This is a genomic window from Pontibacter sp. YIM B11418 (assembly GCF_059278805.1).
Window position 1 is genome coordinate 230,685 of the sequence record NZ_JCAEMH010000005.1, and the last position, 230,686, is coordinate 461,370.

189 protein-coding genes and 5 tRNA genes (1 of these 194 running past the window's edge) are annotated in these 230,686 nt (G+C 51.1%); 108 read left to right on the forward strand and 86 right to left on the reverse strand.

Going from position 1 to position 230,686, the window contains the following annotated elements; all coding sequences use genetic code 11:
- From AC4QZR_RS13850 to AC4QZR_RS13870, 5 genes are all read left to right on the forward strand, one after another.
- A protein-coding gene (locus tag AC4QZR_RS13850; protein WP_494481446.1) for a PAS domain-containing hybrid sensor histidine kinase/response regulator crosses the window boundary here: on the forward strand, nucleotides 1–557 show its 3' portion. The gene continues 1,318 nt to the left of window position 1, outside the view; the window shows 557 of its 1,875 coding nt (coding positions 1,319–1,875); its start codon lies off the left edge, out of view; the stop codon is at nucleotides 555–557.
- Nucleotides 558–569: 12 nt separating this feature from the next.
- Nucleotides 570–953 carry a response regulator gene (locus AC4QZR_RS13855; protein WP_007653774.1) on the forward strand — a complete coding sequence of 128 codons (384 nt, stop codon included), beginning with the start codon at nucleotides 570–572 and terminating at the stop codon, nucleotides 951–953.
- Entirely contained in the window at nucleotides 954–1,229 is a 276-nt protein-coding gene (locus AC4QZR_RS13860; RefSeq protein ID WP_188499640.1) for a hypothetical protein, read from the forward strand.
- Nucleotides 1,226–1,987: an MBL fold metallo-hydrolase gene (locus AC4QZR_RS13865; protein WP_494481447.1), complete on the forward strand. Its 762-nt coding sequence runs from the start codon at nucleotides 1,226–1,228 to the stop codon at nucleotides 1,985–1,987. The genes AC4QZR_RS13860 and AC4QZR_RS13865 overlap by 4 nt, the downstream gene beginning before the upstream one ends.
- Before the next feature lie 151 nt (nucleotides 1,988–2,138).
- Entirely contained in the window at nucleotides 2,139–3,710 is a 1,572-nt protein-coding gene (locus tag AC4QZR_RS13870; protein WP_494481448.1) for an NFACT RNA binding domain-containing protein, read from the forward strand.
- Nucleotides 3,711–4,328: 618 nt separating this feature from the next.
- Here AC4QZR_RS13870 and AC4QZR_RS13875 read toward each other — a convergent pair.
- Both AC4QZR_RS13875 and AC4QZR_RS13880 read right to left on the reverse strand, forming a co-directional pair.
- Nucleotides 4,329–4,410: transfer RNA gene (locus tag AC4QZR_RS13875), tRNA-Leu, on the reverse strand.
- Between the two features lie 137 nt (nucleotides 4,411–4,547).
- The gene (locus AC4QZR_RS13880) at nucleotides 4,548–6,800 is read right to left on the reverse strand and encodes a TonB-dependent receptor (RefSeq protein WP_494481449.1); all 2,253 of its coding nucleotides are present in this window, start codon (nucleotides 6,798–6,800) and stop codon (nucleotides 4,548–4,550) included.
- 371 nt (nucleotides 6,801–7,171) lie between these two features.
- Here AC4QZR_RS13880 and AC4QZR_RS13885 point away from each other — a divergent pair, with 371 nt between their 5' ends.
- The 3 genes from AC4QZR_RS13885 (at nucleotide 7,172) to AC4QZR_RS13895 (ending at nucleotide 9,815) form a co-directional block, all read left to right on the forward strand.
- Nucleotides 7,172–7,933 (forward strand): ABC transporter ATP-binding protein, encoded by a 762-nt coding sequence (locus AC4QZR_RS13885; protein ID WP_494481450.1) that lies wholly within the window; start codon nucleotides 7,172–7,174, stop codon nucleotides 7,931–7,933.
- 57 nt (nucleotides 7,934–7,990) lie between these two features.
- Entirely contained in the window at nucleotides 7,991–9,349 is a 1,359-nt protein-coding gene (locus AC4QZR_RS13890; RefSeq protein WP_494481451.1) for a hypothetical protein, read from the forward strand.
- Nucleotides 9,350–9,425: 76 nt separating this feature from the next.
- Nucleotides 9,426–9,815, forward strand: coding sequence for a hypothetical protein (locus tag AC4QZR_RS13895; protein ID WP_494481452.1), 390 nt, complete (start codon nucleotides 9,426–9,428; stop codon nucleotides 9,813–9,815).
- Nucleotides 9,816–9,881: 66 nt separating this feature from the next.
- Here the strand turns inward: AC4QZR_RS13895 and AC4QZR_RS13900 are convergent.
- From AC4QZR_RS13900 to AC4QZR_RS13910, 3 genes are all read right to left on the reverse strand, one after another.
- Nucleotides 9,882–9,954: transfer RNA gene (locus tag AC4QZR_RS13900), tRNA-Lys, on the reverse strand.
- A 231-nt stretch (nucleotides 9,955–10,185) separates the two neighbouring features.
- Nucleotides 10,186–10,800 (reverse strand): DUF4403 family protein, encoded by a 615-nt coding sequence (locus AC4QZR_RS13905; RefSeq protein WP_494481453.1) that lies wholly within the window; start codon nucleotides 10,798–10,800, stop codon nucleotides 10,186–10,188.
- Between the two features lie 656 nt (nucleotides 10,801–11,456).
- Nucleotides 11,457–12,005 carry a DUF4142 domain-containing protein gene (locus AC4QZR_RS13910; protein ID WP_494481454.1) on the reverse strand — a complete coding sequence of 183 codons (549 nt, stop codon included), beginning with the start codon at nucleotides 12,003–12,005 and terminating at the stop codon, nucleotides 11,457–11,459.
- Nucleotides 12,006–12,155: 150 nt separating this feature from the next.
- Here AC4QZR_RS13910 and AC4QZR_RS13915 point away from each other — a divergent pair, with 150 nt between their 5' ends.
- The 4 genes from AC4QZR_RS13915 (at nucleotide 12,156) to AC4QZR_RS13930 (ending at nucleotide 15,923) form a co-directional block, all read left to right on the forward strand.
- Nucleotides 12,156–13,007, forward strand: a complete 852-nt coding sequence (locus tag AC4QZR_RS13915) for a cyanophycinase (RefSeq protein WP_494481455.1) — start codon at nucleotides 12,156–12,158, stop codon at nucleotides 13,005–13,007.
- Between the two features lie 194 nt (nucleotides 13,008–13,201).
- Nucleotides 13,202–13,861 (forward strand): sigma-70 family RNA polymerase sigma factor, encoded by a 660-nt coding sequence (locus AC4QZR_RS13920; protein WP_494481456.1) that lies wholly within the window; start codon nucleotides 13,202–13,204, stop codon nucleotides 13,859–13,861.
- 109 nt (nucleotides 13,862–13,970) lie between these two features.
- Nucleotides 13,971–15,566 (forward strand): FAD-dependent oxidoreductase, encoded by a 1,596-nt coding sequence (locus AC4QZR_RS13925; protein ID WP_494481457.1) that lies wholly within the window; start codon nucleotides 13,971–13,973, stop codon nucleotides 15,564–15,566.
- A 12-nt stretch (nucleotides 15,567–15,578) separates the two neighbouring features.
- On the forward strand, nucleotides 15,579–15,923 hold the full coding sequence (locus AC4QZR_RS13930; RefSeq protein WP_494481458.1) for a hypothetical protein: 345 nt from the start codon (nucleotides 15,579–15,581) through the stop codon (nucleotides 15,921–15,923).
- A gap of 303 nt (nucleotides 15,924–16,226) precedes the next feature.
- Here AC4QZR_RS13930 and AC4QZR_RS13935 read toward each other — a convergent pair.
- Together AC4QZR_RS13935 and AC4QZR_RS13940 are read right to left on the reverse strand one after the other, a co-directional pair.
- A tRNA-Lys gene (locus AC4QZR_RS13935) sits at nucleotides 16,227–16,299 on the reverse strand.
- A gap of 57 nt (nucleotides 16,300–16,356) precedes the next feature.
- A tRNA-Lys gene (locus tag AC4QZR_RS13940) sits at nucleotides 16,357–16,429 on the reverse strand.
- 69 nt (nucleotides 16,430–16,498) lie between these two features.
- Between AC4QZR_RS13940 and AC4QZR_RS13945 the strand changes: the two genes are divergently transcribed.
- On the forward strand, nucleotides 16,499–17,236 hold the full coding sequence (locus AC4QZR_RS13945) for an SH3 domain-containing protein (RefSeq protein ID WP_494481459.1): 738 nt from the start codon (nucleotides 16,499–16,501) through the stop codon (nucleotides 17,234–17,236).
- 113 nt (nucleotides 17,237–17,349) lie between these two features.
- Here the strand turns inward: AC4QZR_RS13945 and AC4QZR_RS13950 are convergent, their stop codons facing one another.
- Nucleotides 17,350–18,159 carry an SDR family oxidoreductase gene (locus AC4QZR_RS13950; RefSeq protein WP_494481651.1) on the reverse strand — a complete coding sequence of 270 codons (810 nt, stop codon included), beginning with the start codon at nucleotides 18,157–18,159 and terminating at the stop codon, nucleotides 17,350–17,352.
- A gap of 192 nt (nucleotides 18,160–18,351) precedes the next feature.
- On the opposite strand from AC4QZR_RS13950, the gene thiL reads away from it, so the two are divergent.
- The gene (gene thiL, locus AC4QZR_RS13955; protein WP_220625894.1) at nucleotides 18,352–19,377 is read left to right on the forward strand and encodes a thiamine-phosphate kinase; all 1,026 of its coding nucleotides are present in this window, start codon (nucleotides 18,352–18,354) and stop codon (nucleotides 19,375–19,377) included.
- Between the two features lie 153 nt (nucleotides 19,378–19,530).
- Here thiL and AC4QZR_RS13960 read toward each other — a convergent pair whose 3' ends face one another.
- From AC4QZR_RS13960 to AC4QZR_RS13970, 3 genes are all read right to left on the reverse strand, one after another.
- Complete coding sequence (locus tag AC4QZR_RS13960; RefSeq protein WP_494481460.1) at nucleotides 19,531–19,902, reverse strand: hypothetical protein; 372 nt, start codon at nucleotides 19,900–19,902, stop codon at nucleotides 19,531–19,533.
- A gap of 6 nt (nucleotides 19,903–19,908) precedes the next feature.
- On the reverse strand, nucleotides 19,909–21,321 hold the full coding sequence (gene rlmD / locus AC4QZR_RS13965; RefSeq protein ID WP_494481461.1) for a 23S rRNA (uracil(1939)-C(5))-methyltransferase RlmD: 1,413 nt from the start codon (nucleotides 21,319–21,321) through the stop codon (nucleotides 19,909–19,911).
- A 100-nt stretch (nucleotides 21,322–21,421) separates the two neighbouring features.
- On the reverse strand, nucleotides 21,422–23,071 hold the full coding sequence (locus tag AC4QZR_RS13970; protein ID WP_494481462.1) for a catalase: 1,650 nt from the start codon (nucleotides 23,069–23,071) through the stop codon (nucleotides 21,422–21,424).
- 193 nt (nucleotides 23,072–23,264) lie between these two features.
- Between AC4QZR_RS13970 and AC4QZR_RS13975 the strand changes: the two genes are divergently transcribed.
- The 5 genes from AC4QZR_RS13975 to AC4QZR_RS13995 all read left to right on the forward strand — a co-directional run bounded on the left by AC4QZR_RS13975 (nucleotide 23,265) and on the right by AC4QZR_RS13995 (nucleotide 26,702).
- Complete coding sequence (locus AC4QZR_RS13975; RefSeq protein WP_494481463.1) at nucleotides 23,265–23,957, forward strand: VOC family protein; 693 nt, start codon at nucleotides 23,265–23,267, stop codon at nucleotides 23,955–23,957.
- A 119-nt stretch (nucleotides 23,958–24,076) separates the two neighbouring features.
- Complete coding sequence (locus tag AC4QZR_RS13980) at nucleotides 24,077–24,964, forward strand: hypothetical protein (protein ID WP_494481464.1); 888 nt, start codon at nucleotides 24,077–24,079, stop codon at nucleotides 24,962–24,964.
- Nucleotides 24,965–25,101: 137 nt separating this feature from the next.
- Nucleotides 25,102–25,566 (forward strand): META domain-containing protein, encoded by a 465-nt coding sequence (locus tag AC4QZR_RS13985; RefSeq protein ID WP_494481465.1) that lies wholly within the window; start codon nucleotides 25,102–25,104, stop codon nucleotides 25,564–25,566.
- Between the two features lie 98 nt (nucleotides 25,567–25,664).
- Complete coding sequence (locus AC4QZR_RS13990) at nucleotides 25,665–26,198, forward strand: YceI family protein (protein WP_494481466.1); 534 nt, start codon at nucleotides 25,665–25,667, stop codon at nucleotides 26,196–26,198.
- Nucleotides 26,199–26,420: 222 nt separating this feature from the next.
- A complete protein-coding gene (locus AC4QZR_RS13995; protein WP_253403118.1) occupies nucleotides 26,421–26,702 on the forward strand; it encodes a hypothetical protein in 282 nt (93 codons plus the stop codon).
- Nucleotides 26,703–26,769: 67 nt separating this feature from the next.
- Here the strand turns inward: AC4QZR_RS13995 and AC4QZR_RS14000 are convergent, their stop codons facing one another.
- Together AC4QZR_RS14000 and glgX are read right to left on the reverse strand one after the other, a co-directional pair.
- On the reverse strand, nucleotides 26,770–27,051 hold the full coding sequence (locus tag AC4QZR_RS14000) for a GNAT family N-acetyltransferase (protein WP_494481467.1): 282 nt from the start codon (nucleotides 27,049–27,051) through the stop codon (nucleotides 26,770–26,772).
- Between the two features lie 24 nt (nucleotides 27,052–27,075).
- Nucleotides 27,076–29,220 carry a glycogen debranching protein GlgX gene (glgX, locus tag AC4QZR_RS14005; protein WP_494481468.1) on the reverse strand — a complete coding sequence of 715 codons (2,145 nt, stop codon included), beginning with the start codon at nucleotides 29,218–29,220 and terminating at the stop codon, nucleotides 27,076–27,078.
- Nucleotides 29,221–29,502: 282 nt separating this feature from the next.
- Between glgX and AC4QZR_RS14010 the strand changes: the two genes are divergently transcribed.
- The 7 genes from AC4QZR_RS14010 (at nucleotide 29,503) to AC4QZR_RS14040 (ending at nucleotide 33,986) form a co-directional block, all read left to right on the forward strand.
- Nucleotides 29,503–30,459 (forward strand): CvpA family protein, encoded by a 957-nt coding sequence (locus tag AC4QZR_RS14010; RefSeq protein WP_494481469.1) that lies wholly within the window; start codon nucleotides 29,503–29,505, stop codon nucleotides 30,457–30,459.
- A 30-nt stretch (nucleotides 30,460–30,489) separates the two neighbouring features.
- Entirely contained in the window at nucleotides 30,490–30,714 is a 225-nt protein-coding gene (locus tag AC4QZR_RS14015; protein WP_494481470.1) for a hypothetical protein, read from the forward strand.
- 220 nt (nucleotides 30,715–30,934) lie between these two features.
- Complete coding sequence (locus AC4QZR_RS14020) at nucleotides 30,935–31,789, forward strand: ABC transporter ATP-binding protein (RefSeq protein WP_494481471.1); 855 nt, start codon at nucleotides 30,935–30,937, stop codon at nucleotides 31,787–31,789.
- A complete protein-coding gene (locus tag AC4QZR_RS14025; protein WP_494481472.1) occupies nucleotides 31,773–32,549 on the forward strand; it encodes a hypothetical protein in 777 nt (258 codons plus the stop codon). Before AC4QZR_RS14020 ends, AC4QZR_RS14025 begins: the two co-directional genes overlap by 17 nt.
- A 12-nt stretch (nucleotides 32,550–32,561) precedes the next feature.
- Nucleotides 32,562–32,954 (forward strand): GntR family transcriptional regulator, encoded by a 393-nt coding sequence (locus tag AC4QZR_RS14030; protein ID WP_494481473.1) that lies wholly within the window; start codon nucleotides 32,562–32,564, stop codon nucleotides 32,952–32,954.
- Entirely contained in the window at nucleotides 32,951–33,694 is a 744-nt protein-coding gene (locus AC4QZR_RS14035; RefSeq protein WP_494481474.1) for a hypothetical protein, read from the forward strand. Before AC4QZR_RS14030 ends, AC4QZR_RS14035 begins: the two co-directional genes overlap by 4 nt.
- 13 nt (nucleotides 33,695–33,707) lie before the next feature.
- Nucleotides 33,708–33,986: a hypothetical protein gene (locus AC4QZR_RS14040; protein ID WP_494481475.1), complete on the forward strand. Its 279-nt coding sequence runs from the start codon at nucleotides 33,708–33,710 to the stop codon at nucleotides 33,984–33,986.
- Between the two features lie 66 nt (nucleotides 33,987–34,052).
- Here AC4QZR_RS14040 and AC4QZR_RS14045 read toward each other — a convergent pair whose 3' ends face one another.
- From AC4QZR_RS14045 to AC4QZR_RS14055, 3 genes are read right to left on the reverse strand one after another with little or no spacing between them, the layout of a single operon-like run.
- A complete protein-coding gene (locus tag AC4QZR_RS14045; protein ID WP_494481476.1) occupies nucleotides 34,053–34,721 on the reverse strand; it encodes a hypothetical protein in 669 nt (222 codons plus the stop codon).
- A gap of 44 nt (nucleotides 34,722–34,765) precedes the next feature.
- Nucleotides 34,766–35,197, reverse strand: coding sequence for a carboxypeptidase-like regulatory domain-containing protein (locus AC4QZR_RS14050; protein WP_494481477.1), 432 nt, complete (start codon nucleotides 35,195–35,197; stop codon nucleotides 34,766–34,768).
- A gap of 56 nt (nucleotides 35,198–35,253) precedes the next feature.
- Nucleotides 35,254–35,709, reverse strand: coding sequence for a GNAT family N-acetyltransferase (locus AC4QZR_RS14055; protein ID WP_494481478.1), 456 nt, complete (start codon nucleotides 35,707–35,709; stop codon nucleotides 35,254–35,256).
- Between the two features lie 106 nt (nucleotides 35,710–35,815).
- On the opposite strand from AC4QZR_RS14055, the gene AC4QZR_RS14060 reads away from it, so the two are divergent.
- Complete coding sequence (locus AC4QZR_RS14060; protein ID WP_494481479.1) at nucleotides 35,816–36,016, forward strand: hypothetical protein; 201 nt, start codon at nucleotides 35,816–35,818, stop codon at nucleotides 36,014–36,016.
- Nucleotides 36,017–36,268: 252 nt separating this feature from the next.
- Here AC4QZR_RS14060 and AC4QZR_RS14065 read toward each other — a convergent pair whose 3' ends face one another.
- The 4 genes from AC4QZR_RS14065 to nuoL form a co-directional block, all read right to left on the reverse strand.
- Nucleotides 36,269–38,161, reverse strand: coding sequence for an amidophosphoribosyltransferase (locus tag AC4QZR_RS14065; RefSeq protein ID WP_494481480.1), 1,893 nt, complete (start codon nucleotides 38,159–38,161; stop codon nucleotides 36,269–36,271).
- Between the two features lie 16 nt (nucleotides 38,162–38,177).
- Nucleotides 38,178–39,689, reverse strand: a complete 1,512-nt coding sequence (locus tag AC4QZR_RS14070) for an NADH-quinone oxidoreductase subunit N (protein WP_494481481.1) — start codon at nucleotides 39,687–39,689, stop codon at nucleotides 38,178–38,180.
- Nucleotides 39,690–39,746: 57 nt separating this feature from the next.
- On the reverse strand, nucleotides 39,747–41,492 hold the full coding sequence (locus tag AC4QZR_RS14075) for a complex I subunit 4 family protein (protein WP_494481482.1): 1,746 nt from the start codon (nucleotides 41,490–41,492) through the stop codon (nucleotides 39,747–39,749).
- Nucleotides 41,493–41,748: 256 nt separating this feature from the next.
- Nucleotides 41,749–43,932: an NADH-quinone oxidoreductase subunit L gene (gene nuoL, locus AC4QZR_RS14080; protein WP_494481483.1), complete on the reverse strand. Its 2,184-nt coding sequence runs from the start codon at nucleotides 43,930–43,932 to the stop codon at nucleotides 41,749–41,751.
- Nucleotides 43,933–44,144: 212 nt separating this feature from the next.
- Here nuoL and AC4QZR_RS14085 point away from each other — a divergent pair, with 212 nt between their 5' ends.
- Nucleotides 44,145–44,438: a hypothetical protein gene (locus tag AC4QZR_RS14085; protein WP_101445454.1), complete on the forward strand. Its 294-nt coding sequence runs from the start codon at nucleotides 44,145–44,147 to the stop codon at nucleotides 44,436–44,438.
- A gap of 1,083 nt (nucleotides 44,439–45,521) precedes the next feature.
- Here AC4QZR_RS14085 and AC4QZR_RS14090 read toward each other — a convergent pair.
- The gene (locus AC4QZR_RS14090) at nucleotides 45,522–47,717 is read right to left on the reverse strand and encodes a M3 family metallopeptidase (RefSeq protein WP_494481484.1); all 2,196 of its coding nucleotides are present in this window, start codon (nucleotides 47,715–47,717) and stop codon (nucleotides 45,522–45,524) included.
- A gap of 188 nt (nucleotides 47,718–47,905) precedes the next feature.
- Here AC4QZR_RS14090 and AC4QZR_RS14095 point away from each other — a divergent pair, with 188 nt between their 5' ends.
- Together AC4QZR_RS14095 and AC4QZR_RS14100 are read left to right on the forward strand one after the other, a co-directional pair.
- Nucleotides 47,906–48,364, forward strand: a complete 459-nt coding sequence (locus AC4QZR_RS14095) for a hypothetical protein (protein ID WP_494481485.1) — start codon at nucleotides 47,906–47,908, stop codon at nucleotides 48,362–48,364.
- On the forward strand, nucleotides 48,361–49,125 hold the full coding sequence (locus AC4QZR_RS14100; protein ID WP_494481486.1) for a class I SAM-dependent methyltransferase: 765 nt from the start codon (nucleotides 48,361–48,363) through the stop codon (nucleotides 49,123–49,125). Before AC4QZR_RS14095 ends, AC4QZR_RS14100 begins: the two co-directional genes overlap by 4 nt.
- A 37-nt stretch (nucleotides 49,126–49,162) precedes the next feature.
- On the opposite strand, the gene AC4QZR_RS14105 is transcribed toward AC4QZR_RS14100, so the two are convergent.
- Nucleotides 49,163–50,857 (reverse strand): T9SS type A sorting domain-containing protein, encoded by a 1,695-nt coding sequence (locus AC4QZR_RS14105; RefSeq protein WP_494481487.1) that lies wholly within the window; start codon nucleotides 50,855–50,857, stop codon nucleotides 49,163–49,165.
- A gap of 266 nt (nucleotides 50,858–51,123) precedes the next feature.
- On the opposite strand from AC4QZR_RS14105, the gene AC4QZR_RS14110 reads away from it, so the two are divergent.
- From AC4QZR_RS14110 to AC4QZR_RS14125, 4 genes are all read left to right on the forward strand, one after another.
- On the forward strand, nucleotides 51,124–51,363 hold the full coding sequence (locus tag AC4QZR_RS14110) for a hypothetical protein (protein WP_494481488.1): 240 nt from the start codon (nucleotides 51,124–51,126) through the stop codon (nucleotides 51,361–51,363).
- Between the two features lie 82 nt (nucleotides 51,364–51,445).
- Entirely contained in the window at nucleotides 51,446–51,649 is a 204-nt protein-coding gene (locus AC4QZR_RS14115) for a hypothetical protein (protein WP_494481489.1), read from the forward strand.
- 24 nt (nucleotides 51,650–51,673) lie between these two features.
- Entirely contained in the window at nucleotides 51,674–51,976 is a 303-nt protein-coding gene (locus AC4QZR_RS14120; protein WP_494481490.1) for a hypothetical protein, read from the forward strand.
- A 178-nt stretch (nucleotides 51,977–52,154) separates the two neighbouring features.
- Nucleotides 52,155–52,931: a metallophosphoesterase family protein gene (locus tag AC4QZR_RS14125; protein WP_494481491.1), complete on the forward strand. Its 777-nt coding sequence runs from the start codon at nucleotides 52,155–52,157 to the stop codon at nucleotides 52,929–52,931.
- 134 nt (nucleotides 52,932–53,065) lie between these two features.
- Here AC4QZR_RS14125 and AC4QZR_RS14130 read toward each other — a convergent pair whose 3' ends face one another.
- The 5 genes from AC4QZR_RS14130 to AC4QZR_RS14150 form a co-directional block, all read right to left on the reverse strand.
- Entirely contained in the window at nucleotides 53,066–54,280 is a 1,215-nt protein-coding gene (locus AC4QZR_RS14130) for a sensor histidine kinase (protein WP_494481492.1), read from the reverse strand.
- Nucleotides 54,281–54,478: 198 nt separating this feature from the next.
- Entirely contained in the window at nucleotides 54,479–54,979 is a 501-nt protein-coding gene (locus tag AC4QZR_RS14135; protein WP_494481493.1) for a CHRD domain-containing protein, read from the reverse strand.
- A gap of 117 nt (nucleotides 54,980–55,096) precedes the next feature.
- Nucleotides 55,097–56,323 carry a hypothetical protein gene (locus tag AC4QZR_RS14140; protein WP_494481494.1) on the reverse strand — a complete coding sequence of 409 codons (1,227 nt, stop codon included), beginning with the start codon at nucleotides 56,321–56,323 and terminating at the stop codon, nucleotides 55,097–55,099.
- Nucleotides 56,301–56,867 carry an RNA polymerase sigma factor gene (locus AC4QZR_RS14145; protein ID WP_494481495.1) on the reverse strand — a complete coding sequence of 189 codons (567 nt, stop codon included), beginning with the start codon at nucleotides 56,865–56,867 and terminating at the stop codon, nucleotides 56,301–56,303. Before AC4QZR_RS14145 ends, AC4QZR_RS14140 begins: the two co-directional genes overlap by 23 nt.
- Nucleotides 56,868–57,127: 260 nt before the next feature.
- Nucleotides 57,128–57,379, reverse strand: coding sequence for a CBU_0592 family membrane protein (locus AC4QZR_RS14150; RefSeq protein ID WP_494481496.1), 252 nt, complete (start codon nucleotides 57,377–57,379; stop codon nucleotides 57,128–57,130).
- 102 nt (nucleotides 57,380–57,481) lie between these two features.
- Between AC4QZR_RS14150 and AC4QZR_RS14155 the strand changes: the two genes are divergently transcribed.
- On the forward strand, nucleotides 57,482–58,375 hold the full coding sequence (locus tag AC4QZR_RS14155) for a LysR family transcriptional regulator (protein ID WP_494481497.1): 894 nt from the start codon (nucleotides 57,482–57,484) through the stop codon (nucleotides 58,373–58,375).
- A 3-nt stretch (nucleotides 58,376–58,378) separates the two neighbouring features.
- On the opposite strand, the gene AC4QZR_RS14160 is transcribed toward AC4QZR_RS14155, so the two are convergent.
- The 4 genes from AC4QZR_RS14160 to AC4QZR_RS14175 all read right to left on the reverse strand — a co-directional run bounded on the left by AC4QZR_RS14160 (nucleotide 58,379) and on the right by AC4QZR_RS14175 (nucleotide 71,416).
- The gene (locus AC4QZR_RS14160; protein ID WP_494481498.1) at nucleotides 58,379–59,311 is read right to left on the reverse strand and encodes a DUF808 domain-containing protein; all 933 of its coding nucleotides are present in this window, start codon (nucleotides 59,309–59,311) and stop codon (nucleotides 58,379–58,381) included.
- A gap of 232 nt (nucleotides 59,312–59,543) precedes the next feature.
- The gene (locus AC4QZR_RS14165; protein WP_494481499.1) at nucleotides 59,544–60,842 is read right to left on the reverse strand and encodes an OmpA family protein; all 1,299 of its coding nucleotides are present in this window, start codon (nucleotides 60,840–60,842) and stop codon (nucleotides 59,544–59,546) included.
- A gap of 12 nt (nucleotides 60,843–60,854) precedes the next feature.
- Complete coding sequence (locus tag AC4QZR_RS14170; RefSeq protein ID WP_494481500.1) at nucleotides 60,855–61,850, reverse strand: PorP/SprF family type IX secretion system membrane protein; 996 nt, start codon at nucleotides 61,848–61,850, stop codon at nucleotides 60,855–60,857.
- A gap of 26 nt (nucleotides 61,851–61,876) precedes the next feature.
- Nucleotides 61,877–71,416 carry an Ig-like domain-containing protein gene (locus tag AC4QZR_RS14175; RefSeq protein ID WP_494481501.1) on the reverse strand — a complete coding sequence of 3,180 codons (9,540 nt, stop codon included), beginning with the start codon at nucleotides 71,414–71,416 and terminating at the stop codon, nucleotides 61,877–61,879.
- Between the two features lie 571 nt (nucleotides 71,417–71,987).
- Between AC4QZR_RS14175 and AC4QZR_RS14180 the strand changes: the two genes are divergently transcribed.
- Nucleotides 71,988–73,085, forward strand: coding sequence for a type I restriction endonuclease (locus tag AC4QZR_RS14180; RefSeq protein WP_494481502.1), 1,098 nt, complete (start codon nucleotides 71,988–71,990; stop codon nucleotides 73,083–73,085).
- A gap of 68 nt (nucleotides 73,086–73,153) precedes the next feature.
- On the opposite strand, the gene AC4QZR_RS14185 is transcribed toward AC4QZR_RS14180, so the two are convergent.
- The 4 genes from AC4QZR_RS14185 to AC4QZR_RS14200 form a co-directional block, all read right to left on the reverse strand.
- Nucleotides 73,154–73,237, reverse strand: a tRNA-Leu gene (locus tag AC4QZR_RS14185).
- A gap of 68 nt (nucleotides 73,238–73,305) precedes the next feature.
- On the reverse strand, nucleotides 73,306–73,836 hold the full coding sequence (hscB, locus tag AC4QZR_RS14190) for a Fe-S protein assembly co-chaperone HscB (protein WP_494481503.1): 531 nt from the start codon (nucleotides 73,834–73,836) through the stop codon (nucleotides 73,306–73,308).
- A gap of 137 nt (nucleotides 73,837–73,973) precedes the next feature.
- Nucleotides 73,974–74,264, reverse strand: a complete 291-nt coding sequence (locus AC4QZR_RS14195; protein ID WP_494481504.1) for a putative quinol monooxygenase — start codon at nucleotides 74,262–74,264, stop codon at nucleotides 73,974–73,976.
- A gap of 253 nt (nucleotides 74,265–74,517) precedes the next feature.
- A complete protein-coding gene (locus AC4QZR_RS14200) occupies nucleotides 74,518–75,294 on the reverse strand; it encodes an SAM hydrolase/SAM-dependent halogenase family protein (RefSeq protein WP_494481505.1) in 777 nt (258 codons plus the stop codon).
- 97 nt (nucleotides 75,295–75,391) lie between these two features.
- On the opposite strand from AC4QZR_RS14200, the gene AC4QZR_RS14205 reads away from it, so the two are divergent.
- The 3 genes from AC4QZR_RS14205 to AC4QZR_RS14215 are packed head-to-tail and all read left to right on the forward strand — an operon-like array spanning nucleotide 75,392 to nucleotide 78,993.
- Nucleotides 75,392–76,420, forward strand: coding sequence for a PhoH family protein (locus AC4QZR_RS14205; RefSeq protein WP_494481506.1), 1,029 nt, complete (start codon nucleotides 75,392–75,394; stop codon nucleotides 76,418–76,420).
- Between the two features lie 21 nt (nucleotides 76,421–76,441).
- A complete protein-coding gene (locus tag AC4QZR_RS14210; RefSeq protein ID WP_494481507.1) occupies nucleotides 76,442–76,870 on the forward strand; it encodes a GNAT family N-acetyltransferase in 429 nt (142 codons plus the stop codon).
- Complete coding sequence (locus AC4QZR_RS14215; RefSeq protein WP_494481508.1) at nucleotides 76,870–78,993, forward strand: ComEC/Rec2 family competence protein; 2,124 nt, start codon at nucleotides 76,870–76,872, stop codon at nucleotides 78,991–78,993. The genes AC4QZR_RS14210 and AC4QZR_RS14215 overlap by 1 nt, the downstream gene beginning before the upstream one ends.
- Before the next feature lie 635 nt (nucleotides 78,994–79,628).
- On the opposite strand, the gene AC4QZR_RS14220 is transcribed toward AC4QZR_RS14215, so the two are convergent.
- Nucleotides 79,629–80,960 carry an amidohydrolase family protein gene (locus tag AC4QZR_RS14220; protein ID WP_494481509.1) on the reverse strand — a complete coding sequence of 444 codons (1,332 nt, stop codon included), beginning with the start codon at nucleotides 80,958–80,960 and terminating at the stop codon, nucleotides 79,629–79,631.
- Between the two features lie 98 nt (nucleotides 80,961–81,058).
- Nucleotides 81,059–84,085, reverse strand: coding sequence for an amidohydrolase family protein (locus tag AC4QZR_RS14225; RefSeq protein WP_494481510.1), 3,027 nt, complete (start codon nucleotides 84,083–84,085; stop codon nucleotides 81,059–81,061).
- 296 nt (nucleotides 84,086–84,381) lie between these two features.
- Between AC4QZR_RS14225 and AC4QZR_RS14230 the strand changes: the two genes are divergently transcribed.
- The 13 genes from AC4QZR_RS14230 to AC4QZR_RS14290 all read left to right on the forward strand — a co-directional run bounded on the left by AC4QZR_RS14230 (nucleotide 84,382) and on the right by AC4QZR_RS14290 (nucleotide 100,666).
- Complete coding sequence (locus AC4QZR_RS14230) at nucleotides 84,382–85,452, forward strand: BamA/TamA family outer membrane protein (protein ID WP_494481511.1); 1,071 nt, start codon at nucleotides 84,382–84,384, stop codon at nucleotides 85,450–85,452.
- A 529-nt stretch (nucleotides 85,453–85,981) separates the two neighbouring features.
- Nucleotides 85,982–87,130 (forward strand): BamA/TamA family outer membrane protein, encoded by a 1,149-nt coding sequence (locus AC4QZR_RS14235; RefSeq protein WP_494481512.1) that lies wholly within the window; start codon nucleotides 85,982–85,984, stop codon nucleotides 87,128–87,130.
- A 123-nt stretch (nucleotides 87,131–87,253) separates the two neighbouring features.
- Entirely contained in the window at nucleotides 87,254–88,204 is a 951-nt protein-coding gene (locus AC4QZR_RS14240; protein WP_494481513.1) for a YeiH family protein, read from the forward strand.
- 119 nt (nucleotides 88,205–88,323) lie between these two features.
- Complete coding sequence (locus AC4QZR_RS14245; RefSeq protein WP_494481514.1) at nucleotides 88,324–89,829, forward strand: catalase; 1,506 nt, start codon at nucleotides 88,324–88,326, stop codon at nucleotides 89,827–89,829.
- A gap of 255 nt (nucleotides 89,830–90,084) precedes the next feature.
- Complete coding sequence (locus AC4QZR_RS14250) at nucleotides 90,085–90,402, forward strand: ArsR/SmtB family transcription factor (protein WP_494481515.1); 318 nt, start codon at nucleotides 90,085–90,087, stop codon at nucleotides 90,400–90,402.
- A 122-nt stretch (nucleotides 90,403–90,524) separates the two neighbouring features.
- Nucleotides 90,525–90,920 carry a rhodanese-like domain-containing protein gene (locus AC4QZR_RS14255; RefSeq protein WP_494481516.1) on the forward strand — a complete coding sequence of 132 codons (396 nt, stop codon included), beginning with the start codon at nucleotides 90,525–90,527 and terminating at the stop codon, nucleotides 90,918–90,920.
- A 156-nt stretch (nucleotides 90,921–91,076) separates the two neighbouring features.
- The gene (locus AC4QZR_RS14260) at nucleotides 91,077–91,415 is read left to right on the forward strand and encodes a hypothetical protein (protein ID WP_494481517.1); all 339 of its coding nucleotides are present in this window, start codon (nucleotides 91,077–91,079) and stop codon (nucleotides 91,413–91,415) included.
- 133 nt (nucleotides 91,416–91,548) lie between these two features.
- Nucleotides 91,549–92,778 carry an exonuclease SbcCD subunit D C-terminal domain-containing protein gene (locus tag AC4QZR_RS14265; RefSeq protein ID WP_494481518.1) on the forward strand — a complete coding sequence of 410 codons (1,230 nt, stop codon included), beginning with the start codon at nucleotides 91,549–91,551 and terminating at the stop codon, nucleotides 92,776–92,778.
- Nucleotides 92,779–92,859: 81 nt separating this feature from the next.
- Entirely contained in the window at nucleotides 92,860–93,333 is a 474-nt protein-coding gene (locus AC4QZR_RS14270) for a YcxB family protein (protein ID WP_494481519.1), read from the forward strand.
- A gap of 21 nt (nucleotides 93,334–93,354) precedes the next feature.
- Complete coding sequence (locus AC4QZR_RS14275) at nucleotides 93,355–97,005, forward strand: AAA family ATPase (protein ID WP_494481520.1); 3,651 nt, start codon at nucleotides 93,355–93,357, stop codon at nucleotides 97,003–97,005.
- A gap of 225 nt (nucleotides 97,006–97,230) precedes the next feature.
- Nucleotides 97,231–99,270 (forward strand): tetratricopeptide repeat-containing sensor histidine kinase, encoded by a 2,040-nt coding sequence (locus tag AC4QZR_RS14280; RefSeq protein ID WP_494481521.1) that lies wholly within the window; start codon nucleotides 97,231–97,233, stop codon nucleotides 99,268–99,270.
- Between the two features lie 121 nt (nucleotides 99,271–99,391).
- Complete coding sequence (locus tag AC4QZR_RS14285; RefSeq protein ID WP_494481522.1) at nucleotides 99,392–100,225, forward strand: thermonuclease family protein; 834 nt, start codon at nucleotides 99,392–99,394, stop codon at nucleotides 100,223–100,225.
- A 45-nt stretch (nucleotides 100,226–100,270) separates the two neighbouring features.
- Entirely contained in the window at nucleotides 100,271–100,666 is a 396-nt protein-coding gene (locus tag AC4QZR_RS14290; RefSeq protein WP_494481523.1) for a hypothetical protein, read from the forward strand.
- A 77-nt stretch (nucleotides 100,667–100,743) separates the two neighbouring features.
- Here AC4QZR_RS14290 and AC4QZR_RS14295 read toward each other — a convergent pair whose 3' ends face one another.
- Both AC4QZR_RS14295 and AC4QZR_RS14300 read right to left on the reverse strand, forming a co-directional pair.
- Nucleotides 100,744–101,589, reverse strand: a complete 846-nt coding sequence (locus tag AC4QZR_RS14295; RefSeq protein WP_494481524.1) for a universal stress protein — start codon at nucleotides 101,587–101,589, stop codon at nucleotides 100,744–100,746.
- Between the two features lie 324 nt (nucleotides 101,590–101,913).
- Complete coding sequence (locus AC4QZR_RS14300; RefSeq protein WP_494481525.1) at nucleotides 101,914–102,981, reverse strand: DUF6687 family protein; 1,068 nt, start codon at nucleotides 102,979–102,981, stop codon at nucleotides 101,914–101,916.
- Between the two features lie 132 nt (nucleotides 102,982–103,113).
- On the opposite strand from AC4QZR_RS14300, the gene AC4QZR_RS14305 reads away from it, so the two are divergent.
- Nucleotides 103,114–104,613, forward strand: a complete 1,500-nt coding sequence (locus AC4QZR_RS14305; protein ID WP_494481652.1) for a nicotinate phosphoribosyltransferase — start codon at nucleotides 103,114–103,116, stop codon at nucleotides 104,611–104,613.
- A 15-nt stretch (nucleotides 104,614–104,628) separates the two neighbouring features.
- On the opposite strand, the gene AC4QZR_RS14310 is transcribed toward AC4QZR_RS14305, so the two are convergent.
- A complete protein-coding gene (locus tag AC4QZR_RS14310; RefSeq protein WP_303411729.1) occupies nucleotides 104,629–104,919 on the reverse strand; it encodes an HNH endonuclease in 291 nt (96 codons plus the stop codon).
- Nucleotides 104,920–105,368: 449 nt separating this feature from the next.
- Between AC4QZR_RS14310 and AC4QZR_RS14315 the strand changes: the two genes are divergently transcribed.
- The gene (locus AC4QZR_RS14315) at nucleotides 105,369–106,625 is read left to right on the forward strand and encodes an MFS transporter (protein WP_494481526.1); all 1,257 of its coding nucleotides are present in this window, start codon (nucleotides 105,369–105,371) and stop codon (nucleotides 106,623–106,625) included.
- Between the two features lie 41 nt (nucleotides 106,626–106,666).
- Here the strand turns inward: AC4QZR_RS14315 and AC4QZR_RS14320 are convergent, their stop codons facing one another.
- The 4 genes from AC4QZR_RS14320 to AC4QZR_RS14335 all read right to left on the reverse strand — a co-directional run bounded on the left by AC4QZR_RS14320 (nucleotide 106,667) and on the right by AC4QZR_RS14335 (nucleotide 108,906).
- Nucleotides 106,667–107,098, reverse strand: a complete 432-nt coding sequence (locus AC4QZR_RS14320; RefSeq protein ID WP_253402994.1) for a response regulator — start codon at nucleotides 107,096–107,098, stop codon at nucleotides 106,667–106,669.
- A gap of 10 nt (nucleotides 107,099–107,108) precedes the next feature.
- Nucleotides 107,109–107,939, reverse strand: coding sequence for a sensor histidine kinase (locus tag AC4QZR_RS14325; protein ID WP_494481527.1), 831 nt, complete (start codon nucleotides 107,937–107,939; stop codon nucleotides 107,109–107,111).
- The gene (locus AC4QZR_RS14330; protein WP_494481528.1) at nucleotides 107,936–108,316 is read right to left on the reverse strand and encodes a hypothetical protein; all 381 of its coding nucleotides are present in this window, start codon (nucleotides 108,314–108,316) and stop codon (nucleotides 107,936–107,938) included. Before AC4QZR_RS14330 ends, AC4QZR_RS14325 begins: the two co-directional genes overlap by 4 nt.
- A 278-nt stretch (nucleotides 108,317–108,594) precedes the next feature.
- Complete coding sequence (locus tag AC4QZR_RS14335; protein WP_494481529.1) at nucleotides 108,595–108,906, reverse strand: hypothetical protein; 312 nt, start codon at nucleotides 108,904–108,906, stop codon at nucleotides 108,595–108,597.
- Nucleotides 108,907–109,013: 107 nt separating this feature from the next.
- Between AC4QZR_RS14335 and AC4QZR_RS14340 the strand changes: the two genes are divergently transcribed.
- On the forward strand, nucleotides 109,014–109,811 hold the full coding sequence (locus tag AC4QZR_RS14340) for a class I SAM-dependent methyltransferase (protein WP_494481530.1): 798 nt from the start codon (nucleotides 109,014–109,016) through the stop codon (nucleotides 109,809–109,811).
- A gap of 764 nt (nucleotides 109,812–110,575) precedes the next feature.
- Here the strand turns inward: AC4QZR_RS14340 and AC4QZR_RS14345 are convergent.
- Nucleotides 110,576–111,811 (reverse strand): lipase family protein, encoded by a 1,236-nt coding sequence (locus AC4QZR_RS14345; protein WP_494481531.1) that lies wholly within the window; start codon nucleotides 111,809–111,811, stop codon nucleotides 110,576–110,578.
- Nucleotides 111,812–112,052: 241 nt separating this feature from the next.
- Here AC4QZR_RS14345 and trxA point away from each other — a divergent pair, with 241 nt between their 5' ends.
- From trxA to AC4QZR_RS14375, 6 genes are all read left to right on the forward strand, one after another.
- Nucleotides 112,053–112,361, forward strand: a complete 309-nt coding sequence (gene trxA / locus AC4QZR_RS14350) for a thioredoxin (RefSeq protein ID WP_188502000.1) — start codon at nucleotides 112,053–112,055, stop codon at nucleotides 112,359–112,361.
- A 178-nt stretch (nucleotides 112,362–112,539) separates the two neighbouring features.
- On the forward strand, nucleotides 112,540–112,785 hold the full coding sequence (locus tag AC4QZR_RS14355) for a hypothetical protein (RefSeq protein WP_494481532.1): 246 nt from the start codon (nucleotides 112,540–112,542) through the stop codon (nucleotides 112,783–112,785).
- The gene (locus AC4QZR_RS14360) at nucleotides 112,772–113,233 is read left to right on the forward strand and encodes a DoxX family protein (RefSeq protein ID WP_494481533.1); all 462 of its coding nucleotides are present in this window, start codon (nucleotides 112,772–112,774) and stop codon (nucleotides 113,231–113,233) included. Before AC4QZR_RS14355 ends, AC4QZR_RS14360 begins: the two co-directional genes overlap by 14 nt.
- A gap of 23 nt (nucleotides 113,234–113,256) precedes the next feature.
- Nucleotides 113,257–115,128: a M61 family metallopeptidase gene (locus tag AC4QZR_RS14365; RefSeq protein WP_494481534.1), complete on the forward strand. Its 1,872-nt coding sequence runs from the start codon at nucleotides 113,257–113,259 to the stop codon at nucleotides 115,126–115,128.
- A gap of 156 nt (nucleotides 115,129–115,284) precedes the next feature.
- Nucleotides 115,285–117,600: a TonB-dependent receptor gene (locus AC4QZR_RS14370; protein WP_494481535.1), complete on the forward strand. Its 2,316-nt coding sequence runs from the start codon at nucleotides 115,285–115,287 to the stop codon at nucleotides 117,598–117,600.
- Nucleotides 117,600–118,415: a DUF4249 domain-containing protein gene (locus tag AC4QZR_RS14375; protein ID WP_494481536.1), complete on the forward strand. Its 816-nt coding sequence runs from the start codon at nucleotides 117,600–117,602 to the stop codon at nucleotides 118,413–118,415. The genes AC4QZR_RS14370 and AC4QZR_RS14375 overlap by 1 nt, the downstream gene beginning before the upstream one ends.
- A 97-nt stretch (nucleotides 118,416–118,512) precedes the next feature.
- Here the strand turns inward: AC4QZR_RS14375 and AC4QZR_RS14380 are convergent, their stop codons facing one another.
- From AC4QZR_RS14380 to AC4QZR_RS14405, 6 genes are all read right to left on the reverse strand, one after another.
- Nucleotides 118,513–119,328, reverse strand: coding sequence for a purine-nucleoside phosphorylase (locus tag AC4QZR_RS14380; protein ID WP_494481537.1), 816 nt, complete (start codon nucleotides 119,326–119,328; stop codon nucleotides 118,513–118,515).
- Nucleotides 119,329–119,898: 570 nt separating this feature from the next.
- A complete protein-coding gene (gene sppA / locus AC4QZR_RS14385; protein ID WP_494481538.1) occupies nucleotides 119,899–121,662 on the reverse strand; it encodes a signal peptide peptidase SppA in 1,764 nt (587 codons plus the stop codon).
- Nucleotides 121,663–121,864: 202 nt separating this feature from the next.
- Nucleotides 121,865–122,056: a hypothetical protein gene (locus AC4QZR_RS14390; RefSeq protein ID WP_494481539.1), complete on the reverse strand. Its 192-nt coding sequence runs from the start codon at nucleotides 122,054–122,056 to the stop codon at nucleotides 121,865–121,867.
- Nucleotides 122,057–122,163: 107 nt separating this feature from the next.
- Nucleotides 122,164–122,367, reverse strand: coding sequence for a hypothetical protein (locus tag AC4QZR_RS14395; RefSeq protein ID WP_494481540.1), 204 nt, complete (start codon nucleotides 122,365–122,367; stop codon nucleotides 122,164–122,166).
- A 33-nt stretch (nucleotides 122,368–122,400) separates the two neighbouring features.
- Nucleotides 122,401–123,669 (reverse strand): replication-associated recombination protein A, encoded by a 1,269-nt coding sequence (locus AC4QZR_RS14400; RefSeq protein ID WP_494481541.1) that lies wholly within the window; start codon nucleotides 123,667–123,669, stop codon nucleotides 122,401–122,403.
- An 84-nt stretch (nucleotides 123,670–123,753) separates the two neighbouring features.
- The gene (locus AC4QZR_RS14405; RefSeq protein ID WP_494481542.1) at nucleotides 123,754–124,923 is read right to left on the reverse strand and encodes an AI-2E family transporter; all 1,170 of its coding nucleotides are present in this window, start codon (nucleotides 124,921–124,923) and stop codon (nucleotides 123,754–123,756) included.
- A 79-nt stretch (nucleotides 124,924–125,002) separates the two neighbouring features.
- Between AC4QZR_RS14405 and AC4QZR_RS14410 the strand changes: the two genes are divergently transcribed.
- The gene (locus tag AC4QZR_RS14410; protein WP_494481543.1) at nucleotides 125,003–125,905 is read left to right on the forward strand and encodes a DMT family transporter; all 903 of its coding nucleotides are present in this window, start codon (nucleotides 125,003–125,005) and stop codon (nucleotides 125,903–125,905) included.
- Here AC4QZR_RS14410 and AC4QZR_RS14415 read toward each other — a convergent pair.
- Nucleotides 125,902–126,405 (reverse strand): hypothetical protein, encoded by a 504-nt coding sequence (locus AC4QZR_RS14415; RefSeq protein WP_494481544.1) that lies wholly within the window; start codon nucleotides 126,403–126,405, stop codon nucleotides 125,902–125,904. The two genes, AC4QZR_RS14410 and AC4QZR_RS14415, sit on opposite strands and share 4 nt — an antisense overlap.
- Nucleotides 126,406–126,432: 27 nt before the next feature.
- Nucleotides 126,433–126,957: a GNAT family N-acetyltransferase gene (locus AC4QZR_RS14420; protein ID WP_494481545.1), complete on the reverse strand. Its 525-nt coding sequence runs from the start codon at nucleotides 126,955–126,957 to the stop codon at nucleotides 126,433–126,435.
- Nucleotides 126,958–127,174: 217 nt separating this feature from the next.
- Here AC4QZR_RS14420 and AC4QZR_RS14425 point away from each other — a divergent pair, with 217 nt between their 5' ends.
- On the forward strand, nucleotides 127,175–127,453 hold the full coding sequence (locus tag AC4QZR_RS14425; RefSeq protein WP_494481546.1) for a YMGG-like glycine zipper-containing protein: 279 nt from the start codon (nucleotides 127,175–127,177) through the stop codon (nucleotides 127,451–127,453).
- 116 nt (nucleotides 127,454–127,569) lie between these two features.
- Here the strand turns inward: AC4QZR_RS14425 and AC4QZR_RS14430 are convergent, their stop codons facing one another.
- From AC4QZR_RS14430 to lpdA, 5 genes are all read right to left on the reverse strand, one after another.
- A complete protein-coding gene (locus AC4QZR_RS14430; RefSeq protein ID WP_494481547.1) occupies nucleotides 127,570–128,793 on the reverse strand; it encodes a DEAD/DEAH box helicase in 1,224 nt (407 codons plus the stop codon).
- Complete coding sequence (locus tag AC4QZR_RS14435) at nucleotides 128,790–128,927, reverse strand: hypothetical protein (RefSeq protein WP_494481548.1); 138 nt, start codon at nucleotides 128,925–128,927, stop codon at nucleotides 128,790–128,792. The genes AC4QZR_RS14430 and AC4QZR_RS14435 overlap by 4 nt, the downstream gene beginning before the upstream one ends.
- A gap of 55 nt (nucleotides 128,928–128,982) precedes the next feature.
- Entirely contained in the window at nucleotides 128,983–130,101 is a 1,119-nt protein-coding gene (locus tag AC4QZR_RS14440; protein ID WP_494481549.1) for a fatty acid desaturase family protein, read from the reverse strand.
- Between the two features lie 215 nt (nucleotides 130,102–130,316).
- Nucleotides 130,317–131,429, reverse strand: coding sequence for a fatty acid desaturase family protein (locus tag AC4QZR_RS14445; protein ID WP_253402950.1), 1,113 nt, complete (start codon nucleotides 131,427–131,429; stop codon nucleotides 130,317–130,319).
- A 360-nt stretch (nucleotides 131,430–131,789) separates the two neighbouring features.
- Complete coding sequence (gene lpdA, locus AC4QZR_RS14450; protein WP_494481550.1) at nucleotides 131,790–133,184, reverse strand: dihydrolipoyl dehydrogenase; 1,395 nt, start codon at nucleotides 133,182–133,184, stop codon at nucleotides 131,790–131,792.
- A 212-nt stretch (nucleotides 133,185–133,396) separates the two neighbouring features.
- On the opposite strand from lpdA, the gene AC4QZR_RS14455 reads away from it, so the two are divergent.
- Nucleotides 133,397–134,065 carry a tetratricopeptide repeat protein gene (locus tag AC4QZR_RS14455; RefSeq protein WP_253402946.1) on the forward strand — a complete coding sequence of 223 codons (669 nt, stop codon included), beginning with the start codon at nucleotides 133,397–133,399 and terminating at the stop codon, nucleotides 134,063–134,065.
- 261 nt (nucleotides 134,066–134,326) lie between these two features.
- Here the strand turns inward: AC4QZR_RS14455 and AC4QZR_RS14460 are convergent, their stop codons facing one another.
- Entirely contained in the window at nucleotides 134,327–135,661 is a 1,335-nt protein-coding gene (locus tag AC4QZR_RS14460; RefSeq protein WP_494481551.1) for a M23 family metallopeptidase, read from the reverse strand.
- 277 nt (nucleotides 135,662–135,938) lie between these two features.
- On the opposite strand from AC4QZR_RS14460, the gene fabG reads away from it, so the two are divergent.
- The 6 genes from fabG to AC4QZR_RS14490 all read left to right on the forward strand — a co-directional run bounded on the left by fabG (nucleotide 135,939) and on the right by AC4QZR_RS14490 (nucleotide 142,715).
- The gene (gene fabG, locus AC4QZR_RS14465; protein ID WP_188502019.1) at nucleotides 135,939–136,685 is read left to right on the forward strand and encodes a 3-oxoacyl-[acyl-carrier-protein] reductase; all 747 of its coding nucleotides are present in this window, start codon (nucleotides 135,939–135,941) and stop codon (nucleotides 136,683–136,685) included.
- A 191-nt stretch (nucleotides 136,686–136,876) separates the two neighbouring features.
- Entirely contained in the window at nucleotides 136,877–138,958 is a 2,082-nt protein-coding gene (locus AC4QZR_RS14470) for a vWA domain-containing protein (protein WP_494481552.1), read from the forward strand.
- A gap of 254 nt (nucleotides 138,959–139,212) precedes the next feature.
- The gene (locus AC4QZR_RS14475; RefSeq protein ID WP_494481553.1) at nucleotides 139,213–139,824 is read left to right on the forward strand and encodes a GNAT family N-acetyltransferase; all 612 of its coding nucleotides are present in this window, start codon (nucleotides 139,213–139,215) and stop codon (nucleotides 139,822–139,824) included.
- Nucleotides 139,825–140,033: 209 nt separating this feature from the next.
- The gene (locus tag AC4QZR_RS14480) at nucleotides 140,034–140,738 is read left to right on the forward strand and encodes a pseudouridine synthase (RefSeq protein WP_494481554.1); all 705 of its coding nucleotides are present in this window, start codon (nucleotides 140,034–140,036) and stop codon (nucleotides 140,736–140,738) included.
- Between the two features lie 117 nt (nucleotides 140,739–140,855).
- A complete protein-coding gene (locus AC4QZR_RS14485) occupies nucleotides 140,856–142,139 on the forward strand; it encodes an LVIVD repeat-containing protein (RefSeq protein ID WP_494481555.1) in 1,284 nt (427 codons plus the stop codon).
- Between the two features lie 18 nt (nucleotides 142,140–142,157).
- Entirely contained in the window at nucleotides 142,158–142,715 is a 558-nt protein-coding gene (locus AC4QZR_RS14490; RefSeq protein ID WP_494481556.1) for a hypothetical protein, read from the forward strand.
- Here the strand turns inward: AC4QZR_RS14490 and AC4QZR_RS14495 are convergent.
- Nucleotides 142,705–143,679, reverse strand: a complete 975-nt coding sequence (locus tag AC4QZR_RS14495) for a YpdA family putative bacillithiol disulfide reductase (RefSeq protein ID WP_494481557.1) — start codon at nucleotides 143,677–143,679, stop codon at nucleotides 142,705–142,707. The two genes, AC4QZR_RS14490 and AC4QZR_RS14495, sit on opposite strands and share 11 nt — an antisense overlap.
- A 189-nt stretch (nucleotides 143,680–143,868) precedes the next feature.
- Here AC4QZR_RS14495 and AC4QZR_RS14500 point away from each other — a divergent pair, with 189 nt between their 5' ends.
- Together AC4QZR_RS14500 and AC4QZR_RS14505 are read left to right on the forward strand one after the other, a co-directional pair.
- The gene (locus AC4QZR_RS14500; protein WP_494481558.1) at nucleotides 143,869–146,805 is read left to right on the forward strand and encodes a VPS10 domain-containing protein; all 2,937 of its coding nucleotides are present in this window, start codon (nucleotides 143,869–143,871) and stop codon (nucleotides 146,803–146,805) included.
- Between the two features lie 206 nt (nucleotides 146,806–147,011).
- Nucleotides 147,012–147,593 (forward strand): hypothetical protein, encoded by a 582-nt coding sequence (locus AC4QZR_RS14505; RefSeq protein ID WP_494481559.1) that lies wholly within the window; start codon nucleotides 147,012–147,014, stop codon nucleotides 147,591–147,593.
- Between the two features lie 18 nt (nucleotides 147,594–147,611).
- Here AC4QZR_RS14505 and AC4QZR_RS14510 read toward each other — a convergent pair whose 3' ends face one another.
- Both AC4QZR_RS14510 and AC4QZR_RS14515 read right to left on the reverse strand, forming a co-directional pair.
- Nucleotides 147,612–150,023 carry a TonB-dependent receptor plug domain-containing protein gene (locus AC4QZR_RS14510; protein WP_494481560.1) on the reverse strand — a complete coding sequence of 804 codons (2,412 nt, stop codon included), beginning with the start codon at nucleotides 150,021–150,023 and terminating at the stop codon, nucleotides 147,612–147,614.
- 5 nt (nucleotides 150,024–150,028) lie between these two features.
- A complete protein-coding gene (locus tag AC4QZR_RS14515; protein WP_494481561.1) occupies nucleotides 150,029–150,571 on the reverse strand; it encodes a PepSY-associated TM helix domain-containing protein in 543 nt (180 codons plus the stop codon).
- Between the two features lie 171 nt (nucleotides 150,572–150,742).
- Here AC4QZR_RS14515 and AC4QZR_RS14520 point away from each other — a divergent pair, with 171 nt between their 5' ends.
- A complete protein-coding gene (locus AC4QZR_RS14520) occupies nucleotides 150,743–151,213 on the forward strand; it encodes a hypothetical protein (protein WP_494481562.1) in 471 nt (156 codons plus the stop codon).
- A gap of 146 nt (nucleotides 151,214–151,359) precedes the next feature.
- On the opposite strand, the gene AC4QZR_RS14525 is transcribed toward AC4QZR_RS14520, so the two are convergent.
- The gene (locus AC4QZR_RS14525) at nucleotides 151,360–154,545 is read right to left on the reverse strand and encodes a WD40/YVTN/BNR-like repeat-containing protein (protein WP_494481563.1); all 3,186 of its coding nucleotides are present in this window, start codon (nucleotides 154,543–154,545) and stop codon (nucleotides 151,360–151,362) included.
- A gap of 481 nt (nucleotides 154,546–155,026) precedes the next feature.
- Here AC4QZR_RS14525 and AC4QZR_RS14530 point away from each other — a divergent pair, with 481 nt between their 5' ends.
- From AC4QZR_RS14530 to AC4QZR_RS14585, 12 genes are all read left to right on the forward strand, one after another.
- Nucleotides 155,027–157,747, forward strand: a complete 2,721-nt coding sequence (locus AC4QZR_RS14530) for a S8 family serine peptidase (protein WP_494481564.1) — start codon at nucleotides 155,027–155,029, stop codon at nucleotides 157,745–157,747.
- Nucleotides 157,748–158,044: 297 nt separating this feature from the next.
- Complete coding sequence (gene dnaK / locus AC4QZR_RS14535) at nucleotides 158,045–159,976, forward strand: molecular chaperone DnaK (protein WP_494481565.1); 1,932 nt, start codon at nucleotides 158,045–158,047, stop codon at nucleotides 159,974–159,976.
- A gap of 169 nt (nucleotides 159,977–160,145) precedes the next feature.
- Nucleotides 160,146–160,811: an outer membrane beta-barrel protein gene (locus tag AC4QZR_RS14540; RefSeq protein WP_494481566.1), complete on the forward strand. Its 666-nt coding sequence runs from the start codon at nucleotides 160,146–160,148 to the stop codon at nucleotides 160,809–160,811.
- Nucleotides 160,812–160,907: 96 nt separating this feature from the next.
- Nucleotides 160,908–162,152, forward strand: a complete 1,245-nt coding sequence (locus AC4QZR_RS14545) for a porin family protein (protein ID WP_494481567.1) — start codon at nucleotides 160,908–160,910, stop codon at nucleotides 162,150–162,152.
- A 318-nt stretch (nucleotides 162,153–162,470) separates the two neighbouring features.
- Nucleotides 162,471–163,709 (forward strand): outer membrane beta-barrel protein, encoded by a 1,239-nt coding sequence (locus AC4QZR_RS14550; RefSeq protein WP_494481568.1) that lies wholly within the window; start codon nucleotides 162,471–162,473, stop codon nucleotides 163,707–163,709.
- Nucleotides 163,710–164,440: 731 nt separating this feature from the next.
- Nucleotides 164,441–164,683 carry a hypothetical protein gene (locus tag AC4QZR_RS14555; protein WP_494481569.1) on the forward strand — a complete coding sequence of 81 codons (243 nt, stop codon included), beginning with the start codon at nucleotides 164,441–164,443 and terminating at the stop codon, nucleotides 164,681–164,683.
- Between the two features lie 4 nt (nucleotides 164,684–164,687).
- Nucleotides 164,688–168,011 carry a T9SS type A sorting domain-containing protein gene (locus tag AC4QZR_RS14560; protein WP_494481570.1) on the forward strand — a complete coding sequence of 1,108 codons (3,324 nt, stop codon included), beginning with the start codon at nucleotides 164,688–164,690 and terminating at the stop codon, nucleotides 168,009–168,011.
- Between the two features lie 330 nt (nucleotides 168,012–168,341).
- A complete protein-coding gene (locus tag AC4QZR_RS14565) occupies nucleotides 168,342–169,196 on the forward strand; it encodes an ABC transporter permease (protein WP_494481571.1) in 855 nt (284 codons plus the stop codon).
- A 6-nt stretch (nucleotides 169,197–169,202) separates the two neighbouring features.
- Nucleotides 169,203–170,483 carry an ABC transporter ATP-binding protein gene (locus tag AC4QZR_RS14570; RefSeq protein WP_494481572.1) on the forward strand — a complete coding sequence of 427 codons (1,281 nt, stop codon included), beginning with the start codon at nucleotides 169,203–169,205 and terminating at the stop codon, nucleotides 170,481–170,483.
- A 19-nt stretch (nucleotides 170,484–170,502) separates the two neighbouring features.
- Nucleotides 170,503–172,113 (forward strand): glycosyltransferase, encoded by a 1,611-nt coding sequence (locus AC4QZR_RS14575; protein ID WP_494481573.1) that lies wholly within the window; start codon nucleotides 170,503–170,505, stop codon nucleotides 172,111–172,113.
- Nucleotides 172,110–173,126, forward strand: coding sequence for a polysaccharide deacetylase family protein (locus AC4QZR_RS14580; RefSeq protein ID WP_494481574.1), 1,017 nt, complete (start codon nucleotides 172,110–172,112; stop codon nucleotides 173,124–173,126). Before AC4QZR_RS14575 ends, AC4QZR_RS14580 begins: the two co-directional genes overlap by 4 nt.
- 179 nt (nucleotides 173,127–173,305) lie before the next feature.
- Entirely contained in the window at nucleotides 173,306–174,289 is a 984-nt protein-coding gene (locus AC4QZR_RS14585) for a glycosyltransferase family 2 protein (RefSeq protein WP_494481575.1), read from the forward strand.
- A 5-nt stretch (nucleotides 174,290–174,294) separates the two neighbouring features.
- Here the strand turns inward: AC4QZR_RS14585 and AC4QZR_RS14590 are convergent, their stop codons facing one another.
- The 3 genes from AC4QZR_RS14590 to AC4QZR_RS14600 form a co-directional block, all read right to left on the reverse strand.
- Nucleotides 174,295–175,209 carry a hypothetical protein gene (locus tag AC4QZR_RS14590; RefSeq protein WP_494481576.1) on the reverse strand — a complete coding sequence of 305 codons (915 nt, stop codon included), beginning with the start codon at nucleotides 175,207–175,209 and terminating at the stop codon, nucleotides 174,295–174,297.
- Between the two features lie 483 nt (nucleotides 175,210–175,692).
- On the reverse strand, nucleotides 175,693–176,217 hold the full coding sequence (gene purE / locus AC4QZR_RS14595; protein WP_494481577.1) for a 5-(carboxyamino)imidazole ribonucleotide mutase: 525 nt from the start codon (nucleotides 176,215–176,217) through the stop codon (nucleotides 175,693–175,695).
- A 1-nt stretch (nucleotide 176,218) separates the two neighbouring features.
- Nucleotides 176,219–177,349, reverse strand: coding sequence for a 5-(carboxyamino)imidazole ribonucleotide synthase (locus AC4QZR_RS14600; RefSeq protein ID WP_494481578.1), 1,131 nt, complete (start codon nucleotides 177,347–177,349; stop codon nucleotides 176,219–176,221).
- Nucleotides 177,350–177,499: 150 nt separating this feature from the next.
- Between AC4QZR_RS14600 and AC4QZR_RS14605 the strand changes: the two genes are divergently transcribed.
- The 3 genes from AC4QZR_RS14605 (at nucleotide 177,500) to hemE (ending at nucleotide 180,533) form a co-directional block, all read left to right on the forward strand.
- The gene (locus tag AC4QZR_RS14605; RefSeq protein ID WP_253402900.1) at nucleotides 177,500–178,117 is read left to right on the forward strand and encodes a MarC family NAAT transporter; all 618 of its coding nucleotides are present in this window, start codon (nucleotides 177,500–177,502) and stop codon (nucleotides 178,115–178,117) included.
- Nucleotides 178,118–178,209: 92 nt separating this feature from the next.
- Nucleotides 178,210–178,830 carry a MarC family NAAT transporter gene (locus AC4QZR_RS14610; protein ID WP_494481579.1) on the forward strand — a complete coding sequence of 207 codons (621 nt, stop codon included), beginning with the start codon at nucleotides 178,210–178,212 and terminating at the stop codon, nucleotides 178,828–178,830.
- Between the two features lie 656 nt (nucleotides 178,831–179,486).
- A complete protein-coding gene (gene hemE / locus AC4QZR_RS14615) occupies nucleotides 179,487–180,533 on the forward strand; it encodes a uroporphyrinogen decarboxylase (RefSeq protein ID WP_253402896.1) in 1,047 nt (348 codons plus the stop codon).
- A gap of 166 nt (nucleotides 180,534–180,699) precedes the next feature.
- On the opposite strand, the gene AC4QZR_RS14620 is transcribed toward hemE, so the two are convergent.
- The 7 genes from AC4QZR_RS14620 to AC4QZR_RS14650 form a co-directional block, all read right to left on the reverse strand.
- Nucleotides 180,700–182,499 carry a TrkH family potassium uptake protein gene (locus tag AC4QZR_RS14620; RefSeq protein WP_494481580.1) on the reverse strand — a complete coding sequence of 600 codons (1,800 nt, stop codon included), beginning with the start codon at nucleotides 182,497–182,499 and terminating at the stop codon, nucleotides 180,700–180,702.
- Nucleotides 182,500–182,594: 95 nt separating this feature from the next.
- Nucleotides 182,595–184,394 carry a TrkH family potassium uptake protein gene (locus tag AC4QZR_RS14625; RefSeq protein WP_253402892.1) on the reverse strand — a complete coding sequence of 600 codons (1,800 nt, stop codon included), beginning with the start codon at nucleotides 184,392–184,394 and terminating at the stop codon, nucleotides 182,595–182,597.
- On the reverse strand, nucleotides 184,375–185,394 hold the full coding sequence (locus AC4QZR_RS14630) for a bifunctional heptose 7-phosphate kinase/heptose 1-phosphate adenyltransferase (RefSeq protein ID WP_494481581.1): 1,020 nt from the start codon (nucleotides 185,392–185,394) through the stop codon (nucleotides 184,375–184,377). The genes AC4QZR_RS14625 and AC4QZR_RS14630 overlap by 20 nt, the downstream gene beginning before the upstream one ends.
- Nucleotides 185,394–186,602, reverse strand: a complete 1,209-nt coding sequence (locus AC4QZR_RS14635; RefSeq protein WP_494481582.1) for a pyridoxal phosphate-dependent aminotransferase — start codon at nucleotides 186,600–186,602, stop codon at nucleotides 185,394–185,396. Before AC4QZR_RS14635 ends, AC4QZR_RS14630 begins: the two co-directional genes overlap by 1 nt.
- A 150-nt stretch (nucleotides 186,603–186,752) precedes the next feature.
- Nucleotides 186,753–187,283, reverse strand: coding sequence for an REP-associated tyrosine transposase (locus AC4QZR_RS14640; protein WP_494481583.1), 531 nt, complete (start codon nucleotides 187,281–187,283; stop codon nucleotides 186,753–186,755).
- A gap of 159 nt (nucleotides 187,284–187,442) precedes the next feature.
- Complete coding sequence (gene recR / locus AC4QZR_RS14645; RefSeq protein WP_494481584.1) at nucleotides 187,443–188,051, reverse strand: recombination mediator RecR; 609 nt, start codon at nucleotides 188,049–188,051, stop codon at nucleotides 187,443–187,445.
- An 11-nt stretch (nucleotides 188,052–188,062) separates the two neighbouring features.
- Nucleotides 188,063–188,344: an ATP-dependent Clp protease adaptor ClpS gene (locus AC4QZR_RS14650; RefSeq protein WP_116542025.1), complete on the reverse strand. Its 282-nt coding sequence runs from the start codon at nucleotides 188,342–188,344 to the stop codon at nucleotides 188,063–188,065.
- Nucleotides 188,345–188,566: 222 nt separating this feature from the next.
- On the opposite strand from AC4QZR_RS14650, the gene AC4QZR_RS14655 reads away from it, so the two are divergent.
- From AC4QZR_RS14655 to AC4QZR_RS14670, 4 genes are all read left to right on the forward strand, one after another.
- Nucleotides 188,567–189,109 (forward strand): hypothetical protein, encoded by a 543-nt coding sequence (locus tag AC4QZR_RS14655; protein WP_494481585.1) that lies wholly within the window; start codon nucleotides 188,567–188,569, stop codon nucleotides 189,107–189,109.
- A 38-nt stretch (nucleotides 189,110–189,147) separates the two neighbouring features.
- Complete coding sequence (locus AC4QZR_RS14660; RefSeq protein ID WP_494481586.1) at nucleotides 189,148–190,014, forward strand: hypothetical protein; 867 nt, start codon at nucleotides 189,148–189,150, stop codon at nucleotides 190,012–190,014.
- 404 nt (nucleotides 190,015–190,418) lie between these two features.
- Nucleotides 190,419–193,688, forward strand: coding sequence for an amidohydrolase family protein (locus AC4QZR_RS14665; RefSeq protein WP_494481653.1), 3,270 nt, complete (start codon nucleotides 190,419–190,421; stop codon nucleotides 193,686–193,688).
- Nucleotides 193,689–194,100: 412 nt separating this feature from the next.
- A complete protein-coding gene (locus tag AC4QZR_RS14670) occupies nucleotides 194,101–194,958 on the forward strand; it encodes a DUF4846 domain-containing protein (RefSeq protein WP_494481587.1) in 858 nt (285 codons plus the stop codon).
- A gap of 124 nt (nucleotides 194,959–195,082) precedes the next feature.
- Here AC4QZR_RS14670 and AC4QZR_RS14675 read toward each other — a convergent pair whose 3' ends face one another.
- The 3 genes from AC4QZR_RS14675 to AC4QZR_RS14685 form a co-directional block, all read right to left on the reverse strand.
- Nucleotides 195,083–196,276 carry a serine hydrolase domain-containing protein gene (locus AC4QZR_RS14675; protein ID WP_494481588.1) on the reverse strand — a complete coding sequence of 398 codons (1,194 nt, stop codon included), beginning with the start codon at nucleotides 196,274–196,276 and terminating at the stop codon, nucleotides 195,083–195,085.
- 164 nt (nucleotides 196,277–196,440) lie between these two features.
- On the reverse strand, nucleotides 196,441–197,256 hold the full coding sequence (locus AC4QZR_RS14680) for a tellurite resistance TerB family protein (protein WP_494481589.1): 816 nt from the start codon (nucleotides 197,254–197,256) through the stop codon (nucleotides 196,441–196,443).
- Between the two features lie 77 nt (nucleotides 197,257–197,333).
- The gene (locus AC4QZR_RS14685; RefSeq protein WP_494481590.1) at nucleotides 197,334–197,786 is read right to left on the reverse strand and encodes a MarR family winged helix-turn-helix transcriptional regulator; all 453 of its coding nucleotides are present in this window, start codon (nucleotides 197,784–197,786) and stop codon (nucleotides 197,334–197,336) included.
- 207 nt (nucleotides 197,787–197,993) lie between these two features.
- Between AC4QZR_RS14685 and hisC the strand changes: the two genes are divergently transcribed.
- On the forward strand, nucleotides 197,994–200,147 hold the full coding sequence (gene hisC, locus AC4QZR_RS14690) for a histidinol-phosphate transaminase (protein ID WP_494481591.1): 2,154 nt from the start codon (nucleotides 197,994–197,996) through the stop codon (nucleotides 200,145–200,147).
- On the opposite strand, the gene AC4QZR_RS14695 is transcribed toward hisC, so the two are convergent.
- The 3 genes from AC4QZR_RS14695 to AC4QZR_RS14705 all read right to left on the reverse strand — a co-directional run bounded on the left by AC4QZR_RS14695 (nucleotide 200,144) and on the right by AC4QZR_RS14705 (nucleotide 203,047).
- A complete protein-coding gene (locus AC4QZR_RS14695) occupies nucleotides 200,144–200,698 on the reverse strand; it encodes an NUDIX hydrolase (RefSeq protein WP_494481592.1) in 555 nt (184 codons plus the stop codon). The two genes, hisC and AC4QZR_RS14695, sit on opposite strands and share 4 nt — an antisense overlap.
- Nucleotides 200,699–200,802: 104 nt before the next feature.
- The gene (locus tag AC4QZR_RS14700; protein ID WP_494481593.1) at nucleotides 200,803–201,897 is read right to left on the reverse strand and encodes a CgeB family protein; all 1,095 of its coding nucleotides are present in this window, start codon (nucleotides 201,895–201,897) and stop codon (nucleotides 200,803–200,805) included.
- Nucleotides 201,898–201,937: 40 nt separating this feature from the next.
- A complete protein-coding gene (locus tag AC4QZR_RS14705) occupies nucleotides 201,938–203,047 on the reverse strand; it encodes a glycosyltransferase (RefSeq protein WP_494481594.1) in 1,110 nt (369 codons plus the stop codon).
- A gap of 355 nt (nucleotides 203,048–203,402) precedes the next feature.
- Here AC4QZR_RS14705 and AC4QZR_RS14710 point away from each other — a divergent pair, with 355 nt between their 5' ends.
- From AC4QZR_RS14710 to AC4QZR_RS14735, 6 genes are all read left to right on the forward strand, one after another.
- Nucleotides 203,403–203,996, forward strand: coding sequence for a histidine phosphatase family protein (locus tag AC4QZR_RS14710; RefSeq protein ID WP_494481595.1), 594 nt, complete (start codon nucleotides 203,403–203,405; stop codon nucleotides 203,994–203,996).
- A 247-nt stretch (nucleotides 203,997–204,243) separates the two neighbouring features.
- A complete protein-coding gene (locus AC4QZR_RS14715) occupies nucleotides 204,244–207,321 on the forward strand; it encodes a SusC/RagA family TonB-linked outer membrane protein (RefSeq protein WP_494481596.1) in 3,078 nt (1,025 codons plus the stop codon).
- 19 nt (nucleotides 207,322–207,340) lie between these two features.
- Nucleotides 207,341–208,729, forward strand: coding sequence for a RagB/SusD family nutrient uptake outer membrane protein (locus tag AC4QZR_RS14720; protein WP_494481597.1), 1,389 nt, complete (start codon nucleotides 207,341–207,343; stop codon nucleotides 208,727–208,729).
- Between the two features lie 140 nt (nucleotides 208,730–208,869).
- A complete protein-coding gene (locus AC4QZR_RS14725; protein WP_494481598.1) occupies nucleotides 208,870–209,262 on the forward strand; it encodes a BlaI/MecI/CopY family transcriptional regulator in 393 nt (130 codons plus the stop codon).
- Nucleotides 209,246–210,685: a TonB family protein gene (locus AC4QZR_RS14730; protein ID WP_494481599.1), complete on the forward strand. Its 1,440-nt coding sequence runs from the start codon at nucleotides 209,246–209,248 to the stop codon at nucleotides 210,683–210,685. The genes AC4QZR_RS14725 and AC4QZR_RS14730 overlap by 17 nt, the downstream gene beginning before the upstream one ends.
- A 101-nt stretch (nucleotides 210,686–210,786) precedes the next feature.
- A complete protein-coding gene (locus AC4QZR_RS14735; protein ID WP_494481600.1) occupies nucleotides 210,787–212,049 on the forward strand; it encodes a TonB family protein in 1,263 nt (420 codons plus the stop codon).
- Nucleotides 212,050–212,452: 403 nt separating this feature from the next.
- On the opposite strand, the gene surE is transcribed toward AC4QZR_RS14735, so the two are convergent.
- Complete coding sequence (gene surE / locus AC4QZR_RS14740) at nucleotides 212,453–213,226, reverse strand: 5'/3'-nucleotidase SurE (RefSeq protein WP_494481601.1); 774 nt, start codon at nucleotides 213,224–213,226, stop codon at nucleotides 212,453–212,455.
- A 120-nt stretch (nucleotides 213,227–213,346) separates the two neighbouring features.
- On the opposite strand from surE, the gene AC4QZR_RS14745 reads away from it, so the two are divergent.
- The 3 genes from AC4QZR_RS14745 to AC4QZR_RS14755 all read left to right on the forward strand — a co-directional run bounded on the left by AC4QZR_RS14745 (nucleotide 213,347) and on the right by AC4QZR_RS14755 (nucleotide 216,350).
- Nucleotides 213,347–213,976: a mechanosensitive ion channel protein MscS gene (locus AC4QZR_RS14745; protein ID WP_494481602.1), complete on the forward strand. Its 630-nt coding sequence runs from the start codon at nucleotides 213,347–213,349 to the stop codon at nucleotides 213,974–213,976.
- 40 nt (nucleotides 213,977–214,016) lie between these two features.
- Nucleotides 214,017–214,460: a DoxX family protein gene (locus AC4QZR_RS14750; protein ID WP_253402842.1), complete on the forward strand. Its 444-nt coding sequence runs from the start codon at nucleotides 214,017–214,019 to the stop codon at nucleotides 214,458–214,460.
- Nucleotides 214,461–214,598: 138 nt separating this feature from the next.
- On the forward strand, nucleotides 214,599–216,350 hold the full coding sequence (locus tag AC4QZR_RS14755) for a M14 family zinc carboxypeptidase (protein ID WP_494481603.1): 1,752 nt from the start codon (nucleotides 214,599–214,601) through the stop codon (nucleotides 216,348–216,350).
- 41 nt (nucleotides 216,351–216,391) lie between these two features.
- On the opposite strand, the gene AC4QZR_RS14760 is transcribed toward AC4QZR_RS14755, so the two are convergent.
- The gene (locus AC4QZR_RS14760) at nucleotides 216,392–217,096 is read right to left on the reverse strand and encodes a hypothetical protein (protein WP_494481604.1); all 705 of its coding nucleotides are present in this window, start codon (nucleotides 217,094–217,096) and stop codon (nucleotides 216,392–216,394) included.
- A 195-nt stretch (nucleotides 217,097–217,291) separates the two neighbouring features.
- Between AC4QZR_RS14760 and AC4QZR_RS14765 the strand changes: the two genes are divergently transcribed.
- Entirely contained in the window at nucleotides 217,292–218,773 is a 1,482-nt protein-coding gene (locus AC4QZR_RS14765; protein WP_494481605.1) for a PQQ-dependent sugar dehydrogenase, read from the forward strand.
- 630 nt (nucleotides 218,774–219,403) lie between these two features.
- Here the strand turns inward: AC4QZR_RS14765 and AC4QZR_RS14770 are convergent.
- Together AC4QZR_RS14770 and AC4QZR_RS14775 are read right to left on the reverse strand one after the other, a co-directional pair.
- A complete protein-coding gene (locus AC4QZR_RS14770) occupies nucleotides 219,404–220,618 on the reverse strand; it encodes a dipeptidase (protein WP_494481606.1) in 1,215 nt (404 codons plus the stop codon).
- Between the two features lie 186 nt (nucleotides 220,619–220,804).
- Nucleotides 220,805–221,392: a DUF3267 domain-containing protein gene (locus AC4QZR_RS14775; protein ID WP_494481607.1), complete on the reverse strand. Its 588-nt coding sequence runs from the start codon at nucleotides 221,390–221,392 to the stop codon at nucleotides 220,805–220,807.
- Nucleotides 221,393–221,760: 368 nt separating this feature from the next.
- Between AC4QZR_RS14775 and AC4QZR_RS14780 the strand changes: the two genes are divergently transcribed.
- Nucleotides 221,761–222,651 (forward strand): ABC transporter ATP-binding protein, encoded by an 891-nt coding sequence (locus tag AC4QZR_RS14780; protein WP_494481608.1) that lies wholly within the window; start codon nucleotides 221,761–221,763, stop codon nucleotides 222,649–222,651.
- A gap of 7 nt (nucleotides 222,652–222,658) precedes the next feature.
- Complete coding sequence (locus AC4QZR_RS14785) at nucleotides 222,659–223,429, forward strand: ABC transporter permease (protein ID WP_494481609.1); 771 nt, start codon at nucleotides 222,659–222,661, stop codon at nucleotides 223,427–223,429.
- An 11-nt stretch (nucleotides 223,430–223,440) separates the two neighbouring features.
- Here AC4QZR_RS14785 and AC4QZR_RS14790 read toward each other — a convergent pair whose 3' ends face one another.
- Entirely contained in the window at nucleotides 223,441–224,088 is a 648-nt protein-coding gene (locus tag AC4QZR_RS14790) for a hypothetical protein (protein ID WP_494481610.1), read from the reverse strand.
- A gap of 237 nt (nucleotides 224,089–224,325) precedes the next feature.
- On the reverse strand, nucleotides 224,326–225,567 hold the full coding sequence (locus tag AC4QZR_RS14795; protein ID WP_494481611.1) for a bifunctional 3,4-dihydroxy-2-butanone-4-phosphate synthase/GTP cyclohydrolase II: 1,242 nt from the start codon (nucleotides 225,565–225,567) through the stop codon (nucleotides 224,326–224,328).
- A 238-nt stretch (nucleotides 225,568–225,805) separates the two neighbouring features.
- Between AC4QZR_RS14795 and AC4QZR_RS14800 the strand changes: the two genes are divergently transcribed.
- On the forward strand, nucleotides 225,806–226,738 hold the full coding sequence (locus AC4QZR_RS14800; RefSeq protein ID WP_494481612.1) for a glycosyltransferase family 2 protein: 933 nt from the start codon (nucleotides 225,806–225,808) through the stop codon (nucleotides 226,736–226,738).
- A 1-nt stretch (nucleotide 226,739) separates the two neighbouring features.
- On the opposite strand, the gene dnaG is transcribed toward AC4QZR_RS14800, so the two are convergent.
- Entirely contained in the window at nucleotides 226,740–228,668 is a 1,929-nt protein-coding gene (gene dnaG, locus AC4QZR_RS14805) for a DNA primase (protein WP_494481613.1), read from the reverse strand.
- A 637-nt stretch (nucleotides 228,669–229,305) separates the two neighbouring features.
- Between dnaG and AC4QZR_RS14810 the strand changes: the two genes are divergently transcribed.
- Nucleotides 229,306–230,409 (forward strand): Mrp/NBP35 family ATP-binding protein, encoded by a 1,104-nt coding sequence (locus AC4QZR_RS14810; protein ID WP_494481614.1) that lies wholly within the window; start codon nucleotides 229,306–229,308, stop codon nucleotides 230,407–230,409.
- A gap of 5 nt (nucleotides 230,410–230,414) precedes the next feature.
- Nucleotides 230,415–230,681, forward strand: a complete 267-nt coding sequence (locus AC4QZR_RS14815) for a NifU family protein (RefSeq protein ID WP_188502076.1) — start codon at nucleotides 230,415–230,417, stop codon at nucleotides 230,679–230,681.
- The last annotated feature ends 5 nt before the right edge of the window (nucleotides 230,682–230,686 follow it).

The following is a 230,686-nucleotide window of genomic DNA, read 5'->3' on the forward strand; positions in this document are numbered from 1 at the left end:
TTGGCAGGGATTGTCCGCCCATAGTAGCCATGACTGCCTACTCGATGCGTGAAGACGCTGAGAAATTCATGAGCCAGGGTATGGACGATTACATTTCCAAGCCGGTCAAGAGCTCTGATCTCTATAAAGTGATCATGCACTGGCACGAGCAGAATTATAGGCGCGACGACGCTGCCGGATTAACTAATGCAGTTAATGATGAGTCCGGGGCTGATGCTATACCAGTGATTGACCTGGCCATAACAGAGCAGCTCAGAGAGATCGGTGGATCGGAGTTTGCCCTCCAACTGTATGTGGAATTTGAGCAGGAAGCCGGCGAATTGCTCGAAGAGGCCAAAAAAGAGTTGGAGGCACAACAATACAAAAGTATTTTAAGTACATTGCATCAGCTAAAGGGAACCGGCTTTACACTTGGCATCAACCAGGTGGCCGAGCTAGCCAAAATCCTGGAGCATGATATCAAACATGACCAGTACGATAACGTAGGAAATAACTTCGCGAAGCTGCTGGCCCAATACGAAAACTACCGCAAAACTTATAAAGAGATCATTATATAGTTTATTAATCCCATGGCAGACAACAAGACCATCCTGATCGCAGAGGACAGCTCCGTGATCCTGAACCTGACAAAGAAAATCCTGGAGCTTCAAAACTACAAGATCCTCACGGCCAAGAATGGCAGCGAAGTGATCAAACAGGTAGAAAACAACAAGATCGACGCCATCCTGATGGACCTCAACATCCCGATCAAGAACGGTATGGAGTGCTCTAAGGAAATCCGCGCACACAAAGACGAGCAGATCTCCAACATTCCGATCATTGCGGTAACAGGCAACGCCAACAACTATACCATGGAAGACTTCAAGGAAGTAGGCATCAATGAATACCTGCCAAAGCCGCTTGATTTCGACATGCTGGTACAGACTGTAAAAAAGCACACCGGCGAGTTGTAAATGGAGCTGAAGTACACGCGGCCATTTTTAAATAAGCTGGAGGATATTTTTGCGGAGTCGGATTTTGTGCTGCGCTACGAGAAGGGGAATTTTAAAGCGGGTTACTGTGTGCTCAAAGACATGAAGGTGGCTGTCGTGAACAAGTACTTCAGTCTGGAGGGGAAGATCAATTGCCTGTACGACATTCTGAGAACCATCACGGTAGATGAAAGCCTGCTGAGCGAAAAGAACCGACAGCTTTACCAGGACATTCGCAACCAGGAAAGAACCAATTGAAAGTAACGCTTTTAGGCACGGGCACTTCGCAGGGCGTACCGGTTATCGGTTGCTCCTGCGAAGTGTGCCGATCTGTTGATTACAGGGACAAAAGGCTACGGGTATCGGTGCATTTGCAGGTAAAGGGCAAGAGCATCATCATCGACTCCGGTCCCGATTTCCGCCAGCAGGTGCTGCGCGAGCGTATCCGCACGCTCGATGCCCTGGTGTTTACCCACGAGCACAAAGACCATACCGCCGGTCTCGACGATATCCGCGCCTACAACTTCTCGCAGCACAAGGACATGCCCCTCTACGGTGAAGAGCGCGTGCTGGAACAGCTCAAGCGGGAGTTTGCCTACATCTTTTCAGGTATACAGTACCCCGGCATCCCCCGGGTGGAGCTCCGCCCGATTACGGAGGAACCTTTCGAAGTGGAAGGCGTCCATTTTATACCGATTCGGGTGAAGCACTACAAGCTGCCCGTGCTGGGTTACCGTGTGGGAGACTTCACTTACATTACCGACGCCAACTACATTTCGGAAGCTGAAAAAGAAAAAGTGAGAGGCTCCAAAGTGATTGTGCTCAATGCCCTGCGCCAAGAGCCGCACATTTCGCACTTCTCCCTACAAGAGGCTGTTGAGCTGCTCGAGGACCTGCAACCGGAACGCGCCTACCTGACCCACATCAGTCACCTCCTGGGCCTGCACCGAGAAGTAGAGCTCACCCTCCCCGACTTTATCCGACTAGGCTACGACGGTCTGCAGATTGAGGTATAGTTTTGGGATTCTCTTACTTACTGACATAAGACTATTCTAAAAGATTTACTGAATAAGTCTTAATAGAATGTCTAATCGGATTCTTACTACTTTCCTTTTTCGGGCAGCTATCTTTTGTCTTTCGTCAAATAGTCCTTTGTCATTTTAGCTCATGCACCAGAATTACTACTTTTTAAGGCAACTTTCCGAACAACTGCGAAATCGGCTGGTGGGAATGGAAGTGATTACCTGCTTCAGTCAGAACAAGGATGAACTGGTGATCGGTTTTGCAGCCGGAGAGCAGGAGCTGTACATCCGTGCGGCACTTACTTCGCACTTTTCGTCACTTTCCTTTCCGACTGAGTTTAAGCGAGCCCGGGCCAATACGATCAATCTGTTTGGTGAGCTACTTGAAAAAACCGTGCAGGATGTAGTGCAGCACCTGAACGAACGAAGCTTCTATTTAAAGCTAAGCAAGGGCTATATCTTACTTTTCAAACTTTTCGGCAACCGCTCTAACATCGTGCTTTTTCGTGGCGACGAGCCGCTTAAGCCCTTTCACAAAAAATTCGGTGCCGACCTGGAGCTAAACCCACTGCAGATGGACCGGCCCATCCGACAGAACTTCGAGGCTTTTGTCGCAGCTGATGGAAATCTCAAGAAGGTATACCCGACATTCGGCGAACTGCCCTCCTTATACCTGGAGCAGAAAAGGTATAGCAACGCATCGCTCGAAGAGAAATGGGAACTGGTGCAGACGATGCTCGAGCAACTTGAGGCACCAGAAGAATATTACCTGATAAGGCCGAATGGCAAGCTGCGGCTCTCGCTGCTCCAATTAGGTGAAGTGTTGCAGGTATACGACAACCCAATGGAGGCCCTGAATGGCTTTACCCGCAGCTACTTGAGTGAAACGGGCTTTGAACAGCTCTTTGAACAGACGCAGCAGCAGCTTTCTAAAAAGCAGCGCGCCACACAGGCGATACTGGAGCAAACAGAAGCTCGACTGCATGAGTTGCGCCACGGCCGCTCCTACTCCCAGATCGCCGATATCATCATGGCTAACCTGACCAATATTCCGCCGCGCGCCACCGAAGTAGAGCTCTACGACTTCTATACCGACCGCCAGCGGAAGTTCAAGCTCAAGGCCACCGAAACACCACAGAAACAAGCCGAGCGCCTGTACCGAAAAGCCAAGAAGCAGCACGTGGAGGTGAGTCAGCTGGAGGAGCGACTGGAACGAAAACTCGAAGAATCCATTGTGCTGGAAGATGCCCTGCAGGCACTGGATGAGGCCAAGACCTACAAAGCGCTCAAGCTATACCTGAAAGAGTACACTCACTTGCTCACTACGAAGCAGCAGGCCCAGCAGGAAGCACCTTTCCGGTTATTTGAGACTGAAGGTTATAAGATACTGGTAGGCAAAAGTGCACAGAACAACGACCTGCTCACGCAGCGCCATACCTACAAAGAAGACATCTGGCTGCATGCCAAAGACGTATCAGGCTCGCATGTGGTGATCAAGTACCAGGCTGGCAAGGCTATACCTGCCACCGTGCTCGAGAAAGCCGCTCAACTGGCCGCCTACTACAGCAAGCGCAAAAGCGACTCGCTCTGTCCTGTGCTTTATACTCCAAAGAAATGGGTTCGCAAGCCCAAAGGCGCCCCCGCAGGCGCTGTAGTAGTAGAGAGGGAGCAGGTGATGCTGGTAAAGCCTGAGAATCCATTTGAGCGGAAGGTATAGGTCAGAATATATACGTAGGGCCCCTTCTTCAAGGATTCTCTGGATTGAATTACCTCCCCTAACCCCAGTGGGACTTCACCCCATCCCAGCCTTCCCCATTTATCGAGGGCCCCTACCCCCAAAACAGGGGAAGGGGTCTGCTGTTACCCTCTCGAAGGTATAGCTTTGTAGTTGCGATTTCATTTGCATGATTAACATCCCCCCTTCGAAGGGGGAATTTCTGCTACTGCTGATTGATAGGTATAGGCGTTGTAGGATCTGTTATAAACCACTGACAGGTATAGCAAGACTAACTTGCCCCTTAGGCTATGAAACAAATCTTCTGAGCCAGGTGCACCTAAATGACTACCCACTGTCTGAGCGTTCAGCGAGTTTGGGGAGTCTTGATTTTTTTGCCTACTTTTTTCATCAAGGAAAAAAGTAGGTGCCCGCCGCACAGGCGACGCTATGAAACGATAATGGTTGCTATACCTGCAAAAGGCAAAAGCTAAAAATCTATACCTAGGCCAGAGGCCTCGCTATAATAGTCACGAGCGAGGACGCTCGCGCCACAAGCTATACCTGAACAGGCCTTAAAAACAAAAAAGCCCCATTCAGTTAAGAATAGAGCTTTTAGAGTGCGCGCGGGGAGATTCGAACTCCCACACCCGAAGGCACCACCCCCTCAAGATGGCGTGTCTACCAGTTTCACCACGTGCGCAGCTGATTAGGTTTGCAAAAGTATACTGCAGAATTGAGAATTGCAACTGCCAGACTCCCACAAGTACACTTTTTTAACACACAAGCAGCTTCTCAATCGCAGTCTATACCTTATTCCCCAAACAGTCAGGCTGATAGCTATTGCGGTAAGGTATAGCGAATGCCCAGGAAAAACCGCCGGCCCTGCATAGGCGCATAGTTGTACTCCGTATCGAAGCTGTAGCCGTAAGGGTTGTCTACCTCTACTTGCTTATCAAATGGATCAAAGGGGCGCATGAGCGGGTGCTGGGGCATGAAATTGAACAGGTTTTTCACACCTCCGTATACCTCCAGCCCCTCTCCCATGGTCTTGGTTGCTTGCAGGTTCTGCAGACTAAACCAGGGTGACTTCTCAGGCCTGAAATCATTTTCCTGCACCGGCAGGTACATCGGGCCTTTTACGCTGCCTGTGTAGTCGAGCGTGAGGCCGAGTTGCCTTAACTGATATGATGCTGTGAAAGTGCCCGAAAACCGAGGTGCGTGCAATTGCGGAATGCGTTCTTTCTGCCCCTCGCCTGTGTCCTTTACCTGGTATACATCCATCAAAGTAACACCAGCATACAGGCGCAGCGGGAACGTAAAAGCCAGCTCTGTGTTTAGGGCTATACCTTTGGAAATGGCATGCCCGCTCAGGTTGTCGTAAATGATCTGTGTGTTGTTCGTCAAAAAATCAGCGATGATCTTGTTTGTGAAATAGGTATAGAAAACCGATCCTTCCAGGTTCAGAAATCCGCTGCCGATCGGAATGTAGCGCTGGTAATTCAGGTTGGCGTTGTAAGACTGCTCCGGCTTCAACTCATTCCGGATGACTACCTCGCGGGCACCGGTCAGGGCGGCGTGGTCTTCGGTAAACAGGTTGACCACACGGTAACCATTGCCCATACCCAGCCGGAAGATATTGTCCCCGTTTGGTGCCCAGCGCATGCTTAGGCGTGGAGAGAAAATGCCGCCGTGTTCCGAATGGAAGTCGTAGCGCAGGCCGGAAAGCAAAGTAAACTTGTCGGAGGCTTTGAACTCGTGCTGGGCAAAAGCCCCTGGCAGCGAGGAGCGGTCCGGCTGATTTTCGTCATCTTCGCCCCGCTGCGTGGCAGGTGTGTTATCATCGTACCAGGTATAGCGGTAGTTTCCACCCAGTAGCAGCTTCTGCTTTACTCCAAGATCACGGTCCCATACCAACTGCCCAAAACCTACGCGCTGATGCCCTCTGTAAACTGTCTCTCCATAAGCGGCGTTCTGCTGGTGATCGTTGTAGGAAAAGCTCAGCAACAGGTTTTCAGGTATAGGCAACTGGTAGCTTCCCAGCACTTCATAACGACTCGTATACACCGACTCACCGTATACCTGATCTCCCCCACGGTGCACGGGCTGCCAGGGCATCTCCCCTCCAAAACGGTCTTCGTAATAATAGCGGGCCGCCAGGTTGGCCACACGGTTTTGCGGACGGTTCAGGCTCCATTTGTTGAAAATTGAAAAGCGATGCTGCAGCGGGATATCTGTAAAATTATCCTGGTTCATGTCGCGTCGGTCGGCAAAACGAAAATAATTGGTACTTAGCATAGTCGAGACACCATTCCAGCGTTTGCTATACCCCACATCGGCGTTCAGTTCCCGGTGCGAGGTATAGAATAGGTCGGCAGAAAGACGAGGCGCCGTAGCAGGACTTTTGGTGATGATGTTGATGAGCCCTGCCACCGCCTCCGAGCCATACAGCGTGGAGGCTGGCCCCTTCACGACCTCTACCCGTTCAATCAGACTGTTGGGTATACCACTCAGACCATATACTGTGGAGAGGGCACTTACGATCGGCATTCCGTCTATCAGCACCATGGTATAGGCTCCTTCCATACCGTTGATGTGGATGTCACCGGTGCCGCACACATTGCAGTTGATCTGAGGCTGCACCCCGTTCACAATTTCAAGCGCTTCGAAAATGGCCGGGGTCGGGTTCTTCTGAAAATACTTGGAGGTATAGACCTCCACCGGCACCGGGGATTCCAACAGGTAGGTCTCGCGCATGGTGCCCGATACCACAACTTCGCGCAAACGCGCATCCTGGGGCTGCAACCCGACTTTCACAGTCGCTACACTGCCAGGTTCTACCTTTACTGCCAATTCCTGCGCCCTAAACCCGATTGCGGATACGCTAATTTTTTGTTCGCCGGCCGGCACTTGGTCCAGCTCAAACCGCCCTCTCTCATCAGCAGTAGTCCCAACATTACTCCCAACCAGACCAATACTGGCAAAGGCAGCAGGCGATTCACCCGCCACTGCGTGTCCCCTTATTTTGCCGGTTTGAGCATTCACAAAGGTAGGAATCACTAACAAGATACAAATCAGGTATAGGTTCTTCATTTTTTTAATAGGCTTATCTTCGTTAATACGAGACAAACTTAAATAAAAGTTTAGATTTACTTATACTTACTTTTTAGATTACTCTAAAAACATAATTTCTTTATCGTTGTTTAGGTAACATACTCGTTGCAAGTTTTTGGTAGTGAAAGGCTTGCGGAATTAACTTTGAAAAAACTCGAAACATTTGAGAAGTACCGAAACCTTATGCATAGCTACCAATGTTGGTTTAAAACCAAAGTGCATAAAGTTTTGAGGATGTCGGTGCCCTCAAGCTTAAGTTTCGCATTTAATGTTTGGACTATTTCTGGGGTATAGCTAAATTTATACCTTCATAAAGAATAGTTATATTACAATATTTAGCCAGGGAGTTTATGAGTGTAGAGATAAAGGGACTATCCAAAGCGTATGGCAACAAACATGTATTGCAATCGCTAGACATAACAATAGAACAAGGCCGATGCTACTGCCTGCTCGGCAAAAACGGAGTTGGCAAAAGTACCTTTCTCAACAGCATTCTCGATCTCATAAAGCCTGACTCGGGCACTATTTCGCTCTTTGGCAAAGACTACTTGAGTAACCCGCTTGAGGTAAAGCAGGATCTGGGCGCTCTTTGCGAAGACAATCCCCTGATTGAAGAATTTACGGGCCTGGAGTACCTCAACTTTGTGGCAAAACTGTATAAGTTGCCCGAAGACGAAGCGCAACAGCGCATCAACAGCCTGACCAATTACTTTTTTACGGAACGTGAGTCGCTACATAAAAATATTGCGGGCTACTCTACCGGCATGAAAAAGAAAGTAGGCATTGTAGCCGCTATTCTGCACAAACCACGCGTGCTTATCTTGGACGAACCCTTCACGGGCCTCGACCCCATCGCGGCGCAACTGCTGGTGAAACTGATCCGCAACTACAGCACGCCAAGCCGTGTGGTACTTATCTCGTCGCATGACCTGAACTATGTAGAGCGTGTTGCCACGCACATCGGGGTGCTCAACGACGGACAGTTGATGTACAACGGATCGGTGCAGGAGTTCACCATGAACGGTGAGGCGCTGATCGACCAGGCCTTGTTCCAGTTGCTGCTACCGCACCACACCGCTGCCGACGCCGACATCGACTGGATGCTTAACTAGTGAAGAGTTAAAAGTTATCTAACTCATAGCTCTCAACTTTCAGCTTTTACCAAAAAAATGGATCTGATTTTATATTCCTGCAAGGCGAGACTAAACAGCTATTTCCGGCACAAGAAAATGCAACGGGTACTCCTGCTCGCGTTGGGCATTGTGCTGTCGGCTTTCTATGCCTGGCTGATTACATTTCTGCTACAGCAGGCCCGTGAAGGCGGCCTGAATATGGATGTCAGCCAGATGCTGGGCTACACCAACCTGCTGCTGCTGTCGTTTACGATATTGCGCGGTTTCTTCCCGGCCTATATCCCGAAAGCGGATTTTATTAACCGTATTTACCCCATTAAACCGCTCAAGCGCTTCTGGACCGAACTGATCGTGGAGTTGGTATCACCCTTCTACTTTGTGCTGCTCAACTTTCTGTTGTTGCTCTGCATGATGTCACCTGACTATACCTTGTTGCACCTGGCGCAGAGCTTTCTGGTGTTTCTGACAGCGCATATTACGAGGCGGTCGCTGCAGGTGTTTATTGAGCGGCGCATCAACTGGCGCGGCAGCGCTTTTTGGGGAGCCGTGGTTATGGTGGGCGCCTTTATAGCCTTGGAGGCCCGTGCGCCTATGTTTGAGCCAGTGACTTCTGTGATGATGCTGGTAGTGCACCTGGCTTCGCTTGCCTGTTTCCTGCTCGCGAACTACCTGCTGGAGCAGGCGGCCTACGAGCCGAAGCGCCGCACCGTGAACTACAGCAACGATGCCCGCCGCAGCCTGGGCTGGCGCCTTTTCAAAAACCATAAAATGGCGAAGCAACTGCTCCTGTTCGGGCTGGGCTTTAAGGTGCTCATGCTCGGCATCGACGCGACGGTATATTCGGCCAAGGGCATCCACATGCTCGACAAGAACGTATCGCTCTGGCTCTTTGTGGGTCCGCTCGTGATCTATACCTATGTATTCAACAATGTGTGGGGCTTTTATAAAAACCTGTGGCTGACAACAGAGCGTGCCACCGGAAGCTACAAAGAATTTCTGAAGGCCAGCCTGCTGCCGCTGCGCATGCCCATTCTGATAGACGCGGCCATTGTGGTGCTGTATGTGGCTTTCTTTAACCACGAGCAGGCTACCTTTATTTTGCTGATGTACAGCGCCGCCGTACTTGTGTTGACTCCCATTGGTATCATTGCTTCGTTCACCAGCCCTAAAATGGTGAAAGGCGGCATCCTGAGCTTCAGTGCCAAAACCTCATACCTGTACAGTTTCATTTCCATCCTGCTGCTGGGTTTGCTGTTTTTGCCCTTGCTGCACCCCATGCTGTACATGGTGTACCCGGTCGTGATTGCCCTGACCGTTTTTGCTATGGTAGCGGTACTGCAGGAGTACAAGCAATACAAGTACAAGCTGTTTGAAACGCTTTATAAAACCGAATAAACCGCACATCGAACTAAGTGTGTAGCAATATTGTCATTGCAATAGCCTGACACACCCCACGGGCAAACAATATCAGATGGAATTCGATTACGACAAATTTTTAGCTGAACTGCAGGCAAAGGAGCTTTCTAAAGAAGAGGCTGCTCAAGCGGTTTACCAGGAGATTCGGGATGCTGAAAATCAGAAGGCTGGCTTTCTGGACCAGGCCACCGAAAATCCGGATTTTTTCACTTACATCGGTAGCCAGGTAGACAGCTACATTACGTACCTGAAAGTGCTGCACAACGAGTTTGCACCACAGGGGGATAGTGCTCCCGATGAACAGGTATACCGTCCTGACATGGATGTAATTAACCGCACTTTGGAATTGGTGCAGTACCTGGAAAAGGTGGAGCAAGACAAGTTGGGAACAAAGGAAATAACCACCCAAAAGACCAATCTGAATATGACGAGTGCCGATATTTGAATACCTTATAGGAACAAAAAAAGAAAGGCTTCTTACGAAACGTAAGAAGCCTTTCTTTTTTTTAAGTGATCCCGCTGGGATTCGAACCCAGGACCCATACATTAAAAGTGTATTGCTCTACCAGCTGAGCTACAGAATCAGTACTATATATTCCCCGTGTTGGGAGTGCAAAAGTAGACCTTTTTCTTTAATTCCCAAAGCCTACTCTCTTTATTCATTCTACTTACGGTAAATGTATACAACGCTGGTGTTTCATTTTGGTTTAATCTTCCTAAGCATCAAGCAATTACCGGCCAGTTAAAAAAATGTCTTTACAGCAAAATAAAGCGCGTCATACCGTATAAAATCTTTTCAGGACTTGTATCACTGGTTAAGCAGGCAGCAGTTCACTCAAGTCAAACACATCTACTTCTACTTTTGCCCGCAGCTCCAGGTTCAGGAACATCCGGTTGGCTTTTGGTGTGATGTCGTGCACCCGCACCTCCTCTACTGCACCGGTAAGCTTCAGGCCTTTCAGTTCCATACCTGTTTCCAGCATACCGTTTGCCTTTGTCAGTTCACCACCAATTAATTCGGCCAGATTTACTCTTGCCATCTGGATTATTTGGTTGTAGGCCACCTTGTTGACCAACACCTCGAGTGAAGAATTATAAAAGCGGCTGGAAGTCTGGGCCTGCATGTTGAATCTGTGGATGTATACATGCTGCGTGGCATTGTCGTATCCCGGCGTTGCCTGCACGTACAGGTCCACGTTGTCGCGCTTGAGGATGGTCCGTAAAATCCGGATCCTGACTCTCAGAATAATGTCACCTGTACCGGAGCTGCTGCCGGCCAGCCCGACATCCAGGATCTGCGCGTATGGAGTTGCATCCGTATCTTCTGAGGGCTTGGGTATGTATTCGCCTACCAATTGCTTCCTGAGCACACTCTCCAAAGCAGGGTAAGAAATAGTAACCGGCACCTGAATTTTGACAAAGTTTTCCATATATAGACTTTAGGTAAACAAAGGCATTTAAACTCAAAAATGCTCAAAGGGTTTGAGTTGGTTGCAAACCGTAGAAATAAAAAGAGCCCCAAACCCAGGTTTGAGGCTCTTTGGAAGTGATGCCAATGGGATCGTTAAAAACCCATTAAGCTTTATAAATCAACGATCTAACTTTAGATATACTAATCTGGTCTCGAATAGGCTACCTCACATCCGAGACTTAAAGTTAAGATTAATTCCTTAAAACCAAATAACTCGCTTGAGCACCACTCGATAAGTTGGGCATCCACAGACAGAATCATTTGCCCTTAACCATCAATTGACCGTTATCGTGCCTTTCATAACGGGGTGAAAACTGCAATAGTAACTAGCGCTGGTTTTCATAACTTTCTTCCATGAGCTTTTGGCTGCCAGAGGCGGCGACTTCCACGTCTTGCCGGATGCTTCAGTCACGTCGTGGGTAACCATATCAAGGTTTATGAAAACCACCGTATCCCTGGGCTGCACGCTCAGATTGGAAGGGCTGAACTTCATCCTCACAATCTCTACGCGGTGCGTTTTAGTTGCAGGCCTTTCTTGTAAGGTGGAGAATCCCGTCAGCAGAAGCAGCGCGCACGGAAGCAGTACCTTATGCATTGCCACCAACATAGGGTTCATCATTTTTTGGACATTTTTTGTTGAATCATTTTTGCATGCTCCAGGTGTGCCTCCAGGGCCGGCACCACAGACGTCAGTAAATCCTTCAACTCTGCATTCTCTGTCTCCGGAATCAGGAGATCTTTTACCGCAGAAATAACGGCAGTATGGTAAGCCACTTCATTGTCTATATAAGCCTTGTCGAAAGCCTTTCCTGACTTAGCGCGCAGTTGCTCTTTGGTTTTCTCCGCGTCGGCCTTCAACTGCTTGCTGACCGCATTGTCCTTAGGAGTTACGGATAGCTTTTCCGTCAGCGCGACCGCCTGATCGATTACGGCTTGATGGTCATTAGCCATGGTCCGGGCAAATTCTAATACCTGGGTATCCTTAGACTTCTCTTTGGCAATAGCGGCAAAATCAATGTCAATCTGATTGGCCGTCACGGCTGCCGAAGCTACCTCCGCATCCGACAGAGTCGGGTTCCCCTGCGCCAGCACCGTGGACCCCAAGGCGAACACGCTAAGTAAAAGTGCCATGGCCTTAATGGTAATCTTCTCAAAACGTTTCATATTTTCTGATTTAAAAGTGATTAGATAATCATTGGAGTAGCTGGCTCGTAATAAGTTACAAAAGTGATCATCGAATTTTAGGACCGTGCAGGAAAGTGCCCATGTTGTAACCTATACCTGCCATGGGCACTCTAAAACTTAAAAGAACCCATGGGACTACCAAGAGGCAAAATCGTGGCGATAGGCGGCAATGAGGACAAAGGCACCTTGCCCTCGCCTACCGAAGTGCACCTGCGTGATCAGGTGCGCTTTTTTGAGACTGGTATCCTGAAGCGCATTCATGATGAGCTTCACGGAATCGGCACCCGCATCGAGGTCATCACCACAGCCTCGCATATACCGGAAGAGATGGCCCAGGCCTACTTTGATGGTTTCCTGCTGTTGGGCTGCGACAACGTGGGTGCCTTGCACCTGCAAACAAAAGAAGACATAACCAGACCGGAGAACCTGGAGCGGTTGCGGAAAACAGATGCCGTCATGTTCACAGGAGGCGATCAGCGCAGGATTACGGAGGTTTTTGCAGACTCTCAGGCGTTGAAGATCTTACAGGAAAGATATTGGCAGGAGGAAAAATTCCTGATCTCGGGGACCAGCGCAGGGGCTATGGCCATGGCCGAAATCATGATTCTGGGCGCAGCAGAACAAAGTGTGTTGGTGAAAGGGGCCGTCGAGCTAGGCAACGGGTTGGGGTTCCTGAAAAATGTGATGATCGACACCCACTTTGTGAACCGTCGCCGCATTCCCAGAATGATTGAAAGCCTGGCCGCCCACCCGACCCTGATTGGGGTGGGGCTGGGAGAAGACACTGCGGTACTCATCACAGATGGGAGTTGCCTGGAGACCATTGGCTCGGGTTTGGTGGTGCTGTTTGACGGCAGGCACTTAAAGGAAAATAACTATGGTCACCTGGCGCACGACGAACCGATCTGCCTGGAGAATATAATCATGCATGTACTGCCCAAAGGAAAGAAGTTCGAGATACAATCCGGCCTTCTCATTTAAAAGCTTCGCACACTTCATTGCTTCTGCTTTAGCCGCAATAAGTACTTAGCTGCGAATTTGTAACCAATGGCTTCCCTTCTTACTCTAAATCAAAAAAGCATTCATTTTATAAGACAACTATTTATAAGTGGGCGTGGTATTCTGGTATACATCTGATACAGTACCAATTACACTCACTTACAATCTTAATAATCATGCATAAAACAGAAGCCGTGGTCAGCTATGCACCGGACAGCGAAATTGTCTCGAAGATAAAGGCTGGTGAAAAAGACCTGTTTGAAGTCCTGATCAGGCGCCACAACGGAGCGCTTTACAAAGTGGGTCGTTCTTTTGGGCTTTTGCATGATGACGTGCAGGATCTGATGCAGGAGGCTCACATTGCAGCCTACCTGAATCTGGAGAAGTTTGAGTCTCGCGCCGCCTATAAAACCTGGCTGATCAGAATAATGCTTAACAAGTGCTATCACTGGACCATGGAAAAAGCACATAAATCCAAATCCGACTTCTCGGAGGTCAGCCATACCGGAGAGGTAAATTTCACGGAGAAGAATACGTCCTCTGACGGGCATAGAGAAGTGCTGAACCGTGAGCTTGGTCGGGTGCTGGAGGAGTGCATTGAACAGCTTGCCCCGGAGTACCGCACTGTGTTTGTATTGCGTGAGTTGGAGGGCCTTAATGTGAATGAGACGGCTGAAGTGATGAGCATCACAGAGGCTAATGTGAAAGTGCGTCTGAACAGAGCGAAAAGCATGCTGCGCAAGAAGTTGGAGAGTTGGTATCCGAAGGCGGCAGTGTATGAGTTCAACCTCATCTACTGCGACCAGGTAGTAGAGCGGGTTTTCCAGAGAATCTGAAGACAGTGCCCGTTTAGCAGGCTCGGACGGATGGGGGAGTAAACTGCAAGGTGAGCAGTCGTTTTATCACTGAAATTGATCCTTATACTTATACTTTTACCACTCATCCATGGAGACACAATCTTTTTGGGAGGCCACTACTCCCCAGCGACCTGTTTACCCTACCCTGGAGGGTGACCTTCAGGTAGACGTAGCCATTATTGGCGGCGGCATAACCGGCATTACCGCAGCGCACCAACTTACCAAGGCGGGCAAGCGTGTGGCGGTGTTGGAGGCACGCAGAGTGGGAGGCGGCACCACTGGTTGGTCTACCGGCAACCTGTATGTACCCGTGGGCCCCTATCTTCATCACATTGCCAAAACCAGAAGTCAGGAGGTGGCCAGCACGGTTGTGCAGGCAAGATTCACTGCCCTGAATTTTATTGAGCAGCACACTAAAAAGTACAACATCGACTGCCATTTCGCGCGGCGGCCGTGGTACTTCTTCACGCAGGAGGAAGACATGGCGTCTACCATTGAGAAGGAGGCCGAGACACTGCAACAGGCAGGTATGGCTGCTGAATTTGTGACGCAGGTACCAGGTCTCAGTTTTGACAGCGTTAAACGGGCTGTCCGTATGGATGGACAAGCGCGTTTCCACCCCTTGCGGTATGTGTTGGGGTTGGCAAAGGCAACCACTCAAATGGGCGGGCAGATCTATGAGCACACCACTGTGCTGGACCTGAAGGAGGAAGAAGACCACTGCCTGCTGACGACAACACAAGGTACGGTGACCTGCAACCAACTGATCATTGCCACACACATTCCCATTGGTATCCATACAGTGCAAACCGTGGCCGCTCCTTATCGAAGTTATGTAGTAGCCATGCGCCTGAAATCGGGCGCTTATCCGGATGCCTACTACTGGCATAATGACAAGACCCACCACGCCATTACCACTCACAGCACCAGCTCCATGGAACTGGACATGCTGATGATAGCCGGTAATCACCATAAAACCGGACAGGCTTCGCACCAGGAGTATCAGCATTATTTCAACGAACTCGAAGCCTATGCCCGACAGCACTTTGATGTGGCTTCGGTGGAGTTCAGGTGGTCAGCCCAGCATTATCGCTCAGGTGATGGGGTGCCTTATATCGGGCTCACGCACAAAGGGGCGAAGCGAACGTACATTGCCACTGGTTTCTACGCCGATGGTCTCACCTACGGCACGGTGGCCGGCATCCAGTTAGCAGACACGATTGCCGGTGAAGGAAGTCCATGGTTAGAGACTTTTGACGCTACGAGGGGAACTAACCTGTCTACCATCGGAGAGTTTATTAAGGAAAACGCTAACGTTGCGGCTCAATACCTGAAAGACATTCCCGCCGGGCAGGCCAGCCATTTCTCTGACATAGAGCCGGGCGAGGGCAAAACCATAGAGGTGGACTCTGAGAAGCTGGCCGTGTACCGTGACGAGCATAGCCAATTGCATATCTGCTCTGCAGTCTGCACCCACATGAAGTGCATCGTGAACTGGAACAACGCTGAGAAGACCTGGGACTGTCCCTGCCACGGAAGCCGCTTCATGATAGATGGGAGCGTCATTGAGGGACCTGCCATTCTCAATCTGGAACGGAAAGCAATTGATCCCAAAACCGGTCACTTACTTGAGTCAGGTGGCAAAACCTCAGGTGAACGCGAAATCAATAACCCCATCACCTAAACTCTGTCAGTCATGAATTTGATTTATACCGCTATTGGTTTCTTCGCGCTGGCCGCGTTGCTGGGTATGTACCTCCTCACCTTCGTGCTCCGTGGCAAAGAGACTCCGAAGGCCATTGTCTTCTCCCATGGCCCCATGGCGGTCGTCGGACTGGTGCTACTGATCATTTACATTGCCAAAGGAGGCCCTAACCCTTGGGAGAGTCTCGTGCTGTTTGTGCTGGCTGCACTGGGAGGTTTGTACATGGTCTCCCGGGATCTGACAGGTCGCCCTATACCTAAAGTGTTAGCCGTCGGGCATGGGCTGCTGGCGGTGGGTGGCTTTGTGCTGTTGCTGGTTTTCGCGTTCGGGAATTAAACAGGAAAGTGTGGCGCACATGCGCAAGACGCCTGGCATAAATGGGAAATGAGTCTTTTCCACACCCCCGCTATACCTAGGGTCTCTTCATTCTAAAAAAGCAGGCTAAAAAACTTACTGTCATTCTGATAAGAAACTTGGTTGAAACAGAGGTAGAATGAAACAGCCCTGCCGCTATACCTTTCTTCAGGTAACAGAATGTGCCGGTGGGATTCAGACGGCTTTGATGAAACTTGAGATAACTCTTATAATCCCGCCAGGCATAAAAAAAGCCCCATCTGTTAAGATGGAGCTTTCTAATTGTGATCCCGCTGGGATTCGAACCCAGGACCCATACATTAAAAGTGTATTGCTCTACCAGCTGAGCTACAGAATCGGTACTATGTGTTAGTAGGTAAAAAAACGCTTTGCCGAAACAAAGCGTTTGTATTTGTGATCCCGCTGGGATTCGAACCCAGGACCCATACATTAAAAGTGTATTGCTCTACCAGCTGAGCTACAGAATCTTTTACTAACTTGCATTCTCAGGGACGTTTCCCTTAATTGCGTTGCAAAAGTAATAGCTATCTGTTTAAATGCAAAATCTTTGGTTCAAAATCTCTGGTTTTTTGCTCCTTTTTTTGGCGCTAAACACCGAACCAGTTTATAGTCAGACAGATAATAAAGCACTTTCACAAGCTGACTCCCTCTTCAACAGCCTGCAGTATACGGAGGCTTTCACGCTCTACGACTCGTTGTTACAGCACCAACAGGTATACACGCCACAAATGCTTCTCAAAATGGCTTACATCAAGGAAAGCGCGCGCGACTATACCGGGGCCATGTATTACCTGCATCTCTTTTACAAGAAGCAACCCAGCCGTTCGGTCCTCAAAAAGATGGAGGAGCTCGGCCAGACGCACCGCCTGAGCGGCTATGAGTACAACGACCTGCAGTTCTTTAAAACCCAGTTCAGCAAACATTACATGCGGATTCTGGAACTGATGTTGTTGGTCGCCGTGGTGACTGTTACGGTAATGTTCGTGAGCTGGCGCAAAGGGCACCGGTTCAGCCAGACGTTCAAATTGGGGTTTATGCTATACCTGCTCTTTATCCTGTACTACATCAATTTCCTCAACCTCGGTGATGCAGGCATCATTCGAAACGATCAGGTAGCGATCATGTCAGCGCCTTCGGCTGGTGCAACCTGGCTGGCCACCGTCTCGCAGGGACACAAAGTGCCAATCACGGGCGAACAGGATATCTGGTATGAGATTAAGTGGAAGGGCGAGAAAGCTTACGTGCGCAAGCACAATTTGCTGGAGCTGCCTTAGGTTTTGACAAAGGACAAAAGACATTGTGACAAAAGACATTTGAAGCTTTCAAATTACCAAAAAGAGAAGCCCGAAAGCTTCTCTTTTTGGTAATATCGCTGTAGGTCTCTTATCTATTTCTTCAACGGTGAGTCTTTCTCTTTCGCCATCACTTTGTATACCAGTTTATCGGCCAGGCTTGGGAAGAGCTTGTTTACCCATACGGCCATTTTTCCTTGTGTCGTCATCACGAGGTCGCGTTTGCGTTTGATGGTGGCTTGCAGAATACGGTCGGCCACTTCTTCGGCGCTCATCATTTTTTGTTCGTCGCGCGGGGTTTCGCCTTGCTGTTGGCCATCGGCGGCGAGGGCAGTATTGCGGATGTTGGAGGCTGTGAAACCCGGGCAAGCAATCAGCACATGTACACCGGAGTGCAGCAACTCCGTACGGAGCGTTTCCAGGAAGCCGTGCATGGCAAACTTAGAAGCCGAGTAGCCTGTACGGGCCGGTAAACCGCGGTAACCGGCGATTGAGGAAATACCTATGATAGAACCTTTTGCAGCCTGTATATAAGGCAACGCAAACTTGGTGCTGTATACCGTCCCCCAGAAATTGATATCCATTACTTTGCGCAGCACATCCAGGTCCAGGTCCTCGAAAAGGGCACGCATGGAGATACCCGCATTGTTGATGAGGATATCCAGTCCGCCATACCTGCTCACGGTTTCAGATACCATACGCTCGCAGTCGGCCTCTACGCTCACATCCGCGTTGATCGCCAGGTTGTCTATACCTGCCGCTGCCAGTTCCTGCGCAGTCTGGTCGAGGTTCTGTTGGTTACGGCCGGAGTAGGCCACCTTCGCTCCTGCCTTACCGAAAGCAAACACCAGCGCCTTGCCTATACCTGATGTACCACCCGTAACGAGCACTACCTTATTTTTCATCATTGTCAAATCAGCTTATACCTTGCCCACATCGCCTGGCGGACAATTCATTAGTTAGTTTCCCACACTGTGCAGGAATCAGGTACAAAACTACTACTTCTGCGCTAAATATCGTTCAGGAATTCCGGTATAGGCAGATTACGCCTATACCTCAGATTTTGCGTACCTTTGCAGGTATAAAGCAGAAACAAGATGAGTAACTATACCTCACTAAGTGAATTAGGCGAGTTTGGCCTGATCAAGCGCCTGAATGAAAAGATCGAGCTTACGCAGCCATCCACTATCAAAGGCATAGGTGATGATGCCGCCATTCTGGAGCCAGGTGAAAAACAGATCGTCGTGACCAGCGATATGCTGCTGGAGGGAGTGCACTTCGACCTCACTTTCTGTCCACTCAAGCACCTGGGCTATAAAGCAGTGGCGGTGAACGTATCGGATATTGCGGCCATGTTTGCAAAACCTACCCAGATTACGGTGAACATTGCCTTGGGTGCCAAGTATACCGTGGAGGCTGTGGAAGAACTTTATGAAGGTATGCGACTGGCCTGCGAAAACTACAACGTCGACCTCGTGGGTGGCGACACGACCTCATCACGCACCGGTTTAGTGATCAGCATTACAGCGATTGGTGAAGTGGCCAAAGGCGAAGCAGTACTGCGCAACGGAGCTAAAGAAAATGATCTGATCTGCGTGACCGGTGACCTTGGTGCTGCCTACCTCGGACTTCAGATTTTGGAGCGCGAGAAGCAGGCTTTTATGGCCGATCCGGAAATGCAGCCACAACTCGAAGACAGGCAATATATCGTAGGCCGACAGCTTCGCCCGGAGGCCCGCATGGATGTGATCCACGATATGAAGGAGCGCGACATTAAACCAACTGCTATGATCGACGTGTCGGACGGACTAGCCTCGGAGCTGTTCCATATATGTGCGCAGTCCGGTGTAGGTGCTACCATTTACAAAGATAACCTGCCTGTGGATGAGCAGACACTGGAAGCAGCCATGGAATTCAAGCTCGATCCGATCACCTGCATCCTTAACGGCGGCGAAGACTACGAACTGCTTTTCACGGTGCCTATTTCAGATTATGACAAAGTGAAGAATCACCCCGATATCAGCATCATCGGTAAGATCACTGACAAGAGCGAAGGCATCAACCTGGCCAACAAACACGGTCAGTCCTTCCCGCTACAGGCACAGGGCTGGCAGCATTTTTAAGGGCTTTGACCAAAGACATTGAGACAAAGGACAAAAGATTTTCCCTTTGTAGGTATAAACAAAAAAGAGAAGCGGTATCGCTTCTCTTTTTTGTTTTCAGGAATCTCTAAAAAGTCCTTTGTCTTTTGTCAAAAATTTCCTTCTTCAATAAGATTAATCCTCCGGATAAGGTATAAACACGAAATTGGTGAAGCTCTCTCCGTCCACCACAAAGAGGCAGCAAAACTCATCCGGGTCTTTATAGGCGGCTGCAAAATCCGCAACTCTATCTTCGTCTACGAGTCTGTGCTTGATGAAGTCTTCCAGGTATGAAGCGTTGATATTCCATTCGAGCGCCAGCTCTTCTTTGGCCAGGAACAGCGAGCCAACAGGGACCTCCGTCCGGGCAAAAACAAAGATCGGGTACTTGGAAATACTACGCTTACGCACCTGGTACGATGCTTCACGCAGGGTCTCGGCCACCACCACAAAATCTTTGGAGATGGTGCCGAGGTACTTGCCATTCAATTCAGGATCGTTTTGCATAGGCTTTTATTTAGCTGTTAACAGAACAATATTTTCTACGTGGTGCGTCTGCGGGAACATGTCCACCGGCTGCACACGGGCTACATCATATTTCTCAGAAAGCAACTCCAGGTCGCGGGCCTGCGTGGCGGGGTTGCAGCTTACATACACAATGCGGTCTGCGTGTACCTGCAGCAGCTTCGCCACGACCTTCTCATCCATACCTGCGCGCGGTGGGTCGGTGATCACTACATCCGGCCTGCCATGCCGCTCGATCAACTCATCCGAAAGGATGTCTTTCATGTCGCCGGCATAGAAGGTGGTGTTGGTAATATCGTTGATCTGGGAGTTGATCTTCGCGTCTTCAATGGCGCTCGGCACATACTCTATACCTATCACTTCGCGACACTGACGGGCTACAAAGTTAGCGATGGTACCGGCCCCGGTATAGAGGTCGTATACTAGTTCGTTACCGGTCAGGCCGGCAAACTCGCGGGTCAGTTTATAAAGTTCGTAGGCCTGGTCTGCATTGGTTTGATAGAAAGACTTCGCCCCCACCCGGAAGCGTATACCTTCCATTTCCTCGTGTATATAAGGAAGTCCTTTGTAGCAGATTACCGGCAGGTCATGGAAAGTTTCGTTGCCTTTGCCGTTCACCACATATTGTAGCGAAGTAATCTCCGGGAATTTTGCCGCCAGATGATCCAGTATACCTGTCAAGGCTTCCTGATCGTCGTGGTATACCTGCAAAATCACCATCAGCTCGCCGGTGTTGGCTGTCCGGATGATCAGGTTGCGTAACCAGCCCGTCATGCGAAGCTTATCAAAAAACACCAGGTTATTGGCGTGGGCATAGTCGCGCACGGCCAGCCGGATGCTGTTGGAAGGCTCCGGCTGCAGATAACAGTTCTGAATGTCAAGGATTTTATCAAAGCGCCCCGGCATGTGAAAACCCAGCGCCCGCCGCTCATGCTCCTCCCCTGACTTTATCTGCTCGTTGGTCAGCCAGCCGTAGTTGGAGAACGTGAATTCGAGTTTGTTACGGTAAAATTTGTCTTTGGCAGAACCCAGAATCGGGTCGAAAGGAGGAAGCGCCACTTTGCCAATGCGCTCCAGGTTATCCTGCACCTGCTTCTGCTTGTAGTACAGTTGGGTGTCGTAGCCGATGTGCTGCCACTTGCAACCGCCGCAGGTACCGAAATGCTCACAAAAAGGCTGCACGCGCACATCGGAGTAAGCATGGAAGTTGATCGCTTCAGCCTCCATAAAACTCTTCTTTTTGCGGGTCACACGCAGGTCTACCACATCGCCGGGAGCCACGCCGCCCACAAATACCACCATGTTGTCATGGCGTGCCAGGCACTTACCTTCCGCCACCATCTCCTCAATCCGGATGTTTTCGAGTATCTCGAAATTTGTCTTCTTCTTTTGCTTTCTCACAGTGCCGCAAAATTAACTAAAATTCGGGAGATGTGAGAAGTTAACTAAAAAGGCCGCTCCCTGTTCGGAAGCGGCCTTTCTATACCTAAAAAATTACTCCTTAGTAAGGCTTGGCTTTGTGAGACTTCTGCTGGGCATCTTCCACGCCTTCCTCTCCGGTCACGTTGCCCATCGGGCCATCCATACCTTTGTCCATCTTATGCATCTGCTGCGTCGCCTGCTCTATACGCTCGCGCACCAACCGGCCATAGTCTTCGTCGGCCTGCGTGAAATGATCCAACATTTTCTCTTGAATACGCAGGTCACATTTGGCCAGGTCGTTGCCCAGGTTGTTGATCAGCTCTTCCCGCTCCCAATCCTCAAAGTTGCGGAATGTCTCACCGGCTTGTTTGAATGGATTGGCCCGCTCAATTGGCTGGCGCACCAGGTTGGCTTCATAGCGTGGAGTATATTCCTTTGCCGGCTTTGGTGCCTCACTCAACCCGCCCAGTATAGACGGTTCGTAATTCACGTGGATATTCTGCCCTTCAGCAAAATCCGTATCGAAGGCCATCTGACCACCGCGCTGATTAGTAGCTACATGCACTTTGGGCGCGTTGATCGGCAGTTGTAGGTAGTTGGCACCAACGCGGTAGCGCTGTGTGTCGGAGTAGGAGAAGGTACGGCCCTGGAGCATCTTATCGTCCGAGAAATCGAGCCCATCCACCAGCACACCGGTACCGAAAGCTGAAAGCTCTACCTCGTTAAAATAATCTACCGGGTTGCGGTTCAGGGTCATCTTGCCTACCGGATGCCATGGAAACTGGTCTTGTGGCCAAAGCTTGGTATCATCCAGCGGATCGAAGTCCAGTTCCGGATGGTCGTCGTCGCTCATGATCTGCACGTTCAGCTCCCACTCCGGAAAATCACCGCGTTCAATGGCTTCGTACAGGTCCTGTGTGGCATGGTTGAAATTCTTGCCCTGCACCTCCTGCGCCTCTTTCTGTGTCAGGTTGCGGATGCCCTGCAGCGGCTCCCAGTGATATTTCACCAGCACAGCCTCGCCGTCTTCGTTCACCCACTTGTAGGTGTTCACACCAGAGCCCTGCATCTGGCGGTAGTTGGCAGGTATACCCCAGGGCGAGTACAGGAAAGTGACCATGTGGGTAGCCTCCGGCGTGCCCGAAAAGAAGTCAAAAATGCGCTCGGCACTTTGTATGTTGGTCACCGGGTCTGGTTTCTGCGAGTGGATCAGGTCCGGAAACTTCATGGCATCGCGGATAAAAAAGATCTTCAGGTTGTTGCCTACCAGGTCCCAATTGCCATCTTCGGTATACATTTTCACGGCAAAGCCACGTGGGTCGCGCAGGGTTTCCGGTGAGTGTGTGCCATGACCAACGGTAGAGAAACGCACGAAAGTAGGAGTCTCCTTTCCTTTTTTAAACACCTTGGCGCGGGTAAACTTCTCAATCGGGTCGTTGCCTACTGTGCCGTAAGCCTGAAACACACCATGTGCACCGGCACCGCGGGCGTGCACCACGCGCTCCGGTATGCGCTCCCGGTCAAAGTGCGATATCTTTTCGATGAAGTGGTAGTTCTCCATGGTAGCCGGTCCGCTGCTACCAAGCGTTCTGATGTTCTGGTTGTCGGTGACAGGATGTCCCTGACGGGTGGTGAGGGTGTTGCCTTTGCTGGCGTTGCGGGATTTATCGGCTTTGGCGTATTTTGACTTATCCTGGCCATTGCCTTTCGTGCTTTCGTTTTTCTTCATGACTCGCTGCTTTTTTTGATAGATTTCCAGATAGTATTTAACGGAACCAATATCGAAGGGTTCATGAATTCGCATTAAAACCACCGTTATTCTCTCCTTATCAACCAGATAGGCTCCGTTTTGTTAGAAGCTCCGTCTGAGTCACTTCATCCCGCGTATACCTCTTACTACTGTTACCTTATGAAGCATCGTGATGAAAATAACCGCACTTGAACTGCAAACCAGCCAACCTGAAGAGCTAAAAGCATTTTACACACAATTGCTCGGTTTGCCCCTGCTGTCAGAAGCCGACGAGTCGTTTAGCGTGCAGGCAGGGTATAGCACACTGACCTTCCGGACTGTAGAAGCAGAAACACCGAAAAATGGTGGCTATCATCTGGCGTTTCATGTACCTGGCAACGGGATTATGGAAGCTGCTGCGTGTCTGCGGGATCGGGTGGCGCTCCTGTATGCTCCCGGCGTTGCTTCTCCCGTAGTCGAACATGAAAACTGGCAGGCCAAGGCACTCTATTTCTATGATCCTGAATTCAATCTGCTGGAGTTCATCGCTCATCGTACTACTCCTCCAAGCAGCACTGTTTTTGGTCCAGCGCAACTGACAGGTATAGCCGAAGTGGGACTGCCGGTAACAGATGTGGCGGGATTTGCACAGGAGCTCCGTGAGAGATTAGAGCTCCCCCGCTGGAAATCGGCCACTGCTTTGTTCGAAGCTGTAGGCGATGCGGAGGGCCTGTTCATAGTAGTGCAGGAACAACGACCCTGGTTTCCCACACAAAACCCGGCCCTGGCCTTGCCCTTGCGTGTACGGGTGCAGGCTCCGGGTGCTGGCCGTGTTGCCCAGGGCCCTTTTGTGATCGAATCAGAGAAGACAGAGGTACAGGTATAGCCAATGCCCGCTGCGCAGATTACGGAAAACAACCGCTGCTATTGACAAACGAAGAGAACACTGCGGCTCAAAGCCCGTTTATAAGGCAGAAGGTACATCAACCCAAAACACTTAAAACTATGAGACACAACGAAAGAAATTACGACAGCGACAACCGTAACCGCGGCCACCGCTCCGGTGACAGTGATAACTTATCGAACTACCAAAGCCGCTACGAGAACAGAGGCAATTACTATGGCATGCCGGACCAGGGCCAGACGTACCGCAACGTAAGTAGCCAGGGCCGAAACTATGGCGGCTCTTCTTCCGGACCGGGAGGCGGCTACGGGGCCAGCAGCTGGCGCAGCAACCGCGACCAGGACAACCGCCATACCCAGGGGCAAATGCACCAGAACGAGTGGGACAGCGGCAGCTCTTACAGCAACCGTGAAAGAGACAACTACAACTATGGCTCAGGCAGCAGAAGTTCGCAAGGCGACCATTACCATTATGGAGACCCGAACCCTTACATGAATTACAAGCGCCAGGGAGGCTACGAGCGTGACCGCGACACCGATTGGCGCAGAGAGAGCGATGTAGACCATGCCAACCGTCGCTATGAGCGGCAGGAAAACAGTTACCGCCAGACCGGCCACGGTCGTCGCTTCGACCAATATGGTACGGATGAGCGCTACAACTACGCACACGGTAGGCAGGACGGACGCAGAACTATTGACAATCCTGAAAACCTGGACGACAGCTACTACGACCGTGGGGAACACAGCCGCAGTAGCAGCGACAATGACTACGGCCAGCAGTATGGCAGCAACTATGAGCACCGCAACAGTAACCGCGAAGGTCGCAATGACCACCACGAGGCTAATCGCATGGCAAGACACAGCCGTTCAGGCCAGGATGACTCTCCAAGCCGCAGCCCGCGTGGCTATGGCTACTCCTCCGGCCCTGATTACTCAGCCAACTCCCCCATCACCAATTATGGACCCGGAGTTCGAGGTTACCAGAAATAAAACCTAAAGCAGGAAGTCCACCTGCCTGGTGGACTTCCTGCTTTACTCCATCAAGCTACCTTCTTGTGCGCTTATGCGTATGCTAATCCATACCCGGACAAAGCACAGGTATAGCGCAAGCCCTTTGATAAGACACTATGAAAAAAATATTACACTACAGCTGGATGTTGCTACTTCTTGTTTGCCTGAGCGCTTGTAACCTGAGCGAGAAAAACAGACGTTACGGCGTTGAAGGAGACACAGAACTCAAAAGTTCTTACTGGATACTGCTTTCCCTGCAGGACCAACAGTTTGAGGATAACCCCGAAAACCAGACGGCTTACATACGATTCGAGCCAGGTGAAAATGAGTTGACAGGCTTTACCGGCTGCAACCGCCTGATGGGCAGGTATAGCCTGAGCAACAGCTCCCTTCAGCTCACTGACCTGGCTACCACCCGGGCTATGTGCCCGATCATAGAGCAGGAAAACCTTCTGATGGCCGTGCTCAAAACGGTCGACTCCTATGAGATCGCGGGGGATGTGCTCACGCTCTTCCACCAAAAAACGGCCGTCGCCACCTTCCGGACAGGCTCAGAACCCAACATGCCAGCTATACGATGAGAGAATAACTATCAGATTATAACCATATTACCATGTAAGCAGTATGTTAAAGGCACCAGCAGTCATGTATTAATTGAGCAGCTAAAACACGTATACCTATGGCAACAACTAAATGGATTGTAGATCCCACGCACAGCGAAGTGCAGTTCAAAGTACGTCACCTCATGATCACGACGGTGACCGGCTATTTCGAGAAGTTCAATGTGGAAGTTGAGACCGATGGCGAGGACTTTCACAGCACCAAAAAGATTGTGTTCACAGCCGATGTGAATTCGATCAGCACCAACAACGAGCAGCGCGACACACACCTGAAATCAGCCGATTTCTTTGATGCCGATAATCATGGAGAGGTGCGGTTTGAAGGCAAAAACTACGATGAGCTGAAACCAGGCTTCGAGAAGCTACAAGGAGACCTCACCATCCGCGGCACCACACGGCCCATTACGCTGGATGTGGAATATCACGGCACCGTGGTAGACCCCTACGGTCAGACCAAAGCAGGTTTCAGTGTGGAGGGCAAGATCAAACGAAAAGAATTCGGTCTAAATTGGGATGCCGTCACTGAAGCCGGCAGCGTAGTGGTGAGCGACGAAATTCGCCTTCACTGCGAGATACAGCTCGTGAAACAATAGCATACCAGGCGTACTGGCCACTGGCGCCCCGGCCGGTGCGGCTGCCACATTAGCCCTATACCTTACCCGACCCTAATAGAACACTCCCGTTCGCTTAGCCCGCCAACTCCTGGCAAGCGCCTCTACCGGTATTTCTATCCGGTAAACCTTGCTTGTGCTTTATCCGGCTGTATGGCCGCTCTATACCTCAGCATGCCAGCTTGCATGAATCCTCCTACTATTATGCAAAAGAAAAGCGCCAGAAAAGCGATAAAAGATACTTTAAACATCGACCTGAGCGATAAAGCGGCTCAGGAACTATACCTGAACATCTGCAACTTTATGCTTCACAATGATGATAAGTGCTACATCAGCGTCATCAGATATAAGTACCTGCTGCTCTGCGGTGAAATCAGCACGGCGGTGAGTGATTACCTGGTGATGGAGCAACTCATCGAAAAGATGCAGGCCAAGCACCCTCTGGTCCTTTCAGCCATCGCCTACATAGCGCGCTACAAGTCCTGACTCAAAAAAGGTATACCCCAACCCGTAACGGGTTGGGGTATACCTTTTATCTGTTTTAGGTGACAGGCTATTCCTGTAACAGTTTTTGATAGTTCGAATTCCTGTCGATGAATTTCTTCACCACCGGGCAGGTAGCAATCACTTTCTTCCCGTTCTCCTCTGCGTAGCAAAGGCCTTCCTCTATCAGCTTGTTCGCTACGCCTTTGCCCCGTGCCGACTCTGGCACAAAAGTGTGCGTAAAGTCCATCACTTCTTCAGAAGGAGTGGCGTAAGCCAGTTCAGCATCTTCTTCGCCCAGACTGGCGGTAAACTGCTGGTATTCTTTATCGTGTTTGATGTTCAGTTCCATGGTTGTTTTTATTTAAATTGATTATTACCCGCTAACCAATTGTCCGGTCGGGTGATGCAGGAGTACGATAGAGCGGCTTCCGATCCGTATGTTTTCACCGGCTTCCACGGTAGGCCCTTCATCTTTAATCTCATTGTGGTAAGTATCCAGTATTTTGGTCCATTGCGCACCGTACCTGGCTTCGGGAATGATATAGTCTACGTCTTCGTGGTGGGCGTTGAAGATCAGGTAGAAGCTGTCGTCAATGATCTGTTCGCCTTTGGGACCCACCGAATGCAGACCGCGTCCGTTCAGAAACACGCCAAGCGACATAGCATGATCGTGGTTCCAGCGCTCTTCCGTCATCTCCGATCCGTCCGGCTGAAACCAGGCGATGTCTTCCACTCCCACCCCTTTGATAGGCTGCCCCTGAAACCAACGGCGTCGGCAGAACACCGGGTGGTTGCGGCGCAGCTCTATTAATCTTTGTGTAAAAGCCAACATCTCTTTGTCGGCATTGAGCCAGTTGATCCAGGATATTTCGTTGTCCTGGCAGTAGGCGTTGTTGTTGCCCTGCTGCGTTCGGCTTATCTCGTCACCGGCTACCAGCATGGGCACTCCCTGCGACAAAAACAGCGTGGTGAGGAAGTTTCGCTTCTGCCGGTCTCTGAGTTCAATAATCTTTTTATCATCCGTTGGCCCTTCGGCACCGCAGTTCCAGGAACGGTTGTGGCTCTCGCCGTCGTTGTTGTCTTCGCCGTTGGCCTCGTTGTGCTTCTCGTTGTACGACACCAGGTCATTCAGCGTGAAGCCGTCGTGGGCCGTGATGAAGTTGATGCTGGCCGTAGGGCGGCGAAAGTCGTCGCGGTACAGGTCGGAACTGCCTGTGAAACGTTCGGCAAACTCCCCCAGGGTGCCTCCCTCTCCACGCCAGTAGTCCCGAATGCAGTCGCGGTACTTTCCATTCCACTCGGCCCAGCCCGGCGGGAACTTGCCCACCAAATAGCCGCCTTCCCCGATGTCCCAGGGCTCTGCGATCAGTTTCACCTGTGAGATAACCGGGTCCTGGTGGATGATGTCGAAGAAAGAGCCCAGGCGGTCCACCTCGTGCAGTTCGCGGGCCAGTGTGGCGGCCAGGTCGAAGCGGAAGCCGTCGACGTGCATTTCCAGGATCCAGTAGCGCAGGCTGTCCATAATCAGGCGAAGCACCGTCGGCATCATGGCGTTGAGGGTATTGCCCGTGCCAGTGTAGTCCATGTAAAAGCGCTTGTCCTCTTCTACCAGGCGGTAGTACGATGAATTGTCCACACCCCGGAAAGAGAGCGTTGGACCCATGTGGTTGCCCTCGCCGGTGTGGTTGTACACTACATCCAGGATCACCTCTATACCTGCCTTGTGCAGCGCTTTCACCATGTTTTTAAACTCCACTACCTGCTCACCCAATGTGCCACTGCTCGAGTAGCGCACGTCCGGCGCAAAAAAACCGATCGAATTATAGCCCCAGTAGTTTGTCAGGCCATTGTCGGCCAGGTGCCGGTCGGTGATGAAGTGGTGGACGGGCATCAGCTCGATCGCTGTGATCCCCAATTCCTGCAGGTACTTGATGGTGACCGGATGGCCAATGGCCGCATACGAACCACGAATCTCCTCCGGTATATCAGGGTGCAGTTTGGTGAAGCCTTTGACGTGGGCCTCATAAATAATGGACTTGTGGTAAGGGATTTTAGGTGGTTTGTCGCCTTCCCAGTTGTAATTCGGGTCTACCACCACACTGTAAGGTATAAAGGGAGCGCTGTCGAGTGTGCTCATCTCCAAATCTTCTTCAGAACCGCCTACCTCGTAGCCGAAAAGGGAGTCGTGCCAATCGATGGTACCCGAAATAGCCTTGGCATACGGGTCGATCAGGAGCTTGTTTGGGTTGAAGCGGTGGCCGTTAGCCGGGTCATATGGTCCGTGAACGCGATAGCCGTACATCTGCCCGGGCTTGATTTCGGGCAGGTAAGCGTGCCATACCTGGTGGGTACGTTCGTTCATCTTTATCTTCACCGATTCGCTTTCGTCTTCAATCGAGTTAAAGAGGCACAGTTCTACGCCAGTGGCATTGTCGGCATACAGGGCAAAGTTCACGCCATCTCCATCCCAGGTGGCACCCAGCGGGTAGGGACTGCCAGGGTATACGGTAATATTCATAAGGATTTTCTAACTTAGGTAGCTGATGATGTCCTTTTCAGGACTTTTCCGTCTACGCAGAAAGCCTGGAAAGAGTCGTCCCATATCTGATTTATTGTGATCAACAACTGCTCTCATAACCATTGCTTTCTGCCTGATCGTAAGAAGGAACAAGAAAAGGGATTTCAGACGACAGACTTTACAAACTGGCAATCTGGGAACGGTACTATACCTGTGTTGCATCCTTTTATTTACTTTTACCATGCATATACATGCATATACCCACACCACTAAAAGCATTTGATGAACGCCCTTGACTTGCTTCTGATACTGATTGTGCTGGTTAGTGCCTACATGGGCTGGCGCCGTGGTTTTGCCTTTAGTCTGCTGGATCTGGTGCGCTGGGTGGGCAGTCTGGTGCTGAGTTTCCGGCTATACCCTGCGCTCGCCGACTGGCTCAGCCGCGCCACCGACTGGAACATGTACTGGATTCCGCCTATCTCCTTTTTCGTCATTGCGGTGCTCTCCAGCATGCTCATTCAGTTCATCGGGTCACTTGTCCTGGATCTGTTCTCAGACGAGCTGCACACCCACCCCGTAAACAAAGCACTTGGTGCCTTGCCGGGCGTGCTGAGTGGCACCATCACCATTGCCATCATTTCTGTTCTGCTGCTGTTGCTTCCACTTCCGGAACGCTTTCAGAGCTATGTGCACGAAAGCAGAGTAGCAGGCCGCTTTGGCAATTATACCCATCTGGCAGAAGATGAACTGACCTCCGTGTTTGACCGGGTGGCGGAGCGTACCCTCAACGAACTCACTATTGCGACGAAAACAGAAGAATTCATCGAGTTACCCTTCAAGACCGATGACTACGAGCCACAACCGGCATTGGAGGCCCGCATGCTCGAAATGCTGAACGAGGAACGCATTGCCAAAGGACTGCAGCCTTTGCAGGCGGATACGGCCCTTACCAGGGTTGCCCGGCAACATGCAGCTGATATGTTCTCGCGCGGCTATTTTTCGCATGTCTCGCCGGAGGGAGCCAGTGCAGCTGACAGAATTCGGGCTGCCCATATTCCGTTCAGGGCGGCTGGCGAGAACCTGGCCCTGGCCCCTACCCTCGCCATTGCCCACGAAGGGCTAATGGAATCGCCTGGTCACCGGGCCAACATCCTGCACCTGCGCTTTGGGCGGGTAGGTATAGGCGTGCTGCAAAGCAAAGAGCATGGCTTGATGATCACGCAGAAATTCCGAAACTAACGTATACCTGAGCAGAACCCAGGTATAGCCATGCAGCACGATAACAGCAACTTTATAAGCATTCAGCTCGGCAGTGGCGCTACACGTGCTACCTTCCTGCTGGATGTGGCCAAACTGTGCTACGCTTATTTTAAACCAGAGACAGAGCAGCAAACCGCCAAACTCGTGCTCGACTTCGGAGCCTCCCAGAAAATATTAGAGAAGCAGGACGCAGAGCAGGTATACCTGGCCCTTTCTAATCACACCTCTTCCTAGGTATAGGTATAACTGATTTATAAACCTCACCTCCTTTCATTGTTTTTCAGTTCTCCTGAATCCCCGGATAATGGTAAAAAGCAGACCCACTGTTATCCCAACTGCTTCATCCTAAGCTTATATACCCTTATCTAAATATTTTAAAAAATAATTTGGTATTGATAAAACTATACATACATTTGTAGTGTACTATGTAACTAATACACTAAAACAAACACAAATGATTGAGATCAAGAACCTTAGTTTCGGGTATAGCCGCAAGTCGCTGCTGTTCCGGAACCTGAACCTAACGCTGCAGGAGGGTCATATTTACGGGCTACTGGGCAAGAACGGAGCGGGCAAGTCCACACTGCTCAAGAACATGGTCGGGCTGGTTTCTCCCCTGGAGGGCACTTGTCAGGTAAACGGCTTCGATTCGCACAAGCGCCAGCCGGCTATGCTCGGGGATCTCTATTTTATTCCGGAAGAAATCTACATGCCTTCGCTCACAGCTAGGCAATTTGTGGCGAACACGGCGCCTTTCTATCCCCTCTTCGACGAAGAGGCCTTTTACCGTTACCTCTCTGAGTTTGAAGTGCCAGCGCATGCTGTGTTCAGCAAAATGTCGTTTGGTCAGCAGAAGAAGGCCATCATCGCCTTCGGCCTGGCCACCAACACCAGCGTGCTGATCATGGACGAGCCGACCAATGGCCTGGATATACCTTCTAAGGTACAGTTCCGCCGCATCATTGCCTCTGCCCTCACCGAGAATCGCTGCATCATCATCTCCACCCACCAGGTGCGCGACCTCGACAGCCTGATCGACACATTGGTGGTGGTGCATGACCGGGAGATCGTGCTGAACGAGTCGCTTGATGCGATCAGTGAACGGCTCACTTTCACGACCATACCTGAATCTGAAGCCCATAATGCTCTTTATGCTGAAGATGCGCTGCGTGGCAGGCAGGCCATTCTGCCAAACGTGATGGGCAACTACAGCAAAGTGGACATGGAACTGCTCTTCAACGCCATCACCAGTGGCAATACATCTGTAACCGAAATCCTTCAAAGACCTCACTATGAACAATCACTTTAACCTGAGCCGCTTTGCGTTGCTGTTTCGCAAGCATACCGTGGAGCACTACAAAACCTACCTGATGTCGCTAGCTGTGCTACTTGGCGCCATGTTTCTGATCGTAGGCATGGCCAGTTACATGGCGTCCAGGCCTATGTTGGCTACAGAGCAGTCTATCTTTTTCCTGTTCTTTCTGATGGGGGCAGGTATGGTGTTTTCGAGCACCGTATTTGCGCAACTGGGCGATAAGAAGAAGGCGATCGCTTTTCTGACCTTGCCGGCGTCTCAGTTCGAGAAGTACCTGGTCGGCTGGCTGTACTCGTTTCCCATCTACCTGTTGCTGTTTATACCTTCTTTTTATTTGATCGTCTACATTCTGCTCAACATTGATCCGCGTGTAGGACCTGAGCATGAAGTAATGAACATTCTTACCTCTGAACCGCCCCTGCATGTGCTACTGGCCTTTTATGCGCTGTTCAACGCCCTGATGCTGGTGGGCTCGGCTTACTTCAACAAGCATCACTTTATCAAAACGGCTTTCGCAGGTTTTCTGGGCATTTTGCTGCTTTACAACCTAAATAAGCAGGTTGTGCAGGCTATGCTTGGCCGCGACCTGGCATCGGCGACTCCTTTTTCAGGGACCTATTTTATGGAAAATGACAAGCGTTTCGATGTAGGTGCTTACGAAGGGAATGAGCCGCTTATGCTGTTGCTGCTGGTTGTTCTGGCACTTGTAAGTTGGTTGGTGGCTTATTTCAAAATAAAGGAAAAGCAAGTTTAGGGGAGGAAAAGCATGGAATTTAAAGAGAATGAACCCATCTACCTGCAGATTGCAGCGCACGTAAGCGACCAGATTTTGCTAGGCAAGTGGGCAGCAGAAGACAAGATACCCTCGGTACGCGATCTGGCAGTAACCTTTCAGGTGAACCCCAATACCGTGATGCGCACCTACGAGCAGCTCCAGAACCAGGAGGTGATCTACAACAAGCGCGGTCTTGGTTTTTTTGTAACGCCGGATGCCGTGAAGAAGGTGAAGGCGCAGCGCAAAGAGCGTTTTCTGCAGCAGGACCTGCCAGCTTTTTTCAGAAATATCTTTTTGCTGGAAATCAACCTGGACGAGATTCAGAAGCGCTACGAAGTATACAAATCAGAAAATTACGAACAAGAAATCGAGCAGAAACCATGAAAACCAGCAATAAACTCTTACTCTTCGCTTTAGTGGTGCTTGCTAGCGCACTGGCCACTTACAATATCGCCCTTAAGGCGGAGTACAACACCAAATCTTACCAGGATCCCTACAAAAACTATGTGGTCATGGACTTTAATGGTTTTGATGAGGTGGAGGTAAATGCCGGCGATATGCTAAAAGTGCTGATTGAACCCGGCGACGAGCATGCGGTATACCTGTACAAAGGAAACGAAGAAGTCGTGCAAATCAGCCAGGAAAACAAAACACTGCAGATAGATGTGACCACCGATGACACGCAGAAAGGCGTGCGTGGCTGGGGCACTCCACACCTCGTCATCAAAACCCCTGTGCTGAAGACACTGCGCGCTAACGCGACACATACCCTGAATGGCAAGCAGATAACCAACAGCAAGCGCCTGAATACAGCCAGTTACCTGAACACTTCGCTGGTGGGATTTAAGCAGGACAGCCTCAGGTTGGAACTTGACAACGGGGTGATGGTGCAACTGCACGGAAATCAGTTACAGCACCTGCAGGCCGTGACAGGCACCAGCCCGGAAAGTGATTCCAAGTTGCTCATTCATCCGGACAATAAGATTCAGCAGGCGAATATGGATATCCGCAACCGAAGTCACCTGACCTTGCTCAACGTGTCTATACCTGCACTGCAGTACACGTTGTCCGAGCAGGCGCAGGTGGAGCTTTCTGGTGAAGCCCTGGCCATCCTGCGCAAGTAAACCCTGCACCGCTATGAAGAATTCAGGACTTATCCTGTTAGGAGGACTACTTTTTATAAGCCTGTCGCAGGAAAGCAACAGCAAAGCTACCAGGCAAAATACGTGCTCTGAAGTTTTCTATCACCAGCCAACTAGCTGCCATGTGACAAGTGGCGTCTCCAATCATACAGCCTCGGAAGTCTCTGCTGCGCTCATAGCAACACAGGACCCGGCTGATGAGCAGAAAACTGTGCTTACAAGCAGAATTCTGCAGCTAGTGGATGCCTTTGCTGAACTGGTGATGGTAATTTAAGTGGCTTGATTAATTCAAAAGAAAATGCCCGGGCAATATAGCTCGGGCATTTTCTTTTGCAGCGCTTTACAAGGTATAGCTCAGGCCCAGCATGGAGTTAATCGTGTGCATGGGTTGCTTTATTGTGCTTCTTACACCTTGGGCATTGGTTACTTCAAAGGAGGGTTGGGCAGCAAGTAAGCCTATTTCTACCGAAAACAGAAACCGACCATCCTGTATGCCAAAGCCACTGGCAATACCGTAAGCGGGAGCCACTGCTGTGTCGGAACTTCGGCGGATGGGGCCATAGGGTGTATCCACCCGCACTTCAGGCGATTTGCTGTAAACCCCTCCTACTGATCCCTTCACATACCCAAAAAGGCTTCCAGGACGGCTCTGAAGGTATAGGTCAGCCAGCACATGAGTACTCTTCCAGCCAGTTGCCTCCCGTCGCAGTGCCAGTTCGTCGTCAGGTGCCGCAAAGGCGTCCATATCGAAGCGATGGAAACGAAAACCTGCCGAGGCGCCTACTGCCAGGTATGGCTTTATATCCACTTGATAAGTCCCCTGCACAGTTACGCCTCTTCTAGCCATCGGTGGGTAGTCTTCCTCAAAACGGTCTTTCTTGAAATCGCCGATCGGGGATGCGGACCCTACCTGCAGGCCAACACGCTGAACACGCTGCGCCTGGGCAGCAACCGAAAAGCATACCAGAAAAGCAAAGACAAGAAGACAACGGTTTAGCGGATGATGCATACGGTAGGGCAGTTTAGACAGGTATAGCCACAGTCACAGGCGCTTTAATCGATCAGGAAATCGTGACTGAAAGTCGTATCGCGTTTCAGTTCATCCCAGTACAGGGTATAGCTTTGGCAATTCGTCTGGTTGCAATTTCTCCCTTGTGGCACTACTTCAATTTGCCCTTCCAGCATTTCATCATCTCGCAGCAGGAAACGCAAGGTATAGTTGCCGCTGTCATCGGTATAGGCCACAGCTTTTTTTCGGGTAGTACCTCCTCCACCCGCTTTGAATGTTCGTAAGTTCTGCCAGGTTGCCAGCAACTGCATCCCTCGTATGGGCTGTCCGCTGCCGTTCAACACCTGCCCGTTTACCTCCGTGCAGGAGCCCGGGCAGTACTTGCTGATGTAGTCGTCCTCTTTCTCTATGCAGGCGTTTAGCCCAAAGAACAGCGCGAGCAGCAAACCGTACCGGTTTACAAACCTTGTTTTCATATCGTCTCGGGATTACAAACCAAGATAATGAAAAAGCACTATATATCAACTACTTGCTATACCTGCTTCACCATTTTGATGTGGTCAATACCGTCCTCATCGTATACCTCGCTGGACTGCTCAAAGCCGAAGCGCTCATAAAACTTCTTAGCATACAGCTGCGCCCCGATCCGGATCTGTCCCTTTCCGAATAGTCGATAGCATTCCTCAATCGACAGTTCAACCAACTCCTTGCCTACACCCGTGCCACGCACCAACTGGCTCGTCACAATACGCCCGATCGACATCATATCCGGGTAAGCTATACCTGCCGGCACCAGTCTGGAGGTGGCAACCAACACCCGATCCTCGTTGTAGAAAAGGACGTGATGGCACAGCTGGTCCTTGTCGTCCATGTCAGGAAACACACAGTTTTGCTCTACCACAAAGACTTCACTGCGTAATCGCAGCATGTCGTAAAGTTCGCTGGGGGTCAGTTCGTGAAAGGCTTTGCAGATTTTGGTGAGGTCCATGGGGGCTAAATTAAGCTGATAGTGGTGTGTTGTTCCTTGCAAAGATACGGCAGCCTGTCTTTTATACCTATATTTGCAGCATACCCTTCAAAATTCAGGAGTACCCATGGCAAGTGACCTTTTCGAAATCCTCTTCAACATCATTCCACTAGCGCTGTTCCTATACCTGTCCCTCACGCTCATGGGCATCATCAAGTACAACCAGCACACCGCTTTCCTCGCCAATGCATCCTCGATCACTAAATTTGCCGTTTACGGCGGCACCATCGCCTTTGCGATTATGGCCTTCGCTGACTTGACGAAGTAGGTCTACAGATAGAGTAGTTTATTAGCGAAGATGAAGTTCTGCGAAGCGGCAGATCACTTTCACCATTCCTAGGTATGTGAATCACTACTTTCCTATTAGAAACAGAATGGAGGTTATGTAATCACCTGCCAGCTCGCCCTGCCACTTTGCCTTGCCCAGGTGCAATCCTATTTTCCGCGTGATGCGAATGTGCAAAACAAAAAAGGCCTGCTCTTTTACAGAACAGGCCTTTGAAAGGAAATTGAATTTCAATTAATAAGCGCGAACGGCCTTGTTTTCCACGAAGTTCATGAAGGCGCGGTTCACAACACGGGTACCGCCCGGAGTTGGGTAGTTGCCTGTAAAGTACCAGTCGCCGCTGTGGTTCGGGCAGGCCAGGTGCAGGTCTTCGATGCGTTGATAAATTACCTGCACTTCGGCATTCACCTCCGGCGCTTTCACGATCTCTGATACCTTAGCGGAAATCTCGTCATGCGTAAAGAGGTCGAACAGCTCCTTTACATAGTTGGTTTCCATGATGGCCGGCGTACCCTGTACTGCTTGTATTTTGTCGTATACCTCGTCTACTTTGTAGTACAAGCCACGGTCTTTCAGCAACGCCAGCATGGCACGGAAGGCCACAAATTCCTTTACACGCGACATATCAATACCGTAGCAGTCCGGGTAGCGGATCTGAGGTGCACAGGAAACGATGATGATTTTCTTCGGCTCCAGTTTGTCCAGCATGCGGATGATACTTTTCTCAAGCGTTGTGCCGCGCACAATCGAATCGTCGAGTACCACCAGCGTATCGATGCCTTTTTTCACCACCTCGTAAGTCGTGTCGTACACGTGCGTCACCAGGTCGTCTCGGCTGTCGTTGTCGGTGATGAAGGTGCGCAGCTTCACGTCTTTTATCACCAGCTTCTCGGCTCGGGGCTTAAACTGCAGAATCTCGTCGAGCTGTTCTTCGCTTAGCTCTTGGTTTAGGATGGCTCGCTTGCGGTAGGTACGCAGGTAGTCTTCGATCCCTTTCATCATACCCAGCCAGGACGATTCGGCCGTGTTCGGGATATAAGAGAATACCGTGTTTTTCAGGTCGTAGTCAATGGCTTCCAGAATCTGCGGACACAGGCGGCGGCCCATGTTCTTGCGCTCTTCATAGATCTCCGGGTCGTTGCCTCTGGAGAAGTAGATGCGCTCAAAGCTGCAGGATTTTTTCTCGAGCTGCGGCATGATCTCTTTCAAATCGGCGTTACCGGCCTTGTCCACAATCAGGGCATGACCTGGGGTAATTTCGCGAATCTCACTGTACTCTATATCAAAAGCAGTCTTGATGGCCGGCTTTTCAGAGGCAATCACCACCACTTCGTCATCCATATAATAGTAGGCCGGGCGTATACCGTTCGGGTCGCGCACCACAAAAGAGGCGCCGTAACCCGTCAGGCCTGCCATGGCATAGCCACCGTCGAAGTCCTTACAGGCACGCTTGAGCACACGCTGCAGACTCAGGTTATCTTCGATCAGGGAAGTAATTTCTTTGTTGGAGTATTCGTCTTTGTAAGACTCGAACAGCATCTGGTTTTCTTCGTCGAGGAAGTGGCCGATCTTTTCGAGCACCGTAATGGTATCAGTCTTTTGCTTTGGATGCTGGCCCAGTTCGATCAGTTTCTGGAACTGCTCGTCCACGTTGGTCATGTTGAAGTTACCGGCCACGGCCAGACTGCGGCTGCGCCAGTTATTTTCGCGCACCATCGGGTGGCAGTTGTCTATACTGTTGACGCCGTGTGTACCGTAGCGCAGGTGCCCCAGGTATACATCGCCCAGAAAAGGGAGGTTCTCCCATACCCAGTTCGTGTTCAGGGCTTTCTCAGGCTGATCTTCCTTCAGCTTTTTAAACTCCTTGCCGATCTTCCCGAAAATGCTGTCGATGGCGCGGGTCTTTACAGAACGGAAGCGGTTGATATACTCCATACCCGGACCCGCATCTATCTTGATACTGGCTACCCCTGCCCCGTCCTGTCCGCGGTTGTGCTGCTTTTGCATCAGCAGGTATAGCTTGTTGACACCGTACATCGGAGTGCCATACTTTTCAACATAATATTCGATTGGTTTTCGGAGCCTGATCAGGGCTATACCGCATTCGTGCTTAATGGAATCGCTCATAGGGCTGTAAAAGTATCTAGGCCAGCAGTTTCTCTATCCATTGCAGCAGCAGGTCAGGTTTGAAAAAGAAGACCAGCAGCGGCAGGGCGAAAAAAACCAGCAGCAGCTTATTTGACAGTGAAATAACTAAATTTTCGGCAGTTTGATTCCTTTTCAGGAAAAGGTGATAAGGTATTTTGATATAGTAGAACAAAGCGACCCCAGTGAGCAGGATTCCCACCACGAGCAAGACCAGCAGCATCGGTTGTCCGGTGGCGGAATAAGCCTCCCACACATTGCTAAACACAAGCAGCTTGCCCATGAAACCGGCCAGTGGCGGCAGGCCCGTTAGGGAGAGCAGAAAGAGCAGCGCCATGATGCTGGCAAATGGTACACGCGATCCCATTCCCTGAAAGTCTTCGAGCGTGTGCACTTGCCAGTCTTCCTCAGCCATCTGCAGGAACAGGAACATGCCGAAGTTCATGAACAGCAGCACCGTCATATAAAAGAGCACGCTCACGGTATAGTCGCTGCCAAAAGCCAGCAGCGCCATCAGCAGAAAGCCCGCATGCGATACCGAGGAGAAAGCCATCAGGCGACGCGGCGTGCGCTGCCAGAGCGCGGTAAAGTTGCCGACTGCCAGCGTCGCGAGAGCGGCTATACCCAGAAAAAGCTGCACATCTTTGAAAGCGCTGGCGATGGTTGGGTCGGCGAAGGCGGCCACGAAGCGCATGATCACAACGATGCCCGCCATTTTGGGTCCTGTAGAGAAGAGCGCGACGATCGGCATCGGTGCTCCCTGGTAAACATCAGGCGTCCAGAAGTGAAAAGGGGCCGCCGATATTTTGAATAGAAAACCGGCGAACACCAGAATGGCCGCGACCGTCACCATCAGCGGACTGGCGTCGAGCAGACTGCGCCAGAAAGACACCAGGGTATAGTCCAACGAGCCGGTGAGGCCGTAGAAAAAGGACATGCCATAGAGCATTACGCCGGCCGACAGCGTGCCGTAGAGCACATACTTCAGACCTGCCTCTACGGCTCTTTTTTCTTCTTTAAGCGTGAGCGTGAGGATGTAGGAGGCAATGGACACGATCTCTATCGCCAGGAAAACCATGAGCAGGTTGACCGACTTAGCCATCAGGTTGAGGCCCAGCACGAGCATTAGAATCAGGGCATAGTATTCGCCACGGCCTTCGCCCTGTTTGCGCTTTTCTATTTTCGGGTTTTGGAGCGAGAGGAGGATGGTAAAGATACCCGTCAAACTAAAGAGTATACCTGTGTAACGCGCGATACCGTCAGAGCGCAGCAGGTTGAGAAACTGCACCCCGTCTATACCTTGTGGACCCAACACCAACAGCACTAGTACAGAAAAAAGCCCGGTCAGCGCCACCCAGGGCAGCAGCCACTTCACTGTTTTGGACTTGAAGAGATCGAGCGTAACCAGCAGCAGGAAGAAAATGGCCAGCAGCAATTCGGGCAGCAGCGACCCTGCTCCAGCTAGAATGCTGTCGATGGCCTGGGGGAGTTGTGCTGCCTGTTCTTCCACGTGTTGGTATAAGGTATAGTAGTGTCCCTGACGAAGCTTGTAGCATCAGGGCTTGTATTATCTATGTAAAATCGCTTGCAGGATGTTGAGCTGCTCCTGTCCGTTTCGCAACATCAGTTCCGTAAAACCTGTCACCGTCATACCTGTTTTATCCAGGAGCAGGTGCGGGAAGATGCCGAAGACAAAAGCCAGAATAGCCAGCGGCACCAGCATCAGGTACTCCCGCTTGGTAAGGTCTGCAATAATGGCCTTCTGGCGCAGCTCCGGGAAGATCCAGTACTTACCAAAAAACATGCGCTGTAGCGCCCACAAGTAATAAGCCGCCGACAGCAGCAGACCGATCACGGCAACGATCGCCATCCAGCGCGGCAGCATACCCGTTGCTTCCGGTGCACTGAAACTACCCAGCAGCACCAGCAGCTCGGCGATAAAACCTGAGAAGCCAGGCAAACCCAGTGAAGCAAAAAAGGCGATCACGACAAAAGCGGTATAAGCCGGCATGCGTTTGGCAAGTCCCCGGAAATTCAGGATCATGCGGTCGTGTGCGCGGTCATAAATCACTCCCACCACCAGGAAAAGCATTGCCGAGATAAGGCCGTGGCTGAACATCATGTAAATAGCGCCATTCACGCCTTCATTGGTGAGCGAAGCCAGGCCCAGCAGCACAAAGCCCATGTGTGACACCGAGGAGTAAGCGATCAGTTTCTTGAGATCGTTCATGGCCAGCGCGCAGAGTGCCCCATAGATTATAGAAAGCACGCCCAGTCCGCCGACAAAAGTAGAAAAGTAAGCGCCTGCATCCGGGAAAACAGGGTAAGCAATCCGGATCAGACCGTAACCGCCCACCTTCAGCAGGATGGCCGCCAGCAATACCGAGATAGGTGTAGGCGCCTCCACGTGCGCATCAGGAAGCCAGGTATGCACCGGCACAGACGGCACCTTGATCAGGAAGCCCGCCAGTACCAGCAGGAAAGCCACAAAACGAATCGGCAGAGCAAACAGCGAAACACCTGAGAACACATGTAGCAGACTGCCTGGTATAAAGTTGGCCGGCTCCATCATGGCTGGTATGCTGAAGGTCCGCACCATGTCGGCCTCGCTGATTGCGCCCTGTTGCAGCATCTGCTGTACCTGGCGAACCATGTCCAGACTGGCAGGAACGTTCTGCCCTATCAGGCCCATTTGCTGCGCCGTTGCCTCCGGATCGATCACAGAGGTATAGAGCCCGATCATTACGACCAAAATGAAAAGCGAGCCGATCAGGGTATAGATGAAAAATTTAAGCGCCGCATACTCCCGTTTCGGGCCACCCCACATACCTATGAGAAAGTACATGGGCAGGAGCATAAACTCGAAAAAGAGGTAGAATAGGAAGAAGTCCAGCGCAAGGAAACAGCCCATTACGCTGGTCATGAGCAAGAGGTATAGCGAGAAATAGCCCTTCACGTTTTTGGTGATGTTCCATGACGAGATAACGCCGATCACACCTACTATACCTGTGAGCAGCACCATGCTGATACTTACACCGTCCACGCCCACAAAATATTCGATCTGGAAACGCCCCAGACTGCCCAAGGAGAAACCGATCCAGTCGAGTTTTTCCACAAACTGATAGCCTGTCTGCCCGTTCGCCACCTTAGCACCATCGAAACCCAGGTATAGCCACACGGCTACGGCCAGTTGCATCAGCGAACCGCCCAGCGCTACTGCTTTTATGCCCCGCTGCATGCGCGTCGGCAGCAGCAACACCACGAGCGCCGCCAGCAGAGGAAGAAAAATAAGGCTGGAAAGAGTATAATTCATCAATATGTTACGACACTTTTATCACGTATCACGACACACGACTACGCATGTGTGTATCTGTATTGTTATGCTTTTCCCCGATGTGATGCCGGGTCCTTTTTGTTTTCAGCCACAGCTCCTCCTGAGCATAGGTATAGATTTGCGCAATTGCTCCACAAGCTGGAAGCAGAATTCTGTATGAGGTATACAGGTATACAGGTATAGCCTTCATCCTGCTAATCCGATCATCCTGTAGAACCTGATCGCGAAATTAACATCAATTCAGCATGATGTATAGTATTATCAGAATAAATCCGAAAAGGGAGTAAGCGTAGTAAGATTGCACCTTGCCATTCTGAAGTCCGCGCCCGAAACGGCCGAGCACTTTGGCCATCACCCCGATCAGCCACACGCTGCCATCCACTACCCAACTATCAAACCACTTTACGATTTTGGAGAACACCACCAGCCATTTGCTCGCGTAGTCCAGGGTATAGTCGATCACACGTTTGTCGAAGCGGTATAGCAAGCGGGCCATCTGCAACACGGGTCTTATAAATACCTTGTCGTAGGCGGCATCCAGGTAGTAATGGTGATACGTCAGCTTTGCCAGAGTACCGCGTGGCTGTTCCTGCAGGAGTGCCTCGCTACTTCTTCCTTTATACCTGCCAAAGGCCAGGGCTATACCTACTATACCTAGCAAGGCGGAAAGCAGCCCGATCATCAGGTGAGCAGTGCCGTTGGCAGCATCCTGCGTTGTCACAGCCTTAATCAAACTACCGGCAAGCTGAGTGCCTTCCTGTGAAAGTTGCGTCAAGCTGATGCCCTGCATCACCCAACTTCCGGCAAAGGATAACGGGTTGAGCGAAAAGAAAATACCCATCGACAACACCGCCAATAATGCTACAGGTATAAGCATCACCCGCTCCATCTCCTGACCAGCCGACAAGCGCAGCGCTCGCACATCGAATGGTAAGCGGAACGAACCGAAGAACATGAACCACAAATGCCGCCCCATGTAATAGGCCGTCAGCAACACTACGGCAAAACCGATTACAGGCACGATAAAGTACAGGCTGTTCCCATTGGCCTGGCTCATGGTCTGTGCCCAGGCCCAACTCCCCGAAAGGATGGCATCTTTGGAAAGGAAACCGGAAAACAAAGGCAACCCGACGAGCGCAGCCGCCGCCAGCAAATAGGTATAGAAGGTGAGTGGCATTGCCTCGCGCAGACCTCCCATGTTCCGGATATCCTGCGGATCTACCCCGACAGGCTGATGCGTATGGTGCAGCCCCCGGTGCATAGCATGAATGATGATGCCGGCATTCAGGAAAAGCGCTGCCTTGAAGAATGCATGTGTAGTCAGGTGAAAGAGCGAAGCGTCGTGTGCTCCGGTGCCCATGCCCATCACCATATAGCCTAACTGTGAGATCGTGGAGAAGGCCAGCACGGCTTTAATGTCATATTGATTGATTGCCGCCAGCGCACCGAGCAGTGCCGTGATGGCGCCAATAATAGCGATGACCGTGAGGGCATCTACTGTGAAGAAAGCATAGCAGCGCGCCACCAGGTATACGCCAGCCGCCACCATGGTCGCGGCGTGGATCAGCGAGGATACGGGTGTCGGGCCCTGCATAGCGTCGGGTAGCCATACCTGTAACGGAAACTGCGCCGACTTGCCCACACAGCCCATAAACAGACCGAGTCCGGCCAGCGTCAGAAACAGCGAACTTAACTCAACTGACCAAAACTGTCCCTCAAAGGTATAGCTTGTCACAAAGGTCCCGTTCAACCACTCCCCTGCCCCCATCAAAGTACGCAAGGCTTCCAGGTCGAAAGTACGGAAATAGGTATAGAAGGCAAACAGGCCGAGCAGCAGCCCGATATCGCCTACGCGGTTGACCAGGAAAGCTTTTTTACTGGCTGCCACGGCAGCAGGACGCTCATACCAGAAGCCGATGAGCAGATAAGAAGACAAACCCACCAACTCCCAGAACATAAAGAGCAGCAGCAGGTTATCAACCAGCACAATGCCCAGCATGCTAAAAGTAAAGAGGCCCAAGTAGGCGAAGTAGCGGCTATACCCTTTGTCGCCGTGCATGTAGCCCACCGAAAAGAGTTGCACCAGCAGAGAGATAAATGTGACGATGACCAGCATCAGCACCGTCAGGTTATCGAGCAGTATACCTGCTGTGAAATCGGCTATGAAGCTGGAAGGCAGCTTAAACCAGACGGCCCGGCTGTGGTATACTTCCGTATTCCAGATCTGGGTAAAGAGATAGATCGAAAGTGCAAAGGCAAGTCCGGTGGCGCCAATCCCCAGCCAGTCACCCTGCCGGGGTAGCTTTTTGCCCGCCAGGTATAGCAGCACGAAAGCCAGTAGCGGTAGCAAAAGCACTCCTAATGCCAGGGTGGTTTGGGGCGTGCCGGCCAGTGGTTCAAGAAGTGCGGAAAGCTCCAAAATATAGGCTGTCTATCGGGTTCAGTCTCGAAAAGGGGACCCCCAAAGGTAGTCCGCCGTTTCAGGCTGCCAATTTACATATATTGTTGCAATAATATAGTCCTTGACGGCTCTGCCGGGCTATGCATCCTCCATATTTTTCAATTTTTGCAAACAATCATCATTCTATTTCGTTCTGTATGGTATTGTACCATCTAAACAAAATATGAACTATGGACACACAAGATCTTAAAAGAGACGCACAGGATTTGAAGAACAAGGCTGACAGAATCAATCCTCAGCATAAGGAAGGACCAGTAGCTGCAGCCATCGAAGACTATACCTCCCGTATCCCATCCGATGTATTTTTATGGGCTGCATTGGGCTCTATGGCCGTATCGGCAACGCTAAAGATTATGAAGAAGGATGAGGAAGCGCTTTTCGTAGGACAATGGGCTCCTTCTTTCTTACTGTTGGGCAACTACAATAAGATGATCAAGCTTGTTGGCTACCAAAGCGATAAGTAGAAAGCGTCTGCTATAATCTCATGACGAGAAACAGAAAGAGGGAGCCTAGGCTCCCTCTTTCTGTTATATTTTATAGGTCAACTTCTTCTTGCCAGACACTACCCTAAAGCATCACTGAAGTCAGGTTTAATAACATCTTTTAAAGATAGTTCAAAAAGAATATTTTTTTTCACGAAATGCACCAATTGCAGGTATAATTATCCCTATATTTGCACCGGCTAAAAGTTGAAGGTTGCCTTTCAGGCAATCCTTTGAAAAGCAGGGCTCCTCATAAGGGAGCCTTCGCTTTTTATACGCCTTACCTTCCCCGGAAAACGTGCCTGACAGCATGCCTCCATGTGATAATCCGCTAAAGAAGCTATTTGAAAATTGCTAGACCGGCTCCGCGGATGGCGCAGTATTTAAGTTCTCCCTGGACTGCAAAGACGCACAGTATTTTTTCCGGAGATCTTGTACCCCATTCCAATCGATGACGTCCTCCTCACTGCTGAGTTGCGCCAGGTTTGCCTTCACAGAGACATCCGAAATAAACATTCGGTCCTGGTAAAGGCCATTGGCATAAAAGCGACAATAAGTACGTATTTCGTCCGCTTCTGTCAGTACAATCAAATCGCAAGACTGAAGCTTGCTAGTAAATAGAGAAAATTCATCCATAGGTGGCAATCGGTATTCTGGAAGCAAGGGGCAGCGAGTTTGGACGGTATGCCCGCTCTTAAGACAGCCCGGTATGCTTATTAACTTTGTGCATACGACAGTGTTTTAGAAAAGTTGTAAATCAACCCGCCATTTCGAAAATATTTTACAGAACCTGTCAAATTGCTTTCCAAAAAGCGCCTATTCATCAGCCAGGCCAATATTTCAATTAGTTAGTTCTCAAGATAATACGCTCCAGAAGGACTCTTTTTCGCTACCAACAACCTTTGCATAGAAGAACAGTGATTCACCTGTGAGCTGTCTTAAGCTCAACAGAATTGTGCTGATAAAGACCGTATAAAATAAAACAGCCAGGGCCACTACATAGCAGTGGCCCTGGCTGTTTTATTTTATAATGTGATAAGCCAGAAAAGCTTACCAAGCGGAGTTTTACTTTTTGCCTTGTCCGCTAGGCACCGGGAAACCACGGTCGCGCATCAGCGCATCGATTTTGGCATCGCGGCCACGGAACATACGGTAGGCTTCAGCCGGATCCATGGAGTTGCGTGGCGCAAACAGGTACTTCACCAGTTTAGCGGCAACATCTTTGTCGTAGAATCCACCTGGAGCCTCTGTGAAGGCCTCGGAGGCATCCGAAGTCAGCACGTCAGCCCACATGTAGCCATAGTAAGCGGTGGCATAGCCCTCGCCTGAGAACACGTGCCCGAAGTGCGGTGAGCGATGACGCATAACGATCTCTTTCGGCATACCTAATTTAGCAAGTGTTTCTTTCTCAAACTTGTCTGGGTCCAGGTTGTTCGGGTCGGCCAGGTGGAAGTGCATGTCCATCAGAGCAGAGGCCAGGAACTCTGTTGTTTCGAAACCCTGGTTGAAGGTGGCAGCCTTCTCGATCTTGGCTACAAGCTCTTTCGGCATTGGCTCGCCGGTCTTGTAGTGCTTCAGGAACTGGTTGATCACTTTGTCGGTAGACAACCAGCGCTCCAGCAATTGCGACTGGAACTCGGTGTAGTCACGCACGCCGCTGTTCAGCGTCGGGTACTTCACGTTAGAGGCCAGGAAGTGCAGTGCGTGACCGAACTCGTGGAAGAAGGTGGTCGCATCGTCCCACGATACCAGCACAGGCTCACCCGGCGCAGGCTTCACGAAGTTGGAGTTGTTAGACGACAGCACGTTCTTTTTGCCATCGAAAGTAGTGTGGGCACGGTATGTTGTGGCCCAGGCACCAGAGCGCTTGCCCTGACGCGCGAACGGATCGAGGTACCAAAGTCCGATATGGTCACCAGTGGTCTTGTCGGTCACTTCCCATACCTCCACATCTTCATGGAATACGGGTACAGTTCCTTCAGGTACCGGCTTGAAGTTGAAGTTGAACAGCTCGCCTGCCGTGAAGAACATGGCCTGCGTCAGGTTGCCCAGCTCGAGGTAGTTCTTCACTTCGTCAGAGTCGAGGTCGTACTTGTCTTTGCGCACTTTCTCGGCGTAGTAGCGGTAGTCCCAGGGCTCGATCGTGATCTTGGTTTTGCTAGTAGCGTTCGCTAGCTTCTGCATGTCGGCTACCTCTTCGCGGGCGCGGGCAGTAGCGGCAGGCCATACGGCCATCATCAGTTCCATGGCCGCCTCAGGTGTTTTGGCCATGCGGTCCTGCAGGCGCCACTCGGCATAGTTGTCGTAACCCATCAAGCCTACACGCTCTTTGCGCAGTTTCAGGATGTTCACGATGTTCTGCTTGTTGTCGTTCGCGTCGTTGTTATCGCCACGAGAGTAGTAGTTCTTCCATACCTGCTCGCGCAAGCCGCGCTCGTCTGAGTATGTTAGGAACTGGTCCATAGAAGAACGGGTGTTGGTAACGGCATACTGGCCAGGCTTGCCACGGTCGGCGGCAGCTTTGGCAGCGGCTTTCACAAACGACTCCGGCAAACCGCTCAGCTGGTCTTTGGTGAAGTATACCACATACTTCTCCTCGTCAGCCAGAATGTTGTTGCCAAAAGCGGTATAAAGGGAAGAAAGCTCCTTGTTGATAGCAGCGTAGCGTTGTTTCTTTTCCGGGCTCAAATCAGCACCTTCCATGGCGAAGTTCTTGTAGATGAGCTCCACAACACGCTGCTGGTCAGCTGGCAGCGGGTTCTTCTGAGAGTTTTCGTACACGGTTTTGATGCGCTGGAAAAGCTTCTCGTTCTGAGAAATCTTAGAGCTGAACTCGGAGATTTTCGGAGCCATTTCTTTTTGAACCTCGCGGAACTCCGGTGTAGACATATTACTGCCCCAGATGCCGTAGTAGGTGAACACGCGGTCCAGTTCCTCGCCTGCTCTTTCCATCTCCTCGATCGTGTTTTCGAAGGTGGCAGGCTGCGTGTTGTTGGCAATCGCCTCGATCTCAGCCAGGTTGATGGCCATGGCCTTCTCCATTGCCGGCTTCAGGTCGGCCAGGTTCATTTTGTCGAAGGCGGGAACGCCCTGGTATGGGCCACTCCACTCCTGCAGGAGCACGTTGGTTTCTGCCTGCTTCTGCTCGGTGGCAGCTTGTGTGTCCTGTGTCTGTGGCGTTTGCACCGAAGTACAGCTTGCCAGCGCCAACAGGGCCACTATGCCGGATACCTTGCCGGCCGATATGATCTGTTCTTTCATAGGATGTTAAAGTGAATGATAAATTTCAGCACAAGTTACAAAAAATAGACCAAAAGCCCCACTCAGCAATTTTAAGGCGGCCTGCTATACCTGAAATGCTATCTGCAAACGTTCAAAAAGTATACTTCCTGCCGGGCGGCAAAATCAAAGGTCTGCTCGTATAGAAAGAACAGCATACCCCTTTTATCATGCAATATTCCCCTATTAAAGACAAAGTGGCTTTACGCAAGCTTTACGAATCTGTGCTGCCCGAGCTGGCGCAGCATATCCATCAGCATCTGGCGGATGTTATCCCGCTTTTCCATGACTTTAAATTAGAGAAACTCGTAGACACCTGGACGCGCGAACCAGGCTCCGACGCCACCACCGAGATCAGCCTAGACAAGGGGAATGTGAACCAAATGGGGCTACGCCTGCGTCTGGAAGGCTTTCAGCGGGTGGGCGCCGACAATTTCGACCTGACAAAAGACCTGCTTTTTAAGCTGGACCGCAACTTTTACACCATCGGACCCAACCAGGACAACGTATGGCTGGAGAAGGCCTATCTGCAGAGCTGGGAGAATGCGGACTACGAACTTGTGGCCGAGAAGTGGACGGAGCAGTTGATAGACGACCTGACCCAGCGCCTGGAAAAATTCACGATATGACAAACCGCACCCGTTTTCCCGGCTCTACTTTCCTGCTTGCGCTGCTCACAACCGTGTGCCTCAGCAGTTGCCACGCTTGCCAGGCCCAGCAGCCAACCACTGTAACGCAGGAGGGCTATACCTACAAAAGGCCCTCGTCAGGAGGAACCGGCAAGGTATACATGGGCCGGGAGATCGCTGCTATCATGACTGCCACGGGCGGAAATTGGCTGGACCGCGACACACGGCAGGAAGAAGAGAACTCTACCCGCACGATAGAGAACATGAACCTGCAGCCCAACATGGTGGTAGCCGACATTGGGGCGGGCACCGGTTTCTATACTTTTCAGATAGCGCCTAAGGTGCCGGAAGGCAAGGTATACGCAGTGGAAGTGCAGGATCGGTTTATAAAGACACTCCAGTCTCGACGGGATAAAGAGGGAGCCAGCCATGTGACGGTCATTAAAGGCGACAGTCTACAGGTTAATTTGCCAGCCCAAACAGTAGACATTGCCCTGATGGTGGACGTGTACCATGAGCTGGCTTATCCAAAAGAGATCCTCAGATCTATACACCGAGCCTTAAAACCAAATGGCAAACTCCTGCTGCTTGAGTACAAGGCTGAAGACCCAGATGTCCAGATCAGGGCCTTACACAAAATGACCAAAGAGCAGATCAGAAAAGAGCTGGAGGCCAACGGCTTCCGCCTGAAGCGCCAGGAGGATTTCCTGCCGATCCAGCATTTTATGCTGTTTGAGAAGGTGGAAGAGACTGGTGGTTGATGGCAGCGGGGCTTTCAACCGGGTATACCTAGATAAATCACTCGCTTACAAGTTTTTTCACGTGCTGCAGATCAGCCGTGGTCACTTTCAGAAAATAGACGCCGCCTGCCAGATTTAGCTCAGTTAACGAAATAGTGTTAATCCCCTTTTTGAGCGCTATAGCTTGAGATTGCATGATTCGCCCCTGTGCGTTGTAGAGTACGATAGTGCTCGCTTGTTCTTCACTGGAGGTGATCAGCACCTGTAGGTAGTCATCGAAAGGGTTTGGGAATGCCTTGAGTGTGATGGCATCAGGAAGGCTGGGTGCGCTTACATGCCTGATCGGGCTAAACTCGAACTCACCGTTGTAGTCAACTTGTCTTAACCTGTAGTAAATGCCGGCTGCTCCATACCTTGAAATATTTTTATCCATGAAGGAATAGTTTCTTTGCAACTGGGTCGTCCCATTGCCCTTCACCCTACCGATCGGAATAAAGGTACGGCCATCTATACTTGACTCCACACTGAAATAGTCATTATTCTGCTCTGACGCCGTTTTCCATTGCAAAACTGCATCGTCTGCCGCCAATTGGGCAGTGAAACTGGTAAGTTCGACAGGTAGAGGTATAATCTCGGTTCTTGCTAATACCCCAACCGCTTCTGAGCTGTTAGAGGCAAGTATAACAATCTCATCCGTAAAGTTCTCTTTAGTACTGGTAGCGTTGTTGTAATTGCCGGCAAGCAATGTAAGTTGAGTACCAAAAGACAGTGTAGAAGTTTCAGCTTCCTTGTATCTGATATCTCCTCCACCATCTTCTTCAGTATAAATAACACGTACCACCTCCTCGACTTCATTCAGAATAACGATCGGCCTTGTACCCTCTGAAGCTATCTCGTAAAGATCATCCCATGTGCCAGAAGGACGTCGTACTAACAGTGCTATCTGGGGTTGATTTTGGGTGTCGTAGCTCGTTTTGGTTGCGCAATACAATGTACCATCACTAGCTACGGCCAAATTAAGATGGTCATCGGTCATACCCCCGCCAATGTTCTTAGCAGACTGCGAAGCAGGAACTTCGTCAGTAGTCCAGTCCCCCGGGTCTGCCCCATCCATGTGTGTTCTAAAACCATACCGTCTGGTCCCTTGGTTAGACCATATCACACCAATCTTACCAGGCAGAGCAACTACAGCACAAATGTCATCACTTTCGACATTCGTCTCAAGTACTATCTCTTCACTCCACTGGGCATAAGGTTCATCACTCCATCTCACTCTAATTGCCTTCGACATTTCATAAGCGAGCCACATCCTATTTTCACCGTCTATATCTATTGTAGCGGTCTCGGCGGAGCCGGTAAAGTTTAGCTTCAGTGCTGCACTCCTGGCTTGCCAGAGCATATAGTTGCTTTCATGGGGATTGTACTGCACAGATATTAACTCTGAAGTCTGCCCCTGGAAAAGGAAAACATGGGTAACATCATTTACCACCTTGCAATCTACCTTGGATGACTTACTTGTGGAAAGTGTTAGCGCTTTCGTCCAACTCTGTCCATCCAACCTCCAAACATGCGTTCCGGAATTATCAGGCAATACTGTCCAGAATGTACCCGCATGCGCCCACACTTTTGATTGAGGCTTTTCACCAGTATTTGCAGAAATGGTAATCTGGCTTAGCGGCGTTATAGAATTGAACTGAGCAAAAGATGGAGAAGTGCTTATTATAAAGATAAACAGGGTAAAGAATCTAATCATAGGGGTAATCTCCTTATATAGGGCTTAGAGGATTTCGAAAAGCAGGAAATGGTGCGCTGGTTAGTTATTACGTTTTGAATATATTATTGTTTTAATTAAAGACAGGAGTATATTCCAATTTTTGCATTCGGTATGGACATAGTTCGTTTAACCAAAGCGCCTTATTTAAAACCCTTCATTATCCAACCAGATAAATCTTTTAAAATCTGCACCTTAAATCATAACAACTAACGTAGTATAAGGTATAGCTGTAAAAATTGGAGTTTATGCATACAACCACATTCAAATTTGAGGAGGGAAGTCCATATGTAGGGAGCCACCGCCCCATTGGACTGGAAATACATGAGCGATTGATGTGGCAGGTAAGGCGTCTACACCGGGAGGACATGCAGAAGGCTGGCTGGCAGCTGATCATCTATACCCCCATACCTGCCTACCTGTATAAGCCTGCTACTATAGAAGTGTACTGGGATTACGACAACCCTGAGGAGTCCTGCAGTGATTAATACAGCATCTACACCCGAATATCCTTACCATAGCCCGAATCTCAGCTTTTTTAACACCCACACACTGGCTGGCAGATTAGAAATGATATGGGCTCATGGGACTTTCCTGGCTGAGCGGGGCCGTCGCGGCTACCGCATTCAGCTGTACGACATGGGCGATTTCTTTGCGGAGGTATGGAGCAACCCGGAGAACCATATCGTTGGGCTGATAAGGGGGCTGGCCTCCAAGCGTGCGCTGGAACCCTACACGACTAAAATCAATCTGCTGGATATGATGTACTGGTAAAGTTTTATACGCTATTTTTGAAGCGTGAACTCTGTCAAGCTCAGCTCCTACTGCCGCCTTTATGCCTTTTCGGATTACCGCAGCATGAAATCTGCCCTCCCCTACATGCGCCAGGTGGTGCTTGCCAAACCGCTGACCGAAGTAGAAGAGTCCGACGCGCGGCGTGTCGTGCTCCGCGTGCCAGGTAGTGGGTTCCAGAACTACCTTCGTCCGCTGGGCGGCCGGCAGACCAAAGCAACAGGTATAGCTTCCCTGATTACGGCACTTCAGTTACTCTATAAGCAGAACGGCTTCTCAGCCAGGTATATCGTGGTGGAGCGCAGCTAGTCCCTACTTTACGAATTTAGCGTCCATCCATAACAATTCGTTAACGGCGCCCCGTTGCGGGAGCTAAGCTTTAATCGTAATATTGCAATCATAAAGTTATTTCAGTTAGCAAACATACCTAAGCACGCATACCTGATTTGTATTGTTAGCAGTAACTCCTTTATCAATCACGTTACCCATGACCCGGATAGCCCTTTTCAGTGATATACACGCCAACCTGCCTGCTCTAGAGGCCTTTTTTGCAGACGTAGAGGCCCGCCAGCCTGGCTTCATTTACTGCCTCGGCGACCTGGTGGGGTATAACATCTGGCCAAACGAGGTGATTGATGAGATCCGCAAACGCAACATCCCTACCATAGCGGGCAATTACGATTTTGGCATAGGCCGGGAGAGCGACGACTGCGGTTGCGCCTACAAAACAGAGGAGGAAAAAGCCAATGGCGCGGTTTCAATCGCTTTTACGAACAAGATCATAAACCCTGCGCAGCGCCGCTACCTGCGCACTTTGCCTGCACATATTAAAGTGGAGTTTCAGCTGAACAACGATAAACTGAACCTGCTGCTGGTGCACGGCAGTCCGCGCAAGATAAACGAGTATTTATTTGAAGACCGCGACGAGAAAAGCTTGCTGCGCATTATGAAAGACGCGGATGCAGATATCATGTGCTTTGGCCACACGCACAAGCCCTACCACCGCATCCTCGACAGTGCCGAAGGAGAGCAGCCCCACTTCCGCCATGCGATCAATATCGGTTCTGTGGGCAAACCCAAAGATGCCGACAACCGGGGAGGCTATGTCATGCTGACCATCAATGAGCACAGTTCGGTGCTGAATAAAGACAGTATAGAGGTGGAGTTTATCCGTTTCACTTACGACTTCGAGAAAGCCGCCAGAGCCGTTGAGGAATCAGAATTGCCCAATGCCTATGCAGATAACTTGCGCAAAGGCTGCTAAGTCTTGTGAATAAGGTATAATCTAAGCTACGCCTCTAACTAATTTCATTGAAGAAATGGAGAAAGGGACATGAATAAAAATCAGTGTCCTGATTCTTTGGGGTCATTATGTTGGGGAGTTCTGAATGGGCTTTCCTAAAAAATAATCGTGATGGTAGTACCCTCGTGCATCACGCTGCTCACCTTGATTTCTCCCTGTGCATTGTCGACCATTCGTTTCACGATATAAAGGCCAATGCCACTGCCCTCTATATGCTCATGGATGCGCCCAAACATGGTGAAGACACTTTCCTGCTTTTCAACCGGTATGCCTAGTCCGTTGTCCTGCACCGACAGGTAGGATCTGCCTGCATACTTCTCCAGCTTTATATTGATTTTTGGTGCTCTATCAGGCGAACGGTACTTGATGGCGTTGCTGATCAGGTTGCCTAAAATGCTCTTGAGGTTCTTTTTAGAAAAGCCCGCCACCTCAGCGTCAGCGGCAATCACGTTCAGCTGCGCGCCAGAGGCTAAAATCATGCTCTGCAGATCCTGTTTCACGGCTTCTACCATCTCATGCAAGTCAGGCTTCTCTGATTTTTCCTCGTCGCTCACCTTGTCAATTTCCACGAGCGTAGTCAGGTCCCGTATGGTGGTGGAAAAGCGCTTGAGCGATGACTTGATCAGATCCGTAATCTGCCTGATCTCTGCACGGTCCAGGGTTTCTCTTGAAACAGTGTGCGAAAGCTCCTCAATAAGCCCAGCAATGTTGGCCACAGGCGACTTCAGGTCGTGCGAGGCAGTGTACACAAAGTTGCCGAGGTCGAAATTGGCGCTGGCCAGGCCTTCGTTCTCCTGCTTGAGTTCTGCAGCAACTTTATGGCTGTGCTCCAGCACATCTAAACTCTGAAGATGAAAGGCGATCAACTCGGCAAACAGCTTGAATGTGTTGATCACCTTGGAGTTGTTGAGAGAGGCCGGCCTGGAATCAATGGCGCAGAGGGTGCCGAAAAAGTCGCCGTTTTTGAGGATGATAGGTATAGAGATGTAACTCTGGAGTCCGTAAATTCTGGGTGTATGGTGGTCGGAGTAAAGCGGGTCCTCTGCCACGTTATCGATCACGATCGGGTTGCGGTGTGACCTTATCTCGTTGCAAAGCGTTGTTTCCACCTGCAGTTCTCCTCCCGCTTCCAGGCCAAAGTTCACTTCGTCGCGCACGCTGCATGCCAGCCATCTGTCTTCTGTTACGCGTGCAATGGCCGCAAACCCCATTCCGGTGGTCTGGCATATAACTTCGAGCATGGTGGGAACGATGGGAATCTGCCGGATGGCCTCCAGATCTTTTAATAGCTCGTCTTGGGTTTCAATCATTTGAGAGGGAGTAATTTCAGAGTCGCATCGTCATGCTAAACTGTAAGCTGTTGTGATTATATGTTTAAACATAATAAAAAATGTACAAAAAGCAAAATCAATCCGTCTCATAGATGCCCTCTCTGCCCTCTACTTCTACAGACTGACATAGTTGCCCGGCCGCCAGTGAGCAGAACAGCCGGGCAACATGTCATAGCTTTAGCGTGTGACCTGTCCCCGGATTTCCCCGTTAGGGAATTGGTCGCTGTGTATGTTAATGTACCACTCTCCGGCCAGCAACTCCGCCTCCTGTGCAGCTGTGAGTGGGGAAGTGGATAGCGTCAGTGGACTATTGTAAGGGTTTGCACTGGAGTAAGGGTCATTGCTGGTACCGGGGTTAATCGGTATCGTAACCGGTCCGGACACAGTCACGCCGCCCTTGTGAAAGTGCATGGCAGTTGGCGTGATACCCTGAAAAGTGATGGTATAGTTCATCACTTTGGTATCCATGTTATAAGTACCCTTGAAGGTACCGGTCGCCTGGGTTGTGATAGCAGGCACCTCGTTGGCACCGGTCAGCGCTACTTCTTTGAGGGCCACGATCTCATCGCCCGGTATTACGGTGTTGTCATCGTCGTCGTCATCACAGGCGGTCATCATAAAGGACAGGCTCAGCAGCGCGCCAAGCAGTATTCCGAAATTAATTCGATAGGTTTTCATCTTCATTAAAAATTAAGGAGAAGTGATTTAAAAAGTAAAAGCACAGAGATTCTTCCTGACACAACCTTAGGCATGCCATAGCGTGGAGTGTTGAATTCCCGTAAAAATTTGAAGGTGTTATCTTAAAGTAAAGCCGGCTGTAAAAAACACTCCTGCACTTGTGAGCTTCACTCGCCCCTCGCCAATACTTGCTAGCGGTATTTTGACGAATGGCTCTGCTCCGATCGTGATGGCAGGAGACAGTTGACGCGTATAGCCTACAGACAGATTCTGTATCCCGAACCAGTGTCTGTTCTTGTTAGAGAATTCCCGGGTGTTACGGTAGGGCTCTCTTCCGGGGTAGTAGTAGGTATAGGTATATTTTTCATCGAGCATCAGGTAACTGGATAATCCCGCCTGCACTGTCAGCATGTTCTTGCCCCAGCCCAGCACCTGGTACTGCAGGTTGACAGGTATATCCAACACCTTGCATTGCGCCGCAATCACATCCGGTTGCCGTTTGCCGTCCCAGTAGTCCGGTGAGGGTTTGTAGTTTTCGGGCGTGGCCTGGTACAGTTTGTTCGCCCACACCGCACCCGACACCAGGCTCAGCCTTCTGGTGATGGGCACACTAAACAACACACCCGCATTGGCGCTTACCGCATCCGGATCTTTGAAGCGCACGGTGGTGATGTCAGGCGCCGCAACCAGCGTCACGGTAATGCTGCGCAGGAACACCCGCTCTCCCCGCTCCTCTGTTTGTCCGCTGTCGGCAGGTATAGGAGCAGTGTCAGGTATAGGCAGTGCCGCTACCTGCCGGGCTATACCTGCAACTGACTGGGGTACCCTTGCTATCACCGATTCGACAGTTTGCAAAGGCTCCTCCACCCTGGCGACGCGGCTGTCAGGTATAGCAGCACCAGGTATAGCACGACGCTCATTTATAGCACTACCTTTCTGCCCGGTTTTCTCTGCTAAGTGGACTCCGGAACCTGGCTGCGCGGCAAGGTATGGCGCAGCGGGTGAATCAGGCTTCGGTAAGAAAGTTTGCTCCAGCCCTTTGGTTTGATCAGGTATAGCAGCGACTCCCGGATCTTGGCTTCCTCCCTGTTCTGCAGGTATAGCAATGGTCTCCCGAATTGGCGCTTCTCTTTCCATCAATTTCCAGACAAAGCCTACCGTCACCAGCAAGGTCAGCAGCACGATGGGCAACAAGCGTCTTATACCTGCCCAGCCGCCCTGCTCGCCGTCCAGTTTGCGTTCCATCGCCTTCCACGCCTCTTCGTCGAAGGGAGGGTCGTATTGCCCAGCTGATTTCCTGAACAGGCGGTCCAGCTCCTCGTTAGACATATTGTTTGCGTTCATCGATTTTGCTTCTTTGTAATGCCTCCCGCAAATTTGCCCTCGCCTTGGCCAGGTTCGACTTCGACGTGCCCACTGCTATACCCAGCGTTTCGGCTATTTCTTCGTGGGTATAGCCGTCTATGGCATACAGGTTGAAAACAGCCCGGTAGGCAGGCGACAGTTGCTGCACCAGTGAGATCAGGTACTCGTAGTTAAGCTGCTGCTCCACATCAAACGGATCGGAGGCCGGCTCTGCTTTGTCGATGTCCTGCAGGTGATAGTTCTTCAGGTTGTGCCGGTAGTTGTCCAGCGCTGTGTTGATCATGATCCGCCGCAGCCAGCCTTTGAACGGCTTGGGCGGATGGTACTGATCCAGCCTGGTGAACACCTTCATAAACCCGTCGTTCAGCACATCTTTCGCTTCTTCAGCATCCTGCGAGTAACGGACACAAACACTCATGGCATACCCGAAGAAGAGCCGGTAAAGCTCTCTCTGTGCCCCGCGGTCCTGTTTCAGACACTGACGTAGCAGCTCATCCAATACTTCGCCTTCTGTTTTGCTCACTGTTCCAGAATTTGCGCTCCCATCACGGACTAAACGCCAAAAGGGTTGCCTCCCGATTGAAAAATAACCGGTGTACCGTAGCTCTGTTTTACGTCTCTAAGCAATTGTTAATCAAGGCGCAACACAAATAACCAAAGAGGATAAACAAAGGGAAGAACCTGCCACTATACCATCGACATAAAAAATCCCCTGCAGCTTTTCAGCTACAGGGGATCGTGTGCTCCGGGGAGCCTGGATGGTTTAAAGTTGTCAGGCTATACCTATAGGTAGTAGGCCCTGGCCAGCGCGATGACAGCGACAAGCAGAAAGATGCCATTTAACACATAGCTGGCGTGCGCTTTCTTAGACAAGCCGTAAAAGATCAGGAGTAAACACCCGATGATGTTCATGCCCAAATACTCTACTGATTGCCCATGCGTGAGGCCCATGCTGTTCAGGCTGAAGGCCGCAAGCGAAAAGAAGGCGCCTCCCCAACCTACTGCCTCTCCCATATATTTTCGTAGTGTAGCCATCGTTTAATTCACATTAAATTATTTATTGCAAAGTAAACAGGTGAAAACGGGCTAAAAAATGCTTTTATTCGCTTGACTAATGCAAAAAACGAATCACAGCGAATGGAGCTACAGCAGATTAAGTACTTTTTGGCACTGGCGCAGGAACTGCACTTCTGGAACACGGCCGAACGCATGTTCATCACACAGTCTGCTCTCAGCCGGCAGATCAAAGCGCTGGAAGTGGAACTGGGTGTACTGCTGTTCGAGCGAAACAAGCGGAGTGTGAAGCTGACCGAGGCAGGTGCGTTTTTGCGCGAGCAGTGGACGCCGCTGCTTGATGAGATAAACCGTGTGCACTTGCAGGCGCGTAAAATACATGAGGGGGCTTTTGGCACCGTTCGGATCGGTTACCCAGGTTCTATCGCTTATGGTTTCATGCCGGATCTGATCACGAGCATTTCCACTGTCCTGCCGGAGCTGAAGGTGGACCTGGTGGAGCCGACTGACATCAGCTTTGAGCAGTTGCTGCTTAGCTACCAGATGGACATAGCCTTCCGGCGCGACCCCGCCGAAAACCCGGCTTTGCAGTCGGAGTGGCTTTACTCGGAACCTTATGCACTGGTCGTGCCCCACAGCCACCGTCTCACCGAGCAAAACTTCACAGGTATGCACGATCTCGAAAACGACAAGTTCATTTTGTCGAACCTGGCGCAAACGACCTATTATACTGCAGGGCTTCGCCAGATCTTCGAAGACCAACGCTTCATACCGGACGTGCGCATCGAGACAGACTTTGGAGGCATGATACTGGGGCTGGTGTCCAAAGGCCTGGGAGTGACGATTCTGCCTTACTCCTATTCGTTCAGTGCTTTGCCCAACGTGCGTTTCATCCCCCTGCCCTACAACACGAACCTGTATGTGACCTGGCGTAAAAACGACAATAGCCCGGTGCTCAAAAACATCCTGAAACTAGTGACAGAAACAGCTGTCAGGTATGCCGCAAAAGGGAGTTAAGGCTTAGTGCGCTACCTTCTCAGCTGGTTTTTTGAACATTTTTTTACCTAAGTTGAGTACCTGCGCGATCACGGCGCCGAGCAGCAAGCCACCCAGGGCCAGCACCAGCACTTTTACAAACCAGGCAAGGGCAGGTATATCAGCAAAGGGACCTTCCAGCACCTCCAGCGGAAGGTGCAAGCCATGCGCAATGATCTCGGCTCCTACCCACAGCATCGCAGCTGTGCCCACATACCCAAGTATCACCAGGAATTTTGGCATAGACTTCACAATGCCGCGTCCGATTTTCTGGGTGGTCGGGTGAAATTTGTCCTGGGCCATGTGCACCCCAATGTCGTCTGCTTTCACGATCAGGGCCACAAAGCCATACACGGCAATGGTAATGAAGATGGCCACGGTAAACAGCACCACGATCTGGTTCATCAACGGACTGCCGGCCACAGTAGCGTAGGCAATCGCCATGATCTCTGCTGAAAGGATAAAGTCTGTGCGCACGGCACTGCCTACCCGTTCTTTTTCCAGCTCCTCCGGGGTAATCACTTTCATGTCCTCTGTCGGCTCATCGGTAGGTTCGTGGCTTTTGCTGAACATGGAGTGCACTTTTTCATAGCCCTCGAAGCACAGGTAAGCACCGCCCACCATGAGGATGTAAGGTATAACAGCCGGCGCAAAGTAGCCGAGCACCAGTGCGGCCGGCCCCAGAAAGATCGCTTTGTTGATGAGTGATTTTTTGGCGATTTGGTAAATGATGGAGAGCTCGCGTTTCGGATCGAGGCCCACCACATACTTCGGTGTTACGGCTGTATCGTCGATCACGATGCCGGACACTTTACCGGTCGTTTTTGCCACTTGCGTGGGTACGTCATCCAAGCTTGCCGCACTGACTTTCACCAGTGCCGCCACATCATCCAATAGTGCGAGAAGACCTGTCGCCATTCGTTATTCTTTAGTTTTAAGGTATAATTCTTTTGTGTTGCCTACTCTGTACGGATTATGCGTACGAGCAGTCTTTTGAAGGGATGTAATTTAGGGGAAAGATGTGGAATTGTGATAGGAAGGGCGTATTAAGTGTTAAAAAAACTACATAATGACGTAAAAAAGCAGAAGACCACTTCTTTGGAAAGCGGCCTCCTGTGTTGATATCCTGCCAGCAATAAACAGTCACTCACTATTGCACCAGGTATAACTCGGTTTTTCGGTGGGCTTTGCCTTTTGCGGGCAGCGCCTCGCCCTCTATTTCCATCTCGAAACCCTTGTCTGCAAAGTAACGCTGCATATAGTTTTTCACGCTGTGGGCGCGCTGTTCACTTACCCGCTGCCTGGCCGCAGGCTCGCCGTAGCCGTCCGAATAACCTTTGATGACAAAGGAAGTGCCGTCCGGCTGCTGGCGCAAAAAGCGCGACAAGCCTGCCAGTTGCTGCAGGCTCAGGTGCACCCGGTTAAACTCGTTGTAGAGCACCAGCGACGGCGCAGCAGTCCGCATTGCTGCTGCTTTTACAGGTTCGGCAGCAGCTACTTCCGCCAGCACGTTCTTCTGTGGTACCTCTGCTTTTAAAGGTTCTGCGGCCACTGCGGCAGGTACTGCTGCAACAGTATCAGCCGGTGGTGCTGCAACAGCTTCGGCAGGTGCTGTTGCTGCTGCTTCGGCAAGTGGTGCAGGGGCTGCTGCTGCCTCGGCTAGCTGTTCCCCCTGCAAATAGGCAATGTAGCGTGGCTGCTCCTGTGTGGTCGCGCTCACCCAAATCGTCTGGTCCTTGCTCTTGCTCAGGTAGGCGTTGTAGGCCTCTTTCCCATTGACCACACCTGCCAGCCGCACCGCTGCACCCGCCTGTCCGTTCTTTAGGGGCGCTCCATAAATGTAGGCCGTCTCTCCCTGCTGACGCGAAAAGAAAAGGGAATCGTTGCTGACAAAAGGGGCAAACTCAGCTGCTTTGGAATTTACCTGCCTGCCCAGATTCCTTGGTCTGGACCAGCTGTCATCATTCCACTCGCTCAGGTATAGATCATCATAGCCCTGCGAACCGGCCAGTTCTGCGGCAATATACAGCTGGCGCCGGTCCTGGGTCAGGTATAGGCCCAGGTTGTAGGAGTGGTTGCGCAAGCGGGGCAAAGGCAGTTCCGCCCCCTTCACAAACTCCCCGTTTGTCCATTTGTAGATGCTGATCTTCTCTGCCCTTCGGCCAGACTTGTGGTAGACGAACACTTCGCCTGCTGCCAGGTTGCCGCCAACCACGGCGTTCACCTGACCAGCGTTCAGGGAAAGGGCCCGCTCGGCCGCTTCCGGATTATTCAGACGGGCAGTATAGAGGTACTGGCCGCCATCCTCCTTTTTGGTGATCAGGAGCATCTCCTCTCCCACCAGGGCCACACCGGCCATTTCTGCATTCGTTTCCAGGAGTTTGGTCTGGGCCTGGCCCGTTACCATCACCCCCAGCATCAACCCGATGGTGTATACGATCTTCTTCATGTTCACTTTGCTTTACCAGATTGTCACTTGTCTTCCGTACTTCGGATACTTCACCGGGATCAGGTTATAGGTCAGGGAGATCTCGTTGGTGCTCCGGCTCACGTACCGGGCGTTCTGTATCGGAATTTCATAGGCGTAGCCAATGCGGAACTGATCCAGGCGCAAACCGGCAGTCGCGCTCCAGGCCAGGTCTTGGCGGTAGCTTCCTCCTAGCCAAAGCATGTTCTGGTAGACTGCCTTGAGCTGCAGCTCGGCGCTTTCCTTCAGCTCATCATCATACTGCAACAGGGCATTGGCCACCAGCCCGAACTGATCAGAGAGGGCCGTGCGGTAGCCCGCCTGCACCAGGTGTTTGCGGGTGTAAAGGTCCTGCAGGAACTCGTCCCCGCCCGACACGATGCCGCCCTTGGTCACATCCTGCATCGCATAGCCAAAATAGAACTGATCGGCCGTCAGCGTCCAGCCCAGGTTCAGGTCGAGCTTGCCCTGTCGCAGGCGCTGTCCGAGCACCCCCTGAAACTCCGGATCATTTTCGTTGTCCACTGTCAGCCTGTTGCCGTCCAGGCGCTGGGCGCTGTAAGTAAGGGCGCCGCCCCAGCGCAGACTCAGCTTTTCAGATAGCCGCACGCGGGAGGCATAGCCCAGGTGCACCTGGCTTTCCGAGAAGGGGCCGAAGGTATCCTGCAGCACACTCACGCCGAAAGCATGGCGGGCGCCGGCCTGGCGGTCAAAGAAATCATGCTGCTTTGTTTTGAGCACGTCCTGCTGCTGCCAGCCCGACAGGTCGGCCAGGTCCAGCTCGGCCGAGGCAAAGTAGGTTCTGGGAGCACCCTCAAAGCCTGTCCACTGGTTGCGGTGGAATCCCTTGAGCTGGGAGCCCTCGTAGCCCGTCAGCGAAGGATTGTAGTAGTGCTGAAACAGCTGGAAGTTGGCAATATGCTTTCTGTTCTGGGCATTTGCGCCCAGAACAGAAGCAACTAATAATAGGGATAGAATTAACTTTTTCATTTCAAAGAATCTCTTGCGTTGCCGACTTATTTACCCAGGATGGTCACCACCCCGCGCTTCACCCAATTGATGTCCTTCACTTCCACGGTGAAGAGGTAGCCCCCTTTCAGGATCTGCCCGTTCGGACCACGTCCGTCCCAGCCCTTCTCCGGGTCACTTGTCTCAAACACGCGCATGCCCGAGCGGTCGAACACCTGGATGTAGACCTGGTTGTAGAAGCGCAGTTCCGGAATGGTCCAGTTGTCGTTGATGCCGTCGCCGTTTGGAGAGAAGGCGTTGACGATCTTGAGCTGGTCTACCGTGCGGTCGTAAGCCTCCTTGGTTAAGGTAAAGGCCCGCTCGATGGTGTTCGCGTATGGATCAGTGCTGCGCACGCGGATGGTGAAGGTGGTCATACCTGACAGGCCTTTGTTGGATTTGAGGTATACCTGGTCGCCACGGATCTCGAAGAGCGCATTGTGCGTGTCCCCCTCGCCACTTGTCAGGCTGTAGACGAACTCCGTGTCATCCGGGTCGGTGGTGGAGAGCGTGCCGATCACCTCGTCTGCCGTGGCTTCCGGCTTAAAGGTGGTGGCGCTGAAGGCCAGTGCCGTCGGCACTTTGTTCGGCTGTACTTCCACGGTCACTGTAGCTGTCAGGTTCTCCAGGTTGGTGGTCATTTCTTCCAGTTCCAGTATACCGGTCAGCACATAAGGTCCGGCCACTAGCCCGTTGTAGGCACCGGCTTCCCAGCGTACTTTCACTTGCGCTGTCTCTCCGTTAGAGTAGGAAACGCCAACAGTGGCTGGCAGCGGAATCTGCGCAAAAGTAGTTCTGATTGGCACTTCGATCATATCGGGTGCTGTTACGGAGGCGATGTTGCGGGTAATTTTAACGACCTGTGCCGTTACTTCACCGCCCTTGTTTCCGGCCCTGTCCGTCAGGTATAGCCGCACGGTCAGTGTGCCATCCTGCAGCTTTTCCAGGTCAAGGTTTGCGATATCGAAGCTCTCCTCTGTCACCTCTCCCGTACCGGTTACCGCTGTACTTTCCTGACCACTGGTGATGTGGTAGGTATAGGTAGTACCCGGCTCAGCTCCGGAAAGCAGCAGCGCAATAGCCTCCAGGTTCGACACATCCACACGCGTAGCGCTCCAGGCTACGGCGTAGCCGGCAGGTGCTGTGCCGTCGTAAGTCAGGCTCAGCAGGTTAGAGGCTGTGTTACCGTTCGCTGCAGCATCTGCTGCTTTGTTTTCGGCAACAGCTATACTTACCGCTCCGTCAACGGTCGGGGTCACGAGGGCGCTATACCTTGTTTCGCTCACTTTGGTGAGGTCAGTGGCTGCACCGTTTGTTACCGTGATATCGGCTAAGGCAAAGCCTGTTACCGGCTCACTGAACTCAATCGTCAGTGGGATGAAGGCATTGGTCAGGTCCGGAGCAGTGGTGGCAAGCGTAACCGCCGGACGGGATTTGTCATACTGCAGGCGCAGCACATCAGAGGCCAGATTTCCGTTACCGGCTCTATCCTGTACCACATCCGCAGCAACTTCTACAGCGACTTCCCCTTCAGCAGATGGCGTGATGGTTGCTGTGTATACCTTGCTTGCTCCGGAAGGAGACAGCCCGGCTATAGTCCCGCCTTCTACTGAGATATATTCCAGAGAGAAACCTGAAACCGGCTCGCTAAAGGTAAATACAACCTCAAAGGCAGCATTGATCGGGCTCTTCGCTTCTGTGGTGAGGACCAGGGTTGGTCTTGTGGCGTCGTACACTCTGGTTAAGGCGACAGCCTCCTGGTTGCCGTTACCGGCAGCATCGCGGGCCACATCAGCAGCCACGGCTATACCTACTTCACCATCGGCCAGCGGCGTTACAAGGGCCGTATACACTGACGAGCTTACCGCTTTCAGGGCTGAAGCCGAGCCATTGGTCACCGTGATATCTCCCAGCTCAAAGCCTGTCACGGACTTGCTGAAAGTAAAGGTTACTTCAAATGGGGCCTTCACCACATCAGCCGCGGTTGTTGACAGCACCAGCGCTGGCTGGCTCACATCGTAGCTTACCTGCAGTCGGTTGGAAGGCAGATTGCCATTCCCGAAAGCATCTTGTGTCACATTCTCAGGAACGGCGACTGTCACCACGCCATTTGCGACTGGCGTCACGAGGGCGGTGTATACCGTAGCGCTTTCCTTTGTCAGGTTGGAAACACTTCCGTTTTCTACCGTGATGTTGGTCAGCTCAAAGCTTTCCACTGCCCCGGAGAAGGTAAAGCGAGCTGTAAAGGCGGCATTGACAGGGCTGGTCACCGCTGTTGCCACTTCCACTGCTGGCCTTGTGTTGTTATAGAATCGGATGAGTTGATCTGAGGCCAGATTCTGGTTGCCGGCTACATCCTGCGCCACTCCGGCAGCGAGCGATACACGCACCTCTCCATTTGTCTGCGGCGTGATCTGCAGGGTATACTTCTTGTCACCCTCTACCGAGAAATCTGTCACCGTACCATTTACAACCGTTACATCAGCGGCTGTGAATCCGGTTACCGCTTCGCTGAACACAACAGTTACCTCGAAGGCTGCGTTCAGCCTCTCAGGTGCACCGGAGGCCAGCACGACGGTTGGCTGTGTCTTGTCGATGTTCAGTTTCAGGGTTGTGGCTGCTGTATTACCGTTACCGGCAGCATCGCGGGCAACATTTTCAGTCACGTTAATGATCACTTCACCTTCGGCACCTGGCGTAACACGGGCCGTGTATACCTGCGCTGACACTTGCGTGAAAGCAGAAGCTGCTCCGTTGCTCACCGCAATATCGCTCACTTCAAATCCGCTCACTGCCGTGCTGAAAGTGAAGGTCACCTCAAAAGCAGCATTGGTCGGGTTGGTGGCGTTGGTGGACAGGGCAAGTGCCGGTCTGGTAGCATTGAAGGTTCTGGTTAACGTTTCAGAAGCCGTATTATAGTTTCCAGCGGCGTCCTGTGCTACACCGGCAGGCACCGAGAGTGTCACCAGTCCGTCTGCCGAAGGGCTTACCTCGATGGTGTACAGCTTGTTATCTGCTGTCGTCAGACCTAAGAGCGTGGCGTTTGATACCGTTATATCCTGCGCTGTAAAACCTGTCACAGGCTCGGTGAACGTTATACTTACCTGGAAAGACCTGTTTATCGGGTCTGGAGCAGCGGTTGCCAACACTACGGCAGGACGATCTGCGTCATATACCCGGGTGAGAGTGTTAGATGGCAAGTTGCCGTTTGAGGCCACATCCGTTGCTGCGTTGGCAGGAACCTGAACTGCTACCTCACCAGCTGCCGCAGGGGTTACCAGCGCGCTGTAGCGGCGCCCGTCAACCTGGCTGAATCGGGTAAGTGTGCCATTGGTAACAGCTATACCTGTAGCTGCAAATCCTGCAACGTCTTCACTAAACTCAATATTAATGGAGAATGCACTGTTGACAGGATCCGGAGCGCCCGTACCAAGTACCACAGCTGGTCGAGAGGTATCGTAGCGGCGCGTCAGCATATTGGAGGCGGCACTGCCGTTGCCGGCCGCGTCCCGGGCCCTATCGGCTGCCACGCTTACCTGCACTTCTCCCTCCGCAGCAGGTATAACCTGTACGGTATAAGTTTTCGGATCGACTACCGCAAAATCAGCAGCAGCGCCATTGGTAACGGCAATGTCACCTATCTCGAAACCACTTACTTCCTTGCTGAAGGTGAAGGTCACGCTGAATGGTGCATTTACCGCAGCCGGTGCCGAAGAAGCGAGCAGCAAGGCAGGCTTGTCTGTATCAAAGTTTAATTTGAGCACGTTGGAAGCCAGGTTATCATTGCCTGCCTCGTCCCTGGCTTTGCCCGCTGCCACCGCTACGGTTACTTCTCCGTTTGAGGCAGGTGTAATAAGAGCGGTGTAGGCTGTCGCACTCACTTTTACAAAATCAGAAACTGCTCCGTTTGTAACGGTCACGTCCGTTAAATCAAAGCCTGCCACTGCTTCGGTAAAGGTGAACTGTGCCGTAAAGGCGGCGTTGACAGGGCTGGTAACAATGCTTGCTACCGTTACCTGTGGTCTTGCGCTGTCGTAGCGTCGGGTTAGCTCGGCAGAAGCCAGGTTCTGATTACCAGCCGAGTCAAGCGCTGCATTGTTCCTTATCTGTAACTTCACCTCCCCGTCAGCAAGCGGGGTAATGCGTGCCATATACTCATCAACAGACATGGCCACCAGGCTGGAGGTTGTTCCGTTTACAAGGGCTATACCTGTTTCGGCAAAGCCTGTTACCGGTTCACTGAACTTAATGGTTATATCAAACGCACCATTCACAGTAGCCGGTGCCGGCGAAGCGAGGGCTACGGTAGGCCGGGTCTGGTCGAAAAACAACCAGAAGGCGGAAGCAGCTTTATTTCCGTTTCCTGTTCTATCCCGGGCTACGTCCTCCAGCATGTTAATGATCACTACTCCGTCTGCCTGGGGCGTAATCAGGGCTGTATATTCCTGTGCAGACACACTGGTAAAGGCGGAGGCAAGTCCATTGGATATTTCCAGATCTTCCACTGTAAAACCGGTCACCTCTTTGCTGAAGCGAATGGTAAGCGTAAAGGGTGCATTGGTAGGATCTGTTGCGCTCGTAGACAGCACCACCGACGGCCTCTCGGCATCGTAACGAACCTTCAGAATATTAGAGGCAGTATTGCTGTTGCCGGCTATGTCCTGCGCTTTTTCTGCTGCCACGCTCACGGCTACCTCACCGCTTGCTGCCGGCGTGATACGCGCACTGTAGCGCCTGCCGTCTGTTACAGTCAGGTTGGAAACCGTACCGTTTGCAACGATAATATCCGCCAGATCAAAGCCGCTCACGTCCTCAGCGAAAGTGAAGCTCACGTCAAAAGGAGCGTTGGTCGGGTTCGGAGCTGTGGTAGCAACTACCAGCGTCGGTCTTGTATTGTCATACAGGGTACTGATGGTATTAGAGGCTGTATTGCCATTTCCCGCTATATCAATTGCTGCACCGGCTGCTACGCTTACTTTTACTTCTCCTTCGGAGGAAGGCGTTATCGTTGCCTTGTATACCTTATTGTCTGCGGTCATCAGGTTAGAAGCCGTCGCATTCGTCACTGTCAGATCTGCAAGTGAGAAACCGGTTACGGCTTTACTGAATGTGAAGGTTACTTCAAAAGACGTGTTGGTGGCCGCCCCCACACCACTGGAAAGAGTGAGCATGAGCGGCACATTGTCCAGTATGATTTGTGACTCTACCAGACGGACGTTGCCGGCTCCGTCGCGCAACTGCGCGTATACCTTGCGGTTGCCGTTGCCAGCAGGCAGGGTCCAGGTTTTGTTTGCCGCAAAAGACTGCCAGGCACTCCAGGTAAGGTTATCGTTGGAGAAACGCATGCTGGCTACACCGGTCAGCGCATCGGTTGCTGTAAGGCGCAGCGCAACTTCTGGGGAAGCGGTATGAGTGGCCCCGCCGTTGATGGCAAGCGTTCCGGTTGGCGATGTTCTGTCGAAGATAACGCTGCTGCCATTGGTGGTGCCGCTGACAGCTGTGCCCGCGTTGCCAGCCAGGTCCTGGTAGTTGATGGTGAAGGGAACCAAGCCCTCCGCATCTGTCGCAGTCAGGGTATAGGTGGCAATGTAGGTATTGGCAGCACCGGCCGTTACCGTGGCCAGGTGTCCTGCAATGGTCACAGTTGGCGTGGCGATGGGCTCGGATGCTTCCAGGCGAAGCGTGACGATATCGTCTGCTTTTGCTTTCGTGATGTCGCTGTTAGACGAGGCAATGGTGACTGTTTGCAACGTTGGCGCAACGGCATCCACCCAAACATTAGCCGTAGGAGACACCCCGCTCAGCGTCAGGACCGCCGTGTTGCCAAAGGCGTCAGTTATTGTTCCGCCGTTCAGGGCAATGGCAGCAGACAGCGTGATGCCGTCCGTATCCAGATCGCCGGACTGCACGGTGTAGCGGAAACTCAGCGCTGAGGTGCCGGAGCCGCCCAGGTAATACGCCTGACGGGAAGATGTGCCTATGGTAAGGCCGATCGCTGGGGTTCCGCCCGGGGTATTTACTATGACAGCTTTACTGAAGTTCAACGTGAAGTCCAGTTGCTGTGCCTCCCTGTACGTACCATCGGCAGGCACTGAAACAGAGGTAATGGCTGGTGGGGTGGTGTTTATGGTATACGCCTCGCCGGAGGTATAACCTGAAGTGATTCCGTTGTTGGCTAAATCCGTAATGCCGGTGCCACTCGCTTTTACATCCAGACGCAAAGTGCCGCTTCCGCTCACATTGTTGAAGACCACCTCAAATACCCTGTTGTCTCGCCAAGTGACACGTTCTATGGTGCCTGTTGCCGTTCCCGTACGAGTCAGAGAAAAATCCGCTGCATTTATGCCTGCCACGCGCTCGCTGAAAGTGACCAGGTAAATAAGCGTTGTGGCGCTGGTGGTGGCCTCTGTAGGGTTAAAGCGGGTGATGCCCGATACGAACGGCGCCGTCAGGTCGACCGTCCAGGTATGGGAAACCGGCTGACTTACGTTTCCGGCCACATCAATGGCCCGCACCATAAAGGTATGCGTGCCTTCGCTCAAACCCGACAAAATATAAGGTGAGGTATAGGGGTGGGCATAGGGGTTGCCATCCACGCTTACCTGATAGGTATCGCCAGGCTCGCTGCTCCCAAAACTAAAATAAGTGGAATTAGAATTGGTCAGGACAGCAGGAACAGTGGAGAAGGAGGCGGTAGGCGCCGTTGTATCGATGCGGTACGACTGGCCGGAGGTATAGGCGGCACGCACGTTCGGCGTCACACCTGCCAGACCTGTAAAGTCGAGGCGCAGGAAGCCGTCTCCCCTCACGTCATTGACCTGCACCGTATAGCTGGTACCAGAGCCAGTTACGACCCCTATCGTAGCGGCTGCAGTACCGGTGGGTGTCAGGGTGAAGTCTGCGGCATCCACACCGGTTACCGGTTCAGCAAAAGTGACGGCATAGCGCAGGCTGCCTGCGTTGGTGGGGTTTCTGTCCAGCAGGGTAATGGATTCCACGGTAGTAGTAGTAGTAGAAGGCGTAAGCACCGAAATGGTCACGGTGGCGGTATTGCTCAGTGCAGCACCGTCAGAGGCCTTGTAGGTGAAGGAGTCTGAAGAGGAGGCGGAACCATTGTGGGTATAGGTAAAGCTTCCGTTTGCATACAGGGTCAGTGTGCCATATGTCGGGGCATTCACCATAGTTACAGTCAGTGTTGCTCCCTCGGCATCGGTGTCGTTGCCGAGCAGGCCGGGTGCAGGTACAGTCAACGTTTGGCCGCGGTTTACCGAATAGTTATCATTGACGGCCACCGGGGCCGTGTTTGCCGGTTGCGTAATGGCAATCGTACGGCTCGCAGTACACCCGTTGGCATCCGTCACCACCACCGTATACACGCCGGCACGTAACCCTGTTGCAATGGCTGTTGTCCCCCCGGACGGGGCCCAGGAGTAGGTGTAGGGTGCCACGCCACCAGATGCCGTTACAGTAGCCTGGCCATTGGCACCGCCATATTGCGAAACATTGATTTGGGAAGTACTAGCACTTAATGCGCTAGGCTGCATAATTTTGGCAACAGCCGTGGCAGTATTCCCCAGGGCATCTCTAACGGTAACGGTATAGTTACCTGCAGCAAGCATCGTGGCCGTTGGCGAAGTTCCACCACCAGTACCCCAGGAATAGGTATAAGGTGCCAGTCCGCCAGCTGCCGTTACAGTAGCCTGGCCATTGGCACCGCCATTACAACTCACATGACTCAGTGAGGTGATAGAGGCGCTTAACGGCGTGGCCAATGTATATACCTGGCCGGAGGTATAAGCATAAGTGAGTACGTTGCCGACCGCATCCTTAATACCGGAACCACTCTTCAGATCCAGGCGCAGCGTGCCGGCTCCACTAATGCCGGAGACAGTTACCTCGTATCGCTCTCCCGATCCGCTTACACTTGCAATGGTACCTCCTGCCGTTGCTGTACCTACCAGGGAGAAATCATCTGTACTTACGCCCATAACGGACTCCCTGAAGGAAACCTGGTAAGTAACAGTGCTGGCGTTGGTAGTTGCTGTTGCCGGGTTGTGGCGGGTGATGCTTGTCACGACCGGAGCTGTCAGGTCGACCGTCCAGGTATAGGAGGCAGGTGTAGGATCCACATTTCCGGCCATATCCACAGCCTGCACTTGTAGGGTGTGCGTACCTTCGCTTAACCCCGTCAACGTAAGTGGCGTGGCAGCGGAGGTAAACGGGCTGCCATCCACACTTACTTGAAAGTTGTTGCCAGCCTCGCTGCTTGTTAAGTTAAAGGTGCCGCTGGTTGCGTTCGTAAGAGCAGCTGGGCTAGCGATTATGGTAGTGTTAGGCGCCGTTGTATCTATCCTCACATCTAAGAAAGCTGAAGCGGGGCTTTGATTTCCTGCCCCATCTTCCGCTCTTGCCGTAATGGTACGGTATCCATCTGGCAGGGTACTGCTTGTTACTGACCAGTTACCAGCGCCGTCGGCAGTGGAAGTGCCCACCAGGGTATATCCAGCATATAGCTTAATCGTAGTATTAGGAGTTGCCGTTCCGGTAAAAGTCGGCGTGTTATCGTTGGTGATGTTATCGCTATTGCTCTGCCCTGTATCGCTTGCGCTTGCCAGGTCGGGGGTGGAAGGTGCTACCGGTGGAGCAGCAGCCCGCGTCACTGTAACGGTATAGGATTTGGTCGTACCATCCTGTGCCCTTACTAAAACAGTTATAGTGTTGGCGCCAACATACAGATTAACTGGTATGGAAGTAACGCCACTAGTCAGCTCAGTTCCGTTTACACTAACAGTTGCATTAGCATCAGCCTTGACAGGCGTAACTGAAACCGAAGTTACTGCATTGGCTACGCTTGCTGTGTAAGCGGTCGTGCCGGCTTGAAAAGCCGGCGACAAAGAACCCTGTGATAAAGTCAGGTTTGAAAGATTTGCATTACTGGACAAGGGTGCACCAATATTCCCTACAACCAGGTCGTCGAGGTTTAAGGTATGAAGTCCTGAAAAGAAAAGAGTAACTGAGCTAACCTCCACATTTTTTGAAAGCGCCAGCCCCTGCTGGTTTCGTTCATTAAATTTATCCTGCGGCAGACTGCTCCCGGTATAGGTTACAGTTAAGTGAGGCGGTGTATAACTACCGCCGAAGCAATCGTAACTCATCCAAAGACCATAGAACTTAAAATTCTGATTATCCTTGCGTTTGATGGTTACCTGGGTTGTAGCCGCTGTACTATAATAAAGGCTTGCACTGTTATTAGCGCCTCCATTGCCTCTGTTCTCCCAGCTGCCATTACCACTTTGGGTTAACTCATATTCCACACCTCCGACAGAGATGGTGGCAGTAGTATTCCAGGGCCAGGAGGCTGAATAACCACTTAAGGCTGCCGGAGTAGAGAAATTGTGGGTAAGCTGGCTCTGGGCATTTGCCTCGTGCGACAGAAAGAACCCTCCACAGAAGATAAGCAAGAGCGGCAGCGTCTTCAAAAGTACTTTGAAAACATCATAGACTTTACCGCTCCTTTGCGAGGTGGAGAAAGCAGTGTTGGATTTCATGAATTGGCTGGGTTGGAAGAATTTATACTGATACAGCATCAGTATTTTCCCAGCAAATTTATGCGCTTCCTATATATTCTAATAACTATACTTATATTACATTAGAAAATTATAATATTTAAAAACCACTCCCTTTTTCATTCATAAGCTATTAATCCATAAATATTAATACCTACTACCCTTCAAAACCTTTGTCTCTCGTGCTTGAATGATGTTTTAACAGAGAAAGCACTCATCATCACCCCCCAAACTGCTAAAGCAATTTTCCTATAATTCCAAAGCCAGCACAAACTGAATATTCTTTAAAAAATATATAAATTAGTTATTACTAATGCATTATACCTTGATAATGAATAAGATAGAGGCAAGAGGAGTGTTGCAGAATACCTTATTGCAGAATCTGCAGAAGTAGTTTTATCCAACATCATGACTTAAAAGGAAGCTTAATCTAAAGCTCATAACAAATCCTATTGAAATACTATAAAAAATTTGAATATTATTTATCTTAAATCAATAATATTTTAATTTTTTTAATAATAAATTAACTTTTAATGCTATAAACAAACTACTTATGGATTTTATCGATGTAATAAAGGCTCTGGGAGAAAAAGTGAGCCGCATGAAAGACACTATTCAAACTGAGGAAGCAACTAAGAATGCTTTTGTAATGCCGTTTATCGCAGCACTTGGTTACGATGTATTTAATCCATTAGAGGTTATACCTGAATTTGTGGCTGACCTCGGCATTAAGAAGGGCGAGAAAGTTGATTATTGCATACAGAAGGACGGCCAGCCAATCATCATTGTGGAGTGTAAGCATTGGAGAGAAGAACTCAATGTTCATAATTCTCAGCTTCACCGGTATTTCCATGTATGTAGCACACGTTTTGGCATTCTTACTAATGGCATCATCTATCGCTTTTATACTGATTTAGAAGAAGCTAACAAAATGGATAATAGGCCATTCTGGGAATTCAATATAACTGATATGAATGAGGCTGCCGTGCATGAATTGAAGAAATATCAGAAGAATGCTTTTGATGTCGACCAAATTGTAAATGCCGCTACAGAACTTAAGTATACCCGTGAGATTAAAAAGATAGTCGGATCAGAGTTTAGCAACCCTACTGAGGGTTTTGTTAGATACTTTGCGAAGCAGATCCATTCAGGTATGGTAACTTCTAAAGTAATGGAACAATTTACTCCAATGGTCAAGAAGTCTCTTCAGCAATATGTAAGTGAGCTTATAAGCGATAGATTAAAGTCAGCGCTATCCAATGAGACTAACTCAACTAAAGAAGAACCTAGAGAAGAGCAAATTCAACCAGTTCCTCCCACTTCAGCAGAAGTAAACGGTGTAGAATTCACAGACTTGGAGCGGGAAGGATTTTTTATTGTAAAATCGATACTTAGGACAAAGATTGATGGCAATAGAATTTATTACCGCGATACGCAACGCTACCTTAATATTTTACTAGACGACAATATCCGTAAAACAGTCTGTAGGCTTCACTTAAATGCCTCTAAAAAGTATTTAACATGGACGGACGATCTAGGCAAAGAGGCAAAAGTAGAAATTAACTCCCTTGACAATATCTATGATTATTCAGAACAGCTAATCAGTTCAATGTTGAGATACGATAAGGTGGCTGAGGCACAATCACTCTAAAATCCGCCCTATAATACTAAAAAAGCCCTGTAAGCAATTAACTTACAGGGCTTTTCATTTACTGAATGTACCTTGGGCCGGAGTCGAACCGGCACGAGTGTAACCTCACAGGTGTTTGAGACCAGCGCGTCTACCAATTCCGCCACCAAGGCATTTTGTTCTGACCGGTTTCAGGTATAGCACCTGGGGCCGGAAGCGAACGTTTGTACCTGATCGACTATCAGGAACGGGTTGCAAACTTAGATAAAGTTTCCTGAATACGCAACAAATATTTTTTCTTCAAATAGTAGGTTTTAACCTCCTGCAGGGCCTCTTCTTTGGTAACTCCATGAAGCTCAGGGTATCGCTGGAGCACCGGCAATATATCATTTTCCAGCTGGGCCATGGCGCCTGTGCTCTTCTCCCCTATTTCGTGCAGCTTGGCGGCATCGAAGTCAAACTCCAGCTCCATCAGCTCCTCGTTCAGCTCCATCATTTCCATCAGGAAATCGCCGGGTAGTTCGTTTTTGCCTTCCTCCAGTACACCGTGCTCTTTCAGGATGTACTGCATGCGCAGGTCGGCATCGCCGAGGGTACGATAGGCATTGGTGTTGAGTGTGGACATTTCCAGTATCTTCTGCTGCGTGCCCAGGTCTTCGTTGGCATAAAAGTCCGGATGATACTCGCGGCTCAGTTCGTAATAGCGACGCTTGATCGCTTTCTCGTCCGGCAAAAAACTCTCAGGTATATGGTATAGCTCGAAGTAATTCATTTTTTACAGTTAACAGTTAGCAATAAACAGTTATCAGGTATACGTAGCAAAGGTACAGGAAAAGCAGTTGGATTGTTTAAACTGTCACAAACATCACGGCTATACCTGCAAATTGTTTACGGGTAACTGATCACGGTTTAAATGTTCACTGTCACATTCGACCAGGCCTGCGGTTTATCGGCAAAAAGGGCTTTGGTGGCTTTCCATACCTGACCAAAAAGTACAGAGTCGCGGTAGTTGTTGAGGTCCTCCTCGGAGTCCCAGAGGCTGTAGGTGCTGTAGATATTCGGGTGGTTGAGGTCCTGCAGCAGCTCTACATGGTTGCAGCCCTCAAAGGCCCTGATCTTGTCTTTGGAATTGCGGAAAATCTCCAGAAAATCATCTGTCTTCTCCGGCTGAAAGGTCATGCGTACTATGCGAATAAGCATATTGAGTGATGGAGTGGTTGAGTGATTGAGTGATTTTTAATTGGGTGGATGAGTGGCTTTGTTGTTTGCTCAACTACTCAATCCAAATATGCACACAAAGGTATAGCTTATGCCATAAACTCCAGAACCCATTTCATGTAGAAGTGTAAGATCACCCCATTCTCCCCATCAATCAACCACCAAATCAAAAAACTCACTCAATCACTCATTCACTCATCCACTCAATCACTCCATCACTAACTCACTCAATCCCCTACCCTCCCGGGTAAAACCGCACGTCAACCTGCGAGTCGAAACCGAGGCCGAGCAGTTCGGCGGCGTTGCCTTTGTTGATGCCGATGCAGAGCTGGCCGAGGTGGTTGTAAAGGCAGCAGCAATCGCCGTCTTCTACCTGAGTATAGTTCTGATGGATGCGACCAACTGTTTCGCGACCAAAGTGCACGGTATAAGTACGGCCATGCGCTATGGTTTCCACGCTGTCTTTGGTGATGTTGGTGATCAGGTTGCCGTAGCGGTCCACATGAATGACGTGCCCTGTTACAGCGTGGTCGTTGAGGCGCAACTGGCGGTTCATGAGCTGCTTATAACTAGTGGTCCGCTCACCCAGCACATCAATGTCGCCCCCCTTTGCCAGGAAGAGTGCGGCAGGAGCCAGCAGTTCTTTGGCCGGGAAAGGCAGTACAGCCTCATCGGTTTGCAGCTCTACCACAATTTCGGCCTGGCCGTCGGTGAGCAGGGAAAGCAGACCATTGTCAGCCAGCAAAAAGTAGTGCCCTTTGTATTTTGCAGCATGATATTTGCCCTGTTTGCAACCGTGCGTATCTACGGCGATCAGGTGCACGGTGCCTTCCGGAAATTCACGGAAAACGGAGCCGATCACGTATTCGGCCTGCGGAATGTTGAACGGCTCGATGCCATGCGAAATGTCCACAATACGGGCCTGTGGCTGCAGCGACAGCATGGCGGCCTTAACAGCAGCCGCATAATGGTCGGTATAACCAAAGTCGGAGGTGAATGTAATTACAGCCATAGAGCGAACTATAATTTAAGTAGATTTGTCATCATATTGTAACAATTTTAGCTAATTTACAGAATATATTACCAACGTACTATATAAGCTTAAACATTTGGTAGAGAAAGTAATAACATTAGAGAATATCTCTCTTATCGATTTTCTGGGGACAGAGAATCAGAATATCAAGCAGCTTGCAGCCGCATTTCCGAGCAGCAAGATCATATCCAGAGGCAACGAAATCAAAATTCAGGGGCAGACGCCCGAGATAACCAAAATACACGAGATCCTTTCTTCGCTGATCGATCACTATCACAAGTTCGGGAAGATTACGCATAACAGCGTAAATAGATACCTTTCATCCGACTCTTTTACGGAGGAAGATGTGATCGTCACTTCACCGGACGTGATTGTATACGGCAGCAAGGGCGGCATTATCAAAGCCAAGACGCCTAACCAGAAAAAACTGGTAGACCTGGTGGAGAACAATGACCTGGTGTTTGCGCTGGGGCCTGCAGGTACCGGCAAAACGTATATCTCGGTGGCCATGGCTGTGCGCGCGCTCAAGAACAAAGAGGTAAAGAAGATCATCATCTCCCGCCCTGTGGTGGAAGCCGGCGAAAACCTGGGCTTTCTTCCGGGCGACATGAAAGAGAAGGTGGACCCGTATCTGCGCCCGATCTACGACGCCCTGGAGGACATGATCCCGATGGAAAAGCTCAAATACTACCAGGAAAGCAAGATAATTGAGATCGCACCGCTGGCTTACATGCGTGGCCGTACCCTGAGCAATGCCTTTGTATTGCTGGATGAGGCGCAAAACACGACGCCGGCGCAGATCAAGATGTTCCTGACCCGTATGGGCCCTACCTCGAAGGTCATGATCAACGGCGACCGTTCACAGATCGACTTGCCGCATCGCCAGAAATCCGGACTTATTGATGCCCTGCATACCTTGCGCGATATCAAAGGGATCGGTTTCATCGAGATGCAGCCGGAAGACGTAATGCGTCACCGTTTGGTGCGCGACATTGTGGAGGCCTATACCAAAGCAGACGAGGTTCGGCAAGCCGCCAGACTCGAGGCTGAAGCCGCTGAAGAAGGCACTCTCGTGAGCGTGAATGGCCGCAAAAGAAAGGTATAGCAGCTGATCGGATAACACAAGATGATTGAGGTAATACGTGCTGAACGTGAGCAGGATAGGTCTGCCGCGTTCAGCATACGTGAACAGGTTTTTGTAGAAGAGCAGCAGGTGCCCCGTGAGGCGGAACGTGACCAGTATGAGTCCGCGGCCCGTCACTACCTGGCTACCTGCGAGGGTATACCCTGCGGCGCTGCCCGCTGGCGCCAGACGGAGCTAGGTATAAAACTGGAGCGCTTTGCCGTGCTGGCTCAGTACCGCAACCGGCAAGTGGGTGCTGCGCTGTTACAGGCCGTTCTGCAGGATGTGCAGACCGACCATGCCCACAGCAAGGTATACCTGAACGCACAGTTGCCTGCCGTTAACTTCTACAAGCGCCACGGCTTTGTGGCCGAAGGCAACATGTTCACGGAGTGCGATATACAGCACTACAAAATGGTCTTTAAGGGCTGATGAAACGGTGGGCTCCCTACCCTTTTGTTCGCATTGTTCTTAGCTTTATAGCAGGTATACTCGTGTACCTGTACACAGGCAAAGAGTTCAGGTATAGCCCTGAGCTCTTTGCCTTTTTTGTTGCCCTTTACCTGGTGCTATACCTTGTCGCACGCCGGTTGAAGTCAGTAGAAGCCAACACGCTGGCAGGTATAGCCGGGCTGTTTTGCTTTGTAGCGGGCGGTGTATGGGTCACGCACCAGCATACCGAAGCGTATCGCCCGCTGCACCTGAGCAAGCTCTCTGCTACGCCCGCTTACTATGTTGGTGTCGTGGATGATTACGTGGTGCAGAAACCCGGCTACCAGAACACGGTGCTCCAAATAGAACAGGTGCAGGGAAACGGCCAGTGGCAGGTTGCAGAAGGCCGGGTACAGCTCTCCATACCCCATGACTCTAAACGGGAGTATGAAGTGAACTATGGCGACAGATTATTGATAAAAGGAGCGCCTCTGCCTGTGGCCCCGCCCGCCAACCCCAACCAGTTCGACTATCGCCAATACCTGGCCAACAAACAGGTATACCACCGCCATTTTCTGCAACCGCAGCAGTACCAGTTCATAGGCTCCGATCCGCCCAATCCGGTCCTACACTACAGCATTCAACTTCGTCGCAAACTGGACGTGCTGCTGAAAGAATCTATAGAAGAGCGTCGCGAATATGGCATTTCCTCGGCGTTGCTGCTGGGTGTAAAAGACGAACTGGATAACGAGATTCTGAAGGTATACAACAACACCGGCACTACGCACGTGCTGGCCGTATCAGGGCTGCACGTGGGCCTGATCTATGGTGTGCTGATGCTGTTCCTGGTCTATGTGAACAGCACACGCCGCCAAAAAATAGCCGTAGCTGCTTTCCTGATTGCTTTTCTGTGGATGTATGCCTTTATCACGGGTCTTTCTCCCTCGGTGCTCCGGGCTGTGGTCATGTTCAGTTTGGTAACGGTAGCGCGCACCATCAGCCGACGCCCCAACATCTACAATACACTAGGTATAGCGGCCTTTTTCCTGCTGCTCTACGAACCTTACTACCTGCTGGACGTCGGGTTTCAGCTTTCCTTCCTGGCCGTGCTCGGCATCGTATACCTGCAGCCGCTGCTCTACAAAACTTTAGTATTTGATAACTGGCTCCTAGATAAGGTATGGGCCTTGTTCACGATTTCTGTGGCTGCACAGCTCATTACCTTCCCGCTGGGCCTGCTGTACTTTCACCAGTTCCCGGTCTACTTCTGGCTGGCCAACCTGGTCGTGGTACCGCTTTCCACCCTGGCGCTGTATACCGGTGTGGCGGCGCTGGCTTTCTCATGGATACCATTTCTATCAGAGTTGGTTTTCCAATCCCATTTCTGGTCCATCTGGTTCATGAACGAATTCACCATAAGGGTGCACCAGCTTCCGGAGGCCCTGATTAATGGCATCGATATCAGCTATATTCAAGCCTGGCTGCTTTATGCCCTGATGCTCCTCATTATTCTATTTTTCGCCTACAAAAAACTCCGCTACTTTGCTTTGGCTACTATGGTGATTGCAGTGCTTGCAACACAGGAAATTTTGGAGATAAGCGCACAGCGCAACCAACGTAGTTTAGTGGTCTACAACATGCGCAACGCCACTGCGCTCAGCTTTGTACGCGGACAGCAGGGAGCAGTATTAAGCGACCAACCGCTGGCTCCACAGAACTATACCTTTAATATTCAGCCCTACCTGTGGAACAAAGGTGTGCAACAAGCCAATACCTATACCTTCGCCAATACCTATACCTTCACAGATGCTTCAACTACAGGTATAAGCCACGTGATACTACCTGACAGCAACAGCCTGCTTGTTTGGCAGGGTAAGCGCCTGCTAGTGGTTTCGAAACCGATCAAGGTGCAGCCACTCCCCGATTTTGAAGTTGACTACCTCCTGATCACCCAAAACGTGCGAATAAAGCCCGAGGAACTGCAGCCCTTCCGCTTCAAACAGTTGGTACTCGACGCCTCCAATGCCCCCCGGTACCTGCAGCGATTAAGGCCACAACTAGCAGAGGCAGGTATAGCGTTTTATGATGTGACGGAGTTAGGGGCGTTGGTGGTGGAGTTGTAGCGGATTTGTTAGGGGTCTATCTCGGGGTTTTTAATAAGATTCTTGGGCACGATTACATCCCCCTGCCCCCTTCGAAGGGGGAGTTTCTGCTACTGCCAATTCTTCAGGTATAAGCTTTGTAGCTGCAGTTTCGTGTGCACGATTAACACACCCCTGCCCTTCTCAAGAGGGGAATTTCCGACAATCTTAATCTCCAGGAATAAGCGCAGTAGTTTCAGTTAATGCAAATATCACTGGCAGGTATAGCAAGACATCCTTGCACGGAAGCAACAAAGCAGATAGCATTAGCCAGGTGCACTTTACGGCGCTCCACTGTTCGAGCGGTCAGCGAGTTTGGAGCGTCTTGATTTTTTTGCCTACTTTTTTCATCAAGGAAAAAAGTAGGTGCCCGCCGCACAGGCGAAGCTATAAAACATTACAGGTTGCTATACCTGCAAAAGCTGCCGCTACGCCAGTTAAAAACTGGCCCCATGCAAAACCACATTCCCGCTATACCTATACCTGGGCCAGAGGCCCCACTATAGTAGACACGAGCGTGGACGCTCGCGCCAGCACAACACTCCGAAAGCAGCAAAAACAAAAAGCGCCGCCTCAACCGGGCAGCGCTCTTTCGTTTAAGGTGAGAGTGTAAAATTTTATTTCTGAGCTTTTGGACCTGCAGTAGCAGGCTGCTCTGTCTGGTACTTGCCGTTGAACTTCTCGTAGAGGTACTTCTGCTTGTCGTTCAGGTCGATCTTGCGGCCTTGGATGAAGGCGTGCGTTACATTGTTGGTGCGCATGTCCAGGATATCACCGGCAGAAACTACGATGGTCGCGTCTTTGCCTACTTCAACAGAACCTACCTGCTGGTCTACGCCCAGGATTTTGGCTGTGTTGAGGGTGATTGCAGCCAGTGCCTGCTCCTTATCAAGACCGTGGGCTACGGCCGTACCGGCTATAAAAGGCAGGTTACGGATGCCGTGTGTGCTCAGGTCATAGTCCAGCGCGAAAGGGATACCGGCCTTCTGCAACAGGTATGGCGTTTTGTATGGCATGTCCACATCCTCGTCAGAACGGGAGGGCAGAGCATGTACGCCAGAATAGATCACAGCAATGTTGTTAGCTTTCAGGAAATCGGCTACGGCAACTGCGTCGCGGGCGCCGACAACTACGATGTCCTTCACGCCGTGCTGCTTCACGAAGTTTACGCCTTCAATGATCTCCTTGCCATAGTTGGCGTGCAGGTATAGCTTTTTAGAGCCGTCGAATAAACCTGTCAGCGAGGATAGCTTCAGGTTCTCTCTTTCGTTTTTGGCCTGCTTGTACACCGAAGCATCTCGCAGCAACTGACCCAGCTCGACAATGGCCTGCTCGCGGTTCTGGCCCATGCTGGCCATGCGCGGGTTAGGTGCCATACCTGTGTTGATGATCATGTTGGGCCAGCTCAGGTGTATACCTATGTCGGCTTTCACAATGGCATCTTCCCAGTTCCAGGCGTCCAGTTGCACGACCGACGAAGAACCCGAAATCGTGCCGCCCACCGGCGTTACCTGCGTCATCAAAACGCCATTGGCACGTATGGTCGGGGCAATATCAGAGTCGGTATTGTAGGCTACCACGGCACGCACGTTCGGGTTAAACTGCCCCACCTCGCGCATATCCAACGTAGCACGCACGCTCTCGATTTCGTTCAGACCAAGCTGTGAGTTGGGTTGGATCAGACCCGGATAAATGTGCTGCCCGGCCACGTCGATCACTTCGTGCCCGTTGCGATTTGCGCCGCTCAACGGACCTGCATAGGTGATCTTGCCATTGTCGAAACCAACGGCGGCGTTTTCTACCACCTTGCCGTTGCCCACGTGCAGGGTAGCACCTGTGAGCAGAACAGGCTTACTTTGCTTCGCGGCCGGCACCGGCACCTGCGCAAAGGCGGGTACACTCAGCATAAGAGCCACGAAAGCGGAAATATATCTTGTGTGAATTTTCATCTTATTGATTGTTAGATTGCTGCATTGTTAAATTGTTAGTTCGCTTGCGATTTTCACAATTCCCAAACAGCAATTTAGCCATTTTACAATTTAACAATTTAGTAAGCCATGTAGTCCTCTTCCGCGTGATGCTCTACGTCCTCGCAGTGTACCACAGAGGCGCGACGCATTGGCGGGCCCTGTGTTCTGGCACCAGTTGTTTTGGCCTGCAGCATCTTCTGCACCAGGCGCATGCGCTCTTTCTCCAGTTCGGTACGCATCTGCGTGTCACGCTCCAGGTCGTAGTAGGCGATGCCGTCCACAAAGGTTTTTTCAGCACGGGCGTAGATCGACAGCGGATGGTTGTTCCATAGCACTACGTCGGCGTCTTTGCCTACTTTAATGCTACCCATGCGGTCGTCCAGGTGCAGGAGTTTGGCTGGGTTCAGGGTCACCATTTTCAGGGCATCCTCTTCGCTCACACCGGCATACTTCACGCTTTTGGCAGCTTCCTGGTTCAGGCGGCGGGCCATTTCAGCATCATCAGAGTTGATAGCCGTCGTCACGCCAAGGTGATGCATAATACCGGCGTTCTGCGGGATGGCGTCTTTCACCTCCATCTTATAAGCCCACCAGTCAGCGAAGGTAGAACCGCCTGCACCGTGGTCGCGCATTTTGTCAGCTACTTTATACCCTTCCAGGATGTGGGTAAAGGTATTTACTTTGAAGCCCATCTGGTCGGCCACTTTGATCATCATGTTGATCTCGGACTGCACATAAGAGTGGCAGGTGATGTGGCGCTTGCCGTTCAGAATTTCTACCAGGGTCTCGAGTTCGATGTCGCGGCGTGGCTCACCGGCAGCAGCTTTCTGCTTCTTCGACATTTTGTTGTAGTTCTTCCAGGCCTGCTCGTACTCTTTGGCACGCTGGAAAGCATCTACGTATACCTGCTCCACACCCATTCTTGTTTGCGGGAAGCGCACGTTGTGTGCAGGAGCGCGGTTGGAATGCTTCACGTTTTCACCCAAAGCGAATTTGATAAAGCCGTCGGCATTTTCCACAAACAGTTCATCTGGGCTCTTACCCCAACGCAGCTTAATAAGGGCCGACTGGCCGCCGATCGGGTTGGCAGAGCCGTGCAGCAATTGCGAAGTGGTCACGCCGCCAGCCAACTGACGGTAGATGTTCGGATCTTCATGGTTCAGCACGTCCATCATACGTACTTCGGCGGTTACGGCCTGCGTACCTTCGTTCACGCCCTGCAGCGCAATGTGCGAGTGCTCATCGATGATACCAGCTGTTACGTGCTTGCCTGTTCCGTCAATTACGCGGGCACCCGACTCACTCAGGTTCTTGCCAACTTTTGCGATCTTGCCATTTTTCAGCACCACGTCGGTATTCTGCAGTACGCCTTCTTTCTCGTTCGTCCATACCGTAGCATTTTTGATCAGCACCGTCTCCTGCTTTGGCAACTCAGCTTGTCCGAAGGCCTGGAACGGATAGATCATGTTACCCAGTTCAATTGCCTGCTTTTCTTTGGCCGCGTCTTTCTTGGCTTTCTCGGTCATGGCTTCAGAGAACTTAGCGTTCCATTTCACCAGTGATGCGTCCGGCAGTTGGCCTTCGCCCTGCAGGTTCTTGTCTGCATACCAACCGCTCAAACGGATGGCTTCTTTGCTTTTCTTGTCTTTGTTGAATGACAGCGTTACCAGGTTGCCGCTAACGGTGATCTTGCCTGTCACGGTGTCCTGACCGATTACTTTCAGCTCCGGTTTTTCAGGTGTGCCAGCAATCTGGAGTTTGCGCTCCGGCTGCTGCCCGATTTTTAAGGTATACACGCCACGGTAATCGGCGGGTACTTCTGTGATCTTGTATTGATTGCCCTGCACCCAGTTCTCCAGAATCACATTGTCTTCGGCAAACAGGTTGCCGCTCGTGATGATGAAGTTGGCCAGTTTGCCTTTGTCAAGGCTACCTACGTGCTTGTCGGCTTTCAGAAGCTGCGCCGGCGTAGCGGTTAGTGCTTTCAGGGCTTCCTCTTCTGACAGGCCATACTCAATGGCTTTGCGCAGGTTTGGCAGGAAATCTTTCTTGTCTTTAAGGTCGGCGGTAGTGAAAGCGAACGGTATACCTGCTTTTTGCAAAGCTGCCGGGTTGGACGGGGCCATTTCCCAATGCTTCATCGCATCAAGTGGCACACGACGGGCATCATACGGGTCTTCCACGTTATAAGCCTCCGGGAAATTCAAAGGAACGATGATCGGGGCATTGGTCGCCTTGATCTCTTTGATCATCTGGTACTCGTCGCCGCCACCTTTGATGATGTATTGCTTTCTGAACTCGTCGCCTACCTTGTCGGCACGCAGCATGTTCAGTTTGCTGTTCGCTTCGAATATCTGTGGATAGTTGTTAGCACCTGTAAAAGCGGCCAGCGAAATGTTCTGCTCACGGCCCGGGTTCATGTTGTTCCATTGCGCATCCAGGTACGTCTGGCGCAACAGGGCGATAGAACCCATCAGGGAATTCGGGTAATCCTGCGGCGAAGAACCTTTTTCGAACGAAAGCGCAGCGGCTGCCTTATCCAGCAGGATCACTTCGTTCTCGCGCTTATCAGCCAGTGTTACCAGTGTGGCCGTACCACGCGCAATACCGTCGCGGTGCACTGCCAGCACGGTACCGAAGCCCAACTTGCGTAGTTCCTCCGCCTGTTTTTTGTCTACTTTAAAAAGCTCTACCGCGTTGGTTTCCGGACGAATGGCCTGGTTCCAGTTGTAGGCACCCTGCTTGGTTGATTCTTCCTGCGGTGGTGCCGTCCAGTTGCGGCGGGCGGGCTGCACTTCCGGCAAACCGTAGCTGGTGAACATATCCACCAGGCCCGGGTAGATGTGCTTGCCCTTGGCATCCACTACGATAGCGCCGGCAGGGACTTGTACTTTGGTGCCCACAGCCTCTACCTTCCCATTGCGGATCAGGAGGGTGGCGTTTTCAATTTTGGTTTTGTAATCGGTGTGGATGGTGGCGTTGGTGAGAGCTACCAGTCCGGTGCGCTCGTCATACACGCCATTGCGCGGAAAGGTCTCCTGCGCCATCGCACTGCCTGCTGCTCCCAGGGCGAGACAAGCTGCAATGGTTAAGATTTTTCTCATTGTTCTGTGAAGGTGAAGAAGAGGTTAGTTTAGGTTTAGAACACAATATAGACATCTTCACTTTAAAATTCCTTGTAAAACTTCATAAAATATTCAGGATCAACCTCCATATACTTTATCTAATATAGAAACGTCCATAATCTACAAATGCAGTACCCCGGTATAGACCAGAAATGCTGCATTACGTATGTACTCCTGATATTTTAAGAACCCGTTCCAGAAACAACGTTTGCATGCGCTTATACCTATACCTTGCCTCTCTGCTAGTAGCATTACTTTTTTTAAAATCTGCCCCTGTGTTGGCGCAGGAACAAACCGTAGAAGACAAAACAGTTGATCCGCCTAAGCCGGACATGCGCAGCGTAAAAGGGCTTATACCTGCACCCGTCCTCTACTATACCCCCGACACCAAATTAGGCTTTGGTGCCTCATTGCTGGGTTACTTCCGCCTTCGCAGCTATACCGACACCACCTATACCCGCCTCTCGCTGGCCCGCCTGGTGGTGGACTATACCCTGAACAAGCAAACCGACCAATGGCTGTACTGGAATATTTTTACCCGCGAAGAGCGTCTGATGCTGCGTGGCGAGCTGCGGCACCGCATTTACACCGATCGTTTCTACGGCCTCGGCAACGATAGCCGCAAAGACGACCGTGAGATCTATGATTATGATATGATTTCAGCGAAAATTGCAGTGCTCAAAAACGTGGGCTTCCGCAGCTTCCTGGGGCCGGACATTCAGTTTACGGAGTATTATAATGTAAAACTGGAGGAAGACAGTCAGTTGCTCTCGCAGCAGCTACCCGGTTACAGAAAAGGGCGCAATGTGGGCCTGGGCGCTATTTTCCTGATCGACCACCGCAACAACACCGCTTATCCGAGCAAAGGTTTTTACCTGGAGCTATCGGGTTACCATTTCGGCAAGACCTTCGGCAGCGACTTCCGCTACAACAACCTCAACTTCGAATTTAACCGCTATTACGGCCTCGGCAATGACCGCGTGCTGGCTACCAACACCATGCTCCGGCTAAACGAAGGCGAAGTGCCGGTGCAGCGCCTGGCCACCGCTGGCGGCGACAAGATTCTGCGCGGCTACGCCCGCAACCGCTTCCACGACGACCACTTTGCCGGCACACAGGTGGAGTATCGCTTTCCGCTGTTCTGGCGTTTGGGTGGAGCAGCCTTCGCAGGTATAGGCGATGTGTTCGACAAACCAAAAGACATCAGCTTTTCGACCGTGAAGTACTCCTTCGGCACCGGCTTGCGCTACGCCATTCGCCCCGACCAGAAACTTAACTCGAGGTTGGATATAGGCTATGGCCGCGAAGGATTCAATATTTATCTGATGATCGGGGAAGCGTTTTAGGGGTTAGCCGGAGGTGTGCACGATTAACATCCCCCTGCCCCCTTCAAAGGGGGAGTTTTCCGCACTGCCAGTTCTCAGGTATAGCTTCGTAGCACAGCCCACTGGCAGGTACAACAAGACTAACTTGCCCCTTAGGCTATGAAACAGATCACCTCAGCCAGGTGCACCATTACGACTACCCACTGTTTGAGCGTTCAGCGAGTTTGGGGAGTCTTGACTTTTTTGCCTACTTTTTTTGTCAAGAAAAAAAGTAGGGCCCGGCCGGCCAGGCCAAGCTACAAAGCAATACAAGTTGCTATACCTGCAAAATGCAAAAGCAACAAAGCTATACCCATGCCAAAGGCCCCACGATAGCAGTCACGAGCAAGGACGCTCGCGCCATGAAGCTATACCTGCTAGCAAGACAAAAAAATCCCCCTTACTACTAGCAAAAATCACTTAAACTTCCCTACATTTCTACTGGAAAAGTCCTGCTTTATACCTGTTATAACACAGAACCCACCCCCTCACCTTATACCTTTTCAGTTTTATGAAACGACATGCACTTGCCAGCTGCTTGCTGGGATTCTGTTTGCTGCTGGGCACGTCTACCCAAGTGCTGGCGCAGGACCAACAGGCCGATGCTATACCTGACATGACTCCGCCAAAAGCTGAGAAAACACGGGGCCTGATTCCGATTCCGGTGCTCTATTATACCCCCGACACGAAGCTCGGATTTGGGGCGGCGCTGCTTGGTTTCTTCAAACTGAAAAACAGCGAAGGCGAGGACTATACCCGTCTCTCTACCATGCGGCTGATCGTGGACTATACCTTGCGCAAGCAAACCGACCAACTCTTGGATTGGGCCATCTTTACGCGTGATGAAAAATTCCTGCTGCGTGGCGAGCTGCGCCACCGGGTATACACCGACCGATTTTATGGTATTGGCAACGACACGCCGCTTTCTGATGAGGAAATCTATGAATACGATTATGTGAGCGCCCGACTGGCTGCTTTGAAAAAGGTAGGAACACGCACTTTCCTGGGACCTGACTTTCAGATCGCCAACTACTACGACCTCCAACTCAACCCGATTAACGAAGACAGAGAGAGCCAACTGCTTACCCAGCAGATTCCGGGCTACCAGGGTGGACAGAACAGCGGCCTGGGGCTTGTTTTCCTGCTCGACAGTCGTGACAATGTGGCCTTTGCCAGTAGCGGCACGTACCTCGAAATGTCCGGGTACAGGTTTGGCAGCACGTTCGGTGGAGACTTTGGCTACAACAATTTCAACCTCGACTTTCGGAAGTATTTCCAGCTGAAACCGAATCACATTCTGGCGCATAACACAAGCTTCACCCTCAACAACGGCGATATACCTGTCATGCGCATGGCCATGGCCGGGGGCGACCGCATATTGCGCGGCTATGCCAAAAACCGCTTTCTGGAAGACAACTTTGCCGGCACGCAGCTGGAGTACCGCTTCCCGCTGTTCTGGCGCTTTGGCATGGCGGCTTTTGCAGGTATAGGCGATGTATTCAATAAACCAAAAGACGTGCATTTCTCTACGCTCAAATACTCCGTCGGAACCGGATTGCGCTATGCCCTGAACCCCGAGCAAAAACTCAACATCCGGGCAGATATCGGGTATGGGCGTGAAGGCGTGAATTTTTATGTGATGATCGGGGAGGCTTTTTAGTGCGGATATACCTGCTGCAAGGTCTTACAAATTCTTTATCTGCCTGAATGCGACAAAAGTCACATATCTAAAGTGATAAAGAAGCGTAAATTTGTCAGCGATCAGCCAAACGCCACCCGAAGCATGTCCAAACTTTTTCCGCTCTCATCTCCCCTACTCCAGAAAACTATCTTCATAGCCTTTGTTCTTCTGATTCTGTTCACATCGTTGCTCAATTCAGCCATGGCTCTGGCGGCCGGGTTAGTTGTTGGGCTGCTGTTGGGTAATCCGTTTAAGGCGCATACCGGTAAAATTTCCAAATACCTGTTGCAGGCGGCGGTGGTAGGCCTAGGCTTTGGCATTGACCTGTACCAGGTGGCTGAAACCGGACTGATGGGTATTGTCTATACCTTAGTTTCGCTGGCCGGTACCATGCTGATCGGCCTGTTGCTGGGTAAACTGTTCTATACCCCTCCGCGCCTCACGCACCTGGTTTCGTCGGGCACGGCTATCTGCGGAGGCAGCGCCATTGCAGCAGTGGCGCCGGCCATCAAGGCAAACGATCAGGAAATTTCTGTAGCGCTCGGTATTGTGTTTGTTTTGAACGCGGTGGCACTTTTCATTTTTCCACCAATCGGAAATGCACTCGGACTTTCCCAGGAGCAGTTTGGCACCTGGGCGGCCATTGCTATACATGATACCAGTTCGGTAGTAGGCGCCGCCACCCGCTACGGCGACGAAGCCCTGCAAATTGCGACCACCCTTAAACTCACCCGTGCACTTTGGATCGTGCCGCTGGTGCTGGTTTCCGGTTTAATGTTCAAAGACGGAAAAAAGAAATTGAGCATTCCAACCTTCATTTTGCTTTTTGTATTGGCCTCGGTCATCAGCACATTTATACCTGCTGTGGAAGTTGTTTCTCCAACCATTGTGCTACTAGCCAAAAAAGGACTTTTACTCAGCCTTTTCCTGATCGGTGCCAACATTAGCTTAAGTGCGTTGAAAGCGATCAGCGCGAAACCTTTCTGGCAGGGCGTTATTTTGTGGCTGATCATTTCGGTGGTTTCACTGGCCGTAATCTACGGTTTGGGTTAATCTTGCCATGTTATAGATAAATACTATCCCATCATAAAATCAATCGATTTGATCTATATAGCACAGGGCTATACTTTTGAGGCATCAATCAGCACAGAAACCTCAAAACCCTTCGCTATATGAGTACCGAGAACCCAAATCAGAAACTGACTACTGCCTCAGGCAAACCATATTACGAGCACGAAAACAGTATGACAGCCGGTCCACGTGGCCCGATCCTGCTCGAAGACTATATCCTGCACGAAAAACTGGCGCACTTTAACCGTGAGCGTACCCCGGAGCGCGTGGTACATGCCAAAGGCACCGGCGCATACGGCACCTTTACCGTTACCCACGATATCACCAGGTATTCCAAAGCCAGATTATTCAGCGAGATCGGCAAAGAAACCCGCGTATTCCTGCGTTTCTCTACCGTCGGCGGCGAAAAAGGCAGTGCTGACTCTGAGCGCGATCCGCGTGGTTTTGCCGTAAAGTTCTATACCGAAGAAGGTAACTGGGATCTGGTGGGCAACAACACGCCGGTGTTCTTCATCAAGGACCCGAAAAAATTCCCGGACTTTATCCATACCCAGAAACGCGATCCGCGCACCAACACCAAAAGCGCAACCATGGTATGGGATTTCTGGTCACTGAACCCGGAAAGTTTGCACCAGGTAATGATCCTGATGAGCGACCGTGGCACGCCGTTTTCTTACCGCCACATGCATGGTTTTGGTAGCCATACCTTCTCTTTCATTAACCACGAAAACGAGCGCTACTTCGTAAAATTCCATTTCAAGACATTGCAAGGCATCCAGAATTTCACAGATTCAGAAGCCACCGTGATGAAAGGTATGGACCCGGACCACGCGCAGCGCGATTTGGTAGAAGCCATCGATCGTGGCGACTTCCCACGCTGGACTCTGAAAGTACAGATCATGCCGGAAGCCCAGGCTGCAAACTACAAGTGGAATCCGTTTGACCTGACCAAGGTATGGTCGCAGAAAGACTATCCGCTGATTGATGTGGGCGTGCTGGAGTTGAACGAGGTTCCGGACAATTACTTTGCGCACGTAGAGCAGGCTGCTTTTGCACCGGCCCACCTCGTGGATGGCATCGGCTTTTCGCCTGACCGCATGCTGCAGGGCCGCATCCTGTCGTACCCGGACGCGCAGCGCTACCGCATCGGGGCAAATTATGAGCAGATTCCAGTGAACCGTTGTCCATTTGCAGTAAACAATTACCAGCGCGACGGCGCTATGCGGGTAGATGGCAATGGCGGCAGCGCACCGAATTATTTCCCGAACTCTTTCGACAACATCAAAGCGGACGAAACTTACAAAGAGCCTGCTCAAAACCTGGGCAACAACGTGGTAGCCGACTGGTACGACCGCAACGCCGAGGGCGAGAACGACCACTATACCCAGCCGGGCGATTTGTACCGTTTGATGACCCCGGAGGAGAAGAAAAACACCATCAGCAACATCGTGGGAGCCATGCAAGGTATAGACGGACCGAAGCGGGCAGAGATTATAAACCGTCAACTGTGTCACTTCTTCCGCGCCGATATCGGTCTCGGACTAGGTATAGCGCAAGGCCTGGGCGTTGATGTAAGCGCCCATACAGGCGGTGTGCAAGCCCACTAAGATGACACCATAATTTTGTGCTATGGAAAAGCCGGCCCCGTGCCGGCTTTTCCTGTTTCAGGAAACCTGATTAAATCCATACCCACCTCACATGCTTACCAGGACACGCATATACTTTTTCCGCTATACCTGACCCGTTTCGATATACCTGTGCTACAGCCAACTTCACCGGAACCTAAAGCGGTTTAAAATTGTATTAAAATTTATACATGAATAAATGATCATGTATTGTAATTACCTATTATTCGAACTCCCATGACCGACCTGAAAGTAAGGGTAGATAAGAAAAAGCTGGAACGAACGGCCTATGTGCTCAAATGCGTGGCGCATCCGGTGCGTATCAGCATCATTGATCTGCTGGAGCAGGAAGACCAGCTCACCGTGAGTCAGTTACAGGAAGTGCTGGAAATCGAACAGTCGCTCCTCTCGCATCACCTCACCAACATGCGCGACAAAGGTCTGGTGGAAACCCGCCGACAGGGGAAAAATGTATTTTATTTTCTCACTGACTCCAGCATCTCTGACATCATCGATTGCATCAAAGGCTGCAAACCTGTACAACAAGCTGGTTAGAACGCATAGTAAAATGAAATTATTTTCATATACTTACTTTTTGAGCCGAACGCCGGAAAGAGCCGGTGCACCAAAAAATGCTTGCTTACGTTTACAATAACATAGGTTAACCCGAATTCTCCATGAAACTATTCCTAATGACCATAATGGCAGCTAGCCTGATGAGTTGCACCAGCCCACAGCAAGGCGACGCAAAAGTCAAAACTATTTCTGCCACCGAATATAAAGCCCACCATGAAAAGATCGACAACCAAGAAGTTATGCTGGTTGATGTGCGCACTCCTACTGAGTTTGCAGCAGGACACCTCGAAAAAACGCAGCACGCCGACTTCCTGAGCGGGGAGTTTGAAAAAGAAATGCAGAACTGGGACAAAAATAAAACCTACTACCTGTACTGCGCCAGCGGAAACCGCAGCGGAAAAGCGGCCAGACTGATGGAAGAAGCCGGTTTCAAAAACGTTTATAACATCGGTGGGTATCAAGACCTTAAATCAGCCGGTCTTCCGGTGAAAGAATAATAGTTAAAATTGGTACGCAGCGTGACTGTCAACTAGTATTTTCACGTACCTTTACATGATTTATCTGTTATCATGTTGTTAAAACATTCCTCTTTTCAAACTATATACTCTTCGGATTTCTACAAAATAGAAGTTGATAAGAAGAATGATTTATTGATGGCTGAGTGGCTGCGGGGAGTAACTCAAAACGAAATGATTACGGGCGGCACCAAGCTCTATGAAGCACTTCGTGACACAGGCATCACCAGGGCAGTAGCCAACGCAGAACGGCTGACTTTGCTGGACACCTCTACCAAAGACTGGATGTCGACAAGTTTCTATGAACTGCTCTCCCAGACTTCACTTCATAAACTGGCCAGAATATTACCAAGCAGCCTTTTCTCCAAAATAGCCCTCGAGGCAGTTGCCACCCGCGCAGAAGCACAAAACATCAACCGGTTTTTATTCAAAAATTTCTCCAACCAAAAGGATGCCCTGATCTGGATTAATCAGTAAGCTATCAAATCCTGTATACCTCCATTTATATAGCAAAAGCGCTATACCTGATCCGGAAAAATTTATATCACAAACTTGCAGTATAGGTATACCTTAATGTAACTTGTGGTGCAAAGGAGAAAGGAAAAGGGATATGCGCATACTACACACTTCAGACTGGCACCTCGGCCAGCGACTCGTCAACCTCGAACGAACCGAAGAACACCAGCATTTCCTGGATTGGCTCCTGCAAACCATTGAAGCCGAAAAGGTTGACGTGCTCCTGATGGCAGGCGACGTTTTCGACACAGGTGCTCCCTCCAACACTGCACTCAAGCAATACTATAACTTCCTGACGAAGGTATGTGCTACCTGCTGCCGCCACATCATCATCACGGGCGGCAACCACGACTCGGTTTCTACGCTCAACGCACCCAAAGAACTCCTCGACTGCTTTAACATAAAAGTGATAGGCGGTGCTACCGGAGAATTGCTGGATGAGCTGATCGAACTGCGGGATGAAAATGGTCAGATGGAGTTGGTGGTTTGCGCCGTGCCTTTCCTGCGCGACCGCGATATACGCCTTTCTATACCTGGCGAAAGCTACGAAGAGCGTGAGCAGCGCATCAAACAAGGTATAGCCGCACATTACGCCGCCTTTGTACCGCACGTGCAACCTTACAAAACTCAAGGTATACCGGTGGTGGCGATGGGCCATTTGTTTGCCGCCGGCGGCTCCGCTTCCGACAGCGAAAAGGAAATACACGTGGGCAACCTCGGCCAGATCGGCGCAGATCAATTTCCGCGTGAGTTCGACTATGTGGCGCTCGGTCACCTGCACCGCCCGCAGCAAGTAAATAAAACTCACCACATCCGCTACTCCGGCTCCCCTATTCCACTTAGTTTCAGCGAGGTTGCTGACAAGAAAGTAGTCTATGTGCTGGATTTTGAAAACGGCCAACTCACCGACCTGAAGGAGATCGCTATACCTGTCTGCCGAAAACTGGTGCGCTTTAAAGGTGAACTCGAGGAAGTAAAACAGAAAATTGCCGTTTACGATAACAGCAGCTATACCTTGCCTGCCTGGGCGGAAGTGCAGGTAGAACTCGATGCCCCTATACCTGACCTCAACCAGCAACTGGAAGAAGTCCTTGACCTCAAAAAAGACGAGTTACAACTGCTGATTCACCGTCCGCCCCTCATCAAAACGTCTCGAAGAACCCTGGAGCAGGAAGTGCGCGAAGAAGTGGACCTGCATACCCTGAACGAAAAAGACGTGTTCCTGAAACGTTGCGAAAGCGCCTTCCCGGAAAGTGATCACACCGCGCTGCGCCATACCTTCGCGGAGTTACTGGAATTGATGCGGCAGGAGGTAGAAAATTAAAAGTGTGTGGGCACTTCCAGCTTCAATATTATCCTCCTATACCCTGCGAAGGGTCAACTATGATTTAGAAAATCTTGCAATATGATTCAAACTTCTACCTATTCTTTAACTCCGGGAACATACTTCAGAATTATAATCGAAAACAGATTACGTCGATCCTGGTGGCTCTATCTGCTAATGGTATTGTTCAGTCTATCATCACTTGACAGATTTGGCGACGACAGCTTTATTACATTTTATATAGTTTTATCTGCGGTGTATTTGCCAGCTCTGATTATCTACCTTTATTTCTGGGCTATATCTAAAAAAAACCATAATTTATTCATACCTCACTTCCTCACTGTAAATGAAACTTTGATGACATCTACAAGTGAAGGAAACTTCCACAGTGAGCTACCACTGAAGTTGATTATAAAAACAGTTGAAAGAAAAAGCTACTGGCTGCTTTATATTGCTAAATCCCAATTTATATACGTCCCCAAAAACGTGTTCCCGACTCCAGAAGATCTGGCCACTTTTAAAGGCCTTTTAACAGGCAGTACAAGCAACTCTTAGTTATTTTATTATCTATACCCCATGAAAATCCTAGCCGTCCGCTTCCTGAACCTCAACTCACTCAAGGGTGAGCACGAGATCCGTTTCGACCAGAGTCCGCTGGCAGATGCGGGGCTGTTTGCCATTACCGGTCCGACCGGAGCTGGCAAGACCACGATTTTGGATGCGATCACGGTGGGACTGTACGGTATGGCGCACCGGCATAACAACGAGCGTCCGCTTGAGCTAATGACCCGCCACACGGTAGAATGCTTTGCTGAAGTAGAATTTGAGGCTGCTGGCAAGGTATACCGCTCCAAGTGGCACCTGCGTCGCAGCCGGGGCAAGGCAGATGGCAAGATACAGCCCGTGCATATGGAGCTGTACGACTTTGAAAAAGATGAACTGTTCGATCTGAAACCCAGCGAAGTGCCTGGCATGGTGGCTGAGATCTGCGGACTTGACTACAGCCAGTTTCTGCGCTCTGTCATGCTGTCTCAGGGGGACTTTGCGCGTTTCCTCAAGGCAAATCCGACCGAGCGCAGCAGTTTGCTGGAGAAGATCACCGACACGGGCATTTACTCCGATATCTCGAAGTTTGCGTTTGAAAAGGCCAAACAGGAACGACTGAAATACGAAAGCCTGGAGCAACTGCTGCAGCACACGCAGCTATTGCCCGAAGAGCAACGTGCAGCCTACGAAGCCAGCATACAAGAACTCACAACGCAGGAAAGCACCCTGCAGCAAGACCTGAGCACATTACAGGCAAAAGTACAATGGCTGCAGCAGGTGGCGCAATTACAGACACGTCAGCAGCAACACCAGCAGGCACTTGAAGTGCAGGAGCAGAAACTTCAGCAGCTGCAGCCCGACTTTGTGAAGCTCGAACAGCACCAGCAGGCCCATCAGTTTGTGGGCGAACTGGCCGAGATCCGGAGCGCCAACAGCAAGGTGCTTGAAGTACAGGAGCAGCTGCAAACTTTACAAAAAAGGGTTCCCACGCTGGAAACCGAACTCGAAGCCGCCGGAAAAATTGCGCTGGAAGCCACCAAAGCATTTCAGCAGCAGGAGGAAACCATTCAGAAACTGGACCCTATCCTGACGCAGGTAGTCCGGCTTGATCATCAGCTTAACAGCATCCGTGATGCTTATACCAAAAACAAAAACAGCTATGTCTCTTTTGAGCAGCAACTGCAACAGGAAAAGACACAACTGCAGACCAGGCAAGCGGAACTGGAAGAGCTCACACAGGAGGCCACAGGTATAAAAAACTGGCTGGAGCAAAATGCAAAATTGCAAGACTTGAAGGATCATCTGCCAGAGTTCAAAACTGTGCTGCGCGACCTACAGGAAGTGGAGCAGCGCATCCGCCGCCATCAGCAGGAGCAGCAGGAACTGTCCCAACAGCGGAAACAGGAAGCCAGTCAGCTTACAGCGCTACAGGAGCAGCAGGCAAAGCAACAGGCACTCTATGAGCAACTGCAGCAGCAGAAAGCCGAAAAGCTAGCTGCCCTGCAAGGTATACTGGCCGATAAAAACATGGAGGAGCTGGAGCAGGCAGCACAGGCGCAGCCAGCCTTGTTGGCCCGCTATGAGCGTCTGTATGAACTGGCGCAGCAACATAACGCACAACTGCAAAAACTCCAACTCTCGGACAATCGCCTGACACAGCTGAAGCAGCAATTCCAGGAAACAGATACGACGCTTCAGGAAAATAAAAACAGGTATAGCCAAGCCAGCGAACACCTGGTGGCACTCCAGAAACTCGTGCAGATTCAGCAGCAGATTCAGCAGTACGAAGAGGCCCGTCATACCTTGTCGCAGGACGAGCCCTGTCCGCTTTGCGGCTCCACCCACCACCCTTTTGCGGAGAACGGCTATACCTTCGATCTGCCCGAAGAAGTGCAGAAGCGTGACAAGCAGCAGGAACTTGTAAAAGAGTTGGAACAGCACCTGCAGCAACTACAGGTACAACGCAACTCCCTGGAACAAAAACAGCAGCTGGAGCAAACAGCCAAAACGGATGCTGAGACGGAACTGCAGCGACTACGCCTTACCTTTGCACAGGTGTCGGCAGGATTGCCCCAGGAAACAGGTATAGACAACCTGGAACAGCTGGCACGGCAACTCCAGCACCAGCAGGAAACAGCCACTTCCTTGCAGCAGCAACTGGCACAGGCCCGGTCACTTAGCCGTGAACTGGAAGGTATAAACCAGCAGTTGCAACAGCTACGCGAAGCACAGGTGCGTGCCCAGTCGACTTTTAACCAGTTACAGGCCTCTGACAAACTGCTGCAAAGCCAGCTACAAAAGTTGCAGGTGAGTCTGGCCGACGAGCAGGAGCAACAGCAGGCGCACACCGAAACAGCCGAATCTTTTGCCGCTACATTCGGCTTACAGTACAAAGCTGAAGAGCGCCACAATCTGGTGCAAACCTTAGATCAGCAGGCCACCTCCTATACCCAAAAGCAACAGGCGCTGGAAGGTATGCGGGAGAAATACATTGAATTGCAGCAGTTGGTAAAAAACCTGAAAGACAACCAGGACCAGAAGCAGAAAGAGCTGGATGCCCGAAAGCTGGCGTTGAAAGAAGAGCATGAACAACTGACAGAACTCAAAACACAGCGCTATGCCTTGTTTGGCGATAAAAACCCGGATCAGGAGCGCAAGCTGGCCAGTGAGGAACTAAGTGCAAGGGCCAGATATGCCGAAGAAGCCCGTCGTCACCAACTGCAAAAACAGCAGGAGTTACAGGAAGCCCGCAGCCGCCAGAAAGAATGTCAGCAAAACCACCAGCAAAATACCTCGGTGCTGGAAGCGCTGCGACAAGGCCTGCTCCATGTGCTGCACCAGAAAGGCATTGAAACGATAGAGGCACTGAGCCAGATGCTGCTGCACCGCGACGAAGCCGACCGGCTGGCCAACCAAAAAGCACAAACCGAGAAACACCTGACCGAACTCCGTAAAAGCCTGAGCGACGTACAGCAGGAACTGGAGCAGCTGCAGCAAAAACAGCTGACCGACGAAGATATAGCGACTCTGCAAGAGCAGCAACAACAGAAAACAGCACTGCAGCGGGAGCTGATCTCGCAGCGGGCACGTCACCAGCAACTACTTGAGCAGGATACCCGACAGCGCGAAAAAAACAGAGAACTGGCTGAACAGCTGAAGACGCAGCAGCAGGTATGCCACCGCTGGAGCCAACTCGCTGACCTGATCGGGTCTTCAGACGGATCGAAGTTCAGTCGTTTTGCGCAGGGGCTCACCCTGGCACGGCTCGTGGAACTGGCCAACCGCCACCTGCTCAAACTCAACGATCGCTACCGCATCCTCAAGTCCCCGGACGAGGACCTGGCCTTGCAGATTGTCGACACCTACCAGGCAGAAGCGGTGCGCCCGATGAACACCCTGTCCGGAGGCGAGAGTTTCCTGGTGAGCCTGGCCCTGGCACTGGGACTTTCGGACCTGGCTGGCCGCCGCACCCAAATCAACTCACTCTTCATCGATGAGGGCTTTGGCACCCTAGATGCAGACACGCTGGAGGCCGCCATCTCAACATTGGACAACCTGCATGCCGCCGGCAAAACGATCGGGATCATCTCGCACGTGGAGGCACTGAAGGAGCGCATCAGCACCCAGATTGTGGTAACCAAAAAGCCCGGCGGAGTAAGCTCCATTCGCGTTGTGGCGTGATTCTGCCGATAATTTACTTTTCCATAACATAGGACTACACCTGCCCGATTCGTGCAGGTGTAGTCCTCCTGTGCTAAGTAAGAGCGTTTAGTTCGAAATGAAATTTCACTTTTCCAAGCATGCTTTTTATTAACAAATTCAGGTTGGCATTATTAACCATTAAATTCTTATATTGCTCCCTGCTAATAAATCAATTACGGTAATTCTAACTGTAGAGAGGTACTTATGCTTCTACTATTCCTGACTCGTATTTTCCTACTTATCAGCCTGACGCAGCCGCAGCAAAAAATCCTGATCCAGGATTTGAAAACTGAATTGGACCGGACGGAGGATATAACCCGGAAGGTAGAGTTGTACTGTGAACTGAGCAAGGCACACAACAGCATCAATCCGAAAACCACTATTGCGTATGGCAACAAGGCGGTTGCATTGGCACAGAAGGCGGGTAACGACAAACTACTGGCCCTGGCCTACAATGAAACAGGCTCTGGTCACTACCTGCTCGGCGATATCGACAAGGCTGTTCAGTTTTACTACATGGCGCTTCGCATCCGCGAGAAGCTGGGCGATCCGTCTGACCTGAGTGCCACCTACAACAACATCGGCAATGTGTACGCCGACCAGCGCAACCACAAAGAGGCGCTTCCGCTCTACAAAAAGTCACTCTCACTTGCCACCACGGCACAAGATACCCTACGCATGAGCAGCGCCCTGAGCAATATTGGCGGCGTATACTTGGACCAGGGCAAGTTTGACCTGGCACTGGTTTATTACCGGGAGGCACTGCCAATTCAGGAAAAGCTGAACGACAAACAGGGAATCCTGATCTCCCTGATTAATATCGGAGATGCCTATAACGGCAAAAATGACTTCCAGACCGCCCTCTCCTACCTGAATAGAGCCCACCTGATTGCCAATGACCTGGGCAGTCAGCATGATGAGGTATATGTGTTGCGCGGCAAAGCCGAGTCATACCTGAAAGCCGGCAACTTCGAGAAAGCCCTCGATAACGCGCTGGCCAGCATGGAACTTGCCAAAGCCTATGAGGGCAAGTATGTGCTTCGGGAGAATGCTGCCATCCTGGACCGCATCTACGCTGCCAAGGGCAACTTTGAGTTGGCCCACCACTACCTGACACTGCACACGGCCTACAACGACAGCCTGCACAACGAAAGGGCAGCCGATCGCATTGCACAGGAACGTGTGAAGTACGAAACAGCCCAGAAAGACAAGGAAAATCTGTTGCTCCGCGCCGAACAGGAACTGAACCTGCGCAAACTCGAGCAACGCAGCATTGTGCAATATTTCACGATTGCGCTGCTGTTACTGGTATGTGCCATGGCCTATGTGTTCTTTAGGGGACGACAGCACCAAAGCCGCATCAACAAGCTGCTCACCCAAAAGAACGAGCTGATCATGCATAAGAACCAGGCGCTGAACCAACACCAGAAAGCACTGACGGAACAGGCCCAGCAGCTCAACATACAGAAAGAGAAACTCACGCAGCTCAACACCATCAAAGACAAGCTCTTCTCCGTCATCGCCCACGACTTGCGTGGGCCGTTGGTAGCACTCAAAGGACTGCTGCATGTGATGGCCATGGGTAAAGTTCCGGCCGATAAGCAGGAAGGACTCTTCAATAGCTTGGTGAAAGGGCAGCAGAACGTGCTCTGGATGCTCGACAACCTCTTCGACTGGGCCAGGGCGCAAATGGAGGGCTTCGAGGCCGACCCGAAACCGCTGCCACTCCGCGAATTGGCTGACGAGAACATCCGATTGCTGCAGCCAGTGGCCAGCAGCAAAGAGGTGGTGCTGGATAACAGGATAGATCCGAGCCTGACAGGCTGTGCCGACAAGGAAATGATCCGACTGGTACTCCGCAACCTGATCTCCAACGGCATCAAGTTCTGCAAGGCCGGCGATACGGTAACGCTTTCAGCCAGACTGCAGGATGACCACGTGCTGGTCTCGGTAAAAGACACCGGTATTGGCATGACCCCAGAGGTGCAGCAGAAGCTATTCGGAGCCAGCAGTTACTCCAGCAGGGGCACCGCCAACGAAAAGGGCAGCGGTCTGGGCCTGGCACTCTGCAAAGACTTCGTAGAGCACAACGGTGGCGCGATTTGGGTGGAAAGTGTACCAGGTATGGGCAGCACGTTCATGTTCACACTCCCGTGCTCCGTTAAGAAAGAAGAAAAAGAAGAAGATGTTCCTCCGGTACAGGAAAAAGAAGAAAAAGCAGCAGAACAGTTGCAATTAGCTTAACGCTTTATAAGAAATATAAAAATGGCTGCCTCTGAAAAGGGGCAGCCATTTTTAATGAAGGCTTCCATAAAAACAAATAGTTCTGTTTGTTGTAAAAGGAGAATAGCAGCACCTTTGCCCCATGAATAAGTCCATCTTATACCTACTCGTATTCGCCAGCCTGCTGGCTGCGCCTGCCTGTAAGCAGGACAATGAAAAAGCACGGGAGGAATTCCGCCAGCGCCGCGGTGCTGTGGAGCAAAACACAACCGAAGCCACCGCGACACAGGAAGACCCAGCCCAGCCGGCTGTAGTCCCGAGCGATAACACAAAGGCAGTGCCTGAAACGGAAACTCCGACAGTTCCCGGCGACCGGGTGGTGGGTGTAAAAGACGGCGACACGTTTGAGCTGCTGCGCAACGGGCAAACCATTACGGTACGCCTGCTTGGCGTCGACACTCCTGAGAAGAACCAGGCTTTTGGCCAGCGGGCCAAGCAGTTTGCCTCTGACCTGGCCTTTGGCAAAAACGTACGCCTGATCGAAAACAACAAGGACCGCTACGGCCGCACGGTGGGCACGATCATATTGCCTGACGGCCGCAACCTGAACGAAGAACTGGTGCGCGAAGGCTTTGCCTGGCACTACACCGCCTACTCCAAAGACAAAACGCTGGCTAACCTGGAAGCTGATGCGCGCCGCTTTAAACGAGGCCTGTGGCAGGACCCGAACCCGATAGCTCCCTGGGATTTCCGCAAACAGAAACCTGCTCCTGTAGACAACAGCAAAGCCCCTGTGCCTGCCGGCGCCACCAAACGCCAGGTATACCTTTGCGATAGCTCTGGCTCGGCCGTATACCACTATAGCACGAATTGTTCTGTCTTGAAGCGTTGCAAAGAGCAGGTCATCATGGTTACAGAAGCCGAGGCGATCCGCCAACACAACAGACGGGCTGACAAAACTTGCAGCCCTAAATAATTCCGCCTATTTTAGGTATAGCATTCTATTCAATCAGTTACTGATATGTTCAAGAAGACCCTGGCAGGTATGTGTGTCCTGCTCATCTCGCTGGCTGGCTGCCAGTCACCCGACAACGCGAAAACAGAGCAAACTAACGTGCAAGAGACAAGCGCAACTGCTGACACAACGAAGCGGGAGCCTCGCCCCAAGCCCGAGTATTACTCCTTTAAGGGGCTGGAGAAAAAGCGGGTGTACATCTGCATGGACCCAAGCGAGGATACTTTTCACCAGAAACACGATTGCCCGGTGCTAATCAGCTGTGCGAGCACTTTCCGCAACCTTCCGGTGCCGCGTGCCATTGAGGCTTTCGGCCGCTACAACTGCGAAACCTGCAGCGCCGACCTGGCTTATGTGTTTGACGAAGATGCCGTGCGCATGGAAACAGGGCTTGGCAACTAATACTAATCTGACCACAGAATAAAAAAAGCGGCAGTCTCCTAAGGAAGCTGCCGCTTTTTTTTATGAATGTTCTATCCTTACTTTCTGCCTTTGAGTACCAGCAGCGGCACTTCGGCCTGGTAGGTCATTTTTTCGGCCAGGCTCTGCGAGAAGAGCTCCCGCAAGAATCCTTTTTCACGCCGCAGGATCGCGACCATGTCACCGCCTGATGCGTTATAGTATTCTTTTATACCGTCGGTGCGGTGTTTGCTCACCACTTCCTCGAAATGTATGGGAGCACCCGGGAAGGCCTGCGCCATTTCCTGCATAAAACTCTCTTTCTTGTCGCTCGTGCGTCCTGCTTTGTTCACGTGCACCACGTCTACGGTGGCTCCGAACATGGCTGCAAAGTCCAGCACTTCGCGTAAGGTAGCTATGTCATCGGCGGCATAGTCCGAAGCATAGATGATCTTCTCAATGCGCGGATGAGTGGCTGTAGAAGGTATAGACAATACCGGGCATTTCACCTGCTCCATCACTGCCTCAGCGTTGCTTCCGATCAGCAATTCCTCGAGCGCGTTGCCGCCACCCGTGGTACCCATCACGATCAGGTCGTACCCGACAGTCTTGGTCAGGTGCTCGGCTATATCAGTTAGCAGGGCCTCTTTGATGATATAGTCGCAGGTAAACCCGCCACCCCGGTTTGCGCCGTGGCGCTCCTCAATTTCGCGACAGAGATTCACTAGTCGTTCTTCGGCATCCCGCATCTGCTCACCCAACAGCTCGCTGGCCACCAGAGCAGTTTCAGAGGTGTCGACGATGGGCAGGTGCACCACATGCAGCAGGGAGAGGTGGCTTCCTGACTGCCGGGCAATGAGCACAGCGTATTCCAGCGCTTTGTTAGCTGTTTTAGAAAAGTCGGTGGGGCAAAGGATTTTTTTCATGTTGTTTGGTAGTTGGGTAGGCGTCTATATCAAAGATTCACTATGTATACGTACCGAAGCAAAAATGCGCTTTAATCTGGCCAATAAAAATGACCTGCGTCATCTCGGGCAAATTCTGTGCGCCTGCTTCTACCTGACCCGAAGACGCTTTGTTAGATGCTTATGGTAAGAGCTCCTGACAGGAGGGGACTTGAGTCAAAAAATAAAATAATCTGAGCGCGCAGACAGGCTTTTTGCTGAACACGGTTTAGGTAATGGCACAACTAAAGAAGCCTTTCGTCCTTCGTCAACAATAACCTCTGCCCGAAAATACAGTAGCCTTTACTATCTGCCAATCTCTTTGTTTAGCCCCTTCACTTCCTCCCAGGACCAATAGCGCTTTGGGGCTATACCTGTATACTTTTCGCGGAAGTAGTCCACAACCAGTTGCTTCATTTCATCGGCAGGTATAGACGAGGCGTAGATCTCACGGGTAGTCGGGTGGTCGTAGCGCTCCGTACGCGAGAGGTCCTTTCCTTCGAGGCGCAGCAACGGGCCAGTTTCGGTAAAATTGTCTGCCGTCCAGGTATAGCCGGAGGTTTCGATGGCGTTGAGTTGCGCGGCCAGCGGCTTCAGGCTGATGCGGGGCAGCGTAGGCCTGGAAGCGAAATCAACCCAGGTGGTGTATTTATATTCCAGTTCGTAGCGATTGTCTTCGTAGCAGCTCAGCACTATGTCGAAGCCGATGGTGCGGCTGAAAAGCGCATAGTAGTGTACCGGTTTCTGAGTGTTGATCACAATCAGGCCCAGGTCGGGGAAGCGCTGCAGTTTGGTGTCAGGCTTGTACATGTCGCGATAGCCGAGCAGCACGTCGGCCACTTCCTCTTCCCAAACCGGTTTTTCCCAGTCAGGGTCCTGGAGCACGCGGCCAAATTCCCGCAGAAAATACCTGAACTTATCAACGCAGCGTTTCGCTTCCTTCTCCTCGGATTCGTCGGCGGCAAAAGGGGCGTAGAACATATCGCGCTCGCGGGTGTTGAGCCAGCAGACCAGTTTCAGCGCCTCTCCTGCCAGCGGATGATTCAAGTCCAGTTCGCGAAAGTCGCCGATGTGGGCCATCAGGCGCAGCAGCTCTTCGTTCTCCAGTGCCAGCTCCGGGTTCAGCAAACTCCAAACACCCACAAAACCATCGATGTCGAAATGATTGGCGGTGACGTAAGGCAGCTCCAAACCCGGCAGATTGAGCCGGAGCACATGCAGCACCATGGCAGCGCTGGTATCGTCGCGCACTTCAGCAGGTGTGGGAGCGCTGCGCCAGTGTGAAAGCACCAGTCCGTTGGGGTGCATGCTGTCCACGATGATGGCCTTTTTCTCTTTTACGTCGGCAAAAGGTATAAACTGTCGCTTTATCATGCCTTAAATATAGCTAAATCTGATGTCATCCCTTAAATTCGGGTGTTCTTAACAACATACCAGGTGCAACAGGTATCGGAACATCCAATTGCCCAGACTTTCGTTTTTTACAAAATCATCAACACACAGCACATGACAACCCTCCAGCAACTATACCGCAGTTCCCTTTCCCTCCTGACCGACCTCTACCAGCTCACCATGGCCTACGGCTACTGGAAGGAAGGTATAGCGGAGCGGGAGGCCGTTTTTCACCTCTATTTCCGCAAGGCGCCTTTCAAAGGAGGTTATACGGTGGCGGCAGGATTGGCCCATGTGGTGGAGTATCTGCAGCAGCTGCAATTTACGGAAGAGGATTTGGCATACCTGGCAAGTCTGCGCGGCGGCCAGAACGAGCCCTTGTTTGAGCAGGCTTTCCTGGACTACCTGCGCGAACTGCGCTTTACCTGCGACGTGGATGCCATACCGGAAGGAAGCGTCGTGTTTCCGAGCGAGCCGCTGATCCGGGTACGCGGACCGCTCCTGCAGGCGCAGCTTGTGGAAACGCCGCTGCTTACGATCGTGAACTTTCAGACACTGATCGCGACCAAAGCGGCCCGCATCAAAGAGGCAGCCAAAAATGACCTGGTGAGTGAGTTCGGGATGCGCCGTGCCCAGGGTATAGACGGATCGCTGGCCGCTGCCAGAGCCGCCTACGTGGGCGGCGTGGACGCCACCTCCAATTTGCTGGCCGGCAAGCTCTTCGGTATACCAGTGAGCGGTACCCATGCTCACAGCTGGGTGCAGGCCTTTGAGAGCGAAGCCGACGCCTTCGAAGCCTACGGCAAGGCCTTCCCTCACGACTCGGTGTTTCTGGTGGACACCTATAATACACTGGAAGGCGTGCGCCACGCCATTGAGGTAGCCAAAAAGCTGGCGCCCACAGGCTTTAAACTAAAGGGCATCCGACTGGACTCCGGCGACCTGACCTACCTCAGCATCGAGGCCCGCAAGCTGCTCGACGAAGCAGGCATGACCGATACCAACATTGTAGCCAGCAACGACCTCGACGAGAACATTGTCACCAGCCTCAAACAGCAAGGTGCCAAAATCAATGTCTGGGGAATCGGTACGCAGTTGGTAACGGCTTACGACCAGCCGGCGCTGGGCGGGGTGTACAAGCTGGCGGCTTTTAAACAGGAGAACGGGGAATGGAACTATACCCTGAAACTGTCGGAGCAACTCGAAAAAACCTCCAACCCAGGTATACAGCAGGTGCGCCGCTTTTACGATGAACATGGATTTGTGGGAGACATGATCTTCAACGAAGCTGAACCACTTCCAGAAAAAGTGCTCATCGTCAATCCGCTCGACAATACCCGCCGCAAAGCAGTTCCGGAAGGCACTCCCTACAAAGACCTGCTGCAGCCTGTGCTCGCCAAAGGAAAACTTGTGCAGCAGCTGCCTGACCTGAAAGCCATCCGGGAGCATCGCAAAGAGGAGATCGGCAAACTCCACGAAAGCATCCGCCGCCTGCTGAACCCGCACAGCTACCCGGCCGGTCTGGAGGCAGGCTTCCAGCAATTCAAGACCAACCTGGTGATGGCCATCCGCGAGAAAGGTGAGGTTGCATTGAAAGCACGGCAGGCACACTAGCTCAGGTGCTATACCTTAGCGCCTGCGGCCTCGCCTGTTGGAGATACGCTCAACGCGCTTGCTACGCACCCATTTAAGGTATTTCTGCAGGTCTTCGGCCTGCTGCAGCGCAGGTATAGAGTTGTACTGCAGGGCCAGTTCGCGGTTGCTGAAGGTCAGGTGCAGGGTGCTGTGGCAGGGCTGGCACAGTTCGGCCGTGGCCCCGTAGCGGCCTCCCTCCTCCCGGGGTACCAGGTGGTGCCGCGTAAGGTACTGCACCTCCCGGCCGCAGAGTTCACAGACCAGTTCCTCCTCTTTCTTTGCCATACCGTTTCTACTTTGTGCGCAGGATCGCTGTTACATGCGAGTCTTGGTTCGGTCGGTTAATGCTATAGCGCGGTCTTCCGTAGATGAGTGTATTTTCAGTCTGCATACCCTATCCACAACTATATAATTACACACTTTGCCTGTTTAAAACATTTGTGCTACTCCCAAGGTTTACAAGTCTTGCACCCAGTATGTATCACCCACTTCCAACCATACTCACCTGCTGGTTTGCATAAATAGCGAAGTATCTGCTGAGCAGGTATAGCAATCGGGAGTTGAATCGCGTATACACAAGGTTTTTGGTTAGCAGCAGACATTGAGCCTGCATCGACGAAACGTTCACCTTTTGTGGTGCTCAAAATGCAAAGCAAACAGAAATAAAATTTACTGCTAAGCAGACGCAAATTATTAGTACATTGGCGCCCTGTTTTGATTTCAATGTTTAAACTATGAATAGATTTCAGGATAACAATCCTGCTCCGATAACCGCTTCCATTCAGGAGGCCCTAGTGCCGAAAGATCAGATTCGGGAGGGCCTGCTGATCTTTTTGCTGGCAGCCATACAGTTCACGCACATGATGGACTTTGTGATCATGATGCCGCTCGGGCCGCAGCTGATGCGGGTGTTCAACATCTCCCCTCGGGAGTTTGGCTTGCTCGTGTCGGCCTATACCTTCAGTGCGGCCATCGCCGGTTTTGTGAGCGCCCTCTTCATCGACCGCTTCGACCGAAAGCATGCTTTGCTGGCGCTATACGTAGGCTTTATTGTGGGCACGCTGGGCTGTGCCATTGCCCCTAACTATGGCTTGTTACTACTGGCCAGAGTGGTAGCCGGCGGATTTGGCGGTGTGCTCGGTGCGCTGGTGCTGGCCATCATCGGCGATGCCATACCCGAACAGCGCCGGGGGGCGGCCACCGGTCGCGTGATGGCAGCGTTCTCGGTGGCTTCAATCGCCGGTATACCGGTCGGGCTATACCTGGCCAGTGAGATGAGCTGGCATGCTCCCTTTTACCTGCTTGTGGGCCTCAGTGTGGTTATCCTGCTGGTGGCAGTGCGCTTTCTGCCGGCTATGCGCGGGCACCTGACCAATGCCAGACCCGGCAATCCGTTTCGTGCCCTCAAAGCGATGGTGGTGCAGCCAAACCTGCAGTGGGCGATGGCCCTCACCGTTACCCTCACTATGGCTGGATTCCTGGTGGTCCCCTTCATCAGTCCGTATATGGTGGCCAATGTGGGTTTTTCGGAGCGTGACCTGAGCTACATCTACTTGTTCGGCGGTCTGGCAACAGTCTTTACTTCGCAGTGGGCGGGACGCCTGGCCGACAGGTATGGCAAGCACCTCATTTTCCGGTGGGCTGCCATTCTCTCCATCATCCCGATTTTGCTCATCACCAACCTGCCGCCAGTGGGCATGGTGCTGGCACTCATTGTATCCACGTTTTTCTTTATCCTGTTTGGAGCCCGTTTTGTGCCGGCCATGTCGCTGGTTACTTCCAGTGTGGAGCCAGAGCTTCGTGGCAGTTTCATGAGCATCAACTCTTCGGTACAACAGTTGGGGGCAGGTATAGCAGCTTTTGTGAGCGGTCTTATTGTGCAGGAAACAGCCAGTGGTACCCTCACGCACTACAACTGGGTGGGCATTATGGCGAGTGTGGTCACGGTGGTGGCCGTGTGGACCGTGAGCCGTATCCGGACAGTAGGCTGACAGGTATAAAAAAGCCGCTCGTAAGGGCGGCTTTTTTATTTCTATCGTAGCGTTCGTTGCGAGAAATAATTCGGAGAGAATACCGGGTAATGTGTTTTACCGTTCCGGAGCAATTGGAGCACCTCGCGCAGCTCCTCAGGGTCGGCGCTCTTGAGCAGGTAACCGTGCACGCCTTCGTCGAGCAGTTTCTTCACCAGCTCTTCCTCCCCATACATCGATACGATCAGGATCTTTACTTTGCGGTATTTGCTGAGCACGTAACGGGCCACGGCAATGCCATCCATATCAGGCATCTCGAGGTCCAGCATGATGATGTCAGGCAGGTTACCCTCTATTTTCTCGAGCAGTTCTGCTCCATTGGCCGCATCACTTATCACCGTGATCTCCTCGAAATTCTTCAGAATCTCGATTACGCCCTTCCTGAAAAGGGTATGATCATCCGCTATGGCAAGTGTGAGTGGCTGCAGCTCCATAAAGTAAAGCTTAAGTTAGCAAACCAAAGTTATAAATAATAACGATAATATATGCAACAGGCACAACTATTTCAGCTTTTATACCTGCCCCCAGCTTTGAAAAGAAGTTGATGGCACCGTTCAGCAGGTCCACGCGGCTCTGCATGTTCTTCAGTCCCAGCCCGCTGCTTCCCCCTCCCGCATCCAAGGTGGCGTCGTAGTTGAATCCCTTGCCGTTGTCGGTATAGCGTAGGGTCAGCTTATCGTCTTCGCGGTGCAGATTGATGGTGATCAGGCTAGCCTCGGCATACTTCAGGGTATTGTTCACAAGCTCCTGCAGAATGCGGAACAGCAGCAATTCCTGTCGGGCTTCGAGCCGGAATTTTTCGAGGTTGTGGGTGAATCTCACTTCCAGGCCACTGTCGGGCGGTACTGATCGGGCCAGGCTGTTGATGGCCTGCACCAGCCCCATTTTGTCGAGTACTACTGGCAGCAGGTCGTGCGAGATGCGGCGCACACTCTGTATCGCCTCGTCGAGCAGTTCTTTGGAACGGTGGGCTGTTTCGGCAGCAGCTTCGTTTTCGGCGCACTTGCGCTCCACCTGCCCAATGTTGAGCCGGATGAGGGCCAGCATGCCGCCCACTTCGTCGTGCAGGTCGCGGGCAACGCGGCGGCGCTCTTCCTCCTGCGCGTCAAGGGCTGCCTCCAGCATCTGCCGCTGGCGTAGTTCCTGCAGTTCGCGCAGGTGCTCCTGGTGCTGCAGCATACGGCGCTGGTAGGCAAACACGAACACGATAATGCCTATGGCCATTACCAGCAACACCGGCGTGATGATGAGCAAAGGAGTCAATGTTTCTATCATGCGGCCATCCTCCTCAAAATAAACACATGACTTGTGTAGAACAGGATAAGAAGTACCATGTTGATGGCTACACAGATGCGTGCCGCATCATTTGAAATGGCCAGCGCCTCATTAAAAATAGCATAGGACATACTTGTTCCGGCATAATAAATCAGGATGGCGCAACTCAGCAAGAACATTGGGTCACGGTCCAGGTAAATGATTTTAGCATTGTTGGCGACCTTGTAAAAGTAAGTGATGGCCAGTATGATCAGCATGACACTGGCCGCAACCCGCGACACGGAATTCATCTTGGTTAAACCGTCCGTGATAAAGGCATCGTAATAGTTGAGTACACAAAGCAAAACTATCCCGAAAATAATGGTGAGCTTGAGCATGATTTTGTCGAAACTGTAATAAAATATGCCAGCTAACACGCTAAAGCCAATTAAGGTATACACATGATTCATCCAGAGATTATTCGTAGTCCCCAACTTTGCTGTTATGATTTGCGCCGCCTGCGCAATTACCCCTAGTATTATATAGAGGAGCATTAACCTGAATTTGGGATCTTTCTGTTTCCGGATCAACCAAAGCCCCACTCCGAAAGGCAGGAGAGGACTCAACACGGCCACCCATTTTAAGGAAGGATAGATATGTGCCAGGAAGAACTCCATTAACCAGCTAATTCGCTATTCACAGAACAATCAGGAGGGCATGGGGTGGCCAGATCCAGAATCAGGCCTTCGGTCATATCATTTCCTTCAGCGTCAGTTCCTACCAGTAGTAGTTGTTGTTCTCCGTTATCATCCAGGGCATAGTAGATGCGCATTGCCACGCAGTTTTCCTGTGCGAGAAGTTCCTTGACGGTGTCGGCTCCGAACAGATGCGAATTGGTTTTGCCTTTGCCGCTTGATCTGTATCGGGCTGTCCATCTTTTTGCCTGGTCACGTGTTATCGGCCCGCCTTCTTTTCCTGTGATTTCCATGGATTTTGTTCGTAGAGAAGATTAAATGTAAATATATAAAATTTTAGATAAAGCAATTTATCGTATTTTTATCTTTCAACTAATCTTACATTTTACCTAGAGACGGGATGGAACAGGAATATTTTGAAGCGAACAGACAAGCGTGGAACCTGCGCACCGCCGTGCACAAAGACTCTGCTTTTTATGATATGGCCGGGTTTAAGGCGGGAAAGTCCAGCCTCAACAACATTGATCTGCAAGAACTGGGGCCTGTTGCCGGCAAGCGCCTGCTGCACCTGCAGTGCCACTTCGGGCAGGACACGCTCTCCTGGGCCAGACTAGGCGCCGAAGCCACCGGTATAGACCTGTCGGACGAGGCTATAAAAGAAGCGGAGAAACTGAACCGGGAGCTTGGTCTGAGTGCCCGCTTCGTGTGTTCCAATGTGTATGATCTCAAAGAAAACCTGCAGGGGCAGTTCGATATTGTGTTCACCTCCTACGGGGTGATCGGCTGGCTGCCCGACCTGAACCGTTGGGCCGAAGTGATCGCGCATTTTCTGAGGCCGGGCGGCACTTTCTATATGGCCGAGTTTCATCCGGTGGTGTGGATGTTCGACAATGACTTCACGCAAGTGAAATATCCCTACCACAATACCTCTGAGCCAATCATAGAAGAGCAGACAGGCACTTACGCTGACCGTGATGCACCGATCAGGTATAAGGAATACTCCTGGAACCACAGTCTGAGCCAAGTCATCACGGCGTTGCTGAACCAAGGCCTGAAACTGGAGCTTTTCCACGAATTCCCCTACTCCCCTTACAACTGCTTCAGCCACACCGTGCAGGGTCCCGACGGCTACTGGCGCATCCAGCACCTGCAAAACCTGATTCCGATGGTGTATAGTTTGAAGTGCACGAAGGTATAGGGTTTGGACGGCTGGTATCCGCTATACCTAAGGGGACTTTCGGTTGAGGCCAGTTTACAGGTATAAGCGTTGTGGCGAATTAACCCCATCCAGCCTTACCCTTTTATCGAGGGCCACTACCCCAAACAGGGGAAGGAGCTTGGGAACGATTGTCATCCCGGTACCTTTTTGTCTGAATCTTTATATAGGGGCCCCTACCCCAAGGATTTTCAGGATTTAGGGATTGACATGATTATACCCACCCCTCCCCCTCCCGAGAGGGGAATTTTCCGCCATAGCCGGTGTAATATAGAAGCAGTGTAGTAACAGTAGTTCTATATCTTAAAAATGCCGTCATCCCCCTGCCCCCTTCGAAGGGGGACTTTTGGCAGCTGCCAATTCATAGGATTAAGTACTATAGGTTTCGGTACTGTAGCGCACCGCTGGCAGGTATAGCAAAAGTAACTTGCCCCGTAAGCTACAAAGCAAATCACCTGAGCCAGGTGCACTTTTCGACGCTCCACTGTTTGAGCGTTCAGCGAGTTTGGAGGGTCTTGATTTTTTTGCTTACTTTTTTCATCAAGGAAAAAAGTAAGGCCCGCCCGGCCAGGGCAAGCAATGAAACAACTTAAATTGCTATACCTGCAACAAACAGTCGCTACTAAGCAAAGTACGCTATACCTGGGCCAGAGGCCTCACCATAGTAGACACGGGCGTGGACGCTCGCGCCATAGACCAGCCGTAGCTATACCCGCTATAGCAGCGTTCTCACATGCCATACACCTTTACGGATTCGCCTCAAACGACTGCATCCAGGGGATCAAATCAACGAGCATTGGGATAAGACTACTGCTGTGATTACCATTTTGAATTGGTATAAGCTCCAGGTTCGGGGCGCCAGCAGCCTTCATGCGCTCGTACGTTTGCTGAGAATTAGCATAAGGTACGATCACATCGGCAGTGCCATGGTACAGGCGCGTCGGACTTTGCGGCACCCAGCTGTTGAAGCTATTATCCTGCAAAGCCTTTTTGAGTGCCTGCTCGCCATCGCTACGGAGCCCTTCCAGAAAGGAGGTAGTAAATAATTGCTCTGTCTGGGTGGTCAGCTGTTTGTTGATGGCGCCACCGCTGTGCTGCCCATTGAACATGGTTGCCAACCGGGTGGCGTAGGGGTCCTGGTAAAAATCACTGAGCGGGCGGTTCCACTCGTAGGTCTTGTTGTAACTCATCAGCACATAGGCCAGATAGGCCGGATAGGTATAAGGCTTGCCCGCCACCACATCGGCCAGCATTTCGGTCAGGTCGTAGCCGCCGGCTCCTGCGCCGGAGGCGGTGATCTTCAGGCCATGTTGCGGATTGGTCTCAATCTCCTTTTGCGCAGCCAGTGTTACGTAGCCACCTTCCGAATAGCCCGCCAAAAACAGCTGGCCATTGTCGGCTATACCTTCCTGTGCGTACAGCGACTTGGCTGCCTTGATCATATCGACTACAGCTATACCGGACGATTGCTGGTGGTAGTAAGGGTGCAGAAGCTGCCTGGAGGCTCCGAAACCCAGGTAGTCAGGTATAAGCGTGATATACCCACCGGAGGCGAATATCTCAAAGCCCGTCAGACCGCCACTCATGGCAGATGGCGCTTCATCGTGCCGGAAGATGGTTCCGTGCTGCACGCTCAGTACCGGAGCCGGCGCAGTAAGGTTCATTGGCAGCGCGACCAGCCCGGAAGCTTCCGTTTCTCGTCCCTGGAAGGTGGTGCGGTAATTCACCTTGTAGATCGCCACATCGTACTTGATCTGACTCTGGAAGCTACCCGCATAGGCGCCGGCCAGCTGTTTGAGCGCGGCAGCAGACAGGGTGCCCACCTTCTCAGATGATATAAGCAGATCGCGTTCCGCTACATCCTCAGGTATAGCCGCATCGCTTTTGCTGCAGGAACTGAGTTGTAAAGTGACTGGTAAGATAAGGACGGCAATCGCCAGGGAGCTGATCCATTGTCTCAGTGTATATTTCAGGTTCATCATGTGCTTCGGGAAAGACTTTTACCTACTAATAAGCAACCCGCGCTGTCTATAGTTCCCGTTTGACAAACCAAGGTATAGCAGCGCCTCACGCGAGGGCTTAGTGAACAAACTTGTCATGCGTGGCAGGGCAAATCGAACTGTAGCGATGGTACACTAGCAAGGTATAGGAAAAGGTCTGATCGGTCTGAACAGTTTATCTTTTAGCTTTGCACTTCGTAAATACAGATTAAACAAGAGAACTATGGCAAAAAAATCATTCGCTGAACTGATAAAGAGCCCGGGTATGCCGGTACTTGTGGACTTTTACGCCGACTGGTGCGGCCCCTGCAAAACAATGAACCCTGTGGTAGAGCAGCTAGCCAAAGATTTTTCGGGCAAGCTGAAGGTCATCAAAATAAACGTGGACAAGAACCAGGCAGCCGCCCAGCAGTACCGCGTGCAGGGGGTGCCTACTTTCATGCTATTCAAAAACGGGCAGGTAGTCTGGAAACAGGCCGGTGCCGTGCCGGGTCATCAGCTTAGCCAGATCATACAGCAGCACACCAGCTGATCAGGTATAGCATACCTGGTATACTTAAAACGCAGAGGCTCTCTTAGATCAGGAGAGCCTTTTGTTTACAAGGTATAGCCGACGCACCTTAGGCAAACTCAAAAAAAATTTGAGCACTGAAGCAGCCTTTTGGCCTTGAAATGCATCTATAGGAAAGACAACGCCAAAGAAAGAAAAAATGAAAAATGCCATTGCTGTTTTCTTCGCTTCCCTTATCTCCGGCGCCCTTAGCTTCGCCGACTTCCGACCTGCTGTTTCGGACCTTGTGCAGATACTCACCGGGGTGCAGCTCTGCCAGGAAAACACACTGGAACCCCAACAGAAAAAGGACTGCGACACCGACGAAAAACCAGGAGAGCAGCGCTTATACCTGATCTCTGATATGAATAGCACGCAGGACTTGCGTTGCGATGAGGCAGCCTAACATCAGCTCATTTACGTTCTTTAAGCGCCATAGGGTCTATGGCGTGGTGTTTTTGCGTTTTGCCATGGGCGTTTTCTTGATCTATGGCGTGCAGGACAATGTATTTAGCTGGGAGCGGATGCTCGAGTTCCGGGACTTTCTGCAGGCGCATGAGGTGCCCCTTCCCCTGCTGGCCGCCCACCTCTCTGTCTATACCCAGTTTCTGATCGGCCTGATGCTCCTGCTGGGTTGGGGCGTTCGGATAGCCGGTCTGATGCTCATCATCAATTTCACGGCCGCCATCCTCATCGTGCACATCGGCCAATCATTCCCGCAATACTATCCGGCTGCCGAGCTTATTTTCGCAGGTTTCTTTTACCTGTTCAACGGTGCCGGTCCCCTATCTGTCGATTCTTTCTTAGAGAGAAGGCAAGCACAAATCCAAAAGCAGCCCGTGCCCGTTAACTAGTTGTTAACTCACGTCCGCATTACATGAAATTAACCAAAACGATCCTGCTCCTGCTGCTCAGCCTGCATTTTGGCTGCTCTTCCGTTGCCACACAGTCGAGTTCAGAACCTCGCTATACCGTCGCCATCGACCTCACGCAAGTCAAAGGCGACAAGGTGCCGGTCAGCCTGCGCCCACCGGCCATCAAGCAGAGCGAAGCCATTTACAACATGCCCAAGATCGTACCCGGCACTTACTCGGTTTCCGACTTCGGCAAGTTCGTGTCAGAGTTTCAGGCGCTGGACAAGCAGGGCAAACCGCTACCTGTAGAACGCATCGACACCAACCGCTGGCGCATCTCAGAGGCCCAGAACCTGGATAAAATTACATACTGGGTAGACGACACGTTTGATGCCGCTCGCCGGCAGGATGTGGTATTTGAACCGGGCGGCACCAACATCGAGGAAGGCCAGAATTTCCTGCTCAACCCATTCGGTTTCGTCGGTTATTTCGACGGACTCAAACAGGTGCCTTACGAGCTAACCGTTACCAAACCGGCTGGTTTTTATGGCTCCACGGCACTGCAGGCCACTTCCAGCACGGCTACCACCGATACCTATAACGTACCCAATTACGTGGAGCTGGCCGATTCTCCGCTCATGTACAACAAACCTGATACAACGGTGCTTCATCTAGGCGAAACCAAAGTACTCGTGTCCGTCTACTCCCCTACCGGTAGCGTAACCTCTAAGCCCATTGCCGACAACATCCGCGACATTCTGGAGGCGCAGCGCAGTTACCTCGGCGGCACACTGCCTGTCGACAAGTATGCCTTCCTGATCTACGTACCGGAGCGGCCGGGCAAATCAGGCTCTTATGGGGCGCTCGAACATTCCAATTCCTCGGTCTACTATCTGCCTGAAATGCCCGAAGAGCGTTTCAATAGCACCATGCGCGATGTTGCCGCCCACGAGTTCTTTCATATCGTAACGCCGCTCTCCATTCAGTCTGAAGAGATCCACGACTTTGACTTCATCAACCCCCGCATGTCGAAGCATCTGTGGCTTTATGAGGGCGTGACGGAATATTTTGCCTCGCATGTGCAGGTACACGAAAAGCTGATTTCGGTGGATGAGTTCATGCTGAAGATCCGGGAGTACATTTTCAGCTCCATGGCCTTTAACGACACCCTGCCTTTCACGGAGATGAGTGCCAAGGTGCTGGATGAGTACGAAAATCAGTATGGCAACGTGTACCAGAAGGGTGCACTGATCGGGATGGCGCTGGACATACAGCTGCGCGATCTATCGGATGGCAAATACGGGCTGGTGAACCTGATGCAGGACCTGGCCAAAACCTACGGCAAAGGCAAACCCTTTAAAGACGACGAGCTCTTCGATAAAATAGCCGAACTCACCTACCCTGAGATACGGACCTTTTTTTCCCGCTACGTGGAGGGTAGCGAGCCACTGCCTTTAAAGGAGTTGTTTGAAAAAGTTGGAGTAAAGTACGAGCCGGTGGCAGTGCAGTTGGTCAATTCCTACGGGGGCTTTGTGCCGGGTTATGATCGCGAAGCCGATAAGATTACGGTGGCCGAAGCAGATGACATGGACGAGTTCGGGAAGCAGATGGGCTTTAAGGAGGGAGACCAGTTACTGGCTTTCAATGGCAAGGAAGTCACACCGATGAACATCCGCGACATCATAGGCGAAGAGCTGCAACAAGCCAAGCCGGGCAGCAAAATAGAGATCACGGTAGGCCGCAAAGACGCCAAGGGCGTTGTAAAGCCCAAAAAGCTTACGGGCAAGGTAACTGCTGTTAAACGCGAGGTACTGCACCTGCTTGAGCCTGTAGAGTCGCCAACGGAACGGCAGCTTCGCCTGCGCGCGGCCTGGCTGAACGAAACCCTGCCTTAATCGCTATACCTAAACGGAACATTTCAACTATCCGGCTGTTTATTAAAGTAAAATCGCCTTAAATGATCTGACAATGATCGTTTTACCGGGGCAGGTCAGGTAATTTATGTACCTTTGTACCTGATTTTCAAAGCCCCCAGTTTTAAATTTAGTTAGATGCGCTTACCAGCTTTTGCTGTATACCTTTTCTGCCTACTCAGTCTCGTTGCCACCGATGTGTTTGCTCAAAGCACCTATACCATCAGTGGTTATGTGCGGGGTGCTGGCAACGAAGACGCGCTGATTGGGGCTACCGTAGCAGTTCCGGAGTTGCGCATAGGCGCTGCCACGGATGCCCGCGGTTTCTTTACCCTGCAGCTGCCCGAGGGCAGCCATACCTTGCAGGCCACTTACATCGGCTACGAACCGATCTCCCGCACCATCGAGGTTACTGACCGGAACCTGACCATCAACTTTGCCTTGCTGCCTTCCAACAGTCAGTTGCGCGAAGTCGTGATCGAGGCCAATTCCCTGCAGCAGAAACTTACGGCCAGCCAGATGAGCGTCGAGACGCTGACCACGCGGGAGGCCAAACTGCTGCCGTCCCTTTTTGGAGAGGTCGACCTGATCAAGACGCTTCAGCTCAAGCCCGGGGTACAATCCGGTGGCGAAGGCGCTTCGGGCCTGTACGTGCGCGGCGGCGGGCCGGACCAGAACCTGGTGCTGCTGGATGATGCCGTCGTGTACAATGCCTCTCATTTGTTCGGTTTCTTCTCGGTGTTCAACCCGGATGCCGTCGAAAGCGTGGACCTCTACAAAGGGGGCTTTCCGGCACAGTTTGGCGGCAGGCTCTCTTCGGTGTTGGATGTGAAGATGCGTGAAGGCAACAAAGAGCGCATCGGCGTAACCGGCGGCATCGGCCTGATTGCCTCCCGCCTGACTGTGGATGGGCCAATCGTGAAAGACAAGTCCTCCTTCATCCTCTCCGGCCGGCGCACGTATGTGGACGTGTTCACGCGCCAGATCAACCGCCTGCAGGAAGGTAAAAAAGACTTCAATCCTATACCTGACTATTACTTCTACGATCTCAATGGCAAGGCAAATTACAAGCTGGGCGAGAAAGACGAACTGTTTGTAAGCGGCTATTACGGGCGCGACTTCTTCGGCTTTAACGACGCAGATTTTGAGTTTGGCTTTGATTGGGGGAATAAGGTGGGCGCCCTGCGCTGGCAGCACAAGTTTAGCCCGCGCTTTCAGGTGAACACAACGCTTTCGGGCAGCAGCTACCAGTACAACGTCAGCAACAAGATCGACGTGTTCAGCTTCAACCTGACCTCCGACATCCGCGACCTAGCCCTGAAAACAGACTTCAGCCTGATCCTGGACAAGGGCCATACCTTGCAATTCGGTGCCATGGCCACCAAGCACAACTTTACCATCGGCCGCCTCAACTTCGACTCTGACGACGACCGGCAAAGTTTCAGTGCAGGCAACGATTACGAGGCCACGGAAGCTGCAGCGTACCTGGCAGACGATTTCCAGGTCAGCAGCCAGCTCTCGCTCAACTACGGCCTGCGGCTCTCTGCTTTCCACAGCGGTGGCAAAACCTATGGCGCTCTGGAGCCGCGAGCCTCTGCCAGGTATAGCCTGAGCGAAAGAACGTCTCTAAAAGCCAGCTATGCCAGCATGATGCAGTACATTCACCTGGTGGCCAACTCCGGCGCCTCGCTGCCGACCGATATCTGGTATCCTTCCAACGACTACGTGAAGCCGCAGCGCTCGCAGCAGGTGGCCGCAGGTATAAGCCATCTTTTTGGTGGGGGCCGCTACATGGTCACCAACGAATTGTACTACAAGTGGATGCACCGCCAGATCGACTTCCGCGACGGGGCTAACCTGTTTGTGAATGACAACCTGGAAGAGGAGTTTCTGTTCGGTAAAGGCGAGAGCTACGGCAATGAGGTATACCTCGAAAAAATAAAGGGACGCACAACGGGCTGGTTGGGCTATACCTTGTCATGGAGTTACCGCCAGTTCGACGAGATAAACGCAGGCCGCCGCTTCCCGACCCGCTACGATCGTCGCCACGATGTGAGTGTGGTCGTGCTGCACGAGTTGAGCAAGCGCATCCACCTGACCGGCGCTTTTGTGTACGGTACCGGCAACGCCTATTCGCTGCCAGTGGCCCGCTTTGCCTTTCAGGATGTGCAGGGCAAAGGCGCTACCGTTGTGCCCGTGTACAGCGACCGCAACAGCTTCCGGCTGGCCGCTTTCCACCGCCTGGACCTGGGTCTGGTACTCAAGCTCAAGCCGAGACGCGGCGAGGCCGACCTGACTTTCAGCGCCTACAACGCCTATAACCGTCGCAACCCGTACTTTGTGTATTTTGAACAGGTGAAGGACGAAGATGACAACGAAACTCTTGGTTTCCGGGCCAAGCAGGTGTCGCTCTTCCCGGTTATACCTTCTGTTACTTATAACTTCAAGTTCTGATGAAGACCAGACGCACGATCTATACCTTGCTGTTGCCCCTGCTTTTGCTGCTTGCCTCCTGCGACCTGGAGCAGGAAGTGGAAGTGAAACTGCCGCCCCACGAATCGCAGTTGGTGGTGGAGTGTTACCTGGAACCCGGCAAAACGCTGCGGGCTGTGGTACTGGAGAGCGTGAGCTACTTCAACGACCCGGAACTGCCGCTCGTACCCGATGCAGAGGTTTTTATAACGCATGAGGGCAGAACGATCAAGCTGCCTTTCAGTCCTGTTCAGAACAAAGAAACCGGCAAGTACTTTACCCACCGCCATAGCGAGATACTGAACTTGCAACCGGGTGATGTAGTCACACTGGAGGTAAAAGACAGTAAAGGGCGCCACTTGACAGGCACTACCACGATCATGGGCCAGGTTCCGATCGAGGCAGTAGAGTGGAAGTTCAATGAAAAGAACAAAGCCTATTTGCTCACTTCTTACCAGGACGATCCGAATACTGAGAACTTTTATCGCTACATGGTGCACCGTGACAGCCTCTCTAACTCCTCCCAGCGCGACTTTATTTCCAGCGACCGGCTCACCAACGGGCAGCGCGTGTCTTACGGCTCGGGCTACGACTACGAGGAGGGCGACACGCTGGTCGTTTCGCTATTCCACATCGAACAGCAGTACTACGACTTCCTGGGATCCGTTTCAGATGCCCGCAATGCGAACGGCAACCCTTTTGCGCAGCCTTCCCGCATTCTGTCTTCGGTGAAAGGCGGCATCGGTATTTTCACGAATCTCTCTTACAACCGCAAGACGGTGGTGATCGAGAAGTAGCACAGAAACTGTATAAGGTTTCTTAAAACAAGCAGGGGTAGCCAAATTGGCTACCCCTGCTTGTTACTTTTGTGCCTTCGCACTAGTGTTTACAGAATTACTGCTGACGTACCAACTCTTTGATCAGCATGGTCATGCGTGGTTCAGCGATAGCGGCGGCTTCCAGAATGTCGGCCAGGTTCACCTTCTTGATACGGTCGGGCGTACCCATGTCGGTGATCACGGAAATACCGAAGATTTTCATGCCCATGTGGCGGGCAGCAATGGCCTCCGGCACCGTCGACATACCCACGGCATCAGCCCCGATTCGGGAAATATAGGTATACTCTGCTAACGTTTCCAGCATCGGGCCAGGCACACTGGCATAGACGCCTTCCTGCAGCGTGAAGCCGGCATCTTCCGCTATCACCATGGCCTGTCGCACCATCTTCTCGTCATACACTTCGCTCATATCCGGGAAACGAGGTCCCAGCTCGTCTAAATTCGGACCGATCAACGGATTGGACGGTTGTAGGTTGATATGGTCAGTGATCACCATTAGGTCGGAGGTACTGAAAGCAGGATTCAGGCCACCGCTAGCGTTGGAAATGAAGAGCTTATTAACGCCCAGCAACTTCATGACACGCACCGGATGCACTACCTGGTTCATGGTATAGCCCTCGTAGTAATGGAAGCGTCCCTGCATCACGATCACACGACGCCCGGCCAGCGTCCCAAAAGCCAAACGACCGGTATGGCTCTCCACCGTCGAAACCGGGAAGTGCGGAATATCGGCGTAGTCAAGGCTGTGTTCTATCTCAATTTCTTTGATCAAAGCACCCAGGCCTGTGCCCAGTATAATTCCGAACTCAGGTTGAAAATTGCCTGTCTTTTCCTGAATAAAAGAAGCGGACTCTCGTAATTGCTGCATCATATCGTTCATCGTTTTTTATGCTGTATTTAGGTTCGCGAAATAGGGCATTTATTCTGAGAGAATAAATGATTTTCATCATGTGGTGATTAGAAAGCTTTTCTACCGCTTTAGTTGTGCCTGGTTCTTAGTCACTTCAATTCTTCAGGTATAGGCCCTGTTGCACCCGTTACATCTCACTGGAAGGTATAGCAAGACTAACTTGCCCCTTAAGCTATGTAACAGATGCATTAGCCCGGTGCACCAATGACGATTTTGTGTTTGAGCGGTCAGCGAGTTTAAAAGCGTCTTGATTTTTTTGCTTACTTTTTTCATCAAGGAAAAAAGTGAGTGCCCGCCGCACAGGCGAAACAATGAAACAATACAGTTTGCTATACCTGCGACAGCCATACCTAGGCCAGAGGCCCCACGATAGTAGACACGAGCGTGGACGCTCGCGCCATTAAGTAAACCTCCCCCGTTATACCTGCAAGTTGCAAAAAATGACCCGGACCAGAAACAAAAAGCCCGCTGGATTGCACCAGCGGGCTCTCAAATATTAAATCAGCAGCAGGCTATACCTGCCAATAATCTTTAATGGATCGTCAGTTCATACGGCATACGAGTTTGTATACCTTGCATGTTTTCCACTTTCTTGTACATGTTGTACATCGGGTATAGCTGACCTAGCTCAGCCTTCACAGCACGTTCTTTTACCTGCGAACCAGCCTCACCCAGCATCTCTTCGAAGAAAGTCTTGCGGCGCGGCAACTCTTTAATGCGGTAGTCATCTTCTATACCTACACGGGCAGCGGCAATCTCGATGGCTTTGTCCAGACCACCATACACGTCTACCAGGTTACGCTCCTTGGCTTCTATACCTGACCATACACGGCCCGAAGCAATTTTCTTCAGGTCATCCTGCGACATGCCACGGCCGTCAGCTGCTTTTTGGGTAAATACTTCGTAGATCTTATTGATCTCGCGCTGCACGATTTCTTTCTCGAAAGGCGTCATGGCACGGGTAACAGTCGGCAGATCAGAGTGGTTGCCTGTGCTTACGCGGTCCACCGTGATGCCCAGCTTGTTTTTGAAGAAACCTTCAAAGTTCGGAACGATGCCAAACACACCGATACTGCCTGTGATGGTGTTTGGGTGCGCCACAATCGTATCGCAACCCATAGCCATGTAGTAACCGCCAGAGGCAGCCATATCAGACATGGAGGCAATCACGGGTTTCACCTTACGGGTCTCCTGGATTTCACGCCACATCACATCAGACGCAAGCGCGCTGCCACCCGGTGAGTTGATGCGCAGCACCACCGCCTTCACGTTTTTGTCCATACGGGCATTGCGGATCGCTTCTGCATAGCGTGTGCTGCCAATCTGGTCGTCATCGCCTTCGCCGTCCACAATGTCGCCTTCCGCGTAGATCACAGCAATGCGATTTTTAGCGGAGCCACTCTTTTCAGCGTCTTTCACTTTTTTGTACTTGGCCAGACTAACCAACTGCAGCTTTTTGTCAGCTTCTACACCGACCTGCTCTTTCATGTAATCGATAGCTTCGTCGTAGTAGCCAATATCAGTGGCCAGACCATGCGTTTTGGCGTCTTCCGCTTCACGAACCAACACTTCATCCGATACTTTTTTCAGTTCCTCATACGTCTTGCCGCGAGCCTCTGCGATTTTGCGCAGTTGGTAGTCGTTGATCGAGTTCAGGAAGGAAGTCATCTGCTCCCGGTTGGCTTCGCTCATCTTGTCGAGGAAGAAAGGCTCTACCGCACTCTTGAAATCGCCAACTTTAAAGATTTCAGGCTTGATATCGAGTTTTTCGAGGGTGCCTTTGAAGAAGAACACCTCAGAGCTGATGCCGTTAAATTCCAGCGTGCCCAGTGGGTTCAGGTATATCTTGTCGGCCACAGAAGACAGGTAGTAAGCTTTCTCGTTGGTCATATCGCCGTAAGATACTATGAATTTGCCTGACTCCTTGAAGTCGATCAGTTCATCGCGGATCTCTTCCAGTTTGCCCATACCGGCATCCACGAAGCGCATGTTCAGGAAGATGCCTTTTACATTATCATCTGTTTTGGCACGGCGAATAGAGGCTTTGATCTGATCTAATCCGTCGCCACTGCTCATAGAGAAAAAGCCAAAAGAGAGGTCACCGAAGGGGTTCTCCTGCTCACGTTCCACGATGGCTTTGTCCAGTTTAAGCTCCAGCACGGAGTTTTCGGCTACCGTGATATCGCCCTTGGAGGCTGATGCCGCAATGACGCCGACCATGATCAGGAGCCCCAGAAAGAAAAATATGAACAGGCCAAGGATGGTCGCCAGTACATATCGGAGGAAATTCAACATAGGTTCTAGTTAGGGTTAAGGTTCTTTTTTAAATGTATCAGGAAATACTGGTCCCTGCATACAATAAACAAAAATAGCGCTTAAAGTTCAATACCAAACCCCATTAAACAGCAATCTCGACCAATCGGGCCTTTTCATAGACTAACCTAATGGTTGATGGTTGAAAGGTTAAATTGTTGGGCGAACAATTAACTTGAGCGACTTAGACAAGTACGCCGGTGCGCAAATCGGATAGGTATAGCCCGACAGGTCGCGACCTGTCCTTACAGGTATAGGCACGATTTGCAAATGACTTTTTAAAAGGCTCTTCGGGAACATCCATGTCCCGAAGCAAACTGTTGGGGATGTCCACATCCCCGTGTACCGGTCTGGTGTTGCAGGTATACGGGGACAAGTATGACCATGGCAGAAATGCTTCCCGACATGGATCCTAGGAAGAGCCGGTGTTCCCCTTATCCTGATGTAGTTATCCCTTTGCTATACCTGTCTGATCTTTGATTTCTACTTTCCGGTGAAGTACTTGGGAACGTCTGAAAATTCTCCGCCCCAATAGGGTTTCATGTCCAGGTATCGACGGCGGAAATAGAGCATCACTATTCCCGAAAGGAAAAGATACGCTCCTACATAGCTATACCCCAGATGTCGCCAAACCAGAAAGCAGACAATTTGCAGCACCAATAAAATCACGAAAACAGTTCTGTTCATTTGTCGAATCTTAAACTCCTCAACTCCCAAACTCTAATACCGGTACTTCTTCGCCCACTGTGCCTGCAGTTGCTTGAGCAGGTCGCGTTCGCGGGCGTTGTTGCCGGGCTGATAGAGGGCGGTGTTGGTGAGTTCCTGCGGCATGAATTCCTGGGCTACGAAATTGCCTTCGTAGTCGTGGGCGTACTTGTAGTTGTTGCCATAGCCGATCTCTTTCATGAGCTTGGTGGGGGCGTTGCGGATGTGCAGCGGCACGGGCAGGTTGCCGGTCTGTTGCACCAGTTGGCGGGCCTGTTTGATGGCTTTGTAGCTAGCATTGCTCTTCGGAGAAGTGGCCAGGTATACGGTGCACTGCGACAGAATAATTTCCGCCTCCGGATAGCCGATCATCTGCACCGCCTGAAAGCAGGAAGTTGCCATGAGCAGCGCGTTGGAGTTGGCCAGTCCGATGTCTTCGGAAGAGGCGATGAGCAAACGACGGGCAATGAATTTTGGATCTTCGCCGCCCTCGATCATGCGCGCCAGCCAGTAGACAGCCGCATTGGGGTCGGAGCCGCGGATGGACTTGATGAAAGCCGAAACCAGATCATAGTGCATCTCACCCGACTTGTCGTACATCACGATGTTCTGCTGGGCCACCTGCTTCACCAGTTCGTTGGTCACCACCACTTCGTCGGCTTTTATACCTTCAGCCACAATCTCGAGCAGGTTGAGCAGCTTGCGGGCATCACCTCCCGAAATGGTCAGCAGCGCTTCGTATTCTTCTATGCGCACCTTGCGATGGCGCATCCACTCGTCCTGTTCCAGCGCTTTGTCCACCAGTTCGATGAGTTCGTCTTTGGTGAGGTGTTTGAGAATGTATACCTGGCAGCGCGACAGCAAGGCCGAGATCACCTCAAAGGAAGGATTCTCGGTCGTAGCGCCCACTAAAGTCACGGTGCCTTTCTCCACAGCGCCCAGCAAAGCGTCCTGCTGTGATTTGTTGAAGCGGTGAATCTCGTCGATGAAGAGCACGGTTCCCTGCCTTTTTTTAGCCTGTTCAATCACTTCCCGGATGTCCTTCACACCCGCATTAATGGCACTCAGCGCCACGAAAGGTACCTTCATCTGATTGGCGATGATGTTAGCCAGGGTGGTTTTGCCCACGCCCGGAGGTCCCCATAAGATCATACTAGGTATAACCCCGCCTTCGATGTAACGGCGCAGGATGCCATCCGGCCCTACCAGGTGCTTTTGTCCGTAATACTGATCCAGGTTGTGTGGCCGCAAGCGCTCGGCCAAAGGTACGTTCGGGTGATTCATCTGCTCTTTTTCTCTCTTCGGAATTCGTTCTAAACAAAGTTACGAATTTGAGGGCAAAGCTGCCGGACTGAATTAGCGTATAGCCTACCTCTTTGTCTCCTCCTCTTTTTCTCCTTCATGAGGTGGCTCTATCTCGTTTTCCTTCTCGAGTTTTTGCCTGATGGCTTTCGTATTCCAGCGTAGCACTGGCACTTCCATGGGGCTGCGGGAAGGGCGCTCATCACCAAACAGCACACCCCACTGCTTGAACTGGTCCGTTCTGTCGAACACCACCTTCAGCACCGCGATAATCGGGAGCGACAGGAACATACCCGCTATACCTGCTATCTCGCCGCCCACAACCACACCCACGATGGTGGCAAGCGCATTGATCTTGACTTTGGAACCCACGATGCGGGGCATGAGGATGTTGTTATCCAGGAACTGCACACCGGCAATGGTACCCAACACCACAAAAATCGGCCAGATTTCGGCTGATGAGGCCAGCGTGAGCAGCACCCCGATGATGTTGCCCAATAGTGCCCCCACGTAGGGTATAAGGTTGAGAAAAGCGAAGATAATGCCGATAAGCAGCGCGTGCTTAATACCGATGATCATCAGCAGGCCGCCGAGCAGCACGGTCATGTAGGTTACCTGTATGAGAAGGCCAAACAGGTAGCTCTTGATGATCACCTGCATCTCGCGCAGCGTCTCCTCCACTTTTTCGTGGTTATCGCGGGGGAACCACAGGAACACAAAGCGCAGCAGCAGGTTACGGTAAAAGAGCAGCAGGAAAATGTAGATGGGTAATAGCCCCAGGAATATCAGCGTGCCTGTCACGCCCCCAGCCACACCGCCCAACAGGGTACCGGCGTAGGTCAACAGGTTGTTGCTCTGCTCTTTGACAAAATTAATCTGCTCCTGCGACGAAAAAGGCGTATTGCTCCCAACCCAGACGCTCAGCGTGTTCAGGTGGTTCATCACGTTTTTCTGGATGGTCGGGAAATCACGTATCAGCACGCTGATCTGGGAAGAGAAAAACCAGACAATGCCACCCAGCACTACAATCATCGCCAACAAGCTCAGACCAATGGCGAGAGCCTCCGGCATTTTCCTGTTCCTGAAAAAACGGTAGACCGGCAACAGCATGATGCTGATGAAGAATGCCATGAGCAGCGGCGCCAGTAATCCCTTTCCCAAAACTATAATCCAGCCCAGAAAAAACAGTCCTGTTATTTCGATGGCTCTTCTCACCGTAAGAGGTATTTGATTCATGCAGTAGTGTAACTTGAGCGTATGGGTTTTAATTGCCTCCTTATACGGCACAAACCGAATAAGCACGTAATTTTGCGGCATGAATAAACAGGTACAGGTGCACGCCTCGCTTTTTCTGGTGGCACTGATCTATGGCAGCAATTACAGCATCGCTAAAGAGGTGATGCCCGAGTACGTAGGCCCTTTCGGATTGATCCTGATCCGGGTGGTGTCGGCGGCGCTTTTCTTTGGCATTTTTGCCCGCCTGGTGGTAAAAGAGAAGATCGTGGGACGTGCCGACAATATCCGGGTGATCCTGTGCGGGGTGACCGGGGTAGCCATCAACCAACTCTGCTTCTTTGCCGGCCTGAACCTGACTGCCCCGATCAACGCGGCACTCCTGATGGTGATAGTGCCGGTGGTGGTACTGGTTTTTTCGGCCCTGCTGCTACGGGAGCGTATCGGCAAACGGAAAGTGTCAGGTATAGCTCTGGCTTGTGTGGGTGCTTTTCTGCTTATCTATACCTCCGGGGGGGAGCAAGCTACCGGTAACCTGTGGGGAGACCTTCTCATCATCCTGAACGCTACTTCGTTTGGCCTGTACCTGGTGCTGGTAAAGCCGCTGATGCAGAAGTATAAGGCCATCACCATTGTGAGCCGCATCTTCACGGTGGGAGCCGTGCTGGTTATTCCGTTCGGCTGGCAACAGCTCATGGCACCTGATTACAGCGCGTTTCCGGTTTCTATCTGGCTGGCTATTCTGTTCATGGTCTTTGCGGTCACCATTGTGGCCTACCTGCTCAACACCTGGGCGCTACGTTACGCCAACCCCTCGTTGGTAGGTGCTTACATATACCTGCAGCCCGTGATGGCTATCCTGATTGCAATTGGGGTAGGGAAAGATGTGTTCACGCTGCAAAAGGCGATCTATGCGCTCCTGATTTTTGCAGGGGTATACCTGGTAAGCCGAACGAAGCAAAACGTCATTAAAGAAGCAGCCTAAGGCATGTAGTTTTCTTCGGGTAGGTCGGTGGTGCTGTGCGAGACTGGTACGCGCTGCAGCAAGGTATACTGAAAGTCCACGGAATCGCTTCGAACAGGCCTGGCATGCATCACCGAGATGCTGTCGCCTTCGTGCAGGGCATAGTAAAAGTTGCCTTGTCCGGCCCACCAGCCGCCGCAGGCCGAGAGCGCCTGACGTGGTACTCCAAAGGAAGTGAACATCTGCGGGGCGATGACGGAGCAGGTATACACCGTATCGATCACGTACTGCATCTCCATCTGACTCAGGTATACCACGGCCAGCGGATCGTCATCATCGGCATTCTGGATTTCCTCGCACTGCAGGTCGGCCTTTACCCAGGTATTTACGTCTGAGCTTACGTTTTCCTGTTCAAGCCGCTCATACTGTTCTTCCTCTTGTTGGCTGCAGGCCACGAGCGTGCATAGGTAAAGGGCAAATATGAGGCGGAGCTTCATGCGGTGCAGTTTTGTCGGATTCAAAGGTATAAAGAGAATCGTTTCAGCGCATCAGGCAATGTCTCTTTTCATGATCACCATGCCCCGGTAAATTTCCTTCATCTGCTCGAAGTCGAGCTCGTCGGTTCCCCACCGCACAAAGCCATTCTGCTCATAAAAGTCCACGGAACGGCTGCTGTCCATGGCTCTGAGCCAGACAACTCGCTTGCCGCTTTCCAGGGCATACTGCACCGTAAAATCCACGGCCCATTTACCGATGCCTATACCTGAAGCGAGGTCGACCAGGTATAGCCGCTCCAATTCGAGGCACTCAGCATCTGTATAGCCCTCCAACGCCTTGTCTTTATTGAACTTCATAAAACCCACTGGCTCATCCTGGTACTGGATCATGAAATAAGACGAGTTAGGATTAGCCAGGTCATGGCGCAGCGCCTCCTCCGAGAAGCACCGGTCGAGGTACCAGGCTCCGCCATCGTGCCAAAGGTAGGTATAATGGTCGTTGTAAGCCTCTATGGCTATGTTCCGCAGATCGGTCAGGTCTGCAAGCAGGCAGGGGGATATGGCAATGTCGGTCATGTAGTGTCTGTAATAGAAATTGCTTAAGCCAATATACTACGGCGCGGTTGTTTTTTTGCTGCGTGAGGGCTTAAATTTCTATTTCCGGCCAATAATTATTTCATACCCCTTCCCAAATCAGGCCTGCACTTCAGGTTAAAATTGCACTATTTCGAAAGGCACCGAAAACAACACATACGCACAATTCGTATAACATTCACTTGAAAACCAATGAACTATGAAAAATATAAGAATATTAACCTTTGCAATAATGTCAGTATTTCTACTAGGTGGTTGTGCTGGCACAGACGGTTGGAGCAGTAAAAAGAAGGGCGCCGTGATAGGCGGTGCAGCGGGTGCAGCTACAGGTGCTGCCGTGGGGGGTACCTCCGGTGCGGTGATTGGTGGCGCGGCAGGTGCAGTCGGTGGTGGAGCCATCGGCCGCAAGAAAGACAAGAAGAAGCGGGAACGCCAGCGAGAGCGGGAGAATTACCAGCAACCACAAGACGAGCGATAGGCTATACCTGTCGTTGATAACAAAACAGGCCGTCGGGAAACCGGCGGCCTGTTTTATTTGGGTAAAATTAGGCTATATGACAGATACTTGCTGAAGCTACACCAGGTACTCCAATGCTATCGTTTCCCCCGCTTGCCTTTCCCTCCCCTGCCTGAGCCTTTGCGCTTGTCGTTTTTAGAACCAGCGGCTGCATCCATAAAATCCTGCGCGGTGAGCGGAAAAGGATGCTGGTCTACTACAGGTATAGCTTTGCCGGTCAGGTTTTGAAGGGCGATGAGCAATGGGGTTTCGCTGGCGCCACAAAACGTAATGGCAACGCCTGCAGTCCCTGCCCTGCCCGTGCGGCCGATGCGATGCACATACGTCTCCGGCTCAAAAGGCAGTTCGTAGTTAATCACGTGCGATAGCTCCTCTACATCAATTCCCCGGGCGGCCACATCAGTCGCGACAAGCACACGTGTTTCGCTGTTTTTGAAGCTCTCCAGCACCCGCTCCCGGTCACGCTGGGCACGGTCGGCGTGAATGGCCTCGGCGGCTATACCTACAGAGCTGAGTTCTTTGGCCAGTTTGTCGGCTCCCTCTTTGGTGCGCATAAATACCAGCGTGCGGTCTATACCTGTATGCTGCAACAGGTGCAGCAGCAAAGGCATTTTATTCGCTTTCTTCACATAATACAGTTCCTGCCGGATGGTAACTGCCGTCGATGAGATAGGCGTCACTTCTACCGTCACAGGTTCTGTCAATATCTTCTTAGCCAGCTTGCTTACTTCGGGGGCCATGGTAGCCGAAAAGAACAGGGTCTGTCGTTTTTCAGGTATAGTATGCAGCACCCGACGGATGTCCTGCAGAAAGCCCATATCGAGCATGCGGTCGGCCTCGTCGAGCACCAGCAGCTGCACGTGCTGCAGGTCCACAAAACCCTGGTCGAGCAGGTCTAGCAAACGGCCGGGTGTGGCCACGAGAATGTCTATACCTGCCTGCAACGCTTCGGTCTGCACTTTGTACGGCACGCCGCCATATACCACCAACTGTTTCAGGTCGGTATACCTGCCGTAGTCCGCAAAACTATCGCCTACCTGGCTGGCCAGCTCGCGCGTAGGCGTGAGCACAAGTGCCCGGATGATGCGCGACACAGGTATAGCCTGCCCGTGTAGCAATTGCAGGATAGGTATAGCAAAGGCCACCGTTTTGCCCGTTCCCGTCTGGGCCGTAGCCAGCAGATCGCGGCCCTGCAGCACTTCAGGTATAGCCTGCAGCTGAATAGGCGTGGGCAGGGTATAGCCCGCCTCTTCCAGCGCCTGCAGGATGGGCGAAATCAGGGATAGGTCTTTGAATGTCATGGTCGCGTCAGGTATACGTGGTTAGCCAGGTTGTGCGGCCAACGCTGGTGCAAAGGTATAGGGTAGCCCGGCAAGGCGCTATACCTGTGTGCAACAAAAAAGAACGGCGGGAGTGTATTCCCGCCGTTCTTCACTTGCTGTATTCTAAAGGTCTTTTGTCCTTTGTCAAATAGTCTTTTGTCAGATACATTAAGTCATCACCTCGTTCAGGTTCGGCAGACGCAATCGCCCGAACCGGTGCAGGGTGCTCAAATGTGAGTGCACGGCCTGCATGAAGGTTTTGCTTTCAATGTAGGTAAGGTTAAACTCGGCTGCGGTTTGCTTCACGATTTCCGCAATGGCCGGGTAGTGCACGTGGCTGATGCGCGGGAACAAATGGTGCTCAATCTGGAAGTTCAGTCCGCCCACGTACCACGACAGCCACTTGCTCTTACGCGCGAAATTGGCGGTCGTGCTCAACTGATGGATAGCCCAGTCATTCTCGATTACGCCACTCTCGCTTGGCAGCGGATGGCTGGTGCCCTCCACCGTGTGCGCCAGCTGAAATACCGTCGACAGGATAATGCCTGCCACAAAATGCATCAGCACAAAGCCGGCCAGCACTTCCCAGAAAGGTATACCAAAAATCAGAGTAGGGGCTACGAGAATAGAGAAGAAGTACAGCACTTTAAATGCGACGATCTTCAGAAAGGCCACTGTGTTTTCTGATTTGGAATTTGCGTTTACCCCGCTCTTGATATACTTGAAGAACTGCACAAAATCTTTCAGAATGACCCAGTACAGGGTAAGTAGTCCATAGAAAAACAGAGCGTACGCCCACTGCAGCCTGTGGATCAACTTCACGTCGGTGTGCGGGGAGAAACGTAGCACGACCATGTCGTCGATGTCCTCGTCCATGTCCACCACGTTGGTGTAGGTATGGTGCAGGATGTTGTGCTGCAGTTTCCAGTTGAAGGCGGAGGCCCCCAGCAGGTTCACCGAGTGCGCCATCAGGTAGTTCACTGTCTTGTTTTTGGAGAAGGCACCGTGGTTGGCGTCGTGCATCACACTCATGGCCACCCCGGCTACGCCCAGGCCCATCACAAACCACAGCAGCAGGCTGATGCCTATACCTGGCGTGAAGGCAAGCAGGGCCGCAAACGGTACCAGGTACATCAGCAAGAGCACAATGCTCTTTACCAGCAGGCTGGAACTGCCGGATTTGGGCAGGTTGTTTTCAGAAAAATAGGCGTCCACACGTTTGCGGAGCGTCGGGAAAAACAGACTTTTTTCTTTGTTAACGAATTTTACTTTGCCTTTAAGCTTCATTTAATCTACTTGATAATCTTTATTCAAAACTCACCCGAAGGAGGTATATCCTACGAATCAGTCGGTTATGTGTTTGTCTTTGCCGCTCTAACTTGTGATTTTCTGCTGTATGCAAGCGCTGACCAAATCAATTTTGCCAGTCAGATATGCAAAAGCGGCTACAAATATAGAGTAGAAATGTGGGAGTATAAGCAGGTGCGGATAATTTGATTTTGTTAGCCGATGGCCTCGTTCATATTTGGCAGTCGGCCAAAGCGATGCAGCGTGGCAATGTGGGAGCGCACGGCCTGCCCAAAAGTCTCATTCTCGAGATAGGGAACACCAAATTCTTCGGCCGTTTCTTTCACAATACCTGCGATGGCCGGGTAATGCACATGGCATACACGCGGAAAAAGGTGATGTTCCACCTGAAAGTTCAATCCTCCCACGTACCACGATAGAATTTTGTTGTGGCGCGAAAAGTTAACGGTGGTGTTCATCTGGTGTATCGCCCAGTCATTCTCGATCACCCCGGTCTCGTCCGGCCTCGGGTGCGTGGTTCCTTCCACGGTATGCGCCAACTGAAACACGACCGTCAGGATAATGCCGGCCACAAAGTGCATCAGCAAAAAGCCCAGTAATACTTGTAGAAAAGGAATTCCGAAGAAAAGGGTCGGCACCCCAAACATGGTAAAGAAGTACAACGCTTTCATGGCAACCAGTTTCATGAACCAGTTCCTGTTCTCAGCTGCCGTGTTGTTATTAACACCGTTCTTTTTGAAAAGCGCATACTGCACAAAGTCCTTGGCCACCACCCAATAGAGCGTGAGCAAGCCATAGAATACAAATGCGTACACCCACTGCAGCTTGTGGAAAAACTTCACCTTGCTGTGGGGGTTAAAACGCAGTACCAGACGGTCCTGAATATCCTCGTCCAGGTCTACCACGTTGGTGTAGGTATGGTGCAGGATGTTGTGTTGCAGTTTCCAGTTGAAAGCGGAGCCACCCACTAAATTTAAGGTATGGCCCATCAGGTCGTTGACGCGCTTGCTCTTGGAAAAGGCGCCGTGGTTGGCGTCGTGCATCACGCTCATCCCTATACCTGCCACGCCCAATCCCATCAGAAACCACAGCAGCAGGCTAACGCCCAGACCGGGTGTAAAAACAAGCAGGGCCACAAAAGGCAGAAAGTATGTAAGCAACAGCACCACGCTCTTTACAATCATGGCGGTGTTGGCAGTTTTGGGGATATTATTCTCAGCGAAATAAGCGTCTACACGCTTACGGAGTGTCGGAAAGAACAGGCTCTTGTCCTTGTTGACAAACTTGACTTTGCTTTGCAGCTTCATAGTTTTTAGGGTGTTGTGTGAAAAATCAGAACTCACACGTAGGGGCAAAAAGGCACAAAGAGTGAACTGAGGATGTACTAAGTTTCAATATAAAAGAGAATTCTGCTTAATTAAGTTCAGAGCTATTGCGTCACCCCATGACTCTTTTGCAACTTGCTTCAGCGTTCAATTCCTGATTACGAGATATACGACAGGTTTTTACACACCTGACAATGTTCGCAATATAGTCAAAATCACATAAATAGTAGCTCCTGCACTTCAAATATAGAGCCAAAAAAAACGCTAGGCTAAGGCAGCAAGTACAAAAAAAGGCCTGACCAGATAAATCCGGTCAGGCCTTTTTAAGCTATACCTAAAAAATTATAGGTGAATCACTTCGTCGTAAGCAGCTGCGGCGGCTTCCATGATGGCTTCGCTCATGGTTGGGTGCGGGTGCACGGACTTAATGATCTCGTGGCCAGTAGTTTCCAGTTTGCGGGCAACCACTATTTCGGCAATCATCTCCGTCACGTTGGCGCCGATCATGTGCGCGCCCAGGAACTCACCGTATTTCGCATCGAAGATCACTTTTACGAAACCGTCTTTCGCACCGGCGGCGCTTGCCTTGCCGGAAGCTGAGAATGGGAACTTGCCTACTTTGATCTCCAGACCTTGCTCGCGTGCAGCTTTCTCTGTCAGACCAACCGAAGCGATCTCAGGAGAACAATAGGTACAACCCGGGATGTTACCATAGTTCAAAGGCTCCGGATCGTGACCCGTGATGGCCTCCACACAGATGATACCCTCGGCAGATGCTACGTGCGCCAGCGCAGGGCCTGGCACGATGTCACCGATCGCATAGATACCGTCCACGTTGGTTTTGTAGTACTCGTCTACGATCACGCGGCCTTTGTCTACTTTTATACCCAGCTCCTCAATACCGATGTTCTCGAGGTTAGTCTGTATACCTACTGCCGAAAGCACTACTTCCGCCTCCAGTGTTTCTTCGCCTTTGGCCGTTTTCACTTTCACTTTGCAAAGGTCGCCGCTGGTATCTACTGACTCCACTGAGGAATCGGTCATGATGTTGATGCCTGATTTGCGGAAAGACTTCGACAGCTGACGCGATACTTCTTCGTCCTCTACCGGCACAATGTTCGGCAGGTACTCCACGATGGTCACTTTCGTGCCCATGGCGTTGTAGAAGTAAGCGAACTCCACGCCAATGGCGCCGGAACCTACTACGACCATGCTCTCTGGCATTTTGTCAAGATTCATGGCCTGACGGTAGCCGATGATCTTTTTGCCGTCGATTGGCAGGTTAGGCAGCTCGCGGGAACGGGCACCTGTCGCCAAAATAATGTGATCTGCCTCTACGGTGTCTTTTTTACCGTCTGCATCGGTCACCTCGATTTTGCCTTTGGCTACTACTTTACCGGTACCCATGATGGCGTCGATCTTATTTTTGCGGAACAGGAACTGAATGCCTTTGCTCATGCCGTCGGCCACACCGCGGCTACGCTTGATCACCGCGTTGAAGTCTACAGAGGCTTCTCCGATCGTAATGCCGTAGTCAGCCGCATGGTTGATGTATTCGAAAACGTTTGCGCTCTTAAGCAATGCTTTGGTTGGGATACAGCCCCAGTTCAAACAGATGCCGCCCAGCGACTCACGCTCGATCACACCTACTTTCAAACCCAGTTGCGACGCGCGGATAGCCGCTACATAACCGCCCGGGCCGCTACCCAGCACTACCAAATCGTATTTTGATGCCATAGTTTCTCTTTTTTAAATGCTGAGCAAAATTAAACGATAATCCCAACATCACAAAACCAGTTCTGCAACAGTGTGATCTAAGCTAAACATAGTATTATAAAAAGGCAGCATGCGGGCATTACCAAGAATTGCTACAAAAAACTGCATTGCTGTTCGGTATTGCACTGAACTATTGTATTTTGCGCGCTATAACATGAGGTAACCCCTACTGCATGAAAACAATTTTACTTCTGATCATACCTGTACTTCTTGCACTACCGGCTTTTTCGCAGAAGGCCGCAACGCAGCCTGCCCCGAAGAAAACGGCGCTGCAGCATTTCAATGCTGGCAACCAGAAATTCAAGTCTGGCAAATATACCGAGGCCATAAAGGAGTACAGCGAAGTGCTGAAGCAGGAGCCCGAGCACATCGTCACGATGACGAACCGCGGCATCGCCCGCGACCGCATACTTGACTACCGCGGTGCCATTGCTGACTTTGACAAAGCCCTGGCGCTGGACCCTAAACACGTGGAAGCCTGGGTAAGTCGTGGCCTTTCGAAGTATAACCTACAGGACTACAAGGGTGCACTCATTGATTTCAACACCGCCGTCTCGATCGATCAGCTGCAGGCTCGCACATACAACAACCGTGGCCTGGTGCGCTTCGCCCTTAAAGACTACCGCAGCGCCATCATCGACTACGGCCGCGCCATCACGCTACAGCCCAACTATGCTGAGGCCTACTATAACCGGGGAGCGCCCAGGTATACCAGCGGGGACATAAGCGGTGCCTGCGAAGACTGGGTAAAAGCTGAAAAACTCGGTTTAAAAGAAGCTGCTCAGTATTTGAAACAGTTTTGCAATCAGAATTCTACCGCTGCCACAAATCCGACTAAGTAAAGAGTCTTTTTAGGAGCGAAGCAGAAGGCGTTGCCCATTATAGTCATCTGAAGCTTCTGATGTCATTTCAACCTGGGGGTGGGGGTCCTCGTTTCAGGAAAAATCTGAATTATTGTCCGGATTTTAAGTGCTCCAGATCTCTCAATTCTTTCGAAATGACAAAAGGAATCCAAGTACAGGTATAGCCACGAAACCTCGCCGGCACAAAACAAAAAAGGGACGCTTTGCAGCGCCCCTTTTTTGTTTCACTTATAATAAACGTTATACCTCTTCTTCATTAAAATTCTTCTGTTGCTCCGTAGCCAGCAGTTCCTGCTGCATGCCTTTGGGCTCAATCGCCATGAGTTTGCCCTCCAGTTCAGACTTCAACTCTTCGAAAGCCTCTCTGTACTTCTTTTCAATCGGGTGGGCAGACGGCAGCTTCACTTTCAGGGCGTCCACTTGTCGGCCGTTTTTCCAGAAGCGGTAGCACAGGTGCGGGCCTGTCGCCAGGCCGGTGCTGCCTACGTAGCCGATGGTCTGGCCCTGGCTAACGCGGGAGCCACGTCTGATGCCTTTAGCAAATTTGGACATGTGCAAGTACTGGGTGGTATAGGTCTTGTTGTGCTTGATCTTCACGTAGTAGCCATTGCCCCGGGTATAGGAAGCTTCCAGTACCACGCCATCTCCCACCGTCCGGATTGGTGTGCCACGCGGAGCGGCAAAGTCGGTGCCCAGGTGTGGCTTGTAGCGCTTCTGCACCGGATGGAAACGGTTTTTTGTAAAGCGAGAGCTAATGCGGCTGTACTCCAATGGCTCTCTCAAAAAGGCTTTTTTCAGGCTCTTGCCGTCCTGGTCGTAGTAGCCGGCTTTCTTGCCTTCCTGGTCAAACGCAATGGCATACAGTGGTTTGCCTTCATGCTCAAAATAAGCAGCCTTGATCTTCCCGAAACCGATCACATTACCGTTCACCTGCCTTTCATCATAGATCAACTTGAAATGGTCGCCGGGCTGCAGGCGGCTCAGGTTGAGGCGCCAGGCGTAGATATCGGCAAAGTGGTTGACCAACTGCGGCGAGCCACCGGCAGCCAGAATAGATTCGAACAGGGAGCTTTCAATAAAACCGGCAATGGCACGCTCCACCACTTCCACTTCGCGCTTCTCAAGGCGAACGTCCAACTCACCGTTCAGATCATAGATCACATACTCTACCTCGTTTGGTTCATAGATAAAGTAGCGGGCCGTCTGGGCGGAGTCCTGGGCATGCAGGATGATGTAGTTGCGCCTGGCGTTGATGCGGCGCACATCGAATACCTTTTTTGATTTGCGGGCCAATTGGTCGATTGTGACCGGCGAGATGTTGAAGCTCGTCAGGATCTCCGAGAGGTTCTCTCCTCTTTCCACGGTGCCTTCTACTATTTCGAGTGTGTCGGTGGGGATGCCGAAGATGATCGGGGCAGGTTTTTTGACCACAACGGCTGGTTCGGGCTCCGGCTCAGTTACTATTTTATCTTCTGAGAAATGGAATTTTTCGAAGCTGATTGTTTGCGCTGCCGTGATAAACACGAACATCGACACCGCGATCAGGATGGCTAGTCCGACACTACGTTTGAACATTACAAGGTACCTTTGGTTGGAAGAATGGCACGAAAATATGGTTTAACCGATAGAAATAAAAATATTTTAGAACACAATATTCAGATTATAAATATGTTGCAGCCTATATTCAGAATTAAACTATAGCATCAAAGTGGCTTAACACACATTATCCCGTTTGCACTTTTGCTCCTTCACATCACCTTAACCAACTAAAAATCAGAAAATTGTAGCCATCTAAAACTGGAGAATGTGACGGCCCTTCTGAATAAAAAAATCTTTTATAACTTTGGCCCCTATGAAAGCACTAGAAGGAAAAGTAGCCCTCGTAACCGGGGCATCAAAAGGTATAGGCCGCGCCATCGCCGAGAAACTGGTAGAAATGGGCGCCCAGGTAGCATTCACCTACCTCTCAAGCGTTGAAAAAGGCCAGGCCCTGGAGCAGGAACTGACTGCCAACGGCGGCAAAGCTAAAGGTTTCCGCTCCGACGCCTCTGATATGGCGCAGGCTGAGAAGCTGATCGAGGATGTAGTAGCGGAGTTTGGCAAGATCGACATCCTGGTGAACAACGCCGGTATCACGCGTGACGGTCTGCTGATGCGCATGACCGAAGAACAGTGGGATGCGGTGATCAATACCAACCTGAAATCTGTGTTTGCTTTAACGAAAGGTGCCACTAAGCACATGATGCGCGCCAAAAGCGGCTCGATCATCAACATCACTTCGGTAGTAGGTATAAAAGGCAACGCCGGACAAGCCAACTACTCCGCTTCTAAGGCAGGTATCATCGGCTTCACTAAGTCGGTGGCGCTGGAATTGGGTTCGCGCAATATCCGCTGCAACGCGGTGGCCCCGGGCTTCATCGAAACCGAAATGACAGGCGAGCTTGACCAGAAAGTGGTAGACGAGTGGAGAAAGGCTATACCTTTAAAACGTGGTGGCACCCCAGAGGATGTGGCCAATGCCGTGGCGTTCCTGGCCTCTGACCAGTCGTCTTACATCTCCGGCCAGGTGCTGCAGGTAGACGGCGGCATGCTGACCTAAGTTTAAGAATTGAGAAGTTTAGGTGTTTGTGAGTTAACAATTCACTTACATCAGACTTTCAGAGTATAATATCAGACCAATGCTAAAGCGTTTACGTTAGTAGCATTGGTCTTTTTCTTTTATCTTTAATCCTTAGATTATTCGATTCTTTAGAAGAAGAACTTCTTAAACTTCCAAACTCTTTAGCTTCCTTGAACTCCTTCCGCCTCATAACGACTTATTCGCCCTGGCTGATCTTGGCTTGCCTGGCTGTTGGGGCGCTTTACGCCTGGCTGCTCTATAGCAAGCGTACGCCCTGGTCCGCAGGTATAAACTATACCCTGGCGGCAGTGCGCTTTGTGGTGGTGAGTTTTCTGTGTTTCCTGCTGCTTGGTCCGATGGTGCGCTATGTCACCAACAGCACGCAGTCGCCTACCATTGTGTTTGCAGTGGATAATTCGCAGTCAGTGGCACTGTTTTCCGACTCGGTGCAGCTCCGTCAGGCGCAGCAGGGGTTGCAGGCATTACGTAACAAACTGCAGGAGCAGGGTATACAGACCGAGGTACGGGTACTGGGTGAGTCGGACGCGCCTAAGAACCTGGGTGATTTGCAGTACGAGGCCGAGACGACCAATCTGAGCGAGTTGCTCCACAAGGTGCAGCTTGATTTTGAGCAGCAGAACCTGGCTGGTGTCGTTCTGCTTTCGGATGGCATCGTGAACCAGGGCACCTCCCCTACTTACACGAATTTCAACTATACCATATACCCTGTAGCCATGGGCGATACCGTGCCGAAGAAAGACATCGTGATGGCTTCGCTGCGCTACAACAAAGTAAACTACAGTGGTAACCGTTTTCCATTGGAGGCCGAACTACAGCAGCAGGGCTTCGATGACACGTCCGTAACGGTGCAGCTGAAGGAGAACAAGAAGGTGATCGAGCGCAAAACCGTTACCCTCAAAGCCGGTCAGCCGCTACAGCAAGTACCCTTTCAGGTGATGGCCAGTAGTCTGGGCAAGCGTTACTACGAGGTGGAAGTGCTGCCACTGCAGGGTGAGTTTACGGATCTCAACAACTCGCGGAGCGCGTACATCGATGTGGTGAAAGGCAAGATAAAAGTACTTCTGGCCGCCGCGTCTCCCCATCCCGACATCAAGGCGCTGCGTGCCGCCATTGAGTCGAATGAGAATTACGAAACCGAGCTGTTTATACCTGGCCTGACCACGCTCAAGCAGCAGGACTATGATGTGGCCGTGCTACACCAGTTGCCGGGCCGCACAACCGGGGGCGAGGCAGCGCTTAGTCTGGTGCGCCAGAAGAATTTACCTGCCCTCTACATCATCGGTCCGCAAAGCGACATCGGTAATTTCAACCGCCTTAACGTGGGCATTCGCATCAACACACCGGGGCAGTCCGACGAAGTAACCAGCGTGTTCAACCCAAACTTCAGCACCTTTAAAGTAGCCGAGGAAGCCACGGAGCGTCTACAGCAATATCCGCCAGCCACGGTACCCTACGGTGATTACCAACTCACACCCAACACTGAAACGGTGCTGTACCAGCAAGTGGGGCGCGTGCGTACCACCAAACCGCTGCTCACCGTGCAGACCGTGGGCGACAAACGCAACGCCGCCCTGCTGGCATCCGGCACCTGGCAATGGCGACTGACTGAAACGGCTACCCACGAAAATGCCGCCGTGTACGACAAGCTGATCACCAATCTGGTGCAACTGCTCACGGCTCCCCGCAACAAAAAGCGCCTGAACGTATACCCGCAACTAAACGAATACAGCAGTTCCGACGAAATCCGCTTCGCAGCCGAGGCCTACAACGAAGCCCTGGAACCGATCTACGGACAGAGTATCACCCTCAAGATACAGGACACAGAAGGAGCCGAAAAGTCATTTGATTTTGCAAATGGCGAGAACCAGTCAGGTGTGAATATTGGTAGCCTGCCGGGCGGCCGCTATACCTACACGGCCACGGCACGCATAAATGGCTCACTGCAGCAGGACAAAGGCGAGTTTGTGGTTGAAGAGCGGCAACTGGAAGCCTTACATGCGGTAGCCGATCACAACCTGCTGTACCAGCTCGGTACCAATACCGGCTCAAAGCTTTATTACCCTGCCCAACTGCAACAATTGGAGCAGGACATTCTGCAGGCCGAGCACAAGGATCTGATCTACAGTTCTGAGTCGCTCAACGACCTGGTAGACCTAAAATGGTTGTTTTTCGTGATTCTGGCGCTGGTATGCGGCGAGTGGTTTGTGCGGAAGTACAATGGAAGTTATTAGGCCTGCGCTAAACTATAATGAGTTGACGTTTCGCAATCTCGTGGAGCCAGTGCTATGCGAATTCTCCTTTCGTTAGTGCTTTTACTGGTGTCAGTGGCAATTGCCCCTGGTGCGAACTTGCAGCTCGCACCTACATTCCGTAAAGATTAAAATGCCTTTGAGGCTGGCATCATGCTGTCGCCTACTGTTTAATTTGTTTTAATCACCCGTGCTTCAATTCTGATTTTGAATCTTAAATATGAAACTAAAAAACTATGAAAAGCCCTGCTGCACCTCAACCTGTTGTATTGGAAACGGACCGCCTATACCTGAGTGAGTATACGCCGGAGATAAGCAACTACCTTTTTACCGCGTGCAGCGACGAGGAAATCACGGCTTATCTGGGGCTGAAGACGAAAGAGGAAGTGGCAGAGGAGAAAGACAAGTTCAGCAAGGGCTTCACCACCTATTACCATTCATTCAAGAACTTCAGGATTCTGGAGAAAGCCACTGGCACCATGATGGGGCGTTGCGGCTTCCATACCTGGGTCGTGAGTCACCGTCGCGCGGAGGTGGGCTATACCCTGCTTGAGGACAGCTACAAGCAAAAGGGCTACATGAAAGAGGCATTGGGCCCCGTGCTGGCTTATGGATTCGAGGAAATGGGCCTGCGCCGCATCGAAGCACTGGCCGCCGACTACAACACGCCCTCCATCAAACTGCTGAAGCATTACGGCATGCAACTCGAGGGCGTTATCCGGGAGCATTACGTGGTAGACGGGATCAACGAAGACTCCGTACTTTACTCCATCATCCTCCCTGAATACGACCAGCTTAAACAATCATGGAATCTGCAGTTCAAGATTCATCAGCCTGAGCAGGTATAGCGTGGATTGTTAATTGCTGATAGTTGATTGATTGTTCTCAGAATCTGTGTACAAGGCCCTTTGAACAGATTATGAGAAATTTAATCGGTGCGCCTTTGGGCAGGATAATGATCTGTAATGGACTAACTATTTTCAACCTGTACCATGTCGTTACGGTATAACGTCGCTACAATTCGACTTTCTAATTTCTGAACTTACTAAATTCTAACTTGAAATATCTTATCCTCAACAAGCCCTACGAAGTGCTCACGCAGTTTACGGACGAGGCGGGGCGCGCCACGCTCAAAGATTTTGTGCCTATACCTAATATCTACCCAGTCGGCCGCCTGGACTACGACAGCGAGGGATTGGTGCTGCTAACAGATGACAAAGCCCTGCAGCACCGCCTGTCTGACCCGAAGTTCAAGATCGAGAAAACCTACTGGGTGCAGGTGGATGGTATACCTACTGAAGAAGCACTGGAGGAATTGCGCCGCGGCGTCATGATCAAAAACACGAAAACCGCTCCCGCCAAAGCCGCTCTACTCGAAGAGGCCCCGCAGGTATGGGTGCGCTCCAAACCGATCCGTTTCCGGAAAGAGATTCCGACCAGTTGGGTAGAGATCAAAATTTCGCAGGGTATGAACCGGCAGGTGCGCCGTATGACGGCCGCTGTGGGCTTCCCGACACTGCGCCTGATCCGGCCCGCCATTGGCCCATTGAGTTTGGGCGAGCTGCAACCCGGCGAGTACCTCGAACTGACAGCGGAGGAAATTGCCAAACTCAAAAGCCTGTCAACGGGCAGCAGTTTTGGTGCTGGCATTAAGACTAAGAGACCAGGCGGCGCTACAAAAAGACCAGGCGGCGCTCCTAAAAGTACCGGCGGCCGCCACTACGACAGCCGTAACAATACCAGCAGGAAAAAAAGATCTTAAAAAGATTTTTTAGCACCTTACAACCATTCCTAATACTTTGGGGTCCTGTAGTTAAGGGGCGTGTAACATCACATTACAAAGGCCGCTAATCTTATTTCACATTTAGAAACAGCCCTTATGAGAAAAGGACCTCTACCCGTTTTAAAACAGGCCATCGCTTTGTTGCTTTTCCTACCGGCCCTGCTGCTGAGCTCCTGCTCCGACGAATGTGAATCGACCACCACCTATACCGTATTCGAACCGGTGTACATGCTGCGGGCAGAACTGCAGAATGCTGTGAAGGTAGCACCTGCACAAACCCTCGGGGAGCCGGGCAAGATCTATACAAAGGGTCATTACCTCTTCATTAATGAAATAGACAAAGGCGTCCACATCGTAGACAATTCTAACCCCACAGCACCACGCTTCCTGAGCTTTATCAACATACCGGGCAATCTGGACATGGCAGTGAAGGGAAGTATTCTGTACGCCGACAACTACATCGACCTGGTGGCTTTCGACATCAGCAATCCGCTGGATGTTAAGCTGGTCAACCGTGTTGAGAATGTCTTTCCAACTTATTTTGGGATGCTCGTTAATGACACCTCCTCAGTATTTATTTCTGAGTTTGTAGAGACACAGCTAACACAGCCGGCCGGTACCGACTGCAATAGTGCTGGCCTGGGTTGGCGCAATGGCTGGATGACGTTAGACGGACGTTCCTTCGCTTCGGCTTCCGTGGTGCAGCCCAGCAATTCGGCTGGCAAAGGCGGCTCCATGGCGAGGTTCACGATCTCCGGTGATCACTTGTACACGGTCAGCAACTCAGACCTGCAGGTGCTCGATATCAGCAATGCCACAGATCCGAAAAAGGGTGAAAAAATCAGGCTGGGCTGGGGCATCGAAACGATCTTCCCTTATCAAGACAAGTTGTTCATCGGCTCCACCACAGGCATGCACATTTACGACAACAGCAATCCGACAAGTCCGGTACACCTGTCTACCTACGCACACGTCAACAGCTGCGACCCGGTGGTAGTGGAGGGCGACCTGGCCTGGGTAACGCTCCGCTCGGGCAATGCCTGTGCCGGTTTCACCAACCAGCTCGAAGTGATCAATATCAGCAACCCGCGTAGCCCGAAGCTTGTCAAAACCTACCCGATGCAAAACCCGCACGGTCTGGGTATAGACCGCTCGACACTGTTTCTTTGTGAAGGCAAGTATGGACTGAAGATTTTTGATGCGAAGGATCACCTAAAGGTGAGCAACAACCTGATCTCCCACTTCAAGGAACACGATGCGTTCGATGTCATTCCGATGGGTAGCAACCTGCTGCTGATAGGTCAGGATGGCCTGTACCAGTACGACTACAGCAACCTAAAAGACATAAGGCTACTTAGCAAGCTGCCTGTATCCCGTTAATCTTCCTATCGCCACCCTATGAAATTTCTATACCTGTTAACCCTGTTTCTTTTCACTTCCGGAATGACAATGGCACAGTCTGAAGAACAGCCTGTAAAACGCTACATGGGCACTGTGGAGCTTGGCTACCTGTATGGAAACAACAAACAGGGTGATTTAGACAATTTTGTAGCTGCGCCTTCTGTAAAGATTTTCAATGGCTTCCGCCTGCACAGGCTCCTGGCTATAGGCGCCACGACCGGGTTTGATTTTTATAATAACCTCCTGATCACGCCTTTCGCTGTGGGTATTCGTGGAGAGGCTTTCAAAACACGCATCAGCCCGATCTATAGCATCGATGCCGGGTATGGCTCCGCTTTTCTGAGCCATGAATCTGACAATGAAAAGAAGAAGGGCGGCTGGATGTTCAATCCGGCACTAGGCTTCCGTGTTAGGAGTGGCAATGGCACCGCCTATACCTTCGCGGCTGGTTACAAAACTCAGGAAGCAGAAACCAGCACGTTCTGGGGCAGCGGCATGACGGATCAGAAGATCACTTACAAGCGCGTGTCGGTGCAGCTGGGTTTTATGTTTTAATCTGCTCCTCTACGATATGCTTCAGAATCTTCACGGCGTGCTCCCGGGAGTTTTCGATGAACCACACATGCGTTTCCATACCACCGCACACCACACCGGCCAGGTATAGACGTGGCAGATTAGTTTCCATGGTTTCGGGATTGTGGAAGGGGTGCCGGTATACGTCATCCGATAGCTTTACGCCGATCTTCTCCAGGAAAGCAAAGTTGGGCTGGTAGCCGGTCATGGCCATCACGTAATCATTGGCAAGCGTTATTGTCCCCTCCGGTGTCTGGATATCCACCTCCTTCTCCCGCACCTCGGTGAGACGGGAGTTGAAATAGGCCTTGATGCAACCTTCGGCAATGCGGTTTTCCAGGTCGGGCTTGGTCCAGTACTTGATGCGGCCAAGCTCCCCGTCGCGCACCACCATCGTCACTTCAGCTCCTTTGCGCCAGGTCTCCAACGCCACGTCCGCCGAAGAGTTGTTGGCCCCGATGACCACCACCTGCTGCTTGTAGTAGAAATGCGGGTCATAGTAATAATGCCGTACCTTGTCAAGCTCCTCGCCCGGTATGCCGAGCCTGTTCGGGATGTCGTAAAAACCGGTCGCGATGATGACGTGCTTTACCCGGTAGCTGCCCTTGCTGGTGCTGATCAGGTATAGCCCTTCCTCAGGCACGATCTCCGTCACTTCCTCAAACAGGTTAAGGTGCAGGGCACCTGTATCGGCTACCCGGCGGTAGTATTCCAGCGCCTCGTTACGGTTGGGCTTGGCGTGAATGGAGGGGAACGGATAGCCTCCGATCTCCAGCCGGTCGGAGGTGGAGAAAAAGGTCATGTGCAAGGGGTAGTTGAAAAGAGAGTTCACCAGCGTGCCCTTCTCCACGATCAGGTAGGTCAAGCCGGCTTTTTTGGCCTCCAGTCCGCAAGCAAGCCCTATGGGGCCACCGCCTACGATTAATATATCTAGTGTATGGTCCAATACAAATGTGATTAAAAATTCCCGGCAGCCACAGCAGGCTGCGCAGCATGTGATGATATTACGCAAGTTAACAAGAAATAAACAAGCACTAACCCGCCTCTGGTTTACAAAGCTTTTCGAAAATCCGGCACAATTCCTTAGCTTTAGAAACTCAAACAATCTACTCTAACCTATACCTACATCTACACAATGCAAAAGCGTATACTTTCTGTAGCGCTGCTGGTGGCCCTGAGCGGGGGCGCTGTGCAGGCTCAGAAGAAAGCACCCAAGCAGCCGGCCAACACACCCGCCAAAGAAAGGCTGCAGACGTTCGAGAAGCGTCAGCAACTCGACCAGAACTCCCTTGTCAAAAACGTGGCCTTCCGCAACGTGGGCCCTACCGTGCAAAGCGGTCGTATCACGGACCTGGATGTGAACCCGAAAGATCCGACTAATTTTTACGCGGCTTATGCCTCGGGCGGGCTTTGGAGAACCATCAACAACGGTATCTCCTTTGAGCCGATCTTCGATAACGAAGCGGTGATGACGATCGGCGACATTGCCGTGGACTGGAACAATAACCAAACGATTTGGATCGGCACCGGCGAGAGCAACTCCAGCCGTTCCTCCTACTCCGGCGTGGGCGTGTACAAGAGCACCGACGGCGGCAAAACCTGGCAGCACATGGGCCTCGACGATACGCACCACATCGGTCGCATCGTACTTCACCCAACCGACCCGAATACGCTTTGGGTTGCGGCAGTAGGCCATTTGTACTCACCTAACAAAGACCGTGGCGTTTATAAAACCACGGACGGCGGCAAGACCTGGAAAAAGACGCTCTACATCGACGATAACACAGGCGCCATTGACCTGGTGATCGACCCGAAGAACCCGAACAACGTGTACGCGGCCATGTGGCACCGCGAGCGTCGCGCCTGGGATTTCGTGGAAGGCGGCAAAACCTCCGGCGTCCATAAGTCAACGGACGGTGGCAACACCTGGACGCGTGTAACGACCGAAGGCAGCGGTTTCCCGACATCTGAGGGCGTAGGCCGTATTGGTCTCGACATTCACCCGGGCAACCCGAACATCATTTACGCTTTCCTGGACAACCAGGAGCTGCGTCAAGTTGAGAAGAAAGAGTCGAAAGCGGGCGAGCTGCAGAAAGAACAGTTCAAAGGTATGACGACGGAGACTTTCCTGGCTCTGAACGACAAAGACCTGAACAGCTTCCTCGACAACAATCGCTTCCCTTCAAAGTATACCGCCAAAACGGTGAAGGCAGATGTGAAGAGCGGCAAGATCAAACCGGCTGCTTTGGCCGAGTACCTAGTGGACCCGCTGGCCGTGACGACAGAGGCTCCAGTGAAGGGCGCTGAGCTTTACCGCTCCGACGACGCGGGCAAGACCTGGAAGAAGACGCACGAGAAACCGATCGATGACATGTACTCGAGCTACGGCTACTACTTTGGCGTGGTGCGCGTGGCGCCCTACAACCCCGAAAAGGTATACCTGCTGGGTGTACCCCTCCTGACCTCCGACGACGGTGGCAAAACCTTCCGCAACATCGAGGGCGACAACGTACACTCCGACCACCAGGCGCTGTGGGTGAGCCCCGACAAGCCCGGCTACGTGATCAACGGCAACGACGGCGGCCTGAACATTACGTATGACGACGGCAAGACCTGGGCCATCGCCAACTCCCCTTCCGTTGGCCAGTTCTATGCCATCGCTGTGGACATGGAGAAACCATACAACATCTATGGTGGCCTGCAGGACAACGGCACCTGGTATGGCCCAAGCAACTACAAGTTCAGCTCCGCCTGGACCCAGAACGGCCGCTACCCTTACCAGCGCCTTGGTGGCGGTGACGGCATGATGGTGCAGGTGGATTTCCGTGACAACAACACGGTATACCTGGGTTCGCAGTACGGCAACTACACCCGCGTAGACAAGCGCACGGGTCAACGCGTTTCCATCAAACCAAGTCATGAACTGGGCGAAACTCCACTCCGCTTTAACTGGGAGAGTCCGATCCATTTGAGCCGCCACAACCAGGACATCCTGTACTTCGGTTCCAACAAATTCCACCGCTCCATGAAAAAGGGTGAGGAAATGCTGACGCTTTCCGGCGACCTGACCAACGGTGGTCTGAAAGGCGATGTGGGCTTTGGCACACTGACCTCTATTGACGAGTCTCCACTGAAGTTCGGCCTGCTCTATACGGGTTCTGACGATGGGGCGGTTCATGTGTCTAAAGACGGTGGCTATAATTGGGAGAATATTTCCAAGAAGCTGCCACAGCATATGTGGGTGTCTACGGTAGTGGCTTCCAACCACAGCGAAAACCGGGTATATGCTTCGCTCAACGGTTACCGTTGGGACGATTTCACGCCATACCTGTACGTGTCGGAGGACAATGGCAAGAAGTGGGAGCGACTGGGCACTAACCTACCTGCCGAAGCCATCAACGTGGTGAAAGAAGATCCGAAAAACCCCGACCTACTGTATGTAGGAACCGACCACGGCCTGTACATTTCGCTTGACCAAGGCAAATCCTTCATGCAGATGCGCAACGGCATGCCTGCCGTGGCCGTGCACGATGTAGTAGTACATCCGCGTGACAACGATTTGATCGTGGGCACGCACGGCCGCTCGATCTATATTGCCAATGTGGAGCACCTGCAGCAACTTACACCAGAGATTCAGAACCAGAAACTGCACCTGTTCGCGTTCCAGCCGACCAATTACAACCCACGTTGGGGACAGTCATGGGGTGCCTGGGGTGAGCCGACGGAGTCTTCGCTGGAAATACCTTATTACACAGCGCAGACGGGTACAGCCACCATCCGAATCAAGACGGACAAAGGTCAGCTGCTGAAAGAACTGAAAGACGAGCACGAGCGCGGTCTGAACTACGTGGCCTATAATTTCTCGGTAGACGACGCCAATGCAAAAGCCTACGAGACTGCTCTGAACAGCAGTAAGAAAGACGGCGAAGAAGCGGTGAAAGTAACAGCCGCCGACAACAAAGTAATTTATCTGCAGCCAGGCAAGTACATAGTGGAAGTAGAGACAGCCGATGGTGGCAAGGCTACTTCTGAGTTTACTTTGAAAGCTCCTGAAAGAAGAAGCAGAAGCTAATTCTGGTTTCTGCTATACCTTAAACAATAAAGGCAGCTCCAATGGGGCTGCCTTTATTGTTTTATACCTGTTCCTGTAAGCTTAAGGCTGATACTTTTCCATTACTGGCATATAAATTGTTGTAAAAAATTATATGATATTTTATATATTGTATACAAGCCTTGTTATAGTCTTTCATCACTAACGCTTACTTAAAATTCAAGCTTATGAAAATCAAACTTCTACTCTTCGCACTTCTGTTCAGCTACTCCCTCTCCGCTATGGCACAGGACAAGTGGACTCCCAAAGTTGGCTACGGCATCGTGTATGCCGGCAACGGCGATATACCTGGCCACTGGTTCATAGGCGGTATGCAAACGCAGATCTCAAAGCGCTCAGGTTTCGAAATACTGGCAACCGGTACTTACATTGAAGAGACCCGTCGCTGGGCTCCCGGATACGAGACCTTCCAGAAGTCGAATGGCGTAGCGCTCGAAGGAGTGTATAACCTGTTTATCAATGCTGGCCCGGTTCAGCTTTACCCGGCCGTAGGCCCAGTACTCAGGTATGCCAGCGAACGGGAGTTGCGCGGACTTTTCATCCAGTCCAACGGGCAGGGCACCATCACAGAGTTCCAACCTGACGTGCGCTCCAGAAATGGTTTGCAGGCAGGCTATGTGCTGGCCCTCAACCTGGATGTAAAGGTAAAGCAATACCTCACCTTTGGACTAAGGGGCTCTGTTCAAAGCTTCCATGATGGACAGCGCCTGGCCGCTGTGGGCCTGACCTTGAAAAATGCGAGATGGTAAATTCAGCTCAACACATCTTTAGATAGATGCCCGCACCGACAGCATAAAATTTCTTCCCGCCGCGGCTATACCTGAAGAGTACGGCCGGTAACGCTGGTCAGTGATGTTCTCTATACCTGCACTCAGTGACAAGTGCCGGGTCAACTGGTAGAGTGCCTTCAGGTTGAGCGTGGCCCAGGCCGGACTGTAGGGCTTCCCGTTTCGGTCAGTGGCGTAGAGGTAAGCTTTATCCTGCTCTTCCGGTGCCAGCTGGCCATACGGGATCGCCCCGTTATACACGGCGTAGAGGTCTGCCTTGAAACGGTTACGGGTGAAGGCCAATCGTGCGGTTCCGAAAGTCGGGGCAGCATGTCGCAAAGGTGCCTCGGTGCCATTGTCCAGTTCCTCGCGACCATCCTGGAAATTATACCTTGCTGCGAGGCCAAAGCCAGCGGGAAGCTTCAGTTCCATACCTGCCTGCACGCCCCATACCCTGGCAAAAGCGGCATTCTGGATCGCCTGCACCTGGCTGCGTTCTCCCTCAAACTCGATGCTGCTGTTGCCGTTCAGGGTATAATCTCGCCGCACCAGCGCATCCTGCAAGTAGGTATAGAAAGCAGTCGCATCCAGCTTCAGCACCTCCCCGAATGTTTTGGCTGCCCCCAGGTCTGCATTGTAAGCATACTCCGGCTTCAGATCCGGATTAGGCACGACCACCAGCCCCGGCGCCGAGTCGAATATTTTGCCGATATCGTCCACATTCGGAGAGCGGAAACCGGTGGACAAATTGGTGCTGAGCTGCCAGGAAAGCGAAGGGCTGAACACGAGTCCCGCGCTACCCGTCACGGCCCCTGTGTTGATGTCAGCGGAGGTGAAGGGAAGCTCATAGAAGCGCTTGTCAAAGTTCGCATTGAGCAGGATATGGTTATACCTGGCCCCCGTCAGCACCGCAAGTTTCTCGCCTGCTTTAAAGCGGTAGGTCAGGAAAGCGGCATGCGAGCTCCAGTCGGCACCATTTGGGTAGCGTGAGGGGCCAGATGCAGTAACCCCGGTATTTACGTCTTGGTCGGTGCCGGAGGAGTGCACTTTGTTAATGATCGTTTCCAGACCGTAGAACAGGTGGTGCCGCTGCCCCAGCGCTTTTTCGAAATCGAGGTTGGCAGAATAGGCGTTTACTTTTTCGTAACGGTTATACCTAGTCGCTTTGCCCAGGTCCCGATTATGGCGACTCTCCTCAAAGAGCTGGTGCGCCAGCCCAATGCTCAGCTGATCAAAGAACTTATTACTTGCCTGGTGTGTCGCCTGCAGTTGGTTCATGGCCCATACCTGCGGACCATAGTACCACTCGGCCGAACGGAGCGTGCCGTTTCGGTAAAGGGTGAGCCGGTCGTAGCGGGGCACGTTGGAGGTGGTGGAGTACTGAAAACCATACTGTAGTTCCCAGTTGTCGCTCGCCCTATACCTGATTTTCTGCATCAGGTTCAGTTGGTCGTAACCTGTGTATACCTGACGCTCCGGATCAGGGTTGGTGATCACTTCGTCATGCCCGTTTTGGCTACGCACATACTCGCCTCGCAGGTAATCATCCGGCCCGCGAGAACCCATCCGGAGGTCGCCGTAATCGCTGTAAGTAGCACTGGTCAGGAAAGCCCATTTATTCAGGCCGTAGCTTAGGTCCAGGTGGCCGGTCTTCTCGCTGTTGGCCGAGGACCATCTCACAGCAGCATTTCCTTTAACCAGCGGTGTAGCGTCCGTCGCAAACCTGGGTGACAAAGTATAGAAGTTCATCACGCCTCCTATCGCATCGCTGCCGTACATGACGGAGCCCGGACCAAAAAGCACTTCTGTTTTTTCTGTGGCAAAAGGATCAAGCGAGATGACATTCTGCAGGTTGCCGCTCCGGAAGATGGCTGTGTTCATGCGCACGCCGTCCACCGCCATCAGCACCCGGTTAGTGGCAAAACCGCGGATCATGGGGCTGCCGCCTCCGCCCTGGCTTTTCTGAATGTATATCTCCCCTGTCTGCCCCAGCATGTCGGCGGCCGTCTGCGGTTGCTGCAGCAGTACGTCTTTTGTCCGGATGCTACTTACGCGCTGCGGCACCTCTTTGGCATCCTGCTGCCAGCGGGTGGCCGAAACGATCACGGTGGCCAGGGCAATTTTGTTCTCGCGCAGGTATAGCTGAAAGCCCAGTCGCTGAAGTTGCTCATACGACAACACTTTCTGTTCATAGCCTATCAGGCGAACCGCCAAGCTGTCCAGCCCTTTAAATGAGCTGACATCCGTCTGTCCTTTGCTGTCAGTAAAAATTGTTTGTGTTACGTTTATACCTGAGAGCTGCACCATCTCCAGCGGCTGTTGGGTCACCTGGTCCCGCACCGTCAGGACCTGCCCGAACGTGGAAGAACTGAGCAGGCAGAGCCATCCCATCAAATGCAGGAGTTTCTTCATGCTGCTTACTCGCTTTTGATCTTCCTGATCTGTTTTGGGTAAAACCACAAAAAGAATCCTGTGACGGAAAGGATCAGCAGCCCAAGGCCCAGCACGTTCATGGAAATCAGTTTGAAAAGATCGCTGATAATGGAGCCGTCGTGTACTTTCTCGATCCAATCAGAATGGCGGCGGGCAACTGAAAGGACTTTGCCGGTGCTCGCATCCAGCTGCACTTCCCAACTGCCTTCTTTGAAAATAGTTTTGACGATACCTTTATCGAGGCGGGCTTCGATACGGTCGATGGGGTTATGCAGAACGGCGGCGGCTGAGTCTAAACCGGCCAGGGAGCGGGAGGATAATTCGGCGATGGGCAGCCACTGTTGCAGGTCGGTGCTGGCTCCTTTTTGGGTAGGCGGTTGCAACAGGTCCACATCCTTCTTCCAGCCCAGCAGTATACCGGTTGTGCTGCTGATCAGGATAAACACACCCATAAAAAGCCCCAGGTAGCGGTGGTAGATCCGAAAGTTTCGCAACCGGTCGGCAAGCGTTCTTACTTTCTGTTTCACAAGGGTGGCAGTACTGGTACTCACGTAAATAGGATGCGATAGGTATGAAAGCCCAATATCCAACAATTGCGGCAGATAAGCAATATGGTGACACTAGTCTTTAAAATTTGCGTACTAATTGCAACCATCCTCCGTTTTATGGGCTCCTAAGGTTGATTAACCAATAAATATATGATTAAACTGTTTTATCCTCTGCTTGCTTTGGCACTCCTCACCGAGTGTCAGCCAGAAGAAGTACACGAAGTCGCCTCTTCCAGGCAAGAAGACGGAGACCTGAAGTTTGGACAGGAGGCGCTCCTGCAGCAGTACGGGCAAATTACGATGTACGGCGAGGGGGTTCCCCGCCGCCTGATCGTTGCCCTGAAAAGTATCCAGGATTCCCGTTGCCCGACCGATGTTAACTGTGTAACGGCTGGCAACGCCACTGTTGCGCTGCGGGCCTCCAACAGCCAGGGCGCAAACGAGAACATCACGCTTTGCATCGGCGACTGCGGAACCGATGGCATAAGAGAAACCCATACCCTGGTGGCAGAGGTCGGCGGCGTCAACTATTCCTTTACACTGAAAGGTGTGAAGCCCTACCTAGGCCAGGCGCATGAAGGCGAAGTGCAAAAAGCGGCTTTGGTAGTGGAGAAGGAATAGGCCTATACCTGTTCTATACCTGTGGCAACCGTAAAATGCAGCGTGGTTGAGATAATTGCCGAAGACCTATAAACCCAAATTTATGCAAACAAGAAAGCCCTGCCATTGCTGGCAGGGCTTTCCATTTTCTCAGGTATAGCTATACCTTATAAAGCCCCCGTTGCCGGGGCAGTTTCTACTTTCTTCACAGAGATCGCGTCCACGCCTTTCTCCTTCACCAGTTTGTTCAGGGCCGGCACATCCTGCGTCTGCACTTGCCTGAACAGGTTCAACTGCTCGTCGATCTGGGCATTGATTTCCTTTTTGAAGGCATAAGCCTGATCAGTCGGACGGAAGTCACCGGTGCTCACTTGCCCCACTAGGTTCGCCAACTTGTTGTTGAGGCGGATTGGGAAGTTAAGCGGGTCCTGTCCACTGCGGTTCTTGGTCTGGTAAAGCGCCTCTTCAATGGCCGTGATCTTCTTGTCGATAGCCGTGGCTGATTCCACTACACCTTTATAGTTCTCCTGCCCCTTCAGGTTGCCCTTAAGTGTATTGAGCTGCGCGCGCATAGTCCGGATGTCCTTGATCGCATCGTGCGTTTCGGTGAGTTTGTCGCGCACCTCTGTCAGGAAGGTGAACTGGGCTGCCCGGTCCTCGGGTGTGGCTTTGGTGCGCGGGTCCGGCAGGATGGTGAAGTCCGTCTCCTGGCTCTCCTTGTTCACCGTGAGTTTCGCCTTGTAAGTACCAGGTATAGCTTTCGGCCCCTGCAGACCACCACCCCACAGGATGATGCCGTCAAATTTGCTGGCTTCCGGGTAGCGCATGTCCCACACAAAGCGGTTCATGCCTTCCTTCACCTCCAGCTTGTCCTTCTTTTCTTTGGCATTGCTCACGTAGCTGCGGATCAGTTTTCCGTTCTGGTCCAGTATCTCCAGTTGCACCACGCTCGCCGAATCAGGCTTCTGTGGCATGTAATAGTGCACCATCACACCGCCCGGATGGTTCTCGCCCGCTGTTTTGGAAAGGCCACGGCTGCCACCGTCCATCTTGTAAGTATTTAGCGGCTTATACAGGTGAAACTTGCTCTTGGCTATACCTTCGTTCAGTTGATGCAAAGGCGTCAAATCGTCAATGATCCAGAAACTACGCCCTTGCGTGGCGGCAATCAGGTTATCATTCTTGATGGTCAAATCCGTTATCGGCACGATCGGCAGGTTCAGCAGAAAAGGCTGCCAGCTTTGCCCGTCGTTGAACGACACATACATGCCATACTCGGTACCGGCGTATAGCAAACCATCACGCTTCGGGTCGGCGCGCACTACACGGGTGAAATGGTGGCCCGGTATACCTGTGGTGATTTTCGTCCAACTCTTGCCGTAGTCGGTAGTCTTGTACAGGTATGGACTAAAGTCGCCGGATTTGTACATGGTGGCGGCCACGTAGGCGGCCCCTTTCTGCGTTGGGTGCGCTTCGATGCTGTTGATCTGGATCCACTCCGGCATACCTTTCGGCTGCACCTTCGTCCAGTTCTTGCCATTGTCGCGCGTCACGTGCAACAGGCCGTCATCAGAACCAGTCCAGATCACGCCCGGCTCCACCGGCGATTCACTGATGGCGAAGATAGTGCCGTAGTACTCCACGCTGGTGTTGTCCTTGGTGATGGGCCCACCCGATGGCCCCAGTTTGGTAGAATCGTTTCGCGTCAGGTCCGGGCTGATGGTCTCCCATGACTGCCCCTCGTTGTAGGTGACGTGCACGTGGTTGGACGTGGTGTAGAGTTTCTTCGGATCGTTTGGTGAGAACATGATCGGGAAATTCCACTGGAAGCGGTACTTCATCCCTTCGGCGCCGTGCCCCATCGGGTTATCCGGCCATACGTTGATCACCCGCTCCTGTCCGTTGCTGTGATCCACGCGCGAGAGGAAGCCGCCGTAGTTGCCGCCATACACAATCTCGGGGTTCTCAGGGTTCACGGCCAGGTGCGCGCTTTCCGAGCCGGCTGTCTCCTCCCAGTCGTCCCCAGAAATGCTCCAACCGGTGGAGCGGTGGCTGATGCGCACGGTAGAGTTGTCCTGCTGCGCGCCGTAGATGCGGTACGGGAAATGGTTGTCGGTTACCACGCGGTAGAACTGGCCGGTGGGCTGGTTGTTCATCGTACTCCAGTTCATACCGCCGTCTGATGTCACCTGAGCCCCACCGTCATCAGCGATCACCATGCGCGACGGGTTTTCCGGTGCAATCCAGAGATCGTGGTGGTCAGAGTGGCCCGCGTAAGCGGAGGTGAAGGTTTTGCCCCCGTCCTTGCTGCGGTGGTACGCCACGTTCAGCACGTATACTACATCCTCGTCTTTCGGGTCGGCATACACGCGTGTATAGTACCAGGCGCGCTGGCGCAGGTTGCGGTCGTCGTTCACTTTCTTCCAGGTCAGGCCGCTGTCATCGGATCGGAAAAGCCCGCCTTCCTCCGCCTCTACCATGGCAAATACGCGGTTGGAATTGACAGGAGAAACAGCTATACCTATGATACCCAGCGTACCCTTCGGCAGGCCTTCGTTCCGTGAGATCTCTTTCCAGGAGTCGCCGCCATCAGTACTTTTCCAGATGCCCGAACCAGGTCCGCCGGAAGACAGGCTATAAGGATTGCGGCGCACGTTCCAGGTGGTCGCGTACAGGACGCGTGGGTTATTCGGGTCGATCACGAGGTCCACAGCGCCGGCGTCTTTGTTGGCGAAGAGCGTGCGCTTCCAGGTCTTGCCGCCGTCGGTGCTCTTGAACACGCCGCGCTCTTCGTGCGATTTGTACAGGTCGCCCATGGCTGCCACATACACAATATCAGGGTTTTGCGGATGGATACGGATACGGCCAATGTGCTTGGAATCTTTCAGCCCAATGTGTTGCCAGGTTTTGCCGGCATCCACCGACCGCCACATCCCGTGTCCGGATGACACATTGCCGCGCACCGTCTTCTCGCCTTCTCCCACATAGATCACATTCTGGTCCGCCTCACTCACAGCCACTGCCCCGATGGAGCCGCCAAAGAAGCCATCCGAGATATTCTCCCAGGTGGAGCCACCATCGGAGGTGCGCCAGACACCGCCACCAACGGAGCCCATATAATATAGATTGGGTTTACCGGGTACGCCCGTCACGGTAGCAGAGCGCCCGCCCCGGAAAGGACCGATGGAGCGCCAGGTCATGCCTTTGTAAAGCTTGGCGTCGAATGGGGCGGCAGCTTCTTTCTGCTTGCTGTTGCGCGGCTTCTGTTTCTGCGCCACCGCTTCAGGCGACGAAAAAGTCAGTGCCAGCAGCAGACAAGCCGTGGTGCCTGTTCTAAAAAAGGTGCTTTTCATGTAAAGGTGAGCAATAGGTTGATAGACTTTTTTTGGTGAACTGATTTATAAAAGTTTAGCCAAAATAGCAAATCAAAACAGCGGACAAGCTATACCTTCTAAAGGCGTGTACAAAAATATCGCCATCTATCTATAGGAAGAGCATCCGGAAAAACTTGCGTGTTTGTGCGTCAGCTAATAAGTATTTTCTTCTAAAAGAATACAAAAATTAAATTTATTTCTTGGTTTAATCTCAAAACAAAAATCTAAAGTATAGCTCGGTAAATTCATAAATCACAAAAATAAAATAATTTGCTTATGAACTGAAAACAAGGTGTTTAACCATCGAATAGCCACTTTTTGTATATTTTTAAACTTCACTAATCAACACAAACCAATATAGTGCAAACCAAGTATAAAGCTCATTATCACGCATGTTAGAATAGTTGCTCTCCCTGCTATCCTATTCCAGTACCATTTCTAACCAAAAAACAGCTCACCTATGAACAGATTCTTTACATTGGTTGCCGCACTATTCTTCCTGGCAAGTAGTGCGTTTGCACAGGCTACTGTCGACCCCGAATTGCGGCAGGCGCTGCGGTCCTCATTACTGCCACAGCAGGTCATAGTCACTTTCCATGGCGATAAAGCTCCGAGCAGCAGCAACATCTTATCGTTAAAGCTACTCGGCATCACGACCGGTATTTCTTTGCAGTCTTTGCCCATTGTGGGTGTGCTGGCTACCAGTGCGCAGGTAGATGCCCTGGCGAGAAACTCGCAGGTTCGCTCCCTCTACCTTAATAAAAAGCTGACTTACTTTAACCACCACGACACCCATCTGACAGGCGTGCAACGGCTCCGCAACGATATGGAAATGACGACCCGAAATGGCGGACTTCCGGTTTCAGGAAAAGGTGTGACAGTCGTCATCAATGACAGTGGAGTAGATGGTACGCATGAAGACCTGAAGCTAGGCAAGAACCTGAAGCAGAACGTGCTGGGCACTACTAACCTGAACAGCCTGGTGGCGCTGCTGCCGCCTGTTTGGTTGGAGAATGTACCGAACACCGACACTAACTCCGGCCACGGCACGCATTGCGCAGGCTCTGTAGGAGGCCTGGGCACCATGTCGAAAGGCAAGTATGCAGGTGTAGCCACCGGAGCTGACCTGATCGGATACGGATCTGGTGGAGCGCTTTTCATTCTGGATGCGCTCGGCGCCTATGACTGGGTTATGCTGAACCAGGCCCGTTACGGCATCCGCGTGATGAGTAACTCCTGGGGTTCATCGGGTCCTTTTGATGTGAACAACCCTGTGAACGTGGCCTCACTCGCCGCTTACAAAAAGAATATCATTTCGGTATTTGCAGCCGGCAACGAAGGCCCTGGTTCAGATACGCACAACCCTTACGCCATTGCTCCCTGGGTAATTTCTGTGGGTGCCGGCGATCGCTACGGCAGATTGGCCGACTTCTCGTCGAGAGGTGTTCGGAACCACAAAGAGACGCTGACTTATGATGGCAAAACCTGGACGGTTGAAAACAGACCAACCATCGTTGGTCCGGGTGTGGATGTAGTCTCTACCAGAGTTATCGGCCCTGTTGCTTCTCTTGCGGCCCAGCAGGACGTGGAAACGCTTGAACCTGCTGAGGTGCCCTTTTACACGCACATGAGCGGTACCTCCATGGCCACCCCGCACGTGGCAGGCATCGTCGCCCTGATGCTGGAAGCGAATCCGGCCCTGACTCCGGACCAGGTGAAATCTATCCTGCAGCAGACGGCCACCAACATACCGGGCCGAGAGCCCTGGGAAGTAGGCGCAGGCTATGTGAACGCTTATGCCGCCGTGGATCATATCTTCAGAAACACATCTTTTGGATCTCAGCTGAACATCACCAGAAAATTCAACAGCAATATCAACTCCTCAGCTACAGAACAGACGCTTCCGATCAACTACAATCCGGCTACTGCTGCCAGCAACGAGAGCACGTTTAATGTGGCAGCCGGCGTATCAGGTATAGAGGCGAAAATGTTTGCAAAAGGTCTACTAGGCGAGACAGGCAACCCTGTTGGTCTGCGCCTGGTTGCACCAGACGGAACCAGCTACAGTTCAGGAATCTCCGCATTATTTACTCTGTACACTGATCGTGCCGTTGCTATTGCCAACCCGATGGCAGGCCAGTGGAAAGCCGTTGTGTATGGCTTGCAAGGAGCAGGCTTCCCGGAAGCAATCGATGTAAAGGTCACGCAAACACAAATTCTGGGTACTTTAGGATTAAGCGACATTACCAGTCACCCTGCTAAGTCGGCCATAGAACTGGCCGTTGGTGATCGTCTGGCGGATGGGTTCAGCGACGGCACCTACAAGCCCGATGCCCCACTGAAGCGAATCGAGCTGGCTGATTACCTGATGATGGGCCAGGGCGTTCGTCAGTATATACCTACAAACGGAGCGGTTTCCTTCACTGATGTAGCGGCAGGACAGAAACTGCTGGCTGAATCGGTGACCGCAAAAGGCGCTGCCATACGAGACGGTTTCCATACCTTGGGCGGATTGATGACGCCGACCTCTGCCGGCAAATTCAGCCCAACCGGCACGGTGAGCAGAGCAAGCCTAGCCTACTCGCTGGTGCAGGCGCTTGGCCAGGAAGCTGAGGCAATGAAACGCAATGGCACTGCACCCACTGTAACGCTCAACGGCACTACCTACCCGATAGAAGACGCCAAGGATATACCTGCTGGCCTGGAAGGTTACGTGAGCGTGGCACTGGAACTGAACCTGATCAACGCCTTTTATGCTGTCACGCAAGGCCCATACGACCTGCAGCCGGTACTGCACGCTACCTTTAAGCCAAAAGCAAATGTGACCCGCGCCGATTTTGCCGTGATCGTGACACGCACCTTCAACAGCTGGAACGAACTTGCCGCTGCAAGCACTTCGGCGATGCAAATGGCAGAAGCCGCACACACAAAGACCATCGCTTATCCGAATCCTTTCGCCGAAACAACCACCATCCAGTACAGCCTGGAAAACGAAGGCTTTGTGACGATGGAGGTGCTGGACATTATGGGCAAGAAAATCAGAACGCTTGTATCTGACACGAAGCCGTCCGGCAACCACGAGGTGAAGTTCGATGGCAGTACGCTTCCGAGCGGCACTTACCTGTACCGCATCAACACAAACGGAAAAACATCGACCATGAAAATGGTGATCGCACGCTAGCAATTTCCTGAACAGGATATAAAGGAGCCCTCCGATGAGAGGGCTTTTTTATTCTTGAGCATCAGCATAACAGGTATAAATTTTACCGTCGTGCATTGCTATACCTTGACAATTGCAGGCAAATGTGTCTTAGTTATGAAAGTTGTGTTCACGTAAAAGCGACAAAAGGAATCTCAGCCCGCACACTTGTGACAGAATGACAGGCAAAACAGGTATAAAACGCCTTGGCACATACCTTGATAGATTGCTAGCAACAGTAAAAAAGAAATTGTATTCGAATCATTATAAAACTATAGAATGGGAAAGATAATTGGTATTGACTTAGGTACAACCAACTCCTGCGTTGCCGTAATGGAAGGTAACGAGCCAGTGGTTATTCCTAACAGCGAAGGCCGCAGAACTACTCCGTCTATTGTCGCTTTCTTAGATGGTGGCAAAGGCGAGCGCAAGGTAGGTGACCCTGCCAAGCGTCAGGCAATCACAAACCCACAAAACACGATCGCTTCTATTAAGCGCTTCATGGGTCACAGCTACAATGAAGTGAGCGAAGAGGCTAAGCAGGTGTCTTACAAAGTGGTGCAGGGTGGCAACAACACCATCCGCGTGGAAATTGGCGATCGCCAGTATACGCCACAGGAAATCTCGGCAATGGTGCTTCAGAAAATGAAGGCTACGGCAGAAGATTACCTGGGTACAACGGTAACAGAAGCCGTTATTACGGTCCCGGCTTACTTCAACGACGCGCAGCGCCAGGCTACGAAAGAAGCCGGTCAGATTGCAGGCCTTGAAGTGAAGCGTATCATCAACGAGCCGACGGCAGCAGCGCTGGCTTACGGCCTTGACAAAAAACACAAAGATCAGAAGATCGCGGTATTCGACTTAGGTGGCGGTACATTTGATATCTCTATCCTGGAGCTGGGTGACGGCGTGTTTGAAGTACTTTCTACCAACGGTGACACACACCTGGGTGGTGACGACTTCGACCAGAAGATTATCAACTGGCTGGCTGACGAGTTCAAGAACGACGAAGGCCTGGACCTGCGCAAAGACCCAATGGCTTTGCAACGTCTGAAAGAAGCCGCTGAGAAAGCAAAAGTTGAGCTTTCTTCTTCAAACGAAACAGAAATCAACCTGCCATACATCATGCCGGTGGACGGTGTGCCGAAACACTTAGTACGCAAACTGACGCGCGCTAAATTCGAGCAGCTGACAGACGATCTGGTTCGCCGCTCTATGGAGCCTTGCAAGAAAGCGCTTCAGGATGCAGGCCTGTCAACTTCCGACATTGATGAAGTGATTCTGGTAGGCGGTTCAACCCGTATACCTAAAGTACAGGAAGAAGTAGAGAAGTTCTTCGGCAAGAAGCCTTCTAAAGGTGTGAACCCGGATGAAGTAGTAGCCATTGGTGCTGCGATTCAGGGTGGTGTACTGACAGGTGAAGTAAAAGACGTTCTTCTGCTGGACGTAACGCCGCTTTCACTGGGTATCGAAACCATGGGTGGTGTGATGACCAAACTGATCGAATCGAACACGACTATACCTACGAAGAAGTCTGAGACGTTTTCAACTGCGTCTGACAACCAGCCGTCAGTAGAGATCCACGTTCTGCAGGGTGAGCGCCCAATGGCCAAAGATAACCGTACGATCGGTCGCTTCCACCTGGACGGCATTCCACCAGCACCACGCGGTGTTCCGCAGATTGAGGTTATCTTCGACATCGATGCCAACGGTATCCTGCATGTAACGGCTAAAGATAAAGCAACTGGCAAAGAGCAGAAGATCCGCATCGAGGCTTCTTCTGGTCTGAGCGAGCAGGAGATCGAGAAAATGCGTCAGGAAGCTGAAGCCAACGCCGAAGCTGACAAGAAGGCGAAAGAAGAAATCGAAAAGCTGAACGCAGCCGACTCGATGATCTTCCAGACCGAAAAGCAGCTGAAAGAGTATGGTGAGAAACTATCTGAAGGCAACAAGTCTAATATCGAAACTGCGCTGGGCGAACTCAGAACAGCACACGGTGCCAAAGACATTGCAGGTATAGACCGCGCGATCGAAAGCCTGAACAACGCCTGGCAGGCGGCCTCCCAGGAGATGTACGCTGCCGGAGGCGGACAGGAAGGCGCAGCAGGTGCAGCCGGAAACGGTCAGCAGGCTGGCGGTCCGCAGGGCGCTGCTACTGACGATGGCGGCGTAACTGATGTAGACTACGAAGAAGTAGACGGCAAGAAGTAAGCATTGACTCAAATTATACACAGAATCCCCCGTTGGGCCTCCCGACGGGGGATTCTTTTTTATACCTGCGTGTAAAACAGTAAACTAACCTAAGCCTCCTTGTAAAAATTCGGTGGATGGTTTTAGAGATATTTATTTATCCCTATATTTCATGGACATTCTACAAACCATGAAAACAATCCACCTCACCATCCTGGCCCTGCTGGTAGCTGGCAGCGCCATCGCCCAACTCCAATCAGGTAGCAGGTTCGCCGGCATACAGGCAGGAGCAGGCTTTTCCAAACCCGACGAGTTTAGTAAAGTCACTTCTTTTGAGGTGGCATCTTCTGTGGGCTACTTTATTAAAGACAAACTAGTAGTTGGCCTCAGTTACGGCTATCAATATGCTGCAAACCGTCAGGAAAGAACCTCAGCACCTGGCAGTTCGAGTACGTTTTATCATTACGACAGCAAAACCATAGCGCACTCTTATAACATAGGACCTATGGCTCGCTACTATGTTAGCTTAAGTAATAAGTTTGCCCTGTTTGCAGAGGGTACAGCTGGCTTTGCGTGGATCAGCACGAGGGCAGAGCACAACTTTATAGGCACCGGGCAGTTCGGTGATCCTACGACTCCAACGGGTGGCTCACAATCCTCATCGACGGCACGCTCAAAAGGACTCTCTCTATTTGGCACCTTGTCACCTGGCCTTGTCTTTTTCCCGAGCTACAGACTAGGTATAGAACTGAAGGCTAATGCCCTGAACTACCAATCTGGTTTTAATCGGGGAAGTGATACAGAGGCTAACCTGAATGTGCACAGGATAAACCTGGGTGCAGGGTTTTACTTTTGATTATAATGTAGAGATTTTTTATAAAACTTATTCAGAACTTCTGTCTATACCTATAAATATCTATATTTACTTAAACAGATCATTTAAATCAAGCTGATGAAACAACTTTACTTTACCCTTATTACTTTTTTATTCCTCTCGCAGGCCTTCGCCCAATCAGATTTCCGCCCGGGTTATATTGTCCAGAATGGCGACACTGCCAGCGGCTTAGTCGACTACCGCGGTGCGCAACGCAATACGCACCAGATCTCCTTTAAAAGCAACAATGATGCTAAACAGCAGGACTTTACACCAACTCAAATACAGGGGTATGGTTTCCGGCAAGAGCAGAAGTACTATGAATCTAAACTGGTGCCGGCTTTTGATACCCTGAGCACAGAACAAACACTTTTTGCACAGCTGCTGGTTAAAGGTAAAGCCAACCTGTACCTCTTGCGTGACCAAATGCAGAAAGACCGCTTCTACATCTCCAAAGACGAAGAGCCGCTCAAGGAACTACGGGTGGAGGACTTTAAACAAAAGAATATGCAGGAAGGCCGCAAACTAGGCCATACCAACCTCATGCGCCGTGAGCTCTATAAACCGCTTCTGATGCAAACTTTCCTGGACTGCAATTCTATCACTGAAACTGATGTAGACAAGGTAGTGCTGGGCCTTAACTCGCTGTCGAGTATCGTTAAGAAATACAATGAGTGTGTTGGTCAGGAGGAGTACAGCAAAGTACCGAAGAAAATACGTGTTGCGCTGGGACCTATTGCAGGTATGAGCAGTTCAACGCTTGCCTATAAGATAGAAGATTCGGATCAGATTTTCGACAACACATCTATTAAGCCTGTGTTGGGTGCCTCATTTAACTTTTCGGTGCCTACTATCAGCGAGAAACTGTCGTTACAGGTAGAAGTGCTGTATGCTCCTAATTATTTCGAGGGGAATCTTCAAGATGACCCGATGGTGCCGGGTGTCTCCACCAGCGAAATCTGGCTGGATGTGAAACATGTGAAAATCCCTGTTATGGCCCGCTATACCTACCCCAAAGGAGTGATCAGACCGTACATCAACATCGGCCCAGTCATTAACCTGGTGGCATCGCAGGAAAATGAGATGACGACCACGTCTACATTCGGTAGCTCAACGCGCACAACTACAAAACCTTTTCTGGAAGATGATGGTTTTCTGACGCTTTCCGGAGGAGTGGCAGCTGGTTTAGGTATCTCTTACCCGGTTTTTAACAAACCGCTTAGCCTGGAAGCACGTTACGAAGTCAACGATGGTGTGTCTCGTTATACAAGTCATTCTACGAGCATCAAGAGCATGTTCCTGGTACTATCTTATAGATTATAGTCTTACCTTGAAGATCCCGTTCGGATCTAAGTATTGATAGAGTATAAATCTGAACGTATCAGTCAGCGACATATGAAGAGGACCGCAGCGTTTAAGCTGCGGTCCTCTTCATATGTCGTGATGCTCTGTTTAATAGTCAACCCGTGGTCACCGCGCCACAACTCTTCTACCGGGCGCATCACTTTGTCCTTTAATATTATGTTGGTATTTCTTATCCACTCAGGCACATCGTCATTTAAATAGGCCTCTATTTTCCGCAGGTTTATAATATATATTTGTTTATCTATATTCAACGCTATTCTACTTTAAAACAACTTAATGAAACAGCTCTACTTAATCTTCATTCTCACTTTCTTAGTCGCTGCACCCACTTTCGCTCAAAAAGATTTCCGGGAAGGCTACATCGTTCAGAACTCCGATACGCTGCAGGGATACGTAGATTACCGGGGGGCAATCCGTAATTCTAAAACCACTACTTTTAAGGCTAATCCAGGTGCTGCAGAGCAAGCCTACTCTCCTGACCAGCTGGCTGGCTATGGCTTTGTAAAAGAAAACAAGGTATACGAGGCGCAAACTATACCTACCGTTGGGGCACAGCCTGTGCTACGTTTATTTTTGCAGGTACTGACAAAAGGCAAAGCCTCTCTTTACTCGTATCGGGATGACTCTGACCTGGACCACTTTTATCTGTCGAAAGGCGGAGGCGACCTGGTGGAACTCAAAGAGAATGTCTACAACAAGAAAGATCCTGAGACAGGCAAAACCTTCCGGATGGTGGATAAGCTATACCTTGGTGTGCTAGGGTCAGCCTTTGCCGACTGCCCCGCCATGTCAGAAGAGCGGTTCAGAAACACAACATACCGACACGGTAGCCTAACCAAAATAGTCAATGACTACAATGAATGCATGGACAGCAACCAGTATGTGCAGCCATCCCGCAAAACGACTGTAAAACCGTATCCTGTGCTCTTTTTCTCAAAGCCCGCGCTGCAAATGACAGGAGAGCACCCTTATTCAGAAGCTTCGTTCAGCACTACCGGTCTGGGTCTGGGAGGTGGAGTAGCCCTCGAAGTTTCCAATCCAACCATCAGCGAAAAGCTAACGCTGGTACTAGAGTTACTTTACACCCCCTATCGCTTCGAAGGTAAGATCAGCGATGTGAATAACTCAGGTAGAACCACACAACACGACATTCTCCTCGATCTGCACTACCTGAAGCTTCCTGCTCAACTACGCTATACCTTTCCCAAAGGGAAGCTCAGACCATTTGTAAACGCCGGAGTATCTTATTCTTATGCTATCAGCACAGACAGAGTAGAAACCAAAACCAGCACCTTTCATAACACCAGCTATACCGAATTGTCAGAAGCCATGCCGGGCAGCATTTTTAAGCAGTACATGTTCGGTGCGCAGGCAGGTATAGGTATCCTGTACCCAATGCATAACAGGGCGCTGCTCATCGAGACGAGGTACGAGACAACAGAGGGTATCTCCAACCTCCGAAGCCTTGCCAGCAGTGTTAAAGGATTCAGCATAATGGCAGGGTATAGGTTTTAGCAAACACCATATACCTTTGTCTAAGATATTCGAAACAGTACAGTCGGGCCTCTGAGTCTTGCTGTGCTGTTTTTTTGTGCTGCCAAAAAATTGCTTTTAGGGACAGAGCCCCGCTCAAACTGTTGCGAGGAGGTATAGCCCCAAGACGACTACAGCACTTTTCCCCCAGGTTGATAATGCTCAATTGCGATGGAGATTGGAAAAGTAACTTATCAGGCAGCTTCATAAGCAGATGACTTTTCTATGTGTTTCGGGCACTAGAAGCTATACCTCCATATACAACCTATCCAAAAAATTACACCAGGAAAGCAGAAGGCCTCTACACTTCAAATTTACTATGTCGGCTCCCTACTGCACAAAAAGTGCAATACCCTGATAACGCAAGGCAACACCATCCTTTGTACAATACATATTCATACTAATCAAACACCCTTAAGCACGCCTAATATTGTTTATGATTATTTAGCGATACAAAAGATAGCAATCAGCATAAATATATTACATTTGTTGTTGTATATAATTTGCTTCATATCACTAATAACCATATTATTGCTCTCAAATTGAAATCGATAAAGTTGACAGCAGAATTACTTATTATAACTATTTTACGTTTTTGATATAACTGAAATTATAACAATAAATATAAACCAGCACTATTAATAGTATTAAGGGCTGTTTGTATCATTAATGCAACCTCATTTTTTTCATATTAGCCAAATCCCAACCTGCTTATGTCAAACATTTACTCCCCCTGGAGCATTGTACCAAATTTATTACTACGCACCACCTCCATCAGCACGGAGCTTCCCGCAACTTCTCTGCGTCTGATTTACCAGTGCATTACAATAGCCAAGCGTGTAATCTCTACCTTCGGCATGCCTTCCCCGTGCTCCTACAAAGAGCTAAACTTGTCCACTACCGTACCGGTAGCTTCTGCTGCATCCTACAGACTCCATTCCTATATCGACAGGTAGGTATATGCAACCTATTACAAAAGCTACCACCCTGCTTTTGCTTTTACTCAGTTTTTATGCACAGGCAACCTCCTATTACATCAGCCCCGCAGGAAACGATCTTAATTCCGGCCTAAGAAGTGACGCAGCCTGGACAAGTATTGCGAAAGTAAACTCCACCGCCTTTCAACCAGGCGACTCTATCCTTTTCGAAGGAGGTGCTACCTTCTCAGGAGGTATTGAATTTGGTGCGAATGTAAAAGGCACTCCCAGCGCCCCTATTTACATTGGATCCTACGGAACGGGCAGTGCTACTATCAGCAGTGGAGATGCAAGCGGGCTCTTTGTTTATAATTCAGCGGGCTTTAAAGTGCATAACATAATCTTTAAAGGTTCCGGGCGTGAGACCAACAAAGGCTGCGGTGTCGACTTCTATATGGACCTCCCTAATACCAGGCTGGCCTACATTGCCATAGACAACGTGGAAGCGTTTGGCTACGGAGAGGTGGGGATAACCGTTGGGAGTTACAATGGCACAAGTGGTTTTGATAATGTCTCTATCACCTATTGCACTGCACATGACAACGGCGATAAGGGCATTGGCACCTATGCTTTTGATTATAAAATAGGCCACAAGAATGTATACATCGCCCATTCCAAAGCCTACAACAATGCTGGTATACCTACCAGGAACTGGCTGCACAGCGGCAATGGCATCGTAATGGGCGGCGTAGACGGTGGCATCATTGAGTATTGCGAATCCTATAACAATGGCTGGGAGAATGGCTGGACCTCCGGCGGACCTGTCGGCATTTGGGGCTACATGTGCAACAACCTGATCATACAGTATAACGAGTCCCACAATAATAAGACCGGCACCTCAAAAGACGGGGGCGGCTTTGATATTGACGGGGGTAGCACCAACTCAATTATGCAGTACAACTACTCCCACAACAACGAGGGAGCAGGTTATCTGTTGGCCCAGTTTGACAAAGCCCCTGCCATGAACAACATCATCGTACGCTACAACATAAGTGAAAACGATGGCAGGAAAAATGGATACGGAGCCATTCATGTGTGGTCTTCAACGGCCACTGGAACAACAGCCATCCAGAATGCACAAATCTACAACAACACGGTATACCTGTCGCCGGCAGCTAGTGGCAGTCCGAAAGCGGTCTGGGTACAGGCTGGCGGTGCCTCCCAGGTCACATTCCGGAACAATATATTTGTAACGACTGGCGGCGTAGACCTGATGAACGTCGAGGTGCCCTCTAAGGTCCGTTTCGAAGGCAACAACTACTGGTCATCGGGAGGCAATTCTGCATTCCAGTGGAATAAAATCAGACACGCAACCCTTTCAACTTGGCAAACGGCTACAGGCCAGGAAATGAGAAACGCAGTATCGGTGGGTCACTTCCTGGATCCTAAACTCAGGGACCCGGGAAAGGACGTTACCATTTCTGATTCCCACAGGCTGTACACGCTCAAAGGCTACGAACTTCAAGACGATTCCCCGCTGATTGGGAAGGCGTTTGATCTGAAGAAAGAATTCGCTTTGGATCCGGGCCAGACCGACTACTGGGGGAACAGCATCAGAGAGCGTAATGATCTCTGCATTGGGGCGCACCAACTAACAGACAACAGCACGGCCTGTGAGCAGGGAGGCGTGATTCCACTGGCTTTCGGGTTTGCTGAAGGCGGGGCATACGCAGGTCGCGGTGTCACCAGCGGAGGCTTATTCGATCCCTTGCTAGCCGGAATAGGCAACCATGCCCTGCGCTATACCTACCTGGACACTGAAGGCCTTTCGCAGGTGAGCCATCACACAGTTACCGTGCTGGATACAACCGAATCTATCTGGACAGGAAGCTCCGGCACGTCCAATTGGTTTGAAACTAAAAACTGGAGCACCTGTGTGCCGGGTGCCGGGATCGATGTGCTGATACCTACAGTTCTGGCTGAAGGAAGCGTATTGCCTGCCATCAAAACCAATGAACACGCTTTGACTCGCGATTTGTCCGCTGAAGGTTTGCTTGTCATTGATCAGGGAGGCACTCTGGAAATCAGGAATGACTTGCTGACTGCCAATCTGTCCGCAGCGCCACTTTCCCATATTAAACTGCACAGTGAGTCTCTACAACATATAGCCGCCGCGCCATTCGGGAAACTTCATCTATCAGGGACAGGTAGGAAGAAGCTGACAGGCTCTGTCACAGTCAGCGACCAACTTGTTTTGGACCAGACGCGGCTGGAATTGGGTGACCACGACCTCTCACTTACTGGTACGGGGAGTATCCTAAACTATAGCCCTACCAGTTTCATCATTACTAATGGGACCGGCGCTTTGACCATTGAGGATCTGGGACCAGGCAAGACCGGCATTTTTCCGGTCGGCACCGAAGATAGCTATAACCCGGTCAGGCTCAGGAACGAAGGAGTCATTGATGACTTTAGCGTACAGGTGGAGGAAAGGATAAAATCTTTATCTGCAGAAGCAGATAGCGTGGAAGAAGTCGCCATCAACAAAGTCTGGCATATTTCAGAAGCGACCCCGGGAGGATCCAACGTTTCCATGATTCTGCAGTGGAATACGTCGGATGAACTCCCCAATTTTAGCAGAACAGAAAGCTATGTGAGCCACTTTGAGGACGGAGACTGGAACGCGATGGAAAGCAGCATGGGAAACATCACCAACGGCTCCATGCCAGACACCTATGCCATCCTTTTAACAGGAGTAACTTCTTTCTCCCCCTTCAGTGTAGTCAGTCCCAGCAGATCTCCTATACCTTTGCCTGTATCACTTGTAGCTCTTACAGCGGAACAACGTGATTTTGATGTCCTGCTGGAGTGGGCGACAGCATCAGAGCTCAACAATCATGGCTTTGAGGTGGAGGTTTCGGAGGATGCAAGAAACTTCCGAAAAATCGCTTTTGTCGAAAGCAGGGCAGTCAACACGCAAATTAAACAGTTCTACAGCTTCCGGGATAAAGGTATCCATCAAAATGGCACCCGCTATTATCGGCTCCGACAGGTAGACCTGGATGGCACTGCTACCTTTTCGCAGATAAAAGCAGTGTCATTCAACAAACCCACTGTAAGGCTATCGGCCTACCCGAATCCTTTTGACGATGTTGTCACACTGGAGTTGGAGGCGCTTGAGGAGCAGGATCTTTTACTCACAATTACAGACAGCCAGGGCAAGAAACTTTACGACAAGTCACTCAGGGTGCAGAAAGGCTTTGTGAAAATGCCTTTGGATTTAAGCGCTTTGTCATCGTCGAGTGTATATGTTCTCACTGTTTATTACAACAACAAGACACATTATCTAAAGCTACTGCAAAATTAGCGAACCGTCAATACCAAGGGCTTTCAAAAAACTATAACCACAGAGCAGCAGCTAATTAATATATGGCCACCAACACTTAGTAAGGTTACTCAGTGTTGGTGGCTTTTTTATGCTTTCGAAGGCGAGATCATCTGTACAGTCTTTTATCTTCCATAAGCCATAGTGTCAGTGTATTAGCTATTTCAAAGAAAGCACAGTGAGTTCATCTGAAAAATTAAAACATACGTATATTATACCATTAATCATGAAAATTATATTATCGCTATCAAATCTGCCTTAAAGTATCTGCCAAGCCAATCCGCAAAGCAGGCTTTTTAACAATATACCTTTATGCCCGAAGTACATACAGTCTGGGATTGGGAGATTTCCAGCAAGACCAGTTATTGGGGAGCAACCTGGAGAGAGATGTGGTCTTTCCGACACTTGCTGGCGGGCCTGGTAAAAAGAAACTTCCTGCTGAAGTACCAGCAGACAGTGTTGGGGCCATTCTGGATTCTTTTTCCACCGCTGCTTACACTGGTTACCTACATACTGGTGTTCGGCAAGTTCATCGGTATACCTACGGGCACGCTGCCTCCTACGCTCTTTTACTTTGCAGGCATCATACTCTGGAGTTTTTTTAATGACAGTTTCTCCGGAACGGCCACCACGTTCAGGGACAATGCGCATCTTTTCAGCAAGGTATACTTCCCGCGTATTATCATCCCCTTATCGGTTATCAGCACACAGCTATACAATTTCGGTATACAGCTCTTATTGCTACTGCTGATGTTGGTGTACTTTTGGTTCTTCCAGGACCTGACCTTGCATATAGGCTTAGGACTTCTATGGCTTCCGGTGGCGGTTATAACAACAGCAGTACTGGCTATGGCCATGGGCTTGTTCTTTTCGGTGCTTACGGCAAAGTACCGCGACTTCAGCTATGTGATCGGTCTGGGAGTTCGCCTCTTTATGTACGTCACGCCCGTTATTTACCCCTTATCCGCGGTTCCGGAAAAAGTGCGCTGGATCGTACAGTTAAATCCTTTGGCCCCTTTGTTTGAATTGTTCCGCCTGTCGCTGCTGGGAGAGGGAACGGTGTCGCCCTGGCAGCTAGTCTACAGCATTCTGTTCACGTTAGTACTGTTCACGGCATCTCTCCTCCTGTTCAACAAGCAGGGAGACAAACTAATAGACGTTGTGTAGCCCGGTATGACAGATAAAATTATACAGGTAGAAAACATCTCCAAGCTATACCGTCTGGGCACGATTGGTACGGGCTCTTTCAGGCAGGACCTGCAGCAGTGGTGGAACCAGTACGTGCTGCAGAAAAAGGATCCTTTTTTCGAAATGGGCGCCACTGCTCCGGAAGTTGGCGCACGAGGCCAGATCTGGGCGCTCCGGGATATTAATTTCGATGTCTTACAGGGTGAGTCACTGGGAATTATTGGTAGCAACGGCTCTGGCAAGTCAACACTGCTTAAAATCATATCTCGTATAGTGAAGCCAACTACCGGCACTGTGAAGGGCCGTGGCAAGGTAAGCAGTCTGCTCGAAGTGGGGACAGGTTTCAACAAAGAACTAACAGGCCGTGAGAATATTTTTATAAGCGGCTACATACTAGGTATGAGCAAAACCGAGGTAGCGACCAAGTTTGACGAAATAGTGGCCTTTTCAGGTATAGAGGAGTTTATCGACACACCTGTCAAACGCTATTCCTCTGGCATGTATGTGCGTTTGGCCTTTGCGGTGGCCGCCCACCTCGAGCCGGACATACTCATAGTGGATGAAGTGCTGGCGGTTGGTGATGCCGATTTCCAGAAGAAGTGCTTGGGCAAGATGAAGGAAGTTTCCGAGGCCGAAGGACGGACTATCCTTTTTGTGAGCCATAACATGCAAGCCATCAACACTCTTTGCGATAGGGCTATCTGGTTAGATAAGGGCGTTATGAAAGAAATAGGCTCTTCTTCAGTAGTCATTAACAGGTATATTTCCAGCATGCAGAAGTTCCAGCTGAAACAGCAATGGCCTACCATCAAGGAAGCTCCCGGAAATGACCACATACGCTTTGAGTACGTCGAGCTCGTTCCGCATACAGAATATACTGATGGGATCATCGATGTACGGACACCCCTGACGGTAAAATTCCGGTTCTTGAACATGTCGGATGATATGGACATCAGCGTTGGCCTGGTCTTGTTCTCGTACAGTGGGGATTGTATTTTCGACCTGCTCTCACCGGCCGTTTTTTGCAGCAGGGGTCTCGTGGAGGGCGAATGCAACATACCGGGCAATTTCCTCAATGATGGCTCTTATTATATCAGCCTGCACGTTGCCAGAGACATATCCATACAATTGTACTATTTTGAAGAATGCCTCTCTTTCGATGTGGAAGACTATAGAGCAGGTATAAATTACTTTGACAAATGGTGGGGCGCTGTTCGTCCCAATTTCCCTTTTTTACTTCAGCAGAAAGAGGTCGCCATCCAGTAACAAACTGACATCACCCGCTATGAACAACCCGCTGATATCGGTCATCATTCCCTGTTACAACCTGGGGCACCTGCTCCAGGATGCCCTAGACAGCGTCTTTAGGCAAACTTATAAAAACACGGAAATTATCGTGATAGATGATGGTTCGACGGACGACACCAAAATAGTAGCGCTTCGTAACACGAGGGTACGTTATTTTCACCAGCAAAACCAAGGCCCCTCGGCTGCCAGAAATGTTGGCCTTCAGCATTTTAAGGGCGAGTGCGTCGTATTTTTGGATGCAGATGATTATCTCTACGATGATGCGCTCACTATCAATTACGGGTACCTCGCTAAAAACGAACAGCTTGCTTTCGTATCAGGAAGCCATGACAAGGTCTATGTTCAAAGCGGGGACATCGTGCCGGTCGTCAAAACAGTGCCCACTGACCACTACCTGAACTTGCTGAAAGGAAACTACATCGGGATGCATGCTGCTGTTATGTACAGAAGAAGGGTGTTCGACGAGTTCAAATTCAATTCATCCCTAAGAGGTTGTGAGGAGTACGACCTGTACCTAAGAATAGCCAGAAAATACCCGGTGTCGCACCATCCTCATAAAATGGCGGCTTACCGTTTTCACAAAGCCAATTCCTCTCGCAACATTCCGCTCATGTTGAACACTGCCATCAGGGTATTGAAGGGCCAGGAGCCTTATTTGAAAAACAAAGCTGAAAGGCAGGCTTATACCGAAGGGCTGAAAAACTGGAAGCAATACTATGTGCATGAGCTGCATGCAAACATACATGGCGGTAATAAGTTTTCAGCTGTTGATTACTATACCTTGTTCAAGTATATGAATGGCACGTCCATGAACACACAAATGGTCAGTTCGGTACTGGCTACTTTATCCAGGCATGTGATAAAGAAAATTCCTTCCGGCAGAATCAGAAAGAAGCTAACAGCACTTCTCCCTAAAGAGGGAACTCCTCCCACCGGGAAAGTAAAGCCGGGCGATTTTCATCAGACGCTCCCTTTTAGCACGCAGTTTGGCTACGACAGAGGCGGACCGGTTGACCGTTATTATATTGAAAACTTTCTGAGCAACGAGTCCCTCTATGTGCGCGGGAGGGTTCTGGAGATTGGCGACAACTCCTATACCTTGTTTTATGGCAGTGACAGAGTTACGAAGAGTGATATTCTGCATGTAAATGATTCGAATCCAAACGCCACCATCATTGGTGACATCAGTGATGCACCTCACATACCTGACAATACTTTTGACAGCATCATACTGACTCAAACACTGCACCTTATTTATAATTTCAAAGACGCGCTCCATACCTGTTACCGTATACTCAAACCCGGTGGCACACTGCTTCTTACCGTGCCGGGCATCACCCCAATCGATCATGGTGAGTGGGCTGACATTTGGTACTGGTCATTTACCGATAAGTCCATGAGAAAACTCATGGAAGAAACCTTCCCTGGAAGTAATGCAGAGGTATACCCATACGGCAATGTATTTACAGCGACCGCCTTCCTGTATGGCATGGGACTTCCAGAGTTATCGTACGACAAATTCAGTTTTAATGACCCCCATTTTCAGGTGACTATCACAGTTAAAGCAACAAAAGCTATACCCCTTTGATCAGAGCCCTTATCCATACACTGAAAAATTGGCACGAGCCTAAAGCTATTGTGCTCATGTACCACCGTGTAGCAACTTTAGAAACAGATGTGTGGCGGCTGGCGGTGAACCCTACCCATTTCGAGGAGCATCTGCAGATTTTAAGAAGAAACTGGGAGGTAATATCTCTCTCAGATCTGGCAGGGGACCTCCAAAACAGAAAGCTTAGGAACAATAGCGTCGCCATCACGTTCGATGACGGATATGCAGATAACTTCCTGACAGCAAAACCTCTCCTGGAGAAATACCGGCTGCCTGCCACTTTTTTTATCAGCTCCTCAACTATCGGGCAGCAAACAGAATTCTGGTGGGATGAGTTAGAAAACCTCGTTTTGCAAACAGAAAACCTTCCCCAAACCCTAAATCTAGAAATAGAGGGCACTCCCATACAATTTGATCTTGGTCCGGAAAGCCGGCTAACAGCAGACAGGCAGGCGCGACAGAATCGATGGAAAGCCTACGTAAACGAACCCCCAACTTTACGATGCGACCTCTACCTAAAACTATGGCAGGCTTTAAAGTCTCTCACACAGCAGTCACAACAAGAGCACCTGCAACAGCTTAGAAACTGGGCAGGTTTGGCTGAGCCTAAAATTCGCCCCCTACACCGCAGCATGACATGGAAGGAGTTGCAGGAATTAGGACAAAGCAACTTTTGCCATATTGGAGCGCACACAGTTTCACACCCGGATCTTGCTGGTCTTAGCCTACAGGCACAGGAGGAGGAAATAAGGGAGAACAAAGTATTTCTGGAGAAAGTGGTTGGTAAAAACGTGGAGTTGTTCGCCTACCCCTATGGTAGCTACAGTAAAGAAACAGTCAGAATAGCTGCTAACGAAAATTTTTCTGCCGCTGTCACGACAAACGGCAATCTGGTAAGATTGTCTTCAGATGGGATGGAGTTAGGCAGATTCCTAGTAAATGATTGGCCTGGTCTAAAACTGGAAGGATATTTAAAATCATGGCTGAAGTGACGAGCGGGCAATCTTACTGCTTCTTGTTTCAAAACCTGCTTGTACCCAACCTGTTGATTTAGGTATCCTATTTGCCTGATCACTCCATTTACCCAGGTACTTTAAAAAGGCCATTTTGAGAAAAATATTAACTAAACAAAAAGTAAATCCGAAGGAAAACCTTAGACTTATTACCAGCTATGGAACGCATTCCCTCCTCGCCCCCCGTCATAAAACCGCTGACATCCTCAGCTAAGCGACCTCTTTGGTCCGTTATGATACCTGTATACAACTGCGCTAAGTTCCTGCCACACACATTGGAGAGCGTATTGGCACAAAACATTCCCCAGGAAGAAATGCAAATAGAGGTGGTGGATGACGCCAGCAAGGACGCTGACGTAGAGCAGCTTGTGATGGCAATCGGAAAAGGCAGAATCGGGTATTACAGACAGCAACAGAACGTGGGTAGTCTGCGCAACTTTGAAACCTGTATCAACAGGGCGCAAGGCCATTTAGTACACATCCTCCACGGTGATGATCGGGTAAAGATTGGCTATTACTCTGCAATTCAGAATCTATTTGAAGCATACCCTGGCGCCGGGGCTGCCTTTTGCCGGTACCACCACATTGATGAAGCAAATAATGTCTTAAAGCCGAGAATAACTAATGATGTTGAGAAAAGTGGCTTGTTTGAAAACTTCCTGTTACACATCGCTGAAAGGCAGCATGTGCAGTATGCTACGATTACAGTAAAGCGGGAAGTTTATGAACAACTCGGCTCTTTTTATGCAGTCACTTACGGCGAAGACTGGGAAATGTGGGCACGTATAGCCAGGCACTACCCTGTTGCCTACACCTCAGCGATCCTGGCGGAGTACCGGAAACATACCAATTCTATTTCAGGGGCAAAGTTCTTAACCGGGGAATATCTGGCAGATACGGCCTATGTTTTTCAACTGATTCAGCAGCACCTGCCACCAGAGCATCGCCAGCAAGTTCTTAAAAGAGCACAGAAGAATTTTGCACACTATGGTCTTGGAATAGCAAATGTTTTATGGAAACAGCATAAAAACAAAAACTACGTTCTGGCTAATCTCAGGCAGGTATTTAAGATGTACATGGATACCACAATTTGTCTCAAAGCTGCTAAAATCATAGCTAAAATGGCCTTGAACAGGCCTTAGTTTACTTAATAATGCCTCTCCAGTAATTCCAGCACATCACTATTGTCCCTTGCGTGGTAAATTTCTGCACCTGACAAAGCAGGGAAGATAGTATGAAATTCGTTATACCTGTGCTCATGCCCGCGCTTCGAAAGAATGATGTTCTTTCCGCCGAAATAACTCGCCAAGGCAGCAGTCCCTCCATGTACGGACAAGAAGCGCTCACAATTAGCGTACAGCATCAGCTGAAAGTGATTGTAATTATTCACCTGCTCACTGTACTTCAGGTATAGGTCTTCTGCCAGCAACACGTCCGGAAAGTTTTCCCTGATGTGCTCCGCTTCGTTCAGTTCATAGATATCGCTGTTGTCCATTACGATGTAGTTCGCACCGGGACGATTGTATACGATCTGGTACTTGTGTCTGTACTTACTTAGAATCCGGTCCAGTGTATCGATACCAAAAAAGTTAATCGGCCCCTGCCCCCACTCATTGTTATACTTATTGGCAATAATGAGGAGCGGTTTCTCATAGGCAAACAGGGCGTTGGTGTAGTGCTTCTTCAGCGGAACCTGTGCCCATTTATCGAAATGTACATCCTGGCAATGGTACATATTCGGTATCTCAAAACTCTCTTGCGGCAATCGCCAAATCCGCTTGTCGTACCGCTCTTCGTGGTTCTTGCTAAAAAAATAGAGCTCCCTGGTGTATTTAGAGGACACGGTATTGGCTAAAGTCCCATTTAAGAAATGCCAGTAGGCAAAGGGCAAAACAAAAGTCAATTCCTGCTGGAATTCCTGTCTGTATTCTATCGACTTGTACTTGGGCTTGGTGACGTAATCTTTTATTGCATACCTGGATTGCAGCAAACGAGCATACGTGTTTGCCCCGGTAAAAAATTCTGGGGTACCATAACTGAAGGAACCCTTCAAGCGGTGCATGACTCGCTTAAAGAAAACAAGTAAAGAACCTGGTTCGGATGCTCTAACTGGTTCGGAGACGCTGGCGGATGCTACTACACTTTTCTTCAACGTACGGCTAGGTATAATTTCCTAACTTTTACGTCTTTATAAATCTATAACTCGGTTGTCAATGCATATACTTGGCGAATCAATTAAATTAAAGGGTGAAAACATTATATTATTTATTTAAAGGTACTTCAAAGCTTCTATTCTACTAGATTAGGCATACACAGGTATTTCTTTAAGTTGGTTATTGGGGGTCTGGTCGAACTTGGACATTCCTTTTCGAAAGCTGATATCAAGTTCTATACAGCCTATGTTTCTTAAAGCAAATTCTTAACAAACTCACGTATAATAAGTTATCTTACATTACTCTTCCCAACCTGAATCAGATACACCTCTAAAAATAAAAAGACGCACATGATCATGTGCGTCTTTTTATTTTTAGAGGTGTCGGTTGTCCTAATCAAGATCACGGTCACCGCGACGTAATTCTTCTACCGAGCGCATTACTTTATCCTTCAGACCAACCTTATACTTCTCCAGCTTATCTGCCACGGCGGCGTTGGAAGCACCGATAATCTGAGCAGCCAGTATACCTGCATTCAGGGCGCCGTCGAGTGCCACAGTGGCCACCGGCACGCCGCCCGGCATTTGCAGGATCGACAGTACAGAGTCCCAGCCGTCGATGGAGTTACTTGATTTAACTGGCACGCCGATAACCGGCAATGTCGTGATCGAGGCCACCATACCGGGTAGATGAGCTGCTCCGCCTGCTCCGGCGATGATCACCTTCAAGCCTTTTTTGCGGGCCTGCTCTGCGTATTCAAACATGCGGTGCGGGGTACGGTGCGCCGACACGATCGTGATCTCGAAAGGCACGCCTAGGTTTTCCAGTATCTCAGCTGCCGCTTCCATCACTTTCATGTCAGACTGGCTGCCCATGATGATGCCTACCAGCGACTGCGTTGTTGTTTCATTAGCCATATTATGCGATTACTTTGATTACGTTTTTAATAGATTCTGCCCGCTGCTGAGCCTCTTCCAAATCAGTGCCCAGCACGGTGATGTGGCCCATTTTGCGGGCGGCACGGGTATACTTCTTGCCATACAGATGGATGTAGACGCCTGGCACGGCCAGCGCTTCCTGCAGACCTTCGTACTTCGCCTCGCCCTCATAGCCCGACTCACCCAACAGGTTGAGCATCACGGCTGCACTCTGGATATTGGTGCTGCCGAGTGGCAGGTTCAGGATGGCACGCAGGTGCTGCTCGTACTGCGAGGTATAGTTGGCTTTGATGGTATGGTGACCACTGTTGTGCGGACGCGGTGCCACTTCATTCACGAGTATTTGCCCGTCCTTGGTCAGGAACATCTCCACGGCCAGAATACCCACCATGTCAAACGACTCGATCACGCGGGTAGCGATCTCGATGGCCAGGCGCTGGAGTTTGTAAGGTAAGTTGGCAGGCGCGAAAAGCGAGTCCACGAGGTTGTGCTCAGGATGGAAGCTAAGCTCCACTACCGGGAAGGCTGTTACCTGTCCGCTTGCATTGCGGGCTACGATTACAGAGATCTCCTTCTCAAAATCCACCAGCTTCTCCAGCACCGACGGTTCTGTAAACCCCTTGCCCAGATCGGCCTCGCTCTGCAGGCGGGTTACGCCACGGCCATCATAGCCTTCGCGACGCAGCTTCTGGAAAGCGGGCAGAAAATCTGTATTGGATTTTAATTCCTCGGCGTCTTTCAGGATTCTGAAATCGGCGGTAGGTATAGCATGTTGCTTGTAAAATTCTTTCTGAAGTCCTTTGTCCTGGATGGTGCGCACGGTTTTAGCATCCGGGTATACCTTCACGCCTTCCTGCTCCAGTTTCTCAAGGGCATCGGCGTTCACGTGCTCTATCTCGATGGTGAGGATGTCGCAGTTCTTGCCAAACTCGTACACGGTGTCGAAGTCGCGGAAGCTGCCCACAAAGAACTCGTGGCACACGTCTTTGCAGGGCGCGTTTTCGTCCGGGTCGAGCACCAGGGTATAGATATTAAAATCGAGCCCGGCCTGAATCAGCATGCGGCCCAGTTGTCCGCCGCCCAGTATCCCGAGCTTTACTTCTCCTTTCATAGTATCGTTGCTTAGGGTATTTTCTACCCAAAATTAATGATTATGTTTTAATCGGCCTGCCCCCTAGAGAATTTCTATACCTGCCGCCAGCGCTTCCTTGTTTTTATATTGATTAAAAACTATATTGTTGGCTATACGTTTATCGCATTCATGGAAATTATTCTTGCTACGCTTTCTGCCCTCTTCTCCGTTGTGAACCCTTTCGGGGCCATGCCGGTCTTCCTGACTCTTACTCAGAACGACACAACTGAACAACGTAACCAACAGGCACTCAAGGCTTGTCTCTTCATGGTGGGCATTTTGGCGGTCTTTTTTCTGGCCGGGCAGTACGTGCTCAACTTCTTTGGTATCCGCATCCACGACCTGCGCATCGCTGGCGGACTCATGATTATGAAGGCAGGATTTGACCTGCTTACCCCAGGTGGCAGTACTAAAAAAGTGTCGCCGGATGTAGTGGAAGAAGCACAGCAAAAAGAAGATATCTCCTTCACGCCGCTGGCCATGCCCATGTTGTCGGGTCCAGGAGCCATTGCAGTGAGCATCGGTCTGTTTACTACTTCGCTTTCTTTCCTGGATATGACTTTGATTCTTATCGGCATCATCCTGCTCGCTGCAATCAGCTACGTGATCCTTCGCTTCTCAACACAACTCACGCGTTTCATGGGCAAGGCAGGTCTCTCTGCGCTCTCGCGCATCATGGGTTTTATTGTGCTGTCGATTGGTGTGAATTTCATCGTGTCAGCTATTTACGCGCTGTTTTTGTCGTAGTCACAACACACTTAACAATCATACAACGCGACGGTAACGCAGGCGTAATTTCACCTCCCTAGCTTTGCATCAGAATAACGCCTGACCAAGCTATGGAAATGATGCTGGCCACTTTCTCGGCCCTGTTTAGTGTAGTGAATCCCTTCGGGGCGATGCCCGTCTTTTTAACGCTCACCCAGGACGACACCCCTTCAAATCGCAACCAACAGGCCTTGCGGGCCTGTATTTACATGGCCCTAATATTGGCCGTTTTTTTTCTAGCCGGGCAGTACGTACTCAACTTTTTTGGTATCCGGTTGCACGACATCCGCATTGCGGGCGGACTGATGATTATGAAAGCAGGCTTCGAACTGCTTTCCAGCAAGGCACACCGAGGCAAAAAAGTGTCGAAAGGCGTGATGAAAGAGAGTATGCAGAAAGAAGATATTTCCTTTGCACCGCTCGCCATGCCCATGTTGTCGGGTCCGGGAGCTATCGCCGTGAGTATTAGTCTATACTCTGATGCGCTACATGTTACGGATTTAGGCTTGGTGGTAACAGCTATTGTTGCGCTGGCCGTAGTCGCCTATCTCATCCTTATCTTCTCCCACCAGTTGCTGCAGTTTATGGGCAAGGCGGGACTCTCAGCATTATCGAGGATAATGGGTTTTATAGTATTGTCGATTGGGGTCAATTTTATTGTAACAGGTATACAGGGGCTGTTTTTTGTTTGACTCAGTATCTTCTTGATTTAAAGAGGGCCCCTACCCCCATAATAGGGGAAGGAGTTGTGCACGATTGTTATCCCCCTGCCCCCTTCAAAGGGTAACTTCTGTCATTACCTGTGTCAGGTATAAGCCTCTTAGCACGCACCACTGGCAGGTATAGCAAGAGTAACTTGCACGCAAACGACAAAACAAAACACTGTGCCATGTGCACCAAATGACTACCCACTGTTTGAGCGTTCAGCGAGTTTGGGGAGTCTTGACTTTTTTGCTTACTTTGGGGGAAGGGGCCCTCGATTAGTGTCAAGAAAAAAAGTTGGTGCCCGCCGCACAGGCGAAGCTATAAAACAACACAACTTGCTATACCTGCAACAGCCCCAGCTTCGACAGTTACAAACCGGCCCCCATGCACAACCACATTTCCGCTATTACTAAACTTGCGGTATGCTATACCTAGGCCAGAGGCACTACCATTTTAGTCAATAGTGGAGGACACTCACACCACCACCGCTATACCTGCAAACCCTAGCGGACAGGCGAAAACAAAACCTAACATTCGTCTACAAGCAAGAGTAAAATGTTTTTAACAGTCAGGTATAGTTCATGTCCTTTTGATGATAACAATCATCTTCCGACAGTCAGCAATTTTAACGTATCTTTGTGCCATGCAATTGAAGAATGACCTGCTTATAAGAGCCGCTAAAGGAGAGACCGTAGAACGTACTCCGGTGTGGCTGATGCGCCAGGCCGGCCGCATCTTACCTGAATACAGAGCCGTACGCGAAAGCCTGAGCGGATTTAAGGAACTGGTGGAAACACCGGATCTGGCCGCTGAAGTGACCATCCAACCTGTGGATATTCTGGACGTGGACGCTGCCATCATCTTCTCTGACATCCTGGTGGTGCCGGAGGCAATGGGCTGTACCTACGAAATGGTGGAGAAGCGCGGTCCGTGGTTCCCCAAAACCATCCGCACCGAGGCTGACCTGGCCCGTTTGCGCGTAGCCGACCCGCACGAGCACCTGGGTTATGTGCTGGAAGCCATTAAAGTGACCAAAAGAGCCCTGAACGGACGCGTGCCGCTTATCGGTTTTGCCGGCGCGCCATGGACGATCCTGGCGTACATGGTAGAAGGCAGCGGTTCCAAGACGTTCTCGCATGCACGCGGTTTGCTCTATACCAACCCGAAACTGGCGCACCAAATGCTGCGCATGATCACTGATACCACCATTGCCTACCTGAAAGCACAGGTAGAGGCAGGCGCTAACCTGATTCAGGTGTTCGACTCCTGGGCGGGAATCCTGCCTCCGACGCACTACCGTGAGTTTTCGCTGCCTTACATCACCGAAATTTGCAACGCCATAAACGATGTGCCGGTAACGGTTTTTGCCAAGGGTGCCTTCTTTGCACTGGAGGATTTCAGCAAACTAAACTGCGAAACCATCGGCCTCGACTGGAATATGGATATCAAAACATCCAGAGCACAGGTTGGTCCGAACAAAACGCTGCAAGGCAACATGGACCCTTGCTTGCTTTACAGCTCATTCGAGACTATCCAGGACGAAACTATCAAAATGCTGAAGGAGTTTGGACCACAGCGTCACATTGCCAACCTCGGCCACGGCGTATACCCAGACACTGATCCTGAGAAGGTAAAATGCTTTATTCAGACGGTGAAGGAGTTTGGAAGTTTAGGAGTTGGAGAGTTTTAGAGTTAAGAGATTAGAATTGACCTTTTCATACACAACAGCGAAGGCCCGCCTATTTGGCGGGCCTTCGCTGTTGTTAAGGGCCGGGAATATAAATGCCGGAATATACCCCCAAACGCTTTACTCCAAACTTTCAAATTCACATCTACTCGCCAACACCCAAACCCTCTTACCCAACTGGCACATGCGTTTCCGGGAATTTGTAAGCGGTTGTGGTGGTGCGGGTACTGAGCGCAACAGCAAGGGTAAGCGTACCTACCCGCCCGATGAACATGGAGAGAATCAACACCCCTTTTCCGGCGTCCGACATGCCGGCCGTTATACCTGTGCTCAGCCCTACTGTAGCAAAAGCCGATACCTGCTCAACGGCGAGCCGCATCACGTCAAACTGAGAATCAGTGATGGTAAGGATAAACAGGAACAGGAGGTTGAGTATGGCGGCAAAGACAAACACTGAAAAGGCTTTGTAGGATACAGCATGCGGAATCGTTCTCTTGCCAATCTCCACGTAGCGCTTACCCCGGATGGTAGTCCACACAGTAAGCAAAATGATGAGGAATGTGGTCGTCTTGATACCCCCGCCCGTGGAACCAGGAGAAGCCCCAATAAACATGAGAAAGATGAACATCAGCAGGGTTGGCACCGATAGAGCCGAAATATCCACGGTGTTGTAGCCGGCCGTGCGGGTGGTGACAGACTGAAAAAAGGATGTGATAACGGCTTCCCCAAAGTTCAGGTGCGCCAGCGTGTTGAAGTACTCCAACAGGAAAAAACCCACGGTGCCCAGGGCAATCAAACCGATAGAAGTATAAATGCTGATGCGGGTGAGCAGTCTCCAGTTTTTCCACGGGGCCCTCATACGGGCGCGGATCGACTGAGGAGATAGTACATCAATCATAGTCGGAAAACCGATACCGCCCAGAATAATCAGCACCGCGATGACAAGATGTAACGCGTACGAATTGCGTACTGCCGCTGTATACAACCCCTCCGGGTATAGGGAGATGCCCGCATTACAAAAAGCCGAAACCGAGTGAAAAACGGAGTAAAATATTTTACTGCCTAGGCTGACGAATTCCAGGTTTTTGTCCCAGGTCGTAAAGATAATCAGCGCCCCGACCGCTTCGATCGTAAAAGTCATCAACACCAGCTTGCGCAACAGGTGTTGGGTGGAGAAGATCGAATCACTTTCCAGGATCTCGTACATGGCCAGGTGTTGTTTGATGCCCATCCCCTGCCGCATAAGCGAAACGAAGAATGTGGCGAAGGTCAGAATGCCCAATCCTCCCAGCTGTATCAACATGAGCAGTACCACTTGCCCTGAAAACGTGAAGTACGTGCCCGGGTCCACCACCACCAGACCTGTTACACAGGAGGTTGTGGTAGCCATAAAAAGGGCATCGATGTAGCGCATACTGCCCGGCGAGGTAATCATGTTCGGCATCATCAGGAGTCCGGAACCCAATAAGATCAGGAACACGAAGCTCAGCAGGAAGACAACCGTCGGCTTAAACTGCAGGACCTTGAAGTAGACCCGGGTTTCCAGTAGCTCAATCAGAAGCAGCACCAGCATGTATACTGACACCGCCACCCTGTACAGCTCCACCGAAACCTTTATATCAACGCTATCAAACAGGTTGTAAATAATGGGCAATTGCAGCAAATAAGTGCCCACCAAATTGATGAAAATGATCGCCATCAGGGTGCCTTCAAACCAAGTGCGCCTCAGAAACCTCACGCGTTCAAAGGCATACAATATCCGGAGCAGGTAAATGGTTACAAAAACTGCAAAAATCCCGTCTATGGCATAAAATACTTTTTGTACGGTATCCGGGTCCTCCACCATACCATGTGCGTAAACCAGCAGGCCCACCGATATCAGCGTGAGCAGGTAAGTCGTCCGGCGCATGATGGCGTATACCCTCAGTTTGCTGCCGTATAACGCTCTGTTGAGTCTTTCTGTACTCATATAGCTTTATGCACTTCAGTAGTATCCACTACTCCTGTCGTTTGCGTAGGATTTTCAATTCCCATATCTGCTGTCTTATACGTACTAGCTATACCTTATCCGATCGAAAGGTGAGTATCCGGGTATTTGTAGGCCGTAGAAGGAACCCGTGTGCTGATAGCGAGCGCCAACGTCAGGGTACCTACCCGGCCAATGTACATCGACATAATGATAACCATCTTGCCTATGTCTGAAAGCCCGGCCGTTATACCGGTGCTAAGGCCCACTGTGCCAAAGGCCGAGACCTGCTCAAAAGCCAGGCGAAGAATATCAAATTGCGAGTCCGAAATGGAGAGGATGATCAAAAACAGGATGTTGAAGACCACCGCGAACGTGAACACCGCAAAAGCCTTGTAAGAAACCGAATGCGGGATGGTTCTTTTACCGATCTCGATGTTACGCTTGCCTACAATCGTTGTCCACACAGAGAGGATGATCACCATAAAGGTAGTCGTCTTGATACCGCCGCCCATCGAGCCCGGCGAGGCCCCGATGAACATCAGCATCATCATGATCAGCAGGGCCGGCACCGAAATGGCTGACACATCCACCGTGTGGAACCCGGACGAGCGGGTGGTGGCAGACTGAAAAAAGGACGTGATAAGCGCCTCTGCAAAGTTCAGGTGAGACAAGGTGTTGAAGTACTCCAACAGGAAAAAGGTAATGGTACCAAAGGCCAGGAGAGCAGCCGAGGTATACACAGTCACGCGTGTCATCATTTTCCAGTTGCGCCAGGGCATTGCCATTCGGGTACGCATGGCATCCGGGGAAAACACATCCAGCATAGTCGGGAAACCGATGCCGCCCAGGATAACCATTGCCGCGATGGTCAGGTGCATGACATAAGCGTTTTGCAGCGGATTGCTGTAGAGGCCTTCCGGGAACAAAGAGAGGCCCGCATTACAAAAGGCTGACACCGCATGGAACACCGAAAAGAAAATTTTACTCCCCAGTCCTACAAACTCTACTTCATTGCTCCACGTTGCAAAGATGATCACAGCCCCGAATGCCTCAATCGAAAGCGTCATCATGATCAGTTTGCGGAGCAGCCCTTTTGTGAACGAGATGGACTCGCTTTCCATAATCTCGAACATGGCCACGTGTTGCTTTATACCTATACCTTGTCGCATGAGCGTTGCAAAGAAGGTAGCAAAGGTCATCACGCCCAAACCGCCCAACTGCACCAGCCCCAACAGCACTACCTGCCCTGCAAGGGTAAAGTATGTACCCGGATCCACTACTGCCAGCCCGGTGATGCACGAGGCACTGGTGGCCATAAAAAGTGCATCAATGAAGCGCATGCCATCCGGGTCATTGGTCATTTTGGGGAACATGAACATGGCGGTGCCAATGGCGATGAGCGAAAGAAAGCTCATCAGGAATATAACAGCCGGTTTTACCTGCAGGGTCTTCAGGTGCACCCGGGTCTCGAGCAGCTCCACGATCAACAGCATAAGCATGTAGAGCGACACCAGGATACGGTATACCTCCACAGAAAGCGGCATGCCCAGCCCCTCAAAAATATTGTAAATGACAGGGAAGTTGAACAGGTAGGTACCTACATGGTTGATCAGAATGAGGCCCATCAACGTACCCTCGAACCAGGTCCGCTGCAGGAATTTTAACCGCTCAAAGCCATACAGAATCCGCAACAGGTATATCAGGACAAAGACGCCAAGAATGGCGTCGATGGCGTAGTAGATAAGTTGTAGAGTTCCGGGGTCTGTTACAACACCGTGTGCATACAGCAACAAACCTATGGCCACGATAGTGAGCACATAGGTTGTGCGGCGCATCAGCATGTATGCCCACAGTTTACTGCCGTATAAGAGCCTGTTAAGCCGTTCGGTGTTCATGGGTTTCGTACAGCCTGTTCACTTTTGCTTCCTGGAACAAGCGGTTTCTGTCGACAGGCACCACGCCTACCTGCTCGCACACCAGGCCACCGCCCAGGTTGCTCAGGCCGGCCATAAAAGGGAGCGAAGTCTTCAGCGCCATACACAGCGCCGATATGCTGATTACCGTATCGCCGGCACCGGACACATCGGAAATTGCGCGACGGTGCGCAGGTATATAAGTCTTCTCTTCGCCATTGGCCACAAACACACCACGCTCTGAGAGTGTAACCAACACCTGCTTCGTCTCCAGTCGTTTCTGCAGCTGTGCTACAGCCTCTTCAAAAGCGGGCAGGTTCTCGTCGGCAAAGTCAACTTTCAGACCTTCTTTGAGTTCTTTCAGGTTTGGTTTGAATAGTGTGCAGCCCTTGTAGCTCAAAAAGTTCTTCTTTTTGGGGTCCACCACACTCGGTATACCGCGCTCGTTAGCTAGCTGAATAAACCGGGTAATGTTTTGCTCAGAGAACACCCCTTTATCATAATCTTCAAAAATGATCACATCAGCCCGTTCGAGTAGTTTCAGGTAATGCTCCTCCAGGTGGCGCTCCTCGTAGTCGGCCAGGTTGTGCTCGATCTCGGCGTCCACGCGCAGTAGTTGCTGACCACCAGCTATTATGCGGTGCTTGATGGTGGTCACGCGCTCGGGGCTTTGTACGATGCCTTCTGTAGAAAGATTGCGTTCCTCCATCAGGCGCAGGAAATCTCCACCATCCGGGTCATCGCCAATTACGGAGCAAAGCAGCGGCGTTGCGCCCATGGCCTGCACGTTCAGGGCCACGTTGGCTGCTCCGCCCAGTCGCTTCTCGCGCTTCACTACATTCACAATCGGCACCGGGGCTTCCGGTGAAATGCGTGTCGACTTGCCCCACAGGTATGAGTCGATCATCACGTCGCCCACAATAAGCACGGTCAGGCTGTCAAAGGCACTGAATATATCTTCTAAATTGGTATGCTGATTCATTATTGCAATTTGGCGAGGCTCTCCTTGATGCGGCGGAGCGCCTCGATTAATTTATCGTCGGATGTGGCGTACGAGAAACGGATACACTGCGGCGCACCGAAGGCCTCGCCACTCACCAGGGCCACATGTGCATCGGTGAGCAGGTATAGGCTCAGGTCGAGGGCACTGCTGATGATGTTGCCGTTGTAGCTCTTGCCGAAATAATAACTCACATCCGGGAAAATATAAAAAGCGCCGGTCGGCACGTTTGTCTTAAAGCCCGGTATACCTTGCATGATGTCCAGTACGAGGTCACGGCGACGAAGGTAAGCGTCACGCATCTCCAAAGCCGATTCATTTCCTCCCAACAGGGCTGCATGGGCCGCCTTCTGGGCGATGGAGCAGGTGCCGGACGTGATCTGGCTCTGCATTTTTTCGCAGGCAATGGCGATGTCTTTGTGTGCGGCAATATAACCCACGCGCCAGCCCGTCATGGCGTACCCTTTCGAGAAACCATTCACCGTGATCACGCGGTCTTTGATAAAGTCAAAGCCGGCCATGCTGGCATGTTTTTCACCGAAGTTGATGTACTCGTAGATCTCGTCGGCGATGACGTATACCTGCGGATGTTTCTCCAGCACTTTGGCCAGCGCCAGCAGCTCCTGCTCGTCGAACACAGAACCCGTCGGGTTGCAGGGCGAAGAATACATCACTAGCTTAGTATTGGAGGTAATGGCGCTTTCGAGTTGCTCCGGCGTCACTTTAAAGTCATTTTCCAGACGCCCCTGCAGCGGCACTTGTATACCTTCGGCCAACTTCACGATCTCTTCATAGGACACCCAGTAAGGAGAGAAAACAATCACCTCGTCCCCCGGATTCACCAGACACATTACCGCATTGGCAATGGACTGCTTGGCCCCTGTCGATACCACGATGTTCTCCGGACCATAGTCCAGGTTATTGTCGCGCTTAAATTTATCGGCGATCGCCTGACGCAGCGCCGGAAAGCCCGGTACCGGGGTATAGAAAGTAAAGCCCTCATCGATCGCCTCTTTCGCAGCGTCTTTGATGTACTGCGGCGTTTGAAAATCCGGCTCTCCAAAGCTCAGGTTGATGATATCAAATCCCTGTGCGGCCAGTTCACGACCTTTTTTGGCCATCGCGATAGTCTGCGACTCCGACAGCGCCATGATTCTGTCTGAAAGTATGTGTGATGCTGTGTTTTGCATGCTTCTTCTGAGATAAGCTCCAAAGTTAATATAATGCAAGAGAAAACCAGTGAAATGGGGATTGAATATGGTATGGCTTGATAGCATTACATGGCGTGAGCGCGGACGCTCGTGTCTACTTTAGTGGGGCCTCTGGCCCCTTTGCCTCTTTTACACTTCTGCCAGCATCACACCACTACCTGGGTTTGCACTGCTGAAAGTATAGTAAGCTGCATCGGTCACCAAGCCAGCCACCACCGGATTCTGCTCAATGTAATTGATTTTCTGTTGAAGCATGGTCGTATCCGTCAGGTCAATGGGATGGTTGTGCTGTTGCCAGAATTGATATTCTTTGTTGTGCGTATTGTGCTGCCTGAAGAAGCGAAACAGGTAAAGCAGCCATTCTTTTCTGCTCTCGGTTGGATTGTTTTCAATCTGAGCAATGATTCTTTTGGCCGTATAACTCTTAAAGTCTCGAAGTACACTGCTCAAGTTGCCATCTTCTACTGAGCAAACCATGTGCAGGTGACTGGGCATCAGGCAATAACTGTATACCTCTAGCCCTTTGTTTTTGCGGCAATAGTTCAGGTTCTGTACCACTTCATCAGCGTATTCTCTTCTGGTGAATACATCTATCCAGCCGACCACAGTGAGGGTGACGAAGAACAGGCCTCCTCTGTAGATTTTATACTTCTCAGACATAAGTTTAAAGTTTGAGAAATAGTACGCAGATGATTATAAAGGGGCCAGAGGCCCCACTATAGTAGACACGAGCGTGGACGCTCGCGCCATACCCTACCTACCAAAACCAAAAAAGGACACGCGATTCGCGTGTCCTTTCTCAGCTTTCAAAAGATAATTTTAATTTTTCCCGTAAGAAGTACGCTCTACAATGCTGCGTCCCAGGGTAATTTCATCTGTATATTCCAACTCCCCTCCTACTGGCACACCACGGGCGATGGTCGTGATGCGCACGTTGTGGTCGCGTAGCTTGCGGGTCAGGTAAAAAGCAGTGGTGTCGCCTTCCATGGTCGGGCTGATGGCCAGCAATATCTCTTTTACTTCGGAGTTCGGCAGACGCTCCAGCAGCGAGTCGATATGCAGGTCCGACGGGCCTACGCCTTCGATCGGTGAAATCACGCCTCCCAAAACATGGTACAGGCCTTTGAATTGCGAGGTATTCTCGATGGCAATTACATCGCGGATGTCGCTTACTACGCACAGCAGGCTGCGGTCGCGCAGCGGGTTGAGGCAGATACCACATACCTCAGTGTCCGAAATGTTATGACACTCTTTGCAATGCTTCACCTCGGTGCGCATTTTTACGAGCGCCTCGGACAGCAGAAAAGTCTCTTCAGATTCCTCTTTGAGCATGTGCAGCGCCAACCGCAGGGCAGTCTTGCGACCTACGCCCGGGAGCTTCGCCAGCTCCTCAACAGCGTTTTCAATCAGTTTAGACGGAAATTCCATTCAACCTCCCGCTACTCGATATTGGCTGAAAGATCTTTGTCGTGCAGGGCAGTGCACATACCTGCCAGCTCTTCGTAAGACCCCACCTTTACGGTGCACTTGCCTTTGTAATGGATCAGCAGCGTGCATTGCTCCGCCTGTTCCGCTGAGTGGCCGCATACCTTAATAAGCGTTGCGATCACATGGTCAAACGTATTCACGTCGTCGTTATAAACAATCAGGTTGCGAAGATCGGTGCTCTCTTCGAGCAGCGCCACTTCATCCTGATGTAAAATTTGAGTCTCAATATTCATAGTGCAAAATTACGAATTTTTATGGAGCTACGGAAGCAGAACGCACTATAATACAGCTCTCCCCCCCCAGCTCCGGCTATCTGAAAAAGGTATAGGTTAAAACAATCCGGAGCCGGGGTTAATTCCTATCAGGGCAGATATTTCGGGGTATATTTACGGCCCGACCATCTTGAACAGCACGCCTATTTTACCTAGCTTTACAGGTATAGCTTACATATACCTATGCCAACCGTCTCTACTGGTTTTAAAAAAGCTGTCAAGCAGCTGAGCGATAAAGAAAAGGAAGCCATCATTATCAAAGCTGCCCGCCGCGACGGAGAGCTGTACGATTTGCTGGCAATTGAGCTGGGCGAACTCACGCCGGAAGAAGCCTATGACCAGACCGCCGAAAAGATACGCGAACTGATGATGGACACAACCGGTCGCTACCTGGGCCGTGCCCTCACCAAGTCGTTGCGCAAGTCGGCCAAGGAGATTGCCCGTTTCAAGCGCATTACCAAAGACGTGAAGTTGGAAACTGACCTGCACCTATACCTGTTGCGCCTGATCTTCGACAACTTCACCGGCCACTTCGACAGTTACTACAAAGCCTTTTATACCGCCACTGCCCGCCTCCTGCAGCGCACTATACAACTTATCCGCAAGAACCTGCACGAAGACTATCACTTGGAGTATAAGGACGAACTCGACAGTTTCCTGCAGCAGATCCACAGCCGCAACAAGCCGCTGAGCTTTGATTTGCCGCGGGAGTTTGAGGTGGAGTAGGGAATTCATCCGTAATTGACAATTTTTCCTAAAAGAACATGACCACTAATGATTTATTAAAATTCTATGCTCAAGAACCTAGCAAGGAGATAATTGAGAATCTTATAGGTTACTTAAATCATATTAGTGGAAAAGAATTAAGTAAATCAATTATTCGTCAATACCTACTCAAACTCAAATGGAAACAAAAAGACATTACTCTTCTATATAGGTGTCATTGCAAAGCAGCGGCCTTTTACCTTAGACACTTATCAGAAAAAAGAGAAAAGGTTAGCAAAGAACAAATGAGAACAATTATTGCGGATGTTGCTCCCTATATTGCTTATTTAGACAGTAAATTAACCACACCTATTAGCATACATAGCACTAACACAATACCATCATTTATTCATTATAAGCATGCTAAATCGTTATTCTATAATGGTGACATACCTGATGATTCAAAAACCAATTATGAAACTGATTTACTAGCATTGTATGCTATCAGATTAACATTAGAAAAAAGAATACGAGGGTTTCTAGGTATAGACTATGCAACTATCAATAGCAAACCTTTAGGGTTATCCAAACTTATTGATATTAGTAAAAGTCTTGAAACAGTGAAGTATGGAGAAGGCATTAGCTGGCTAGAAATAGAATGGGTTAATGCTTGGCTAAACCACCATATGCATAGACATTTACGACCTGCGCCCTGGGTTATCCACCAATCCTTCGAAATTATTGACACCCTTGTTGAATCGAGAATTCACATTCAAAATGGAAGAAAAATTCACTCTTTTTATGCTTCAACCGTTGTTAAAAATGAAGAGGTATTTTCAAATGAAGTTTTAGAAAAACTAAAAGCGTTGGATAAGAATATTATAGTTAAATGGGCTTGGGATAAGGAAGTTCTTATTCTCTTATGATAAGCTTATTTAAAAATAATAGTAGGTTTTTCTAGATATTAAGGCACAATGTAATCTATAAGGGATGTAAACATCCCAGCGAGTATCCCTTTCTCAGGTATAGAGCCATAAATAAATAGTTAAACCGCCATATATTTTACATTAGCGAAGTCTTACAGCAATGTAGTAGCTGAGGCTTAATCTTCCTTCCACCAAGATTCTCCCAGAATGACAGGTATAGGTTAAGGCCTCTTAGGATATCTTTCATTTTACACCTTCCCCCACCAGTACCTTCAATCCTGTGAATCCCTGAATCCTGCCAATCCTGATTAAACCTTTTCTGTTTTCTCCCCTCAAATCCTTAAATTTGAGAATCTAATCTAATCGACTTACACCCTGTCATGAAGAAGCATACCTATTGGAGTATGTTCCTGGCGGCAGCGCTTGCCTTACCTTTGGGCACAGCCACGGCGCAGGACAAAAAAGACAACAAATGGAACGTGGAAGAAGCCCGCGGACCGCAAAAAGAAATCACCGTAACAACCGACGAAGGCACCTGGATGAGTGTCGACGTGAGTCCGGACGGCAAAGAAATCGTGTTCGACATGCTTGGCGACATCTACACCATGCCGATTACGGGCGGAAAAGCGAAGTTGCTCCGCAGTGGCCGCGCCTACGAAGTACAGCCCCGTTTCAGCCCCGACGGCAAGTTAATTTCCTTCACCTCCGATGCGGGTGGCGGCGACAACATATGGGTCATGAAGCGCGATGGCTCCGATGCAAAGCAGATCACCAAAGAAAATTTCCGACTCCTGAATAACGCTGTTTGGACACCAGACGGCGAGTACCTGATTGCCCGCAAGCACTTCACAGCTTCCCGTTCGCTGGGTGCCGGCGAAATGTGGATGTACCACAGGTCAGGCGGAAGCGGCGTGCAGCTGACCAAACGCAAAAACGACCAGCAGGACGTTGGCGAGCCGGCAGTATCGCCGGACGGCAAGTATGTGTACTTCTCTGAAGACATGAGCGGCGGCTCTACTTTTGAGTACAACAAAGATCCGAACGGCCAGATCTACGTGATTCGCCGCGTGGACCGCAACACAGGAGAGATTGAGAACGTGGTGACCGGCAACGGTGGCTCGGTTCGTCCGGTTATATCCCGCGACGGCAAGCAGTTGGCTTTTGTGCGCCGCGTGCGCACTAAGTCTGTCCTTTTTATCCACGACCTGAAAACAGGTGAGCAGTGGCCGATTTACGACCAGCTCAACCACGACCAGCAGGAAGCCTGGGCTATTTTCGGTGTATACCCATACTTCTCATGGACGCCCGACAACAAGAGCATTGTATTCTGGGCAGGTGGCAAGATCAATAAGATCGATGTAGCCAGCCAGAAAGTAACCAATATACCTTTTGAAGCGACTGCCACGCACCACATCGCCGAAGCTGTTCGCCACGATTTCAGCAAGGCAGGCGTTTCGCCGGACCAGTTCACGGCCAAGGCCATTCGCCACGCCGTGACCTCGCCTGACGGTAAGTTACTCGTGTTCAACGCTGCAGGCCATATCTACAAAAGAGAACTGCCAAACGGTAAGCCGGAGCGCGTGACCAATGGTAAGGATTTTGAGTTTTATCCGGCTTTCTCGCCAGACGGTAAAACACTTCTCTTCTCTACCTGGGACGATGACAACCTGGGTGCGCTGGTGAAAGTGGACATCCGCAAGAAAAACGCCAAGCCAACCAAACTCACTTCTGAGAAAGGCTTCTATACCAACGCGTCTTTCTCGCCTAACGGCAAGCTGATTGTGTATAGCAAAGATGGTGGCAACAACCACATGGGCTATGCCCACGGTAACGAACGCGGCATTTACTACATGACCGTCGAAGGTAAAAACCCGACACTGGTACAGAAAAGTGGCTTCAATCCGCTGTTCAATGCTACTTCTGACCGCATTTTCTTCACTGGCGGCGCGGGTGGCAAGTATGCCTTCAAAAGTGTAGACCTGAGCGGCAAAGAGGAGCGTACACACTATACCTCTACTTACACCGACCAGTTCTACCCAAGCCCGGACAACAAGTGGCTGGCTTTTGTGGAGTTGTTCAACGGCTATGTGGTGCCTTTCTCGGCTAACGGAGCAGGTATGGAACTGAGCGCGGAGACCAAAGCCGTACCTGTGGCCCGCTTCACCAAAGACGCCGGCACGAGCGTGCACTGGTCAGGCGACAGCAAGAAGGTGAACTGGGTGTTGGGCGATGAGTATTTCTCGAACGATCTGAAAGACCGCTTCGCTTTCCTGGAAGGTGCCCCTGAAAAACTACCAGCCATTGACACGACAGGTATAAAAATCGGTCTTGAATTCAAAACCGATGCCCCACAAGGAAAAGTAGCCTTCACCAATGCCCGCATCATCACGATGAAAGGCGATGAAGTGATTGAAGGCGGTACTATTGTAGTAGACGGCAACCGCATTGTGTCAGTTGGCAAAGGTATAGCCGTACCGAAAGATGCTAAAGTAATCGACGCCAGCGGCAAAACCATCATGCCAGGTATAGTTGACGTGCATGCGCACCTTGGCACTTTCCGTAACGGCATGAGCCCGAAACAACAGTGGTCTTACCTGGCCAATTTGGCTTATGGTGTAACGACTACCCACGACCCTTCTTCTACGACAGAGATGGTGTTCAGCCAGTCGGAAGCCGTGAAGGCCGGCCACATGGTAGGTCCGCGTATTTACTCGACCGGCACGATTTTGTACGGTGCCGACGGCAACTTCAAAGCAGTAGTCAACAGTCTCGACGATGCCCGTTCACACCTGCGCCGCATCCAGGCTGCCGGGGGCTTCTCTGTGAAGAGCTACAACCAGCCACGCCGTGAGCAGCGTCAGCAGATTATTCAGGCAGCCCGCGAGCTGGACATGACCGTGGTACCGGAAGGCGGCTCGACCTTCTTCCACAACATGAGCATGATCCTGGACGGCCACTCAGGTATAGAGCATAACATTCCGATCGCCCCGCTTTACAAAGACGTGGTAGAGGTATGGAAAGCTTCTAAAACAGGTTACACCCCTACCCTGATCGTGAACTACGGCGCAACCAGCGGTGAGTACTACTGGTACCAGAACACCAAGGTATGGGAGAAGGAAAGACTCCTGAAATTCACGCCACGCTCTGTGATCGATGGTCGCTCACGCTTTGTGATGCAGGTACCTGACGAGGAGTATAAGAACGGTTACTTCAAGACTTCAGAAGCCTGCAAGGCCCTGACAGACGCTGGTGTGAAAGTGAACCTCGGTGCACACGGACAGCTGCAAGGCCTCGGCGCTCATTGGGAACTGTGGATGCTGCAGCAAGGCGGCATGACAAACATGGAAGCGCTGCGTGCCGCGACCCTAAACGGTGCTGAGTACTTGGGCATGGGCAAAGACATCGGCTCGCTGGAAACCGGCAAACTGGCCGACCTGATCGTGCTGGACCAGAACCCGCTGGAGAACATTCAGAACTCCGAGCACGTGCGCTACACCATGGTTAACGGCCGTCTGTTTGATGCCGCCACCATGAACGAAGTTGGCAACCACGAGCGCAAGCCGGGCAAATTCTGGTGGGAGAACAGCAAGTACGCTTCGTCTTTTGACTGGCACGAAGGTACCGACACCCGCGTGGAAGGTATAGCCGGTGAAAATTGCACCTGCCGCCACTAAGAACTTCAGGTATAAGTTAATAATAAACGAGCCGACTCACATGAGTCGGCTCGTTTTGTTTTTGAAGGTATAGGCATTTGGTATGGTGCAAGCGTCCTTGCTCGTGACGACTATCGGTGACCTTTCCCCAATACCATCAACTTAAGGAACAATGAATCTATACTGTCATCTCGAAAGTAATGAGAGATCTGAATTCTCGGAGAGCAATGGCAATATTTCAGATCTCTCCCAAAACGAGGCCCCCTACCCCAGGTCGAAATGACATAAGAAAGCTTATGCTGACGGCTTTAGTCCTCTGGCCCTATAAAGAATCTTTTACATATTCACCTATATTAACCAACTACTTAACTGATAAACCCTTTGCAAATCCAATTATAACTATTAACTTAGTTCATAACTTAACCTCCGTCCCATGCCGCTATACCTGTACAGCGCTCTCTTCATTTTGCTCACCGCCTGCAGTTCCAAAGCCGAGCAGGTGACAGCAGAAATTCCTGAAGGTATAGCCGAGACCGAAATACTGATTAACCCTGCAGGAAAGACAATAGCAGAGAGGTTTTCCCCACCGAGAGGTTATAAAAGAGCTGTGCAACCCGAGAATACTTTTGGAGCTTATCTACAGCATTTCAAGTTAAAACCGCATGGCACACAGGTGCATTACTACAACGGTGCCATCAAGCCAAACGACAATATTTATGATGCTGTGCTCGACATAGATGTTGGCACCCGCGATCTGCAGCAATGCGCGGATGCTGTTATGCGACTGCGGGCTGAATATTTGTATGGGCAGGAAAAATACGATGCGATTCACTTTAACTTCACGAGCGGCTTCCGGGTAGACTATAGCAAATGGCAGCAGGGTTACCGGGTACAAGTGAAAGGCAATGATTGCTCATGGGTAAAAAAAGCAGCTCCATCAACTGCCTATGCTTCTTTCAAAAATTACCTGCAAGTCGTGTTTACTTATGCCGGCACCCTGTCGCTGGAGAAAGAAATGAAAGCTGTCTCGATGAAAGACATTCAGATTGGTGATGTGTTCATCAAGGGCGGAAGTCCCGGCCATGCTGTAATCGTAATGGATATGGCGGTTGATGCGCAAACAGGAGAAAAGCTGTTCCTGCTCGCCCAGAGTTATATGCCGGCTCAGGAAATCCAGATTCTGAAAAATCCGATGAACCCAGGTATAAGCCCCTGGTATAGCAGCAACTTCAGTGGCCCGCTTCTCACGCCGGAGTGGACGTTTCAGCGGAGTCACTTGAAGCGGTTTTGATGCTTGGAGGATACTATAAAAAGGGAACAGAGGACCCACTAAAGTAGACACGAGCGAAGATGCTCGCGCCATACCTGCCACTTTACAATTCTAAATAACAATCAACAATTAGCAATCAGCAATTCTAATTCTCCTTCACCGCTGCCAACACCCGCTTGATCAACTCATCCGGGTTACCGTTATGCCAGCGCCACACGATCACGATATCATGCTCGGGGTCTACCCAGATCGTGTTCTGCCCGGCACCTAGAGCGGCATAACTGGTAGTCGGGGCACTTGGCCAGGCTTTGCCTTCGGTGTTGAGCCACCAGAGGTAACCGTAGTCAGGACCAACAGGTCCGCGGGAGGTCGTCGCTTCCTTCACCCATTCTGCTGACACAATTTGCTTGTCTTTCCAGCGGCCGTTGCGGAGAAAGAGGTAGCCGAAACGGGCTTCGTCACGGGCGCTTATCCCGAGGCCGCCGCCCCAGCGGGTACCGCCGCTCACCGAGGGCATACGCTTGCCGTCAATTTCTACATATGAGTTGCGGTAGGGCACATATTCCCAGGTATTGGAGGCGTCGATCGGATCCATCACTTCATTTTTAAACACCTCAGGTATAGGCTTCTTCCAGAGGCGCAGCAGCGACAAAGCAAAGCGATTGATGCGCACGTCGTTGTATTCATAGTAGGTTCCCGGCTCCTCCAGCGCACGTGGCTTGCGCTCGCCACGTCCGTATTCCTCTTTGCCCACGAAGTCATGCTTTTTGCCCCAGAGTTCGCCTTCCCACTCACTGGTTTGCCGCACATGGTGCTCCCAGGTTACTTTGCGGTTTTGTTCCGAATCATAGCCACCGTCCTGTACATAATTCGCTACCGGATCGCGAACATCTTTGATCATGCCACGATCAATCGTTATACCTAGAATGGTAGAAAGCACGCTTTTGGCTACGCTATAGGTCGGATCCACCCGTTCGGTTTCTCCCCACTCGGCCACGATGTAGCCGTTTTTGAGGATGATGCCGTTGGTGCTGGCCCTGTCATCAGGTATAGGTCCGAGCATTTTGCCAAAAATCTCTTCCTGTGTAGAGAAGTCTTTCGGCATCTGAGTCGTTTCCTGCAGTCTGGCCCATTCCACGGCTTCCTGTAGCAAAGCGGCATCCATACCTAGCTGCCCGGGTTGCTTCTTTTCCCAGTTATCTCCTTTGCCCGGGTAGTATACATTGCCTTCTGTGGCTTGCGCCTGTTCAGTTACAACAGGTTGTTGCGGCTGTTGCTGACAGGAAGAAAACCCGAGCGCCAAGGCCAGCGCCAGGTATAAAATTTTACTTTTTATCATCGTGTCTGATAGGTATGGAAGATCTCTCTAAAACTACTCAAAGTAAGGTATAACTGCTAGTCCGGCGCTGTTATCACAAAAAAAAGAGCGGTAGGTATAGCACACCTCCCGCTCTTCATACTTTTCTTACCACGTCTACAGGTATAGCTTATACTTGGCTATACCTACCAGCTGGTACCACCGCCCCGTTTACCGCCTCCAAACAGTCCGCCCAGCAAACTGCCGAGTCCGCCGGAACCCATGCCGCCATAGCGGCTACGACCGTTTAAGCCGCCCAGCACGGAAGCCATGGAGCCCAGACCGCTGGTTGAGCGCCGGCCGCCGCCCATCAGACCGCCACGACCCGTCATCATGCCACCGAGCAGACCACCCAAAAGGCCACCGCCCATACCTCCGAGCATGCCGCCACCCCGGCGTTTGCCACCACTCATCAGGCGGGCCAGCACAATGGGCGCTGCTATACCTAGTATACCCTGCACCATTTGCGGGGAGATACCGGCATTTTTGAACATATCGCTGAAACCGTTCTTACTCATAAAGGACTGTGTTGTCGGGTCCTCGCCGTGCTGTTGTGCTTCGTCTGCCTTGTTTACAAACTGCTCGAGCACACTGTATTGCTTCTGGTCCACACCCAGGTAGTTGGCCATCTCCTGAATGCGCTTCTGCTCATCCTGGGTATACTCGCCGTCTGCCTTGGCAAAGCTGATGATATCGGTGATGAAGGAAAAGCGCAACTGACTCTTCTGCAATACATCCAGCACACGTTTCAGGCTGATTTGGGAGGGGTTTTGGGCAATAGAGAGCACTTCCTGCTCTACGTTCTCAGGCATTTCGGCTGCTTCGCTCAATACCCTCAGAAACTCCAGTTCCTCTTCAGAGGCATGCCCATCGGCGGAGGCCATGGAAGCAAGGGCCGCTAAATAGGCGCCCTTCTCTTCCATGGTATAATCCTTCAATAATGTGGTTTGTTCTTGTTCCATAGCTTTTTAGTGTTCTTTCTGACTTTTAAACGATAGGGCTTGTCAGAAGTTAAGCGTAGTGGAACATACTGCCTCGGTTAGTCTCTTACCCGATCCAGCGTATCGCTAAGATGCTGGGCCTCTTCAGCCGACAGGTTCTTAAATGTATCCTCTTCCAATTGTTGCATCAGCGGATCCAGGCTATCGAGCAATTCTATGCCTCTGGCTGTAATGGCAATCTCTACCTTGCGCCTGTTCTGTTCGCAAAGCTCGCGGGTCACCAGTCCCTTCAAACGCAATTTCTCTACCAATCGGGTAGCATTGCTCATGCGGTTGAGCATGCGCTCCTGTACCGTGAATAGGTTGATGGGTTTCCCCTGTTGTCCTCTGAGGATGCGCAGCACATTGAATTGCTGCGAAGAAATATCGTAGGGTTTGAGCAGGCTGTCGACGCGTGCCATCATCCACTCGCCCGTAAACATCAGGTTCAGGGAAGCCTTTTGGTAGGAGTTCCTAAACTTCGGCATCTTTAATTCATCTTCTAACTTCATGTGAAAAAAATCTAGTAGGGTGCAATAACGCTTGCAATAATTGTATATACAACATTTCCAAACATTTAGTTACTTCGCCAAGCGGAACAAGTTAGAGAATTTAACTTTGTTATTATTTTTTTATGTTTAAACCTTAGACAAAAAGTATCATATACATTTCCTAAGTACTATATTGCAGGCATCACCAACCCGCCGCACCATCTGTATATGGAAACCAAACGCCTCCCTTATCAAGCTGCCACCAACGAAAACCTGTTCGGATCATCACCGCAGGTGCTTGCCGCCATGCAACAAGCCTTGAACAGCGTGCACGGTTACCCCACCCCCGACGCCTCCGACCTGCGACATGCCCTGGCCACCAAATTAGGGGTACGGGCCGACGAAATTGTGGTGGGAAGCGGCTCGGCAGAGCTGATTTCGCTCCTGGTGCGCCGTTTCTGTGGTCATGACAGGGACGGGGAAGTGCTGACTTTCACGCCTTCCTACCCGCTGTACTGCCAGGAAGCCCGCGCGCTGCGCATTCCCTGCACGGAAATTCCGCTCACCAGCAGCTATCGGATCGATGTTGCGGCTTTAAAACGTCAAGTAAGGCCTTCTACGCGGCTCTGCTTTCTCTGCAACCCCAATAACCCGACCGGGACTTACCTGACAACCGCTGAACTGGAGCAGGTACTCGACTCGCTGCCGCCACATGTTACCGTCGTAGTCGACGAAGCTTACATCGAGTATGTTACCGCCCCCGATTGTGCCGACGCGGTGGCCATGCTATCGCGCTATCCTAACCTGGTCGTGCTGCGCACTTTCTCCAAAGCCTACGGACTCGCCTCTGTTCGCATCGGGTATATGATCGCGCAACGCTACCTGATTGAACAGGTGCTGGAAGTGAAACAACCTTACAATGTCAACCAACTGGCCCAGGTCGCTGCCCTGGCCGCCCTGGAGGATGAGCACTTCCTGCAGATGACGCTGCAGGCAACGCAGATCGGGAAAAGAAAGCTGGAACAGGCCCTGCATAGAATGGGCGTGCAGTTCTGGCCATCACAGGGCAACTTTCTGCTACTGGATGCCGGCGGCTACAGCGCCGATGAAATTCACAACTACTTACTCGCAAACCTTATCCTGGTGCGCCGCGCCGACCACCATACCTTGCGCCTGACCATAGGCCCGGACGAGCACCAGCTATACCTCCTACAAATGCTACAAGAATTGCTACACCCTTCCCGCGTATACGACACACAGCCTCTGCTGGCACATGTGCTTAACCTGGGCTACCTGGTACAGGATCAGCCTGAAGGGGCGGCAGCCGTTGCACACGATCTGCTGGACAGAGCAGCCGGGCAAACAGATGCAGAGGGCCGCATCGCGCAGGCTTTTGCGCGTGCCCTGGCCTTGCGCTGCCAGCAAGGTATAACCAAGGACTCCGGCAATCTCTATGCTTCTAATTTTGGGGTGATGGACATGATCGCGGCCTTCAATGTACTGGTAACGGCCACGCCGCTGGTCACTTTCGGGCATCGCTTTGCCAACCACTCCATCCTGCCTACCATTGCCGGAAAGTCATCGGTATACCTGCTCGATCTGGGTATAGGCAGCGGTTTGCAATGGTTTCATCTGATGGAGTTGCTGGCAGCCCTGCCCGGTGAGCACCCCAGCCTGCACCTCACGGGCATTGACATACCGGACAGCAGCAATGATGACCCGGCGTACAAGCTGCGGGCTACCGGTGCCCGCCTGGCAGCACATGCCGAGCGGTTGGGACTAGAGTTCAGCTATACCTATGTGGCCACCCGCCTCGAAGACTTCGACCTGCAGTCGCTGGAGATCGACCCTTCCCATACTTTGATCGTGAATGCGGCGCTCACCCTGCACCACCTTGCCGACGAACTAGTGGCTATACCTGACCAGCGCGACCGGGTACTGGAGCAGATCCGGACGCTGCGTCCGCAGTTGCTCACCCTCACCGAGCCCGACTCCGAGCACAACCGACTCGATTTTCTGCCCCGACTGCGGGAGTCTCTGCGCCACTACCATACCGTGTTTGATGTACTGGACACGCTGCTGCCTGCCGATATGCCGGAGCGTCGCGTGATTGAACAGGAGTTTTTTGGAAGAGAGATCCTTAATGTGGTGGCCTTTGAAGGAAGTGACCGCGTAGAGCGCCATGAACGACTGGATGCCTGGCAGCACCGCCTCATACGCAATGGTTTTAAACCCGCTCCGGTTCTGGTGACAGCAGCCCAGATCCAGGAGGAGCTGGACCTGCACCCGCAGTTTAGTCTGGCCGCGCATACGGCTGGCTATACCTTGCATTGGAAAAACACCAACATCATCGCAGCCACTGCCTGGCAGGTAGCTGACTAAAGCCCCAGTTTGCGGAGGGCCAGCAGGCAGAGTGCCACCGAGCCCGACACATGCACTTGTCCGCTGAGCACCATTTGCTCCACTTCCTGAAGGGGTACTTTCAGCACTTCGATGTGCTCGCTCTCGTCCAAGTCTTGGGCAGCCACTTCGCGCGCGTTGCGCATCAGGAAGAAATAGATCTTGTTGGTGTCCTTTGTCGGGTTGTCAATCACTTCTAGGAGCAACTCTACGTCATCGGAGGTATAGCCGGTTTCTTCCAGCAGTTCGCGACGGGCTGCTTCCCGCGGGTCAGTTTCGTGCGCATCAATTACGCCACCCGGCAACTCGATGAAAATATCGCTGGCAGCGTGTTTGTACTGTCGCACAAAGAGCACGTGCCCATCTTCGGTGACCGGAAACGTGAGCACCACATCGGGGCGCACGCTTACAAAATAATCATCCATCTGGTGACCGTTGGGCAGCTCTACATGGTCGCGGCGCAAGGTATACCACTTGTGGTTAAATACAACATCCGACTTGAGTGTTTTCCAGCGTTCTATTCCTTTCTTCATTGTTTTCAAATTATCAGTGCAGAGCAGTGGCTACCCCACAAAAAAGAGCCATACCTGCTTCACAGCATATCAGGTATGGCTTATGCAATTTAAACAAGTTTATTTCAGCTGATCACCTCCAGCTGTTCTTCATTGGAAGTGTCCAGAGTCATGAGTTCCCCGACGTAGGTTTCCAGCTCATGGGCGCGATGTGCGGCCGTGTGGTGCGCCATTACCTTGCGACGCGCCCGCATACCGATCGCCTTCCGCTCAGATGTACAGATCTCGCGGAGATAACGGAGCGTTTCGGAGGCACTCTTGGTGATGAGAATCTCAGACTCAGGCTCGAACAGGGTCTCTATACCTTCCCAGTAGTCAGAGATGACGGGCGTGCAGCAGGCGGCCGCTTCAAAAAGTCGCATGCTCGGGGTATAGCCAAACCGGCTGGTGCCGGCGCGGGCGATGCTCAGGGCAAAGCGCTGGCTATTGAAGAAATCGCGGTGCTCAACTGGCGTCAGGTGATGGAGCATAGTGATGTTGCCGGGCCAACCCATGTCTTCGGGATATTTGGTACCAGCCACCGCAAAACGTCCGGCGGGCCACTGCGCTGCAGCATCTACCATCAGTTTCTGCAAGGTCGACTGCCTGTCCTCTGAATAAGCACCCAGGTAACCCAGGTCCCATTTGATCTCGCGGTACTCCTGGTGGTATAGTGTCGGGTCGACTGAAAAATACAGCGGCCGTGCCATGCGGGCACCATATTTCTGTTCAAACAGCTCCAGCGCCGGACCGCCTGTGCAGGACAGGTATAGGTCGAAGGCAGGTATCAGGCTCGCATTGAGGTAAGTCGGTCCCTGGCCTTCCAGTTCGGTAAGGGTAGCGGGGGCATCCAGATCATAGAAAGCTTTGATGCCCTTTGCCGTCTCGATCACCCATTTCCCGATAGCATTGCCTTCCGCCAGGCTGGATCCTACGATCACCATATCAGCCTCCCGCACCTGCTCCGTGTACTGGCGCAGATGCTCGAACGAGGCATATGTGCCGAGCTGGCAAAAATCAGGCTCGCCTAAATCGGGGGCAGTACGCTGCGTTGGCTTTCTTTCCAGAAACAGGATGTGGTGTGCATTGGCGTGCAGTGCCCGCACCAGGTTACGGTAAGTAGTGGCATGGCCATTGCCCCAGGAAGTCGTAATCGAAAGGCCGAGTATAACGATATTCATGTCGTTGTCTGACAGTTTTTGGTAAAGATAAGCTAGATTTTCATTTAGGGACCGAAACCGGTGCCTCGATCAGACGCCCGTACAGATAACTGTAGTCCTGGGCCATCTGGTCGGCGGTGTATCCATGCGAGCGCTTCACGGCACGGCAAGCCATGATGTTGCGGCAAAATTCGTCTTCTATCAGGTTCTCGAGCGTATCGCGCAGTTCGTCCGCACTGGCCGGGTCTACGTACCGGGCGGCATTGCCCCATACCTCGGCCATACTTTCAGTCTTGCCCACTACCAGCGCGCAACCCGACATGGCTGCCTCCAGCACCGTCAGTCCGAAAGGCTCGTATTTGGCGGGCAGCGCATAAATAGACGCTCGGGACAGCCAGTCAGTCACCTCTTTGTTGGTAAGCTGGCCCAGGAAGTATACGTTTTCCAGTTCCATGGCCTCCCCCGTTTCCGGGTGCTTGCCTTCGCCGGCTATGTAAACGGGCCACTGCAGGTCCGAAGCGATGTGCGCCAGCATGGAAATGTTCTTGGCTTCGTCCCACACCCTGCCCAGGCTGAAGACGAATGGTTCTTTGCGTCCGAACTGGAAATACTGCTGTCCACGGCCGTTATACACCACGGCACTGTGTTTGAACGGACCGTATAGTTCCTCAGCCTGGTGCATCATGGCCTGCGTAGGCGCTACCACGATTTCAACTGCCTGCAGTCCTTTGCGCACCATCTCGCTATACCTGTTCCACTTCTTCGGGGCCTCCTCCTGCTTCACGGCGCGCCACCACGACAACACACACGAATGGATCACTGCCAGCACGGGTTTGCCCCAGTCCAAGCTTCCGAAGCTCAAGTGGTTGAGGTGGATCAGGTCAGGCTGCACCTGGTCGCGCAGTTGCAGCAGCCATTCTCCGGCTTTCTCTACGTCCTCCCAAGGGGAGTCCATCCACTCTAGTTTATACTCGCTTTCATATACTGTGAGGTTGGAGATGCTTTCAACCTGCGCGCGCTGCTCCTCGCTCATGGGCTCTCCCATAGTCGCTAGCGCCACATTGGTGCCATGCGATGCTACGGCTCTTGTTAGCTCCAGTGCATACGTCCATACGCTGCCAACCGTATCGGCAGTCATCAGGATAGTCGATGGGTAAAGGGGTATCTTCATTATCTTTTCTGGTGTAGATATGTGTTACATCATGTTTTTGTTCGGGCCGGTATACCTTCTCCGTCCAGTTGCGGAACAGCTTTGGCGACAAGTATAGAAATTGGTAAGCGTACCAGCCAGGTTTAAGGATGGGCCAACGGCTGGCCTGCCAGCGTCTGCCGGCAGTGCATTCTATTACGGGTGCAAGCCGGATTCCGTTAGTGTGATTCTCGGTTTTTTACGATTTTTTAATATACCTATACCCTATGCTCGCTATTCCCCAGAACAATTGCCAGGATTTGGGGTTTCAGAAGGCGCTCAGGCATCGTAGGTTTACGCCTTGCGTATAACATGTTTGAACCACGCAAGCCTTACTTTGAGAGGAGTACCAGAGACCAGTCGTACCAAAGGGCGTATCTTCCTGATCCGCCATGCGCGGCCAGTGGTGCCTAAAAAGGGATACTTTAGCAAGGCGGACGCAAGCAACTACATCAGCGCCTACGACGCAGCGGAGGTGGAGCAGTTTGTCATGGAACACGAGGCCATTCCCTATCAGGAGGTTCGGCAGGTATACTGCAGCACCCTGAAAAGGTCGCAGCTCACTGCCCGACAGATATTCGGGGAGGAGGTGGAATTAGTGGTACGACACGAGTTCCGGGAGTTTGAGCGCCGCATTTTCTCCCTGCCTCTGCTACGGCTACCCATCCGGCTTTGGTTGGTGAGCGCCAGGGTGTTTTGGATGCTGGGCTTCAACAGCCAGGGAATCGAAACGTTCAGGCAGGCGAAGCAGCGGGCACGGGAAGCGGCTTCCTTTCTGGCACAACAGGCCGAGCATAACCCGCCCGTGATACTGGTGGCGCATGGCCTGCTCAACAACTTTATACGCTGGTACCTGCAGGACATGGGCTGGAAGTCGGTCATTAAAGAGGGCAGCGGCTTCTTGAGTGTGACGATGCTGGAGAAGAAATAACATCAACAACACCGGGAATTGAAGCGGTAGATACCTGAGAACTCGCTTTCCTATATACTATACTTTTCTATTTCACGAAGTCTAATCTGTAAGCAACATATTAGGGAGGTGCTGATTTTTGCCTTCTATAAAATATATCTATTTTAATATTTACTTATATTTTATTTAACATAAGTAAATTATTTCTTCGATTTCTTTACAATATTTCCGTAAAAACGTTCTTAAGTGTAAATCAAATTTAACTAATATGAAGAAGAGTATACTATTGAGCTTCTTTTTAGTCCTGGCACTTGTAGGGAGTGTCTGGGCTCAGACTCAAACTGTAACAGGTAGGGTCACCGCTGCCACTGACGGCTCTGCGCTACCGGGTGTTACCGTGCTGGAACGGGGCACTTCCAATGGTGTCACTACAGGAGTCGATGGCGAATACACCCTGACCGTACAACCCAACGCCACACTGGTTTTCAGCTTTATCGGTATGCAGCGTCAGGAAATACCTGTCAGCGGACGCTCCACCATAGATGTGCAGCTGGCTGCTGACGAGCGGCAGCTGAGTGAAGTAGTGGTGGTAGGTTATGGTACGCAGGAGCGTCGTGAGGTAACGGGTGCTACTGCCAAGGTAAAATCTGAGGATATTCAGAACCTGCCGGTTGTAGGTGTTGACCAGGCGCTGCAGGGCCGTGCTGCTGGTGTGCAGATCTCTCAAAACTCAGGTACGCCCGGCGGCGGTATTACCGTGCGTGTGCGTGGTGCAACTTCTATCTCTGCCAGTAATCAGCCGCTTTATGTAGTGGACGGTGTGCCTCTTACAACAGGTGATTTTTCACAACTTGGCTTTGGGGGGCAATCCGTTAACGCTGTTACAGACATCAACCCGAACGACATCGAGTCCATTGACATTCTAAAAGACGCTTCTGCTGCTGCCATCTACGGTTCGCGTGCTGCCAATGGCGTTGTGCTGATCACAACCAAGCGTGGCTCCGCCCGTCAGACGCAGATTAACTTCAACATGTATGCGGGTACACAGAATTACTGGAAGAAACCAAAACTTCTGAATGCCCAGCAGTATACCGACATCATGATGGAGGCTTTCGTAAATGATGGTTATATACCGGAGGGCCAATACACGCCAGAGGAATTTACTGACTTCTATTATAACGGAGTTGATTTCCCGCTGACGGATACGGATTGGGTAGATGAAATCTCCCGCAGGGCTGGTATTCAGAATTATGAAATTTCACTCAGCGGTGGCGATCCGAAGACACGCTATTATGTGTCTGGTAACTACTTCGATCAGAAAGGCGTCGTGATCGGCAGCCGCTACCAGCGCTACTCTACCCGACTGAACCTGGACCACCAGGCGAATGACAAATTCGCACTAGGTACCAGCATCCAGCTCAGCCGATCTGACAGCGATCGTATTATCAGCGATAACTCCATTACCAGTCCATTTGCCAATGCACTGGCAGCCTCTCCGCTTTGGCCGGTTTACACTGACGTAGAAACGAGAACGTACTCTTATCCAAACTTCTTTTATACTAACCCTGTGGCTGAAGGCCGTGAAAACGATAACGAGACACGCAACTTGCGCGCCGTAGGCAATGCCTTTGCCAAATACACCATCACACCTGGTCTTGACTTTCAGGTGAAGGGCGGTATAGACGTGCTGAATGTGGATGAGCGCCGTTACAGCGCAGCCAACTTCCCTGGTGCTACTTTTGAGGCGCAGGGTGGTCAGGCGATCAATGCCACGACTACTGTGTCGAAGAGCCTGTTAGAAGCCACACTCGCTTACAACCGAGCTTTCAACGAAATCCACAGCTTCTCTACCGTAATTGGCGCCAGCAACGAGGACAATGTGATCCGCAGCACCAGTGTGACAGGCGAGGGCTTTGCCAGTGAGCGTTTCCGTTACGTATCGAGCGCAGCCCGCGTAAACGCTGGTACGGGCTCCGAACTTGAGTCTTCACTGGTATCGTTCTTTGGCCGTGTGAACTACTCTTTCAGAGACAGGTACCTACTGGGTGTGAACTTCCGTGCTGACGGTTCTTCGCGCTTCGGCGAAAACAACCGCTATGGTTATTTCCCATCGGTTTCTGCCGGTTGGAGACTGATCGAAGAAGACTTCATGTCGGGTCTTGACTACATGAGCGAACTGAAACTCCGTGCCTCTTATGGTGTAACCGGTAACCAGGAAATTGGTGATTTCCGCTACCTGGCCCTTTACACAGGTGGCAGCAACTACCTCGATCTGTCTGGTTTGGCGCAATCTCAGTTGGCTAACCCCGACCTGAAGTGGGAAACTACCAAGCAGTTTAACGTAGGGGCCGACCTTGGCTTCCTGAACGGCCGCGTTAATCTGGCCGTCGACTACTATGTAAAGAAGACGGACGACCTGCTATTCGCACGCCCTATACCTACCCAGAGCGGTTTCTCAAGCGTGCAGTTTAACGTGGGCTCTACAGAGAACAAGGGTTTTGAGATTGCCCTCAACACGGTAAACATTTCCAACCCAGGCAATGGATTTAACTGGACTACGGACTTTAACATTGCCCGCAACCGCAATAAGGTGACTTCGCTCTACGAAGGGCAGGACATATTCTACGGTTTTGGCGGCAACTCCATCGTGCTGCGCGAGGGCTACCCGATTGGTACGTTTTACGGCCTGGTCGCTGACGGCATCTACAGCAGACAAGACCAGGTTCCAGCTTCTAAAACCGAGTTTAATGGCACGCTGGCTGGCGACGTAAACTATCGCGACATCAATAACGACGGTATCATTACTGACGATGACTTTACGGTAATCGGCAACGCCCAGCCAGACTTTATAGGTGGCTTGACGAATACAGTACGTTTCAAGGGTTTCGACCTGAACGTGTTTTTCCAATTCTCCTATGGCAACGACATTGCTATGCCGTCGCGTGAGTACCAGATGCACCTGGGCCGCTACGACGATAACATGCTGGAAGACGTGCTGGGCAGGTGGCAGCAGGAAGGGGACGTAACCGACGTGCCTCGTGCCACTTACGAAGACCTGAACTACAACGGCCGCAGCAACTCTTCGCGCTTCATCTACGATGGCTCTTACCTGCGCCTCAAGAACCTGGTGCTGGGCTATACCTTGCCATCCACGATCAGTGAGCGACTGAAAATGAGAACGCTGCGCGTATACGCCCAGGCGCAGAACCTTGTCACTTTCACAGATTATCCCGGCTTTGACCCGGAGGTGAATTTTGCAGGCACCAGTAACACCACGTTGGGAGTAGACTTCTACACTGTGCCGCAGAACCGTACCATCACATTTGGTATTAATGTTGGATTTTAATCCTTAACCGATTAGCAAGATGAAAAAATACACCTATATATTGGCCACAGCGCTTGGTTTGAGTGTGCTAACCGGCTGCGAGGATAGACTGGAAGTGGCCCCCACCACACAAGTAGAAGCAGACGTTGCCGTAACTGATTTCAATTCGCTGGACAAGGCAGCACTTGGCGTTTACAGTGCCCTACAGTCTGAAGATTATTATGGCTTCCGATATGCCATCTACCACGAGATCTACTCCGACAACATGCAGTTTGTTGGTACATTCACCACAGATGCCGAGGCTGCCCGACGTGCCTTAACTGCATCTAACCTGCAGATCGAAAACTTCTGGGGAACTATGTACTTGGTTATCAACCGTGCCAACACCGTTATTTCTCAGGCAGAGCGTTTGGTTACGGCTGGTACCATCACGGCAGATCAGCGCGATGCCATCAGTGGTGAGATGCACTTTCTGAGAGCGCTGGCTTACTTTGACCTGGTGAAGGTATTTGGTGGTGTGCCACTTGAGTTGAATGCCACAGCCGGCTTGCCAGATATCCAGTATTTGGCGCGCTCTTCTGAGCAGGAAGTGTATACTCAGATCATTACTGACCTGACTACTGCTGAGAACATGCTAAGCATGGTAGAGGTTGGTGACCCACGCCGTGCCTCGAACCTTGCCGCCACTGCTTTGCTTGCCCGTGTGTATTTACAGAACGGAAACAACGCAGAGGCACAAGCCAAAGCCAGCCAGGTAATCGAGAGTGGCGCTTTCTCGCTGATGCCTACTTTCGCCAGCATTTTTACTACCGAGGGAAGCGGCAACTCGGAGTCTATCTTCGAGATTGATTTCACACCGAATGATCAGAACAGCTTGGGCTCAGCTACCAACCCGAACACACCGGGCCAGAAGTTTTATGTCAGCGAGGATACGTACAATGTATTACAGGCATCGGCTGCCAATGGCGATTCCCGTTTTGCGGCTACTGTTCGCATTGAGGGCTCTGCCAACCGTCGTCGCTTGCTGAAGTACGAAGACGCCGTAAACAACGCCGATAACGTGATCGTCATCCGCTTGGCCGAAATGTACCTGATCAGAGCAGAGGCTGCCGTAAGACAAACAGCCAATGGTGGCGACAACATTCTGCCTGTATCGCCACAGGTACTGTCTGACATCAACTCAGTAAGAACCAGAGCAGGACTTCGTCCGCTGCTTGTTCTCACCAATAGAGCAGCCTTGAGTGAAATCCTGCTTCAGCGCCGCCTTGAGTTTGTGGGCGAAGGACTGCGCTTTATGGACCTTCGCCGTTACAACCTTACCTGCGAAGTACTTGGTTTCTGTGATGCACAGGCCTTCCGTAACCTGTGGCCTATTCCGCTGCAACAGATCGAGATTAATCCTAATCTGGAAAAGAATGAAGGGTATTAAGCCTTGCTTCTATACCTATTGCATAAAGGCTCCCTTTCCGGGGAGCCTTTATTTTTAACAATTTCAAAATAAACTAAACATTTAGTTTGTAAACTAAGTAATTAGTTATATATTTATCCTACCAAGCAACCAATAGCCATATGAAAGAACTCACCAAAGCCGAAGAAGAGATCATGCAGATTCTCTGGAAACTGGAAAAAGGATTTGTAAAGGACATTTTGGAGGAGATACCCGAGCCCAAACCTGCCTACAACACCGTATCTACGATTGTTCGTATTCTGGAGAAGAAAGGCTTTGTGGGCTATAACGCCTTTGGCAAGTCGCACGAGTACTTCCCGCTGGTGGCCGAAGACAAGTACAAGAGCTTCTTTCTGAAGAACTTTATGAGCGGCTATTTCGGAGGCTCTTTCGAAAAGCTCGTTTCGTTCTTCGCCAAGGACAACAACCTGGATGTAAAAGAGCTCGACCAATTGATGCGCCATGTAAAAGACGACCTTAAAGAGGAGGACCAACAAGATGGAAACAACGGTTAATTACCTGCTACAATCAGCCCTGGCCCTGCTTGTGCTATACCTGTTTTACAGAATCGTGCTGCACAACCAACCCGGTTTGCTTTACAACAGGCTATACCTGTTGCTGTCTCCGGTTCTTGCCCTGGCCATTCCGCTGCTGGAGTTGCCGCTGCCCTTTCAAACAGTGCTTCCTGCTACCGACCTTATACCTGCCTTTCAATTGCAGGAAGTGCAGGTAGTGGGCTATGGTTCAGCCGCGTCGACTAAGACACCACTTTTCACCACCGGCCAGTGGCTTCTGATCGTTTATAGTGCGGTCGGTCTATTGCTACTGTTAAGGCTATACCTGCAGGTTGTTCGTATCCGTTCTCTGGCTTCTGCCGCCAAACCCGTTTCATCTCCGAGCGCCGGGGCGACCGTGCTCCAGACCGAAGGGCAGTTCCCTTCCTTTGCTTTTCTGCACTATGTGTTTCTGGGCGATATGAAGCATCTGTCCGTGCATGAGCAGCAGCAGATCCTCTCACATGAAATGGCCCATGTGCGCTTGCGCCATACCTACGACGTGCTATACTATGAGATTTTGACGGCTGTGCTGTGGTTTAACCCGTTGGTATGGCTTATGAAGGAAGAGCTGCGCAACGTGCACGAGTTTCAGGCTGATGCTGAGGTACTGGCGAACTGCCAGCCACAAGAGTACAGTTCGCTGTTGGCCAAGGAAGCGCTCTATATGGCTGGTATACCGGTGGGCAGCTATTTCCAGAAACCCCAGGTGTTCCGCCGTTTGCGTATGCTGCAACTGCATGGCAAACCCGCTAGCAGAACACGGCTGCTTATGGTGCTGCCCGTTATCCTGATGCTGCTGGTAGCTTTCTCGGCCAGTAAAGTAAGCGCTGACATGACAACTCTTGCGGCCGAACCCGCTTCGCTGAAGGAAATACTCGTTACGGCACCTGCCCGGAAAGCGGCTATACCTGCTGGTGAGCAGAAGCAGGAAGCTATAAGTCAGGAGCCAACCGAAGCAATAGCCAGTACTGCAACTACCGAATCAGCCAACGTGGCGAAGAAGGAGACCGAGAAGGTGAAACCAGCCGTTACTTTCCCGCTCTCAGAAGAAGCTTCGGCTGAAAAGCCCTATACCTATGTGGAGCAGATGCCCGAATTCAAAGGTGGTGAGACGGAGATGATGAAGTTCCTGGGCCGCAACATACGTTATCCGAAAGATGCGCAGGAGATAGGCACAGAAGGTCTGGTCGTATTGAGCTTTGTCGTAGACAGGGAGGGGGGCTTGCAGGATATCACAATCCTTAAAAGGCTTCACCAATCGCTTGACAAAGAGGCTTTACGGGTAGTGGAAAAAATGCAGGGCCAGTGGTCTCCGGGTAAACAGAATGGAGTAGCTGTACCTGTCCGCTATACCTTGCCAGTGCGCTTCGCTATAAAGTAGTATTCCAACATATTTTTATACCTGATTTACCCGGCCTGAAATCCGGGGCAGGATCTCTGTTACCTTAGCTAAACTAAAACAAACCATAAAACTTACATCTCATGAAAAACAAGAACACACTCAAAACCTTGCTGGCTGCTCCCCTGCTGGCCCTCTCCCTCTGTTTCGGATTGCAGTCGGAAGCGCTTGCACAAAACAAAAAATCCGGAAACGAACCCTACTCCTATGTAGAGCAGATGCCACAGTTTAAGGGCGGTGAATCTGAAATGATGAAATTCCTGGGCTCCAACATCCAGTATCCGGCTATTGCCAAAAGCAATGGACTGGAAGGCCTGGCGGTGCTGAGCTTTGTAGTTGAAACCGACGGCAAAATTAATGAAGTAAAGACCGTTAAGTCGCTCAGCAAAGAAACCGATGAAGAAGCATTGCGGGTTGTGAAACTGATGAGTGGCCAGTGGAATCCGGGACGGCAGAATGGTGAGGTCGTGCGGGTGCGCTATACCTTGCCGATCCGGTTTGCCCTGACCGAAGCCGACCGTGCCGCCTCCAACACCGTAGCCAACCGCATGCCTGCTTTTAAAGGTGGCACAGAGGCAATGCAGCAAGCCATGCAATCTTATCTGGCCTTGCCCGCCGAAGCCAAAAAGGAAAACCTGAACGCCCGTGTGATGGTGAAATTCTATGTGGACCGCGAAGGGCAAGTATCGAATGTGCGACTGGAAGGTACCAAACTCAAGAAAATGGTTGGCCCTGGCTCCGAACTCGACTACATGGACGCTTCTACATTCCAGCTTCAGAATAAAACTGTCCTCGCCAAGTTAGCTGAATCGGCTATGGCAGCAGTGAAAGCGACATCCGGCCAATGGGAACCGGCCCTCAAAAGCGGTCAGCCAAGCGGTGCCGAAGTAGTATTACCGGTACAGTTCTTAAGCTCAGAGTCTGGCCAAAGCAGCGAGAAGATGGGCGTGCCAACCATGACCAAGTATACCAAATACTCTTATAAAGTGGAGGAAGCGGATGTGAAGCCGACTTTTAAAGAAGGTTCTTTTGAACGTTACCTGGCCAAAAATCTGCGCTATCCGGCTAATGCTACTTTCGAGGGAAGTGTGGACGTGCACCTGGTCATAAAAGAGGATGGAAAAGTTCTCAGCATGTTTTCGGTAGCGATCGGTAAAGAGATTCACGATGCCATTACCAAGACAATTCGGGAAACACAAGATATGTGGAACCCGGGCAAGGTAGACGGTCAGCCTGTGGCGGTTTCGCAGACCATCAAGATACTATTCGTGACAGAAGGAAGTGCAAATAAGCCGTCGGCAGAAGACGTGAAAAGCGCTGATGTAGTGGTAACCAGGTATAAATAAGCTATAAATACAAACTCGTTAGGTTGCCCCCTGGCGCTGCGCTCTGCAGTCCAGGGGTTTTTCTATTTACAGCTTTTAGAGTAAGCAGAATAATCTCTACATTTAGCTTTTCTTTAAGCCTCGGGCTAGATTATTCACCTTATTCATTTCATGAAAACACCTTTACAATACTTTGCATACCTGACGCTAGCTTTTACAATTAGCTTACTGAGCCCTGCTGTTGCTCAGACAAAAAAACCTGAAAAACGGGACATCTATACCTTTGTAGAACAAATGCCGGTATTCGAAGGAGGTGAAACGGGTATGATGCAGTACAAAAGTGACTGTTACCCCTGATGGGAGCTAAACTAAACGGGCTGACCATGTAGAGGTCAGCCCATTTGATTTTAAGCAGACCTACACCTTACAAATCCCATTCATTGAGCGTAGCCATGGCATGGTAGGCAGTCATATCGAACTGGCAGGGCACGACCGATACGTAGTTATTCAACAGCGCCCACTCGTCGGTGTCCTCGCCTTTGTCGAAGTTCACGAAGCTACCCGTCAACCAGAAATAGTGGCGGTTGCGCGGGTCGAGGCGTTCGTCAAATTCTTCCTGCCACTTGGCATGTGCTTGCCGGCATACCTTCACGCCTTTTATGGGTTCATTGCTTTTCTTTGGCAGGTTCACGTTCAGGGCCGTGTTTTCAGGTATACCGTGCTCCAGCGCCTGCCGGATGATCAGTTCCACAAACTCCTCGGTATGAGAAAAATTCGCTTCGTGTCCGTAATCACAAAGTGAAAAACCGATAGCCGGAAGCCCTTCGATTGCCGCCTCAATCGCTGCTGACATGGTGCCTGAATAAAGTACACTAATGCTCGAGTTCGAGCCGTGGTTGATGCCACTCACCACCAGGTCGGGCTTGCGGTCTTTCAGTACATGGAACTTGGCCAGTTTCACGCAGTCGGCCGGGGTGCCGGAGCACTCGTACGCCTCTATATCCAAATCGTCAAAAGCGATGGAGCGGTCGAGCCGCAGGGTGTTCCCGATCGTGATCGCGTGCCCCATACCTGACTGCGGACCGTCGGGCGCCACAACTACGACGTCCCCTATCCTCTTGGCCACTTTCACCAGCATACGTATGCCTGGCGCTGTGATGCCGTCATCGTTCGAAACCAGTATTAATGGTAAAGCCATTTTATTATTTTTAGTTGATGTATAACAAAAGAAACGAATTCCGTTTTGGTGCTAATATACGACAACCCCGGCTCTCAGAACAGGGTTACAAGGAATATAATGATTCCCTAATCTTACCTTATGCTCAAGAATATATTGTACGCTATCCTGTTGGGGGTGGGTATGGCAGCTTGCCTGGCCGACCATGACAACACTGGTCAAGCGGACTCCAACTCAAATACAACAGCGGGTGGGGCGATGTCAGAAACCGTTGAACCCGACACGAACACTGAAGTCACAGACCCGGCTAATTTAGTGCTTGCCAAAGGACAGGCGGGCAGGGTCAGGATCGGTATGCCCATAGAAGAAATGCGCAGCCAAGTGCCGGCAGGCTGGCAGATCAGGGACACCACCCTGCAACTGGAAGGCCAGCAATACACGGCGTATGTGCTCAACAATCCGGAAAGCCCGCACGGCATGCTGGTGGAGCAACTCTGCGAGCCCAACTGCCAGGTATGGCGCATCAGCATCCGCGACACCAACTACAGAACAGCCCAGGGTATAGGAGTCGGGTCTAAGTACGGTGAGGTGGCACAGCAGCACCCTATTGACTACACCAGCATAGGTGAGGCGGGTTTTGTGGCTGTGAGCGAAAAATCGGGTATGTCCTTCATCTTGGATTCCTCACAATTAGATCAGAATAGCCTTCATAAACTGAAACCCGACCAGATACCTGCCAATACACTTGTGCGTGGCATTTTAATATATTAGGTTATTGTAATATTTATTCGGATTGCGTATTATTGCTCGCATGTCATTACTCCGCGCCCGCTATAGCTATAAAAACACCGGACTGTTGCTTCTCCGCATCGGCATCGGCATCATGTTCATACTCCATGGCTGGCCCAAAATGGTGGGCGGATCGGAGCGCTGGGCGAAGATCGGAGCGAACATGCAGCTGCTGGGGATTGATTTTATGCCGGAGTTCTGGGGTTTTATGGCTGCTTTTGCCGAAACGGTAGGTGGTGCGCTGCTGGTGCTTGGTTTGTTTTTCAGGCCCGTTACCGTGCTGCTCGTCATCACTATGCTGGTGGCAACCCTGCGCCATGTCACTGCCGGCGATGGTTTTGGCGGGTACTCCCACTCGCTTGAAGCAGCCATCCTCTTTTTCGCCCTCTACTTTATTGGCCCTGGCAGGTATAGCCTCGATAAAACACTATTCCCCAATAAGAACCGGAAAACATTTCAGGTATAGCCTATACCGGTGCACGATTCGGACAGGCCTTGATCTGAACTTACAAGGTATAAAAACAACGCTCAGACAATTTTCTGATTCCATTTCTAAGCATAATTGGTTAACATTGCTCTGCAAGAACAATTGTAAACACCACACATGCTAACCACTCTGCTCTTGGCCGCGCTGCTGGCTACCGGAACACCTGACAAAAACGACCTCAAAACGCCTTACGAAAAAGGTAACAAGAACCAGACCGCCACTTACGACGAAGCCATCGACTGGTACCGCAAGTTCGATGCGGCCTACGATGAAGTAAAAATGGTGCCCTACGGCTATACCGACTCCGGCCGTCTTCTGCACCTGGTCATCGTCTCCACCGGAAAAGATTTTGATCCGAAATCTGTAAAACAGAAAGACAAGCGCGTACTGCTGATCCAGAACGGCATTCACCCGGGAGAGCCCGAAGGCATTGACGCCACCATGCTGCTGCTTCGCGATTACCTGCAGGACAAAAGCAAGCGCAAACAACTCGATAATGTGGTGCTGGTCATTATACCTGTCTACAACATTGGCGGCGCGCTCAACCGAAACAGCCATACCCGCACCAACCAGGAAGGTCCGGAAAGCTACGGCTTCCGGGGCAATGCCCGCAACCTCGACCTGAACCGCGATTACCTCAAAACCGATTCCCGGAATGCCCAGACTTTCCACCTCATCTACCGCGACTGGGACCCGGATGTGTTCATGGACAACCATACCTCCAACGGTGCCGACTACCAGCACGTGATGACCCTCATAGCTACGCAGCACAACAAGCTGAACCCGACACTGGCCGGCTACCTGCAGGGCAAAATGCTGCCGACGCTGTATGAAGGCATGAAGAAGGATAAGTTTCCGATGGTGCCTTATATGAATACCATTGGCGAGACACCCGAGAAAGGCATTATCGGTTTCATGGAGTCGCCGCGCTATGCTACCGGGTATACCGCATTGTATAACACCATCGGTTTTGTGCCGGAGACCCACATGCTCAAGCCCTTCGACCAGCGGGTGCAATCGACTTACAAACTGATGGAGCACATGATCAGCACCGTGAGCCGCGACGCCAAAGAAATAGGCGAGATACGCGCCAAGGCAAAACAGGAAACGCTGACGCAGAAAACCTTCGCTCTCGACTGGCAACTGGATACGACCAAAGTTGATAAAATCCCATTTCTGGGTTACGCCGCCAGGTATAAGCCAAGTGAAGTGAGCGGACTGGAACGCCTGTACTACGATCGTAAAGCGCCTTATTCCACTAATATCAATTACTACAATACCTTCACCCCGACTGTGACGGTGGAGAAGCCGGTGGCCTACATCATTCCGCAGGCATGGCGCGAGGTGATTGACCGTCTGAAGCTGAACAAAGTGGAAATGCGCCAGCTTAAACGCGACACCACCCTTACACTCGACACCTACTACATCTCCGACTACAAAACCTCGCCTCGTGCGTATGAAGGCCACTACCTGCACTCTGGTACCAAAGTAGAGACGCGCACCATGCCACGCCAGTTCCTGAAAGGCGACTACGTGGTATACCTGAATCAGGAGGCCAACCGCTTCCTGGTGGAGGCCCTGGAACCGCAGGCCGTGGACTCGTATTTCAACTGGAACTTCTTCGACAGCATCCTGATGCAGAAGGAGTATTTTTCGAGCTATGTGTTCGAGGACCTGGCCGCTGAGATCCTGAAGAAAAACCCGGATCTGCGCAAACAGCTGGAGGCCCGCAAAAAGCAGGACCCGGAGTTCGCCAAGAACGCCCGCGCCCAACTGGACTTCGTGTACAGAAACTCACCGCACTACGAGCCAACTCACCAGATGTACCCGGTTGGTAGGCTGATGAAGGATATGAAATTGCCGTTGTAGTTATAGAAAAAGCCATCTTCGCGGGTGGCTTTTTCATTGACTTACTTTTCTTCCTGCACAAACAGATTCCGGACCAGCCTGTAGTATTCAGCTTCGGTGGTATTGCCTATTTTTTCATGCAGCGCGATGAGCGGCTCGTAATATGCAGTGTGCAGCGGCTGCAGGTTGACCAGTTCTTCCAGCGCCAGTATTGCCTCCGTGTGGCGCTCCATCCGGGCAAGGTTGTTCGCCCGCGTTACATATTCATTTTCCTGCCTTTCATACAGTCCATTCATTGCGTTTGGTACGCCGACAGCCGTGACCACAACTTTTACTTGGAAGTAGTCCGGCACCTTGGCGGTGTGCAAGGTATATCCGCTGCCGTAGATGTCGAACAAAACAGGAATAACAGCATAGAAAAACTGAGCTGTGTCATTCGAGGCCGCCCATTTGCCTTTTGTCATGTCAGCAGCCCTTCCGATCGCCTCTTTGAATTCAGCGTGCGTTTTGTTCAATGTCCCTGTCTCTACTATTTTACCATCTCTCGAAATCTTGAGCACAAACACGGCCATTCCCATCTTGTCAGCTCTCTGGGCGGCTGCCGGGTAGCGGATGTTCTTCCCCAGTATCTTGAGCAAATCCTCCTCGTTCCCTGTATAGCGGGCAGCATTGTGTAGTTGGCGGATGTCTGAAGCGGTTAGCTGCGCCAGACAAGCCGAGCCGGCGCCTGTCATCAGCATCAAAAGGAGGAAAAGTCTAATAAGCATATTTTGGTTAGTTGCAGTTCGGAAACGGGGGGCTAAACTACTTTTCTTCCCGGAGCTTTCCTATACCTGTTTTAATGGTGTCCATATCTAACCTGTCTCTCTTAACAGATTTTATACCTGAAATAAAGCAGGAAAGCTATATTTGTATACACAACCGCATCAATCACGTAAAGCCGCAAGATTCACACACATACTATGTTAAAGACATCACACCTGCTTCCCCTTTTGGGATTCGCCCTCATCACACTGGATAGCTGCACCAGTTCCGGCAGCAGTGCCAGCACAACTGACACCACTACGCAGACTGTTGCCCAAAATTCCGCTCAGGAAGCTGCTCTCAGCGAGGCGCAACTGGAGAAAGCCCGCACTAACTACGCCAGCTACTGCTCCGGCTGCCATGGCGAACAGATGGAAGCTTTCACCGACCGCAAATGGAAGCATGGCAACACCTCTGAAAACCTATTTGCCGCCATCAAGCATGGTTACCCGGAGGAAGGGATGCCCGCCTTTGAGCAGACTTTTAACGATCAGGAAATTACGGCGCTGGTTGCCTACATACAGGAAGGTATACAGAACGTGAAGCAATACGATTTCAGTGAAGAAGCTACAGCCAGCGCTGTCTATACCTCCGAATCGCTGAACTACCGCCTCGATACCGTAGCGACAGGTATGGAAATTCCGTGGGGAATGGCCTTTGTGCCAAACGGCGATATGCTGATCACGGATCGCAACGGCGCTTTCTACCGCCTGCCGAAAGGTAGCCGCCAATTGCAAAAGATTTCCGGCGCACCGGAAGTGCTGGCGCAGGGGCAGGGTGGTCTGCTGGACGTAGAACTGCACCCTAACTTTGCGAAAAACAACCTGATTTACCTCTCCTACTCGGCCTTCAAGAAAGAAGGAGAACAGATGCTCTCAACCACAGCCGTGATGCGCGCCAAACTAGACGGCAATAAACTCACGGAACAGAAAGTGATCTTCGAAGCACAGCCCTGGGCTCGTACGCGCCACCATTACGGTTCCCGCCTGGAATTTGGTCGCGACGGCTTGCTTTATGTGACGGTAGGAGATCGAGGACAGCACCACGAAAACGCGCAGACTATAGAACGCGCTCCGGGCAAAGTACACCGCATCAAAGACGATGGCGCTATACCTGCCGACAACCCTTTTGCAAACGAAAAAGGTGCCGTCGCTTCTATCTGGACCATCGGCAACCGCAACATCCAGGGCATGACCATTCACCCACGCTCCGGCGCCATCTGGACAAACGAGCATGGCCCGAGAGGCGGCGATGAGGTGAATATTGCTGAGAAAGGTAAAAACTACGGCTGGCCGGTTATCTCCTACGGCATCAACTACAACGGCACCGTACTCACCGAACTGACTAAAAAAGAAGGTATGGAGCAGCCGATCTGGTACTGGGTACCGTCTATCGCTCCATCAGGTATGGCTTTCGTGACGGGCAACCGTTACAAAGGTTGGGAGGGCGACTTGCTGGTTGGATCGCTGCGTTTTCAATTTCTGAGCAAACTCAAAATGGATGGTAATAAGATCGTAAGTGAAGAAAAGCTCCTCAAAAACATCGGTCGTGTGCGTGATGTGAAAATGGGTCTGGATGGGTATATCTATGTAGCGGTGGAGAGTCCGGGGACGATTTATAGAGTTGTGCCGGTTGAGTAGTGGTGTTGGCATGGCGCGAGCGTACTCGCTTGTGACAGGTATAGTGGGGCCTCTGGCTCAAGTATAGTGAATCTGGATTTGCTGTTTTACAGGTATAGCTTCAGTTATTCAGATTGCAACCTTGCTAAGCACACCCCCGCCCCTCTCAAGAGGGGAATTTCTGCAGTTGCTGTTTTAAAGGTATAGCTTCGTAGTTGTAGCAGTTCCTTTACTATACCGGGTCCAACCACCCCTAACCCCTCCTTGTCTAAGACGGGGAATCTGTATCTGCCATTTAACAGGTATGGCGATGTAGCTCAAACCACTGGCAGGTATAGCAAGACTAACTTGACCCTTAAGCTACGCAATAAATCACTGTGCCCGGTGCACCAGTGACAATTTTGTGTTTGAGCGGTCAGCGAGTTTAAAATCGTCTTGATTTTTTTGCTTACTTTTTTCATCAAGGAAAAAAGTAAGGCCCGCCCGGCCAGGGCAAAAGCCAGCTATGCAACAGCACACCAGCAATACCTGCGACAATGGTTGCTATCCACAACAGTTCTAGCTATGCTCGCAACAGCGGCTGCTACATAATAAAAAAAGCTCAGACGCTAACTACAGCGCCTGAGCTTTTTACATTTTACCTATACCTGTTTAAGAAGCTACGTTCGCTCGCAGCACACGCAGGAAGTTTTCGCCAAGTATTTTTTTGATGTCCGCTTCGCTATACCCTCTGGCAAGCAGTTCACGGGTGATGACAGGCATATCTGCTACACTATCCAACTGCTGTGGAGTGGACGTAATGCCATCGAAGTCGGAGCCTAGGCCCACGTAATCAACGCCAACTAACTTTACGATATGATCGAGATGGTCCATCAGCAGGGAGAGTGGCGGACGCAATTCGGAAGCTTCTTCGGGGTAGTTTGCCATGGCCCAATCAGAGATCTGGATAGAGTTCGCCCCTGCTTTGCGCAACGAGTCTACTTCCGCTCTGTGATTGGCCCGGAAAGCGTTCATGCGCTTATCATACTCCGGATCCAGGAAGCCGGAGAAGAAGTTCAGGTGGATCACGCCGCCGTTTTTGGCGATGGCTTGTATCTGGTCGTCTTTCAGGTTGCGGGAGTGCGGGTTGAAATGGTGCACGCAACTGTGCGAAACCAGCACCGGTTTGGTGGTAGTAGCCATGGCATCCCAGAAAGTGCGCTCGCCTACGTGGCTCAGGTCGACCAGCATACCGAGCTTGTTCATTTTGCGTACCACCTGCTTACCAAATTTTGTCAGCCCAGGCTTGCGGTTCTTGGGCAGCTTGCCACTTGTCTCGTCCATGGCAGAGGTCGCCCAGGGCGTCGAGTTGTTCCAAGTCAGGGTCATGTAGCTGGTACCGCGCTTGTGTAGAGCTTCCAGGTATTTCAGGTTGCTTTCCATCATGTGGCCGCCCTCCACCCCGATCATAGTGGCCATTTTATTTTGCGCAACAGCCTGCTCTATGTCGGCGGGTGTGCGGGCAAGCATCATTTTGTCGGGATTACGGCGCACGATGGCCTCAAGCGAGTCGATCTGAAGGTTGGCGAATTTAAAGCCTTTGCCATCACCGTACGTTTCATCGCTCCAGACAGAGAACACCTGCACATCTACCCCACCCTCCTTAAAGCGGGCCAGGTCAGAGTGCGTTTTACCGCGCAAATCGTCTTCCAGTCGCAAACCTTCCAGTACCGAGATCAGCACATCGTTGTGGGTGTCTACCACAATCGCCTTCTCGTGCAGTTGCTTGTAGTCTTGTGCCGATGCCTGCAGATTGCTGCACAGCAGGGCTGCCAGCGCCAGGCCTCCGCCCAGTAGTTTCTTATAATTTATAGTCTGATGCTTCATGTACCAAAGAGCCATACCTTAAATATAGTAAAAAGGCGCGACTTTCCTACAGCACCCGATTCACCGTGATCAGATTAAAGTATTCGAAGAAACTAGCCTGGATGGCCGCAGGTATAGGTATAGAATATAGGTATAAAAGAGCAAACCAAGCTCTTCCGAGGATACACAGGTCAGGGATTACTACGGCTATACCTTCGTACTCAACACATAGCAACCGATCTTATCCGGGTGGTCCTGCACAAGGTCGGAGCTGTGCTGGTGGCGCAGCATCCAGAGGATCAACAAATCGCCGGCAGCGGCTATGCTGAAGAACAAACCGAAAAGAAAGAGCAGAAAATGGCCCATGGCTATACCTGCCAGCGCCGGCAGCAGCCCCATTACCAGGCCCGGCATCATCCCGCCTATCGCGTAGTGCCTGAGCGGCAGCACTTCTTTGCAGTGGCAGTAAGGCGTCAGCATTTTCCAATGCACACCGTATTTAATCGATTTGAGCCCATTTTTGCAAAAGACCGCCCATGTAATCCCGTGCAGCAACTCGTGCACCACTGCCCCTAGCACAAAGACCAGCAGCATGATGATAGGCGAGATCATCATCAAATCCCGTTGCGTTTGCACGAGTTGTCGCAGATGCTGTGTACCGAACTGTTCGGGCCAGATGAGCCAGTAGGCCGCCCCATAGATGACCAAAATCGGTATGATGAAAAAGAGCGCCCGCACATTGGCCTCTGCAGCGGTTATACTCAGTTCTGTTTTGCTGTATTTTTCTGCTTCCATGCGCTAATCGTCACTTATAAGCAGTAAAAATAGACAAATAATCACGTTGGTTTTCATCCTTTTAGCCCTTTGGGTTTTATTACAAAAATCACACGAACGACCACCCTGCCGTTTGTTGTCAAGATCATCGAAATGCTGCCATGCTGGAATTGGGCTACCTCATTTGGCTTGTGCAGAGAGCCAGAAGCACTACGTTTCAGCATAACCACACCTGATAGGTATATCTTCCTGTCTCCCTTAATTCCAGCCATAACCAACTGCTTCTGATAGGCTATACCTGGCCGATCGACATATTTCCTATACCTTAGCGGGTTGCTTTTCTTATCAGTATCAGAAAAAGGCTATATTTGCCTAAACGACTCCCCGCTATGGAAACAGTCCTATACCTTGACGAACTCTCAAAAAAATTCGGAAGCCTGCAGGCCGTCGACCGACTGACACTCCAGGTGGAGGCGGGCAGCATCTATGGGTTGCTAGGTCCGAATGGCAGCGGCAAGACCACTACCTTGGGCATGGTGCTCGACGTGATCCGGCCAAGCGGTGGCAGTTATCTGTGGTTTGGGCGTTCTATCAGCAAAGAAACTAAACAGCGAGTGGGTGCGCTGCTCGAGACGCCCAATTTTTACCCCTACCTGACTGCCAAAGCAAACCTACAGGTAGTGGCCGACACTAAGCAGGCAGACCATCGGCACATCAACAAAATGCTCGACATGGTAGGCCTCGGTACACGGAGCCACACAACCTTCAAAGGCTTCTCGCTGGGTATGAAACAACGCCTGGCTCTGGCCGCCGCGATGCTCAATGACCCGGAAGTGCTGGTGCTCGATGAACCCACCAACGGCCTCGACCCACAAGGTATAGCCGAGGTGCGCGACCTTATCACCCGGATCGCCGCGCAGGGCAAGACCATCCTGCTGGCCAGCCACTTGCTCGACGAGGTCGAGAAGGTATGCACACACGTAGCGGTGCTGCAGTCAGGCAAGCTTAAAGCCAATGGACCAGTGGGCGACATCCTCTCTGCGCAGGACCAGCTGCTGATCAGTGCCGAAGAGTTGGCTCCTGTGCTGCAACTGCTGGAGCGCTTACCTTACGTTGTGCGATTTGCCCAGGACAAGAATACCATCAGCCTCACGCTTTCCGATGGCTACACCAGTACCGACCTCAACCGCGATATGTTTGCACAGGGCATCGTGCTCTCGCAACTGCTTGTGCGCCGCAAAAGCCTCGAGGCGCAGTTCCTTGAAATCACCCAAAAATAAGCCCCGCATGAACCTGATTAGAACCGAGCTCAGAAAGATACTCCAATACCCGACTTTCTGGGTGATCATGGCCACCTACGTGCTGCTGCAAGTACTGCTGATCTATTTTAGCAGCAGCTTCATGGTGAGCGGGCAGTCGCTGGGCAAGTCGCTCTATGACTTCCCTAACCTGTGGATGCGCTTCTCCTATATCGCTTATTTCTTTAACCTCTTGTTAGGTATACTGGTCATTGTGCTGATCACAGACGAGTATAGTTTCCGCACGCTTCGGCAGCAGGTGATAGACGGGCGCTCCCGCACTGAGGCAGTGTTGGCAAAATTTTATGTTACGCTGGGCCTGGCCGCAACCGGGACTATCTTTTTGCTGATCATGGGCCTGCTTTTCGGGTTGATCTACAGCAAAGACACCAGTATAGGCGCCATCTTCGGCAAAATCGATTACCTCTCCTATTTCTTTGTGCAGGCTGTCGGGTACATGTGTTTAGCCATGTTCTTCGCTTTCCTGATACGCAAAAGCGGACTAGCCATCATCGCTTTCCTGGCTTGGTCCAAGATCGTGGAGCCGATCATACACTACCAGATCGATGACAGTATCGACCGCTTTATGCCCATGAAAGTTTTTGGTAGCCTCACGCCTACTCCGGGGCAGGAAATTATTGATGGCCTCACCAGCCCCACATTGGCGCTTAGCCCGGCATGGGCAGTACTGCCCGCCTTGTTCTATATCGCGTTGCTCGTGCTGGCCTCCATCCTGCTGGTGCGCCTCCGCGACCTATAAAGGCCCTGGCTTTAAAGCGTATTATAATAATCTACAATACTGAGCAGGTCCTTGGAATTACTGTAGTCGAGCTTTTTGGACTTGGCATACTGCTTCACTTTTCCTGTATGAACGCCGCATAGTTTGAGCAGGTCTTTTCTGGGCTTGCGTAACTGCACAATCTCACCGTTGGGCAAGAGCATGTACAGCACCTCCTGAAATTTATTGCCTTCTGTGGCGAAATGGGGAAAGTAACTCGTTTGTAAAGAAGCTGTCGCATACTGCTTATCTGCTTCTGTGCCGGTCACCCCCACATATCGTTTCATCAGTACGAACTCCCCCTGGTTGATCTGCTCAAAGAATACCGGCACCCTGAAATCGCTTTCCAGACTCCCCCTGTTCCAGGGAAGGGACCGAAAGGTCTGTGGCTTGCCATTATACACGCCACTTATCATAAAATAACTGACATTGACGGCCGAGAAAGAACTGATGGCACCATCTTCTGATGCTATTTGCACGACATCCTCAGCAGGGTGATAGATCACAGCCCCCTGCAAGCTATCGCCGTTAACCAGTACAACTTTTCCATAAAGCCAGTGCTCTGTATCGAACCCCAACTGACCCTGTGCCCATCCCTGTATGCTACCACAGGCAAAAGTTACAAATAGCGTGAAAAACAAATATTTAGTCCCCAGTCCTCTCATCTACCTAAACATTAAATAATGCAAATAACAAACCTCAACACATCCCACCTAACCTATTGTTATACAAAAGTTTACATACAATTCTAAACGTAATAAACCGGATACGGGATAGGCCATTCACTAAATTATATTTAAAGGCTACAGGAAGTCCGGTGCAAAAAAAAGCCCGTGCCTAATGGCACGGGCTTGGTGTTCTATTTTAACGAAGACTGCTTAGCGCACAACCGTATTTTTCAGTATCTCGTGACCTAACTTGTCACGCTTTGTAGTCAGGTAGCCCTGGTTGTGTGGGTTTGGCGCGATTTCTATCGGCACATTTTCCACTACCTCCAGCCCGTAGCCGATCAGACCAACACGCTTTTTCGGGTTGTTTGTGATCAGGCGCATCTTCTTCACACCAAGGTCGCGCAGGATCTGAGCACCCACGCCGTAGTCGCGGTCGTCCATACCGAAGCCCAGTTCCAGGTTGGCTTCTACGGTATCGCGGCCCTGCTCCTGCAGTTTGTAGGCTTTCAGTTTGTTGAGCAGCCCAATACCGCGTCCTTCCTGGTTCATGTACACGATCGCGCCTTTGCCCTCGCGCTCTACCATGCGCATGGCCTCATGTAGCTGTGGACCGCAATCGCAGCGGCACGAGCCGAAAATATCACCCGTCACGCACGAAGAGTGCACACGCACCAGCACAGGCTCATCTTCATTCCAGCTTCCTTTTACCAGGGCCAGGTGCTTGGCACCGTTACTGCGCTGCGTGAAGGCATACAGGTCAAAATTTCCGAAATCAGTTGGCAATTCTACTGCTATCTCACGGTCAATGAGGCTTTCTTTCTTCAGGCGATACGCTACCAGGTCTTTGATGGAAATCAGTTTCAGGTTGAAACGCTCCGCCACTTTCACCAGGTCTGGCAGACGGGCCATCGTACCATCTTCGTTCAAGATCTCAACCAGCACGCCGACAGGAGCCAGTCCTGCGAGGCGCGCCAGGTCAACGGCCGCCTCCGTATGGCCTGCACGGCGCAGCACGCCTTCTTTCTTCGCCTTGAGCGGGAAAATATGCCCTGGCTTGCCCAGTGAATGTGGATCGGTAGAAGGATCAACCAGCGCCTGGATGGTCTTGGCGCGGTCAGAAGCTGATATACCGGTCGTACAGCCGTGCCCGATCAGGTCAACTGACACCGTGAACGGCGTGGCATGCAGGGCCGTGTTGCGACCCACCATCAGTTCCAGCCCCAGTTCATCGCATCGCTCTTCGGTAAGCGGGGCACAGATCAGGCCGCGACCGTGCGTCGCCATAAAGTTAATGATCTCCGGGGTCACCTTCTCTGCCGCGCAGATAAAGTCGCCTTCGTTTTCGCGGTCGTCGTCGTCCACCACAATAATAATCTTACCCTGGCGGATGTCCTCGATCGCGTCTTCTATTGAATCGAGCTTGATAGGCTCTAGTGAATTAGTTTCCATGTGTTTACTTAAATACAGCTAGCTGATTAATTGATCGTTAGCTTAGCTTTGCGGTAAATTCGTAGCGCTTCTTACAGAACTACAAAAACTAGTGCATTGTTCAATTGGGGTAATTGTATCAAAACCTCAGCTTCTATTCCCTCATGATGCCGAGCAAAGTTAGAAAATACACGCCTCTTAAAGAAACATTATCTATTTTTACACTGCATACCACTCTTGTAACCTCCCCTGTACAAATATGAAATGCTCGGTTGTCATTGCTTGTTATAATAATCCAGACTTAATTATTGACACATTACAGTCAGTAGAGCAACAAACTTATACTGATTGGGAGATTGTATTAGTAGAGGATTGTTCCACAGATAACACCCTAGAAGTACTAAAACAAATCATTGCCTTAAGTGCGTTCAGAACCAGGTATAAGCTTATTCCATTAGCCGTTAATGGAGGGGTAAGCCATGCAAAGGGAACGGGTGTGCGGAATAGCTCCGGCGAAATTATTATTATATTGGATCATGATGACAACCTAGCTCCCAATGCTATGGAGGAAATCGTACCTCTTCATCAGCTACACCCTGAAGCTAGTATCGTTTATACACAGCATTACAACTGTGACAATCTGCTTCAACCATTTGAATTATTTGAAAGTGGACAGGTAGCCTATTCAGACATTATAGAAGATAAGATCAGCCACTTACTCACTTATAAGAAGAAGTACTACAATCTGTCGCCCGGCTATGACCCTTTTTTTAAGGTAGCAGATGATAAAGATATAGTTTACAAGCTTGAGGAGGTTGGCGATGTTATCTTCATCGCGAAACCATTATACTTTTTTAGAATTAGTACCCGTGGTGCCTCCAGAGGCTATGAAGGCTTTAACAAGTCTAGGGATGAAAAACTGGTTGCCGTTCAGAATGCGATGGCACGACGGGATAAATCGGGTGTGAAACAGATCTCTCGGCAGACTTACATTAGTCTTCTGGCTGAGCATTACCTCCTACAGGCCGAAGGCTATATCCTTATGAATAAACCCTTGGGCAAGCCTTTCATTGATTCTATTTTCAAGGCTTTCTATTACCGGCCTACCGCAAATCTAAAAAGAAAACTAAAAGCAGCCTTATTGCTTAGCAGAATGAAGCGCTTGTTTTTTGGCAGTAAAACGACAATATAAGCTACTTATTCACCACAATTCCCAACAAGTCCCCGATCTGCTTTTCAAAGGATTTGAGCTGGAAGATGACCTGCAGCACGCGGTCCTGCTCGGTGGGGTCTGTCACCAGGCGGAGCTTCTCCATTTCGGCCTTCATGAGGAGTTGCACATTGCGCCATTTCAGGCGCAGCACGGCTCGTTCAGCACCGTAGGGCAGCAGATCTGACTCGTGTGGCACGTAAATCTGGTGGGTTTCCCAGTTTTGGGAAAGTTCGTAGGGGTCTGAGAGCAGGTTGGTTGCTTCAGTTCGTATTTCCTGGTCCGGATAATTAATAAAGTCATCCGCCGCAGGTATAACACCCTGCAGCAGCTTCTCCTTTACCACTTCGATCAGGCGGGCATAGAGCGGTGTGCGGAACTCTACATCTTCCAGCTGCTCGAGCATGTACTGGCAGGTATTCTGGCCATCCACCAGCACCTTATCAGGGTAGTTGAGCAGCATCCGCACAATTTCGCGTTCGTAGCGTTTGAGGCTATCAGCTTCTGTGGCTGGCTTTTCAGCCTCTAGCTGCTCTGCTTCATAGGCTTCCGCTTCTGCCAGATCCTCCGGACTACCCGAGCGTTGCTGCTTTTGCTGGCGCTCCTGCAGGTGCATCTTGTTGTATTCCGAAATCAGCAGTTGCTCATCGATATCGAAGATGAGGCTGCAGCTCTGGAAGAAAACCGAACGCTTGATCGGGTCCGGAATCTTCGAGATAGAGGTGACGATTTCGCGTATCGCTTCCGCCTTCTTCACCGGATTGCCCTTCGACTCCTCGGCGTACAGGCTAGTCTTAAAGGAAATAAAATCCTGCGCGTGCTCTGACACATAGGCCTTGAACTTCTCGTCGCCTACCTTATGGATGTAGGAATCCGGGTCTTCTCCAGCCGGAAAAGTGACCACGTTCACATTTAATCCGTTTTCCAGGATCAGATCTATACCTCTGAGAGAGGCCTTTATACCTGCCGCATCGCCATCGTAGAGCACTGTAATGTTCTGGGTATAGCGGGCGATGAGCTTAATCTGCCCTTCGGTGAGCGAGGTACCCGACGAAGCTACTACGTTCTCTATACCTCCCTGGTGCAATGAAAGCACATCCAGGTAACCCTCCACCATGTAGCAGGTGTCCTGCATGCGGATCGCCTGCCGGGCCTGGTACATGCCGTAGAGCACATTACTCTTGTGGTAAATCTCCGACTCGGGCGAGTTGAGGTACTTCGGGCTCTTTTTGTCGTTGCTCTTCAGCGTACGGGCACCAAAGCCAATCACGCGTCCCGAAATATTATGGATCGGGAACATGACACGTCCCCGGAAGCGGTCGTATTTCTTTCCATCTTCCTTCACGATGGTCAGCCCTGTCGCTTCCAGGTACTTTTGCTTATACCCAGCCTTCAGGGCGGCATCAGTCAGGTCAGACCAGGCATCGAGGCTATACCCGAGCTCAAACTTCTTAATCGTGTTATTACTGAGTCCACGCTCCTTCAGGTAGGATTGTCCTATGCCTCCCTCCTCGTGATTTTGGAGCAATTGCTGATAATGCTTGCTGGCAAAATCGGATACGATGTAGAGGCTATCGCGCTCACTTTGCTCCCGGGCATATTCCGGGTTAGGCTCATCTTCGGGCACCTCAATGCCGTACTTTTTGGCCAGGTACTTCAGCGCCTCCGGAAAGCTTGTGCCCTCCACGTCCATGATAAACTGCACGGAGTTACCCGCCTTACCGCAACCGAAGCATTTGTAAATACCCTTCGCCGGCGACACTGAAAAGGATGGCGATTTTTCGTGATGGAAAGGGCAGTTCGCCCATAGGTTTTGTCCCTTCTTCTTGAGTGACACAAAGTCCCCTACCACCTCCGCTATATCGGCCTGGGCAAGGATCTGGTCGACTACTTCTTTTGGGATCAGGGACATGGGAATGCTGTTTTGAGGGGTTACAAATATAAGGGTTTAAGTTGTTGAATTGCTATAAGGCTAGATCAGGATTTTCAGGATTCCTCAATGATTAACATCCCCCTGACCCCATCTTTGCCGAGGGCCCCTACCCACAAGGAGGACTTTTCTAATTGTAACATCCTAAAGGTATATCCCTTAGCTTACGAAGAGTAGATAACAACTTCCTCTAACACACCCCTGCCCCTCTCAAGAGGATATTTTCTGCTACTGCCAGTTGTTAGGTATAGCTCCGTGGCAGACATCACTGGCAGGTATAGCAGGACTAACTTTTACTGACAATACGAAGCAAATCACCTGAACTAGGTGCACCTAAATGACTACCCACTGTTTGAGCGTTCGGGGAGTCTTGACCTTTTTGCTTACTTTCGGGGAAGGGGCCCTCGATTAGTGTCAAGACAAAAAGTAAGTGCCCGCCGCACAGGCGAAGTTACAAAGCAATGTTAGTCGCTATACCTACAGCCCCCGCAACGCTAACACGTCCTGGCAAAAAGAACGTTATGCAATCGTACCGCGCTATACCTATTATACCCCGCTAAATCATGTTTAAAGTTTTTTTGTTTGTATCTTTGTAAGGCTTCACAAAAGCTTTAACACTATGGCAATTACGAAAGAAAATATACTCAAAGCCCTCAGCTATGTCGAGGAGCCGGATCTTGGCAAAGACCTTGTGACCCTGAACATGATAGAGGATGTACAGGTAGACGGCAAGAACGTAAGCTTCACCGTTATCCTGACCACACCTGCCTGCCCACTCAAAGACCTCATCCGCAATGCCTGTATCCGCGCCATCCATACCATGGTGGACAAAGAGGCAGAAGTAACCGTGAACATGACTTCCCGTGTGACTTCTGGTCGCGCAGGCAGTAGCGAAGTACTTACCGGTGTGAAAAATATCATTGCTGTGGCCTCCGGAAAAGGCGGCGTTGGTAAGTCTACGGTTACGAGCAACCTGGCTATTGCCTTGGCGCAGTCTGGCGCTAAAGTAGGCCTGATCGATGCGGATATTTTCGGGCCGTCTATACCTACTATGTTTGGTGTGGAAGACCAGCGTCCGAGCATGGTGCAGGGCGATCATGGCAAGAACTACATCATCCCCGTTGAGAAATATGGCGTGAAACTGATGTCCATCGGTTTCCTGACGCCTCCTGATCATGCGGTGATCTGGCGTGGCCCGATGGCGAGTTCAGCGCTCAAGCAATTCATATCGGATGTGGAGTGGGGCGAACTGGACTACCTGCTCCTCGACCTTCCTCCGGGAACATCCGACATCCATCTGACTATGGTGCAAGTGCTGCCGGTAACGGGCGCCGTAATTGTGACAACACCACAAAAAGTAGCGATAGCCGATGCCCAGAAAGGACTGCAGATGTTCCGCCAGCCACAGATCAATGTGCCGGTGCTGGGTGTGGTTGAGAACATGGCTTACTTTACACCAGCCGAGCTTCCTGAGAATAAATATTATATCTTTGGACAGGAAGGTGGTCAGAACCTGGCCAGGAAGTTCGATGTACCGGTATTAGGCCAGGTACCGCTGGTTCAGAGCATCCGCGAGAGCGGTGATGCGGGAACTCCGGTGGCCTTGCAGAACGATTCTCCAGCTTCCGGTGTTTTCAGAGAGTTGGCCCAGGCTGTTGCGCAGCAGGTGTCTGTTCGCAACGCGACTTTGGCCAAAACACAACCAGTAGAAATTAAAAGCTAAGACAAATGGCTACCATTAACGTTGACAACGATTTTTTACTTCGCATTGAGAGTGCCCTCGATCAGATCAGGCCCTACCTGGAAGCTGATGGCGGCAACGTGAAAGTGCTCGAAGTAACCGATGATATGACTCTTAAGTTGGAGTTGCTCGGCGCCTGTGGCACTTGCCCGATGTCTACCATGACACTCAAAGCTGGTGTAGAGCAGTCTGTGCTGAAGGCAGTGCCCGAAATCAGAGCCGTGGAGGCTGTAAATGTGATACCGCTGGGGTAGTTATT

Coding starts and splice junctions, on each gene's coding strand:
- AC4QZR_RS13855 (WP_007653774.1), top strand. CDS start 570: ATGGCAGACAACAAGACCATCCTGATCGCAGAGGACAGCTCCGTGATC.
- AC4QZR_RS13880 (WP_494481449.1), bottom strand. CDS start 6,800: ATGAAGAACCTATACCTGATTTGTATCTTGTTAGTGATTCCTACCTTT.
- AC4QZR_RS14200 (WP_494481505.1), bottom strand. CDS start 75,294: ATGGCTGTAATTACATTCACCTCCGACTTTGGTTATACCGACCATTAT.
- AC4QZR_RS14210 (WP_494481507.1), top strand. CDS start 76,442: ATGATTGAGGTAATACGTGCTGAACGTGAGCAGGATAGGTCTGCCGCG.
- AC4QZR_RS13950 (WP_494481651.1), bottom strand. CDS start 18,159: ATGAAAAATAAGGTAGTGCTCGTTACGGGTGGTACATCAGGTATAGGC.
- AC4QZR_RS14100 (WP_494481486.1), top strand. CDS start 48,361: ATGACAAACCGCACCCGTTTTCCCGGCTCTACTTTCCTGCTTGCGCTG.
- AC4QZR_RS14295 (WP_494481524.1), bottom strand. CDS start 101,589: ATGAAAAAAATCCTTTGCCCCACCGACTTTTCTAAAACAGCTAACAAA.
- AC4QZR_RS14010 (WP_494481469.1), top strand. CDS start 29,503: ATGAACGCCCTTGACTTGCTTCTGATACTGATTGTGCTGGTTAGTGCC.
- AC4QZR_RS14590 (WP_494481576.1), bottom strand. CDS start 175,209: ATGCACCGCTTGAAGGGTTCCTTCAGTTATGGTACCCCAGAATTTTTT.
- AC4QZR_RS14635 (WP_494481582.1), bottom strand. CDS start 186,602: ATGCAAAACACAGCATCACACATACTTTCAGACAGAATCATGGCGCTG.
- AC4QZR_RS14455 (WP_253402946.1), top strand. CDS start 133,397: ATGAAAACAATTTTACTTCTGATCATACCTGTACTTCTTGCACTACCG.
- AC4QZR_RS14525 (WP_494481563.1), bottom strand. CDS start 154,545: ATGAAAAGCACCTTTTTTAGAACAGGCACCACGGCTTGTCTGCTGCTG.
- AC4QZR_RS14365 (WP_494481534.1), top strand. CDS start 113,257: ATGAAATTAACCAAAACGATCCTGCTCCTGCTGCTCAGCCTGCATTTT.
- AC4QZR_RS14065 (WP_494481480.1), bottom strand. CDS start 38,161: ATGAGCGATTCCATTAAGCACGAATGCGGTATAGCCCTGATCAGGCTC.
- AC4QZR_RS14555 (WP_494481569.1), top strand. CDS start 164,441: ATGTCAAACATTTACTCCCCCTGGAGCATTGTACCAAATTTATTACTA.
- AC4QZR_RS13945 (WP_494481459.1), top strand. CDS start 16,499: ATGCAAAATCTTTGGTTCAAAATCTCTGGTTTTTTGCTCCTTTTTTTG.
- AC4QZR_RS14050 (WP_494481477.1), bottom strand. CDS start 35,197: ATGAAAACAAGGTTTGTAAACCGGTACGGTTTGCTGCTCGCGCTGTTC.
- AC4QZR_RS14135 (WP_494481493.1), bottom strand. CDS start 54,979: ATGAAAACCTATCGAATTAATTTCGGAATACTGCTTGGCGCGCTGCTG.
- AC4QZR_RS14215 (WP_494481508.1), top strand. CDS start 76,870: ATGAAACGGTGGGCTCCCTACCCTTTTGTTCGCATTGTTCTTAGCTTT.
- AC4QZR_RS14625 (WP_253402892.1), bottom strand. CDS start 184,394: ATGAACACCGAACGGCTTAACAGGCTCTTATACGGCAGTAAACTGTGG.
- AC4QZR_RS14730 (WP_494481599.1), top strand. CDS start 209,246: ATGGAAACAACGGTTAATTACCTGCTACAATCAGCCCTGGCCCTGCTT.
- AC4QZR_RS14410 (WP_494481543.1), top strand. CDS start 125,003: ATGAATAAACAGGTACAGGTGCACGCCTCGCTTTTTCTGGTGGCACTG.
- AC4QZR_RS14750 (WP_253402842.1), top strand. CDS start 214,017: ATGTCATTACTCCGCGCCCGCTATAGCTATAAAAACACCGGACTGTTG.
- AC4QZR_RS14020 (WP_494481471.1), top strand. CDS start 30,935: ATGATTGAGATCAAGAACCTTAGTTTCGGGTATAGCCGCAAGTCGCTG.
- AC4QZR_RS14540 (WP_494481566.1), top strand. CDS start 160,146: ATGAAAACAATCCACCTCACCATCCTGGCCCTGCTGGTAGCTGGCAGC.
- AC4QZR_RS13860 (WP_188499640.1), top strand. CDS start 954: ATGGAGCTGAAGTACACGCGGCCATTTTTAAATAAGCTGGAGGATATT.
- hscB (WP_494481503.1), bottom strand. CDS start 73,836: ATGAATTACTTCGAGCTATACCATATACCTGAGAGTTTTTTGCCGGAC.
- AC4QZR_RS14420 (WP_494481545.1), bottom strand. CDS start 126,957: ATGACCGACATTGCCATATCCCCCTGCCTGCTTGCAGACCTGACCGAT.
- fabG (WP_188502019.1), top strand. CDS start 135,939: ATGAAAGCACTAGAAGGAAAAGTAGCCCTCGTAACCGGGGCATCAAAA.
- AC4QZR_RS14055 (WP_494481478.1), bottom strand. CDS start 35,709: ATGGACCTCACCAAAATCTGCAAAGCCTTTCACGAACTGACCCCCAGC.
- AC4QZR_RS14795 (WP_494481611.1), bottom strand. CDS start 225,567: ATGGAAACTAATTCACTAGAGCCTATCAAGCTCGATTCAATAGAAGAC.
- AC4QZR_RS14175 (WP_494481501.1), bottom strand. CDS start 71,416: ATGAAATCCAACACTGCTTTCTCCACCTCGCAAAGGAGCGGTAAAGTC.
- AC4QZR_RS14425 (WP_494481546.1), top strand. CDS start 127,175: ATGAAAAATATAAGAATATTAACCTTTGCAATAATGTCAGTATTTCTA.
- sppA (WP_494481538.1), bottom strand. CDS start 121,662: ATGTTGAATTTCCTCCGATATGTACTGGCGACCATCCTTGGCCTGTTC.
- AC4QZR_RS14665 (WP_494481653.1), top strand. CDS start 190,419: ATGTTCCTGGCGGCAGCGCTTGCCTTACCTTTGGGCACAGCCACGGCG.
- AC4QZR_RS14760 (WP_494481604.1), bottom strand. CDS start 217,096: ATGCTTATTAGACTTTTCCTCCTTTTGATGCTGATGACAGGCGCCGGC.
- thiL (WP_220625894.1), top strand. CDS start 18,352: ATGAGTAACTATACCTCACTAAGTGAATTAGGCGAGTTTGGCCTGATC.
- AC4QZR_RS14000 (WP_494481467.1), bottom strand. CDS start 27,051: ATGGAACTGAACATCAAACACGATAAAGAATACCAGCAGTTTACCGCC.
- AC4QZR_RS13995 (WP_253403118.1), top strand. CDS start 26,421: ATGCAAAAGAAAAGCGCCAGAAAAGCGATAAAAGATACTTTAAACATC.
- AC4QZR_RS14655 (WP_494481585.1), top strand. CDS start 188,567: ATGCCAACCGTCTCTACTGGTTTTAAAAAAGCTGTCAAGCAGCTGAGC.
- AC4QZR_RS14745 (WP_494481602.1), top strand. CDS start 213,347: ATGCTCAAGAATATATTGTACGCTATCCTGTTGGGGGTGGGTATGGCA.
- AC4QZR_RS14160 (WP_494481498.1), bottom strand. CDS start 59,311: ATGGCGACAGGTCTTCTCGCACTATTGGATGATGTGGCGGCACTGGTG.
- AC4QZR_RS14585 (WP_494481575.1), top strand. CDS start 173,306: ATGGAACGCATTCCCTCCTCGCCCCCCGTCATAAAACCGCTGACATCC.
- AC4QZR_RS14255 (WP_494481516.1), top strand. CDS start 90,525: ATGAAACTATTCCTAATGACCATAATGGCAGCTAGCCTGATGAGTTGC.
- AC4QZR_RS14310 (WP_303411729.1), bottom strand. CDS start 104,919: ATGGCAAAGAAAGAGGAGGAACTGGTCTGTGAACTCTGCGGCCGGGAG.
- AC4QZR_RS13925 (WP_494481457.1), top strand. CDS start 13,971: ATGGAGACACAATCTTTTTGGGAGGCCACTACTCCCCAGCGACCTGTT.
- AC4QZR_RS14620 (WP_494481580.1), bottom strand. CDS start 182,499: ATGAGTACAGAAAGACTCAACAGAGCGTTATACGGCAGCAAACTGAGG.
- AC4QZR_RS13960 (WP_494481460.1), bottom strand. CDS start 19,902: ATGCAAAACGATCCTGAATTGAATGGCAAGTACCTCGGCACCATCTCC.
- AC4QZR_RS14045 (WP_494481476.1), bottom strand. CDS start 34,721: ATGCATCATCCGCTAAACCGTTGTCTTCTTGTCTTTGCTTTTCTGGTA.
- AC4QZR_RS14700 (WP_494481593.1), bottom strand. CDS start 201,897: ATGAATATCGTTATACTCGGCCTTTCGATTACGACTTCCTGGGGCAAT.
- AC4QZR_RS14780 (WP_494481608.1), top strand. CDS start 221,761: ATGGAAACAGTCCTATACCTTGACGAACTCTCAAAAAAATTCGGAAGC.
- AC4QZR_RS14380 (WP_494481537.1), bottom strand. CDS start 119,328: ATGATGCAGCAATTACGAGAGTCCGCTTCTTTTATTCAGGAAAAGACA.
- AC4QZR_RS13980 (WP_494481464.1), top strand. CDS start 24,077: ATGAGACACAACGAAAGAAATTACGACAGCGACAACCGTAACCGCGGC.
- AC4QZR_RS14765 (WP_494481605.1), top strand. CDS start 217,292: ATGTTAAAGACATCACACCTGCTTCCCCTTTTGGGATTCGCCCTCATC.
- AC4QZR_RS14500 (WP_494481558.1), top strand. CDS start 143,869: ATGCAAAAGCGTATACTTTCTGTAGCGCTGCTGGTGGCCCTGAGCGGG.
- AC4QZR_RS13975 (WP_494481463.1), top strand. CDS start 23,265: ATGAAAATAACCGCACTTGAACTGCAAACCAGCCAACCTGAAGAGCTA.
- AC4QZR_RS14165 (WP_494481499.1), bottom strand. CDS start 60,842: ATGAAGAAGATCGTATACACCATCGGGTTGATGCTGGGGGTGATGGTA.
- dnaG (WP_494481613.1), bottom strand. CDS start 228,668: ATGTCCCTGATCCCAAAAGAAGTAGTCGACCAGATCCTTGCCCAGGCC.
- AC4QZR_RS14235 (WP_494481512.1), top strand. CDS start 85,982: ATGAAACGACATGCACTTGCCAGCTGCTTGCTGGGATTCTGTTTGCTG.
- AC4QZR_RS14250 (WP_494481515.1), top strand. CDS start 90,085: ATGACCGACCTGAAAGTAAGGGTAGATAAGAAAAAGCTGGAACGAACG.
- AC4QZR_RS14095 (WP_494481485.1), top strand. CDS start 47,906: ATGCAATATTCCCCTATTAAAGACAAAGTGGCTTTACGCAAGCTTTAC.
- AC4QZR_RS14130 (WP_494481492.1), bottom strand. CDS start 54,280: ATGATTGAAACCCAAGACGAGCTATTAAAAGATCTGGAGGCCATCCGG.
- AC4QZR_RS14600 (WP_494481578.1), bottom strand. CDS start 177,349: ATGAAAGGAGAAGTAAAGCTCGGGATACTGGGCGGCGGACAACTGGGC.
- AC4QZR_RS14775 (WP_494481607.1), bottom strand. CDS start 221,392: ATGGAAGCAGAAAAATACAGCAAAACAGAACTGAGTATAACCGCTGCA.
- AC4QZR_RS13985 (WP_494481465.1), top strand. CDS start 25,102: ATGAAAAAAATATTACACTACAGCTGGATGTTGCTACTTCTTGTTTGC.
- AC4QZR_RS14395 (WP_494481540.1), bottom strand. CDS start 122,367: ATGAACAGAACTGTTTTCGTGATTTTATTGGTGCTGCAAATTGTCTGC.
- AC4QZR_RS14280 (WP_494481521.1), top strand. CDS start 97,231: ATGCTTCTACTATTCCTGACTCGTATTTTCCTACTTATCAGCCTGACG.
- AC4QZR_RS14285 (WP_494481522.1), top strand. CDS start 99,392: ATGAATAAGTCCATCTTATACCTACTCGTATTCGCCAGCCTGCTGGCT.
- AC4QZR_RS14320 (WP_253402994.1), bottom strand. CDS start 107,098: ATGGAGCTGCAGCCACTCACACTTGCCATAGCGGATGATCATACCCTT.
- AC4QZR_RS14630 (WP_494481581.1), bottom strand. CDS start 185,394: ATGAATCAGCATACCAATTTAGAAGATATATTCAGTGCCTTTGACAGC.
- AC4QZR_RS14060 (WP_494481479.1), top strand. CDS start 35,816: ATGGCAAGTGACCTTTTCGAAATCCTCTTCAACATCATTCCACTAGCG.
- AC4QZR_RS14680 (WP_494481589.1), bottom strand. CDS start 197,256: ATGGAACAAGAACAAACCACATTATTGAAGGATTATACCATGGAAGAG.
- AC4QZR_RS14170 (WP_494481500.1), bottom strand. CDS start 61,850: ATGAAAAAGTTAATTCTATCCCTATTATTAGTTGCTTCTGTTCTGGGC.
- AC4QZR_RS14275 (WP_494481520.1), top strand. CDS start 93,355: ATGAAAATCCTAGCCGTCCGCTTCCTGAACCTCAACTCACTCAAGGGT.
- AC4QZR_RS14245 (WP_494481514.1), top strand. CDS start 88,324: ATGAGTACCGAGAACCCAAATCAGAAACTGACTACTGCCTCAGGCAAA.
- AC4QZR_RS14015 (WP_494481470.1), top strand. CDS start 30,490: ATGCAGCACGATAACAGCAACTTTATAAGCATTCAGCTCGGCAGTGGC.
- AC4QZR_RS14085 (WP_101445454.1), top strand. CDS start 44,145: ATGGACACACAAGATCTTAAAAGAGACGCACAGGATTTGAAGAACAAG.
- AC4QZR_RS14485 (WP_494481555.1), top strand. CDS start 140,856: ATGAGAAAAGGACCTCTACCCGTTTTAAAACAGGCCATCGCTTTGTTG.
- AC4QZR_RS14355 (WP_494481532.1), top strand. CDS start 112,540: ATGAAAAATGCCATTGCTGTTTTCTTCGCTTCCCTTATCTCCGGCGCC.
- AC4QZR_RS14520 (WP_494481562.1), top strand. CDS start 150,743: ATGATTAAACTGTTTTATCCTCTGCTTGCTTTGGCACTCCTCACCGAG.
- AC4QZR_RS13870 (WP_494481448.1), top strand. CDS start 2,139: ATGCACCAGAATTACTACTTTTTAAGGCAACTTTCCGAACAACTGCGA.
- AC4QZR_RS14755 (WP_494481603.1), top strand. CDS start 214,599: ATGCTAACCACTCTGCTCTTGGCCGCGCTGCTGGCTACCGGAACACCT.
- AC4QZR_RS14225 (WP_494481510.1), bottom strand. CDS start 84,085: ATGAGAAAAATCTTAACCATTGCAGCTTGTCTCGCCCTGGGAGCAGCA.
- AC4QZR_RS14290 (WP_494481523.1), top strand. CDS start 100,271: ATGTTCAAGAAGACCCTGGCAGGTATGTGTGTCCTGCTCATCTCGCTG.
- AC4QZR_RS14125 (WP_494481491.1), top strand. CDS start 52,155: ATGACCCGGATAGCCCTTTTCAGTGATATACACGCCAACCTGCCTGCT.
- AC4QZR_RS14180 (WP_494481502.1), top strand. CDS start 71,988: ATGGATTTTATCGATGTAATAAAGGCTCTGGGAGAAAAAGTGAGCCGC.
- hemE (WP_253402896.1), top strand. CDS start 179,487: ATGCAATTGAAGAATGACCTGCTTATAAGAGCCGCTAAAGGAGAGACC.
- AC4QZR_RS14315 (WP_494481526.1), top strand. CDS start 105,369: ATGAATAGATTTCAGGATAACAATCCTGCTCCGATAACCGCTTCCATT.
- AC4QZR_RS14570 (WP_494481572.1), top strand. CDS start 169,203: ATGACAGATAAAATTATACAGGTAGAAAACATCTCCAAGCTATACCGT.
- AC4QZR_RS14735 (WP_494481600.1), top strand. CDS start 210,787: ATGAAAAACAAGAACACACTCAAAACCTTGCTGGCTGCTCCCCTGCTG.
- AC4QZR_RS14720 (WP_494481597.1), top strand. CDS start 207,341: ATGAAAAAATACACCTATATATTGGCCACAGCGCTTGGTTTGAGTGTG.
- AC4QZR_RS14330 (WP_494481528.1), bottom strand. CDS start 108,316: ATGCTCAAGCTCACCATTATTTTCGGGATAGTTTTGCTTTGTGTACTC.
- AC4QZR_RS13930 (WP_494481458.1), top strand. CDS start 15,579: ATGAATTTGATTTATACCGCTATTGGTTTCTTCGCGCTGGCCGCGTTG.
- AC4QZR_RS14440 (WP_494481549.1), bottom strand. CDS start 130,101: ATGAAGCTTAAAGGCAAAGTAAAATTCGTTAACAAAGAAAAAAGTCTG.
- AC4QZR_RS14800 (WP_494481612.1), top strand. CDS start 225,806: ATGAAATGCTCGGTTGTCATTGCTTGTTATAATAATCCAGACTTAATT.
- glgX (WP_494481468.1), bottom strand. CDS start 29,220: ATGAATATTACCGTATACCCTGGCAGTCCCTACCCGCTGGGTGCCACC.
- AC4QZR_RS14405 (WP_494481542.1), bottom strand. CDS start 124,923: ATGAATCAAATACCTCTTACGGTGAGAAGAGCCATCGAAATAACAGGA.
- AC4QZR_RS14340 (WP_494481530.1), top strand. CDS start 109,014: ATGGAACAGGAATATTTTGAAGCGAACAGACAAGCGTGGAACCTGCGC.
- AC4QZR_RS14505 (WP_494481559.1), top strand. CDS start 147,012: ATGAAAATCAAACTTCTACTCTTCGCACTTCTGTTCAGCTACTCCCTC.
- AC4QZR_RS14140 (WP_494481494.1), bottom strand. CDS start 56,323: ATGAACGCAAACAATATGTCTAACGAGGAGCTGGACCGCCTGTTCAGG.
- AC4QZR_RS14715 (WP_494481596.1), top strand. CDS start 204,244: ATGAAGAAGAGTATACTATTGAGCTTCTTTTTAGTCCTGGCACTTGTA.
- purE (WP_494481577.1), bottom strand. CDS start 176,217: ATGGCTAATGAAACAACAACGCAGTCGCTGGTAGGCATCATCATGGGC.
- AC4QZR_RS14400 (WP_494481541.1), bottom strand. CDS start 123,669: ATGAATCACCCGAACGTACCTTTGGCCGAGCGCTTGCGGCCACACAAC.
- AC4QZR_RS13885 (WP_494481450.1), top strand. CDS start 7,172: ATGAGTGTAGAGATAAAGGGACTATCCAAAGCGTATGGCAACAAACAT.
- AC4QZR_RS14305 (WP_494481652.1), top strand. CDS start 103,114: ATGACAACCCTCCAGCAACTATACCGCAGTTCCCTTTCCCTCCTGACC.
- AC4QZR_RS14610 (WP_494481579.1), top strand. CDS start 178,210: ATGGAAATGATGCTGGCCACTTTCTCGGCCCTGTTTAGTGTAGTGAAT.
- AC4QZR_RS13915 (WP_494481455.1), top strand. CDS start 12,156: ATGGGACTACCAAGAGGCAAAATCGTGGCGATAGGCGGCAATGAGGAC.
- AC4QZR_RS14660 (WP_494481586.1), top strand. CDS start 189,148: ATGACCACTAATGATTTATTAAAATTCTATGCTCAAGAACCTAGCAAG.
- AC4QZR_RS14670 (WP_494481587.1), top strand. CDS start 194,101: ATGCCGCTATACCTGTACAGCGCTCTCTTCATTTTGCTCACCGCCTGC.
- trxA (WP_188502000.1), top strand. CDS start 112,053: ATGGCAAAAAAATCATTCGCTGAACTGATAAAGAGCCCGGGTATGCCG.
- AC4QZR_RS14265 (WP_494481518.1), top strand. CDS start 91,549: ATGCGCATACTACACACTTCAGACTGGCACCTCGGCCAGCGACTCGTC.
- AC4QZR_RS14640 (WP_494481583.1), bottom strand. CDS start 187,283: ATGTCTGAGAAGTATAAAATCTACAGAGGAGGCCTGTTCTTCGTCACC.
- AC4QZR_RS13905 (WP_494481453.1), bottom strand. CDS start 10,800: ATGGAAAACTTTGTCAAAATTCAGGTGCCGGTTACTATTTCTTACCCT.
- AC4QZR_RS14110 (WP_494481488.1), top strand. CDS start 51,124: ATGCATACAACCACATTCAAATTTGAGGAGGGAAGTCCATATGTAGGG.
- AC4QZR_RS14375 (WP_494481536.1), top strand. CDS start 117,600: ATGAAGACCAGACGCACGATCTATACCTTGCTGTTGCCCCTGCTTTTG.
- AC4QZR_RS14195 (WP_494481504.1), bottom strand. CDS start 74,264: ATGCTTATTCGCATAGTACGCATGACCTTTCAGCCGGAGAAGACAGAT.
- AC4QZR_RS14030 (WP_494481473.1), top strand. CDS start 32,562: ATGGAATTTAAAGAGAATGAACCCATCTACCTGCAGATTGCAGCGCAC.
- AC4QZR_RS14040 (WP_494481475.1), top strand. CDS start 33,708: ATGAAGAATTCAGGACTTATCCTGTTAGGAGGACTACTTTTTATAAGC.
- AC4QZR_RS13990 (WP_494481466.1), top strand. CDS start 25,665: ATGGCAACAACTAAATGGATTGTAGATCCCACGCACAGCGAAGTGCAG.
- AC4QZR_RS14605 (WP_253402900.1), top strand. CDS start 177,500: ATGGAAATTATTCTTGCTACGCTTTCTGCCCTCTTCTCCGTTGTGAAC.
- AC4QZR_RS14770 (WP_494481606.1), bottom strand. CDS start 220,618: ATGAAGCATCAGACTATAAATTATAAGAAACTACTGGGCGGAGGCCTG.
- AC4QZR_RS14490 (WP_494481556.1), top strand. CDS start 142,158: ATGAAATTTCTATACCTGTTAACCCTGTTTCTTTTCACTTCCGGAATG.
- AC4QZR_RS14025 (WP_494481472.1), top strand. CDS start 31,773: ATGAACAATCACTTTAACCTGAGCCGCTTTGCGTTGCTGTTTCGCAAG.
- AC4QZR_RS14550 (WP_494481568.1), top strand. CDS start 162,471: ATGAAACAGCTCTACTTAATCTTCATTCTCACTTTCTTAGTCGCTGCA.
- recR (WP_494481584.1), bottom strand. CDS start 188,051: ATGGAATTTCCGTCTAAACTGATTGAAAACGCTGTTGAGGAGCTGGCG.
- AC4QZR_RS14675 (WP_494481588.1), bottom strand. CDS start 196,276: ATGATAAAAAGTAAAATTTTATACCTGGCGCTGGCCTTGGCGCTCGGG.
- lpdA (WP_494481550.1), bottom strand. CDS start 133,184: ATGGCATCAAAATACGATTTGGTAGTGCTGGGTAGCGGCCCGGGCGGT.
- AC4QZR_RS14650 (WP_116542025.1), bottom strand. CDS start 188,344: ATGAATATTGAGACTCAAATTTTACATCAGGATGAAGTGGCGCTGCTC.
- dnaK (WP_494481565.1), top strand. CDS start 158,045: ATGGGAAAGATAATTGGTATTGACTTAGGTACAACCAACTCCTGCGTT.
- AC4QZR_RS14300 (WP_494481525.1), bottom strand. CDS start 102,981: ATGATAAAGCGACAGTTTATACCTTTTGCCGACGTAAAAGAGAAAAAG.
- AC4QZR_RS14475 (WP_494481553.1), top strand. CDS start 139,213: ATGAAAAGCCCTGCTGCACCTCAACCTGTTGTATTGGAAACGGACCGC.
- AC4QZR_RS14220 (WP_494481509.1), bottom strand. CDS start 80,960: ATGAAAATTCACACAAGATATATTTCCGCTTTCGTGGCTCTTATGCTG.
- hisC (WP_494481591.1), top strand. CDS start 197,994: ATGGAAACCAAACGCCTCCCTTATCAAGCTGCCACCAACGAAAACCTG.
- AC4QZR_RS13970 (WP_494481462.1), bottom strand. CDS start 23,071: ATGAAGAAAAACGAAAGCACGAAAGGCAATGGCCAGGATAAGTCAAAA.
- AC4QZR_RS14685 (WP_494481590.1), bottom strand. CDS start 197,786: ATGAAGTTAGAAGATGAATTAAAGATGCCGAAGTTTAGGAACTCCTAC.
- AC4QZR_RS14360 (WP_494481533.1), top strand. CDS start 112,772: ATGAGGCAGCCTAACATCAGCTCATTTACGTTCTTTAAGCGCCATAGG.
- AC4QZR_RS14115 (WP_494481489.1), top strand. CDS start 51,446: ATGATATGGGCTCATGGGACTTTCCTGGCTGAGCGGGGCCGTCGCGGC.
- AC4QZR_RS13920 (WP_494481456.1), top strand. CDS start 13,202: ATGCATAAAACAGAAGCCGTGGTCAGCTATGCACCGGACAGCGAAATT.
- surE (WP_494481601.1), bottom strand. CDS start 213,226: ATGGCTTTACCATTAATACTGGTTTCGAACGATGACGGCATCACAGCG.
- AC4QZR_RS14810 (WP_494481614.1), top strand. CDS start 229,306: ATGGCAATTACGAAAGAAAATATACTCAAAGCCCTCAGCTATGTCGAG.
- AC4QZR_RS14430 (WP_494481547.1), bottom strand. CDS start 128,793: ATGACATTCAAAGACCTATCCCTGATTTCGCCCATCCTGCAGGCGCTG.
- AC4QZR_RS14240 (WP_494481513.1), top strand. CDS start 87,254: ATGTCCAAACTTTTTCCGCTCTCATCTCCCCTACTCCAGAAAACTATC.
- AC4QZR_RS14345 (WP_494481531.1), bottom strand. CDS start 111,811: ATGATGAACCTGAAATATACACTGAGACAATGGATCAGCTCCCTGGCG.
- AC4QZR_RS14725 (WP_494481598.1), top strand. CDS start 208,870: ATGAAAGAACTCACCAAAGCCGAAGAAGAGATCATGCAGATTCTCTGG.
- AC4QZR_RS13910 (WP_494481454.1), bottom strand. CDS start 12,005: ATGAAACGTTTTGAGAAGATTACCATTAAGGCCATGGCACTTTTACTT.
- AC4QZR_RS14815 (WP_188502076.1), top strand. CDS start 230,415: ATGGCTACCATTAACGTTGACAACGATTTTTTACTTCGCATTGAGAGT.
- AC4QZR_RS14335 (WP_494481529.1), bottom strand. CDS start 108,906: ATGGAAATCACAGGAAAAGAAGGCGGGCCGATAACACGTGACCAGGCA.
- AC4QZR_RS14785 (WP_494481609.1), top strand. CDS start 222,659: ATGAACCTGATTAGAACCGAGCTCAGAAAGATACTCCAATACCCGACT.
- AC4QZR_RS14565 (WP_494481571.1), top strand. CDS start 168,342: ATGCCCGAAGTACATACAGTCTGGGATTGGGAGATTTCCAGCAAGACC.
- AC4QZR_RS13890 (WP_494481451.1), top strand. CDS start 7,991: ATGGATCTGATTTTATATTCCTGCAAGGCGAGACTAAACAGCTATTTC.
- AC4QZR_RS14705 (WP_494481594.1), bottom strand. CDS start 203,047: ATGAAGATACCCCTTTACCCATCGACTATCCTGATGACTGCCGATACG.
- AC4QZR_RS14325 (WP_494481527.1), bottom strand. CDS start 107,939: ATGATAGAAACATTGACTCCTTTGCTCATCATCACGCCGGTGTTGCTG.
- AC4QZR_RS14260 (WP_494481517.1), top strand. CDS start 91,077: ATGGCTGAGTGGCTGCGGGGAGTAACTCAAAACGAAATGATTACGGGC.
- AC4QZR_RS14270 (WP_494481519.1), top strand. CDS start 92,860: ATGATTCAAACTTCTACCTATTCTTTAACTCCGGGAACATACTTCAGA.
- AC4QZR_RS14075 (WP_494481482.1), bottom strand. CDS start 41,492: ATGAATTATACTCTTTCCAGCCTTATTTTTCTTCCTCTGCTGGCGGCG.
- AC4QZR_RS14510 (WP_494481560.1), bottom strand. CDS start 150,023: ATGAAGAAACTCCTGCATTTGATGGGATGGCTCTGCCTGCTCAGTTCT.
- AC4QZR_RS14090 (WP_494481484.1), bottom strand. CDS start 47,717: ATGAAAGAACAGATCATATCGGCCGGCAAGGTATCCGGCATAGTGGCC.
- AC4QZR_RS14695 (WP_494481592.1), bottom strand. CDS start 200,698: ATGAAGAAAGGAATAGAACGCTGGAAAACACTCAAGTCGGATGTTGTA.
- AC4QZR_RS14460 (WP_494481551.1), bottom strand. CDS start 135,661: ATGTTCAAACGTAGTGTCGGACTAGCCATCCTGATCGCGGTGTCGATG.
- AC4QZR_RS14545 (WP_494481567.1), top strand. CDS start 160,908: ATGAAACAACTTTACTTTACCCTTATTACTTTTTTATTCCTCTCGCAG.
- AC4QZR_RS14530 (WP_494481564.1), top strand. CDS start 155,027: ATGAACAGATTCTTTACATTGGTTGCCGCACTATTCTTCCTGGCAAGT.
- AC4QZR_RS13895 (WP_494481452.1), top strand. CDS start 9,426: ATGGAATTCGATTACGACAAATTTTTAGCTGAACTGCAGGCAAAGGAG.
- AC4QZR_RS14560 (WP_494481570.1), top strand. CDS start 164,688: ATGCAACCTATTACAAAAGCTACCACCCTGCTTTTGCTTTTACTCAGT.
- AC4QZR_RS14150 (WP_494481496.1), bottom strand. CDS start 57,379: ATGGCTACACTACGAAAATATATGGGAGAGGCAGTAGGTTGGGGAGGC.
- AC4QZR_RS14445 (WP_253402950.1), bottom strand. CDS start 131,429: ATGAAGCTGCAAAGCAAAGTCAAGTTTGTCAACAAGGACAAGAGCCTG.
- AC4QZR_RS14370 (WP_494481535.1), top strand. CDS start 115,285: ATGCGCTTACCAGCTTTTGCTGTATACCTTTTCTGCCTACTCAGTCTC.
- AC4QZR_RS14575 (WP_494481573.1), top strand. CDS start 170,503: ATGAACAACCCGCTGATATCGGTCATCATTCCCTGTTACAACCTGGGG.
- AC4QZR_RS14035 (WP_494481474.1), top strand. CDS start 32,951: ATGAAAACCAGCAATAAACTCTTACTCTTCGCTTTAGTGGTGCTTGCT.
- AC4QZR_RS14155 (WP_494481497.1), top strand. CDS start 57,482: ATGGAGCTACAGCAGATTAAGTACTTTTTGGCACTGGCGCAGGAACTG.
- AC4QZR_RS14105 (WP_494481487.1), bottom strand. CDS start 50,857: ATGATTAGATTCTTTACCCTGTTTATCTTTATAATAAGCACTTCTCCA.